This is a genomic window from Lutimaribacter pacificus, from assembly GCF_900142185.1.
GTDB classification, from domain to species: Bacteria; Pseudomonadota; Alphaproteobacteria; order Rhodobacterales; family Rhodobacteraceae; genus Lutimaribacter; species Lutimaribacter pacificus.
The window spans coordinates 222591-446446 of the sequence record NZ_FQZZ01000003.1; the positions used below are offsets into that span (position 1 = coordinate 222591).

The 223856-nt window shown below is 66.7% G+C and carries 228 protein-coding genes, 5 tRNA genes and 2 riboswitches (2 of these 235 cut by a window edge); of the genes, 94 read left to right on the forward strand and 139 right to left on the reverse strand.

Features of this window, described 5'->3' with window-relative positions; translation table 11 throughout:
- From ftsZ to thpD, 13 genes are all read right to left on the reverse strand, one after another.
- Positions 1–81: the beginning of a cell division protein FtsZ gene (gene ftsZ / locus F3H87_RS09875; protein ID WP_149788903.1), read on the reverse strand. Its footprint begins 1554 nt before the window's first position; only the first 81 of its 1635 coding nucleotides appear in the window; it begins with the start codon at positions 79–81; the stop codon falls past the left edge of the window.
- Between the two features lie 267 nt (positions 82–348).
- Positions 349–1680 carry a cell division protein FtsA gene (gene ftsA, locus F3H87_RS09880; protein ID WP_149788902.1) on the reverse strand — a complete coding sequence of 444 codons (1332 nt, stop codon included), beginning with the start codon at positions 1678–1680 and terminating at the stop codon, positions 349–351.
- Positions 1681–1686: 6 nt separating this feature from the next.
- Complete coding sequence (locus F3H87_RS09885; RefSeq protein ID WP_149788901.1) at positions 1687–2571, reverse strand: cell division protein FtsQ/DivIB; 885 nt, start codon at positions 2569–2571, stop codon at positions 1687–1689.
- Positions 2559–3437 (reverse strand): D-alanine--D-alanine ligase, encoded by an 879-nt coding sequence (locus tag F3H87_RS09890; RefSeq protein WP_394852171.1) that lies wholly within the window; start codon positions 3435–3437, stop codon positions 2559–2561. The genes F3H87_RS09885 and F3H87_RS09890 overlap by 13 nt, the downstream gene beginning before the upstream one ends.
- A gap of 93 nt (positions 3438–3530) precedes the next feature.
- Positions 3531–4463, reverse strand: coding sequence for a UDP-N-acetylmuramate dehydrogenase (gene murB, locus F3H87_RS09895; protein WP_149788900.1), 933 nt, complete (start codon positions 4461–4463; stop codon positions 3531–3533).
- Positions 4464–4672: 209 nt separating this feature from the next.
- A complete protein-coding gene (locus F3H87_RS09900; protein ID WP_149788899.1) occupies positions 4673–4918 on the reverse strand; it encodes a DUF2484 family protein in 246 nt (81 codons plus the stop codon).
- Positions 4915–5169: a DUF2484 family protein gene (locus F3H87_RS09905; RefSeq protein ID WP_188129230.1), complete on the reverse strand. Its 255-nt coding sequence runs from the start codon at positions 5167–5169 to the stop codon at positions 4915–4917. The genes F3H87_RS09900 and F3H87_RS09905 overlap by 4 nt, the downstream gene beginning before the upstream one ends.
- Before the next feature lie 21 nt (positions 5170–5190).
- Positions 5191–6384, reverse strand: coding sequence for an APC family permease (locus F3H87_RS09910; RefSeq protein WP_149788898.1), 1194 nt, complete (start codon positions 6382–6384; stop codon positions 5191–5193).
- Between the two features lie 21 nt (positions 6385–6405).
- On the reverse strand, positions 6406–6633 hold the full coding sequence (locus F3H87_RS09915) for a hypothetical protein (protein WP_149788897.1): 228 nt from the start codon (positions 6631–6633) through the stop codon (positions 6406–6408).
- 6 nt (positions 6634–6639) lie between these two features.
- Positions 6640–8049 carry a UDP-N-acetylmuramate--L-alanine ligase gene (murC, locus tag F3H87_RS09920; RefSeq protein ID WP_149788896.1) on the reverse strand — a complete coding sequence of 470 codons (1410 nt, stop codon included), beginning with the start codon at positions 8047–8049 and terminating at the stop codon, positions 6640–6642.
- 88 nt (positions 8050–8137) lie between these two features.
- A complete protein-coding gene (locus F3H87_RS09925) occupies positions 8138–9238 on the reverse strand; it encodes a UDP-N-acetylglucosamine--N-acetylmuramyl-(pentapeptide) pyrophosphoryl-undecaprenol N-acetylglucosamine transferase (protein WP_149788895.1) in 1101 nt (366 codons plus the stop codon).
- 105 nt (positions 9239–9343) lie between these two features.
- Positions 9344–10513, reverse strand: coding sequence for a putative lipid II flippase FtsW (gene ftsW, locus F3H87_RS09930; protein WP_149788894.1), 1170 nt, complete (start codon positions 10511–10513; stop codon positions 9344–9346).
- A gap of 109 nt (positions 10514–10622) precedes the next feature.
- On the reverse strand, positions 10623–11567 hold the full coding sequence (gene thpD, locus F3H87_RS09935) for an ectoine hydroxylase (RefSeq protein WP_149788893.1): 945 nt from the start codon (positions 11565–11567) through the stop codon (positions 10623–10625).
- 139 nt (positions 11568–11706) lie between these two features.
- Between thpD and F3H87_RS09940 the strand changes: the two genes are divergently transcribed.
- Entirely contained in the window at positions 11707–12885 is a 1179-nt protein-coding gene (locus F3H87_RS09940; RefSeq protein ID WP_149788892.1) for a BaiN/RdsA family NAD(P)/FAD-dependent oxidoreductase, read from the forward strand.
- A 206-nt stretch (positions 12886–13091) separates the two neighbouring features.
- Here the strand turns inward: F3H87_RS09940 and murD are convergent, their stop codons facing one another.
- The 9 genes from murD to F3H87_RS09985 all read right to left on the reverse strand — a co-directional run bounded on the left by murD (position 13092) and on the right by F3H87_RS09985 (position 24114).
- Entirely contained in the window at positions 13092–14495 is a 1404-nt protein-coding gene (gene murD / locus F3H87_RS09945) for a UDP-N-acetylmuramoyl-L-alanine--D-glutamate ligase (RefSeq protein WP_149788891.1), read from the reverse strand.
- Between the two features lie 142 nt (positions 14496–14637).
- Complete coding sequence (mraY, locus tag F3H87_RS09950) at positions 14638–15720, reverse strand: phospho-N-acetylmuramoyl-pentapeptide-transferase (RefSeq protein WP_149788890.1); 1083 nt, start codon at positions 15718–15720, stop codon at positions 14638–14640.
- Positions 15721–17172 (reverse strand): UDP-N-acetylmuramoyl-tripeptide--D-alanyl-D-alanine ligase, encoded by a 1452-nt coding sequence (locus tag F3H87_RS09955; protein ID WP_149788889.1) that lies wholly within the window; start codon positions 17170–17172, stop codon positions 15721–15723.
- The gene (locus tag F3H87_RS09960; RefSeq protein WP_149788888.1) at positions 17169–18671 is read right to left on the reverse strand and encodes a UDP-N-acetylmuramoyl-L-alanyl-D-glutamate--2,6-diaminopimelate ligase; all 1503 of its coding nucleotides are present in this window, start codon (positions 18669–18671) and stop codon (positions 17169–17171) included. The genes F3H87_RS09955 and F3H87_RS09960 overlap by 4 nt, the downstream gene beginning before the upstream one ends.
- Positions 18672–18687: 16 nt before the next feature.
- Positions 18688–20478: a peptidoglycan D,D-transpeptidase FtsI family protein gene (locus F3H87_RS09965; RefSeq protein WP_149788887.1), complete on the reverse strand. Its 1791-nt coding sequence runs from the start codon at positions 20476–20478 to the stop codon at positions 18688–18690.
- Positions 20475–20834, reverse strand: coding sequence for a cell division protein FtsL (ftsL, locus tag F3H87_RS09970; protein WP_188129229.1), 360 nt, complete (start codon positions 20832–20834; stop codon positions 20475–20477). Before ftsL ends, F3H87_RS09965 begins: the two co-directional genes overlap by 4 nt.
- Positions 20835–20836: 2 nt before the next feature.
- Positions 20837–21829: a 16S rRNA (cytosine(1402)-N(4))-methyltransferase RsmH gene (rsmH, locus tag F3H87_RS09975; protein ID WP_149788885.1), complete on the reverse strand. Its 993-nt coding sequence runs from the start codon at positions 21827–21829 to the stop codon at positions 20837–20839.
- 4 nt (positions 21830–21833) lie between these two features.
- Positions 21834–22337, reverse strand: a complete 504-nt coding sequence (mraZ, locus tag F3H87_RS09980) for a division/cell wall cluster transcriptional repressor MraZ (protein WP_149788884.1) — start codon at positions 22335–22337, stop codon at positions 21834–21836.
- Between the two features lie 700 nt (positions 22338–23037).
- A complete protein-coding gene (locus F3H87_RS09985; protein WP_149788981.1) occupies positions 23038–24114 on the reverse strand; it encodes an Mrp/NBP35 family ATP-binding protein in 1077 nt (358 codons plus the stop codon).
- 250 nt (positions 24115–24364) lie between these two features.
- On the opposite strand from F3H87_RS09985, the gene F3H87_RS09995 reads away from it, so the two are divergent.
- Positions 24365–24580 carry a DUF1127 domain-containing protein gene (locus F3H87_RS09995; protein WP_149788882.1) on the forward strand — a complete coding sequence of 72 codons (216 nt, stop codon included), beginning with the start codon at positions 24365–24367 and terminating at the stop codon, positions 24578–24580.
- A 346-nt stretch (positions 24581–24926) separates the two neighbouring features.
- Here F3H87_RS09995 and F3H87_RS10000 read toward each other — a convergent pair whose 3' ends face one another.
- Positions 24927–27266, reverse strand: coding sequence for an ATP-dependent helicase (locus tag F3H87_RS10000; protein WP_149788881.1), 2340 nt, complete (start codon positions 27264–27266; stop codon positions 24927–24929).
- Between the two features lie 176 nt (positions 27267–27442).
- Between F3H87_RS10000 and F3H87_RS10005 the strand changes: the two genes are divergently transcribed.
- From F3H87_RS10005 to hisH, 7 genes are all read left to right on the forward strand, one after another.
- On the forward strand, positions 27443–28579 hold the full coding sequence (locus F3H87_RS10005) for an alpha-hydroxy acid oxidase (protein ID WP_149788880.1): 1137 nt from the start codon (positions 27443–27445) through the stop codon (positions 28577–28579).
- Positions 28580–28718: 139 nt separating this feature from the next.
- A complete protein-coding gene (locus tag F3H87_RS10010) occupies positions 28719–32159 on the forward strand; it encodes a pyruvate carboxylase (protein ID WP_149788879.1) in 3441 nt (1146 codons plus the stop codon).
- Between the two features lie 109 nt (positions 32160–32268).
- Positions 32269–32658 (forward strand): MAPEG family protein, encoded by a 390-nt coding sequence (locus F3H87_RS10015; RefSeq protein ID WP_149788878.1) that lies wholly within the window; start codon positions 32269–32271, stop codon positions 32656–32658.
- A 138-nt stretch (positions 32659–32796) separates the two neighbouring features.
- Positions 32797–32871: transfer RNA gene (locus tag F3H87_RS10020), tRNA-Gly, on the forward strand.
- Between the two features lie 61 nt (positions 32872–32932).
- Positions 32933–33007 (forward strand) — tRNA-Gly (locus F3H87_RS10025).
- Positions 33008–33155: 148 nt separating this feature from the next.
- Positions 33156–33743 carry an imidazoleglycerol-phosphate dehydratase HisB gene (gene hisB / locus F3H87_RS10030; RefSeq protein WP_188129228.1) on the forward strand — a complete coding sequence of 196 codons (588 nt, stop codon included), beginning with the start codon at positions 33156–33158 and terminating at the stop codon, positions 33741–33743.
- A gap of 2 nt (positions 33744–33745) precedes the next feature.
- A complete protein-coding gene (hisH, locus tag F3H87_RS10035; protein ID WP_149788876.1) occupies positions 33746–34384 on the forward strand; it encodes an imidazole glycerol phosphate synthase subunit HisH in 639 nt (212 codons plus the stop codon).
- A 6-nt stretch (positions 34385–34390) separates the two neighbouring features.
- Here hisH and F3H87_RS10040 read toward each other — a convergent pair whose 3' ends face one another.
- From F3H87_RS10040 to F3H87_RS10050, 3 genes are all read right to left on the reverse strand, one after another.
- On the reverse strand, positions 34391–34825 hold the full coding sequence (locus F3H87_RS10040) for a VOC family protein (RefSeq protein WP_149788875.1): 435 nt from the start codon (positions 34823–34825) through the stop codon (positions 34391–34393).
- A 39-nt stretch (positions 34826–34864) separates the two neighbouring features.
- A complete protein-coding gene (locus tag F3H87_RS10045) occupies positions 34865–35251 on the reverse strand; it encodes a DUF2147 domain-containing protein (protein WP_188129227.1) in 387 nt (128 codons plus the stop codon).
- A gap of 89 nt (positions 35252–35340) precedes the next feature.
- The gene (locus F3H87_RS10050) at positions 35341–35727 is read right to left on the reverse strand and encodes a DUF2147 domain-containing protein (protein WP_149788873.1); all 387 of its coding nucleotides are present in this window, start codon (positions 35725–35727) and stop codon (positions 35341–35343) included.
- Positions 35728–35863: 136 nt separating this feature from the next.
- Here F3H87_RS10050 and hisA point away from each other — a divergent pair, with 136 nt between their 5' ends.
- From hisA to F3H87_RS10065, 3 genes are read left to right on the forward strand one after another with little or no spacing between them, the layout of a single operon-like run.
- Positions 35864–36586, forward strand: a complete 723-nt coding sequence (hisA, locus tag F3H87_RS10055) for a 1-(5-phosphoribosyl)-5-[(5-phosphoribosylamino)methylideneamino]imidazole-4-carboxamide isomerase (protein ID WP_149788872.1) — start codon at positions 35864–35866, stop codon at positions 36584–36586.
- A gap of 48 nt (positions 36587–36634) precedes the next feature.
- Complete coding sequence (hisF, locus tag F3H87_RS10060; protein WP_149788871.1) at positions 36635–37399, forward strand: imidazole glycerol phosphate synthase subunit HisF; 765 nt, start codon at positions 36635–36637, stop codon at positions 37397–37399.
- Positions 37396–37707, forward strand: a complete 312-nt coding sequence (locus F3H87_RS10065; protein ID WP_149788870.1) for a phosphoribosyl-ATP diphosphatase — start codon at positions 37396–37398, stop codon at positions 37705–37707. Before hisF ends, F3H87_RS10065 begins: the two co-directional genes overlap by 4 nt.
- 82 nt (positions 37708–37789) lie before the next feature.
- Here F3H87_RS10065 and F3H87_RS10070 read toward each other — a convergent pair whose 3' ends face one another.
- From F3H87_RS10070 to rlmB, 3 genes are all read right to left on the reverse strand, one after another.
- Positions 37790–38263: a CoA-binding protein gene (locus F3H87_RS10070; RefSeq protein WP_149788869.1), complete on the reverse strand. Its 474-nt coding sequence runs from the start codon at positions 38261–38263 to the stop codon at positions 37790–37792.
- A 195-nt stretch (positions 38264–38458) separates the two neighbouring features.
- A complete protein-coding gene (locus F3H87_RS10075) occupies positions 38459–38791 on the reverse strand; it encodes a hypothetical protein (protein ID WP_149788868.1) in 333 nt (110 codons plus the stop codon).
- Positions 38792–38852: 61 nt separating this feature from the next.
- The gene (gene rlmB / locus F3H87_RS10080; RefSeq protein WP_149788867.1) at positions 38853–39632 is read right to left on the reverse strand and encodes a 23S rRNA (guanosine(2251)-2'-O)-methyltransferase RlmB; all 780 of its coding nucleotides are present in this window, start codon (positions 39630–39632) and stop codon (positions 38853–38855) included.
- A 133-nt stretch (positions 39633–39765) separates the two neighbouring features.
- Here rlmB and F3H87_RS10085 point away from each other — a divergent pair.
- The 4 genes from F3H87_RS10085 to F3H87_RS10100 all read left to right on the forward strand — a co-directional run bounded on the left by F3H87_RS10085 (position 39766) and on the right by F3H87_RS10100 (position 42904).
- Positions 39766–39849, forward strand: a tRNA-Tyr gene (locus F3H87_RS10085).
- 144 nt (positions 39850–39993) lie between these two features.
- On the forward strand, positions 39994–40998 hold the full coding sequence (locus tag F3H87_RS10090) for a hypothetical protein (protein ID WP_149788866.1): 1005 nt from the start codon (positions 39994–39996) through the stop codon (positions 40996–40998).
- 75 nt (positions 40999–41073) lie between these two features.
- A complete protein-coding gene (locus F3H87_RS10095; RefSeq protein ID WP_149788865.1) occupies positions 41074–41457 on the forward strand; it encodes a VOC family protein in 384 nt (127 codons plus the stop codon).
- Positions 41458–41611: 154 nt separating this feature from the next.
- The gene (locus tag F3H87_RS10100; RefSeq protein ID WP_149788864.1) at positions 41612–42904 is read left to right on the forward strand and encodes an O-acetylhomoserine aminocarboxypropyltransferase/cysteine synthase family protein; all 1293 of its coding nucleotides are present in this window, start codon (positions 41612–41614) and stop codon (positions 42902–42904) included.
- An 80-nt stretch (positions 42905–42984) separates the two neighbouring features.
- Here F3H87_RS10100 and F3H87_RS10105 read toward each other — a convergent pair whose 3' ends face one another.
- A complete protein-coding gene (locus tag F3H87_RS10105; protein ID WP_149788863.1) occupies positions 42985–43668 on the reverse strand; it encodes an SIMPL domain-containing protein in 684 nt (227 codons plus the stop codon).
- 164 nt (positions 43669–43832) lie between these two features.
- Here F3H87_RS10105 and F3H87_RS10110 point away from each other — a divergent pair, with 164 nt between their 5' ends.
- The 3 genes from F3H87_RS10110 (at position 43833) to F3H87_RS10120 (ending at position 48859) form a co-directional block, all read left to right on the forward strand.
- Positions 43833–46301, forward strand: coding sequence for a hypothetical protein (locus F3H87_RS10110; RefSeq protein WP_149788862.1), 2469 nt, complete (start codon positions 43833–43835; stop codon positions 46299–46301).
- A 178-nt stretch (positions 46302–46479) separates the two neighbouring features.
- Positions 46480–46935, forward strand: coding sequence for an Lrp/AsnC family transcriptional regulator (locus tag F3H87_RS10115; protein WP_149788861.1), 456 nt, complete (start codon positions 46480–46482; stop codon positions 46933–46935).
- 22 nt (positions 46936–46957) lie between these two features.
- Complete coding sequence (locus F3H87_RS10120; RefSeq protein ID WP_149788860.1) at positions 46958–48859, forward strand: monovalent cation:proton antiporter-2 (CPA2) family protein; 1902 nt, start codon at positions 46958–46960, stop codon at positions 48857–48859.
- A 6-nt stretch (positions 48860–48865) separates the two neighbouring features.
- Here the strand turns inward: F3H87_RS10120 and cobT are convergent, their stop codons facing one another.
- Positions 48866–49876, reverse strand: coding sequence for a nicotinate-nucleotide--dimethylbenzimidazole phosphoribosyltransferase (gene cobT / locus F3H87_RS10125; RefSeq protein ID WP_149788859.1), 1011 nt, complete (start codon positions 49874–49876; stop codon positions 48866–48868).
- A gap of 76 nt (positions 49877–49952) precedes the next feature.
- Here cobT and cobS point away from each other — a divergent pair, with 76 nt between their 5' ends.
- Positions 49953–50720: an adenosylcobinamide-GDP ribazoletransferase gene (cobS, locus tag F3H87_RS10130; protein ID WP_149788858.1), complete on the forward strand. Its 768-nt coding sequence runs from the start codon at positions 49953–49955 to the stop codon at positions 50718–50720.
- Between the two features lie 58 nt (positions 50721–50778).
- Here the strand turns inward: cobS and F3H87_RS10135 are convergent, their stop codons facing one another.
- From F3H87_RS10135 to F3H87_RS10155, 5 genes are all read right to left on the reverse strand, one after another.
- The gene (locus tag F3H87_RS10135; protein ID WP_149788857.1) at positions 50779–51288 is read right to left on the reverse strand and encodes a CarD family transcriptional regulator; all 510 of its coding nucleotides are present in this window, start codon (positions 51286–51288) and stop codon (positions 50779–50781) included.
- Between the two features lie 301 nt (positions 51289–51589).
- On the reverse strand, positions 51590–51928 hold the full coding sequence (gene fdxA / locus F3H87_RS10140; protein ID WP_149788856.1) for a ferredoxin FdxA: 339 nt from the start codon (positions 51926–51928) through the stop codon (positions 51590–51592).
- 52 nt (positions 51929–51980) lie between these two features.
- Positions 51981–52370, reverse strand: a complete 390-nt coding sequence (locus tag F3H87_RS10145) for an RNA-binding S4 domain-containing protein (protein ID WP_149788855.1) — start codon at positions 52368–52370, stop codon at positions 51981–51983.
- An 8-nt stretch (positions 52371–52378) separates the two neighbouring features.
- On the reverse strand, positions 52379–55234 hold the full coding sequence (locus tag F3H87_RS10150) for a helicase-related protein (RefSeq protein ID WP_149788854.1): 2856 nt from the start codon (positions 55232–55234) through the stop codon (positions 52379–52381).
- A gap of 16 nt (positions 55235–55250) precedes the next feature.
- Positions 55251–55739: a tetratricopeptide repeat protein gene (locus F3H87_RS10155; RefSeq protein WP_223228025.1), complete on the reverse strand. Its 489-nt coding sequence runs from the start codon at positions 55737–55739 to the stop codon at positions 55251–55253.
- Between the two features lie 141 nt (positions 55740–55880).
- Here F3H87_RS10155 and F3H87_RS10160 point away from each other — a divergent pair, with 141 nt between their 5' ends.
- From F3H87_RS10160 to F3H87_RS10175, 4 genes are all read left to right on the forward strand, one after another.
- Complete coding sequence (locus F3H87_RS10160; RefSeq protein WP_149788852.1) at positions 55881–56171, forward strand: SCP2 sterol-binding domain-containing protein; 291 nt, start codon at positions 55881–55883, stop codon at positions 56169–56171.
- A gap of 7 nt (positions 56172–56178) precedes the next feature.
- On the forward strand, positions 56179–57129 hold the full coding sequence (locus tag F3H87_RS10165) for an alpha/beta hydrolase (RefSeq protein ID WP_149788851.1): 951 nt from the start codon (positions 56179–56181) through the stop codon (positions 57127–57129).
- Positions 57130–57241: 112 nt separating this feature from the next.
- Positions 57242–59062 carry a M3 family oligoendopeptidase gene (locus tag F3H87_RS10170; protein WP_149788850.1) on the forward strand — a complete coding sequence of 607 codons (1821 nt, stop codon included), beginning with the start codon at positions 57242–57244 and terminating at the stop codon, positions 59060–59062.
- Positions 59059–59529 carry a GNAT family N-acetyltransferase gene (locus F3H87_RS10175; protein WP_149788849.1) on the forward strand — a complete coding sequence of 157 codons (471 nt, stop codon included), beginning with the start codon at positions 59059–59061 and terminating at the stop codon, positions 59527–59529. Before F3H87_RS10170 ends, F3H87_RS10175 begins: the two co-directional genes overlap by 4 nt.
- A 60-nt stretch (positions 59530–59589) precedes the next feature.
- Here F3H87_RS10175 and F3H87_RS10180 read toward each other — a convergent pair whose 3' ends face one another.
- Positions 59590–59859, reverse strand: coding sequence for a DksA/TraR family C4-type zinc finger protein (locus F3H87_RS10180; protein ID WP_149788848.1), 270 nt, complete (start codon positions 59857–59859; stop codon positions 59590–59592).
- Positions 59860–59972: 113 nt separating this feature from the next.
- Between F3H87_RS10180 and F3H87_RS10185 the strand changes: the two genes are divergently transcribed.
- A complete protein-coding gene (locus F3H87_RS10185) occupies positions 59973–61148 on the forward strand; it encodes a dipeptidase (protein ID WP_149788847.1) in 1176 nt (391 codons plus the stop codon).
- 2 nt (positions 61149–61150) lie between these two features.
- Here F3H87_RS10185 and F3H87_RS10190 read toward each other — a convergent pair whose 3' ends face one another.
- The 4 genes from F3H87_RS10190 to F3H87_RS10205 all read right to left on the reverse strand — a co-directional run bounded on the left by F3H87_RS10190 (position 61151) and on the right by F3H87_RS10205 (position 64768).
- Positions 61151–61597, reverse strand: a complete 447-nt coding sequence (locus tag F3H87_RS10190; RefSeq protein ID WP_149788846.1) for a baeRF12 domain-containing protein — start codon at positions 61595–61597, stop codon at positions 61151–61153.
- Positions 61598–61668: 71 nt separating this feature from the next.
- On the reverse strand, positions 61669–62607 hold the full coding sequence (locus tag F3H87_RS10195; protein ID WP_149788845.1) for a capsular polysaccharide export protein, LipB/KpsS family: 939 nt from the start codon (positions 62605–62607) through the stop codon (positions 61669–61671).
- Between the two features lie 80 nt (positions 62608–62687).
- Positions 62688–63584 (reverse strand): RNA polymerase sigma factor RpoH, encoded by an 897-nt coding sequence (gene rpoH, locus F3H87_RS10200; RefSeq protein WP_149788844.1) that lies wholly within the window; start codon positions 63582–63584, stop codon positions 62688–62690.
- 158 nt (positions 63585–63742) lie between these two features.
- Entirely contained in the window at positions 63743–64768 is a 1026-nt protein-coding gene (locus F3H87_RS10205; protein ID WP_149788843.1) for an RluA family pseudouridine synthase, read from the reverse strand.
- On the opposite strand from F3H87_RS10205, the gene F3H87_RS10210 reads away from it, so the two are divergent.
- Positions 64767–65069 carry a DUF6476 family protein gene (locus tag F3H87_RS10210; protein WP_188129226.1) on the forward strand — a complete coding sequence of 101 codons (303 nt, stop codon included), beginning with the start codon at positions 64767–64769 and terminating at the stop codon, positions 65067–65069. The two genes, F3H87_RS10205 and F3H87_RS10210, sit on opposite strands and share 2 nt — an antisense overlap.
- Here the strand turns inward: F3H87_RS10210 and F3H87_RS10215 are convergent.
- Together F3H87_RS10215 and F3H87_RS10220 are read right to left on the reverse strand one after the other, a co-directional pair.
- Positions 65070–65146, reverse strand: a tRNA-His gene (locus F3H87_RS10215).
- A gap of 68 nt (positions 65147–65214) precedes the next feature.
- Positions 65215–65697, reverse strand: coding sequence for a GNAT family N-acetyltransferase (locus F3H87_RS10220; protein WP_149788842.1), 483 nt, complete (start codon positions 65695–65697; stop codon positions 65215–65217).
- 80 nt (positions 65698–65777) lie between these two features.
- On the opposite strand from F3H87_RS10220, the gene F3H87_RS10225 reads away from it, so the two are divergent.
- Entirely contained in the window at positions 65778–65972 is a 195-nt protein-coding gene (locus F3H87_RS10225; protein ID WP_149788841.1) for a DUF6324 family protein, read from the forward strand.
- Here the strand turns inward: F3H87_RS10225 and F3H87_RS10230 are convergent.
- From F3H87_RS10230 to F3H87_RS10260, 7 genes are all read right to left on the reverse strand, one after another.
- Positions 65956–66399 (reverse strand): MmcB family DNA repair protein, encoded by a 444-nt coding sequence (locus F3H87_RS10230; RefSeq protein ID WP_149788840.1) that lies wholly within the window; start codon positions 66397–66399, stop codon positions 65956–65958. The genes F3H87_RS10225 and F3H87_RS10230 overlap by 17 nt on opposite strands.
- Positions 66400–66666: 267 nt before the next feature.
- On the reverse strand, positions 66667–66990 hold the full coding sequence (locus tag F3H87_RS10235) for a hypothetical protein (protein ID WP_149788839.1): 324 nt from the start codon (positions 66988–66990) through the stop codon (positions 66667–66669).
- Between the two features lie 160 nt (positions 66991–67150).
- Positions 67151–67630 (reverse strand): transcription antitermination factor NusB, encoded by a 480-nt coding sequence (gene nusB / locus F3H87_RS10240; protein WP_149788838.1) that lies wholly within the window; start codon positions 67628–67630, stop codon positions 67151–67153.
- Entirely contained in the window at positions 67627–68178 is a 552-nt protein-coding gene (locus F3H87_RS10245) for a 6,7-dimethyl-8-ribityllumazine synthase (RefSeq protein WP_149788837.1), read from the reverse strand. Before F3H87_RS10245 ends, nusB begins: the two co-directional genes overlap by 4 nt.
- Position 68179: 1 nt before the next feature.
- Positions 68180–69316: a 3,4-dihydroxy-2-butanone-4-phosphate synthase gene (ribB, locus tag F3H87_RS10250; RefSeq protein WP_149788836.1), complete on the reverse strand. Its 1137-nt coding sequence runs from the start codon at positions 69314–69316 to the stop codon at positions 68180–68182.
- 320 nt (positions 69317–69636) lie between these two features.
- Positions 69637–70608: an MBL fold metallo-hydrolase gene (locus F3H87_RS10255; RefSeq protein WP_149788835.1), complete on the reverse strand. Its 972-nt coding sequence runs from the start codon at positions 70606–70608 to the stop codon at positions 69637–69639.
- Between the two features lie 161 nt (positions 70609–70769).
- Complete coding sequence (locus F3H87_RS10260) at positions 70770–71453, reverse strand: thiamine diphosphokinase (protein ID WP_149788834.1); 684 nt, start codon at positions 71451–71453, stop codon at positions 70770–70772.
- Between the two features lie 138 nt (positions 71454–71591).
- Here F3H87_RS10260 and F3H87_RS10265 point away from each other — a divergent pair, with 138 nt between their 5' ends.
- The gene (locus F3H87_RS10265; RefSeq protein WP_188129225.1) at positions 71592–73763 is read left to right on the forward strand and encodes a midas domain-containing protein; all 2172 of its coding nucleotides are present in this window, start codon (positions 71592–71594) and stop codon (positions 73761–73763) included.
- 59 nt (positions 73764–73822) lie between these two features.
- Here the strand turns inward: F3H87_RS10265 and F3H87_RS10270 are convergent, their stop codons facing one another.
- Together F3H87_RS10270 and F3H87_RS10275 are read right to left on the reverse strand one after the other, a co-directional pair.
- A complete protein-coding gene (locus tag F3H87_RS10270; RefSeq protein ID WP_149788833.1) occupies positions 73823–74053 on the reverse strand; it encodes a DUF2842 domain-containing protein in 231 nt (76 codons plus the stop codon).
- Positions 74053–75348, reverse strand: a complete 1296-nt coding sequence (locus tag F3H87_RS10275; RefSeq protein ID WP_149788832.1) for an adenylosuccinate synthase — start codon at positions 75346–75348, stop codon at positions 74053–74055. The genes F3H87_RS10270 and F3H87_RS10275 overlap by 1 nt, the downstream gene beginning before the upstream one ends.
- 140 nt (positions 75349–75488) lie before the next feature.
- On the opposite strand from F3H87_RS10275, the gene F3H87_RS10280 reads away from it, so the two are divergent.
- The 3 genes from F3H87_RS10280 (at position 75489) to F3H87_RS10290 (ending at position 78211) form a co-directional block, all read left to right on the forward strand.
- Entirely contained in the window at positions 75489–75884 is a 396-nt protein-coding gene (locus F3H87_RS10280; protein ID WP_149788831.1) for a DUF6524 family protein, read from the forward strand.
- Positions 75885–76037: 153 nt separating this feature from the next.
- On the forward strand, positions 76038–76400 hold the full coding sequence (gene secG / locus F3H87_RS10285; protein WP_149788830.1) for a preprotein translocase subunit SecG: 363 nt from the start codon (positions 76038–76040) through the stop codon (positions 76398–76400).
- A gap of 167 nt (positions 76401–76567) precedes the next feature.
- Positions 76568–78211: a CTP synthase gene (locus tag F3H87_RS10290; RefSeq protein WP_149788829.1), complete on the forward strand. Its 1644-nt coding sequence runs from the start codon at positions 76568–76570 to the stop codon at positions 78209–78211.
- 391 nt (positions 78212–78602) lie between these two features.
- Here the strand turns inward: F3H87_RS10290 and F3H87_RS10295 are convergent, their stop codons facing one another.
- A complete protein-coding gene (locus tag F3H87_RS10295; RefSeq protein ID WP_149788828.1) occupies positions 78603–79199 on the reverse strand; it encodes a hypothetical protein in 597 nt (198 codons plus the stop codon).
- Positions 79200–79346: 147 nt separating this feature from the next.
- Between F3H87_RS10295 and F3H87_RS10300 the strand changes: the two genes are divergently transcribed.
- From F3H87_RS10300 to F3H87_RS10370, 15 genes are all read left to right on the forward strand, one after another.
- Entirely contained in the window at positions 79347–79640 is a 294-nt protein-coding gene (locus tag F3H87_RS10300; RefSeq protein ID WP_149788978.1) for a DUF1330 domain-containing protein, read from the forward strand.
- Complete coding sequence (locus F3H87_RS10305; protein ID WP_149788827.1) at positions 79640–80107, forward strand: tellurite resistance TerB family protein; 468 nt, start codon at positions 79640–79642, stop codon at positions 80105–80107. The genes F3H87_RS10300 and F3H87_RS10305 overlap by 1 nt, the downstream gene beginning before the upstream one ends.
- A gap of 18 nt (positions 80108–80125) precedes the next feature.
- The gene (locus F3H87_RS10310) at positions 80126–80890 is read left to right on the forward strand and encodes a hypothetical protein (protein WP_149788826.1); all 765 of its coding nucleotides are present in this window, start codon (positions 80126–80128) and stop codon (positions 80888–80890) included.
- Positions 80832–81272 (forward strand): tellurite resistance TerB family protein, encoded by a 441-nt coding sequence (locus tag F3H87_RS10315; protein WP_149788825.1) that lies wholly within the window; start codon positions 80832–80834, stop codon positions 81270–81272. The genes F3H87_RS10310 and F3H87_RS10315 overlap by 59 nt, the downstream gene beginning before the upstream one ends.
- Entirely contained in the window at positions 81269–82009 is a 741-nt protein-coding gene (locus F3H87_RS10320) for a phosphate/phosphite/phosphonate ABC transporter substrate-binding protein (RefSeq protein WP_149788824.1), read from the forward strand. The genes F3H87_RS10315 and F3H87_RS10320 overlap by 4 nt, the downstream gene beginning before the upstream one ends.
- Positions 82010–82150: 141 nt before the next feature.
- On the forward strand, positions 82151–82927 hold the full coding sequence (locus tag F3H87_RS10325; RefSeq protein WP_149788823.1) for an ABC transporter ATP-binding protein: 777 nt from the start codon (positions 82151–82153) through the stop codon (positions 82925–82927).
- A 36-nt stretch (positions 82928–82963) separates the two neighbouring features.
- Positions 82964–83680: a transporter substrate-binding domain-containing protein gene (locus tag F3H87_RS10330; RefSeq protein ID WP_149788822.1), complete on the forward strand. Its 717-nt coding sequence runs from the start codon at positions 82964–82966 to the stop codon at positions 83678–83680.
- Between the two features lie 95 nt (positions 83681–83775).
- Positions 83776–84660, forward strand: a complete 885-nt coding sequence (locus F3H87_RS10335) for an ABC transporter permease (RefSeq protein ID WP_149788821.1) — start codon at positions 83776–83778, stop codon at positions 84658–84660.
- Positions 84657–85463 carry an ABC transporter permease gene (locus F3H87_RS10340; protein WP_149788820.1) on the forward strand — a complete coding sequence of 269 codons (807 nt, stop codon included), beginning with the start codon at positions 84657–84659 and terminating at the stop codon, positions 85461–85463. The genes F3H87_RS10335 and F3H87_RS10340 overlap by 4 nt, the downstream gene beginning before the upstream one ends.
- A gap of 115 nt (positions 85464–85578) precedes the next feature.
- On the forward strand, positions 85579–86919 hold the full coding sequence (locus F3H87_RS10345) for a glutamine synthetase family protein (RefSeq protein ID WP_149788977.1): 1341 nt from the start codon (positions 85579–85581) through the stop codon (positions 86917–86919).
- A 65-nt stretch (positions 86920–86984) separates the two neighbouring features.
- Positions 86985–87680, forward strand: a complete 696-nt coding sequence (locus F3H87_RS10350; RefSeq protein WP_149788819.1) for a type 1 glutamine amidotransferase — start codon at positions 86985–86987, stop codon at positions 87678–87680.
- Positions 87677–89035, forward strand: coding sequence for a glutamine synthetase family protein (locus tag F3H87_RS10355; RefSeq protein WP_149788818.1), 1359 nt, complete (start codon positions 87677–87679; stop codon positions 89033–89035). Before F3H87_RS10350 ends, F3H87_RS10355 begins: the two co-directional genes overlap by 4 nt.
- An 84-nt stretch (positions 89036–89119) precedes the next feature.
- A complete protein-coding gene (locus F3H87_RS10360; protein WP_149788817.1) occupies positions 89120–90424 on the forward strand; it encodes an NAD(P)/FAD-dependent oxidoreductase in 1305 nt (434 codons plus the stop codon).
- Between the two features lie 120 nt (positions 90425–90544).
- A complete protein-coding gene (locus tag F3H87_RS10365) occupies positions 90545–91741 on the forward strand; it encodes a DegT/DnrJ/EryC1/StrS family aminotransferase (RefSeq protein WP_149788816.1) in 1197 nt (398 codons plus the stop codon).
- Positions 91742–91798: 57 nt separating this feature from the next.
- A complete protein-coding gene (locus F3H87_RS10370) occupies positions 91799–92701 on the forward strand; it encodes an aminotransferase class IV (protein ID WP_149788815.1) in 903 nt (300 codons plus the stop codon).
- Between the two features lie 15 nt (positions 92702–92716).
- On the opposite strand, the gene F3H87_RS10375 is transcribed toward F3H87_RS10370, so the two are convergent.
- The 4 genes from F3H87_RS10375 to F3H87_RS10390 all read right to left on the reverse strand — a co-directional run bounded on the left by F3H87_RS10375 (position 92717) and on the right by F3H87_RS10390 (position 96774).
- The gene (locus F3H87_RS10375) at positions 92717–93682 is read right to left on the reverse strand and encodes a LysR family transcriptional regulator (protein ID WP_149788814.1); all 966 of its coding nucleotides are present in this window, start codon (positions 93680–93682) and stop codon (positions 92717–92719) included.
- Positions 93683–93688: 6 nt separating this feature from the next.
- Positions 93689–94261, reverse strand: coding sequence for a polyhydroxyalkanoate synthesis repressor PhaR (gene phaR / locus F3H87_RS10380; protein ID WP_149788813.1), 573 nt, complete (start codon positions 94259–94261; stop codon positions 93689–93691).
- Between the two features lie 139 nt (positions 94262–94400).
- Positions 94401–94847 (reverse strand): phasin, PhaP, encoded by a 447-nt coding sequence (locus F3H87_RS10385; RefSeq protein ID WP_149788812.1) that lies wholly within the window; start codon positions 94845–94847, stop codon positions 94401–94403.
- Positions 94848–94980: 133 nt separating this feature from the next.
- On the reverse strand, positions 94981–96774 hold the full coding sequence (locus tag F3H87_RS10390) for a PHA/PHB synthase family protein (protein WP_149788811.1): 1794 nt from the start codon (positions 96772–96774) through the stop codon (positions 94981–94983).
- Between the two features lie 125 nt (positions 96775–96899).
- Between F3H87_RS10390 and phaZ the strand changes: the two genes are divergently transcribed.
- Positions 96900–98162 carry a polyhydroxyalkanoate depolymerase gene (phaZ, locus tag F3H87_RS10395; protein ID WP_149788810.1) on the forward strand — a complete coding sequence of 421 codons (1263 nt, stop codon included), beginning with the start codon at positions 96900–96902 and terminating at the stop codon, positions 98160–98162.
- Positions 98163–98255: 93 nt separating this feature from the next.
- On the opposite strand, the gene F3H87_RS10400 is transcribed toward phaZ, so the two are convergent.
- From F3H87_RS10400 to F3H87_RS10420, 5 genes are read right to left on the reverse strand one after another with little or no spacing between them, the layout of a single operon-like run.
- Positions 98256–98486 carry a hypothetical protein gene (locus F3H87_RS10400; RefSeq protein ID WP_149788809.1) on the reverse strand — a complete coding sequence of 77 codons (231 nt, stop codon included), beginning with the start codon at positions 98484–98486 and terminating at the stop codon, positions 98256–98258.
- Positions 98476–99963, reverse strand: a complete 1488-nt coding sequence (locus F3H87_RS10405; RefSeq protein WP_149788808.1) for a citrate lyase subunit alpha — start codon at positions 99961–99963, stop codon at positions 98476–98478. The genes F3H87_RS10400 and F3H87_RS10405 overlap by 11 nt, the downstream gene beginning before the upstream one ends.
- The gene (locus F3H87_RS10410; RefSeq protein WP_149788976.1) at positions 99960–100670 is read right to left on the reverse strand and encodes an alpha/beta fold hydrolase; all 711 of its coding nucleotides are present in this window, start codon (positions 100668–100670) and stop codon (positions 99960–99962) included. Before F3H87_RS10410 ends, F3H87_RS10405 begins: the two co-directional genes overlap by 4 nt.
- 2 nt (positions 100671–100672) lie before the next feature.
- Positions 100673–101434: an alpha/beta fold hydrolase gene (locus tag F3H87_RS10415; RefSeq protein ID WP_149788807.1), complete on the reverse strand. Its 762-nt coding sequence runs from the start codon at positions 101432–101434 to the stop codon at positions 100673–100675.
- Between the two features lie 4 nt (positions 101435–101438).
- Positions 101439–102260 (reverse strand): creatininase family protein, encoded by an 822-nt coding sequence (locus F3H87_RS10420; RefSeq protein WP_149788806.1) that lies wholly within the window; start codon positions 102258–102260, stop codon positions 101439–101441.
- Between the two features lie 274 nt (positions 102261–102534).
- On the opposite strand from F3H87_RS10420, the gene thrS reads away from it, so the two are divergent.
- The 5 genes from thrS (at position 102535) to F3H87_RS10445 (ending at position 107322) form a co-directional block, all read left to right on the forward strand.
- A complete protein-coding gene (gene thrS, locus F3H87_RS10425; protein ID WP_149788805.1) occupies positions 102535–104514 on the forward strand; it encodes a threonine--tRNA ligase in 1980 nt (659 codons plus the stop codon).
- Positions 104515–104743: 229 nt separating this feature from the next.
- Positions 104744–105034, forward strand: a complete 291-nt coding sequence (locus F3H87_RS10430) for a BufA1 family periplasmic bufferin-type metallophore (RefSeq protein WP_149788804.1) — start codon at positions 104744–104746, stop codon at positions 105032–105034.
- 64 nt (positions 105035–105098) lie between these two features.
- Positions 105099–105950, forward strand: a complete 852-nt coding sequence (bufB, locus tag F3H87_RS10435) for an MNIO family bufferin maturase (RefSeq protein WP_149788803.1) — start codon at positions 105099–105101, stop codon at positions 105948–105950.
- Positions 105947–106702 carry an HvfC/BufC N-terminal domain-containing protein gene (locus F3H87_RS10440; RefSeq protein WP_149788802.1) on the forward strand — a complete coding sequence of 252 codons (756 nt, stop codon included), beginning with the start codon at positions 105947–105949 and terminating at the stop codon, positions 106700–106702. The genes bufB and F3H87_RS10440 overlap by 4 nt, the downstream gene beginning before the upstream one ends.
- Complete coding sequence (locus F3H87_RS10445) at positions 106699–107322, forward strand: DoxX family protein (protein ID WP_149788801.1); 624 nt, start codon at positions 106699–106701, stop codon at positions 107320–107322. Before F3H87_RS10440 ends, F3H87_RS10445 begins: the two co-directional genes overlap by 4 nt.
- On the opposite strand, the gene F3H87_RS10450 is transcribed toward F3H87_RS10445, so the two are convergent.
- Entirely contained in the window at positions 107234–107602 is a 369-nt protein-coding gene (locus F3H87_RS10450) for a hypothetical protein (protein WP_149788800.1), read from the reverse strand. The genes F3H87_RS10445 and F3H87_RS10450 overlap by 89 nt on opposite strands.
- A 22-nt stretch (positions 107603–107624) precedes the next feature.
- Positions 107625–107939 (reverse strand): arsenate reductase family protein, encoded by a 315-nt coding sequence (locus F3H87_RS10455; RefSeq protein ID WP_149788799.1) that lies wholly within the window; start codon positions 107937–107939, stop codon positions 107625–107627.
- Between the two features lie 212 nt (positions 107940–108151).
- Between F3H87_RS10455 and F3H87_RS10460 the strand changes: the two genes are divergently transcribed.
- Positions 108152–108358 carry a cold-shock protein gene (locus tag F3H87_RS10460; protein WP_149788798.1) on the forward strand — a complete coding sequence of 69 codons (207 nt, stop codon included), beginning with the start codon at positions 108152–108154 and terminating at the stop codon, positions 108356–108358.
- Between the two features lie 58 nt (positions 108359–108416).
- Here F3H87_RS10460 and F3H87_RS10465 read toward each other — a convergent pair whose 3' ends face one another.
- The 3 genes from F3H87_RS10465 to F3H87_RS10475 all read right to left on the reverse strand — a co-directional run bounded on the left by F3H87_RS10465 (position 108417) and on the right by F3H87_RS10475 (position 111961).
- Positions 108417–108701, reverse strand: coding sequence for a hypothetical protein (locus tag F3H87_RS10465; protein WP_149788797.1), 285 nt, complete (start codon positions 108699–108701; stop codon positions 108417–108419).
- 157 nt (positions 108702–108858) lie between these two features.
- Positions 108859–110985 (reverse strand): methylmalonyl-CoA mutase, encoded by a 2127-nt coding sequence (scpA, locus tag F3H87_RS10470; RefSeq protein WP_149788796.1) that lies wholly within the window; start codon positions 110983–110985, stop codon positions 108859–108861.
- The gene (locus F3H87_RS10475; RefSeq protein ID WP_223228026.1) at positions 110951–111961 is read right to left on the reverse strand and encodes a hypothetical protein; all 1011 of its coding nucleotides are present in this window, start codon (positions 111959–111961) and stop codon (positions 110951–110953) included. The genes scpA and F3H87_RS10475 overlap by 35 nt, the downstream gene beginning before the upstream one ends.
- Before the next feature lie 111 nt (positions 111962–112072).
- On the opposite strand from F3H87_RS10475, the gene F3H87_RS10480 reads away from it, so the two are divergent.
- On the forward strand, positions 112073–112525 hold the full coding sequence (locus F3H87_RS10480; protein WP_149788795.1) for a DUF4174 domain-containing protein: 453 nt from the start codon (positions 112073–112075) through the stop codon (positions 112523–112525).
- A gap of 1 nt (position 112526) precedes the next feature.
- On the opposite strand, the gene F3H87_RS10485 is transcribed toward F3H87_RS10480, so the two are convergent.
- The 9 genes from F3H87_RS10485 to F3H87_RS10515 all read right to left on the reverse strand — a co-directional run bounded on the left by F3H87_RS10485 (position 112527) and on the right by F3H87_RS10515 (position 119206).
- Positions 112527–113069 carry a hypothetical protein gene (locus tag F3H87_RS10485; RefSeq protein WP_149788794.1) on the reverse strand — a complete coding sequence of 181 codons (543 nt, stop codon included), beginning with the start codon at positions 113067–113069 and terminating at the stop codon, positions 112527–112529.
- A gap of 48 nt (positions 113070–113117) precedes the next feature.
- Positions 113118–115163, reverse strand: a complete 2046-nt coding sequence (locus F3H87_RS10490; protein ID WP_149788793.1) for an acetyl-CoA carboxylase biotin carboxylase subunit — start codon at positions 115161–115163, stop codon at positions 113118–113120.
- 123 nt (positions 115164–115286) lie between these two features.
- The gene (locus F3H87_RS22085) at positions 115287–115415 is read right to left on the reverse strand and encodes a hypothetical protein (RefSeq protein WP_262974981.1); all 129 of its coding nucleotides are present in this window, start codon (positions 115413–115415) and stop codon (positions 115287–115289) included.
- 101 nt (positions 115416–115516) lie between these two features.
- Positions 115517–115720 (reverse strand): hypothetical protein, encoded by a 204-nt coding sequence (locus F3H87_RS10495; RefSeq protein ID WP_149788792.1) that lies wholly within the window; start codon positions 115718–115720, stop codon positions 115517–115519.
- A gap of 352 nt (positions 115721–116072) precedes the next feature.
- Positions 116073–116420: a hypothetical protein gene (locus F3H87_RS10500; protein WP_149788791.1), complete on the reverse strand. Its 348-nt coding sequence runs from the start codon at positions 116418–116420 to the stop codon at positions 116073–116075.
- A 66-nt stretch (positions 116421–116486) separates the two neighbouring features.
- Entirely contained in the window at positions 116487–116630 is a 144-nt protein-coding gene (locus tag F3H87_RS21810) for a hypothetical protein (protein ID WP_188129224.1), read from the reverse strand.
- 214 nt (positions 116631–116844) lie between these two features.
- A complete protein-coding gene (locus F3H87_RS10505) occupies positions 116845–117252 on the reverse strand; it encodes a DUF6497 family protein (protein WP_149788790.1) in 408 nt (135 codons plus the stop codon).
- On the reverse strand, positions 117245–117607 hold the full coding sequence (locus F3H87_RS10510) for a hypothetical protein (RefSeq protein ID WP_223228027.1): 363 nt from the start codon (positions 117605–117607) through the stop codon (positions 117245–117247). The genes F3H87_RS10505 and F3H87_RS10510 overlap by 8 nt, the downstream gene beginning before the upstream one ends.
- A gap of 66 nt (positions 117608–117673) precedes the next feature.
- Positions 117674–119206 carry an acyl-CoA carboxylase subunit beta gene (locus tag F3H87_RS10515; protein WP_149788788.1) on the reverse strand — a complete coding sequence of 511 codons (1533 nt, stop codon included), beginning with the start codon at positions 119204–119206 and terminating at the stop codon, positions 117674–117676.
- 169 nt (positions 119207–119375) lie between these two features.
- Here F3H87_RS10515 and F3H87_RS10520 point away from each other — a divergent pair, with 169 nt between their 5' ends.
- A complete protein-coding gene (locus F3H87_RS10520) occupies positions 119376–120590 on the forward strand; it encodes a multidrug effflux MFS transporter (protein WP_149788787.1) in 1215 nt (404 codons plus the stop codon).
- A gap of 72 nt (positions 120591–120662) precedes the next feature.
- Complete coding sequence (locus F3H87_RS10525; protein ID WP_149788786.1) at positions 120663–122060, forward strand: helix-turn-helix domain-containing protein; 1398 nt, start codon at positions 120663–120665, stop codon at positions 122058–122060.
- A gap of 272 nt (positions 122061–122332) precedes the next feature.
- Here the strand turns inward: F3H87_RS10525 and F3H87_RS10530 are convergent, their stop codons facing one another.
- The 7 genes from F3H87_RS10530 to betI form a co-directional block, all read right to left on the reverse strand.
- Positions 122333–122572 (reverse strand): YdcH family protein, encoded by a 240-nt coding sequence (locus tag F3H87_RS10530; RefSeq protein WP_149788785.1) that lies wholly within the window; start codon positions 122570–122572, stop codon positions 122333–122335.
- Between the two features lie 109 nt (positions 122573–122681).
- On the reverse strand, positions 122682–123248 hold the full coding sequence (locus F3H87_RS10535; RefSeq protein ID WP_149788784.1) for a hemerythrin domain-containing protein: 567 nt from the start codon (positions 123246–123248) through the stop codon (positions 122682–122684).
- Between the two features lie 65 nt (positions 123249–123313).
- Positions 123314–123982: a thermonuclease family protein gene (locus tag F3H87_RS10540; protein ID WP_149788783.1), complete on the reverse strand. Its 669-nt coding sequence runs from the start codon at positions 123980–123982 to the stop codon at positions 123314–123316.
- A gap of 64 nt (positions 123983–124046) precedes the next feature.
- The gene (betA, locus tag F3H87_RS10545; protein ID WP_149788782.1) at positions 124047–125705 is read right to left on the reverse strand and encodes a choline dehydrogenase; all 1659 of its coding nucleotides are present in this window, start codon (positions 125703–125705) and stop codon (positions 124047–124049) included.
- Between the two features lie 25 nt (positions 125706–125730).
- Positions 125731–127191: a betaine-aldehyde dehydrogenase gene (gene betB / locus F3H87_RS10550; protein WP_149788781.1), complete on the reverse strand. Its 1461-nt coding sequence runs from the start codon at positions 127189–127191 to the stop codon at positions 125731–125733.
- Positions 127192–127241: 50 nt separating this feature from the next.
- Entirely contained in the window at positions 127242–128750 is a 1509-nt protein-coding gene (gene betC / locus F3H87_RS10555) for a choline-sulfatase (RefSeq protein WP_149788780.1), read from the reverse strand.
- Positions 128747–129331 (reverse strand): transcriptional regulator BetI, encoded by a 585-nt coding sequence (gene betI, locus F3H87_RS10560; RefSeq protein WP_149788779.1) that lies wholly within the window; start codon positions 129329–129331, stop codon positions 128747–128749. The genes betC and betI overlap by 4 nt, the downstream gene beginning before the upstream one ends.
- A gap of 91 nt (positions 129332–129422) precedes the next feature.
- Here betI and choX point away from each other — a divergent pair, with 91 nt between their 5' ends.
- The 4 genes from choX to choV all read left to right on the forward strand — a co-directional run bounded on the left by choX (position 129423) and on the right by choV (position 132916).
- A complete protein-coding gene (gene choX, locus F3H87_RS10565) occupies positions 129423–130349 on the forward strand; it encodes a choline ABC transporter substrate-binding protein (protein ID WP_149788778.1) in 927 nt (308 codons plus the stop codon).
- 90 nt (positions 130350–130439) lie between these two features.
- Positions 130440–131057, forward strand: a complete 618-nt coding sequence (locus tag F3H87_RS10570) for a LysE family translocator (protein WP_149788777.1) — start codon at positions 130440–130442, stop codon at positions 131055–131057.
- A 3-nt stretch (positions 131058–131060) separates the two neighbouring features.
- A complete protein-coding gene (gene choW / locus F3H87_RS10575; RefSeq protein WP_149788776.1) occupies positions 131061–131894 on the forward strand; it encodes a choline ABC transporter permease subunit in 834 nt (277 codons plus the stop codon).
- Positions 131891–132916 carry a choline ABC transporter ATP-binding protein gene (gene choV / locus F3H87_RS10580; RefSeq protein WP_149788775.1) on the forward strand — a complete coding sequence of 342 codons (1026 nt, stop codon included), beginning with the start codon at positions 131891–131893 and terminating at the stop codon, positions 132914–132916. The genes choW and choV overlap by 4 nt, the downstream gene beginning before the upstream one ends.
- 18 nt (positions 132917–132934) lie before the next feature.
- Here choV and F3H87_RS10585 read toward each other — a convergent pair whose 3' ends face one another.
- Positions 132935–133843: a DMT family transporter gene (locus tag F3H87_RS10585; protein WP_149788774.1), complete on the reverse strand. Its 909-nt coding sequence runs from the start codon at positions 133841–133843 to the stop codon at positions 132935–132937.
- Positions 133844–133886: 43 nt separating this feature from the next.
- Entirely contained in the window at positions 133887–134483 is a 597-nt protein-coding gene (locus tag F3H87_RS10590; RefSeq protein ID WP_149788773.1) for a LysE/ArgO family amino acid transporter, read from the reverse strand.
- A 140-nt stretch (positions 134484–134623) separates the two neighbouring features.
- On the opposite strand from F3H87_RS10590, the gene F3H87_RS10595 reads away from it, so the two are divergent.
- Positions 134624–134875 carry a hypothetical protein gene (locus F3H87_RS10595; protein WP_149788772.1) on the forward strand — a complete coding sequence of 84 codons (252 nt, stop codon included), beginning with the start codon at positions 134624–134626 and terminating at the stop codon, positions 134873–134875.
- A 51-nt stretch (positions 134876–134926) separates the two neighbouring features.
- On the opposite strand, the gene F3H87_RS10600 is transcribed toward F3H87_RS10595, so the two are convergent.
- Positions 134927–135667, reverse strand: coding sequence for a YebC/PmpR family DNA-binding transcriptional regulator (locus F3H87_RS10600; protein WP_149788771.1), 741 nt, complete (start codon positions 135665–135667; stop codon positions 134927–134929).
- A 156-nt stretch (positions 135668–135823) separates the two neighbouring features.
- On the opposite strand from F3H87_RS10600, the gene F3H87_RS10605 reads away from it, so the two are divergent.
- Positions 135824–137596, forward strand: coding sequence for an SLC13 family permease (locus F3H87_RS10605; RefSeq protein WP_149788974.1), 1773 nt, complete (start codon positions 135824–135826; stop codon positions 137594–137596).
- Between the two features lie 113 nt (positions 137597–137709).
- Here the strand turns inward: F3H87_RS10605 and F3H87_RS10610 are convergent, their stop codons facing one another.
- The 6 genes from F3H87_RS10610 to fabA all read right to left on the reverse strand — a co-directional run bounded on the left by F3H87_RS10610 (position 137710) and on the right by fabA (position 143584).
- Positions 137710–139488: an SLC13 family permease gene (locus tag F3H87_RS10610; RefSeq protein ID WP_149788770.1), complete on the reverse strand. Its 1779-nt coding sequence runs from the start codon at positions 139486–139488 to the stop codon at positions 137710–137712.
- A gap of 115 nt (positions 139489–139603) precedes the next feature.
- Positions 139604–140416: a TIGR00282 family metallophosphoesterase gene (locus tag F3H87_RS10615; RefSeq protein ID WP_149788769.1), complete on the reverse strand. Its 813-nt coding sequence runs from the start codon at positions 140414–140416 to the stop codon at positions 139604–139606.
- Between the two features lie 137 nt (positions 140417–140553).
- A complete protein-coding gene (locus tag F3H87_RS10620) occupies positions 140554–141345 on the reverse strand; it encodes an enoyl-ACP reductase FabI (RefSeq protein ID WP_149788768.1) in 792 nt (263 codons plus the stop codon).
- A gap of 7 nt (positions 141346–141352) precedes the next feature.
- Positions 141353–142582 carry a beta-ketoacyl-ACP synthase I gene (gene fabB, locus F3H87_RS10625; protein WP_149788767.1) on the reverse strand — a complete coding sequence of 410 codons (1230 nt, stop codon included), beginning with the start codon at positions 142580–142582 and terminating at the stop codon, positions 141353–141355.
- Positions 142583–142728: 146 nt separating this feature from the next.
- Positions 142729–143067 (reverse strand): zinc ribbon domain-containing protein YjdM, encoded by a 339-nt coding sequence (locus F3H87_RS10630; protein ID WP_149788766.1) that lies wholly within the window; start codon positions 143065–143067, stop codon positions 142729–142731.
- Between the two features lie 7 nt (positions 143068–143074).
- Positions 143075–143584: a bifunctional 3-hydroxydecanoyl-ACP dehydratase/trans-2-decenoyl-ACP isomerase gene (gene fabA, locus F3H87_RS10635; RefSeq protein ID WP_149788765.1), complete on the reverse strand. Its 510-nt coding sequence runs from the start codon at positions 143582–143584 to the stop codon at positions 143075–143077.
- A 178-nt stretch (positions 143585–143762) separates the two neighbouring features.
- Here fabA and irrA point away from each other — a divergent pair, with 178 nt between their 5' ends.
- Positions 143763–144185 carry an iron response transcriptional regulator IrrA gene (gene irrA, locus F3H87_RS10640; protein WP_149788764.1) on the forward strand — a complete coding sequence of 141 codons (423 nt, stop codon included), beginning with the start codon at positions 143763–143765 and terminating at the stop codon, positions 144183–144185.
- 499 nt (positions 144186–144684) lie between these two features.
- Here irrA and F3H87_RS10645 read toward each other — a convergent pair whose 3' ends face one another.
- From F3H87_RS10645 to F3H87_RS10655, 3 genes are read right to left on the reverse strand one after another with little or no spacing between them, the layout of a single operon-like run.
- Complete coding sequence (locus tag F3H87_RS10645; protein ID WP_149788763.1) at positions 144685–145662, reverse strand: threonine ammonia-lyase; 978 nt, start codon at positions 145660–145662, stop codon at positions 144685–144687.
- A complete protein-coding gene (locus tag F3H87_RS10650; protein WP_149788762.1) occupies positions 145659–146483 on the reverse strand; it encodes an alpha/beta fold hydrolase in 825 nt (274 codons plus the stop codon). Before F3H87_RS10650 ends, F3H87_RS10645 begins: the two co-directional genes overlap by 4 nt.
- Positions 146483–147169 (reverse strand): haloacid dehalogenase type II, encoded by a 687-nt coding sequence (locus tag F3H87_RS10655; protein ID WP_149788761.1) that lies wholly within the window; start codon positions 147167–147169, stop codon positions 146483–146485. The genes F3H87_RS10650 and F3H87_RS10655 overlap by 1 nt, the downstream gene beginning before the upstream one ends.
- A gap of 185 nt (positions 147170–147354) precedes the next feature.
- Between F3H87_RS10655 and F3H87_RS10660 the strand changes: the two genes are divergently transcribed.
- The 4 genes from F3H87_RS10660 to truA all read left to right on the forward strand — a co-directional run bounded on the left by F3H87_RS10660 (position 147355) and on the right by truA (position 151676).
- Complete coding sequence (locus tag F3H87_RS10660) at positions 147355–147783, forward strand: FKBP-type peptidyl-prolyl cis-trans isomerase (RefSeq protein ID WP_149788760.1); 429 nt, start codon at positions 147355–147357, stop codon at positions 147781–147783.
- 204 nt (positions 147784–147987) lie between these two features.
- Entirely contained in the window at positions 147988–148584 is a 597-nt protein-coding gene (locus tag F3H87_RS10665; RefSeq protein ID WP_149788759.1) for a hypothetical protein, read from the forward strand.
- Between the two features lie 410 nt (positions 148585–148994).
- A complete protein-coding gene (locus tag F3H87_RS10670) occupies positions 148995–150620 on the forward strand; it encodes an AMP-binding protein (protein ID WP_149788758.1) in 1626 nt (541 codons plus the stop codon).
- 288 nt (positions 150621–150908) lie between these two features.
- Complete coding sequence (gene truA / locus F3H87_RS10675) at positions 150909–151676, forward strand: tRNA pseudouridine(38-40) synthase TruA (protein WP_149788757.1); 768 nt, start codon at positions 150909–150911, stop codon at positions 151674–151676.
- A 60-nt stretch (positions 151677–151736) separates the two neighbouring features.
- Here the strand turns inward: truA and hisD (F3H87_RS10680) are convergent, their stop codons facing one another.
- The 4 genes from hisD (F3H87_RS10680) to F3H87_RS21815 all read right to left on the reverse strand — a co-directional run bounded on the left by hisD (F3H87_RS10680) (position 151737) and on the right by F3H87_RS21815 (position 155079).
- Entirely contained in the window at positions 151737–153041 is a 1305-nt protein-coding gene (gene hisD, locus F3H87_RS10680; protein WP_149788756.1) for a histidinol dehydrogenase, read from the reverse strand.
- A gap of 129 nt (positions 153042–153170) precedes the next feature.
- Complete coding sequence (locus F3H87_RS10685) at positions 153171–153641, reverse strand: DUF2948 family protein (RefSeq protein WP_149788755.1); 471 nt, start codon at positions 153639–153641, stop codon at positions 153171–153173.
- The gene (gene murA / locus F3H87_RS10690) at positions 153638–154906 is read right to left on the reverse strand and encodes a UDP-N-acetylglucosamine 1-carboxyvinyltransferase (protein WP_149788754.1); all 1269 of its coding nucleotides are present in this window, start codon (positions 154904–154906) and stop codon (positions 153638–153640) included. The genes F3H87_RS10685 and murA overlap by 4 nt, the downstream gene beginning before the upstream one ends.
- A complete protein-coding gene (locus F3H87_RS21815; protein WP_188129223.1) occupies positions 154906–155079 on the reverse strand; it encodes a hypothetical protein in 174 nt (57 codons plus the stop codon). Before F3H87_RS21815 ends, murA begins: the two co-directional genes overlap by 1 nt.
- 88 nt (positions 155080–155167) lie before the next feature.
- Between F3H87_RS21815 and F3H87_RS10695 the strand changes: the two genes are divergently transcribed.
- A tRNA-Thr gene (locus F3H87_RS10695) sits at positions 155168–155242 on the forward strand.
- Positions 155243–155321: 79 nt separating this feature from the next.
- On the forward strand, positions 155322–156848 hold the full coding sequence (locus F3H87_RS10700; RefSeq protein ID WP_149788753.1) for a DUF6538 domain-containing protein: 1527 nt from the start codon (positions 155322–155324) through the stop codon (positions 156846–156848).
- Positions 156849–157197: 349 nt separating this feature from the next.
- On the opposite strand, the gene F3H87_RS10705 is transcribed toward F3H87_RS10700, so the two are convergent.
- On the reverse strand, positions 157198–157536 hold the full coding sequence (locus tag F3H87_RS10705) for a hypothetical protein (RefSeq protein ID WP_149788752.1): 339 nt from the start codon (positions 157534–157536) through the stop codon (positions 157198–157200).
- A gap of 96 nt (positions 157537–157632) precedes the next feature.
- On the reverse strand, positions 157633–158973 hold the full coding sequence (locus F3H87_RS10710; RefSeq protein WP_149788751.1) for an AAA family ATPase: 1341 nt from the start codon (positions 158971–158973) through the stop codon (positions 157633–157635).
- A gap of 587 nt (positions 158974–159560) precedes the next feature.
- On the opposite strand from F3H87_RS10710, the gene F3H87_RS10715 reads away from it, so the two are divergent.
- The 3 genes from F3H87_RS10715 (at position 159561) to F3H87_RS10730 (ending at position 163613) form a co-directional block, all read left to right on the forward strand.
- The gene (locus tag F3H87_RS10715) at positions 159561–160199 is read left to right on the forward strand and encodes a recombinase family protein (protein WP_149788750.1); all 639 of its coding nucleotides are present in this window, start codon (positions 159561–159563) and stop codon (positions 160197–160199) included.
- 154 nt (positions 160200–160353) lie between these two features.
- Positions 160354–162291 carry a DEAD/DEAH box helicase gene (locus F3H87_RS10720; protein WP_149788749.1) on the forward strand — a complete coding sequence of 646 codons (1938 nt, stop codon included), beginning with the start codon at positions 160354–160356 and terminating at the stop codon, positions 162289–162291.
- Between the two features lie 1010 nt (positions 162292–163301).
- Positions 163302–163613, forward strand: a complete 312-nt coding sequence (locus F3H87_RS10730) for a hypothetical protein (protein WP_149788748.1) — start codon at positions 163302–163304, stop codon at positions 163611–163613.
- Here F3H87_RS10730 and hisD (F3H87_RS10735) read toward each other — a convergent pair.
- Entirely contained in the window at positions 163610–164902 is a 1293-nt protein-coding gene (gene hisD, locus F3H87_RS10735; RefSeq protein WP_149788747.1) for a histidinol dehydrogenase, read from the reverse strand. The two genes, F3H87_RS10730 and hisD (F3H87_RS10735), sit on opposite strands and share 4 nt — an antisense overlap.
- A 116-nt stretch (positions 164903–165018) precedes the next feature.
- Positions 165019–165456 carry a low molecular weight protein-tyrosine-phosphatase gene (locus tag F3H87_RS10740; protein ID WP_149788746.1) on the reverse strand — a complete coding sequence of 146 codons (438 nt, stop codon included), beginning with the start codon at positions 165454–165456 and terminating at the stop codon, positions 165019–165021.
- Positions 165457–165495: 39 nt separating this feature from the next.
- Here F3H87_RS10740 and F3H87_RS10745 point away from each other — a divergent pair, with 39 nt between their 5' ends.
- Positions 165496–166194 carry a Sir2 family NAD-dependent protein deacetylase gene (locus tag F3H87_RS10745; protein ID WP_149788745.1) on the forward strand — a complete coding sequence of 233 codons (699 nt, stop codon included), beginning with the start codon at positions 165496–165498 and terminating at the stop codon, positions 166192–166194.
- A 61-nt stretch (positions 166195–166255) separates the two neighbouring features.
- On the opposite strand, the gene F3H87_RS10750 is transcribed toward F3H87_RS10745, so the two are convergent.
- From F3H87_RS10750 to meaB, 5 genes are all read right to left on the reverse strand, one after another.
- Positions 166256–166741 carry a copper chaperone PCu(A)C gene (locus F3H87_RS10750; RefSeq protein WP_149788744.1) on the reverse strand — a complete coding sequence of 162 codons (486 nt, stop codon included), beginning with the start codon at positions 166739–166741 and terminating at the stop codon, positions 166256–166258.
- 42 nt (positions 166742–166783) lie between these two features.
- Positions 166784–167152 carry a hypothetical protein gene (locus tag F3H87_RS10755; RefSeq protein ID WP_149788743.1) on the reverse strand — a complete coding sequence of 123 codons (369 nt, stop codon included), beginning with the start codon at positions 167150–167152 and terminating at the stop codon, positions 166784–166786.
- Positions 167153–167237: 85 nt separating this feature from the next.
- The gene (gene rpmB, locus F3H87_RS10760; RefSeq protein ID WP_149788972.1) at positions 167238–167528 is read right to left on the reverse strand and encodes a 50S ribosomal protein L28; all 291 of its coding nucleotides are present in this window, start codon (positions 167526–167528) and stop codon (positions 167238–167240) included.
- A 148-nt stretch (positions 167529–167676) separates the two neighbouring features.
- Complete coding sequence (locus tag F3H87_RS10765) at positions 167677–169506, reverse strand: ABC transporter ATP-binding protein (RefSeq protein WP_149788742.1); 1830 nt, start codon at positions 169504–169506, stop codon at positions 167677–167679.
- Between the two features lie 166 nt (positions 169507–169672).
- Positions 169673–170653 (reverse strand): methylmalonyl Co-A mutase-associated GTPase MeaB, encoded by a 981-nt coding sequence (meaB, locus tag F3H87_RS10770; protein WP_149788741.1) that lies wholly within the window; start codon positions 170651–170653, stop codon positions 169673–169675.
- Between the two features lie 170 nt (positions 170654–170823).
- On the opposite strand from meaB, the gene hrpB reads away from it, so the two are divergent.
- Together hrpB and F3H87_RS10780 are read left to right on the forward strand one after the other, a co-directional pair.
- Complete coding sequence (hrpB, locus tag F3H87_RS10775) at positions 170824–173268, forward strand: ATP-dependent helicase HrpB (RefSeq protein WP_149788740.1); 2445 nt, start codon at positions 170824–170826, stop codon at positions 173266–173268.
- A 69-nt stretch (positions 173269–173337) separates the two neighbouring features.
- Positions 173338–174408 carry a site-2 protease family protein gene (locus tag F3H87_RS10780; protein WP_149788739.1) on the forward strand — a complete coding sequence of 357 codons (1071 nt, stop codon included), beginning with the start codon at positions 173338–173340 and terminating at the stop codon, positions 174406–174408.
- A 40-nt stretch (positions 174409–174448) separates the two neighbouring features.
- Here F3H87_RS10780 and F3H87_RS10785 read toward each other — a convergent pair whose 3' ends face one another.
- The 3 genes from F3H87_RS10785 to F3H87_RS10795 all read right to left on the reverse strand — a co-directional run bounded on the left by F3H87_RS10785 (position 174449) and on the right by F3H87_RS10795 (position 175912).
- Positions 174449–174916: a DUF411 domain-containing protein gene (locus F3H87_RS10785; protein WP_149788738.1), complete on the reverse strand. Its 468-nt coding sequence runs from the start codon at positions 174914–174916 to the stop codon at positions 174449–174451.
- Between the two features lie 64 nt (positions 174917–174980).
- Entirely contained in the window at positions 174981–175322 is a 342-nt protein-coding gene (locus F3H87_RS10790) for a hypothetical protein (protein WP_149788737.1), read from the reverse strand.
- 8 nt (positions 175323–175330) lie between these two features.
- On the reverse strand, positions 175331–175912 hold the full coding sequence (locus tag F3H87_RS10795) for a GcrA family cell cycle regulator (protein ID WP_149788736.1): 582 nt from the start codon (positions 175910–175912) through the stop codon (positions 175331–175333).
- A gap of 134 nt (positions 175913–176046) precedes the next feature.
- Between F3H87_RS10795 and F3H87_RS10800 the strand changes: the two genes are divergently transcribed.
- Complete coding sequence (locus tag F3H87_RS10800; protein ID WP_223228028.1) at positions 176047–176847, forward strand: ABC transporter permease; 801 nt, start codon at positions 176047–176049, stop codon at positions 176845–176847.
- Between the two features lie 9 nt (positions 176848–176856).
- On the opposite strand, the gene F3H87_RS10805 is transcribed toward F3H87_RS10800, so the two are convergent.
- Positions 176857–177777 carry a DMT family transporter gene (locus tag F3H87_RS10805; protein WP_149788735.1) on the reverse strand — a complete coding sequence of 307 codons (921 nt, stop codon included), beginning with the start codon at positions 177775–177777 and terminating at the stop codon, positions 176857–176859.
- A 280-nt stretch (positions 177778–178057) separates the two neighbouring features.
- On the opposite strand from F3H87_RS10805, the gene F3H87_RS10810 reads away from it, so the two are divergent.
- Both F3H87_RS10810 and argF read left to right on the forward strand, forming a co-directional pair.
- Complete coding sequence (locus F3H87_RS10810) at positions 178058–179233, forward strand: aspartate aminotransferase family protein (protein WP_149788734.1); 1176 nt, start codon at positions 178058–178060, stop codon at positions 179231–179233.
- Positions 179234–179327: 94 nt separating this feature from the next.
- The gene (argF, locus tag F3H87_RS10815; protein ID WP_149788733.1) at positions 179328–180254 is read left to right on the forward strand and encodes an ornithine carbamoyltransferase; all 927 of its coding nucleotides are present in this window, start codon (positions 179328–179330) and stop codon (positions 180252–180254) included.
- Between the two features lie 48 nt (positions 180255–180302).
- On the opposite strand, the gene F3H87_RS10820 is transcribed toward argF, so the two are convergent.
- Positions 180303–182252, reverse strand: a complete 1950-nt coding sequence (locus F3H87_RS10820) for an AsmA family protein (protein WP_149788732.1) — start codon at positions 182250–182252, stop codon at positions 180303–180305.
- A 320-nt stretch (positions 182253–182572) separates the two neighbouring features.
- Between F3H87_RS10820 and F3H87_RS10825 the strand changes: the two genes are divergently transcribed.
- On the forward strand, positions 182573–182941 hold the full coding sequence (locus F3H87_RS10825; protein WP_149788731.1) for a hypothetical protein: 369 nt from the start codon (positions 182573–182575) through the stop codon (positions 182939–182941).
- Positions 182942–182962: 21 nt separating this feature from the next.
- On the opposite strand, the gene F3H87_RS10830 is transcribed toward F3H87_RS10825, so the two are convergent.
- Together F3H87_RS10830 and F3H87_RS10835 are read right to left on the reverse strand one after the other, a co-directional pair.
- The gene (locus F3H87_RS10830; RefSeq protein WP_149788730.1) at positions 182963–184447 is read right to left on the reverse strand and encodes an inorganic phosphate transporter; all 1485 of its coding nucleotides are present in this window, start codon (positions 184445–184447) and stop codon (positions 182963–182965) included.
- 92 nt (positions 184448–184539) lie between these two features.
- On the reverse strand, positions 184540–184998 hold the full coding sequence (locus F3H87_RS10835; RefSeq protein WP_149788729.1) for an NUDIX hydrolase: 459 nt from the start codon (positions 184996–184998) through the stop codon (positions 184540–184542).
- A 130-nt stretch (positions 184999–185128) separates the two neighbouring features.
- On the opposite strand from F3H87_RS10835, the gene rimO reads away from it, so the two are divergent.
- Positions 185129–186496: a 30S ribosomal protein S12 methylthiotransferase RimO gene (gene rimO, locus F3H87_RS10840; protein ID WP_149788728.1), complete on the forward strand. Its 1368-nt coding sequence runs from the start codon at positions 185129–185131 to the stop codon at positions 186494–186496.
- Positions 186497–186512: 16 nt separating this feature from the next.
- Here the strand turns inward: rimO and F3H87_RS10845 are convergent, their stop codons facing one another.
- Positions 186513–186956, reverse strand: coding sequence for a hypothetical protein (locus F3H87_RS10845; protein WP_149788727.1), 444 nt, complete (start codon positions 186954–186956; stop codon positions 186513–186515).
- Between the two features lie 86 nt (positions 186957–187042).
- Complete coding sequence (locus F3H87_RS10850) at positions 187043–187327, reverse strand: acylphosphatase (protein WP_149788726.1); 285 nt, start codon at positions 187325–187327, stop codon at positions 187043–187045.
- A gap of 123 nt (positions 187328–187450) precedes the next feature.
- Here F3H87_RS10850 and F3H87_RS10855 point away from each other — a divergent pair, with 123 nt between their 5' ends.
- Positions 187451–187693 carry a CDGSH iron-sulfur domain-containing protein gene (locus tag F3H87_RS10855; protein ID WP_149788725.1) on the forward strand — a complete coding sequence of 81 codons (243 nt, stop codon included), beginning with the start codon at positions 187451–187453 and terminating at the stop codon, positions 187691–187693.
- On the forward strand, positions 187690–187998 hold the full coding sequence (gene cutA, locus F3H87_RS10860; RefSeq protein WP_149788724.1) for a divalent-cation tolerance protein CutA: 309 nt from the start codon (positions 187690–187692) through the stop codon (positions 187996–187998). The genes F3H87_RS10855 and cutA overlap by 4 nt, the downstream gene beginning before the upstream one ends.
- On the opposite strand, the gene F3H87_RS10865 is transcribed toward cutA, so the two are convergent.
- Positions 187999–188445 carry a L,D-transpeptidase gene (locus F3H87_RS10865; protein WP_149788723.1) on the reverse strand — a complete coding sequence of 149 codons (447 nt, stop codon included), beginning with the start codon at positions 188443–188445 and terminating at the stop codon, positions 187999–188001.
- 10 nt (positions 188446–188455) lie between these two features.
- Between F3H87_RS10865 and lepA the strand changes: the two genes are divergently transcribed.
- Complete coding sequence (lepA, locus tag F3H87_RS10870; protein WP_149788722.1) at positions 188456–190255, forward strand: translation elongation factor 4; 1800 nt, start codon at positions 188456–188458, stop codon at positions 190253–190255.
- Between the two features lie 181 nt (positions 190256–190436).
- Positions 190437–190691, forward strand: a complete 255-nt coding sequence (locus tag F3H87_RS10875) for a hypothetical protein (protein ID WP_149788721.1) — start codon at positions 190437–190439, stop codon at positions 190689–190691.
- A gap of 147 nt (positions 190692–190838) precedes the next feature.
- Here the strand turns inward: F3H87_RS10875 and hspQ are convergent, their stop codons facing one another.
- On the reverse strand, positions 190839–191165 hold the full coding sequence (hspQ, locus tag F3H87_RS10880; RefSeq protein WP_149788720.1) for a heat shock protein HspQ: 327 nt from the start codon (positions 191163–191165) through the stop codon (positions 190839–190841).
- 79 nt (positions 191166–191244) lie between these two features.
- Between hspQ and F3H87_RS10885 the strand changes: the two genes are divergently transcribed.
- Together F3H87_RS10885 and F3H87_RS10890 are read left to right on the forward strand one after the other, a co-directional pair.
- Positions 191245–192126, forward strand: a complete 882-nt coding sequence (locus tag F3H87_RS10885) for an AEC family transporter (RefSeq protein WP_149788719.1) — start codon at positions 191245–191247, stop codon at positions 192124–192126.
- A gap of 89 nt (positions 192127–192215) precedes the next feature.
- Positions 192216–192806 carry a transglycosylase SLT domain-containing protein gene (locus F3H87_RS10890; RefSeq protein ID WP_149788718.1) on the forward strand — a complete coding sequence of 197 codons (591 nt, stop codon included), beginning with the start codon at positions 192216–192218 and terminating at the stop codon, positions 192804–192806.
- A gap of 13 nt (positions 192807–192819) precedes the next feature.
- Here F3H87_RS10890 and F3H87_RS10895 read toward each other — a convergent pair whose 3' ends face one another.
- Positions 192820–195714, reverse strand: coding sequence for an error-prone DNA polymerase (locus F3H87_RS10895; protein ID WP_149788970.1), 2895 nt, complete (start codon positions 195712–195714; stop codon positions 192820–192822).
- 126 nt (positions 195715–195840) lie between these two features.
- Between F3H87_RS10895 and F3H87_RS10900 the strand changes: the two genes are divergently transcribed.
- Positions 195841–196722 carry an inositol monophosphatase family protein gene (locus tag F3H87_RS10900; protein ID WP_149788717.1) on the forward strand — a complete coding sequence of 294 codons (882 nt, stop codon included), beginning with the start codon at positions 195841–195843 and terminating at the stop codon, positions 196720–196722.
- Positions 196723–196792: 70 nt separating this feature from the next.
- Here F3H87_RS10900 and gcvP read toward each other — a convergent pair whose 3' ends face one another.
- The 5 genes from gcvP to F3H87_RS10925 form a co-directional block, all read right to left on the reverse strand.
- Positions 196793–199645 carry an aminomethyl-transferring glycine dehydrogenase gene (gene gcvP / locus F3H87_RS10905; protein ID WP_149788716.1) on the reverse strand — a complete coding sequence of 951 codons (2853 nt, stop codon included), beginning with the start codon at positions 199643–199645 and terminating at the stop codon, positions 196793–196795.
- The gene (locus F3H87_RS10910) at positions 199645–200007 is read right to left on the reverse strand and encodes a VOC family protein (RefSeq protein ID WP_149788715.1); all 363 of its coding nucleotides are present in this window, start codon (positions 200005–200007) and stop codon (positions 199645–199647) included. Before F3H87_RS10910 ends, gcvP begins: the two co-directional genes overlap by 1 nt.
- Before the next feature lies 1 nt (position 200008).
- Positions 200009–200368 carry a glycine cleavage system protein GcvH gene (gene gcvH, locus F3H87_RS10915; protein WP_149788714.1) on the reverse strand — a complete coding sequence of 120 codons (360 nt, stop codon included), beginning with the start codon at positions 200366–200368 and terminating at the stop codon, positions 200009–200011.
- A 20-nt stretch (positions 200369–200388) separates the two neighbouring features.
- Positions 200389–201516 carry a glycine cleavage system aminomethyltransferase GcvT gene (gcvT, locus tag F3H87_RS10920; protein ID WP_149788713.1) on the reverse strand — a complete coding sequence of 376 codons (1128 nt, stop codon included), beginning with the start codon at positions 201514–201516 and terminating at the stop codon, positions 200389–200391.
- Between the two features lie 95 nt (positions 201517–201611).
- Positions 201612–201677, reverse strand: a riboswitch (glycine riboswitch).
- Positions 201678–201681: 4 nt separating this feature from the next.
- Positions 201682–201768: riboswitch (glycine riboswitch) on the reverse strand.
- Positions 201769–201817: 49 nt separating this feature from the next.
- Positions 201818–202276, reverse strand: coding sequence for an RrF2 family transcriptional regulator (locus F3H87_RS10925; RefSeq protein WP_149788712.1), 459 nt, complete (start codon positions 202274–202276; stop codon positions 201818–201820).
- Positions 202277–202370: 94 nt separating this feature from the next.
- Between F3H87_RS10925 and F3H87_RS10930 the strand changes: the two genes are divergently transcribed.
- Positions 202371–202979 (forward strand): gamma-glutamylcyclotransferase family protein, encoded by a 609-nt coding sequence (locus F3H87_RS10930; RefSeq protein WP_149788711.1) that lies wholly within the window; start codon positions 202371–202373, stop codon positions 202977–202979.
- The gene (locus F3H87_RS10935) at positions 202973–204214 is read left to right on the forward strand and encodes a DUF2254 domain-containing protein (protein WP_149788710.1); all 1242 of its coding nucleotides are present in this window, start codon (positions 202973–202975) and stop codon (positions 204212–204214) included. Before F3H87_RS10930 ends, F3H87_RS10935 begins: the two co-directional genes overlap by 7 nt.
- A 23-nt stretch (positions 204215–204237) precedes the next feature.
- Here the strand turns inward: F3H87_RS10935 and F3H87_RS10940 are convergent, their stop codons facing one another.
- From F3H87_RS10940 to F3H87_RS10965, 6 genes are all read right to left on the reverse strand, one after another.
- Positions 204238–205248: a glycosyltransferase family 32 protein gene (locus F3H87_RS10940; RefSeq protein ID WP_149788709.1), complete on the reverse strand. Its 1011-nt coding sequence runs from the start codon at positions 205246–205248 to the stop codon at positions 204238–204240.
- Positions 205249–205339: 91 nt separating this feature from the next.
- A complete protein-coding gene (locus F3H87_RS10945; protein WP_188129222.1) occupies positions 205340–206206 on the reverse strand; it encodes an FkbM family methyltransferase in 867 nt (288 codons plus the stop codon).
- Between the two features lie 19 nt (positions 206207–206225).
- Positions 206226–206978, reverse strand: a complete 753-nt coding sequence (locus tag F3H87_RS10950) for a sulfotransferase family 2 domain-containing protein (protein ID WP_149788707.1) — start codon at positions 206976–206978, stop codon at positions 206226–206228.
- Complete coding sequence (locus F3H87_RS10955; protein ID WP_149788706.1) at positions 206975–207982, reverse strand: glycosyltransferase family 2 protein; 1008 nt, start codon at positions 207980–207982, stop codon at positions 206975–206977. Before F3H87_RS10955 ends, F3H87_RS10950 begins: the two co-directional genes overlap by 4 nt.
- Positions 207983–208070: 88 nt before the next feature.
- A complete protein-coding gene (locus tag F3H87_RS10960) occupies positions 208071–210293 on the reverse strand; it encodes a glycosyltransferase family 2 protein (protein ID WP_149788705.1) in 2223 nt (740 codons plus the stop codon).
- A gap of 217 nt (positions 210294–210510) precedes the next feature.
- Complete coding sequence (locus tag F3H87_RS10965) at positions 210511–211176, reverse strand: DUF1028 domain-containing protein (RefSeq protein ID WP_149788704.1); 666 nt, start codon at positions 211174–211176, stop codon at positions 210511–210513.
- A 124-nt stretch (positions 211177–211300) separates the two neighbouring features.
- Here F3H87_RS10965 and F3H87_RS10970 point away from each other — a divergent pair, with 124 nt between their 5' ends.
- The 5 genes from F3H87_RS10970 to F3H87_RS10990 all read left to right on the forward strand — a co-directional run bounded on the left by F3H87_RS10970 (position 211301) and on the right by F3H87_RS10990 (position 217459).
- Positions 211301–212881 carry an ABC transporter substrate-binding protein gene (locus F3H87_RS10970; RefSeq protein ID WP_149788703.1) on the forward strand — a complete coding sequence of 527 codons (1581 nt, stop codon included), beginning with the start codon at positions 211301–211303 and terminating at the stop codon, positions 212879–212881.
- Between the two features lie 79 nt (positions 212882–212960).
- Positions 212961–213908, forward strand: coding sequence for an ABC transporter permease (locus tag F3H87_RS10975; RefSeq protein WP_149788702.1), 948 nt, complete (start codon positions 212961–212963; stop codon positions 213906–213908).
- Positions 213905–215770, forward strand: coding sequence for a dipeptide/oligopeptide/nickel ABC transporter permease/ATP-binding protein (locus tag F3H87_RS10980; RefSeq protein ID WP_149788701.1), 1866 nt, complete (start codon positions 213905–213907; stop codon positions 215768–215770). Before F3H87_RS10975 ends, F3H87_RS10980 begins: the two co-directional genes overlap by 4 nt.
- The gene (locus tag F3H87_RS10985; RefSeq protein WP_394852170.1) at positions 215770–216726 is read left to right on the forward strand and encodes an ABC transporter ATP-binding protein; all 957 of its coding nucleotides are present in this window, start codon (positions 215770–215772) and stop codon (positions 216724–216726) included. Before F3H87_RS10980 ends, F3H87_RS10985 begins: the two co-directional genes overlap by 1 nt.
- The gene (locus F3H87_RS10990) at positions 216695–217459 is read left to right on the forward strand and encodes a FadR/GntR family transcriptional regulator (RefSeq protein WP_223228029.1); all 765 of its coding nucleotides are present in this window, start codon (positions 216695–216697) and stop codon (positions 217457–217459) included. Before F3H87_RS10985 ends, F3H87_RS10990 begins: the two co-directional genes overlap by 32 nt.
- Before the next feature lie 99 nt (positions 217460–217558).
- Here the strand turns inward: F3H87_RS10990 and F3H87_RS10995 are convergent, their stop codons facing one another.
- From F3H87_RS10995 to F3H87_RS11030, 8 genes are all read right to left on the reverse strand, one after another.
- Positions 217559–218245, reverse strand: a complete 687-nt coding sequence (locus F3H87_RS10995; protein WP_149788699.1) for an NnrU family protein — start codon at positions 218243–218245, stop codon at positions 217559–217561.
- 15 nt (positions 218246–218260) lie between these two features.
- A complete protein-coding gene (locus tag F3H87_RS11000) occupies positions 218261–218506 on the reverse strand; it encodes a cytochrome C oxidase subunit IV family protein (RefSeq protein ID WP_149788698.1) in 246 nt (81 codons plus the stop codon).
- A complete protein-coding gene (locus F3H87_RS11005; RefSeq protein ID WP_223228030.1) occupies positions 218503–219078 on the reverse strand; it encodes a cytochrome c oxidase subunit 3 in 576 nt (191 codons plus the stop codon). The genes F3H87_RS11000 and F3H87_RS11005 overlap by 4 nt, the downstream gene beginning before the upstream one ends.
- Positions 219075–221060, reverse strand: a complete 1986-nt coding sequence (locus F3H87_RS11010) for a nitric oxide reductase activation protein NorD (protein WP_223228031.1) — start codon at positions 221058–221060, stop codon at positions 219075–219077. The genes F3H87_RS11005 and F3H87_RS11010 overlap by 4 nt, the downstream gene beginning before the upstream one ends.
- Before the next feature lie 5 nt (positions 221061–221065).
- On the reverse strand, positions 221066–221872 hold the full coding sequence (locus tag F3H87_RS11015) for a CbbQ/NirQ/NorQ/GpvN family protein (RefSeq protein WP_394852169.1): 807 nt from the start codon (positions 221870–221872) through the stop codon (positions 221066–221068).
- A 5-nt stretch (positions 221873–221877) separates the two neighbouring features.
- The gene (locus F3H87_RS11020; RefSeq protein WP_149788696.1) at positions 221878–223248 is read right to left on the reverse strand and encodes a cbb3-type cytochrome c oxidase subunit I; all 1371 of its coding nucleotides are present in this window, start codon (positions 223246–223248) and stop codon (positions 221878–221880) included.
- A gap of 12 nt (positions 223249–223260) precedes the next feature.
- Entirely contained in the window at positions 223261–223713 is a 453-nt protein-coding gene (locus tag F3H87_RS11025) for a c-type cytochrome (RefSeq protein ID WP_149788695.1), read from the reverse strand.
- A gap of 90 nt (positions 223714–223803) precedes the next feature.
- Positions 223804–223856 carry the end of an FAD:protein FMN transferase gene (locus F3H87_RS11030; protein WP_223228032.1) on the reverse strand. Its footprint extends 835 nt past the window's final position, so the window shows 53 of its 888 coding nt (coding positions 836–888); its start codon lies beyond the right edge, outside the window — the gene reads right to left on this strand; the stop codon is at positions 223804–223806.

The window sequence follows — 223856 nt, forward strand, 5'->3', positions numbered from 1 at the left end:
TCCGCCGGCCCCGCCCACACCGAAAACGGTAATGCGGGGCTTCAGCTCGTCATGTCCGGGCACCGAAAGGTTCAATGTCATGGTCTGTCCGCCTGTGCTTTTGACCCGCCTGACCGGGCCTTTTCTCAAATTTTCTGGGCCATTCTTACCCTTTGGTCATGCCATCGTCACCAAAAAAACGCAGAAAACCCACAAAATATGGTCGCTTTCCGCATCCGGCGCGCGGGATTTTGCCGATTTGGCCAGATATTGCGGTTCACATGGCGCACAACCCTATTGCACCCGGCAGGGCCGCCGTGGCGCAGCGGGGGGATTCGCCCCTTGCGGGCCCCGTGGACGACCGGCCCCCTACCAGTTGTCCTTGAACCACTTGACCGCGCGGCGCAGCGACCGCGCCGGGTAGCGATCGACCGGCAGGTCGAAATCCCACCACTCGTCCTGCGGATGCGCCGCGAACAGGCACAGCCCCACCGCGCTGGCGAAGGCCGGGCCGGTCGCGGCCTGCGGCAGCCCGTGCACCCGCAGCGGGCGGCCCAGCCGCACCTGCTGGCCGAGGATGCGGCTGGCCAGCCCGTCCAGTCCGGGGATCTGGCTGGCGCCGCCGGTCAGCACGATCTGCTGGCTGGGCAGGTGTTCGAACCCGGCGGCATCCAGCCGCGCGCGCACCTCTTCCAGTATCTCCTCGACGCGCGGGCGCATGATGCCGATCAGCTCTGCCCGGCTGACGGACCGTCGGTCATGCTCCCAGTCGCCGGTCTCGCCGCCGGTCTCGATCATCTCGCTGTCGTCGCGGCCGGTGGCCACCACGCCGCCGTAGAACGTCTTGATCCGCTCGGCCACGTTCGCCGGCACCGACAGCCCCATCGAGATGTCGCCGGTGACGTGATCGCCGCCCATCCGCACGGTGTCGGCATAGATCATGTGCTTCTTCATGAAGATCGACACGCCGGTGGTGCCGCCGCCCAGGTCGATACAGGCCGAGCCCAGCTCCTGCTCGTCCTCGACCAGCGCCGAGATACCCGAGACATAGGCCGAGCTGGCGATGCCCGCCAGTTCCAGGTCGCAGCGTTTCACGCAATGGGCCAGGTTCTGGATCGCGGTGTCCTCGACCGTCAGCATGTGCATGTCGCAGGCCAGCCTCTGCCCCATCTGGCCACGCGGATCGCCCAGGCCCGAGCGGTGGTCCAGCGCGAAATTCACCGGCTGGGCGTGCAGCACCTCGCGCCCGTGGCCGAAATCGGGCACGTCGCAGGCCGACAGCACGCGGCTGACGTCCTGTTCGGTCACCACGTGGCCCTGCAGGTCCATCTCGCCCGCCACGCCGTAGCTGCGCGGCTCGGCCCCGGAAAAACAGGCGATCACGTGATCGACCCGGATATTGGCCATCTTCTGCGCTGCCTGCAAAGCGGTGCGGATCGCGCGTTCGGTTTCCTGCATGGCGTGGATCTCGCCGAACTTCACGCCGCGCGACCGGGTGGTGGCCGCGCCGATCACCCGGAACCCCGCCTGCCCCGCCATCGGGCCGATGCCCTCGGCCTCCAGCCGCTCGGCCCCGTCGAAGCGCAGCACGAGGCAGGCGATCTTGGAACTGCCCACATCGAGGATCGCAACGACCCCGCGCTGCATGGCCGCCTTGCGCATGTTGCGCATCGCCCTCTGGGATTCGTAGAGCTCGATCATTTCTTGTTATTCTCCCAAACTCGTCTTCTGCACGTGCCACCACTGCTCGACCGCGGTGGCGTTCATCCGCAGCGTGGGCCGCCCGGCAAGACGCATGTCCACCGCCGCCAGGTCGCGTTCCAGCATCTCCTGCACATGGTCCAGCGCGATCACCTGCTCCAGCGCCTGCACCGGCTGCGCCTCGGGCAGCAGGATGCGCTGGCCGCGATCCAGCACCACGTCCCAGCGCCGTTCGCCCATCCGCACAAGGCCCCGCAGCCGCGGCGCCAGCGGCCCGGCGGCGCGGATGATGCGCAGCGCCTCGTCCACCTGCGCGGTGGCCCCCGCGCCCGCGATCACCGGCAAGCCGGGGTGATCGGCCCGCGACAGCGCCGGGCGCACGGACATGCCGGTTTCATCCACCAGCTCCAGCCCCTCGGCATTGCGCCACAGCACCACCGGCACCCGCTCGGTCACGTCGATATGCAGCACGCCGCCGGTGCGCACGCGCACGCTGGCATCGCGCACGGCGGGCAGTTCGCGCACCGTGTCGTGGATCGCCACAAGGTCCAGGTCGAAGGAACTGACCGGGAAATCCATCGGCAGGATCTCGCGGATATCCTCGTCGACGCTGGCGCTGGCGCCGTCGATGGCCATCACGTTGACCATGAATTCCGGCCGCGTCTCGATCTGGGTGCGGATATCGGCGATCGCCAGGTTCAGCGCGTCGCGCCGCCCCTCGTCGGCCATATAGATACTGCCCACGGCAAAGCTCAGCGCCAGCGGCACGCCCGCGCGCAAGAACAGCCGAAAGCCCGGCGTCAGCATCAGCCGCTGCATCCGGTAGGACCAGCGTGAGGGCGCGGGATCGGGCCGCGCATCCTGCGGCCTGCGGCGGATCAGCGATCGCATGAGGCATCCTCCACCATCCAGGCGCAGAACGCGCCGAAGCTCATGCCGAGCGCCTGCGCCTGTTCGGGGCTGAGCGAGGTCGCGGTCATCCCCGGCTGGGTGTTGGTTTCCAGCAGGATCAGCCCGTCCGGCCCGCGCGCCTCGTCCCAGCGGAAATCGGTGCGGCTGACGCCCCGGCAGCCCAGCGCCTCATGCGCGCGCAGGGCATAGTCCAGGCAGGCGTCGAACACATCGCGCGGGATGTCGGCGGGCACCACGTGGCGCGATCCGCCCTCGGCATATTTGGCATGATAGTCGTACCAGCCCTCGGTGATGATGTCGGTCACGGTCAGCGCCCGGTCGCCCATCACCGTCGTGGTCAGCTCGCGCCCCGGCGCGTAGGTTTCCACCATCACCGTTTCGGGCATGGTGTCGTCCAGCTGCGGCGGGGTATTGGCGCTTTCGGCCACGATATAGATGCCGACGGACGAGCCCTCGTTATTCGGCTTGACCACGTAGGGCGGCGCCATCACGTGCCGCGTGCGCACCTCGTCGCGGCTGGCCAGCAGACTGTCGACCACCGGCAGCCCGGCGGCACGGAACGCGGCCTTGGAGCGTTGCTTGTCCATCGCCAGCGCCGAGGCCAGCACCCCGGAATGGGTATAGGGGATGCGCATCCATTCCAGCATCCCCTGCACGCACCCGTCCTCGCCCCAGCGGCCATGCAGCGCGTTGAAGGCGACATCGGGGGAAATTTCGGACAGGCGTGCAGGCAGGTCGTGGCCGGCATCGACCTCGACCACCTCGTATCCTTCGCCCCTGAGCGCGGCGGCGCATGCGCGCCCGGATGACAGCGACACCTCGCGTTCGGCCGAGGGGCCACCCATCAACACCGCAATCCTGGGGCTTGTCCTGCTCGACTTCGCCACCGTCCTTGCCTCTGATATCGGGGCCGTTTCGCCGGCCCTTTTGACTTGTCGTTATATACTGCCTGCCGGGGTCGTTTCGCCGACCCTCATGATTTCCCACTCTAGCGTGATCCCACTGGAATCGTAAACCCTTTTCCGCACCTCCTCGCCCAGCCCTTCGAGGTCGGCGGCGCTGGCCTCGCCGGTGTTGATCAGGAAGTTCGAATGCTTCTCGCTCATCTGCGCCCCGCCCCGCCGCGCGCCGCGCATTCCGGCATCGTCGATCACCTTCCACGCCTTCAGCTCGTGGGTGTCGTCGGCGCGGCCCGTGCTGGAAAACCCGGCCGGGTTGCGGAAGGTGCTGCCGGCGCTGCGGTCCTTCGTCGGCTGGCTGGCGTCGCGGGTGGCCAGTTGCTCCTCCATCCGCCGCGCCAAGGCGTCCGGGTCGCCCGACGGCCCCTCGAAGGTGGCATCGACCAGCACCCAGCCCTCGGGCAGGTCGGTCTGGCGATAGCGGAAATTCAGGTCTTCGGCGGTCAGGGTGACAAGTTCGCCCGCCCGCGTGACCGCGCGGGCGCTGACGAACGCATCCGCCGTATAGCTGCCATAGCAGCCCGCGTTCATGCGCACCGCCCCGCCGATGCTGCCGGGGATCGTGCGCAGGAAGGTCAGGTCGACCCCCGCCGCCGCCGCGCGTTTGGCCACATGCGCATCCAGCGCCGCAACACCCGCCGTCACGCGGTTGCCGTCGATGTCGATCCCGTTGAAACCGCGCCCCAGCCGGGTCACCACCGCGCGGATACCGCCATCGCGCACGATCAGGTTGCTGCCCACGCCCATCGGGAACACCGGCACCGCAGGGTCGAGCGCGGCCAGAAAATCCTGCAAATCCTGCAGGTCCGCGGGCTGGAACAGCCAGTCCGCCGGCCCGCCCACGCGCAGCCATGTCAGATCGTTCAGCGGCCTGTCGGGCGTCAGCCGCCCGCGCACCTGCGGCATGGTCATGATCGGCTCCCTTTTCCGGTTCGACGCCTTACTAGAGCGTTTCGTGAAAATCCTGAATCGCTTTTCGCTGCCTCTCGCCTTCGGCTCGAACGCAAAAAGCGATACATGATGACTCAGTATTTCCCGAAACGCTTTAGATCACGGGCGCACCGAGGGAAAGTGCCCGCCCCGGGCTGGTGCGCCGACGGAAGCGCATCGCAAACCCGCCCTTATCCCAGCCGTCGCCGCGCCCAGCGCATGAGATAAATCACCGGCCAGCGCAGCACGCTCATCCCCGCCGCCAGGAACAGCAGCCCGATCCACACCCCCTGCGCCCAGGTCAGCCAGACCAGCAGCGGCACGCCCAGCGCGATCAGCACATAGGCCCGCGTCCAGTGGTGATCGCGCGACGGGATCATCGCCAGCACATTGGCCGCCACCAGCCACAGGCAGGCCAGGATCAGCGGCGCGCTCATTCCGGCAGTTCGGGCCGTTCGCCCCGCGCCCGCCGCCAGAGATAGCGCAGCGGCCTGCGCATCATCGACGCGAACGCCGCCAGCCCCAGCACCGCCAGCCACCAGCCATGCAGCGCACCCATCCAGACGATCAGCACCGGCGCCGCCAGCAGCAGGATCACCCCCGGCGCATATTGCCGCCGGATCGGCAGCATCGCGGTCACCGTCGCCGCGATAACCCACAGGATCGCCAGCAATACAGGTATGCTCATCACGTCACCCCCTTTCCTCTCTCACAGGAATACCCCCACCAGCGAGGCCGCGAACAGCGCCACGCACAGGATCAGCCCCAGCCACGGCACATAGACGGGCACGTCGAACGGCGCCCCCGGGGCCTTGCGCTTCAGCGCGATCAGCGCGGAATTGACGATGGCGAACACGATCAGCAACGCCTGCGTGGTGATCTCGGCCAGCGTGGCGACCGGCAGCGCCAGCGCCGCCGCCATCGTCGCCACCCCCACCCCGACCGTGCCCAGAACCGGCGTGCCGAACCGCGGATGCGCATGGCGGAACACCGCCATCGAGGGCGAGCGTTTGCCCAGCCCGAACAGCACGCGGCTGGCCATCACGACCTGCGCCAGGATGCCGTTCAGCGCCGCCGCCACGGCGATGGCGCTCAGGAACACGCCGCTGTGCCCGGTGCCGGCCTCCCAGACCAGCACCAGCGGGCGTTCCGAGGTGCCCAGAACCTCGCGCGGGACGGCGCGGACCGCGGCCAGCGACACAAGGGCATACAACAACGCGGTGATCGCCAGCGCCAGCAGGATGCCGCGCGGCATGGTGCGTTCGGGGCGGCGGGTTTCCTCGGCCATGTTCACCATGTCGTCGAACCCGATAAAGGCGAAAAACGCAAAGACCGAGGCCGCCGCGATCCCCGCCCATTCGGGCGGCGGCAACGGGACATGCCACTCGGCCACCGGCGGCGCGGAAAACCCCGCCCAGACCACCAGGAACAGGCCGATCACCTCGATCACCGTCAGGATGGCGGCGAAGGCCAGGCTTTCCAGCACGCCCACCACCGCGACCACCGTCAGCACGACGCCGATCCCCACCACCGCCACGGCAAAGGGGATGTCCATGAACGAGGTCAGATACCCCACGCCCCCGCGCAGCACCGCCGCACCCGCGACCGTGCCCGCGATCACGTTCACCCAGCCCACGAACACCGCCAAATGATGCCGGTTCAGCCCAATCTCGATATAGGAACTGTCGCCCGCCGCCTCGGGGATGCGCGCCGACAGCTCGGAAAAGCTCAGCGCGGTGGGCACCGCCACCAGCGCCGCCAGCAGGAAGGCCAGCGGCGCCCACATCCCCGCCACGCCGGCGGCGGCGCCGATCAGCACGTAGATGCCCGCCCCCACCATGACGCCGACGCCATAGGCGGTCAGCAGCCCCAGACCGATCCGCCGTTTCAGATGTTCGGCCATGGGGGATGCACCTCGTTGCGTCTACAGGAATGCCCGCAGGATCAGCCCGCGCAGCGGCCCGGCCAGCGCCACACCGCCGCCCAGCGCCGCCAGCGCGGTGCCGGCAGCCGCCGGGTCATGCTGGTAATGCAGCATCAAAAGCGCCGCCGCCGCAACCGCAAAACCCAGCACCAGCCGCCGGATCAGCCGGGTGACGGCGACAAGCGCCATCAGCACGACGATTGCGACCACGGCCCAGCCCAGCGTCATCGGCCCCTACCCCGCCTTGTCCATCAGCCGCGCCGGCAGCCCGTTGGCCCAGGCGCTGATCGTGCCCGCGCCAAGGCAGACCACGATATCGCCCGGCCGCGCCTGTTCGCGCACCAGCCGTTCCAGGTCGTCCTCGTCATGGATGGCGCGGGCGTGGCGATGGCCGTGCCGGATCAGCCCGGCCACAAGGTCGTCGCGGCTGGCGCCGGGGATCGGGTCTTCGCCCGCGGCAAAGACCTCGGCGATGGCGACCACGTCGGCATCGTTGAAACAGGCGCAGAAATCGTCGAACAGGTTGGACAGGCGCGAATAGCGATGCGGCTGGTGCACCGCGATCACCCGCCCCTCGCTGGCCTGCCGCGCGGCCTTCAGCACGGCGGCGATCTCTACCGGGTGATGGCCGTAATCGTCGATGATGGTCACGCCACCCACCTCGCCCACGCGGGTGAAGCGGCGGTTCACGCCGCCGAACTGCGCCAGCGCCGCGCGGATCTCGTCGCGCTTCATGCCCAGGTGCCGCGCCACGGCGACGGCGGCCAGCGCGTTGCTGACGTTGTGATCGCCCGGCATCGGCAGGGTGCAGCCCTCGATCGCCGTGCCCTCGGCCTGCAGCAGGATGTCGAAATGCGCCACACCCGCCTTGTAGGTCAGGTTGGCGGCACGGATATCGGCCTGCGCGTTGAACCCGTAGGTCACCACCCGCCGGTCGGTCACCCGGCCCACCAGCGCCTGCACCTCGGCGTGGTCGGTGCAGCAGACCGCCACCCCGTAGAACGGGATGTTCGATACGAACTGGTAGAACCCGTCGCGCAGCGTGTCGAAATCGCCCCAGTGCTCCATATGCTCGGGGTCGATATTGGTGACGATGGCAATGGTCGCGGGCAGCCGGTTGAAGGTGCCGTCGCTTTCATCCGCCTCGACCACCATCCATTCGCCCTGCCCCATCCGCGCGTTCGATCCATAGGCGTGGATGATGCCGCCGTTGATCACCGTCGGGTCGATCCCGCCCTTGACCAGCAATTCCGCCACCAGCGTCGTTGTGGTGGTCTTGCCGTGCGTCCCGGCCACGGCGATGTTGGATTTCAGCCGCATCAGCTCGGCCAGCATCTCGGCCCGGCGCACCACCGGCAGGCCACGGGCGCGGGCGCCGTCAAGCTCGGGGTTGCCCGGCTTGATCGCGGACGAGATCACGACGACCTCGGCCCCCTCCAGGTTCCCGGCCTGCTGCCCGATGAAGATGCGCGCGCCAAGGCCCTGCAACCGCTCGGTGATCTTCGAGGCCTTCAGGTCGCTGCCCTGCACGTCATAGCCGTGGTTCAGCAACACCTCGGCGATGCCCGACATGCCGATACCGCCGATGCCGACGAAATGGATCGGGCCCACATCGGTGGGAAGTTTCGTGGCTGCTGCGTTCATCCTGTGCCGTTCCTCGTATCCTGCCCCGTCATCGCGGGACTTTTCGTCCTTGTCATACCGCCGGATGCCCCGGCCTGGCCTGCCACCGTCACGCCCTGCCCCGCGCCAGTTCCTCGACCAGCGCCACCAGCGTCCCGGTCGCGTCGGGCTTGCCCGCCGACAATGCCGCCCGCGCCATCTGCGCGGCGCCGTCTGGGTTGGACAGGACCAGGTCGATCTGTTCGGCCATCGCCTCGACCGTCACCATGCTTTCGGGGATCACGATCGCGCCGCCCGCCTCTTTCAGCCCGCGCGCATTGGCGGTCTGGTGATCGGCGGTGGCCGCGGCATAGGGGATCAGGATCGCCGGCCGGCCGATCACGCTGATATCGGCCACGCTGGACGCGCCCGAGCGGCTGATGACAAGCTGCGCCTCGCTCATACGACGGGGGATGTCGTGGAAAAACGGCTGCACCTCGGCATGGATGCCGTTCCCGGCGTAAAAGGCGGCGACACGCTCGCCATCCTCGTCGCGGGCCTGGTGGCTGACGCGGATATGCTGCAACATCCCGACCGGCAGCGCCGCGATGGAAGGCGGCACCACGTCCGACAGGATACGCGCGCCCTGGCTGCCGCCGATCACCAGCACCGACATCGGGTAATCGCCCGGCGGGATATAGGGCGCGCCGGCACGCTCCAGCACCGCGCCGCGCACCGGGTTGCCGGTATGCACGCCCGCCACCCCCTCGGGCAGATCGGCGGGCCATGTCCCGCAGGCCACCGCGTCGACGCGGCTGGCAAAGGCGCGGTTCACCCGGCCCAGCACGCCGTTCTGTTCGTGGATCATCCGCGGGCGGCGCAGCACGAAGGCGGCCGCCAGCGCCGGGATCGACGGGTAGCCGCCAAAGCCGACCACCACATCCGGTTTATCGCGCAACATGCCCGTCACCGCCCCCAGCACACCGCCCGCGATGCGGAACGGAACCGCCAGTTTCGCCAGCACGCCGCCGCGCGCGAAAGTGGCGCTGCTGATCTGCTGGATCTCGACCGAATGCGGAAACCCGCCGGTGTAGCGCGCGCCGCGCGCATCGGTCGACAGCTTCACCCGCCAGCCCTTGCGCAGCATCACCTCGGCCAGCGCCTGCGCGGGGAACATGTGTCCGCCCGTGCCGCCCGCCGCGATCACCAGTAAAGGTTGGCGTTCCGTCATCGCCCTACTCCGTCAACAGCCCTGCCGCGCCGCATAGCCCGGCAGACCCGGTATCGCAATCCCGCGCGCACCGCCCGTCGGCGGGGTTCCGCAGGGGCGCATGGCTCAGCGTCCGCGCCCCCCGCGCAGGATGTCGCCGATCTCGCCCTGCGGCCGGGTGCGGGTAAAGGCCAGCAGCATCCCCACCGCGATCCCCCCCGCGATCAGCGACGAACCGCCGTAGCTGACGAAAGGCAGCGTCATGCCCTTGGCCGGCAACAGCCGCACCGCCACGCCCATGTTGATCATCGCCTGCACGCCGAACATCACCGCCAGCCCGGTGCCCGCCAGCCGGATGAACGGGTCGCGCTCGTTCATCAGCCGCAACAGCGAGCGCACGACGACGCTGGCGTATAGCGCGATGATCACCAGCACCAGGATCAGCCCGTATTCCTCGGCCGCAACCGCGATGATGAAATCGGTATGCGCATCGGGCAGCGACCATTTCACCTGCCCCTCGCCCACGCCGACGCCGAAAAACCCGCCCTCGCGGATCGCGTTGGTGGCATAACCCAGCTGCGTCGTGGGATCGACATCGGGCGTCAGGAACCCGTCGATCCGGCGCGCGAAATGCTCCGAATGGTTATAGGCGAGCGAGCCGACCATGACCACGCCCGCCGCCATCACAACCAGCAAAAGCATCGGCGCCCCCGCCACGAACCACATCACGCCCCAGCCGAACAGCACCAGGCTGGCCTGCCCGAAATCGGGCTGCATCGCCAGCATCGCCACGATCACCAGCGTCATGCCGAAGGACCACATCCGCCCCGGCGGGCCGTTGATCTCCTGCGAGGCGGCCATCATCCAGGCCACCACCACCACGAAACCGGGCTTCAGGAACTCCGACGGCTGCACCGAGGCGAAGCCCAGCGAATACCACCGCACCGCCCCCTTGCCGAAATCGGTGCCGAAGACCGGCAGGAACGCCAGCGCGACAAAGGCCGCGACAAAGCCCAGCACCGCCAGCCGCCGCACCAGCGTCGGCGTCATCATCGAGGTCACGAACATCGCCATCAGCGCCAGGCCGCCGAAAAACGCCTGCCGCTGCACGTAATGGAACGCGTCGAACCCGTTTTTCGCCGCCAGCGGCGGCGAGGCCGCAAGCCCCAGCAATATCCCGATCCCGAACAGGATCAGGATGCAGGACATCGTCCATTTGTCCACGGTCCGCCACCATTTGGGGAGAACCGGCTCGCCATCCCGCACGGGGACCGCGCCATAGACCATTTCTGTCATGGGTGCACCGCTCGCTGCCTCATGTTCGCCCCTTTGCGGGGTCTGATACGGCGCAGTCTAGCGGCAAATACGCCCCGTGGCCAGAGTGTTGGTGGCGGGGCGCCCCCGGTCAGGCGCCGGTCAGCCGCCCGCCTTGCGGCACGATGGTCCGCGCGCCGTCGCGGTTGGCCAGATGGCCGGGGCGCGGGTCATCGGCGGCAAAGGGCGCCACCAGCGCGTTCGACACCGCGTTGAACACGAAAAACGCGTTCGAGCGCGGATCGGGCGTGATATTGCCGTTCGATCCGTGCAGCGTGTTGCAGTCGAAGAATACCACCGTTCCCGCCGGGCCGGTGGCCGCGTCCAGCCCGTTTTCCGCCACCATCCGGGCGATCGTGTCACGGCCGGGCACGCCGACCTCCTGTTTTTGCAACGAGGTCTTGTGATTGTCCTTCGGTGTCTCGCCCCGGCAGGCGACAAAGGTCTTGTGCGACCCGGGCACCAGCATCAGCGCGCCGTTCAGCGGCGAATTGTCCGTCAGCAGAACCGAGGCCGACACCGCGCGCATCCGCGGCATCCCGTCCTCGGCGTGCCAGGTTTCGAAATCGGAATGCCAGTAGAATTCCTTGCCGGTAAAGCCGGGCTTGTAGTTCAGCCGCGACTGGTGCAGGCAGACCTCGTCGCCCAGCAGGAACCGCGCCACGCCGGCCAGCCGCTTGTCGGCCGCCAGGCGCGCAAAGACCGGCGAATGGGTGTCGAGGCGAAAGACCGTGCGCACCGCGTCGGTGCCCGGCTCGGTGACGAAATCCGCGGGCGCCCCCGGCCCGCCCGCCCCGCGCAGCCGGAGCGAGGTGTCGATCAGCAGGCGCAACTCTGCATCGGAAAACAGGTTCCTGCGGATCAGGTACCCCTTTTCCTCGTAATGCGCGGCCTCCTGCCGGGTGATCGGGGCATCCCCGGTCCAGTCCGACCACAGCACCGGGTCGCGGCGCGGCGTCAGCCGCTCCTCGCCGGGCAGGCGCGTGCGATAGGCGTCTGCGGCATGGAAATCTTCGGGTTTCGACGTGATGTTCATTTTTTCCTCCTTGGTTATCCAGGTCGAAACGAGGTTTCTCTCCTCACCCGCATCAACGGCCCGGACGCGCCGCAGTTCCCTTGCGGGCCGCGTCACACGGCCGCTTGACCGCGTGCGGCGCTTCGGGCAATGCGCCGGAATGCAGGTCGAAACACTGATCCTTGGCGCCGGGGCCGCAGGGCTGATGTGCGCAGCCCTTGCCGGGCCGGGCACGCTGGTGATCGACCATGCAAAGGCCCCGGGCGAGAAAATCCGCATCTCGGGTGGCGGGCGGTGCAACTTCACCAACCTGCATTGCGACGCGTCGGCCTTTCTGGGCGCGAACCCGCATTTCCCGAAATCGGCGCTGGCCCGCTATACCCAGTGGGATTTCATCGGGCTGGTCGACCGTCACCGCATCGCCTGGCACGAAAAGACGCTGGGCCAGCTTTTCTGCGACGACAGCGCACGCCAGATCGTGCAGATGCTGCTGGACGAAACCCGCGCCGCCGGGGCCGGGTTGTGGCTGGAAACCGCGCTGGCCGACCTGTCCCATGACGGCAACCGCTTTACCGCCACGCTCGACCGGCAGGGCAAGCGGCACCGCATAGCGGCGCGCAACCTCGTCCTTGCCACCGGCGGCAAGTCGATCCCGAAAATGGGCGCGACCGGGCTGGCCTATGACATCGCGCGGCAATTCGGCCACGCGGTCACCGAAACCCGCCCCGCGCTGGTGCCCTTCACCTTTTCCGACACGCGCTTCAAGCCGCTGGCAGGCACCGCCCTGCCGGTGCGCGCAACGGCCGGGGCCGGATCGTTCGACGAGGCCGCGCTCTTTACCCATCGCGGATTGTCCGGCCCGGCGATCCTGCAAATCAGTTCCTACTGGCGCGAGGGCGAGGAAATCGCCCTGAACCTCGACCCCGATGGCCGGCTATACGACAGCCTGCGCACCGAGCGGCAGGCACAGGGGCGGCGCAACCTGACCACGGTGCTGGCGCAACACCTGCCCGCCCGGCTGGTCGAGTTCCTTGCCCCGCAACTCGGCCTCGCGGGCAACCTTGCCGACCAGTCCGACGCCCGGCTGTCCGAAATCGTCGCCGCGCTCGGCGACTGGCGCCTCAAGCCCACCGCGACCGAGGGCTACCGCACCGCCGAGGTCACGCTGGGCGGCATCGCCACCGACCGGCTCGACAGCCGCAGCATGATGTCGCGCGACGTGCCGGGATTGTATGTGATCGGCGAGGCGGTGGATGTCACCGGCTGGCTGGGCGGCTACAATTTCCAGTGGGCATGGTCCTCGGGCGTGGCCGCCGGGCGGGCCATCGCCGCCGGTTAACGGCCGCGCGGTTTCGGGACAAAACCGCGCGGTTTTGTCCGATCGGACGCGAAACGGTGAAAATCGGCGGCTCAAACGGCGCAAACCCGTTAACCCATTGTCAGGAACCGCGCGGCACGCGCCACGAACCGCGCGGTTTATGTTAACCCCCGATAAGGAACCGCGCGATTTCCGGCCCCGACCGCGCGGTTAACGCGCCGCACGCCCTATTGGCCCAGCGCGGCCTTGACGCAGGCGATGAAATCCTCGCCGCGTTTTTCGAAATTGTCGTACTGGTCGAAACTCGCCGCCGCCGGCGCCAGCAGCACCACCTCGCCCGGCTGGGCCTCGGCCACCGCGGCCTCCACCGCGCGCGCCATCGTGGTGCAGGTCTCGGCCTCGACGCCGGAAAGCTGCATGGCGAACCCCGCCGCCTCGCGCCCGATGACGTAAGCCTTGGCGACATGCGGCAGGCCCGGTTTCAGCCCGGCCAGCCCGCCCTCTTTCTCAAGCCCGCCGCAGATCCAGCGGATGCGGTCAAAGGCCAGCAGCGCCTTGAGCGCGGAATCCACGTTCGTCGCCTTGGAATCGTTGACGAAATGCACGCCGTTCGCTTCGGCGATCAACTGGCTGCGATGCGGCAGACCGCCAAAGGAATGCAGGCCCTGCTCGATCAGCCTGGGCGCCACACCCATGCAGCGCAGCACCGCGTAGGCGGCACAGGCGTTCTGGTGGTTATGCGCGCCCGGCAGGCCCTTGATCGCGCGCAGGTCGATCGCCGCCACCTGCCGCCCCTTGCGCCATTCGGCCAGGAACCCCTTGCGGGCAAAGACCTGCCAGCCGGGGCCCGACAGCTTGCGCGCGGCGCTGACGCGGATCACCCGGTCGTCGCCCGGCCCCTCGGACATCTGGTTGGCCAGGTATTGCCCCTCGATCTCGTCCACACCGATCACCGCCCGATCCGGCCCGCCCTCGGCAAAGAGCCGCCGCTTGGCCGCGAAATAACCGCCCATGCCGCCGTGCCGATCCAGGTGATCGGGCGACAGGTTGGTGAAAACCGCGATATCGGGCGTCAGCGCGCGCGCCAGGTCGGTCTGGTAGCTCGATAATTCCAGCACCACCGCGCCACCGTCGCCCGGCATGTCGATATCCAGCACCCCGCGCCCGATGTTGCCGGCCAGCTCGCTGTCGCGCCCGGCCACCTGCAGCAGGTGGTGAATCAGCGCGGCGGTGGTGGATTTCCCGTTCGATCCGGTCACCGCGATCACCCGCGGCGGGCTGTCGAAACGGTCGAACCCGGCCCCCGCGAAGGACCGGAAGAACAGACCGATATCGTTGTCCACGGGCACCCCCGCCTCCCACGCGGCGGCGATCACCGGGTTGGGTTCGGGATAGAGATGCGGGATGCCGGGGCTGACGATCAGGCTGGCCACGTCGTCGAAGGCGCCCGCGCCGGTCAGGTCGCGCAGGGCAAAGCCCTCGGCCCCGGCGGCCTCGCGGGCGGCGGGGTTGTCGTCCCAGCAGACCGGCGTCGCGCCGCCCGCCCGCAGCGCCCGCGCCGCCGACAGGCCCGAGCGTCCCAGCCCCAGCACCGCCACCACCCGGCCATCGACACCCTGCACCGCTATCATCGCGCGCCCCCATCCTTTGCGTTGCCGGAATCGCTAGCCGATCCCGGCGCACAAGGCCAGAGCGGTGTGCCCCGCCCCTGCTTCATCTTGCCTGAAATACTCCGGGTCAGCGCCCCCGGATGACCGCCCCCAACCCTTCGGGTCAGCGCACCTTGAGCGTGGCCAGCCCGATCATCGCCAGGATCAGCGCGATGATCCAGAACCGGATCACGATCTGCGGTTCGGACCAGCCCTTTTTCTCGTAATGGTGATGGATCGGGGCCATCAGGAACACCCGCTTGCCGGTGCGCTTGAAATAGGCGACCTGGATGATCACGCTCAGCGCCTCGACCACGAACAGCCCGCCGACGATGGCCAGCACGATCTCGTGCTTGGTGGCCACGGCAATCGCACCCAGCGCGCCGCCAAGGGCAAGGCTGCCGGTATCGCCCATGAACACCGCCGCGGGCGGGGCGTTGTACCACAGGAACCCCAGTCCCCCGCCGATCAGCCCGGCGACGAAGACCAGGATTTCACCCGTGCCCGGCACGTAATGCACATCCAGGTATTCGGTAAAGTCGACGCGGCCCACCGCGTAGGCGATGATGCCGAAGGTGCCGGCGGCGATCATCACCGGCATGATCGCCAGCCCGTCCAGCCCGTCGGTCAGGTTCACCGCGTTGGCCGCGCCGACGATCACGATCATCGCGAAGGGGATGAACAGCACACCGAGATAGAGCAGCGTTTCCTTGAACACCGGGAAGGCCAGGTAATTCGACAGCGGATCGGGATGATACATCGCCGCCCACCAGCCCGCGATACCGGCAATCACGAAGCCCAGCCCCAGCCGCGTCTTTCCCGACACGCCCTTGGTGTTCTGCTTGCTGACCTTGGCGTAATCGTCGGCAAAGCCGATCAGCCCGTAGCTCATGGTGACGAACAGCACCATCCAGACGAAGGGGTTGTCCAGCCGCGCCCAGAGCAGCGTCGCCGTCAGCACCGCGCCGACGATCAGCAGCCCGCCCATCGTGGGCGTGCCGGCCTTGACGAAATGGCCCTCGGGGCCATCGTCGCGGATCGGCTGCCCCTTGCCCTGCCGTTTGCGCAGCACGTCGATCAGCGGGCGGCCGAACAGGAACCCGAACAACAGCGCGGTCAGGAAGGCGCCGCCCGAGCGGAAGGTGATATAGCGAAACAGGTTGAAGAAATCGCCCCCGTCCGAAAGCCCGGTCAACCAATACAGCATTCAGCCTGTCCCTTTTTCCGATGAGCGCGCGCTTTGGCCCAGTTTGCGCAGCGCGTCAACAACAAGCGACACGCGGCTGCCCTTGGAGCCCTTGACCAGAACCACGTCGCCCGCATCGACAAGGTGCCGCACGCGGGCGACCATCTGTTCGGCCTGCTCCTGCCATTCGCCGCGCAGCCGGTCGGGCAGCGCGTTGTGCAGGTGGCGCATCAGCGGGCCGACGCAATGCACGCGGTCCAGTTGCGCCATCCAGGGCAGACCGGCCAGATCGGCGTGCATGGCGATCTCGTCGGGGCCCAGTTCCAGCATGTCGCCCAGGATTGCGATGCGGCGACCGCGCGACACGCGGCCCTTGCCATCGTCGGTGCGCGCGGCGGCCAGCACCTCGAAGGCGGCGACCATCGAGGTGGGATTGGCATTGAAGGCGTCGTCGATCAGCTCGAAGGTCTGGTCCTCCTCGACCGCGTCCAGCGCGATGCGTTCGCGTGCGCCACGGCCCGCGGGCGGTGCCCAGCGCGCGATATCCGCCGCCGCCAGCCCGCAATCGAGCCCCAGCGCATCGACCACCGCGATCACGCCCATGCCGTTGACGGCGAAATGCCGGCCCGCGGCGCGGACCTTGAACAGCACCGGCATGTCGCCCGCCTGCCCCTGCACGACGGTTGTGGTGTCGAGCAGCGTGATCTTTTCGGCGCGGTGATCGTTCTGCGGCCCCTCGCCGAACAGCGAGACGCGCGCGCCATTGGCGCGGGCGCGGTCCTGCAGGATGGCGCTGGTCGAAATATCGCCGTTCAGCACCGCCACGCCGCCCGGTTCCAGCCCGTCGGCGATGCTGGCCTTTTCCCGCGCGATCCCTTCGAGGCTGTCGAACGCCTCCAGATGCGCGGCGGCGACGGTGGTGACCATGACAACGTGGGGCCGCGCGAGTTGCGACAGCGGCGCGATCTCGCCGGGGTGGTTCATGCCGATCTCGATCACCGCGAAATCGGTATCGGCCGGCATCCGCGCCAACGTCAGCGGCACGCCCCAGTGGTTGTTGTAGGATGCCTCGGCGGCATGGGTGCGGCCCTGCCCCGACAGCACGGTGCGCAGCATTTCCTTGGTCGAGGTCTTGCCGACCGAGCCGGTGATGCCGATCACCCGCGCGTCCGAGCGCGCGCGCGCCGCGCGGCCCAGATCCTCAAGCCCCTTCAGCACATCGGGCACGATCAGCAGCGGCGCGTCCGGCGCCACCCCCTCGGGCACGTGCGACACCAGCGCCGCCGCCGCGCCCTTGTCCAGCGCCTGCGCGACGAAATCGTGCCCGTCGCGCGCCGCCTTGAGCGCGACGAACAGATCGCCGGGGCGGATCGTGCGGGTGTCGATCGACACGCCGTTTGCCTGCCAGTCCGCCGTGGCGGTGCCGCCGGTGGCGCCTGCGGCCCCGGCCGCGGTCCAGAGCGGCGCGGTCATGGTATCCTCCCGTCCAGGGCGGCCACGGCCACGCTGGCCTGTTCGGCGTCGTTGAAGGGATAGACGGTATCGCCCACCACCTGCCCGGTTTCGTGTCCCTTGCCGCAGACCAGCAGCGCGTCGCCCGGCTGCAGCGCATCGACGCCGCGCAGGATCGCCTCGGCCCGGTCGCCCACCTCGGTCGCGCGATCGGCCCCGCCGGCGGCCACCACACCCGCCATCACGGCGGCGCGGATGGCGGCGGGGTCTTCGCTGCGGGGGTTGTCGTCGGTCACGATCACAAGGTCAGCGTGCTCTGCCGCCGCCCGCCCCATCAGCGGGCGCTTGGTGGTGTCGCGGTCGCCCCCCGCGCCGACGATGGCGATCAGCCGGCCCATAACATGCGGGCGCAGCGCGCGGATGGCGGTGGCCACCGCGTCGGGCGTGTGGGCGTAGTCGACAAAGACCGCCGCCCCGTTGCCGCGCGTAGCCGCCAGTTGCATCCGCCCCGGCACGGTTTCCAGTTGCGGCAGGACGTTGAACACCGCCTCGGGCTCGGCCCCGGCGGCGATGGCTAGGCCGGCGGCGATGGCCACGTTCTCGGCCTGGAACCCGCCGATCAGCGGCAGGCGCAGCAGGTGCACCTCGCCCTGCCAGGCAAAGCGCAGTTGCTGGCCGGTGGCGTCGAACCGCTGGGCCTGCAGTTCAAGGTCCATGCCCGGCTGGCGACCGACGCGGATGACCTGCTGGCCGCGATCCTCGGCGATGCGGGCGACCTGCGGGCCGCGCGGGTCGTCCATGTTGATGACGGCGGTGCCGTCCTCGGGCAGCACCCGGTCGAACAGCCCGGCCTTGGCGGCGAAATAGTCGTCCAGCGTGGCGTGGTAATCCAGGTGGTCCTGGCTGAAATTCGTGAATCCCGCCGCGCGCAGGTGCACGCCATCCAGCCGTTTCTGGTCGAGCCCGTGGCTGGACGCCTCCATCGCGGCATGGGTGATACCGGCCCGCGCGCAGTGCGCGAGCGTCCGGTGCAGCGTGATCGGGTCGGGCGTGGTATGGGCCAGCGGCGCGGTAAAGGCGCCCTCGACGCCGGTGGTGCCGAGGTTCACCGCCTCGAGCCCCAGCGCGATCCAGATCTGCCGGGCGAAGGTGGAAACGGATGTCTTGCCGTTGGTGCCGGTGACCGCCGCCATCGTCGCGGGCTGCGCGCCGAACCACAGCGCGGCGGTGCAGGCCAGCGCCTGGCGCGGGTCTTCGGCCACGACCAGCGCGGCATCGTGGGCGTCGATCTCATCGGCAGCGATGCGCGCGCCTGCCGCGTCGGTCAGCACGGCCACCGCCCCCATGCGCAGCGCATACCGGATGAACTCGGCCCCGTGCACGCGGCTGCCGGGCATGGCGGCGAACAGGAACCCCTCTTTCACCTCGCGGCTGTCGACGGCCAGCCCGGTGATCGCCACCTCGCGCCCGCCGGCGGCGGTCAGTCCCAGCTCTGCCAGTGTCTTTGTCTGCCCGCCCATTCGCGCTCCGCCCGATCTACTGCGATGAAGATGTGAGCGTTATATCAGCGAGCGTGCCGGGTTCAATCTCGGGGCGGAGACCCAGAAGGGGTGCGACGCGACGGATCATTTCGGCCGCCACCGGCACCGCCGTCCAGCCTGCGGTGCGGCGCGGTTCGTCGCCGCTGGTTTCCACCGGCTCGTCCAGCGTGACGACCAGCACGTATTTGGGATCGTGGGCGGGGAACAACGACGCGAAGGTGGCGATCACCTTGTCGTCGTAATAGCCGCGACCGTTTTCCCTTGGCTTGTCGGCGGTACCGGTCTTGCCCGCCACGGCATAGCCCGGCACCTCGCCGAAGCTGGCGGTGCCCTCGGTCACGACCTTGCGCAGCATCTCGCGGCTGGTGGCGGCGACCTGCTGCGACATCACGCGGGGGCCGTATTGCGGGCCGTCCTTCTTCAGCAGCGTGGGCGCGACATAGGTGCCGCCATTGGCGATCGCGGCATAGCCCGCCGCCAGGTGCAGCGGCGTGGCCGACAGCCCGTGACCGTAGGAAATCGTCATGGTGCTGAGTTCGGACCATTTCGGCGGCAACAGCGGCTGCCCGCCGGTGGCCTCGACCATTTCCAGCGGGGTCGGCTCGAAAAAGCCGAGGCCGCGCAGGAACGCCTGTTGCCGGTCGATGCCGATCATCTGCGCGATCCGCGCGGTGCCGATATTCGAGGATTTGACGATCACCTTGCTGACGCTCAGCTCCGGCCCGTAATTGTGGAAATCGCGGATGCGGTGCCGGCCCCAGCGCAGAGGCCCCTTGGTGTCGATCATGGTCGAGGCGTTGACCAGCCCCAGCTCCATCGCCTGCGCGACGGTGAATATCTTGAAGGTCGAGCCGAGTTCGTACACACCCTGCACCGCGCGGTTGAACAGCGGGCTGTCGCTCGGGCTTCCTTCCGTCGGCGGGCGGGGGCGGTCGTTGGGGTCGAAATCGGGCAGGCTGACAAGGCTGATCACCTCGCCGCTATGCACGTCCATCAGCACCGCCGCCGCGCCCTTGGCGTTCATCAGGCGCATCCCGCCGTAAAGCACCTGCTCGGCCGCGGCCTGCACCGACAGGTCGAGCGACAGCTCCAGCGGCTGACCGCCCCGGGCGGGATCGCGCAGCAGCTCGTCGTATTTCTTTTCGATGCCGGCGACGCCGATCACCTCGGCGGCGTGCACGCCCTCGCGGCCGAAACTGGCCCCGCCCAGCACATGCGCGGCCAGCTTGCCATTGGGGTAAAGCCGCATCTCGCGCGGGCCGAACAGCAGGCCGGGTTCGCCGATATCGTGCACCGCCTGCTTTTGCTCGGGGCTGAGTTTCTTCTTTATCCACAGGAACTTGCGCTTGCCGGTGAAATCCTCGACCAGGTCGGATTCGTCGAGATCGGGAAAGATCGCCGCCAGCGCCCGTGCCGCGCCCTCGGGGTCGATCATCTGCGGCGGCTGGGCATAAAGCGAATAGGTATCGAGATTGGTCGCCAGCACGCGGCCGCGACGGTCGACGATATCGGCGCGCTGCGCGATGATCGCGGCACCGGCGGCGCTGGCACGCGGCTCGGACGGTTCCGAGGCGGCCAGATGCCCCATCCGTGCGCCGATCACGCCGAAGGCACAGAAGAACGCCAGCCCCAGCACCAGCAGCCGCCCCTCGGCGCGGCGGCGGGCGCGGTCGCGCATTTCCTCGTGCCGCAGGCGGATGTTCTCGCGTTCGATGGCGTCGGGGTTCTCGCCCTTCTGACGTGCGTCCAGAATACGCGCCAGCGGGCGCAGCGGTGTGCGGATCATTCGCCTGCCTCCGTCGCGTTCATGGCCGAGGACACCTCGACCGGGTTGGTCACGGGCAACAGCCCCTCGTTCGGGGGATAGGGCACCTGGTCCACGCGCCCGAACTGTTCGGGCATGAAGGGCAGAAGGCCCAGCTTGTCGAAATTCAGCGTCGCCAGCTCGCGCAGACGGTCGGGCCGGTTCAGATAGGCCCATTCCGCGCGCAGCACCGCAAGGCGCGCGCGGGCCTGGGCGATGTCGTTCTGCAACGCCTCGCTGCGGGCCAGCGCCTCCTGCGTCTTGTAGTTCTCGTGATAGGCCCAGAAGGCCAGGCCGATCACGGCGCAGGCGGTCAGGATGGTCAGGATGGATCGCATGATCAGTGCTCTCCCTTCAGTTGCGGCAGGCCCAGCGCCTTGCGGTCGCTGGTCTTGGGCGCGGCATCGGTGCGGATGCCCACGCGCAGCTTGGCGCTGCGGGCGCGGGGGTTTTCGTCAAGCTCCTGCGCATCGGGGCCGATGGCCTTTTTCGTGGGCAGGGTGAATTGCGGCGCGGCCTGTTCGAGCTGCGGGGCATAGCGGTTGGCGCGCCCGCCGCCGCCCGACCGGTCGGTGAAAAACCGCTTCACGATCCGGTCCTCGATGGAATGGAAGGTGACCACCGCCAGCTTGCCGCCCGGTCTCAGGGCGCGTTCGGCGGCCTCGAGCCCGGCAAGCAGCTCGCCGTATTCGTCGTTCACCGCCACGCGCAGCGCCTGGAAGGTGCGGGTCGCCGGGTGGCTTTGCCCCGGTTTCTGGCGCGGCAGGCAGGATTCGACGATCCCGGCCAGTTGCAGCGTGCGGGTGATCGGCGTCTCGGCGCGGGCGCGCAGGATCGCGCGGGCGATGCGGCGGCTGGCGCGTTCCTCGCCGTAATGGAACAGGATATCGGCCAGTTCGGCCTCGCCCGCGCCGTTCACGATATCGGCGGCGCTGCGGCCCTGCTGGCTCATCCGCATGTCGAGGGGGCCGTCCTTCATGAAGGAAAAGCCACGTTCGGCGCGGTCGAGCTGCATCGAGGAGACGCCGATATCCAGCACCACGCCGTCCAGATCCTGCCCGTATTCGTCGAGACGGGAAAACACGCCCGCGACCATTTCGATCCGGTCGCCATAGGCCCCGGCCCAACCGGCGGCCATGTCGAAGGCCAGCGGGTCGCGGTCGACGGCGATCACGCGGTCGGCGCCCGCCTCCAGCAGCGCGCGGGTATAGCCGCCCGCGCCGAAGGTGCCGTCCAGCCAGACGCCCGTGACCGGCGCGATCGCCTGCAGCAACGGCCGCAGCAGAACGGGGATATGGGGGGCGGGATCGGTGGGAATGGCGGCGGCAGACATCGGCCTACTCCGCCCTGTTCCCGTCGAGAAAGATCAGCGGGTCGATATCGTCGGGCAGATCGTCGAGCCAGGCCTCGGTCTTGGCCAGCTCGTCCTCCTGGTAGGTTTCGGGCTTCCAGATCTGGAAGGTGTCGCCCGACGCGATAAAGAACGCCTCGCCCTCGATCCCGATCTTCTGGCGCAGCTTCGAGGACAGCACGATCCGGCCGGTTTCATCGACCTTGGCGGGTTCGGACAGGCCGCTGAACAGCCGTTCGAGCATCCGCCGCTCCATCGAGCCACGGGGAAGCGCGGCGATCTTTTCATCGACCTCTTCGATGGCTTCCATCGTGTAGCATTCAAGGTATTTGCGGCGGTGGTCGCCATAGACGATCACGAATTCGGGGCTCAGCCCCTCGGTCCAGTTCGGGTCGCCCGCCTCCAGCACACGGCGAAAAGAGGCCGGAATCGACACCCGCCCCTTGCTGTCCACCTTGTGGTGGCTTTCGCCTCTGAACCTGCGAACCACTGTCCCGTGATCCTCTCATTCCCCCCTGTTGCAGCAAATGACCCCTTGGAAACGAAACGGCGGATTGAGCTGCTGCCACTGCCCAATCCGCCGCCCTCGTCCCGCCTTGCGGGGTGTCCGACTGCGCGCGCCACCTGGGGGGATGTCTGCTCGCTCGCGCGCCGGATCTCTTCGTTTTCGATGAAGTGGGGTGCCTGTATGAAACCTGACTTGGGTTTTTGTTCGGGGTCTTGCTGCCCCTCTTTGTTCCCGTCCTCATCGTGTGAATAAGGGATGACATGGGAAATCATGGAAATCAACAGGAATTTGATCCCGGAACCCACATCATCTTGTCTGCGCACCCCTTGGAAAACAACATATTGGGGCCATTTTGCGCAAAATCACACCGAATATGGCGGAGGGATCAATTTGGAACACAATATCTAGATGTCAGTGCAGCTTGAAAAAAGTTCCCCTGAATTCCCATAAATCTGTCGGGCCACTCGGGCGCTCTGCCGGTTTGCCATGCGAAACACCACGATTCCAGCGTGATCGCGCGGGACTCACGGGCGCGTGATTCGTGCGCCGCGGTCAGGAAAGGTGTGCTTCCCATGATTTCCCACGGCGCATCCCATGACATCCCGTGCCGGGCCAGCGGGCGGAACGGAAAACGCCCGCCGGGGCATGGCGGGCGTGTCATTGGCACCGGGCGGGAAAGGGATCAGGCGATACCGCCCTCGATCAACCCGCGCGCAAGCCGGGCATAGGCATCGGCCACATCGCCGCCCCCGGCGGCGACCGGCGTGCCGCCATCGCCCGCCAGACGGGTCTCCAGGTCGATCGGCAGTTGCGCCAGCAGCGGCACACCCATCTTTTCCGCCTCGGCCGCGACGCCGCCATGACCGAAGATATGCGCCTCGTGCCCGCAATTGGGACAGACAAAGACCGACATGTTCTCGATCAGGCCCAGGATCGGGGTCTTGAGCGTGTTGAACATGTCGATGGCCTTGCGCGCGTCCAGCAATGCCACGTCCTGCGGCGTCGACACCACGATGGCGCCATCCAGCGCCGCACGCTGGCACAGCGTCAGCTGCACGTCGCCGGTGCCGGGCGGCAGATCGACGATCAGGATATCCAGATCGCCCCATTCCACCTGCCCCAGCATCTGCTGCAGCGCGCCCATCAGCATCGGCCCGCGCCACACCACCGCCTTGCCGGGGTCGAGCATCAGGCCGATCGACATCATGGTGACGCCATGCGCCTGCAACGGGATGATCGTCTTGCCGTCGGGGCTGGCGGGGCGTTTCGACACGCCCATCATGCGCGGCTGGCTGGGACCGTATATATCGGCGTCCAGCAGCCCCACGCGCCGCCCCTGTTTCGCCAGCGCCACGGCCAGGTTCGACGACACGGTGGATTTGCCCACCCCACCCTTGCCCGAGGCCACGGCGACGATGTGCTTTACCCCTGCCGGCTTCATCGGGCCGGCCTGCGGCTTTGGGTGGCCGCCGAGTTTGAGGCTGGGCGCGGGTTTCTGCGGCTGCTGCGCCGGACCATGCGCCGTCAGCGCGACCGAGACCGAGCCGACACCCGGCAGGCCCGCGACCAGTTCCTCGGCGGCGGCGCGCAGCGGCTCCATCGCGCGGGCGGCATCGGGGCTGGGCGCCTCGATCACGAATCGCACGGCGCCGCCGTCGACGCTGAGCGCGCGCAGCATGTCGCGTGAAACCAGGTCTCCGCCATCGGGAAGGCGCAATTTCGCCAGCGCCTGCTCTACCACCTCTTTCGTCACAGCCATCGCCTCTGCCTCCTTTTTCACGTCATAGGTGGCAGTTTTGGGCCGCATGACAACCCCTGCCATCGGGCGGGTTTTCGGCCTGCCCTGATTTCCGGCAGGAAAGCCCGGAAAAAGGGCAGGAAGGCTTATGCATTTTCTGCATGGCAGCATTGCGCAAGAAGTCATTGTGCAACTGCAGCATTTTCCTAGATATTGGTCACAAGCAAGGCGCTGAGCCGCCGGACAGAGACAGAACGCAAGGACCATGACAATGGCTTTCGCAACCCACATTCACAGCACCGCACATGCCGGCGCACATCACGGTCTGCTCGCCGAGCTGCAGGACCGGATCGCCCGCTACCGGCTCTACCGCAAGACGGTGAACGAACTGGCGGTGCTCAACGCCCGCGAACTGGCCGACCTGGGGCTCTGCCGCGCGCAGATCCGGGCCGTGGCCTACCAGGCCGCCTACGGCGACCGGGCATAACGAAACAACGGTTCAGGTGACCCTCTCCTCCTCCCTGGGTCATCTGTGAACTGGCGGCGGCGTCTTCCTCCTCCCTGACGTCGCCGCACCTTAACACCGGCCCAAACGGGCCAGGCGATACGAAGTTCCCTCTCCTCCTCCCTGGGGGCTTCGTTGAAAGGCCGGCGGCACCCTCTCCTCCTCCCTGGGTGCCGCCGCGCGACATACCGGCCCGATCGGGCCACAGGAATACGGCTGCGTTCTCTCCTCCTCCCTGAACGCACCGTTACCAAGCGGCGGCACCCCTCCTCCTCCCTGGGTGCCGCCGTTTCTTTTTTCCGGCATGTTCAGAATTCGGGCGGTCCGCTCAGAACGGGATGTCGTCGGCACCCATCACGAATTTCGCCACCACCTTTTTCACCCCGGCCTTTTCAAAGGCGATTTCCAGCTTGTCGCCCTCGATCGCCTCGATCCGGCCATATCCGAATTTCTGGTGGAACACGCGTTCGCCCACGGTATGCGCGCTGATCGCCTGCGAATCGATAACCGCGTGGCGGGTTTCGGCGGGCTGGCCGACGGGGCGGTGATCGCGCCGCGCCTGCAGGCGTTTCCAGCCGGGAGAGTTGTAGACATTCGCCTCGGCCACCCGGGTTTCGATTCCCGAGGCCCCGGCCGCGCCATAGCCGCCACCATAAAGGCCGGGCGGCGTCAGCACCTCGACATGGGCCTCGGGCAGTTCGTCGATGAAGCGGCTGGGCATCTGGCTTTGCCATTGCCCGAACACCCGGCGGTTGCCGGCAAAGGAAATCGTGCACAGCTCCTCGGCGCGGGTGATGCCGACATAGGCCAGCCGGCGTTCTTCCTCGACGCCCTTCAGCCCGCTTTCGTCCATGCTGCGCTGCGAGGGGAACAGCCCGTCCTCCCATCCCGGCAGGAACACGGCGGGAAATTCCAGCCCCTTGGCGGCGTGCAGCGTCATGATTGACACTTTCTGCCCGCCATCGTCGGATTCGTTGTCCATCACCAGGCTGACATGTTCCAGGAACCCTTGCAGGTTCTCGAATTCCTCAAGGTGGTTCACCAGTTCCTTGAGGTTCTCCAACCGCCCCGGCGCCTCGGGCGTCTTGTCGTTCTGCCACATCTCGGTATAGCCGGATTCGTCCAGGATCAGGCCCGCCAGTTCGGTATGGTCCACGTCCCTGTCACCGGCCATCCGGCCCCAGCGCGCGATGTTGTCGACAAGAAACGACAGTTGCGCCGCGCCCTTGCCGGTCAGGCGCTTTTCCCCGACCGCGATGCGCGCGCCCTCGACAAGGTTCACGCCGTTTTCGCGCGCGGTGCGCTGGATCGTCTGCTGCGCCTTGTCGCCCAGCCCCCGTTTTGGCGTGTTGACGATGCGTTCGAAGGCAAGGTCGTCCTCGGGGCTGATGACGACCCGGAAATAGGCCATCGCATCGCGGATCTCCATCCGCTCGTAGAATCGCGGCCCGCCGATCACGCGATAGGGCAGCCCGATGGTCAGGAACCGGTCCTCGAAGGCGCGCATCTGGTGGCTCGCGCGCACGAGGATGGCGATTTCATCGAGACCGAAGGGCCGCATCCCGCGCGTGCCCTGCTGCATCGATTCGATCTCTTCGCCGATCCAGCGCGCCTCTTCCTCGCCGTCCCAATGGCCGATCAGGCGAACCTTCTCGCCCTCTTGCGCCTCGGTCCACAATTCCTTGCCCAGCCGCCCCTCGTTGCCGCGAATGACGCCCGAGGCGGCGGCCAGGATATGCGGGGTCGAGCGGTAGTTCTGTTCCAGCCGCACCACCTGCGCGCCGGGAAAATCCTTTTCGAACCGCAGGATATTGCCCACCTCGGCGCCGCGCCAGCCATAGATCGACTGGTCGTCGTCGCCCACGCAGCAGATATTGCGGTGCCCGCCTGCCAGCAGGCGCAGCCACATGTATTGCGCCACGTTGGTGTCCTGGTATTCGTCCACAAGGATATAGCGGAACCAGCGGCGATATTGCTCCAGCACGTCGTCATGGGTCTGGAAGATGGTGACCACATGCACCAGCAGATCGCCGAAATCGACGGCGTTCAGCTCCTTCAGCCGTGCCTGGTACTGGGCATACAGCTCCACCCCGCGATTGTTATAGGCGCCCGCCTCGCCCGCCGGCACCTTGTCGGGGGTCCAGCAGCGGTTTTTCCACTGGTCGATGATCCCCAGCAGCATCCGCGCCGGCCATCGCTTGTCGTCGATACTGGCGGCCTGCACCAGTTGCTTGAGCAGGCGCAGCTGGTCGTCGGTATCGAGAATCGTGAAATTGGTCTTGAGCCCCACCAGTTCCGCGTGGCGGCGCAGCAGCTTGACGCAGATCGAATGGAAGGTGCCCAGCCACGGCATCCCCTCGATCTGCTGGCCCAGCAGGCGGCCCACCCTGTCCTTCATCTCGCGCGCGGCCTTGTTGGTGAAGGTCACGGCAAGGATCTCGTTCGGGCGCGCGCGGCCGGTGTTCAGAAGGTGCACGATCCGCGTGGTCAGCGCCTTGGTCTTGCCGGTGCCCGCGCCCGCCAGCATCAGCACGGGGCCGTCCAGCGCCTCGACCGCCTGCCGCTGCGCGGGGTTCAACTCGTCCAGGTAAGGCGCCCCGCGCGGGGCCATCGCCCGCGACGAGAGCGACGCCCCCTCGAACGCATCCATTTCGTCAAAACTGCTCATGCCCCGACAATAGCGCCCCCTGCCCGCGAATTAAAGATATGTTCAGCAATTGTTCTGCCTCCTCTCTCTGGAAATATTCCAGGGGGAGCGCGAGGGGGCTGGCCCCCTCGCTCCTGCCCTGCCCGGCTGCGCTGCGCGGTCTGGACAATCGCGCAAAGCCGCGCCCAAATGCGGGGATGGACCTGCATTCGCGTTACCCCGGTCTCGACGATCTCAGGCGCCGCGCCGAACGGCGTATCCCGCGATTCGTCTGGGAATATCTCGACAGCGCCACGGGGACCGAGGCGACGATGCACCGCAACCGCGCCGCGCTTGATGCGATCCTGATGCGCCCGTCGATCCTGCACGGGCCGCTGGACCATGACACGACGGCAACCCTGATGGGCGACACATACGCCCTGCCCTTCGGCGTGGCGCCGGTGGGCATGTCGGGGCTGGTCTGGCCGGATGCCGAACGTATCCTGGCCCGCACCGCCGCCCGGGCTGGCATCCCCTATTGCCTGTCGACGGTGGCCTGCAAGACGCCCGAACAGGTCGGGCCGCTGACCGGCGGCCGGGGCTGGTTCCAGCTTTACCCGCCGAAAGACCCCGAAATTCGCCGCGACATGGTGGCCCGCGCCCGCGATGCCGGGTTTCGCACGCTGGTGCTGACGGTCGACCTGCCCGCGCCCTCGCGCCGCGAACGGCAGACGCGATCCGGCCTGACGCAGCCGCCGCGCCTGACCCCGCGCCTGCTGGCGCAGATCGCCGCGCGGCCCGCATGGGCGCTGGCCACCGCGCGCCATGGCCGCCCGCGTATGCCCACCATCGCGAAATACGCCCCCGACACGCCCGGCATGGCCCCGACCGAGCATATCGGCTACATCCTGCGCACCTCGCCCGACTGGGATTACCTGCACTGGCTGCGCGATCACTGGGACGGGCCCTTTGTCGTCAAGGGTGTGCTGGAGCCGGAGGATGCCGCAAGGCTGGAGCAGGCGGGCGTCGACGGTATCTGGGTGTCGAACCACGCGGGCCGCCAGTTCGACGCCGCCCCCGCCAGTATCGAGGTGCTGCCGGCGATCCGCGCGGCCACATCCCTGCCCATCATCTTCGACAGCGGCACGGGCGGGGGGCTGGATATCCTGCGCGCCCTGGCGCTGGGGGCCGACATGGTGATGATGGGCCGCGCCTGGCATTATGCGCTGGCGGCCCTTGGCCGTGACGGGCCGGCGCATCTGGTCGAAATGCTGAAACGCGATATCGAGGCGAATATGGGCCAGATCGGCGCCGCGCGCCTTGACCAGCTGCCCGAACGGCTGATCCGCGCCTGACGCGCAGGGCATGTCAAACCTGTCGTGAAATGTTACGGGAATCTTTCGGGCCGCGCATCTGCGGGACTTGCGCTGCGGTGCGGCATGACGCTAGCAATGCAGAACCTTACGTCAAATGACGGTGAAGAAGGAGCTGCCGATGACCGAGTTCAGGAAAATTCTCATCGCGAACCGGGGTGAGATCGCCATCCGCGTGATGCGCGCGGCGAACGAGATGGGCAAGCGCACCGTCGCCGTCTTTGCCGAAGAGGACAAGCTGGGCCTGCACCGCTTCAAGGCGGACGAGGCCTATCGCATCGGCGAGGGGCTGGGCCCGGTGGCCGCCTACCTGTCGATCGACGAGATCATCCGCGTGGCGAAGGAAAGCGGCGCCGACGCGATCCACCCCGGCTATGGCCTGCTGTCGGAGAACCCCGATTTCGTCGATGCCTGCACCGCCGCCGGCATCACCTTTATCGGGCCGAAATCCGATACCATGCGCGCGCTCGGCGACAAGGCCAGCGCCCGCAAGGTCGCCATCGCGGCGGGCGTGCCGGTGATCCCGGCCACCGACGTTCTGGGCGACGATTTCGACGCCATCGCGCAGGAGGCGGACGAGATCGGTTATCCGCTGATGCTCAAGGCAAGCTGGGGCGGCGGCGGGCGCGGGATGCGCCCGATCAACGACCCGAAGGAGCTGAAGGAAAAGATCCTCGAAGGCCGGCGCGAGGCCGAAGCCGCCTTTGGCAATGGCGAGGGCTATCTGGAAAAGATGATCACCCGCGCGCGCCATGTCGAGGTGCAGATCCTCGGCGACAACCAGGGCAATATCTATCACCTTTACGAGCGCGACTGCTCGGTCCAGCGCCGTAACCAGAAGGTCGTGGAACGCGCCCCCGCGCCCTACCTCTCCGATGCGCAGCGCGAGGAGCTGTGCGAACTGGGCCGCAAGATCTGCGCCCATGTGAATTACGAATGCGCCGGCACGGTCGAATTCCTGATGGATATGGAGACCGGCAATTTCTACTTCATCGAGGTCAACCCCCGCGTACAGGTCGAACATACCGTCACCGAGGAAGTGACCGGCATCGACATCGTGCAGGCCCAGATCATGATCGCCGAGGGCAAGTCGCTGGCCGAGGCCACCGGCAAGGCGTCGCAATACGACATCCGCCTGAACGGCCACGCGCTGCAATGCCGCGTGACGACAGAAGACCCGCAAAACAACTTCATCCCCGATTACGGCCGCATCACCGCCTATCGCTCGGCCACCGGCATGGGCATTCGCCTCGATGGCGGCACGGCCTATGCGGGGGGCGTGATCACGCGCTATTACGACAGCCTGCTGACCAAGATCACCGCCTGGGCGCCGACGCCGGAAAAGGCCATTGCCCGGATGGACCGCGCCCTGCGCGAGTTCCGCATTCGCGGGGTCAGCACCAATATCGCCTTTGTCGAGAACCTGCTGAAACACCCCACCTTCCTGAACAACCAGTATACCACCCGGTTCATCGACGAGACGCCCGAGCTGTTCCGGTTCTCCAGGCGGCGCGACCGGGGCACCAAGGTGCTGACCTATATCGCCGACATCACCGTGAACGGGCATCCCGAAACCGCGGGTCGCGCGAAACCGCCCCTTGACCTGAAAGACCCGCGCCCGCCCGCGCCGCGTGGCGAACCGGCACCCGGCACCAAAACGCTGCTCGAGGAAAAGGGCGCCAAAGCGGTGGCCGACTGGATGCTGGCGCAGGACCGGCTGCTGCTGACCGACACGACGATGCGCGACGGGCACCAGTCGCTGCTGGCGACGCGTATGCGCTCGATCGACATGATCCGGGTGGCGCCGGCCTATGCGGCGAACCTGCCGGGCCTCTTCAGCGTGGAATGTTGGGGCGGCGCGACCTTCGACGTGGCCTATCGCTTTTTGCAGGAATGCCCCTGGCAACGCCTGCGCGACCTGCGCCGCGCGATGCCCAACGTGTTGACCCAGATGCTGCTGCGCGCGTCGAACGGGGTGGGGTACACCAACTATCCCGACAACGTGGTGCAGGAGTTCGTGCGGCAGGCGGCGGAAACCGGCGTCGATGTGTTCCGCGTCTTCGACAGCCTGAACTGGGTCGAGAACATGCGCGTGGCAATGGACGCGGTGATCGACAGCGGCAGGATCTGCGAAGGCGCGATCTGCTATACCGGCGATATCCTCGACCCCGACCGCGCCAAATACGACCTGAAATACTATGTCGGCATGGCCAAGGAACTGCAGGCCGCCGGCGCGCATGTGCTGGGGCTCAAGGACATGGCCGGGCTGCTGAAACCGCAGGCCGCGCGGGTGCTGGTCAGGGCGCTGAAGGACGAGCTGGATATCCCCGTGCATTTCCACACCCACGACACCAGCGGCATTGCGGGCGCCACCGTCCTGGCGGCGGCCGATGCCGGGGTCGATGCGGTGGACGCGGCAATGGACGCGTTCTCGGGCGGCACCTCGCAACCCTGCCTGGGCTCGATCACCGAGGCGCTGCGCCACACCGACCGCGACACCGGGCTGGATATCGAGCGTATCCGCGAGATCTCGGATTACTGGGAACAGGTGCGCGCGCAATACGCGGGGTTCGAATCCGGCCTGCAGGCCCCCGCCTCGGAGGTCTATCTGCACGAGATGCCCGGCGGGCAGTTCACCAACCTCAAGGCACAGGCGCGCAGCCTCGGGCTGGAGGACAAATGGGCGCAGGTCGCCAGGACCTATGCGGACGTGAACCAGATGTTCGGCGATATCGTCAAGGTCACGCCGTCGTCCAAGGTGGTGGGCGACATGGCGCTGATGATGGTCAGCCAGGGCCTGACCCGCGCCGATGTCGAAGACCCGATGAAGGACGTGGCCTTTCCCGACTCGGTCGTGGACATGATGCGCGGCAACCTCGGCCAGCCGCCGGGCGGCTTTCCCAAGGCGATCCTGCGCAAGGTGCTGAAGGACGAAGACCCCAACACCGAACGCCCCGGCAAGCACCTGCCCCCCGTCGACCTGGAGGCGACGCTGAAGGAGCTGACGGACCAGCTCGACGGCAAGGGCATCGATAACGAGGACCTGAACGGCTACCTGATGTATCCCAAGGTGTTCCTGGACTACATGGGGCGCCACCGGCTTTACGGCCCGGTGCGCACGCTGCCGACGCGCACCTTCTTCTACGGGATGGAACCGGGCGAGGAAATCTCGGCCGAGATCGACCCCGGCAAGATCCTGGAAATCCGGCTGCAGGCGGTGGGCGAAACCGACGAGAAGGGCGAGGTCAAGGTGTTCTTCGAACTCAACGGCCAGCCGCGCTCGATCCGGGTGCCCGACCGCAAGGTCAAGTCCGAGGCCACCGCCCGGCCCAAGGCCGAGCACGCCAACCCCGCCCATGTCGGCGCGCCGATGCCCGGCGTCGTCGCCTCGGTCGCGGTGAGCGCGGGCCAGAAGGTGACCGAGGGCGACCTGCTGCTGACCATCGAGGCGATGAAGATGGAAACCGGCATCCACGCCGAACGCGACGCGGTGGTCAAGGCCGTGCACGTGCAACCCGGCAGCCAGATCGACGCCAAGGATTTGCTGATCGAATTCGAGTGACGCCCGACGGAACCGCCCGCCCCTGCGGCAATTGGCCCTCCGGGGCCGGCCTTTCATTATCCTTGCCGATACGCAGCTTGGCGGGGACGGACATTTTTTGGAGAGTACCATGGCCCTTGCCATCACCCCGCTTTACGCCGGCCTTCTGGGCCTTGTCTTTGCCGTTCTCAGCGCCGAGGTGATCCGCGCACGGGCACGGGCCAACGTCTCGGTGGGCGATGGCGGCGATCCCGGTCTGATGCTGGCCATGCGCGTTCAGGGCAATTTCGTCGAATACGTGCCCTTCGCCCTGCTGCTGATCGCGATGGCGGAAATACAGGGGGCGCCCGGCTGGGCGTTGCACGGGCTGGGCGCCGTACTGCTGCTGTCGCGGGTGATGCACGCACTGGGCCTGCGCCGGAGCCCCTCGGTCCCGCCCCTGCGCGGCGGCGGCTTTGCGCTGAGCCTTCTGGTGCTGGTGATCGCCGCCGCGCTCAACATCCTCTACGCCCTGAACTGAGGCCGCCTGCCCCGCCGCAACGGGCATTGCGATCGTGACCGGCGGGCTGCTTGCGGGGCAGGAAATAATTTCCCGGGGGGCGGCATTTTCCTCTTGCAGCATCCGGTCAGATTTCATATCTCCCCGCTACCCAAGGACGCGGGCGTAGCTCAGGGGTAGAGCATTACCTTGCCAAGGTAAGGGTCGTGAGTTCGAATCTCATCGCCCGCTCCATAGGGTCTCATGAATGGGCGCCGGTTTCAGGCGCCTTTTTCATTGCAGGGCAGGCATCCGGGCGGGCGTAGCTCAGGGGTAGAGCATTACCTTGCCAAGGTAAGGGTCGTGAGTTCGAATCTCATCGCCCGCTCCAGATGCCGGTTGCCCCATCCCTCCGCATCCCCGGATTGTTTTTCGCCTGTGGCAGCGCGGCACGGGGTCGCGCCATTGCGCGCCGCGCCCCCTTTCCCCGCAGGCGCCACGGGCCTATAAGCGGCCCGAACCAGGAAACGAGGCCGCCCATGCGCACCGCCAGCATCACCCGCAAGACCGCGGAAACCGACATCTCGGTCGAGATCGACCTAGACGGCACCGGCACCTATGACAACGAAACCGGCGTGGGGTTCTTCGATCACATGCTGGACCAGCTTGCCCGCCACGCGCTGATCGACATGCGCGTGCGCTGCAAGGGCGACCTGCATATCGACGATCACCACAGCGTCGAGGATGTTGGCATCGCGCTGGGGCAGGCATTGACGCAGGCGCTTGGCGACAAGCGCGGCATCCGGCGCTATGGCGAATGCGCGCTGCCGATGGACGATGCGCAGGTGCGTTGCGCGCTCGACCTGTCGGGGCGGCCGTTCCTTGTCTGGGATATCGACATGCCGACGCCGAAAATCGGCACGTTCGACACCGAGCTGGTGCGCGAATTCTTCCAGGCGTTCAGCACCCATGGCGGCATCACGCTGCACCTGCACCGGGTCTGCGGGTTCAACAGCCACCACATCGCCGAGGCCGCGTTCAAGGCGGTGGCGCGCGCGCTGCGCGTGGCGGTGGAAACCGATCCGCGCAAATCCGACGCCGTGCCCTCGACCAAGGGGACGCTCTGACCGTGACGACCGTCATCATCGACTACGAAAGCGGCAACCTGCATTCCGCCGAAAAGGCGTTTCAGCGCATGGCGGGCGAGGTCGGCGCCGGGGCCGTCACCGTGACGTCAGACCCCGACACGGTGCGCCGGGCCGACCGGATCGTGCTGCCGGGCGACGGGGCCTTTCCCGCCTGCCGGGCACAGCTTTTCGACCATCGCGGGCTGTTCGAGGCGATGGAAGAGGTGGTGATCGCGGGCGGCAAGCCGTTCCTGGGCATCTGCATCGGGATGCAGATGCTGGCGACCCGCGGGCTGGAATACGAGGAAACGCCGGGCTTCGACTGGGTGTCCGGCACGGTCACGCGGATCGCGCCCGCCGATCCCGCGCTCAAGGTGCCGCATATGGGGTGGAACGACCTGGTGATCGACCAGCCGCACCCGGTATTCGACGGCATCGAAACCGGGCACCACGCCTATTTCGTGCATTCCTATCACATGCTGGTGGACGATCCCGCGCAACTGCTGGCGCATGTGGATTATGGCGGTCCGGTCACCGCGGTCGTGGGCCGCGACAACATCCTCGGGATGCAGTTCCACCCCGAGAAAAGCCAAGCCACGGGGTTGCGCATGATCGGCAATTTCCTGCGCTGGACGCCCTGACCGCCCCTACCCGGCCCAAAGCCGCGGCTCGGCCATTTCCACCGAATTGCCAGCCGGATCGCGGAAATAGATCGACCGCGCGCCGTTGGGCCAGGTGAAATCCGCCTCGATCCCGACCCCGGCCGCCTCAAGCCGTGCGCGCCATGCATCCAGCGCCCGCCCCGCGACCGCGAAACAGAAATGCCCCGGCCCCCGCGCCCCGTGCGGCGGCACCGGCATGTCGGGATTGCCGGGGGGCTTCGCGGTTTCGGCCGGGTTGAAGATCAGCAGAACCCCCGCGCCCATCCGGTAGAACACGTGCCGCTCGCCCACGCGCACGATCCGCTCCAGCCCGAGCAGACCGCCATAGAACGCCTCGGCCGCGTCCAGATCCCCGGCATAAAGCGCGGCTTCCAGTATGGTGTCGGGCGGCGGGGCGGCGGGCAGGTCACGATCGCTCATGGCCGCCAGCCTAACCCGGCCGCGCCCGCGGTGCAAAGCTCACTCGACCCGCGTCCAGCTTTGCGACCGGCAGACCGGCCCCAGGCAGCCCTTCAGCGTCAGGCGATTGCCGTTCACGTCGAACAGCCCGTCCACCACCGTCTTGTAAAGCGGCAGCAGCACCTTGCCGCGATAGCTGCCCTGCCCGTCCGGCGTGACGTCCCAGATCACCTGCTTGCCGACATTCGGCGTGGTGACCGGCTGGCCCGTCTTGTCGAAGGCGCGCAGGACCGTGCCGCAAATCCCCGCGTCGCAACGCGCGATCCGCATATGGGCCACCTGCTCCTTGTTGTCGGGGCCGGTCAGCCAGGTGCCCAGAATGGCCTCGGCCTGCGCGATATCCGGCATCCCCATCCAGAACAGCAAGATCAGGCCCCAGCGACTCATCCCGGCCTCCATTCAAAGATGCGGACAGGATACAGAAAAACCGCCCGCCTTGCAGCGGACGGCCCTGTTTGCAGGCGGAACCGTGCCGATTACCTGACGCGCGCCCAGGTCTGCTTGGCGCAGATCAGCCCGCCGGCGACGCAGCCGGCCAGCTTCATCGAATTGCCGTTCAGGTCGATCTTGCCGATATAGACCTTGTCGTTCGACGGCCGCCAGACCCTGCCCTCGTACCGGCCGTTGCCGGCGGGTTTCATGTTGCGCACCAGTTGCTTGCCGATATTGGGCGAGCTGTATTCGCCGCCCGAGTTGAAGGTGCGCGTGATGGTGCCGCAATAGGCCCCGCCGCAGGGCGCGATCTGCACATGGGCATAAGAGCCGTCATCCTCCTGCGTCTTCCACAGCCCCTCGATCGGGTCCGCCGATGCCGCGCCGGCCCCTGCCAGCGCCAGCGCCGCCGCGATGATCCAGTGTTTCATTGCTCCGGTCCTCCCTTGGTCCTTTGCCCGATCCTGTGCGCAATCGCCGCCTTCGATCAAGCCTGACATGAGGTCACGTTGCATTTCCGCGCGGCCCGTGCAAAACGGCGCGCAGCAGTTGCGAAAGGGCCCCGGCATGATCCTCTACCCCGCCATCGACCTCAAGGACGGCAAGGCCGTGCGCCTCTACAAGGGCGAGATGGAGCGCGCCACGGTGTTCAACGACGACCCGGCCGCGCAGGCGATGGAATTCGTCGCGGCGGGCTGCGAATGGCTGCACCTTGTGGACCTGAACGGCGCCTTCGCGGGTGAGCCGGTGAACGCCGCCCCGGTCGAGGCGATCCTGTCGCAAACGAAGGTGCCCGCGCAGCTTGGCGGCGGTATCCGCGACATGGCCACGATCGAACGCTGGCTGGATCGCGGGCTGGCGCGGGTGATCCTGGGCACCGTGGCGGTGGAAAATCCCGACCTCGTGCGCCAGGCCGCGCGCGCCTTCCCCGGCCAGGTGGCGGTGGGTATCGACGCCCGCAAGGGCATGGTCGCCACCAAGGGCTGGGCCGAGGAAACCGACGTCACCGCCACCGACCTTGCCAGATCCTTCGAGGACGCGGGCGTGGCGGCGATCATCTATACCGACATCAACCGCGACGGCGCGATGCAGGGCCCGAATGTCGCGGAAACCGCCGCGCTGGCCCGCGCGGTTTCGATCCCGGTCATCGCATCGGGCGGGGTCAGTTCGCTGGACGACCTGCGCGCGCTGAAAAACTGCGGCGCGCCCCTGAACGGCGCGATCTCGGGCCGTGCGCTCTATGACGGGGCGATCGACCTGAAAGAGGCCCTTGCCGTGCTGCGCGGCTGACCCGCCCCCCCCCTTTCCCCCGGTCCCTAAACAGGCGATAACCGATCCATGCTGAAAACCCGCATCATCCCCTGTCTCGACGTGGCCGACGGCCGCGTGGTCAAGGGCGTCAATTTCGTCGATCTGCGCGATGCCGGCGACCCGGTGGAATCGGCGCGCGCCTATGACGCGGCCGGCGCGGACGAGCTGTGTTTCCTCGACATCCATGCCACCCACGAAAACCGCGGCGTGATGATGGACGTGGTCACCCGCACCGCCGAGCAATGCTATATCCCGCTGACCGTGGGCGGCGGCGTGCGCAGCGCGGCGGATGTGCGCAACCTGCTGCTGGCGGGCGCCGACAAGGTCAGCTTCAACTCGGCCGCCGTCGCCAACCCCGACGTGGTGGCCGAAGCCGCCGACCAGTTCGGCAGCCAGTGCATCGTCGTGGCCATCGACGCCAAGACCGTCGCCCCCGGCCGCTGGGAAATCTTCACCCATGGCGGGCGCAAGCCCACCGGCATCGACGCCGTCGAATTCGCCCGCCTGGTCGAGCAAAAGGGCGCGGGCGAGATCCTGCTGACCTCGATGGACCGTGACGGCACGCGCGCAGGCTTCAACCTGCCGCTGACCCGCGCCATCGCCGACGCGGTGGACGTGCCGGTGATCGCCTCGGGCGGGGTCGGCACGCTCGACCACCTGGTCGAAGGCGTGACCGAAGGCCATGCCAGCGCGGTCCTGGCCGCCTCGATCTTTCATTTCGGCGATTATTCCATCGCCGAGGCCAAGGCTTACATGGCCGCCGCCGGCATCCCGATGAGGTTGAACGGATGACGCTCGAGGAACTCGAACAGGTCGTCGCCACCCGCGCCGCCGCCAGCCCCGACGAAAGCTGGACCGCGAAGCTGCTGGCCAAGGGCCCCGAAAAGGCGGCCGAGAAATTCGGCGAAGAGGCCATAGAGGCGGTGATCGAAGCGGTCCGCAACGACCCCGACAGGCTCACCTCCGAGGCGGCCGATGTGCTGTTTCACCTGCTGGTCATGCTCCACGCCCGCGGCGTGCGCGTGGCCGATGTCATGGCCGAGCTCGACCGCCGCCAGGGCCAGTCCGGCCTTGCCGAAAAGGCCGCACGCAAACCCTGATCGCGGGCCCCTCTGTTTCCTCTCTCTGGAAATATCCGGGGGGTCCGGGGGGCAGCGCCCCCCGCAACAACGCCGCCAGGGCTCAGAGCTTCGAGGATATCACCCCGGTGGCGAACCCGCCCATGCGCAGCTCGCCGAACAGGCGCTGGTACTCGATCTTGGGGCAGCGATCCATGATCACGTCGACCCCGCGCGCACGGGCCATCGCGGCGGCCTCTTCGTTGACCACGCCGATCTGCATCCAGACGGTGCGCAGGCCGGGAAACGCCGCAAGCGCCTCTTCGACGATGGGCGGCACGTGTTCGGGGCGGCGGAAGATGTCGACCATGTCCACCTCTCCCTCGATCTCGGACAGGCTGGCCACCACGGTTTCGCCCAGCAGTTCCTTGCCGGCATGGCCGGGGTTCACCGGCACCACCTGGTAGCCCTTGAGCCTGAGGTAACGCGCCACGTAATAGCTGGGGCGCACCGGGTTCGGCGACACGCCGACCACGGCGATGCGCCGGGTACGCGACAGCACCCCGCGCAGGAAATCGTCTGTGTATGTTTCGCTCATGCCGGTCATTTTACCCTGCCGCGCGGAAAGAAAAAAGCGCCCAAGGAATGCCTTGGGCGCCAGTCACGGAACGAGGGACAGTGAAGAGGCCACAGGCGTTCCGGGCCTGCGCCTCTGACTAAGATGTAGGAAGCCATGCGTGGAAAGGAAGGGCGCCGCCTCAACATGTGATCACAAATTCGTGCCCCGCCAGGATCAGTCGAAGATATCCTCGACCACGTCCCAAAGCTCGCTCAGCATCTTGCGGCGCAGGGATTTGCGGCGCCTGCGCGGCTTGTCCGGCCGGTGCGGCGCGGCATCGCCCAGCGCGTGACGCCGCTCGGCCTGCCAGTCGACGCGCACCCTTTCGCGCGGCACCGGCGGCTTGCGGCCCGGGCGCCCCGCCCCGCGCGAGACCGGCATCATCTTCATCTCGTGCAGGGGTGCGCCGCACCTGCCGCAGCTCAGCTCGTGCCGGCCCCGGTCCAGCACCAGCGCGGCACGGGTGCCGCAATAGGAACAGGTGACGATCCTGGGGCTTTGGGGCATGGTCTCTCCTCGCGGTCCGACACTCACCTAGGCACGGCCACCGCGCGCGGCAAGCCCCGCCCTAGCGCGGCAGACTGGCGTAAAGCGCCACGGCGGCTGCGTTCGACACATTCAGCGATCCGAACGCGCCCGCAAAGTCGATGCGCACCAGCGCGTCGCAGGTTTCGCGCGTCTTCTGGCGCAGCCCCGGCCCCTCGGCCCCCAGCACCAGCGCCACGGGCCGGTCGCGCCGCTCCTCCAGCGCCTGCTCGATGCTCTGTTCCGCCTCGCCGGCAAGGCCCAGCACGATATAGCCCATGCGCTGCAACTCGGTCATGGCATCGGCCAGGTTGCGCACCCGCAGGTAGGGCTGACGCTCCAGCGCGCCGCTGGCGGTCTTGGCCAGCGCGCCGGTTTCGGGGGCGGAATGGTGGCGCGGGGCGATCACGGCTGCGGCACCGAACACCTCGGCCGAGCGCAGGATCGCACCCACGTTATGCGGATCGGTCACCCGGTCCAGCAGGATCACGCGCGGCACCCGGTCGGGGCTGCCCGCGCAGACATCACTGATGCGCCCCCAATCCAGCGGCTTCACCTCCAGCGCAGCACCCTGATGCACCGATTGCGGGTCGATGGGGGCGGCGAAGTTGCGCGGGTCGCTGACCTCGGGCGTGACGCCCGAGGCGGCGATGGCGTCGGCCAGCTTGTCGGCGGCGTTCTTCGTGACCACCAGCCGCAGCTTTTCGCGCGCCGGGTTCATCAGCGCATCGCGCACCGCGTGCAGACCGAAAAGCCACACGGTTTCCGCCGCCGAGGCGCGTTTCTGGCGCTCTTTCTCGACCACCCATTTCGGCTTTTTCATCGCATCCGTTCCCTTCGCCGCGCATCCCGCCCTACCTGCGCCAGCCGCGCGCGCATCGCAAGGGATTTTCCTGTTGACGCCTCCGGGCACCGCTTGTAATCACCCCCTCACGTTGACCGCCGCGCGGTCATCTGGGCGACGAGCTGCAAGGTGCGGCAGCGGACTGTAACTCCGCCGGGGAGACCCATGCCTGGTTCGATTCCAGGGTCGCCCACCATTTTCCCCTCCCCGATCCAGCCTTCCCTTGCAAGCGCGCATCGCCCGCGGCTTTTCCGCCGGAATCCCCCTCCCGGCCCCTTCCGGTCGCCCGGCTTTCCGCCCTATAGTGCCGCAAAACATCCGGGCCGGGGCAGTTCCGAACATGGGCAAGCGCAGCAAGACAAGCCAGGCGTTCAACATCGTGATCGTGGCGCAGGCCGGGCGGCTGCAATACGAGGCGGTGCTGTTTGCCGCCTCGCTGCGCGCCAACAGCCCCGGTTTCACCGGCCGCCTGCTGGTCGCGGTGCCGCAGCCGGGGCCGTTGTGGAATGGCGATCCGTCGGTCCGCGACGCCGAGGTGCTGGGCCTGCTGGCCGCCTTCGGGGCCGAGATCGTGCCCTTTGAAAACCGCCATTTCGGCCAGTCCTACCCCTATGGCAACAAGATCGAGGCGCTGGCCGCGATGCCCGGGGGGGAGCCCTTCGTCTTTTTCGACACCGACACGCTGATCCTTGACGACATCGGCCAGGTGCCCTTCGATTTCGACCGCCCCGGCGCCTCGCAGAGGGTCGAGGGCACCTGGCCGAAGATCGAACTTTACGGGCCCGGCTATACGCAGATCTGGAAATCGCTTTACGACAGGTTCGGGCTGGATTTCGAAACCACGCTGGATTTGTCGCAGCCCGACGAATACTGGCGGCGGTATCTCTATTTCAACGCCGGCTGGTTCTTTGGCCGCTGCCCGGTGGAATTCGGCGAACGCTTCACCGATTACGCCGTGACGATCCGCGACGACGCGCCGCCCGAACTGGTGTGCCAGTCGCTCGACCCGTGGCTGGACCAGGTGGCCTTGCCGCTGGTGATCCATGCGCTTGGCGGCGGGCGCGACACGATCCCGGAGGGGCTGCTGGACGGGTCGGTATCGTGCCATTATCGCCTCTTGCCGCTGCTTTACGCGCGCGAGGCGGATCGGGTCGTGGCGACGCTGGAAACCGTGGCCGCGCCCAACAAGGTCAAGAAGGTGATCAAGAAATACGACCCCGTGCGGCGGATGATCTACCAGGGCCGGGGCGAGAAGGTGCGCGCGCTGTTCGACCGCGACGCCCTGCCCCGCCGCGAACAGGCGATCCGCAACACGATCAAGAAAAACGGCTTCTGGATGCGCTGAAGGCTGGAAAGGCGCGTGACAGGGGATGCACCCGCGCCTAGGCTCGGGCCTGCTGTCAGAACCGGGGGCTCCGCGATGAAATTCCGCTACACCATCCTTTACGTCGATGACGTTGCCGCGACGCTCGATTTCTATACCCGCGCCTTCGGGCTGGAACGGGCGTTCCTGCACGAATCGGGCGATTACGGCGAGTTGGCCACTGGCGATACCAAACTGGCGTTCTCCTCGACCGCGCTGATGCGGCAACTGGGCAAATCCCCCGCCCCGGCCAACCCGAAGGCGCCGGTATTCGAGATCGCGCTGGAAACCGACGACGTGCGCGGCGCGCTGGATCGTGCGCTGGCCGCGGGGGCCACGCTGGTGCAGGACGCGCGGGACGAACCCTGGGGCCAGACTACATCCTATGTCAGCGATCCCAACGGGTATCTGGTGGAACTCTGCTCGCCGGTCGCGGGCTGAGCGCGAAGGGATTTCCGCAAACCGCGCGGTTTCGGGAACAAACCGCGCGCATGATCATCATGCGAAATACCACGATCCTTTCCGCGCGTGCGCGATTGTCGCAGCGCGGGCAATCGCGTAACCCTGTGCGCAACATTTCCGATGGGAGGATTCCATGACAGACGCACCGACCTATGGCTTCGACACGCTGGCCATCCACGCAGGCGCCCGCCCCGACCCGGCCACGGGCGCGCGGCAGACGCCGATCTACCAGACCACGGCCTATGTGTTCCGCGATGCCGATCACGCCGCCGCCCTCTTCAACCTGCAGGAGGTGGGATACATCTATTCCCGCCTGACCAACCCCACCGTGGCGGTGCTGCAGGAACGCGTGGCCACGCTGGAAGGCGGCGCAGGCGCAGTCTGCTGCTCGTCGGGGCACGCGGCGCAGATCATGGCGCTGTTCCCGCTGATGGGGCCGGGCCGGAACGTGGTGGTCTCGACCCGGCTTTACGGCGGTTCGATCACCCAGTTCAGCCAGACCATCAAGCGGTTCGGCTGGAACGCGAAATTCGTCGATTTCGACGATCTGGGCGCGGTCGAGGCCGCGATCGACGATGACACCCGCGCGGTGTTCTGCGAATCCATCGCCAATCCCGGCGGCTATATCACCGACCTGGACGCCATCGCGGCCATCGCCGACAAGGCGGGCCTGCCGCTGATCGTCGACAACACCAGCGCCACCCCCTACCTGTGCCGCCCGATCGAGCATGGCGCGACGCTGGTGGTGCATTCGATGACCAAGTTCCTGACCGGCAACGGCACCGTCACCGGCGGCGTAGTGGTGGATTCGGGCAAGTTCGACTGGTCCGCCAGCGACAAGTTCCCGTCGCTCAGCGCGCCGGAACCGGCCTATCACGGGCTGAAATTCCACGAAACCTTCGGCCCGCTGGCATTCACCTTCCACGGCATCGCCATCGGGCTGCGCGACCTCGGCATGACGCTGAACCCGCAGGCGGCGCATTACACGCTGATGGGGATCGAAACGCTGAGCCTGCGGATGGAACGCCACATCGAAAACGCCACGAAGATCGCCGAATGGCTGGAAGGCCACGACGCGGTCGAGGGCGTGACCTATGCCGGGCTGAAATCCTCGCCCTATAACGACCGGGTGGCGCGGATCTGCCCCAAGGGCGCGGGCGGGCTGTTCACCGTGGCGCTGAAGGGCGGCTATGACGCCTGCGTGACATTCGTCGACAGCCTGGAGCTGTTCAGCCACGTGGCGAACCTGGGCGATACGCGCAGCCTTGTCATCCACTCGGCCTCGACCACGCACCGCCAGCTGACCGAGGACCAGCAGGTTGCCGCGGGCGCCGCGCCCAACGTGGTGCGCATCTCGATCGGGATCGAGGATGCCGACGACCTGATCCGCGACCTGGACCAGGCACTGGCCAAGGCCGCCGGCTGACCGGGACCGGCCTGCGGGCAAAGCAAAAGGCGCACCGGACGGGTGCGCCTTTTTCGTTCATGAACAATGCGTTGCAGCGCCTAGTTCAACTCATACACCATCGAGACCGTGGCGCTCAGGCTGACCTCGCCCTCGGCGATGGGCACGGCGGCGACATCGGCGGCCATCCGCTCCATCATCACCGGGCGCGGCATTCCGCCGCCCGCCTCGCGGATATCGCGGACCTCGCCCAGCCCGACGCCTGCGGCCTCGGCCAGCAGTTCGGCCTTGCGCCGCGCATCGGCCACGGCGCGGCGGCGGGCCTCGTCCATCGCCTCCTCCCCGTCCTGCAGGGTGAAGGAAATACCGTCGATCCGGTTCGCGCCATCGCCGACCAGCGCCCCCAGAACCGCGCCGGTGCTGGGCAGGTCGCGCACCCGCACCAGGACCGAGTTCATCGCCTCGAACCCGACGACCCGGCGCGTCCGCGTGCCGCTGCTGTTCTCGTAAACCGGGTTCAGCGAAAGCTGGGTCGTCTGGATGTCGCGCGGCTCGATCCCCTGCCCGGCAAGCTGGGCCTGCATCCGCGTCATCGCCTCGGAGGCGCGCGACAGCGCGACCTCGGCCGACTTGTCCTGTTCCACCACGCCCACGCGGATCACCGCCATGTCGGGCGCGCGCGCCACCTCGCCGGTGCCGGTCACGGTCAGCACGCGCGCGGCATCCTCGGCCCATGCGGTGGCGGGTGCCAGCGTCAGAAGCGCGCAGATCAAGATATTTCTCATGGGAATCCCTCCGAAAACCTAATGGTTTACAGCCTGACGCCTCTGCGGGCGCGCGCAAGGGGGAACTGCGCCGATGCCTTCCCCTAGGCAACAAGCTGCTGTATCCTCCTCGCGTCCGAACGGGGGACTCCCCTGTCATGCCATGAGATGTTAAACGCCCGGCGATGAAACCGAATTTCGCCCTTGTCCTTTCATTCGACGGTATCCGCCTGCTGCATCGCGCGCCGGCGGGCTGGTTGCGCGTGGGCGCGGCGGCGCTGGACGCCCCCGATCTGACCGCCGAGCTGGAGGGGGTGCGGGGCAAGGCGCTGCGGCTCGATCCCGGCGGGATACGGGCCAAGCTGGTGATCCCGAACGAGCAGATCCGCTATCTCACCATCGAAACCGGGGACCTGGACGAGGGCGACATCCCTGCCCGGGTGCGCGATGCGCTGGATGGCGCGACGCCTTACGCGGTCGGGGACCTGGCCTTTGACTGGGCCCGCGACGGAGCACAGACCCATATCGCGGCGGTCGCGCGCGAAACGCTGGACGAGGCCGAGGATTTCGCCACCGAACATGCGTTCAACCCGGTCAGTTTCGTGGCAATCCCGCCCGAAGGCGCGTTTTCCGGCGAGCCGTTCTTTGGCCCCGCGCCCTCGTCGGCGGGCTGGCTGCCCGCGACCGAAAGCCTGACGCGCGATTTGCAACCGATCCGCGTGGTCGGCCGGGCCGAGGTGCCCGCCGCGCCGCCGCCGACCGCCCCGGAGCAGGATGAACCGGCGGAAAGCGCCCCGGTGGCCGAGGCCGAAGCGGATGTTCAGGAGGGTGCGCCCGACACCCCCGAAGCCGCATCGCAGGCAGCGGACGACGCGCCCGAAGCCGCGCCGTCAGACGCGGACACGCCCGAAACCGTGCCGGAGCCGGACGATACGCCCGAAACCGACGAGACCGGGGAGGAAGAGGCACCGCCGCTTGCCGTGCCGGTGGAAACACCGCCCGTCCCGGCCTTTTCGTCGATTCGCGCCGCGCGCGACGAGGTGCCGCCACCGCCACGGGTCAGCGCCACCGCCCCGGTGATCGAGCTTGAGGACGACTTGCCCGGGGCGCCACCGGTCACCGGCAAACCGGCGGCCGCGAAACCGGCGCGCGACGTGCATTTCACCGGCCCCGCCCGCCCCGACGGTGACGCAGGGCAGGACAGTGGCGGGTTCTTTTCGCGCCGTGGCGGCAGCGAGGCCCGCAAGGCGCCCGCCCCGCCCCGACCCGCGCCGATCCCCCCCGCGCCGCCCGACCTGAGCGCCAGCCTGCTGGCCACCGCGCCCGCCGCAGCCGATCCCGAGACCGAGCGCCAGCGCATGACGATCTTCGGCGCGCGCCAACCCGCCAGGCCCCGCGCGCAGGTGGGCGGCAAGCCGCGTTACCTTGGGCTGATCCTGACCGTGGCGTTGCTGCTGTTCCTTGCCGGTGTCGCGGCCTGGGCCTCGATCTTTTCCGACGAGGGGCTGTCGCGGCTGTGGGGGCCGGTCGAAACCGAGGTGGTGACCCTGCCCGACGAGGGCACGGCGCCCATAGATACGCTTGAAATCGAGGGCGACGAGGCGCTGAGCGGAGAGGACGAGATCGACCTGGCAGCGGTCGATCCAACGGCGCTGCCCGATACCCTGCTGCCCGAGGATACCCCCGAAACGCTGGCCCAGCCCGCCCCGCTGCCCGACCTGACCCCGGAAGAGGCCGCCGTGCGCTATGCCGCGACGGGCATCTGGCAGATGGCGCCCGAGCCGCCCGAAACGCCCGGTTTCACCCAGCTTGACGAGCTTTACACCGCCTCGATCGACCCGAAGGTCGATACCGGGGACGCGGTGGCGCTGCCGCCGGTGTCGGCGCTTCTGGGCGACGCCATGATGGAACCGCAGGCCTCGCCCGCGGCACCGGGAACCGCCTTCGACCTTGACGAGCGCGGGCTGGTGCGCGCCACGCCCGAGGGCGCGCTGACCCCCGACGGGATACCGGTCTATGCCGGTCGCCCGCCGCTGTTGCCCGCGCGGCTGCCCACCCGGTTCGAACAGACCCCGCAAGAAATCACCGAGGATCTGGCACGGCTGGCCGCGTTCCGCCCGCGCACGCGCCCCGGCGACCTTGTGCAGCAGAACGAACGCAGCAACCTGGGCGGGCTGACCCGCGACGAACTGGCCGAGATCCGCCCGCGCCTGCGCCCCGAGGCCGCCAAGGCCGAGGAAGAGGTCGACGAAACCGCGACCGCGCAGGCGGTTGGCGCCTCGCTCAAGCCGCGTGTCCGGCCGTCGAACATCGCCCAGATCGTGCAGCGCGCCGAAAGCATCGAGCGCACACAGCCCGTGCAGACCGCCGCCGTGGTGGCCCCGCGCACCGTCAGCCCCAGCGTCCCCTCCAGCGCCAGCGTCGCGCGCGAGGCCACGGTGCAGAACGCCATCCGGCTGAACCGCGTGAACCTGATCGGCGTCTACGGCAAACCTTCCAGCCGCCGCGCGCTGGTGCGGATGTCGAACGGGCGCTACGTCAAGGTGCAGGTGGGCGACCGGCTGGATGGCGGCCGCGTGCAGGCCATCGGCGAAAGCGAGCTGAGCTATGTCAAGAACGGCCGCGCCGTCACCCTGACCATGCCGCGGGGGTAAGGCGGCCCCGCGGGGCGCTTCGGCAACCGGCCCTGCATCGTCCTGCCACCCGCCACTGCCGCCCATTCTCGCGGCAGGACAGCACCATTCCGCGCATTTTAATCATTCCCGCGCCCCGCTCCCCCTCGACACGCGCGAAATTCACATTATTGTCGCAGAAAACGCGGAAAATACGCACATGATGGACGAAACCGATAAACGGCTGCTGGCGGCGCTGCAGGCCAATGCGCACCTGACCGCACAGGAGCTGGGCGAGATGCTGAACCTGTCCTCCAGCCAGGCCGGGCGCCGGCGGCAGCGGCTGGAGGCCGAGGGCTATATCCGGTGCTATTGCGCGCGGCTCGATCCCGGGCGGATCGGGCTTGCGGTGCAGGCCTTCGTGCAGGTGCAGCTGGGCCCCAACGCGGCCGAACAGTCGCACAGTTTCGCGCGGCTGATCGACACCAGCCCCGAGGTCACCTCGGCCTGGACGCTGACGGGGGATGCGGATTACCTGCTGCGCGTCTGGTGCGAGGACCTGGGCGCGCTGAACCGGCTGATTCACGACCGCCTGCTGCCGCATCCGGCGGTCGCGCGGGTGCAGAGCCAGATCGTCATGGACCAGTTCAAGCAGGACGCCCCCCTGCCCACCTGAGCGCGCGACAAAGGAGCGATACGTGCAAGAATTTCTGTTTCAGGCCTCGATCTACCTGCTGGCGGCGGTGATCGCGGTGCCATTGGCGGCACGGCTGGGGCTGGGTTCGGTGCTGGGTTACCTGACGGCGGGCATCGTGATCGGGCCGGTGCTGGGACTGACCGGCAGCGAAACGCAGGATGTCCAGCATTTCGCCGAATTCGGCGTGGTAATGATGCTGTTCATCATCGGGCTGGAGCTTGAGCCGCGCACGCTGTGGGACATGCGCCACCGGCTGATCGGGCTGGGCGGGCTGCAGATCGGGCTGACCACGCTGGCGGTGATGGCCGGGGCGCAATGGCTGGGGTTCTACTGGTCGGTGGCGCTGGCGATCGGGATGGTGGTGGCGCTGTCCTCGACCGCGATCGTGCTGCAGACGCTGTCGGAAAAGGGGCTGATCCAGACCGGCGGCGGGCGCTCGGCCTTTTCGGTGCTGCTGACGCAGGATATCGCGGTAATCCCGATGCTGGCGGTGCTGCCCCTGCTGGCGCTGCCGGGGGCGCTGCAGATTTCGCCGCAGGGCAACGTGATGCGCGCCGGCGACATGGAGCAGGCCGCGGACGAGGCCCATCACGCCATGTCGCTGGTCGAGGGGCTGCCGGCCTGGGGCGTGACGCTGGTCACGCTGGCCGTTGTCGTCGGCATCATTCTGGCGGGCATCTACCTGACGCGACCGATATTCGCCTTCATCCACCATGCCCGCCTGCGCGAGATGTATACCGCGCTGGCGCTGCTGATCGTGCTGGGCATCGCGCTGCTGATGCAGATGGTGGGCCTGTCGCCCGCGCTCGGCGCGTTCCTGGCCGGCGTGGTTCTGGCCAACAGCGAATTCCGGCACGAGCTTGAGGGCGATATCGAGCCCTTCAAGGGCCTGCTGCTGGGGCTGTTCTTCATCACCGTGGGGGCAGGCATCAATTTCGGCACGCTCTGGTCGGCCCCGGTAACGCTGATCGGGCTGACGCTGGCGCTGATCCTGGTCAAGGGCGCGATCCTTTATATGCTGGCGCTGGCCTTCCGGCTGCGGGGCCGCGACAAGTGGCTGTTCACGCTCAGCCTGGCGCAGGCGGGGGAATTCGGCTTTGTGCTGCTGTCCTTTTCGGTGCAGCAATCGGTGATCCCGCGCGATGTCGCCGACCGGCTGTTGCTGATCGTGGCGCTGTCGATGCTGATCACGCCCTTGCTGTTCATCCTTTACGAATGGCTGTCGCGCCACATGGGCGACGACGGCACCGCCCAGCCCGAGGACGAGATCGACGAACAGGGCCCGGTGATCATCGCCGGGATCGGACGGTTCGGGCAGATCGTCAACCGGCTGGTGCAGTCCAGCGGCTTCAGGACCGTGGTGCTGGATCACGACATGGAAACCATCCAGCTGATGCGCAAGTTCGGCTTCAAGGGGTTCTTCGGCGATCCGACGCGGCCCGAGCTTCTCCATGCCGCGGGGCTGGCCGAGGCCAAGGTGCTGGTGGCGGCGCTGGACGACCCGGCCGCGACGACGCGGCTGGTCGGCTATGCCCGGCGCGAACGGCCCGACCTGCACATCATCGCCCGCGCCCATGACCGCACCCATGTGTTCGAGCTGTACCAGGCCGGCGCCGACGACATCGTGCGCGAGATGTTCGACAGCTCCCTGCGCGCGGGCCGCTACGTGCTGGAGCATATCGGGCTGAGCGAGTATGAGGCCGCCGAGGCCGAGCGCGTGTTCTATCACCATGACCGCGAAACCGTGCGCGAACTGGCGCAACTGTGGGACCCGGACATTCCCGCCTCGCAGAACGAGCCCTATATCGCCCGCGCACGCGAGCTGGAGCGCGAGCTGGAGGCGGCACTGGCCCAGCTCGAGGTGCTGCGCGACAAGGCCGAGGGCGATCCGCCCCCCGGCTGAGCGGGGTCAGCCGTCGCTGACCCCGGCCTCGGCGAAGGTGGCCATGCCCGACTGGCAGGCCACCGCGCCCTTGACCACCCCGATCGCCAGCGCCGCGCCCGACCCTTCGCCAAGGCGCAGGCCCAGATGCAGCAGCGGCTCCTTGCCCAGATGGCCGAGCAGGCGGGGATGGCCCGGTTCGGCGCTGACATGGCCGGCAAGACAGTGATCCAGCGCGCCGGGCAGTTCGCTGTGCAGGCAGGCGGCGGCGGCAGTGCAGATGAACCCGTCAAGGATGACCGGGATGCGCAGGGTCCGCGCCCGCGCGATGGCCCCGGCCATCGCTGCCAGTTCGCGCCCGCCAAGGCAGCGCAGCGCCTCAAGCCCGGTGGCCCCGGCGTGGCGCGCCACGCCTGCGGCCACCACGCGGGTCTTTACGCCCAGCCCGGCATCGTCCACCCCGGTGCCGCGCCCGACCCAGTCCGCCGGATCGCCGCCGAACAGCGCATGCGCGACCGCCGCCGCCGAGGTGGTGTTGCCGATCCCCATTTCGCCCGTCACCAGCAGGTCGGATGCGGGATCGACCGCGTCCCACCCCGTCAGGAAGGCATGCAGGAACCCGGCCTCGTCCATCGCGGGGCCTTGGGTGAAATCCGCCGTGGGCGTGTCGAGATCCAGCGCATGAACATCCATCCGCGCGCCAAACAGCCGCGACAACTGGTTGATCGCCGCGCCGCCGGCCCGGAAGTTCAGCACCATCTGCGCCGTCACCTCGGCGGGAAAGGCGCTGACGCCCTGCGCCGTGACCCCGTGATTGCCCGCGAACACCACCACCTGCGGCGCGTCGGCATGGGGTTTGTCGGTGCCCTGCCAGCCGCCCATCCAGATCGCCAGATCCTCGAGCCGGCCCAGAGCGCCCGGCGGTTTCGTCAGCTGCCCGTTGCGCGCGCCCGCGGCGGCGATCGCGGCGCTGTCGGGGCCCGGCGCGGCGGCAAGCAGCGCGCGGATGTCGTTCAGGGTCTGGGGGCGGTCGGCCATGCGGGTTCCCTCGTTGATTGTTGCGTTGCCCCGGTGTTTAACCGCTGCACACATGCGCACAAGCGGAGTTCGCCCCATGCCAGCGCCCGAAACCGACAGATCCCCGTTTTCCCCCGGCGATATCGCCGCCGCGCTGGGGTTGCTGACGCGCCTGCCGGTGCCCGTATCCGACGCGGCGGCGGCGCGCGGGGCGCGCGCGGCCTGGGCCTATCCGGTGGCCGGGCTGGCGGTGGCGCTGTCAGGCGGGGCCGTGGGCTGGATCGCGCTGGCACTGGGGCTGGCGCCGATGCTGGCGGCGGGGCTGGCGCTGGCCGCGATGACCGCCGCCACCGGCGCCCTGCACGAGGACGGACTGGCCGATTGCGCCGACGGGTTCTGGGGCGGGTGGGACCGCGCGCGGCGGCTGGAGATCATGAAGGACAGCCGGATCGGCACCTATGGCGTGCTGGCGCTGGTGCTGGGCACCGGCCTGCGCTGGGGCGCGCTGGGGGCGCTGTTCGCCGCGGGCCATGTCTGGGCCCCGCTGATCGCGGCGGCGATGCTCAGCCGGGCGGCGATGCCCGCGCTGATGGCCGCCCTGCCCCATGCCCGCGACAGCGGGCTGTCGCGCCACGTGGGCCGGCCGGACGGCACGACCGTCGCGGCGGGGGCGGGCCTTGCGCTGGTCGCGTCGGCGCTGGTGCTGGGGTTCGGCGCGGCGCTGGGGGCCACCGTCGTGGCGCTGCTTGCCGCGTCCTGCGTCGCGGCACTGGCCCGCGCGCGGATCGGCGGGCAGACCGGCGACGTGCTGGGGGCGGCGCAACAGGTCTGCGAAATCGCGGTGCTGCTGGCGCTCAGCGCATGAAAAAACCGCGCCCGGTGCGGGGCGCGGTTCGATTTCGATACCCTCCGGGCGTTCCGGCTTACGCGGCGCGCGATACCAGCGCCTCGTCCACCTTCCGGGCGGCGTCCACCTCGTCGCTGCCCGACACCGCGGCAACCTCGCGCGTGAGCCGTTCCAGCGCCGCCTCGTAAAGCTGGCGCTCGGAATAGCTCTGCTCGCGCTGGTCGTCGGTGCGGTGCAGGTCGCGCACCACCTCGGCGATGGCGATCAGGTCGCCCGAGTTGATCTTTTGCTCGTATTCCTGGGCCCGGCGCGACCACATCGCGCGCTTGACCTTGGCCTTGCCCTTGAGCGTTTTCATCGCCTGGCTGACCACGTCGGGGCTGGACAGGCTGCGCATCCCGATCTCGGTGGCCTTGTTGGTGGGCACCCGCAGCGTCATCTTGTCCTTTTCGAAGGAGATCACGAAAAGCTCCAGCTTGATGCCGGCGATTTCCTGCTCTTCGATCGAGATGATTTGTCCAACGCCATGGGCCGGATAGACCACGTAGTCATTGGGGCGAAACTCGGCTTTCTTGGCTTTGCTCATTCAGTCCTTCCTTGCAAGCGACCGCCCGGGGATCGGGCGACAGCGAACACGGCGTGGCCTGTCCAGGCCCCGTCGAGCAGCGTTTCTTGTCGCAAAATACACCGGCTGCCAGCATCCTCCGGCTCGGGTGCGTCAGGTGTTTCATGTCATATGAGCGACACAATAGCACAAAACAAGGGCACAATCAAAACCCATGCCGGGCCTGTGCCGAATCCGTGGGTTTCGGCACAAGTCAATCCGGCAAATCGCAGCCGCCCCGCATTCTGACCTTACGTCACGCCGGCCAGCGGGCGCGAATCGGTCAGCCGCCCTCGCCCGGCGCCTCGGAGAAATACTTGCCCAGTTTCTCGGGTTCGCCGTCGCGTTCCTCGGCCTCGGGCAGCGGGTCTTTCTTCGAGATGATGACCGGCCACATTTCCGAGTATTTCCGGTTGAACTCGACCCATTGCTCCATGTCGGGCTCGGTATCGGGGCGGATCGCGTCGGCGGGGCATTCCGGTTCGCACACGCCGCAGTCGATGCATTCGTCGGGATGGATCACCAGCATGTTCTCGCCCTCGTAGAAGCAATCCACTGGGCAGACCTCGACGCAGTCGGTGTATTTGCAGGCGATGCAGTTATCAATGACGACATAAGTCATGGGCGTTTCTCATCCTTGACGGTTGCCCCGTGACCTAGACCAGAGGGCGGGATCAATCAAGCACCCTGCGCCGGGCTGCGTCGATCTTTCGCCGGTCGCGTTTCGTGGGGCGGCCACCATCGCCATGGGCGTTGTCATAGGCCGGGGCGCGGGCGGGCGTTTCGGGGGCGGGATCGCTCAGATCGTCGTAAAGCGCCTGCGCCTCGGGGGCCGGTCCGCGCCTGGTGCCGACCGCCACGATCCGCACCACCCGCACGCGATCGCCCTTGGCGAATGTCAGAACGTCCCCCGGCCCGACCTTGTGCGCGGGCTTGCCGGCCTTGTCGCGGTTCACCCGCACATGGCCGCCGCTGACCATGTCGGCGGCGATCCCGCGCGATTTCGCAAACCGCGCGTGATACAGCCACTTGTCCAGCCGGATGCGGGCGACCTCGTCGGACAACGTGCCGCTCAGCCCTTGTCCTTCAACCCCATCAGCGCCGCTGCGAACGGGTTGTCGGGGTCGATCCGGTCGGATTTCTTCGGCGCGGCGGAATAGGTCTTGGGGCCGGCCTCGCGGCGCGGGCCCTTGCCCTTGGGCGGCCTGCCCTTGCCTTTTTGCGGCTTGCCGCCACGGCCCTTGTTGCCGTCACGCTCGGGGCGTTTTCCGCCGCCGCTGCGCGCGCGCCCGGCCCAGGTAAAGGTATAGAACACCTCGGTTTCGGGCGTATCCGCGGCGGTATCCGGCGCCTCGCCCACCGGCGTTTCGCCTTCCGAGGCTTCGGGGATCGCGGGCGCAACCTCGGCCTCCGCAGGCAGATCCTCGGCCACCGGGGCGATGCCTTCGTCAGCGATCTCCTCGACCTTGTCGGCGATTGTTTCGGGCGTTGCCTCCCCTGCCGCTTCGGCCTGCTGGTCGGGGGCCTCTGCCACCGCCTGATCCACCGGCTTGACCTTTTCGCGCTCGCCCTTTTCGGCCTTGTAGCCGAGGCCCTGCATCAGGTCGGCGAACTGTTCCAGTGTCATGCCGGTGATCGACAGCATGTCGGCCGTCGCCTCGAACCCGGCGCGGCTGTCCTGCCCGCGCAGCATGTCGGCCAGCCGTTCCAGCATGTCGATACGGATCGAGCGTTCGCCCGCCGCGCGATAGCCCGCCATCGCATCGTAGCCTTCGGGCGCCGCCTTGTCGGTCGGCACCGTCACCAGCCCCGGCGGCGGCGCCTCGGGGAAGGTATCGAGCCCTTTGGCCAGGCTCCACAACACCAGCCGCAGCCGGGTCGGTGCGGGTTTCAGCAAGAGCGGCATGAAGATGGTGAACTGCCCGAACCGCACGCCATGCTTGCGCAGCGCGCCGCGCGCGTCCTGATCCAGCGCCTTGACCTCGTCGGCCACCGCGCCGCGCGGCAGGATGCCGAGCCCTTCGACCAGCCGGAAGGCGAAACCGCGCGCCAGCCCGGTCAGCGCCTCGTCGCGCGACAGCGCCAGCAGCGGCTCGAACAGGGTGGCGACCTTGCGATCCACGAAATGCTGCAACCGGCGCTCGACCTTCTGGCGGACATCCGTGCCCGCCTCGTCGTCGACAAAGCCCTGCACCTGCGGCTTGAGGGGGTCGGCCCCGGCGACAAGCTTGCCCACCGCCTGTTCGCCCCACATCAGCCCGCCCTGTTCGGTAAAGTCGATCTCGGTATCGGGCGCGTTGTAGAAACGATCGGCACGCAGATGGAATTGCGGCACCAGCGCCTGCAGCGACGCGCTGCGCAGCGTCCTGGCCTCCTGCCCGGTCGCGTCCTTGTCCTGACGGAAGCGGAACCCTTCCAGACGACCGACGAATTCGCCTTCGACGGTCACTTCACCCTTGTCGTTCACCTCGGCCAAAAGGGCCTCCTTCTGCTTGAGCCGGCGCAACAGCACGCTGGTGCGCCGATCCACAAATCTTTGTGTCAGACGCATGTGAAGCGCATCTGACAGGCGATCTTCTACCGCGCGGGTTTCGCCACGCCAATGACTTTCGTCATTTACCCAGCCCTTGCGCTGCGCAACGTAGGTCCATGTGCGGATATATGCCAGCCGCTTGGACAGCGCGTCGATGTCGCCGTCGGTGCGGTCGATGCGGCGCACCTGCCGGGCCAGCCAGTCGTCGGGCATGCCGCCGCCCTCGTACAGAAAGCCGAAGATACGCTCCAGCAGGCCCGCATGTTCGGCATGGCTGATGCCGCGGAAATCGGGAACGCGGCAGACATCCCACAGCAGCCGGACCGAGGCCGCATCCGAGGCGCGCGCCGCGATTTCGCCCTGTTCGGCCAGCGCCTTGAGCGCCAGCAGGTCGTCGCTGTCGCGGGTGCGCGTCAGCAATTCGTCGCGCGGCTGCTCCTCGAGCGAGGCGATCAGCGCAGCGGGCGAGCCGAAACTGAGCGCGGCGTTGCGCCATTGCAGCTTGCGGATGGGGGCAAAGCGGTGATCGCAGATCGCCTGCGCCACCTCCTCGGGGATCGGCGGCGCCTCGCCGGTGACGCCGAAGGTGCCGTCCGACATGCCCCGCCCCGCGCGCCCGGCAATCTGGGCCAGCTCGTTGGGCGCCAGCGGCCGCATCCGCCGCCCGTCGAACTTGCTCAGCGACGAAAAGGCGACGTGGTCGATATCGAGGTTCAGCCCCATCCCGATGGCGTCGGTGGCCACCAGGTAATCGACCTCGCCATTCTGGTAAAGCTCCACCTGCGCGTTGCGCGTGCGCGGGCTGAGCGCGCCCATCACCACCGCCGCACCGCCCTTCTGGCGCCGCAAAAGCTCGGCGATGGCATATACATTTTCAACCGAAAACCCCACGATCGCGCTGCGCGGCTGCATCCGGCTTATCTTTTTCGAACCCAGATAAGAAAGCTGCGACATCCTCTCGCGGTGCATGAACTGCACCTCGGGGACCAGCGCCGCGATGGTGGGCCGCATGGTGTCCGAGCCAAGGAAAACCGTTTCGTTCAGCCCCCGCGCCCGCAGCAGCCGGTCGGTAAAGACATGGCCGCGTTCCGGGTCGGCGCAAAGCTGGATCTCGTCCACCGCCAGGAAATCGCAGCCCAGCCCCTCGGGCATCGCCTCGACCGTGCAGACCCAGTATTGCGCACGCTCGGGCACGATCCGTTCCTCGCCGGTGACCAGCGCCACCACCGACGGGCCGCGCACCGCGACGATCCTGTCATAGACCTCGCGCGCAAGCAGCCGCAGCGGCAGCCCGATGATGCCGGTGCGATAGCCCAGCATCCGCTCGATCGCGTAATGGGTCTTGCCGGTATTCGTCGGCCCGAGGACCGCCGTTATCCGCTCGTTCCGGGCCATGCCGCCCCCGCCTGTGTCAGAGTTCGCGGCCTTCGACCTCGGCCTTCAGCCGGGCGCGCGCCGCCCTGGCCTCGTCGTAATGCGGGTGCATCTGCAGGACAAGCGCATAGGTCTCGTAGGCCAGCGCGGGCTTGTCCAGCTGCTCCAGCACGGTGCCCAGCCCGTAAAGCGCGTCGAAATGATGCGGGTTCAGCATCAGCGCCTGTTCCAGGTCGGCCAGCGCCGGGCCGGCCAGCCCTTCGGCGAAATAGGCCTGCGCGCGGCCGTGATAGGCCTCGGCGAAATCCGGCGCATGGTCGATCACGGCCGAGAAATGGTCGATCGCCGCCGCGGTCTCGCCCCGCTCCAGCGCGTCCTGCCCGCGTTTCAGCACCAGGTCCATCGCGTCCGAACCGCTTTGCGCCCATTTCATGCGAATCTCGCGCGTGATACCCTTGGAATCCACCGCCTCGGCGTCTTTCAGCCGGTCGTATAGCGGGGTCAGCGCCGCCTCGTCCGCCGTCACGGGTAAGGAATACGTGACTGTCAGCAAGGCTGCCGCGACGATATGTTTGATGATCGGGGGCCACGTGCTCATAACGTGTAAAAGTGTAATGCACCTTCGGGGGAATACCAGCCCCCGCCAGATCAAAAAGGGATGATCGAGATGAGCAACGTGATCGAGGCCGCCGTCGCGGCCCTGAACGACAAGCTGGGCGGAACCGATTTCGACGGGTCGGCGAAATTCGTCATCGAAGGCGAAGGCGCCGTTGTCGTCGATTCGTCGGGCGCGCGCGCCAGCGACGAAGAGGCCGACGTGACCCTGACCGCCGATACCGACACCTTCCAGTCGATGATGTCGGGCGATCTGAACCCCACCGCGGCCTTCATGTCGGGCAAGCTCAGCGTCGATGGCGACATGGGCATGGCGATGAAGCTGGGCACGATCCTGGGCTGACCCGACCGTGAAGCCTGCGCCGTTCTTTGCCGATCTTGCCGACGGGCCCGGAACCGGCGCAGCCTGGTGGCTGACCGCGGATGACGGCCCGCGCATCCGCGTGGGCGCATGGCCGCTCGACGGCGCGAAAGGCACCGCGCTGATCTTTCCCGGCCGCACCGAGTATATCGAGAAATACGGCCGCGCCGCCCGCGACCTGGCGGCGCGCGGCTATGCCACGCTGGCGATCGACTGGCGCGGGCAGGGCCTGGCCGACAAGGCGCTCGACGATCCGGCCACCGGCCATGTGGAGCGGTTCACCGACTACCGGAACGACGTGGCCGCCGCGCTGCGCGCCGCCGAAACGCTGGACCTGCCCCGCCCCTGGCACCTGATCGCGCATTCCATGGGCGGCTGCATCGGGCTGCGCGCGCTGTACGAGGGCCTGCCGGTCAACACATGCGTATTTTCCGCGCCGATGTGGGGGATCACCATGCCGGCCCGGAAACGCCCCGTCGCCTGGGCGCTGGGGTGGAGCACGCTGCACCTGCGGCTGGGCACCGCGATGGCCCCCGGCACCAGCCCCCGGCATTACGTCGCCAGCGAACCGTTCGAGGGCAATCCGCTGACCACCGACCCCGAAATGTTCGACTATATGCGCCGGCATCTCGAAGCCGAGCCCGCGCTGGCCCTTGGCGGCCCGTCGATCCGCTGGGTCTATGCCGCGCTGTCCGAGATGCGCAACCTTGCCCGGCGCCCCGCGCCCGGCCTGCCCTGCCTGACCTTTCTCGGCACCGGGGAAACCATCGTCGATCCGGGCCGGATCAGGGCGCGCATGGCCAACTGGCCCGGTGGCGAGCTGCGCATGATCGCGGGCGCCGAACACGAGGTGATGATGGAAACCCCGCCGATCCGCGCCGATTTCTTCGACCGCGCGGCGGCGCTGTTCGACGCACATCGCGGCACCGCCCCGGCCTGAGCGGGTCAGCCGAAACCGCAGGCAAACGCCACCGGCGCGACACGGCCAGGGTTGAGGCCCCGGCCCCCACGCCATATGTCTGGGCACAAGCGACAGAACAAAGGACCGCACCATGTTCCACCTGCCCTTCCCCGTCCGCGATGCCAACGCCGCCTCCGGCTCCGGCAACCTGGGCGATTTGCCCGAATGGGATCTGACCGACCTCTACAAGGGCGAGGACGACCCGCAGCTGCAAACGGACCTGGACTGGCTGGAACGGGAATGCGCCGCCTTCGCCGCGGATTACGAGGGCAAGCTGGATACGCTCGACGCCGTGGGCCTGCTGGGCTGCGTGCAGCGCAACGAAAGGATCAGCGCCATCGCCGGGCGCATCATGTCTTTCGCGGGCCTGCGTTACTACCAGCTGACCACCGATGCGGGCCGGGCGAAATTCCTGTCGGACGCACAGGAAAAGATCACCAATTTCACCACGCCGCTGGTGTTCTTCACGCTGGAGCTGAACCGGATCGACGATGCGCGGCTGGATGCGATGCTGGCCGATAACGCCGATCTGGGCCGTTACCGCGCGGTTTTCGACCGAATCCGCGCGATGAAGCCCTATCAGCTGTCCGACGAGCTGGAAAAATTCCTGCACGACCTGGGCGTGGTGGGCGATGCATGGGAACGGCTGTTCGACGAAACCATCGCCGGGCTGGGCTTCGAGGTGGATGGCGAGCCGCTGAATATCGAGGGCACGCTGAACCTGCTGACCGACCATGACCGCGACAGGCGCGAATCCGCCGCGCGCGAACTGGCCCGCGTTTTCGGCATGAATATCAAGACCTTCGCCCGCGTTCACAACACGCAGGCCAAGGAAAAGGAAGTGATCGACCGCTGGCGCGGGATGCCCACGGCGCAGACCGCGCGGCACCTGTCCAACGATGTCGAACCCGAGGTGGTCGAGGCGCTGCGCAACGCCGTTGTCGCCGCCTATCCCCGCCTCAGCCACCGCTATTACGAACTCAAACGCAAGTGGCTGGGCCTCGACCGGATGCAGGTCTGGGACCGCAACGCGCCGCTGCCGATGGACACGCCCCGCATCGTCGGCTGGGACGAGGCCCGCACCATCGTGACCGAGGCCTATGCCGGGTTCGATCCGCGCATGGCCGATCTGGCCGAACCGTTCTTTACGAAGGGCTGGATCGACGCGGGCGTGAAACCGGGCAAGGCGCCCGGCGCCTTCGCGCATCCCACGGTGACGGATGTGCACCCCTACGTGATGCTGAACTATCTTGGCAAGCCGCGCGACGTGATGACCCTTGCGCATGAGCTGGGCCACGGCGTGCACCAGCGGCTGGCCGCCGACCAGGGCGAAATGCTGTCCTCGACCCCGCTGACGCTGGCCGAAACCGCCTCGGTGTTCGGCGAGATGCTCACCTTCCGCAAGATGCTGGACAAGGCGAAGGACGACACCGAACGCAAGGTGCTGCTGGCCGGCAAGGTCGAGGACATGATCAACACCGTGGTCCGCCAGATCGCGTTCTACGATTTCGAATGCAAGCTGCACGAGGCGCGGCGCGGCGGCGAACTGACCCCGGACGACATCAACGATATCTGGATGAGCGTTCAGGGCGAATCCCTCGGCCCGGCCTTCGATTTCATGGACGGGTATGAAACCTTCTGGGCCTATATCCCGCATTTCATCCACTCGCCCTTCTACGTCTATGCCTATGCCTTCGGCGACGGGCTGGTGAACGCGCTCTACGCCGTCTACGAAGAGGCGCCCGAGGGCTTTCAGGACAAGTATTTCGACATGCTCAGGGCGGGCGGGTCCAGGCACCACAAGGCGCTGCTGGCGCCCTTCGGGCTGGATGCCTCCGACCCGGAATTCTGGACCAAGGGCCTGTCGATGATCGAAGCCATGATCGACGAGCTTGAGGCGATGGAGGGGTGAGCGTCACGCTTGCCCCGCTGTCGCGGGACGATCCCGGCCGGGTGGCGCATATCCGCGTCCATCCCGACCAGGTCCGGTTTTCCGGCACCGTGGCGCAGGCTTTCGCCGCCGACGAGGCGGGCGTGGATTTCCACGCCATCCTCGAAGGTCCGCAGCCGGTGGGCTTTTTCAAGATCGACCGGCTTTACCCCGAAACCTACCCCTTCGCGCAGCCGGGCGAGCTGGGCCTGCGCGCCTTCATGGTCGATGCCGGGTGCCAGGGCCGGGGCCTTGCCAGCGCCGCGATCCGCGCCCTGCCCGCCTATCTGCGGCGGCACTACCGCGACGCGCCGGCGCTGGTTCTGACGGTCAACCTGGCCAACCCGGCGGCGATCCGCGCCTATCTCAAGGGCGGGTTCACCGACACGGGCGAAATCTGGCCGCACGGGGCAGCCGGGCCGCAGCAGGTCATGCGCCTGTCCCTCTGACCGCTTCATCGTTCTGGAAATACTCAAAAAACAGCCCCATCCCCGGACACGCCCGGGGGATCATTTCAACTGGCTGTCCTTCGACCCGCGCCGGTTGATCCCCCCGCGCGCCTTGTAGGCGCCATCCCGCTCGGCGGCGCAATCGACGCAGAGCTTGACGCCCGGGATGGCCTGCCGGCGTTTCCCGGGGATCTCCTCGCCGCATTCGGCGCATTCCGTCAGGCTGTCGCCCACCGGCTTGGGGCGCGCCTGCATCCGCTTCAACTCGTCCTCGATCGAGGCTTCGATCTGTTCGCTCACCGCGCCGTCGCGGGCCCATCCACCGGCCATGTCCATGCCCTCCGTTCCTGCCAGTTTACCCGAAACAGCCAGCAGCCGCCACGTCAGGCTTGGCCCGCCGCGATTTTTGCCGCACCTTTCCGACAAACGCAGGGAGGGACGTCATGCGCTTCATTCTAAAGGGCCTTCTGGGGCTGGTCGTTCTGGCGCTGGTGGCGCTGGCCGGGTTCTTCGCCTTCGCCCCCGCCTATGTCGAGTCGCAGCGCAACGCGATCGTCCCGCACGATCCCTACCCTGTCAGCGCCGAGGCGCGCGCGCTGCACGAAGGGCTGGTCGTCGGCGACTGGCACGCCGATCCGCTGCTGTGGAAGCGCGACCTGACCGAACGCGGCACGCGCGGCCAGGTCGATATCCCCCGTCTGATCGAGGGCGGCGTCGCGGTTCAGGTCTTTACCGCCGTCACCAAATCCCCCGCCGGCCAGAATTACGAGGAAAACAGCGCCGAGGCGTTCGACAACATCACGCTTCTCGCCTTTGGCCAGCTCTGGCCGATGCGCACCTGGACCAGCATTTACGAGCGCGCGATCTACCAGGCGCAAAAGCTGCACGGGTTCGCGGAGGATATGGACGGCACGCTGAGGATCATCAGGACCGAGGCCGATCTCGACGCGGTGCTGGCCGCCCGCGCGGCGGGGCAGGAGGTGGTCGGCGGCATCCTCGGGGTCGAGGGGCTGCACCCGCTCGAAGGCGATTTCGACAAGCTTGACGGGCTGTACGCCGCGGGTCACCGGCTGTTCGGGCTGCACCATTTCTTCGACAACGAGCTTGGCGGCTCGCTGCACGGGATCGGCGACAAGGGGCTGACCGAATTCGGCCGCCGGGTGGTGGCGGACCTGGCCCGCCGCCCGGTCATCATCGACGTGGCACATTCCAGCCCCCGCGTCGTCGCAGAGGTGCTGGAAATAACCGATGTGCCCATCGTGCTGTCGCATTCGGGCATCCACGGGCATTGCCCGGTCAAGCGCAACATACCCGACGAGCTGATGCGCCGCGTCGCGGCCACCGGCGGGGTGATCGGCATGGGCTACTGGGCCGATGTTGTCTGCGGGCCGATCACGCCCGACGGCATCGCCGCGATGATCCTTACCGCCATCGAAACGGTGGGCGAGGATCATGTCTCGCTCGGGTCGGATTTCGACGGCTCGGTCGAAACCGCCTTCGACACCTCGGAACTGCCCGCGCTGACCCATGCGCTGCTGCAACAGGGGCTGAGCGAGGCGCAGATCGCCAAGGTCATGGGCGGCAACATGATCCGCGTGCTGCGCGCGCGGCTGGACTAAGCCTAAACGGCCAGAACGTCGTCCAGATGCGCGGGCAGGTCGGCCAGCGGCAGCTTGATCAGATCCTTGTCCAGATCGGCGCGCAGCACGGATTTCAACGCCTCGGGCATGTCGTCGCGCAAAGCGCCCAGCATCTTGGGCGCGGCGGCCACCACCAGCCGGTCATACCCATCGGCGGCAAAGATCCGGGCGGTTTCGTCCATCACGTGATCGGCGAAATCCTCGCGCTGCTGGCGGCGTTCCGATGTGGGGCGTTCGAACCCGTGATGGGCCATGCCCGGCGCGGCACGCTGGCTGCCGGGCGCGTCGGCATAGCGCGCGCTGATCGCGCCCAGGTCGTCGACGGTATATTCCGCCACCTCGGCTATGCCCTTGCCGACGCCGGTGTTTTCGCAAAGCCGCATCTTCTTTTCACTGGCCAAAAGGATCAGGGTGCGGATGGGTTTCATGCCACTCTTCCTTTCATTCGCGTTGCATGTTCGAGTCTGGGCACGATCGGCCCCGCGTTCAATGATTTGTATCAGATTGCATGGCCCGTGGCACGAACACGCCGCAGAACCTGCCCGGTCAGCGCGTCCGCGCCGGCATTCACGCAGTTCAGGCCGAAATACCAGTAGACGTATTTCGCGTATTGCCGGGCCGGTGCCGGGGCGGCCAGCGCCGCGGCCAGTGCGGCGGGGTCTTGCGCGGTGGTGGCGATATGGTGGAAATCGGTTTTTCCGCACAGGATCACCGGCTTGCGGTGCAGATACGCCTCGACCCCCACGGCCGAGTTGATCGTGACCACCCGGTCCGAGGCGGCGATGATGTCGTGGATATTGCCGGTGCTGATCTGCAGCCGGGGATGGGCGTCGCGCAGCGCGATCAGCCGGTCATAGACCGCGCTGTCCAGCTCGCGCGGGTGGGGTTTGACGATCACCGTTCCGTTTGTGGCGTCGAGAACGGTTTGCAGCATCGTCCAGCGGTCCATGTAACAGGTCTCGCCCACGATGCGGTGGGTTTCGGACTGGAAGAACACCGCCGCCTGCGCATCGGGCAGCGCGCCGGGTTCCTGCGGCTGCTCATAGCGCGATACGCGCGCTTCGACCAGCCGCGCGCGCAGGCGGCGAAAGAACGCCTGCGCCTTGTCGGCATCCACACGGGCGGGACGAAAGGATTTGTCGGCGATAGAGGAAAACGCCCGTATCCCCTGCGGATCGAGGTTCCAGAACGGGTAGATATAGGCAATCCCGGCATTCAGCACGCGAGGGTGGCGCAATTGCCCGTGATTGACGATGTGAAAGGCGTCGTCGTCGTCAATCTTGCCGGGCAGCGCGTTGCGGTCGATCGGCACCGCGCGCCAGCCGATCCCGGCCTCGGACAGCCCGGCCGTCAGCTTGCGGTAAAAGGGCAGCATGGCCGACGGGTCGGCCACCCAGTCGCGCGGCAGGTGAAAGACGATCTCGCTCATCGCCGCCATAGGACAGCCCCCGCCCGGCAAAGACAAGGCCCCGCGCGTCGCCGCACGGGGCCTGCCTGTTTTCGGTGGGTCCGCACGCCTTACGCGGCGGGCAGCATCCCCTTTTCGGCGGCCAGTTCGCGCATCCGTTCCTGCAGCTTTTCGAAGGCGCGCACCTCGATCTGGCGGATGCGTTCGCGGCTGACGTCGTATTGCGTGCTGAGGTCTTCCAGCGTCACGGTATCCTCGCTCAGCCGGCGCTGGGTCAGGATATCGCGTTCACGCTCGTTCAGCACCGACATCGCCTCGGCCAGCATCTCGCGCCGCGCCTCCAGCTCGTCGCGTTCCTCGTAATCGGCGGCCTGGTCGGCGTCTTCGTCCTCCAGCCAGTCCTGCCATTGCATGGTGCCTTCGCCCTCCTGCCCCACGGTGGCATTGAGCGATGCATCCCCGCCCGACATGCGGCGGTTCATGCTGATGACCTCGTCCTCGGTCACGCCCAGGTCATGCGCGATCTGCTTGACGTTCTCGGGGCGCAAATCGCCCTCTTCCAGCGCGCCGATACGGGCCTTGGCCTTGCGCAGGTTGAAGAACAGCTTTTTCTGCGCCGAGGTCGTGCCGAGCTTCACAAGGCTCCAGGATCGCAGGATATATTCCTGGATCGAGGCGCGAATCCACCACATCGCATAGGTCGCAAGGCGGAACCCCTTTTCGGGATCGAACCGCTTGACCGCCTGCATCAGGCCGACATTCGCCTCGGAAATCACCTCGGCCTGCGGCAGGCCGTAGCCGCGATAGCCCATGGCGATCTTGGCCGCCAGCCGCAGGTGCGACGTGACCATCTTGTGCGCGGCTTCCGCATCCTCCTGCTCGACCCAGCGCTTGGCCAGCATGTATTCCTCTTCCGGCTCCAGCAGCGGAAATTTACGGATTTCCTGAAGATAGCGGTTCAGCCCGCCTTCGGGCGTCGGTGCCGGCAGATTTGCGTAATTGCTCATGTTCCCTGTCCCCTCCTTAATGTTTAAGGGCTTAACATAGCAGATAGGGCGCTATGCGACCCGTTTCAAGGGTTCGTGTCCTACATACGGGATATGGGCAAACCTCCGTCGGTTTACCCGTTCTGTGACAGCGCGATCACGCCCTTGTGCACGGGGTTTCAGCCCCGCAATGCCGCCAGCAGCGCCGCGAAATCGGCGGGCGGCGCGGCCTCGAACCGCAGGGTTTCGCCGGTCACGGGATGCACGAAGCCCAGGATCGCGGCGTGCAGCGCCTGCCGGGCAAAGCCGCGCGCCGCCCCGGCAGCGACCGGGCCAAGCGCCTTTTCCGACAGCTTGCGCCGCCCGCCATAGACCGGGTCGCCAATCAGCCCGTGCCCGGCATGGGCCATGTGCACGCGGATCTGGTGCGTGCGCCCGGTTTCCAGCCGGCATTCGACCAGCGCCGCCGCCGGGGGCTGGCCAAAGCTTTCCAGCACCCGCGCCCGCGTCACCGCGTGCCGCCCGCCCTGGAACAGCACCGCCTGCCGCTGGCGGTCGGTCTTGTGGCGGGCAAGCTGCGTGGTGATCTTCATCACGCCGCCGGGTTCGAAGCTGACGCCGCGCACGCCCTTGAGGCGCGGATCGGCCTGGTCGGGCACCCCGTAGCACAGCGCAAGATACGCGCGCTCGACGGTGTGTTTCTCGAACTGTTCGGCCAGCCCGTGATGGGCGCGGTCGGATTTCGCCACCACCAGCAGGCCGCTGGTGTCCTTGTCGATCCGGTGCACGATGCCGGGCCGCTTTTCGCCGCCCACCCCGGACAGCGTGTCGCCGCAATGATGCAGCAGCGCGTTGACCAGCGTGCCGCCGGGGCTGCCGGGCGCGGGATGCACGACCATGCCGGCGGGCTTGTCGATGACGATCAGGTCGTCATCCTCGTACACCACGTCCAGCGCGATATCCTCGGCGCCGATATGGCTTTCGGTGGCCTGTTCCACGGTGATCTCGACGATATCGCCCTCGGCCACCCGCGCCTTGGCGTCGGTGGCGACCGCGCCGTTCACGCGCACCGCGCCTTCGGCGATCAGGCGGGCCAGCCTTGTGCGCGACAGCGCCGCCGCCTCTGGCACATCGCGCGCCAGCGCCTTATCAAGGCGGGGCGGCGGTTCCGCGCCGATACGCACGGTGACAAGGGTGCTTTGCATGGATGACCTGCCCCAGCCGGAAGAACCGGCAAACCTGAAATTCCTCCGCCTGCTGGTGACGACCCTGACGGCGGTGATGATCGTGGGCGTCATAGTGGTGATCGCGCTGCTTGTCACCCGTCTGCGCGACCAGGGCCCCGCTCTGCCCGACCGGATCGCCCTGCCCGCGGGCACCGGCGCCACGGCGTTCACGCAAGGGGACGGCTGGTTCGCGGTGGTCACCGACGATGACCGCATCCTGATCTACAATGCGACAACGGGCGCGGTGCAGCAGGAAATCACGGTCACGGCCGGGGAATGATGGTACCGCCTCCCTGGCTTGAACAGGGGACCTCTGGATCCACAATCCAGCGCTCTAACCAACTGAGCTAAGGCGGCACTGACGGGCGATTTAGCGGGCTGCGTGCGCGATTGCAAGAGGATTGGGCGGATTTTCTGCGCCCCGCCTACAGGTCGATTTCCCACGCCTGTTCCACAAGGTCGACGCCGAAATTATGCACCGGCACCGACCGGGTGCAGCGCCATCCGTGGCTGGCATAAAGCGCGCAGGCCGCGCGGTGGCTTTCATGGGTCCAGAGCGCCATGCGCCGGTATCCGCGCGCCCGCGCCCAGTCCATGCAGGTGGTCAGCAACCGGTGGCCCAGCCCCAGCCCGCGCGCGCCGGGCACGATCAGGAACAGCCGCAGCTTGGCGGTCGCGGCGTCCTGGCGCACGCAGAATATGCTGCCCAGCCGCTCATCCCCGCGCCACGCGATCCAGGCGCGTTCGCATTCGGGGTCGTTTTCGCGGATATAGGCGGCCAGGATTTCGGCCACCAGCGCCTCGAACGTCTTGTCGAACCCCTCTTCCCGGGCATAAAGCATCCCGTGCTGCTGGATCAGCCAGCCCGCATCGCCAATCGCAAGGTCGCGCAGTTCGATATCGTCCATGATCCGCATCTGACCCTGCGGCGGCTTGCCAATCAAGGGTGAAACCGCTAATCGCCCGTTCCAGACCAAGGAGACGCCAGATGGGCATCAATACCGAACGCGATATCGAGGCGAACCTTCAGATCGGCCCGACCGATCACGGCATGGTGCGCCTGTTCATCGAAGCGGGCGAGATCGAGATCCCGATGGATTTCTCCCCCGAAGAGGCCGAGGAAATCGCCGAGGAAATCCGCGCCGCCGCCCGCATGGCGCGCGGCGTCAAACCCCGAAAGTGAAATCCGGGTCGCGGAACGCGTGCAGCCTGCGGGCGGCATGAACCGCGAATTTCTGCGTCAGCACCTTGCGGCGCGGCGCGGGCAGTTTCGCCTCGGGGCCCATGCGGATAATCTCGGCATCCCAGGCATCGGCCAGGATCAGCCCGGTTTCGTCCGGCAAAAGCTCGGTCGGGAAATCGGCATCGACCGCCCAGAAATACCTGTCGCACCAGTCCAGGTAGCCCTGCCATTTGCTGTCGGACTGGAAATCGGCGCGGCAGGATTTGCATTCCACCACCCACAGCTCGCCCCTGGGGCCCAGCCCCATCACGTCGACGCGCAACCCGCGCGCGGGCACGAATTCCTCGACAGAGACAAAGCCGTGGCTGGCCAGGTGCCGGGAAACGCCACGCGCCAGAAGCTGTCCGGGTTGGGTGCGGTCGGTCATGGCACGATCATGAACATATCGTGAACAAATGCAACCCCTTGTCGGAGGGCCCGCAAGGGATTACGTAGCGGATTGGCGGGTGCTGCTCTTCTCGTGAAACGGTTGCATTCCGGTGGCCTTAAGCAATTCCGAGGGAGTTGGCTCTGTCCGGGTCCTGGCCCGGTTACCTGACGCCCACCTGTATATACAGGTCCTCGGGAATGAGAAAACCACACGGTCGCTGCGGGCCCGCCACTTTTCCCTTTGTTTTCAGAAAATTAGCGCCGCTCAGCGGCGGCGCGGCGCGCGTGCGGCAGCCTTGACCGGCACCGGGCGCGTCATGTCCACACGGACGGGGCTGCGGTTGCCGCCGCGCGGCTCGTCATCGTCGTCGTCCTTCATCCGCATCACGGCAATGGCGAACTGCACCCCGGCGAACACGATCCCGTTGGCCAGCCACAGCACCAGAACGGCCAGCAGCCCCTTGTCGGAATGGGTAACGAGGTGCCAGAGGTTCGCCACGTTGAAATACAGCATCATCCCCACGAACGCCGCCGCGATGCCGAAGCCGATGGCGACATTGACGATATAAAGGCGGATGAGCCGGGGCATGGGTTTTCTCCGTGAAGCTGGTATTCAGGATAGGCCAGCGCCCCGCGCCTTCAAGCCCAAAGCCGGAAAAACAGGCGGATCGGGCCGGTTTCGGCCGCAACTGCGCTGATTTGCAGCAGGCAAACCGGGCCGGTGCGCCCGGCTTTGCCCTGCCGGGGGATCAAAACGCCTCGGGCCGCGCCTCGCGCGCCATGTGGTCGAGCACGGCGTTGACGAAACCGGGCTCGCGCCCGTCGGGAAAGAAGGCGCCGGCGATATCGACGAATTCCTTGATCACGACCTTTGGCGGGGTGTCCTGCGTCACCAGTTCGGCGCCCGCCGCGCGGAACAGCGCGCGCAGCACGGAATCGATGCGCCCCAGCGGCCATTTCGCCACCAGCGCGCGGTCGGTCATGTGGTCGATCTTCGACTGCCAGTTGACCGCCTCTTCCACCAGGGCGCGGAACAGGTCGGGATTGCCCTCGGCCATCTCGTCGCCCTCGTAGGTGGCGCCGAAGCGGTGATCGAGGAATTCCTGCACCACCGCATCGGCGGACTGGCCGGATTGTTCCATCTGGAACAGCGCCTGCACGGCATAAAGCCGGGCGGCGGATTTCTTCTGTCTGCGGGCATCGCCCTTGGGCGCGGAGCGGCTGGTCATGCGGTGGTGTCGTCCCTGGATTGCCCCGCGATCCGGTATTCGTCGCGCGCGGGCTGGAACCCCACGCCGGCGCGGGGCGCGCCCCACTTACGGGCAAGCGCCACCAGATGCAAGGCCGCCGCGGCCGCCCCGCCGCCCTTGTTCTGATCGCCGGGATCGGCGCGGACCTCGGCCTGCTTGCGGTTTTCCACCGTCAGGATGCCGTTGCCGATGCACAGCCCCTGAAGGCCCAGCAATGTCAGGCCCCGGCTGCTGTCGTTGCAGACGGTGTCGTAATGCGTCGTCTCGCCCCGGATCACGCAGCCAAGCGCCACGTAGCCGTCGAAATTGCTCAGCCGTTCGGCCATGCCGATGGCGGTGGGTATCTCCAGCGCGCCGGGCACCTCGACGATGTCCCAGGTGCCGCCCGCGGCCTCGATCTCGGCCGTGGCGCCGGCGATCATGTTGTCGGCAATGTCCCTGTAATAGGGCGCGACCACGATCAGCAGCTTCACCGGCTTGTCGAACTCGGCGCGCGGCAGGGTATAGTGGGTTTCCGATCCGGCCATCTCAGGCACCTCTCGTGATCTTGCGGGTTCCGGTGATCTCCAGCCCGTAGGCGTCCAGCCCGACCACCTTGGGGGTGCCGGAATTGGTCAGCAGTTCCAGCCGCGACAGCCCCAGAGAGCTGAGGATCTGCGCCCCCAGCCCGTATTGGCGCAGGGTTTGCGGGCTCACCTCGCCCTCGTGCACGATCTTCATTTCCAGGTCGCGCAGCAGCACCACGACACCGCGCCCCTCCTGCGCGATCTGGCGCATGGAATCGCTGAACTCGAACGCGCGCCCCTTCGGCCCCGCGCCGACCATGTCGTGCAGCGGGTCGAGCGCGTGCATCCGCACCAGCACCGGCGTGTCGCCCGAGATGTCGCCCTTGATCAGCGCGATATGCTCGGCCCCCTGGGTTTCGTCGGTATAGACCCGCATCTGCCACGCCCCGCCGAATTCCGAGGTGATGGTCTTTTCGGCGCTCATCCTGACCAGGTTGTCATAGCGGCGGCGATAGCCAATCAGGTCCGAGATCGTCCCGATCTTCAGCCCGTGCCGCTGCGCGAAGGCCACCAGATCGGGCAGCCGCGCCATGGTGCCGTCCTCGTTCATGATCTCGCAGATCACGCCCGACGGGTTGAGCCCGGCCAGCCGCGCCACGTCGACCGCCGCCTCGGTATGGCCGGCGCGCACCAGCACGCCGCCGTCGCGGGCGCGCAGCGGAAAGACATGGCCGGGCGTGGCGATATCCTGTGCCCCCTTGCCCGCGTCGATCGCCACCGCGACCGTGCGGGCACGGTCATGGGCAGAGATCCCGGTGCTGACGCCCTCGCGCGCCTCGATCGAGATGGTGAAGGCGGTTTCGTGGCGCGACGAGTTGTGGGTGCTCATCAGGTGCAGGCCAAGCTGGTCCACCCGGTCCGAGGTGAGCGACAGGCAGATCAGGCCGCGCCCGTGGGTGGCCATGAAATTGATCGCCTCGGGCGTGGCCATCTGCGCGGGGATCACCAGATCGCCCTCGTTCTCGCGGTCCTCGTGATCGACGAGGATGAACATGCGCCCGTTGCGCGCGTCCTCGATGATGTCCTCGATCGACGAGATCGCATCGTGCCAGTTTTCCTCGACCGGGCCGGGTGTTTCGTATTTCGCGCTTTCGGCCATCTGCATCCCCTGCGGCATCCTACCCCGGCGAGATAGCGCAGGGCGCCCGGGATGGCCAGAGGGACGGCGCGTCCTCCCCCAAGATCAAAGCGGAAGTTTGAAAGATGCACCCGCCCGGAACAGCCGCGCAAGCGGCCCGGGCATCGCACGGCCGCCCCCCGGCCGGGCGATTGGCTGCCGCAGGTGCCACGGCCTGAGGGAGGAGGTGGCTGCAGGATAAACTGCCACTGACAGCCGTTGGATCGCCCGACCGCGGCCGTGCGATGCCCTTCTGTTGCGAACTGCAGGGGAGCAGGTCGCGCCCCCCCCCCCTGCCCCCGTCACTCGGTGAATTGCCACAGCGCGGGCAGGAAGCGATAGCTGTCGCCCTCGCGCAGCACATGGCCCACGCCGGGGAACGGGAAGTGATAACCCAGGATCGCGATCCGGTCGGCGGCGGCCATGTCCAGCAGGCGCATCCGCGTCGCCACGGTCTGATCGCCATCGGCGTCGAAATTGTTGTACCATTCGGGATGGGCGAAATTGGTATAGGCGTGCGACATGGCATCGCCCAGCGCCATCACCTGCCTGCCGCCCGCCTCCAGAACCACGCTCATATGGCCCGGCGTGTGGCCGGGCGTGTCGATCACGCGGATGCCCGGCACGATTTCCTGGTCGTTCTGCAGCAGCGTCCAGTCCAGCCCATCGGCGGTGAGCGAGTTCACCGCCCCCAGCACGAATTGCTGGTCCTCGGGCGCCACCCGGTTCACCAGGTCGTCCTGAATCCAGTAATCGTGCTCGGCCTGACCGATGAAATACTGCGCGTCGGGAAACAGCGGCTCGTCGAAATCGTCGCGGATGCCCCAGATGTGATCGGGATGGGCATGGGTGATGACCACATGGGTGATCCCGGACGGGTCGATGCCGGCATTCTCCATGTTGGCCATCAGCCGCCCGACCGTGGGCAGGAACCGGCTGCCCGAGCCGACATCGACCAGCACCTTGGCGTCGCCGCTTTCCACCAGCAGGTGGTTGGTATGGGAATAGCCGTCTTCGGGCGACAGGTAATGCGCCTCAAGGAAGGCCCGCACCTCGTCGCGCGGGGCGTTCACGCCCAGCCCGTCGGCGGGCAGGCTGAAGAACCCGTCCGACAGGATGGTGATGCGCGCATCGCCCAGGGTAAAGCGGAAATGCGCGGGGTTGGGCGTGTCGGGCGCGCCGAGCTGCGCGCGCACCGCACCCGGCAGCGCAAAGGCCGGCGCCATCGCGGCCAGTTTCAGGATCTCGCGGCGCGTGGGTTTCAGAACTGTCATCTAAGGCATCCTCCCGTTCCTGCGTTTCGTGCAAGGATAGGGCACGGCGCGGCGGACGCAATGCATTTCGTGAATATGATACGGGTCGCGGGCGGGGGGCTTCGTTCAAACCCCGGCGGATCGCCGGCACGCCATCCTTTGGGAAACGGACCCCCGGTTCGTCACGGCGCCGGCCACGCCCCGGGCGTTGCCAGCAGCGTTCGCACCAGCGGGTCCAGCGCGTCGCGCGGCAGGATAAGCAGCATCCCCGGCGCGGCAAAGCGCAGCCGCACCGGCCCGGTCGCCACGTTCGAGGTGCCCACCCGCGCGTCGGGCGCGAAATCCAGCCCGTCGATCGGCCAGTGCAACCCCTCGGACCAGCCATGCAGCGCGCGCATCGGAAACAGCGACACCCGCGTGCCGGGATGCAGGTCGATCGTCAGGTCGGGCGGTGCCAGCGTCACAAGTTCGTCCATCCCCACCAGCACGCAACGGCGGTGCGGATGGCGCACCAGCGCGTTGAAATTCGCCAGCTCGTGATCGCGCCGCGCCCCCATGAACCCCGCGCCCAGGATCAGCGGCGCCGCGACCGAGCGCAGCGCCTTGTCGAAATCGGTGCTCTCCTGTTCCGCGATACGGTGCAGCCGCGCCGGGTCGATCCGGGCGCGCGCGGCATCGTCCAGGCTGTCCATGTCGCCGATCACCGCCAGCGGCATCTCGCCCGACGCCAGCACCAGCCCCGCGCCGCCATCGGCCGCGACGATCCCGGGCGCGTGGCGGCGCAGGTCGGCAAGCAGCGCGCGATCCGCCCAGCCCCCGCCGACCAGCGTCAGGGGCGCCTCGCTTTCAACAATTTTATCGGTCATTGATTGATTATCCACGTTTTTGGAAACAAATCACATTCCGGCCACGAAATGATACGGTAATAACCGAAGATTCGTTCACGTTTCGGCGTCACCGGGGTGCTAGATGTCGGCTCGCAGGCAACGAAAGGCGATGTGAACATGGTGAACACGAGTAAAATCCTGACGGTTTCCTATGGCACGTTCTCGTGCACGCTGGAAGGCTTCGATGACTCGTTCGAAACGATGAAGGCAATCGCGGAGTATTTCCGCGACCTGGCCGCCGACGATCGCTATTTCGGGGCCGAACCGCCGACCCCGGACGCCGAGATGCTGGCCCGTATCGCCGAGCGTGAAGTTGCCCGCCGGGTCGAGGCACGCGAGGAACGGGGCGGGATCGTCCTGCGCGCCGCCGACGCCGCAACGGCCGCCCCGGCCATCGGCACCGCTGCCGCCGCGCAGGAGGCCGAGGCCGAACCCGAGGCCCCGGCGCAAGAGCCGGAAGCCGCCGCCGCGCCTGCCCCCGTGACGGACAAGACACCCGAGGCCGTGGAGCCCGAGCTGGCCGAGGCAGAGGAACCCGAGGCTGCCGAGGTCGCGGAACCCGAGGCGGAGGAACCCGCCGCCGAACTCACGATGCCCGTGAGCGAAGAACCCGAAATCGAGCACGTCGTCCCCGCCGCCGCGGCCACCGATGAAAACTCGATCGCGGCCAAGCTGCAGCGCATCCGCGCGGTCGTGTCGCGTAACGCCGCCGAGGCCAGCGATTATTCCGAAGACCAGCACGCCGACAGCTTCGTCGAGCCTGAAATCGCCTCGCTCGACGCGGTGCTGACCGAAGGTGCCGATGCCGACGCCCCCGCCGACATGGCCGGGGACGACGACAGCATCCTGTCCGATATCCTGGCCGAAACAGCCGTGGAAGACGCGCCCGAAGACCTGGCCGAACCCGCCGTGGCGGCGGAGGATACAGCCGATACGCTTGAGGACGAGCTGCAGGCGCTGGCCGGGGACGCCGTCGAAGAAACGCAAGAGCACGCACCCGAAGAGACCCTGACGCTGGACGACGAAACCCGCATCGACGACACCGCCGGGGACTCGGACGAGGACGACGTTGCCGGCATCCTCGACAAGCTGGCCGGCCTGTCGGATGACGAGGCCGAAGACGCGCCCGAAACCGTCGCAACGGACGAGGACGAAACCGCCGCCTCCACCGAACTGGACGAGCTGGACGATTTCCTGTCGACCCTCGCCCGCGAGGAAGACGAGGACGCGGAAACCGCGCAGGACGACGCGGTCGAGGAAACCGCCATCGCCGAAGAACCCGCGCCGCTGCGCGCCCGCGTCGTCAAGATGAAGCGCGCCGATTTCGAGGCCGCCATCGCCGGGGGCCAGCTCGAAGCCGCCGATGACGAGGACGACTGGGACGACGACTGGGACGCACTGGACGACAGCGCCCTGTCGCCCGAGGAAGAGGCCGAGTTGCAGGCCGAACTGGCCGAGGTCGAGGCCGAGCTGGAAGACGAGGATTCCGGCATACACGCCTTCGACGACGAGGCCGGGGACGAGATCGACTCGATCTTCGCCGAGGCCGAGGACGACAGCCCCGACCTGCAGGAACGCCGCCGCGCCCGCGAACAACTGGACGAGGCCGCCTCGGAACGCGACATGAGCCGCCTGATGGCCAAGACCAACAGCGAGATGGACGAACCCGAATCCGCCAACCGCCGCAGCGCGATCCAGCACCTGCGCGCCGCCGTCGCCGCCACCCGCGCCGACAAGGCGGCCGGTATCAGCGCCCGCGAGGATACCATCAGCGAAGCCTTCCGCGAGGATCTGGCCAGCGTCGTGCGCCCCCGCCGCCCCCGCACCGAGGGCAACGGCACCGCCCGACCGACCGAACAGGCGCGGCCTGCCCCGCTCAAGCTGGTGGCGGAACAGCGCATCGACGCCCCCGCCACCCCGCAGGCGCCGGTGCGCCCGCGCCGCGTGTCGATGGCCGATATCCACGAGGAACGGCGCGACGCCGTCCATGCCACGACCGACGGCGAAAGCTTTGCCGATTACGCCGAGTCGATGGGCGCGCATGACCTGCCCGAGATCCTCGAGGCCGCGGCCTCGTACCTGTCCTTCGTCGAAGGCCGCGACCAGTTCTCGCGCCCGCAGCTGATGACCCGCGCACGCTCGGCCATCGGCGACGATTTCAGCCGCGAGGACGGGCTGCGCAGCTTTGGCCAGCTTCTGCGCCAGGGCAAGATCCAGAAGCTCAAGGGCGGCCGGTTCACCGTGTCCGACGATATCGGCTTTCAGCCCGGCGAACGCCGCGCGGGCTGAGCCCGGTCACAACGCATGAAAAAAGGCGGGCATCGCGGCCCGCCTTTTCGATGTTCCGGCTATGGCCCCTGGTCGGGATCGTCGGGATCGGGCTGCCCCACCCCGCGAAAGATGAACCGGAACGGCAGCGCCCACAGAAACCCCAGCCCGACATAGACCAGCAACTCGGCCCAGATCGGCGGGCGGCCCAGCATGTTCACCACCGTCACCGCCACCACCACATAGGCCGGTAACCCGATCAGCAGGATTACCAGCGCCCATCGCTTGCGGGCTTTGTAACCCAGCGCCATCAGTCCGAGAACGGGTCGGTTACAAGGATCGTGTCGTCCCGTTCCGGCGAGGTGGACAACAGCGCGACCGGGCATTCGATCAGCTCCTCGACCCGGCGCACGTATTTGATCGCGTTGGCGGGCAGCTCGGCCCAGCTGCGCGCGCCTTCGGTGGACTCCGACCAGCCTTCCATTTCCTCGTAGACCGGCACGCAGCGGGCCTGCTGGTCGGCGGCGGTCGGCAGGTAATCCAGCCGCTCGCCGTCCAGTTCGTAGCCGACGCAGATCTTCAGCGTGTCGAACCCGTCCAGTACATCCAGCTTGGTCAGCGAGATGCCGTTCACGCCGCTGGTGGCGCAGGTCTGGCGCACCAGCGCCGCGTCGAACCAGCCGCAACGGCGCTTGCGCCCGGTCACGGTGCCGAATTCGCGCCCGCGCTCGCCCAGCCGCTGGCCGTCACCGTCGTGCAGCTCGGTCGGGAACGGCCCCTCGCCGACGCGGGTGGTATAGGCCTTGACGATACCCAGCACGTAATCGACCGCCCCCGGCCCCAGGCCGACGCCGGTGGCCGCCTGCCCCGCGATCACGTTCGAGGAGGTGACGAAGGGATAGGTGCCGAAATCGATGTCCAGAAGCGCGCCCTGCGCCCCTTCGAACAGGATACGCTTGCCGGATTTGCGTTTCTCGTTCAGCACCCTCCAGACCGGCGCGGCGTATTTCAGGATCTCGGGCGCGATCTCTGTCAGCGCGGCGATCAGGCCGTCGCGGTCGATCGGCTCGACCCCCAGCCCCCGGCGCAACGGATCGTGATGCTGCAGCGCGCGGTCCACCCGCGCCTCGAGCGTGGCGGCGTCGGCCAGGTCCGCCACCCGGATCGCGCGGCGGCCCACCTTGTCCTCGTAGCACGGGCCGATCCCGCGGCCGGTGGTGCCGATCTTGGTGCCCTTGCTGGCGGCCTCTTCACGGGCGCGGTCAAGCTCGCCGTGATAGGGCAGAATCAGCGGGGTGTTCTCGGCGATCATCAGCGTCTCGGGCGTGATATCGACGCCCTTGCCGCGGATCGTCTCAATCTCCTGCAGCAGATGCCAGGGGTCCAGCACCACGCCGTTGCCGATAATGCTCAGCTTGCCGCCGCGCACCACCCCCGAGGGCAGCGCGTTCAGCTTGTAGACCGTGCCGTCGATCACCAGCGTATGCCCGGCGTTATGCCCGCCCTGGAAGCGGCAGATCACATCGGCCCGCTCCGACAGCCAGTCGACGATCTTGCCCTTGCCCTCATCGCCCCATTGCGCGCCCACAACGACCACGTTTGCCATGTCACGACCCTTTCCTGACGGCAGAAACCGACGCCCCGTATAGCGAGGCCCGAGGCCCGGCGAAACCGGAAATTCGCCGCGGGCTGGACAGCACCGCCGCCGCGCGCCAAAACTCGTGCGCGCCAACCCGGAGGTTTTTCATGGGCTTTCTCCTGCGCTGGATCGCGGCCTTCGCGCTGCTCTCGGCCACCTACAACCCGACACGGTGGAACTATGCCCGCTGGGCCGGGCGCGACTGGGAGGCACAGATGCCGCTTGTCGTGCTGTGCGGGCTGTTGCTGCTGGTGGGCTACATCGTCTACCTGCGCGCCACGCTGCGTTCGATCGGGGCGTTCGGCATGGGGCTGGTGCTGGCGATCATCGCGGCCCTGCTGTGGGTGGCGCATGATTTCGGCTGGCTCGACCTGCGCGATCCCACGCGCAACACCTGGATCGCGCTGGTGGCGCTGGCGACGGTGCTGGGCATCGGCCTGAACTGGTCCCATGTGCGCCGCCGCCTCAGCGGGCAGGCCGACATGGACGATGTGGACGAATAGCCCCTTCATCGTTCCGCAAATACTCGCTCCCCCCGCGCCCGGCACGCGCAGGTGCCGGCATGGGGGCGCCCGGGGCCGGGAATGACCGCTTGCCCCTTGGGCCAAACATCATTACATGGCCCCTGATACGAATATCCGGCAAGCCGAGGCCCCATGGAAAACGTCATCCTCATCGTCCACCTTCTTCTTGCGCTGGCGCTGATCGGCATCGTTCTGCTGCAGCGGTCCGAGGGGGGCGGCCTTGGCATCGGCGGCGGCGGCGCGGCGGCGGGCCGCGCACCGGCGACGCCGCTGGGCAAGGTGACATGGGTTCTGGCGATCGCATTCATCTGCACCTCGCTGGCGCTGACCATCGTCGCGGCGCAGAAATCGGCCGGCAGTTCGGTTCTCGACCGTATCGGCAACCAGCCGACGGCGGAGGAACCCGCCGATGCGGCGCCGGCCCTGCCTTCGGGCGACGGGTTGCTGCCGCCCGCGGGGGGCGACGACGCACCGCTGGTGCCCCGCGCCGACTGAGACCCGCAAACCACAAGCGTTTGAGGACGCGCGGCAGGCCATAACAGCATCTTGCGGTCTGCTTGCGCTTCCTGCGCGAATCCTTTATGACTTGAGTCCCGTGATGCTGCGGCCATTCGGACCGCGCGGGCGCTCGTTTCTTGCGACTTCACGGGGGATGCCACGACATGGCACGTTTCATTTTCATCACTGGCGGCGTTGTGTCCTCACTCGGCAAGGGGCTGGCCTCGGCGGCGCTGGGATCGCTGTTGCAGGCGCGCGGTTTCTCGGTGCGGCTGCGCAAGCTCGATCCCTATCTCAACGTCGATCCCGGCACGATGAGCCCGTTCGAACACGGCGAGGTGTTCGTGACCGACGACGGTGCGGAAACCGACCTGGACCTGGGCCATTACGAACGCTTCACCGGCGTGCCCGCGCGCATGACCGACTCGGTCAGTTCCGGGCGGATCTATTCCAACGTTCTGGAAAAGGAACGTCGCGGCGATTACCTGGGCAAGACGATCCAGGTCGTTCCCCACGTCACCAACGAGATCAAGGACTTCATCTCGATCGGCGAGGACGAGGTCGATTTCATGCTGTGCGAGATCGGCGGCACCGTGGGCGATATCGAGGGCCTGCCGTTCTTCGAGGCGATCCGCCAGTTTTCCCACGACAAGCCGCGCGGGCAATGCATCTTCATGCACCTGACGCTGCTGCCCTACCTTGCCGCCTCGGGCGAGCTGAAGACCAAACCGACCCAGCACAGCGTCAAGGAACTGCAATCCATCGGCATCGCGCCCGATATCCTTGTCTGCCGCTCCGAACAGCCGATCCCCGACAAGGAACGCGAGAAGATCGCGCTGTTCTGCAACGTCCGCAAAGAGGCTGTGGTCGCCGCCTATGACCTGAACTCGATCTACGAGGCGCCGCTGGCCTATCACCGCGAGGGGCTGGACCAGGCGGTGCTGGACGCCTTCCAGATCAGCCCGGCCCCGCGCCCCGACCTGTCGAAATGGGAAGACGTGGTCGACCGCATCCACAACACCGACGGCGAGGTGAATGTCGCCATCGTCGGCAAATACACGCAGCTGGAAGACGCCTACAAGTCGATCAAAGAGGCGCTGACCCACGGCGGCATGGCCAACCGGGTCAAGGTCAACGTGAACTGGGTGGATGCCGAGGTGTTCGACCGCGAGGATGCCGCCCCGCACCTGGAGGGTTACGACGCGATCCTGGTGCCCGGCGGTTTCGGCGAACGCGGCACCGAGGGCAAGATCAAGGCCGCCGAATTCGCTCGCACCCGCAAGATCCCTTATCTGGGCATCTGTCTGGGGATGCAGATGGCGGTGATCGAGGCCGCGCGCAACGTCGCCGGCGTGACCGCCGCCGGGTCCGAGGAATTCGACCACGAGGCCGGGAAAAAGCGGTTCGAGCCCGTGGTCTATCACCTGAAGGAATGGGTGCAGGGCAACCGGAAGGTCAGCCGCAAGGCCAGCGACGACAAGGGCGGCACGATGCGCCTGGGCGCCTATGACGCGGTGCTCAAGGACGGGTCCAAGGTGGCGCAGGTTTATGGCTGCACCGCCATCGACGAACGCCACCGCCATCGCTACGAGGTGGATATCAAGTACCGCGAAAAGCTGGAAGCGGCCGGGCTGACCTTTTCGGGCATGTCACCGGACGGGCGGTTGCCGGAAATCGTGGAATGGTCGGATCACCCGTGGTTCATCGGCGTACAATTCCACCCCGAGCTGAAATCCAAACCCTTCGATCCGCACCCGCTGTTCGCCGATTTCGTGCGCGCCGCGGTCGAGGCATCGCGGCTGGTCTGATCCCCGGTGAACCGCGGCACACCACCGGCGGAGCTTCGCGTGACGCGCGATGAATGACGGGATCACATCTTGGGCCGATATCTGAACAATGCACCCCGCCCGGAACAGCCGCGCAGCGGCCCGGGCATCGCACGGCCGCCCCCCGGCCGGGCGATTGGCTGCCGCAAGTGCCACGCTTTGAGGGAGAATGTGGCTGGACGATAAATTGCCAGTCACAGATGTTGGATCGCCCGACCGCGGCCATGCGATGCCCTTCTGTCGCGAACCACTCGAGCGGTGGAGTCGTCCCAAACAACATTTTGATTTTGCATAATTTATTTTCCCGGCAACGGAACATCCGCGTGGCAGTTTTCACTTGGGCCAAAATACCCTGCCACGCCGCCCCCCCGGATCACCCCAGGATCGGCCCCAGCAACTCGCGCCAGAGCGTCGGGCGGCCTCTGCGGGCGTTGTCGGACAGGATCGTCCGGTCGAACGGCGTGTCCTGCCCCGGCGCGGCCCCTTCCATATCCTCCTTTTCCCGCTCGGCCTGCACCGCCTTCAGCGTGATCGGGGTGAACAGCGCCGGATCGAACACCCAGCGGCCCTGGCGGCCGCGCGCGCGGTCTTCTTCCTGGCGCTCGACCCAATCGAGGATGCGGGCAAAGACGTCGCCCAGCCCCTCGTCGGGGTCGGGCAGGTAAAAGCCGCTGACCGCCCGGCGGTGGATCGCGTCCAGCACCTGGCAGCGCAGCCGCGCCTCGGCCGGCAGCCTGTCCTTGCGGAGATAGTTGTAACGCTCGGGGCGGGCGTTGAAAAACACGATCATCGCGGTCCCGAGGTCCAGCCCCTTCTGCGCCATCGACCATCCCAGCTTGCGGGTATCGCCGCTGGCCCAGTCGAATTCGCGCAGCGCGGTCCGGCGCTCCTGCGAACTGCCGCCGCGAATCTCCTGCAGCAAATCCTGCAGATCCGTATCGTAAATCCTTCTGATGGGCTTGTGTGTCACCGGCACATCCCTTCACCATACCAATCAACCCAGGCTAGGCAGGAATTATGGTGAGATTAGGGAGGCCGCGTGGCACGTATCGCCCCGGCCTTGACCGGGCCGCACCGGGCGCGCAGGATGCCCGCGCATGAACAACGAGAGGCTGCGATGACCAAGGGCTACTGGGTGGCACATGTCCAGGTGGACGACCCCGAGATTTACGAGGACTACAAGCGCGCCAATGCCGCGCCCTTCGCCGAGTTCGGCGGGCGCTTCATCGTGCGCGGCGGCGAACAGCAGGTCCGCGAGGGCGCGGCGCGCGGCCGCACCGTGGTGATCGAGTTTCCCACCTACGAGGCGGCGCTGGCCTGCTTCGACTCGCCCGCCTACCAGGCGGCCAAGGCGATCCGCGATCCGGTTTCGTCCGCCGACATGGTCATCGTGAAAGGGTTTGACGGCTGATGTTCGCGCGCCTTCTGTCCCGCTTCCGCGCGGGCGAGCCCGCAGCATTGCCGCAACCCGATGCCGACCTCGCGCTCGGCGCGCTGCTGGTGCGGGTGGCGAAATCCGACCACAGCTACCGGGTCGAGGAGATCCAGCGCATCGACCGGCTGATCGCGCGGCTGTTCGAACTGAACCCGGTGCAGGCCGCCAAGATGCGGGCGACCTGCGAAAAGCTGGAAAAGCAGGCCCCGGGCACCGGCAGTTTCGCCGGGCTGATCCGCGACAACGTGGATCACGCGCACCGGCTGGACGCCCTGCAGGCCTTGCACGAGGTGATGATCGCCGACGGTATCGCCGTCGAAGAGGAGCTGTCGCTGATCCACGCGCTGACCGAGGCGCTTGGCCTGACGCCGGAGGACGAGGCCATCGCCCGCCAGCGCGCCGAAGAGGGCCACGTGCTGCCGCCCGCACATCCAAAGGGCTGAAATCCGGCGGATCGTGCTATGCTGCGCCCCATGCGGCGCGTCGTCTGGTGGTTTTTTCTGATCTGGCCCGCAGGCGCGCTGGCCTGCGACCGGCCGGTTTGCGGCGTCGACCCGCAAGAGCTGTCGCTGGCGCGGCTGGTGGATTTCGAGGACATGGCCGGCGGCTATGGCCCCGGGCGGCTGTACCGCCAGGCGATCGAAGCCGACGGCGTGAGTTTCGGCGAACACCTGGCCGGCCAGTCGCGCAGCGCCGATGGCCCTTATGACCGCATCGACGGACCGGCGACCCCGCCCCTGCGGCTGGGCGACGTGCCGGGCGGCGCGCTTCTCAGCATCACGCGGGTGGGCAAAAGCAGCGTGCTGAACGGCCAGGGGCCGGCCGGCTATCCCAAACGCGAGGCCGAGGGCGAGGGCGCGATCGCGATCCTGTTCGACCATGACCAGGCGGCGCTGTCGGTCGATATCGTCGGCGGCGAGGGCGGCACCGGCTGGTTTCTGTTCCTCGCCCGCGACGGATCGGTGCTCGACCGGCACGACCTGACGGGGCTCGGCGAAGAGACGCGCGCCTTTCGAACGCCCGGCATGGAGCCACGCATCGCGGCGCTGGTGATCACGAATGACGACCCCGAAGGCATCGCCATCGACAACCTGCGCTTCGAGCTGATCCGCCAGATGGGTGCGATTGGGCTTGGCGGCGATGCGCGGGCGACTTATGTCTTGGCGCATGTTGTCTCAATTGCTCTCCCGCCTGCTGGCCCCGACACCGCGCACCCTTCCCGATGAGGATGCGCGCATCGCGCTGACTGCGCTTCTGGTGCGGATCGCGCGGACCGACGGCCATTACGACCCGGCCGAGATCGCCCGCATCGACCGTATCGTGCAGGCCCGGTTCGGCCTGACCGAACACCAGGCGCAGGAGTTGCGCACCGTGGCCGAGGGGATCGAGGCCGAGGCGCCCGATACCCACCGCTTCACCCTCGCCATAAAGGACGCCGTGCCCTACGAAGACCGCCTTGGCATCGTCGTCGCCCTGTGGGAGGTCGTCCTGGCCGACGGCGTGCGCGAGGCCGAGGAAGACGCGCTGCTGCGCATGGTCACCTCGTTCCTCGGCATCTCGGACCAGGACAGCGCGCGCGCCCGGCAAAGGGCGGAGCGCGGCGGGTGATCGCCGCCCTGCCGATGTACGACCTGCCGTGGCTGACCGCCACGACAGACCGTCTTTGGCAGGCGATCCGCGCCGGGCTGCCCGATGCCCCGCCCGGACTGACCCGCGACCGCGACCTTTGGGAAATCTGGCAATCGCCCGACCTGCTGCTGGCGCAGACCTGCGGGCTGCCCTTTCGCGCGCGGCTGCACGGGCACGTCACGCTGGTCGCCAGCCCCGATCACGGCCTGCCCGGTTGCCCGCCGGGGCATTACGTCAGCCAGTTGATCCGCCGGCGCGGCGACACGCGCGACCTGGCCGGGCTGGCACAGGGCGTGATGGCCTATAACGAGCCGCTGTCGCAATCGGGCTGGGCCGCGCCGGTGGCGCACCTGGCGGCGCACGGGCTTGCGCCGGGCGGGCTGCTGAAAACCGGCGCGCACCTGGCCTCGGTCGCGGCCGTGCTGGACGGGCGGGCGGATTTCGCCGCCATCGACGCGGTGACGCTGACCCTGTTCGCGCGGCATGACGAACACGCGGCCGCCCGGCTCGACCCGTTCGACCGGACCGCGCCCACACCCGCCCTGCCCTATGTCACAGCGCAGGGCCGCGATCCCGCGCCGCTGGCCCGTGCCCTGGCCCGCGCGATCGACGGGCTTTCCGCGCAGGATCGCCACGCGCTTTGCCTGCGCGGCATCGTGCATCTGCCCGCCACGGCCTATACCGCCCTGCCCCTGCCGCCCGCGCCCAAAGACTGAGCGGAACCGCCGAAACACCCGTTGACCACGGGTCAGATTGCCCGATTCCCGGGTATTTGTTGCGCATTGCAAGTTGCAATGACCCGGAATTTCAGCCCTATTATCCCGTGAACAACAAAAAACACCGCAACAGGGGGATACGTGGGGGAAACCGATCCGGTCATCGAAATCCGTGACCTGCACAAGGCCTATGGCGCGCTTGAGGTGATCAAGGGCGTCGACATCCTGGCCCGGCGGGGCGACGTGGTGTCGCTTATCGGCTCGTCCGGTTCGGGCAAATCCACGATCCTGCGCTGTGCCAACCTGCTGGAAGACAGCCAGCAGGGCGATATCCTGTTCAAGGGCGAGCCGGTGAAGTGGCGCGGCACCGATCATGGCCGCCACCCGGCCGATCCAGCGCAGGTGCTGCGCATCCGCACCAACCTGTCGATGGTGTTCCAGCAATTCAACCTCTGGGCCCATATGACCATCCTGCAAAACGTGATGGAGGCGCCGGTGACCGTGCTGGGCCGCCCCCGCGCCGAGGTCGAGACATCCGCCCGCGCCTACCTGGAAAAGGTCGGCATCGCAGACAAGGCCGACGCCTATCCCGCGCAACTGTCGGGCGGCCAGCAGCAGCGCGCCGCCATCGCCCGCGCGCTGGCGATGGAGCCCGAGGCGCTGCTGTTCGACGAACCGACCAGCGCGCTCGACCCGGAACTGGAACAAGAGGTCGTCAAGGTGATCAAGGCGCTGGCCGAGGAAGGCCGCACCATGCTGGTCGTCACCCATGACATGCGCATGGCGGCCGATATCTCGAATCACGTCGTTTTCCTGCACGAAGGCAGGATCGAAGAGCAAGGCCCCCCCGATTCGATATTCGGGGCGCCGCAGACCGAGCGGCTCAGGGGCTTTTTGTCGGCCACCCTGCACGAGTGACCGGAACCGCCAACTACCAACCAAGGGAGAAACCCCATGAAGAAACTGATCCTGACCGCCGCCGCGCTGAGTGTTTCGGCCGGCATGGCCATGGCCCAGGACGTCACCCGCCTGGGCACCGAGGGCGCCTACCCTCCGTGGAACTTCATCAACGACTCGGGCGAGGTCGACGGATTCGAGCGCGAACTGGGCGACGAGCTGTGCACGCGCGCCGGGCTGACCTGCGAATGGGTCACGAACGACTGGGATTCGATCATCCCGAACCTCGTGTCGGGCAATTACGACGTCATCATCGCCGGCATGTCGATCACCGACGAGCGCAAGGAAGTGATTGATTTCACCCAGAACTACACCCAGCCCGACCCGTCGGCCTACCTGGCCGCCTCGGAGGACGCGGACCTTGAGGGCGGTGTCGTCGCGGCGCAGGCCGGCACGATCCAGGCGGCCTTTGTCGCCGAACAGGGCTGGTCCCTGCTGGAATTCGCAACGCCCGAGGAAACCATCGCCGCCGTGCGCAGCGGCGAGGCCGACGCCGTTCTGGCCGACAAGTCCTACCTCGTGCCCGTGGCCGAGGAAGATGCCGGCCTGATGCTGCTGGAGCGCGAGGAACTGATCGGCGGCGGCGTGGGCCTTGGCCTGCGCAAGTCCGACACCGCGCTGAAGGAAACCCTCGACGCGGCGATCCAGTCGATGAAGGACGACGGCAGCCTGAACGCGCTGATCGAGAAATGGGAGATCGGCGAAACCTTCTGACCGGCACCGGGGCGGGCGACCTGCCCGCCCCGTACCGGCCTGATCCCTGGGGCGGGCAGCCTGCCCGCCCTCACTGACAACCGCGGGGCCCTGCCATTTTCAGCTTTTGCACCGATCCCGATGCCCTGTCCGGCCTGACCTGGCTGTCGTGCTACCTCACGACGGGCAAGCACATGTCGTTCTACTGGTCGTTCGGAACCGTGCTGCTGCTGCTGGCGATCACCGCACCGGCGGCGCTGGCCTTCGGCTTTGCCGGGGCGTCGGCGGCGCGCTCGCGCATCCCGCCGGTATCGTGGCTGGGCAAGGGCTATATCGCGGTGGTGCGCGGCGTGCCCGACATCGCGTTCTTCATGTTCTTCGTCATCGCGCTGGACCAGGGGTTCGAATATCTCCGCCACCAGTGGATGTGCCCCGACTGGGACCAGCCGATCCGGCAGGGCAACGATTTCATCGTCTGCCAGCAGGCCAAGCTGCCATTGGGCAATTCCCCCCAGATCTGGCACGAGATCTATGGCTTCTTCCTGGCGGTGCTGACCTTTGCCATCGTGTTCGGCGCCTTTGCCGCCAACGTGCTGTTCGGCGCGATGCGCGCGGTGCCCCATGCGCAGCTGGAAACCGCCGCCGCCTACGGCATGACCCCGCGCCAGACCTTCTGGCGCATCCTGGTGCCGCAGATGTGGGTCTATGCGCTGCCCGGCCTGGGCAACCTGTGGATGGTGCTGATCAAGGCCACGCCGCTGCTGTTCCTGCTGGGGGTCGAGGATATCGTCTATTGGGCGCGCGACCTGGGCGGCACCAAGACCGCGCGCTTCACCGACTACCCGCATGGCGACTGGCGGATGTGGTATTTCGGCGCGCTGCTGATCTTTTACCTTCTGTTCACCCGGGTTTCGGAAATCTTCCTGGACCGCATGATGAAAAGGCTGACCCATGGGCAGGCCACGATGGGCGGCGAAGCGCAGCGAAAGGCCGCGGCATGAGTTGCTGGGAAACCATCGCCGATTACGGGCTGCGCAGCCTCGGCATCGGTGAGCGCCTGTTGCCGCGCACCGATTTCACGCTGTGCCAGCAGGTCGTGCTGATCGGCTCGGGGATGATCTGGAACGTCTATTTCGGCGTGCTGGCGCTGGCCTCGGGGTTCTTTTTGGCCACGGCGCTGGCGATGGGCAAGGCCGCGCGCAGCCGGCCCGTCCGCAAGATCAGCGAATGGATGATCTTCGTCTTTCGCGGCAGCCCGCTGTTCATCCAGTTCTTCTTTGCCTATTTCCTGTTTCTCTCGCTCAAGACCGCGGTGCCGTTCTTTACCCCGCTGACCAGCGCCTGGGCCGGCGCGCTGGTGGTGCTGTTCCTGAACACCGCCGCCTATTCCGGCGAGATCTTCTATGGCGCGCTGCTGTCGGTGCCCAAGGGCGAGATGGAGGCGGCGGATGCCTACGGGTTCTCGGGCTGGAAGAAGTTTCGCAAGATCACCTGGCCCACCATGCTGCGGCTGGCCTGGCCCGCCTATACGAACGAGGCGATATTCCTGTTCCACGCCACCACGCTGGTATTCTTCAGCGGCTTTCCCGCGCAGGGGCAGCGGGGCGACGCGCTCTATTACGCCAATTACTTTGCCGACAAGACCTTCAACCCGTTCGTTCCCTACCCGATCCTGGCGATCTATTTCATCGCGCTGACGCTGCTGATCGTCGGCCTGTTCGGGCTGGTCAACCGGCGGCTCAACCGTCACCTTCCGGCCGAGCGGCGGCGGCGCATGAAACTGCGCCCAAACCTTTTGCGCTGACGCCGCGAAACCGGGCCGTTGCCCGGAAACCGCGCGATTTGCCTTGATTTCCGCGCGGTTTGAAGGCTATCCCATATTTGATCAAATTTTCCGACGGCCGTTTCCGATGACCACAATGACGCCCACAGACTGGCTTCGCGCGCATCCGCAGGTGCGCACGATCCGCGTTGCCGCCTCTGACCTCAACGGCCAGCCGCGCGGCAAGCGCATCCCCACCCGCTTTGCCGGAAAGGTGGTCGAGGAAGGCACGCGCTTTCCGCTTTCCGCGCTCAACCTCGATATCTGGGGCGAGGATATCGACGACAGTCCGCTGGTGTTCGAAACCGGCGATGCCGATGGCGTGCTGCGCCCGACCGAACGCGGCTTCATGCCGATGCCGTGGCTGTCGGCGCCCACCGGACTGTTGCCGATCTGGATGTTCCACGAGGATGGCCGCCCCTTCGACGGCGATCCGCGCCACGCGCTGGCCCGCGTGGTCGAACGATACAAGGCGCGTGGGCTGACCCCTGTTGCGGCGGTCGAGCTGGAGTTCTTCCTGATCGACGACAGCGGCAAGTCGCTTCAGGTGCCGATCAGCCCGCGCTCGGGCAAGCGGCGCAAGGCGGCCGAGGTCCTGTCGATCCGCGCGCTGGATGCGTTCGACGAGTTCTTTACCGATCTCTACGACGCCTGCGAGGAAATGGACATTCCCGCCGACACCGCGATTTCCGAGGCCGGGCTGGGCCAGTTCGAGATCAACCTGATGCACCAGGACGACGCGCTGCGCGCCGCCGACGATGCGTGGCTGTTCAAGATGCTGGTCAAGGGCATGGCCCGGCGGCACGGCTTTGCCGCGTCCTTCATGGCCAAGCCCTACGAGGATTACGCCGGGTCGGGCCTGCATGTGCATTTCTCGGTCCTGGACCGCGACGGCAACAACATCTTCGACGATGGCGGGCCGAAGGGATCGGATGCGCTGCGCCACGCGATTGCCGGCTGCCTGAAGGCGATGCCCGACAGCATGCTGATCTTCGCCCCGCACGCCAACAGCTATGACCGGCTGGTGCCGGAAAACCACGCGCCGACGGGTATCGCCTGGGCCTATGAGAACCGCACCGCCGCGATCCGCGTGCCCGCGGGCAACCCCGCGGCGCGGCGCATCGAACACCGGGTCGCGGGCGGCGACGTGAACCCCTATCTGCACCTGGCGGCCGTCCTGGGTGCGGCGCTGACCGGCATCGAGGATGGCGAGGAACCGCCCGCGCCGATCACCGGCAACGCCTATGCGCTGGACCTGCCGCAGGTGCCCAACACCTGGGCCGAGGCCATCGACGCCTTCGACCGGAGCGAACGGATGAAGCGCATCTTCGCCCCGATGCTGATCCAGAACCTGCTGCTGACCAAGCGGCAGGAAATGCACTACATGGCCGAACTGACGCCGCAGGAGCAGGTGGAGATATACCTCGACACGGTCTGAGGCGGGCCTTGCCCGCCTGCCCCGCCCTGCGATACGCTTCGACCATCCAAACCCATTGGTGATCCATGAAAATCGGCATCCTGCAAACCGGCCACGCCCCCGACCAGATCCGGGAGAGCGTCGGCGATTACGAAGACATGTTCCATAGCCTGCTTGCGGCGCATGGCTTCGACTTCCAGACCTGGAACGTGGTGGACGGCGCGTTTCCACCCGGCCCCGACGCCGCCGACGGCTGGCTTGTCACCGGCTCGAAACACGGCGCGTATGAGGACCACCCGTGGATTCCACCGCTCGAGTCGCTGATCCGCGCGATCCGCGACAGCGGGCGGCCGCTGGTGGGTGTCTGTTTCGGGCACCAGATCATCGCGCAGGCGCTGGGGGGCCGGGTCGAGAAATTCGCCGGCGGCTGGGCCACCGGGCCGCAGGTTTACGACCTGTCCGAAGGCGGGCAGATCACGCTGAACGCCTGGCACCAGGACCAGGTGGTGGCGCTGCCGCCGGGCGCCAGGGTGCTGGCGACCAACCCGTTTTGCGAAAACGCCGCGCTGGCCATCGGCGACAGCATCCTGACGGTGCAGGCCCATCCCGAATTCGGCCGCGACGTGATCGCGGGGCTGCTGGAGCATCGCGCCGGCGGGCTGGTGCCGGACGAGCAGATCGCCGACACCCGCGCGCGGCTGGACACACCCACCGAGGGCAGCGATTTCGGGGCGCGCATCGCCGCCTTTTTCCACCAGCACGCATCGGAGGGCGCGATATGACCGACTGGACGGATCAGCTGCCCGAGGCCGCCCGCGCCTATCTGGAAGGCCGCCGGCTGGACGAGGTGGAATGCATCGTTTCGGACCTGCCCGGCATCGCGCGGGGCAAGGCCGTCCCGGCGTCGAAATTCGGGCGGATGAATTATTTTCACCTGCCCGACAGCATCTTCTACCAGACCATCACCGGCGACTGGGGCGAAGCGGCGGGCAAGGAGGGGTTCATCGAACGCGACATGCTGCTTTACCCAGACATGTCCACCGCCACCGCCGCACCCTGGACCGCCGACTGGACCCTGCAGGTGATCCACGACGCCTTTGACCGCAAGGGCGATCCGATCCCGTTTTCCCCGCGCAACGTGCTGAAACGGGTGGTCAAGCTCTATCACGATCAGGGCTGGAAGCCGGTCGTCGCACCGGAGATGGAGTTCTACCTCGTCGCGCGCAACCTGGACCCGGCCAAGAAGATCGAGCCGATGATGGGCCGCTCTGGCCGGCCGGCGGCGGCGCGGCAGGCCTATTCGATGTCGGCGGTGGACGAGTTCGGCCCGGTGATCGACGATATCTACGATTTCGCCGAGGCGCAGGGGTTCGAGATCGACGGCATCACGCAGGAGGGCGGCGCGGGGCAGCTGGAGATCAACCTGCGCCACGGATCGCCGGTGAAGCTGGCCGACGAGGTGTTCTATTTCAAGCGCCTGATCCGCGAGGCGGCGCTGCGGCACGATTGCTTTGCCACCTTCATGGCCAAGCCCATCGCCGAGGAGCCGGGCAGCGCCATGCATATCCACCATTCGGTGCTGGATATCGAAACCGGGCAGAACATCTTTTCCGGCCCGCAGGGGGGTGAGACCGACGCGTTCTTCAACTTCCTCGGCGGGATGCAGAAATACCTGCCCTCGGTCATCGCGGTGATGGCGCCCTATGTGAACTCCTACCGCCGCTACGTGCGCGACCACGCGGCGCCGATCAACCTGGCCTGGGGGCGCGACAACCGCACCACCGGCATCCGCGTGCCGCTGTCGCAACCCGAAAGCCGCCGGGTCGAGAACCGGCTGGCGGGGATGGATTGCAACCCTTACCTCGGCATCGCGGCCTCGCTGGCCTGCGGATACCTGGGCCTGATGAACGAGGAATGGCCCGACAAGCAGTTCAAGGGCGACGCCTATGAAAGCGAAGAGGACATTCCCCGCGTGCTGGGCGAGGCGCTGGACCTGTTCGAAGGCGCGGACAAGCTGCACGAGGTGCTGGGCGAGGAATTCGCCCGCGTCTATGCCATCGTGAAACGCACCGAGTACGAGGAATTCCTGCAGGTGATCTCGCCCTGGGAACGCGAGCACCTGCTGCTGAACGTGTGATCCCGGACGGGTCGGCGACGGGGGGCGCTGCCCCCCGCACCCCCCGGAGTATTTCCGGCAAGATGAAGGACAAGGGGCGCCCTCATGGACCTGCTTTACGCCAATGACCGCAAGGGCACCTATCCGCAAAGCTGGTATGCCGCCACCGCCCACGAGGCGCCCGACCGGCCCGAACTGACGGGCGAGGTGCGGGCCGATGTCTGCGTGGTCGGCGGCGGGTTCACCGGGCTGTCCACCGCGCTGCACCTGGCGGAGCGGGGTGTGGACGTGGTCCTGGTCGAGGCACATCGCGTGGGGTTCGGCGCCTCGGGGCGCAATGGCGGGCAACTGGGCAGCGGCCAGCGGCAGGACCAGGAGGCGCTGATCCGCATGGTGGGGCGCGACGACGCGCGGCACCTGTGGCTGCTGGGCGAAGAGGCCAAGCAGGTCGTGCGCGGCCTGATCGAGACCCACGGGATCGACTGCGATTACCGCCCCGGCGTGGCCTGGACCGGATTTTCCGATGGCGAGGCACGGGACCTGCACGGCTATGCCGACCTGCTGGAGCGTGAATACGGCTATGACCGGATCGAGCGGCTGGATGCGCAGGCGTGCCATGCGCTCTGCCCCTCGCCCGCCTACAAGGGCGGGATACTGGACATGGGCGCGGGCCACCTGCACCCGCTGAATTTCGTGCTGGGGCTGGCGCGCGCGGCCGAGGCAGCGGGTGTGCGGATATTCGAGCGCAGCCATGTCCATCACGTCGCCGACGGCAGCCCCGCGACGGTGCGTTGCGACAAGGGCCGGGTGGTGGCCGAAACCGTGGTGCTGGCCGGCAACGGCTATCTCGGCGGGATGAACCGCAAGGTGGCGGCGCGGGTGATGCCGATCAACAATTACGTGGTGGCGACCGAACCGCTGGGCGAGTGCGCGGCGCAGGTGCTGACCCGCGACGTGGCGGTGGCCGATACGAAATTCGTGGTCAACTACTTTCGGCTGAGCCGCGACGGGCGGCTGCTGTTCGGGGGCGGCGAAAGCTATGGTTACCGCTTTCCCGACGACATCGCCGCCAAGGTGCGCAAGCCGATGCTGGAGATCTTTCCGCATCTGCGCGACGTGAAGATCGACCATGCCTGGGGCGGCACGCTGGCAATCACGATGAAGCGGCTGCCCTACCTGGGCCGGGTGGGCAAAAGCATCCTGTCCTCCTCGGGCTATTCGGGGCACGGGGTGGGCACGGCCACCCATGCCGGGCTGCTGATGGCGCAGGCGATCCTCGGGCGCAGCGCGGGGTTCGATGCGATGGCGCGGCTGCCGGTGCCGCGGTTTCCGGGCGGGCCGGCCTTTCGCACGCCGCTGCTGACGCTGGCGATGACCTGGTACGCGCTGCGCGACCGGCTGGGCGTCTGACACCCTGCAGGCAGGACAGGAGGAAACCCGCGCGGCACCCCGCCGACGCGGGCAACGGGCTTGAATTTTTCCGGCTTTCCTTTAAGAAAACCGAAAAGGGATTTCAGGAAAGCCGAAAACATGACCCTCGCCCCCAATGTCTATGACGCCGAGCCCATCCCCGACGCCGCCCGCGCCGAGATCGAGCGGTTGCTGCAATCGGGCGATCTGTTCCGCTATACCGCGCCGCAGGATGCGCCGGTGGCGCTGCTGGAGCGTGAGTTTGCCGAGATGATGGGCGCGCGCTATGCGCTGGCGGTGTCGTCCTGCTCGGCGGCGCTGTTTTTGTCGCTCAAGGCGCTGGACCTGCCGCGCGGCGCGAAGGTCCTGATCCCGGCCTTCACCTTCGCCGCCGTGCCCTCGTCCATCGTGCACGCGGATTGCGAGCCGCTGCTGTGCGAGGTGGGCGAGGATTACCGCATCGACCTGGACGACCTGAACAGGAAGATCGGACAGGCGGACGCGGTGATGATCAGCCACATGCGCGGCCATACCAGCGACATGGACGCGATCATGCAGGCCGCCGCCGCCCGTGGCCTGCCGGTGATCGAGGATGCGGCGCATTCGCTGGGCACCACGTGGGACGGGCGCAACATCGGCACCATCGGCAGGATCGGCTGCTTCAGCTTCCAGTCCTACAAGCTGCTGAACAGCGGCGAGGGCGGCATCCTGATCACCGACGACGCGGATATCCTGGCCCGCGCGGTCATCATGTCGGGCGCCTATGAACATAACTGGCGCAAGCACGGCACCGATCCCGCGCTTGAAACCGCCTTTGCGCGGCACCAGAACCGGCTGCCGCTTTACAATCTGCGGCTGGGCAACCTGTCGGCGGCGGTGGTGCGCGCGCAACTGGCCGAGGTGGCGCGGCGGGTGCGCGACGGGCGGCGCAACCACGACCGGGTGGCCGCGCAGCTGAACCTGTCGCCCTGGATCGAGGTGCCGGAAAAGCTGGCCAAGGAAGAGCGCGCACCGGATTCCATCCAGTTCAACCTGTGCGGCATGACAGAGGACGAGACCCGCGCCTTTGCCGATGCCGCCGCCGCGCGCGGCGTCAAGGTGCAGGTCTTCGGCCTGAGCACCGACAACGCGCGCGCCTATTGGAACTGGCAGTTCCTGCACGACCTGCCCGAGCTGCCGCAGACGCGCGCCATGCTGATGCGGGCCTGCGACGTGCGCCTGCCCGCCCGGCTGACGCCCGAGGAATGCGATTTCGTGGCCGACGCGCTGGTGCGCGCGGCGCAGGACGTCAAGGGCAACCTGCGCGCCACCGCCTGACCGCCACTGGACAACCGCCCCGCCCCCGCCCATCCTGCCCGAAACAGGAGAGACGGCATGGCGGATTTCAGCAAGGGCGCGGCATGGATGGCGGGGGAGATCCTGCCGATATCCGAGGCGAAGATCGGCGTCACGGATTGGGGGCTGACCCATTCCGATATCACCTATGACGTGGTGCCGGTGTGGAAGGGCGGGTTCTTCCGGCTGGACGATTACCTCGACCGGTTCCTGGACAGCCTTGCCGCGATGCGCCTCGATCCCGGGCTGACGCGCGACCGGATGGTGCAGGCGCTGGCGGACATGATGACCGCCAGCGGGTTGCAGGACGCCTATTGCGCGATGGTCTGCGCGCGCGGCGTGCCCGTCATCCCCGGCAGCCGCGATCCGCGCGACTGCGCCAATCATTTCTACGCCTGGTGCGTGCCCTATGTGCATGTGATCCCGTTCGATCTGGCCGAGGCCGGGGCCAGCGCGCTGATCCCCGACACCCCCCGCCGCATCCCCGAGAACAGCGTGAACCCGCGCGCCAAGAACTATCACTGGGGCGATTTCACCGACGGGCTGTTCCAGGCGAAAGAGGCCGGGTTCGACACCGTGATCCTGCTGGATCACGCGGGCAACGTGACCGAGGGGCCGGGCTTCAACGCCTTCGCGCTGAAAGGCGGCCGGGTGATCACCTCGGGGCACGGGGTGCTGGGCGGGATCACCCGGCGCACGGTGCTGGAGATGGCGCAGGAGGCCGGGCTGACCTGCGAGGAGCGCGCGCTGCCGCTGGAGGAATTCCTGGACGCGGACGAGGTGTTCCTGTCTTCGTCCGGCGGGGGTGTGACGCCGATCGTCCGGGTGAACGACCGGGTATTCGGCAACGGCGTACCGGGGCCGGTGGCGCGCAGGCTGCGGCAAACCTATTTCGACTGGCTGGAAGCGCCGCGTTTTCGCACCGCGATCGCGTATCGGTAAGCCGCGCGCGCCCCGTCAGTGCATGGTCAGCACGTCGGCGACAAAGGGATAGGCCGCAACCGCCGGGTCGATCACCACCTCCTGCAGCAGCGGCTTGAGTTCCGACGCGACGCGGGCGGGCATGTCCTGCAGGATGCCCTTGCGCGCAGTCAGGGTGATGGTGCGCGACAGCGGCGCGAAGGGCAGCGGCATCACGTCGATCTGGTCGGCAAAGCGGCGCGCGCGCATCAGCGCCAGCGGCGTCAGGATCGTCCAGCCCGCGCCCTGCCCCACCATCGCAAGGATCGCGTGATAGCTGTCCAGCTCGAACCGCTGCGACAGGGTCAGGTTCTGCCGCGCAAGGTGCGATGCGATCAGCCGGCCCATGTGGTGACGGGTGGTGTATTGCACCAGCGGCATGGTCTTGAGCTGTTTCAGCAAGTCGCGGTCGGGACGGATGCGCCCCCGTGGCGCGGCCACGACGAAGCCCTCGGTCAGCAGCGGGTGCAGTTCCATCCAGTCGGCCTCGGCCCCCATCTGGGCAGCCACGATCACGTCGAGGGCGCGGGCATCCAGCAGGTCGTGCAGGTAATGGCTGGCCCCGGTTTCCAGCAGGAACTGGCTGGTCCTGAGATCGCCGGCCAGCCGCGTCAGCAGCCGCGGGGTCACGTCGGCCTCGAAATCCTCGATCATGCCCAGGCGGAACCGCGTGAGGTTGGTCATGTCGGCCATCGCCAGCTCGGCGCGGGCCAGCGCGGCCTCGTTCAGGATGGCACCGGCGCGGCGGCGGAAAATCTCGCCCGCCGGGGTCAGCACCACGGGACGCGTGTTGCGTTGCAGCAGCGTGGCGCCGATCGCGCCTTCGAGGTTGGTCAGTTGCTGGCTGACGGCCGAGGGACTGGCCCCCAGCCGCCGCGCCGCGGCCGAGATGCTGCCCTCTTCGGCGGTGGCAACGAAGACCTCGACCCCCCAGAGCGTGATCCGGCCGGGGCTGTCCACCATGTCCGGTTACTTGTCCATCTTCGACAGCTTGGCCTGCAGGTCGGCAAGCTGGCGCTTGATCTCGTCCAGGTCGTCGGTATCGCCGGCATCGTCCTTGCCCGGCTCGGCCTCGGGTTCGGTGCCCGGCCCGCTCCACTGGCCGGACATGCCGCTGGTCATCGCCTTGAGAAACGCCTGTTGCTGCGCCTGCAGCGCCTCGAAGCCGGGCATCTGCGCCATCGGGTTCACCTTGACCATGTTCTCCATCATCTTGGACTGGCCGTCGCGCAGCATCTCGAACGACGCCTGCAGGAATTGCGGCACCATCGAACCGGCCTGATCGGTGTAGGACCGCACCAGGTCCGTCAGCACGCTGACCGGCAGCATGGTTTCGCCCCGGCTTTCGTGTTCGGCAATGATCTGAAGAAGATACTGGCGTGTCAGGTCGTCTCCCGATTTCAGATCGACGATCTGAACCTCGCGCCCGTCGCGGATGAACCCGGCGATATCCTCGAGCGTGACGTAATCGCTGGTTTCGGTGTTGTAGAGCCGCCGACTGGCATAGCGTTTGATCAGCAGCGTTTTCTTGTCTTCGGCCACTTGGCGGTCCTCCCCGATGCAGCGGTGCAGAAAAACACTAGGACAGGCCGGATCAAAAAGAAAGGGCGGGCAAAATGCCCGCCCATCGTCTGCATCCGTCAGGGAGGAGGGAGGATGCAGCCTTGTTCCTGCCCGCGCCTTACTTGGCGGCGGTGGCCTTCTTGGCGGCCGCGGTGGCGTCCTTGGTCATCTTCTGGACGGTGGCCGATGCTTCCTCGGTCATGTCCTTGCCGGCGGCCATCATCAGCTCGACGGTGTCCATCTGGACCTTCTTGGCGACCTCGGCGAAGGCGGCCATGTTCTCGGCGGCGACCTCGGCCTGGGCCGATGCGAAGTCGGTCATCGCCTTGGCGTAGTCTGCCGGCTCGGTCTTGGCCTTGGTCATGTCGGCCAGCTTGGCCAGGGTTTCCTTGGTCCACTTGGCGGAAATCTCCGAGGATTTCCCGGCGGCGTCCAGCGCCACGCCGGCCAGCTTTTCGTTCAGCGTGGCCTGGGTCTTGAAAGCGTCTTCCATCACCTTGGTGTCGACGGGGAAGGCACCCATCATGTCCTTCATCATCGCGGTGAAATCTTGCGTCTTAGCCATAGTTCCTGATCCTTTGCATTCCGCGCCGGGCCATCCCCGGCTTTCTGCGTCTGCAAGGAACATACATGCTGCACCGCAGCATTTCAAGTACCCATGCTGCGGTGCAGCGAAAAATCGCCTTACCCCAGGGAAACTAATATTTTTCCCCGCGCCGGACATAGGTGCCCGGGGCCGGGCACAGGGCGGGGTGCCCCGAATCACCGGGTTGCCGCGCCGGGACCATCTTGCCCGACCTTTTGGCAAGCCACTGACCCCAGCGCGGCCACCACGATCCCTCGTTGAACTTTGCCCCGGCCAGCCAGTCATCCGCCGGCAGGCTGAGATCGGTGTTGGTATAATGGCCGTACTTCTTCTTGCTGGGCGGGTTCACGATACCGGCGATATGGCCCGATTGGGAAACGACGACGGTCTTGTCCTTCGCGCCCATCTGCTGCGCGCCGCGATAGCTGTCCCTCCAGGGCGCGATGTGATCGGTCTCGCAGGCGACGACATAGAGGGGCACGTCCACGTCCTCCAGCGACAGCCGTTCGTTGCACAGCTCGATCCCGCCGGCGGCGAACTCGTTGCGCTGGCACAGGCCCCGCAGGTATTCGCGCGCCATCCGGCCCGGCAGGTTGGTGCCGTCGCCGTTCCAGTAGAGCAGGTCGAAGGCCGGCGGCGTCTCGCCCAGCATGTAGGAGCGGATCGCCGGGCCGTAGATCAGGTCGTTGGAGCGCAGGAAGGAAAAGGTGCGCGCCATGATGAAGCTGCGCAGATAGCCCTGCGCGGCGACCTCGTCCTCGATCCCGTCGATGAAATCGTCCTGCAGGAAGGGCGTGAATTCCCCCTGGTCCGAGAAATCGGTGAGCGTGGTAAAGAAGGTCGCCGATTTCACCGGCTTTTCGCCGCGATGCCTTAGCAGCGACAGCGTCAGCGCCAGCGTGGTGCCCGCGATGCAGTAGCCCACGGCGTTCACCTGCTTCTGGCCGGTGATCTTCCCGATCTCGCGGAAGGCGGCAAGATAGCCGTCCTCGATATAGTCGTCCAGGCCGACATCGCGATAGGTGGCGTCGGGATTGACCCAGCTGACCACGAACAGCGTATAGCCCTGTTCGGTGATCCACCGGATCAGGCTGTTTTCCGGCTTCAGGTCGAGGATGTAGAACTTGTTGATCCAGGGCGGAAAGATCACGATCGGCGTGGCATGGACCTGCGCGGTTCTGGGCGCGTACTGGATCAGTTCCATCATCCGGTTGCGATAGACCACCTGCCCCTCGGTCGTGGCGATGTTCTCGCCCAGCCGGAACGCGCCCTCGTCGACAAGCCGCACCAGCATCTCGCCGTTATTGGCCTCGAGGTCGGACACCAGGTTCTCAAGCCCCCGGACCAGGCTTTCGCCGTCGGTCTCGATCGCGCGTTCCAGCGCGTCGGGGTTGGTCGACAGGAAATTCGTCGGCGCCAGCATGTCGATGATCTGGTCCGAGAAATATTCCAGCCGCCTGCGCGCCACCGGGTCCAGGTCCTCGATTTCGGTGACGGCGTTGCGGATCGCCTCGGCGTTCAGCAGGTATTGCTGCTTGATGTAGTTGAAATAGGGATGCGTCTTCCATAGCGGGTTGGAGAACCGGCGATCCCCGGGCGTGTCGTCCTCGGGCGCCTCGAGCTTGCCATGCGCCAGCGCCTGCTGCGCCTCGAGGAAATGCTTGACCGACTTGCCCCAGTATTCGACCTGCTGCTCGAAGATGCGCGCGGGGTTGTGCATCAGCTCATGCCAGTATCCCTGCGTCGCCTTGACCATCAGGTCGGGGCCCGGGCCGTTCAGCGTGGGATTGGCGGGGTCGCGCCGCGACATCACCGCGATCAGGCGCTGGGACAGGTCTTCCACCTTTGCGAGATTCGCGTTGAGCCGTTCCAGATTTTCACCCGCGGCATCGTCTTTGGTTGTCATATCAACAAATTCCCCGTATCTTTGCTGCTATGCAGCATTTGGTCGCGGCACAGGGTCGCCATCTGCCTGCGGCGGAAGCGACCACTGATAACGGGCGAAATGCCCGCAACACGGAGAAACCGCATATGCGTTACCTGGCCACATATGATATCATGGAAACGATGCGCAATACGAACCAATGGTTGGGTGCCTCCGCCCTGTCTTTCGCATCCTACCCGGTTTTCAGCATGGTGCCAAACCCCGCGCTGCAATGGATGGCCGCCTGGGGCGAAGTGACCGAACGCACATTCCAGCGCATGGTGGTCAAGCCCGACTGGGGTATCCGCACCGTCACCTGCGAGGACGGCAAGGACCACCTGGTCAATATCGAAACGGTGGTCGAGAAACCCTTTGGCGACCTGATCCATTTCGATGTCGTGGGCCGCAGCGAACAGCCGCGCAAGATCCTGCTGGTTGCCCCGATGTCGGGGCATTACGCGACCCTGCTGCGGTCCACCGTGCAGTCGCTGATCGTGAATAACGAGGTCTATATCACCGACTGGCATAACGCGCGCGACATCCCGGCATCCGAGGGCAAGTTCGATGTCGAGGATTACACGCTCTACCTTGTCGATTTCATGAAACACCTCGGCCCCGACACCCATGTCATCGCCGTGTGCCAGCCCGCGCCGCTGACGCTGGCAGCCACCGCCTACCTGGCCGAGGAAGAGCCCGACGCCCAGCCGAACACCCTGACCCTGATCGGCGGGCCGATCGACCCTGATGCCACCCCCACCGACGTGACCGATTTCGGCAACCGCGTGACCATGGGCCAGCTCGAGGAGATGATGATCCAGCGCGTCGGCTTCAACTACAAGGGCGTCGGGCGCATGGTCTATCCCGGCCTGCTGCAGCTTGCCTCGTTCATGTCGATGAATGCCGACCGCCACTCCAAGGCGTTCCAGGACCAGATTTCCCGCGTGATGCGGGGGGATGCCTCGGACCACGACGCGCATAACCGGTTTTACGACGAATACCTTGCCGTGATGGACATGACCGCCGAATTCTACCTGTCCACGGTCGAGCGCATCTTCAAGAACCGCGAGATCGCGCGCAACGTCTTTACCGTCGCCGGCAAGCCGGTGGATATCGGCAAGATCACCCGGGTCGCGGTCAAGACGGTCGAGGGCGCGAATGACGACATCTCGGCCCCCGGCCAATGCGTCGCGGCGCTTGGCCTGTGCACCGGCCTGCCCGACAGCATGAAGGCCAGCCATGTGGAGCCCGGCGCGGGCCATTACGGCATCTTCGCGGGCAAAAGCTGGCGCAACAACATCCGCCCGCTGGTGCTGAACTTCATGAACGCCAACAGCGGCAAGCCCGCGAACCGCAACGCCGCCGCCCGGTAACCCCGGCCGGTCAGGCGCGCGCACCCTGCCCCTTCCTCTCTCTGGCAATATCCCGGGGGCGTGGGGGCAGCGCCCGCACCGGCGTCACGGCCGCTACTTCCAGCGGCCGCGCAGCCAGCGCCACAGCGGCACAACGTCCAGCGCCGCTATGGCCAGCCCCAGCGGGATCATCCAGAAGCCCACCACCGGCAGGAAGCCGAACACGCCGCCCGTCATCACCAGCAGCCCGACAACCAGCCGCAGGCCCGGCGGAATATGCCGGCGCGCCCAGATCTGGGTGCGCTGGCGCGTGCGCCGCAGGGTCTTGCGCCAGTCACCCGCCATCGTGGCCCCGCACAAGGTCGATCACGCTGCCGTCGCGGTATTCGCAAACCGCCACCACCGGCCCGTCCGTGACCGGCGGGGGCGGCAGGGGCAGGCCCGCGCGCATCTTTTCCAGCGTCAGCACGGGCAGGCCGGCGGCGCGGGCGCGGTCGGCCAGCCCGGCCCGGGCGGGGTTGATGGCGATGCCCGCCTCGGTCACCACCGCGTCGATGTCGCGGCCCGGCGTGGTGCGGCAGGCGACGCGGTCGACGATCCGGCTGAACCCGCGTGCCGCCCGGCGCGTCACGATGATGGTCAGGCCCGCCCCCGCCGCGCAATCGGCATGTCCGCCCGAGCCGCCAAGGATGGCGCCATCGCTGCCGGTCGTGACGTTCACGTTGAAATCCAGATCCACCTCGGCCGCGCCAAGGATCACCACGTCCAGCGCGTTCACCACGGCATCAGGCCGGTCGGGATGGGCGTAGTCGCTGGCCGACATGTCGCTGTGGCCGGGATCGTCGCGCAGGCTGTCGACCCCGGCAAGGTCGAAGCATTGCACGTCGCGCAGCACCGGGAACAGCCCGGCGCGGTGCAGCTCGACCAGCGGCGCGGTGATGCCGCCGCAGGCAAAGCCCCCGGTCACGCCCGCCTCGCGCATCGACGCGCCCAGCCGCGCCGCAACCGCCAGCGACACCGCGCCCGCCCCGGTCTGGAAATTGATCCCGTCGCGCACCGCGCCTGCGGCGGCGATCAGCCGCGTGGCCATGTCGGCGATGCGCAGCCCCCCGGGGTCTCGCGTGATCTGCGTGGTGCCCGACACGATCCCCGCCGCCGCGCCGATGCGCGGCAACACGACGATCTGATCGACCCGGTGGCCCGGTATCGCAGGCGCGACCGGCAACGCATCGACCAGGCAATCGGTCACCGCGATCACGTGGCGCGCATGGGCGGCGTCGGGCTCGGCATAGCCCATCGGCCCGAATGCCTCGTCCCCCAGCAACCCGGTCAGGTTGCCCGCGCGGTCGGCCATCGCCGCCGCGATCACCGCGATATCGGGCGCGGCCCGGCCGCTTTCCACGTCGCGCGCACGCCCGCCATGCGTTGTCAGGACCGCCGGTTTCGCCAGCGCCCCCTGCCCCAGCGCCCGCGCCACCGGCCCCGAGACATAGCCGGTGCGCAACCCCGTCACCGTGCCCCGCGCCATATGAGCGGCCATCGGCGCATGGACCGGAAAGACCGAACTAGGGCACAGCGTCAGATCGCCGGCGCCCAGCGCCTCTGCCGCGTCGAGCGTGGCGTTCAGCACCGCGTCGCCGTTGCGCAGGTGGTGATGAAAGGACAGCGCCTGCCCGTCCCGCAGACCGGCGGCGCGCAACGCAGCCGCCAGGTCGGGCGCAACGCTCAGCCCGGCAGCCTTTCGCGGCGCACGGGCGGGCCAGCGCGGCATCGCCATGCCGAAGGGCACAACCGGCCCATAGCCCGCCAGGTCGCCGCTCATTGCAGCACGAAGGGCTGCGCCAGCCAGCCGCGCAGCGCCCCGGTCACCGCCTCGGGGTTTTCCAGCGTCGGCAGGTGACCGGCCTCGTCGATGATCGCAAGCCCGGCATAGGGGATCAGCTCGGCCATGAAGCTGTGGCGCTTGGGCGGCGTCAGCCCGTCATGCGCGCCGCACAGCACCAGCGCGGGCACCTTGCAGCGGCGCAGCGTCGGCTGCTGGTCGCGGCGGCGTTGCAGCGCGCGAACCTGGCGGGTGAACACCTCGGGGCCGTGATCCGCGGCCATGCCCAGAAAGCGGTTCATCACCTCCATCCGCCCCGGCCCGGGCGCAAGGTAGTCGGGGCGCATCATGTCGCGCAGCGCCTCGTCCAGCCGCCCGGCGCGCGCCTTGATCAGCAGCGGCTCGTAGGCGCTGGCGCTTTGCGGGGTTTCCGCCAGCGGGTTGGTGTCCATCAGCGCGATGCGCGCCACCCGGTCGGGCGCGCGGCGCAGGATCTCCATCGCCACGATCCCGCCCATGCTCAGCCCCGCCAGCGCGAATTTGCGCGGCAGCGCATCCAGCAGGCCGCTGGCGATTTCCTCGATCCGCTCGCCGCCGCTGACCGGGGCAACCATCACCGGCCGCTCGCGCGACAGCGCGGTAAGCTGCGGCTCGAACAGGCGCGCGTCGCACATCATCCCCGGCAGGAAAACCAGCGGCTCGGCCATCGTCATGCGCCGCCCACCCGCGCCGTCACCTCGCCGATGGACTGCACGATCAGCCCCAGGCAATCGCTGTCGGAAAAGCGGTGATCCGCCCCGTCGACCAGCGTCAGCCGCATGTCCGGTCCCTGCGCGTGATCCAGCAGCCGCAGCGCCACCGACATCTCCACATCCTCGTCCGCCGTGCCCTGCAGGAACCGCACCGGGAACGGCAGGGGCAGCGCGTCGCGCAGGACCAGCCGGTCGCGCCCGTCCTCGATCAGCCTTTGGGTGATGACATAGGGCTCGTCCGAATACTCGCTGGGCAGCTCCACCCGCCCGTCGCGCGACAGCGCGGCGCGCTGCGCGTCGTCGAACCCCGCCCACATCGAATCCTCGGTGAAATCGGGGGCGGCGGCGATGGTGACAAGGCCGGCCACCCGTTCCGGCATGTCGCGGCAGACCAGCAGCGAAATCCATCCGCCCATGGACGAGCCGACAAGGATCTGCGGTGCCTCGGTCAGCTCGGCGATGACCGCCATCGCATCCGCGGCCCAGTCGCCGATGCACCCGTCCTCGAATGCGCCGCTGCTCTGGCCGTGGCCGGAATAGTCGAAGCGCAGGAAGGCCCGGCCCGCCGCGCGCGCCCAGTCTTCCAGGTGCAGGGCCTTGGTGCCCTCCATGTCGGATTTGAACCCGCCCAGGAACACCACGCCCGGCCCGTGGCCCTCGGTCTTGTGATAGGCGATGCGCCGTCCCTGCGGCGTCGTCAGATAGCTCGGTCCGGTCATCGTCTCACTCTTTGCGAAAATCCACGCCCTGCGTACCGGCACCGCGCAGATCCCGCGGCGCTTCCCACGTCGCGGGGTCGGTAATCAGCGCCGCCACCGCCTCGGCCCCGGCCTGCAACAGCCGCTCGCCCTTGTCCGCGCTGGACCGCGCCGGGTTCCCCGCCAGCCCGTTGGCCGTCATCTGGGTGAAGGGCCGCCAGCGATAGCCCGTCTTGCCGGCCTTGAGGAAACTGGCACCGCTGTCGCGGCCCATCTGCGCGATATCCGCCAGCCCGGATGTGTCGACCAGATCGCCCTCGCAGGCCATCATCATGGATGTCTCGCCCTCGCCCGCATGCATGATCTGGTCCTGGTCCTCGAGGATTTCGCCATAGGCCCCGGCTGCCTCCATCGGGTAGGTGACGAAGACCAGCGTGGCGTCCACCTGCGGGGCGAGTTCGTCGATGATCTGCTGGCAGGCGACGATATTGCCGCCGTGGCTGTTGGAGATCACGATATCGTGGAACCCCAGCCGCACCAGCGAGTCGATCAGGTCGGTCAGGATTGCGCGGAACGTGGCGTGGCTGACGGTCAGCGTGCCGCCGAAGGGCATGTGATGCTCGCTCAGCCCCGACCAGACCACCGGCGCCACCACGACGGGCCGGGTGCCCCAGGCGATGCGCGCCGCGCGGTGGGCGATCTCGTATCCCAGCCTTGTGTCGGTCATCGTCGGCAGGTGCGGCCCGTGCTGCTCGATCGAGGCGACGGGCAGGATCACCACCGCGTTATCCTCGGCCAGCCTGCGCAGCTCATGCGCCTTCAGGCGCGCCCAGTCGGTTTCCGGCATGTGTTACCCTCCATTTTCGCCCCATACTGCACGGGCAGGCAGCGGGTGCAATCACCGACTGCCCGGCCCCCGCCGCAGCGGCACACCCCCGCTTCATCGTTCCGGCAAATACTCCGGGGGGACGCCCGGAACGGGCGGCGGGGGCAGAGCCCCCTTCGCACGCCCGCGGGGCCCGGCCCGCTTGACTTTGCCCCGGCAGCGCGGCAGAAGCAGCCCACACCATAACCCGCAACCGGGCGTTCCGTGGGCGCCAAACCGACGAGGAGCCAACCGTATGGCACAGATCACCCTCACCTTCCCCGATGGCAATTCGCGCGCAGTCGACGCCGGGATCACCCCCGCCGAAGTGGCCGCCGATATTTCCAAGTCGCTTTCGAAAAAGGCCATCAGCGCCACCGTGAACGGCCGGCACTGGGATCTGCAATGGCCGATCGACGCCGATGCCACCATCGCCATCAACACCATGCAGGATACCGCCCCCGCGCTGGAGCTGATCCGCCACGACCTTGCGCATATCATGGCGCGCGCCGTGCAGGAGATCTGGCCCGACGTGAAGGTCACGATCGGCCCGGTGATCGAGAACGGCTGGTATTACGATTTCGACCGGGACGAGCCCTTTACCCCCGAGGATCTGGGCGCCATCGAAAAGAAGATGCGCGAGATCATCAACAAGCGCGATCCCGTCACCACCGAGGTCTGGGAACGCGACCGCGCCATCAAGTATTACGAGGCCAATAACGAGCCCTACAAGGTCGAGCTGATCGAGGCGATCCCCGGCAGCGATCCGATCCGCATGTACTGGCACGGCCACTGGCAGGACCTGTGCCGCGGCCCGCATTTGCAGCATACCGGCCAGGTGCCGGCGGACGCCTTCAAGCTGATGAGCGTCGCGGGCGCCTATTGGCGCGGCGACAGCAGCCGCCAGATGCTGCAGCGGATCTATGGCGTGGCGTTCCAGAACAAGGAACAGCTCAAGGCGCATCTGCACATGCTGGAAGAGGCCGCCAAGCGCGACCACCGAAAGCTGGGCCGCGAGATGGACCTGTTCCACATGCAGGAAGAGGCCCCCGGACAGGTGTTCTGGCACCCCAACGGCTGGACGATCTACACCACGCTGCAGGATTACATGCGCCGCAAGCAACGCGCCGGCGGCTATAACGAGATCAACACCCCGCAGGTCGTCGACCGCAAGCTGTGGGAGGCCTCGGGCCACTGGGAGAAATACCAGCACCACATGTTCATCGTCGAGGTCGACGAAAGCCGCGACGGTGAAAACGACGACGCCAGCGCGAAGAACAAGGACCAGACCCGGATCAACGCGCTGAAGCCGATGAACTGCCCGTGCCACGTGCAGGTCTATAACCAGGGCCTGAAATCCTATCGCGACCTGCCGCTGCGGCTGGCCGAATTCGGATCCTGTGCGCGGTTCGAACCCTCGGGCGCGCTGCACGGCATCATGCGGGTGCGCGGCTTTACCCAGGACGACGCGCATATCTTCTGCACCGAGGACCAGATCCAGCAGGAATGCGCGCGCTTCATCGACTTCCTCGCCGATGTCTATCGCGAGCTTGGGTTCCCCGAGTTCGAGATCCGTTTCGCCACCCGCCCCGAAAAGCGGGTGGGCACCGACGAAAGCTGGGATTACGTCGAGGGCGCGCTGGAAAACGCGATCAAGGCGGTCGGGCGCGACTATACGCTGGAGCCGGGCGACGGTGCGTTCTACGGGCCCAAGCTGGATTTCTACCTGACCGACGCGATCGGCCGGGTCTGGCAATGCGGCACCTTCCAGGTCGATCCGAACCTGCCCGAACGGCTGGGCGCCAGCTATATCGGGGCCGATGGCGAACGCCACCGCCCGTTCATGCTGCACCGTGCCTGCCTTGGTTCGTTCGAACGCTTCATCGGCATCCTGATCGAGAACTGGGAGGGCAAGTTGCCCTTCTGGCTGGCCCCGCGCCAGGTGGTCGTGGCATCCATCGTGTCGGACGCGGATGATTATTGCCGCGAAGTGGTGGCCGCGCTGAACGCCGCGGGCATCCGGGCCGAGGCCGATTTGCGCAACGAAAAGATCAACTACAAGATCCGCGAACATTCGGTCGGCAAGGTGCCGGTGATCCTGGCCTGCGGCATGAAAGAGATCGAGGAACGCACCGTATCCGTCCGGCGGCTGGGTGAGCAGAAGACTTCTGTAACATCGCTGGATGAGATCGTGAGCACGCTTGCCAAAGAGGCAACCGCGCCCGATCTTTTGTAACAAACCGTGCCATTCCGTCGCGGCCCGTCGGTAACATTGCCGGCGGGCCTCGTCATGCCTGGCGGTAAGCCTTTGATTTCGGACAATTCTGTTTCCCGAACCGCATCACGCAGCGTGACGCGGCCGTGATGCACGGCCCTGTGAGTGGCCTGTGACGCCCCCCTGCTGGCAGCCTTTCAGCACCACCGCTCCGGTGGCTTGTCAAGACATCCAGATAGGGAGAGAACCCATGTCGACCACCCTGAAAACCGCCGCCCTCGTGGGCGCCGTCGCCAGCGCCATCGCCGCCCACGGCACCGCCGCCAGCGCGATGGAAAAGGAAAAATGCTTCGGCGTCAGCCTGGCAGGCCAGAACGATTGCGCCGCCGGCCCCGGCACCACCTGCGCCGGCACCTCGACCGTCGATTACCAGGGCAATGCCTGGTCGCTGGTCGATGCGGGCACCTGCACCGGGATCGACCTGCCCGGCGACCGCATGGGCAGCCTTGAACCGCTGGACCGCGACCTGCCGCAAACCTGATGCGCGCCCCGGGGATGGAGGGCCCGCGCCCTCCGTCCCGCCTTGCCTGCCGGAGGATTTCCAGATGTTCGATACCCCGCACGTCCCCCTGCCCGCCAAGCCCGGCATCGGCTACAAGCCGCAGCATTTCGCCGCGATCCTGGACGACCCCGGCGCGGTCGGCTGGCTGGAAATCCATGCCGAGAATTACATGGGCGCCGGCGGGCGCCCCATCGCGCAGCTGCGGCAATTGTCCGAGCGGTTTCCCGTATCCGTCCACGGTGTCGGTCTGTCCATCGGGGGCGAGGGACGGCTCGACCCCGATCACCTTGCGCGGCTGCGCCAGTTATGCGGCTGGCTGAACCCCGCCAGCTTTTCCGAACACCTGGCATGGTCGACCCATGACAGCGCGTTTTTCAACGACCTGCTGCCCTTGCCCTATACCAATGCCACGCTGGCCCGCGTCTGCGCCCATATCGACGAGCTGCAAGAGGTGCTGGGCCGGCGAATGTTGCTGGAAAACCCCTCGTCCTACCTTGCCTTCGCCGAGTCGAGTTGGGACGAACCCGCCTTCCTGGCCGAGATCGCCCGGCGCACCGGCTGCGGGCTGCTGCTGGACGTGAACAACGTCTTCGTGTCGGCCACCAACCTGGGCTACGATCCGCGCCGCTATGTCGGGGATTTCGCGCTGGACGCGGTCGGTGAGATCCACCTGGGCGGCCATGACGAGGATCACGACGATCACGGCGCGCCCCTGCTGATCGACAGCCACGGGGCCGAAGTGGCCGATCCGGTCTGGGCGCTGCTGGATCACACCCTTGCCCTGTCGGGTCCGCGCCCGGTGCTGATCGAATGGGACACCGACGTGCCCGACTGGCCGGTGCTGGAGGCCGAAGCCGCCCGCGCCGCCGCGGCGCTGGCGCGGGTGGCGGCATGACCGGGCTGGTCGCCGATTTCCTGCCCGCGCTGCGCGATGCGGCCCGGCCCGCGCCCGATGGCGTGACCGATGGCGCGGGTCGTCCCGCCGGGCGGCGGTTCGATGTCTATCGCAACAACGTGGCGGTATCGCTGATCGCGGCGCTGGAAACCGGCTTTCCCGCCCTCCGCAGCCTGATCGGGCCGGAAAATTTCCGCCATGTCGCGCGCCGCTTTGCCGCCGGTCATCCCCCTGCCTCGCCCCTGATGATGTATTACGGACAGGGCTTTCCCGCGTTCCTGGCCAAGCTCGGGGCGCTGGCGCATATCCCCTACCTGCCCGATGTGGCGCGGCTGGAGCTTGCGCTGCGCGACAGCTATCACGCCGCCGATCACGTGGCCCTGACGCCCGACGCGCTGGCCGCGATCCCGCCTGAACGGCTGGAACACACCCGGCTGGCGCCTGCCCCCTCGGTGCGCCTGCTGCGCAGCGACTGGCCGGTCAGCGCGATCCGGGCCTTTGCGATACGCGACGATGCGCCAAAGCCTGCGGGCGGTGGGCAGGATGTGGCGGTGCTGCGCCGCGGGTTCGACCCCGAACCCGTCACCCTGCCGGCGGGCGGTCATGCCTTTCTGCGCGCGTTGCAGGCGGGCGAGCCGCTGGGCAAGGCCACCGAACTGGGCGCACGGGCCGCACCGGATTTCGATCCCGGTGCGCTGCTGGGCCTGCTTCTGGCGCATGACGCGCTTTGCCAACCGGAGGAACGGCAATGACGGCCATCCTGACGCTCTACACCCGCCTGACCATGCCGCTGGCGCGGCTGGACGCCGGGTTGCCACTGCTGGCGCGGGTCCTGTTCGCGGCGATCCTGCTGCCCTATTTCTGGGCCTCGGGGCTGACCAAGCTGGGCGATGGCCTGACGGGGTTGTTCCAGCCTCCGGTCGGGGCCTATGCGCAGATCTTTCCCCGCGCGATGGAGGCTGCAGGCTATGACATAAGCCAGCTTTCGGCATGGCACAGCCTTGTCGTGCTGGCGGGCACCTGGGCGGAATTCCTGCTGCCGGCGCTGGTGCTGCTGGGGCTGTTCACCCGCGCGGCGGCGCTGGGAATGATCGGCTTCATCCTCGTGCAGAGTCTGACCGATCTTTACGGGCATGGCGGTATCGCCCACGCGCAAACGCTGGGCGCGTGGTTCGACAGGATGCCGGACGGCGTGATCCTGGACCAGCGCGCGCTGTGGATTTTCCTGCTGCTCGTGCCGGCGATCAAGGGCGCCGGCGGTCTGTCGCTGGATACGGTCTTGTTCAGAAATGCGCCTTCGGCTCGTCCGGTTTCCCGGCCGCAATCGCCAGAATCCCGCCCAGCAGGCAAAAGCCCAGCGGGAACATCGTGAAGACGTTGAAACCGAAGGCGACGTAAAGCCCCGCCGCCGCGACCAGCATCAGCGCCCCGCCCCACAGCGCCCGCACCTTGGCCATCGCGCCCCCGGCGATGGCGAGCAGCGGCGCGGCAAAGCTGACCGCGCGGATCAGCTCGCGGTTGGCGATGGGGCCGAAGATGTCCTCGACCTCGGCATAGCGGGCGGCGGCCTCGGTATAGCCGAAGCTGAAAAACCCCACCAGCATGGCGAACAGCCCGCCGATGATACCCAGAACCAGTGCCGCGTTACGCATATCCCGCCTTTCCGGCTGCGCGTTACATCAGCGCCGCCTGAACATCCTTGCCCCAGCCGAGATAGAGGCTGCCGTCGCCGGTTTCAATCAGCGGCCGCTTCATCAGGCTGGGGTGGTCGGCCAGCAGCTCAAGCTCGGGCCGGTCGCGTTCGGACTGCCCAAGATTTCGCCAGGTGGTCGAGCGGCGGTTTACCAGTTCGGCACCAAACCGCGCATGCGCGCGCGCCAGCAGCGCGGCGGGCATCGGCGTTGCGCGGATATCCACCAGTTCCGCATCCGGCAACGATTTCAACGCCTTGCGACATGTATCGCAATTTTTCAGACCGTATATGCGCATCTCTGCATCCTTTCGTGAGGGAAAATTTCCGATGACCTGCCGGGCAAAACCGACTCAGGTTTTGCTTGTATTTTACAAAACTGGTGCAATCCTGATCGGTGCAAAACGTGTTTCAGCGACTGCTCCGGCATGATGCCGGGCGGCTGAATATCGCTATGCATGGCCCGGACGATCCGGGTTGAACAGGGAAGAAGCAAAAGGAGACACGGGACATGCCTACCGGCACCGTGAAATGGTTCAATACCACCAAGGGATACGGTTTCATTGCGCCTGACGAGGGTGGAAAAGACGTTTTCGTACATATTTCGGCCGTGGAACGGTCGGGCCTGACCGGGCTTGCCGACAACCAGAAGGTCGGCTTTGAACTGAAAGAGGGCCGGGACGGTCGCATGATGGCAAGCGACCTTACCCTGATTTGATCACGCGACCAGATGGCGGGGCGCGCAGCCCTTGCGCCGGCGCGCGCCCTGTCATGGCTTATTCGTAAAAGCAGCCCTTTTCGCCGGCCGGGCAGACCAGCCGGCGATCGCTGCGCCTGACCGCCTTGCGATATCCCGCCGGGTGCGCCTGCATCTGCGCATGGCTGATCGTCTGGTTCGGGACACCGCAAGAGATCACCCCCTCCCACACGACCGGCTGCAACCCGCTTGGGCAATGGTTTTCCCGGCTGTCGTAGGGAAAGAGCCTGGCATCCATGGCCGAGGCCGGGGCGGCAATGGCCATCGTGACGGCGGTGGCGGCAAGAACCGAGGTGATTTTCATGGCGGGACCCTTTGCACTGTCCGGTCGCGGGACCGGGTTATAACCGTCTTTTCAGGCTATTGGCGGACGGTGTTCCGGTCAATCCTCTGGGTGTGGCGGGCGCGCGGCAACAACTGCGCGCGCCCGGAACCTTGCAGCGGCGAAACCGCCGCCGCGGTCAGCCGCGCGCCTCGCGGATCAGGCGCAGGATGCCCTGCGCGGCCTCGGGGATGTTGGTGCCCGGGCCAAAGATCGCCTTGACCCCGGCCTTTTTCAGGAACTCGTAATCCTGCTGCGGGATCACCCCGCCGCAGATCACGATGATGTCGCCGGCATCCTTTTCGCGCAGCGCGTCGATCAGTTGCGGCGCCAGCGTCTTGTGGCCCGCCGCCTGGGACGAGATGCCCACCACATGCACATCGTTGTCGATGGCGTCCTGCGCGGCCTCTTCCGGGGTCTGGAACAGCGGGCCCACATCCACGTCGAAACCGATATCGGCAAAGGCGGTGGCGATCACCTTGGCGCCCCGGTCATGGCCGTCCTGCCCCATCTTGACCACCAGCATACGCGGGCGGCGGCCTTCTTCCTCGGCGAAATCGTCGACCGCCTTCTGGATCGCGGCAAAGCCCTCGTCGCCCTCGTAGGCGGCGCCATAGACACCGGCCAGCGTTTTCACCTCGGCGCGGTGGCGGCCGAATTCCTTTTCCATCGCCATGCTGATTTCCCCCACGGATGCACGTGCGCGCGCGGCCTCGACCGCCGCGTCCAACAGGTTGCCGCCCTCTTTCGCGCGGCGGGTCAGTTCATCGAGCGCAGCCCGGCAGGCGGCCTCGTCCCGGCTGTCGCGGACCTTCTCCAACCGCGCGATCTGGCTTTCGCGCACCTTGACGTTGTCGATATCCAGGATGTCGATCGGGTCTTCCTTGTCCTTGCGGTACTTGTTGACGCCGACGATCACCTCTTCGCCGCGGTCGATCCTGGCCTGCCGTGTGGCGGCCGATTCCTCGATCCGCAGCTTGGGCATACCACTGGCCACGGCCTTGGTCATGCCACCCATTTCCTCGACCTCTTCCATCAGCGCCCAGGCCTTTTCGACCAGTTCGGCGGTCAGCGCCTCGACATAGTAAGAGCCCGCCAGCGGATCGACCACGTTGGTCACGCCGGTTTCCTCCTGCAGGATCAGCTGGGTGTTGCGCGCGATCCGGGCCGAGAATTCGGTCGGCAGGGCGATCGCCTCGTCCAGCGCGTTGGTGTGCAGCGACTGGGTGCCGCCCAGCACCGCGCTCATCGCCTCGTAGGCGGTGCGGATCACGTTGTTGTAAGGGTCCTGCTCCTGCAGCGACACGCCCGAGGTCTGGCAGTGGGTGCGCAGCATCTTGGACCGCTCGTTCCGGGCGTCGAAATCCGTCATCACCCGGTGCCACAGCGTGCGCGCGGCGCGCAGCTTGGCCGCCTCCATGAAGAAATTCATGCCGATGGCGAAAAAGAACGACAGCCGCCCGGCGAACTTGTCCACGTCCATCCCCGCCTCGATCGCGGCGCGCACGTATTCGCGCCCGTCCGCCAGGGTATAGGCCAGCTCCTGCACAAGGTTCGCGCCGGCCTCCTGCATGTGGTAGCCGGAGATCGAAATACTGTTGAATTTCGGCATGTTGTCCGAGGTATAGCCGATGATGTCGGAAATGATCCGCATCGACGGCTCGGGCGGGTAGATATAGGTGTTGCGGACCATGAACTCCTTGAGGATGTCGTTCTGGATCGTGCCCGACAGCAGCGATCTGTCATGGCCCTGCTCTTCGCCCGTGACGATGAAACTGGCCAGGATCGGGATCACCGCGCCGTTCATCGTCATCGAGACCGAGACCTGGTCCAGCGGGATGCCGTCGAACAGGATCTTCATGTCCTCGACGCTGTCGATGGCCACGCCCGCCTTGCCCACGTCGCCCAGCACGCGGGGGTGGTCGCTGTCATAGCCGCGATGGGTGGCCAGGTCGAAGGCGACGGAAACGCCCTGCTGCCCGGCGGCAAGCGCCTTGCGATAAAAGGCGTTCGATTCCTCGGCGGTGGAAAAGCCGGCATATTGCCGGATCGTCCAGGGCCGGCCGGCATACATCGTGGCCTTGACACCACGGGTGAACGGGCCGAACCCCGGCAGGCTGCCCATATGCGGCAGGCCCTCGACATCCTCGGCGGTATAGAGCGGCTGAACCCCGATACCTTCCAGCGTGTTCCAGGTCAGATCCTCCAGCGGGCGGCCGCGGAGTTCCTTTTCAGCCAGCTTGCGCCACTCGTCCTTGGTGGTCATGTGCGTGTCCTCTTTCTGTTTGGCCCGGATCGGGGGTTATCCCCTCTGGTCCGGGCGTTTTCTCGGTCATCAATGTGGCCAGGCCATCGGCCCCGGCGGCCAGCCAGGCCAGATCGCCGGCATATCGCTGTCGCAGTTGCGCGGATTGCGCGCCGCTGAACGGGGCGAAAGGGCCGTCGCCCGCGGCCAGGTGCCGCGCATCGCGCCCCGCATCGGCCAGCGCGGCGCGCAGCTGCGGCAGGCGGGGGGCTGCATTCAGGCGCTGGCGGGCATGGGCGGCGGGCGCGTCCGCCAGCGGCATCATCCGCGCGAAACGGCGCTCCGGCACGGCGCCATAAACCTCGTGCGGCATCACGTACAGCGGCAGGCCGGGCAGCGCGCAGGCGATATCTGCGATCACCTCGCGCCAGCCGCGCGCGCTGTCCGTCAGCGCCTGCAGGCGATGCGGCCCCGGCAGCGGGTGGCCGCGCGCCGCCGTCATCGCAATGAGCGAGGCCCAGTAGGCATCCGGGCAGCGGACCGACAGAACCGCGCGCGACAGGTTGCCCCCGAACGCCGCGGCCAGGCGTGCCACGCGCTCCCCCGCGGCGGGGTAGAGGCGGCCGGCACGGATACCGGCGCGCGGCGTGCCGATGATATTCTCATCCGACACGATCAACTGGCGGGTGCCCCTGGCGACCTCGGCCTCCAGCGCCAGCGCGATCCGCCCCCCGGCCCGAAGCGGCCCGCCGGTCAGGGGCTGCGGCAGCTGTCCGGGCCAGATACCGGCAAACAGCCCGTTGCGGGTGCGGCGCGGGTCCCAGACCGCGATGCCCTGCCCCGCCAGCGCTGCGGCATTGTCGCGCAGGTAGGTCTGAAAACTGGTCGAGGCAGTGCGATGCGCCCCGAGATGCAGAATGACGTCCATGGCCTTGCGCACCCGGTTGAGGGCCACCTGCCAAAGCGGGCGGCGGGATATGACAGCGGTCGCCATCATCCCTGCCGCTCCGTGACCAGGGGCTTAAAGGGCGCATTTGGCCGAAGTTTCACGAAAAACCTATTCGCATCCCCCCGGCGCCTTCCTATATCTTGGCAGACAGGAGTTCGCATGAAACACGTCTTAGCCCTTGGGATCGCACTATTTTTCGCCCTGCCCGCCACGGCGCAGGAGGCCGCCGATACAGCGCCCGAACTGCCGCTTCTGTCCTCGGAAGGGGTGGAATTGAGCCAATTCCTGTGGGTTTCACGGCCGGTCATCGTCTTTGCCGACAGCCCCAACGACCCGCGATATGTCGAACAGATGCGGCTGCTGCGCCAGGACCCCGGGCCGCTGCTGTATCGCGATGTGGTGGTGCTGACCGATACCAGCCCCGAGGCGCGTTCGCCGCTGCGGCGCGAATTGAATCCGCGCGGGTTTTCGCTGGTCATCATCAGCAAGGACGGCGTGTCGCGCATCCGCAAGCCGCTGCCCTGGGACGTGCGCGAGATCACCCGCTCGATCGACAAGATGCCGATCCGGCAGCAGGAAATCCGCGAGATGAACAGCCGCGAGGCAGGCTGAACTAGCTGCCCGCGCGCAGGAACACCGCAAGGCGCGATCCGAAATCCAGAAAAACGACGGCGTTTTCCCCCGGATCGTAGACCGTGACCGCCCCCTGCGCCGTCAACAGGCGCTGCACGCCGCGCGCCACCGCGTCGCTCATGCAGGCGCGGGCGCCCGTCACGCTGGCCAGCATCCCCAACCCGGTATGCAGATCCGCCGACATCACCCCCTGCGCCACCGCGTCGGGGCTGGTCCGCGTGTCGGCAAAGGCCACGGCACGGCCCTGCCGCAACAGCGCGATCCCCTGCCGCAGGTCGTAGACCCGTCGCGCGGCGGGGCGCAGCGCGGCCATATCCAGCTGGAACACCGCGACCGTGCAGGCCCGCGTCGACGAGAAATAGGTGCCCTCCGCCGGCCAGGTCCAGCCCGCCACATAGCTGCGCGCGCTGCCCGGTTCGTCCAGCGCGCAGGCCGCAAGCGCGGCCAGCGCCAGTGTCATCGTCCAGATACGCGCCATGAACGCCATGCGGATCGCCCCCGAACCAGGTTCGGGGCGCAGCATGGGGCAAAACCCCTTTCCGTATGGTTACGGCGCGCAGGGTCATGGGGGTTATTCGAACTCCATGATCACATCGTCCACCGCCAGGCTGTCGCCCGGGCCCGCGTTGATCCTGGCGACGACGCCCTTGCGCTCGGCGCGCAGGATGTTTTCCATCTTCATCGCCTCGACGGTGCACAGCGCCTGCCCCTCCTGCACCTCCTGACCCTCTTCCACATCGACCTTCACGATCAGGCCGGGCATCGGACAAAGCAGCAGCTTCGAGGTGTCGGGCGGCAGTTTCTCGGGCATCAGGCGGGCCAGCTCGGCCTGGCGCGGCGTGCGCACATGCACCTTGAGATCGGCGCCCCGGCTGCGGATGCGGAACCCGCCCGAGATCTTGCCGACCTTCATCACCAGCGCGACCCCGTCCACCTGCATGTCGGCGATCTGGTCGCCCGGCGTCCAGTCGCCGGTCACGCGGTGGCTGTTGCCGTCGGCAAAGGTGATCGTCGCGCCGTCGCGGTCGGCGGCGATCTTCAGGTCGTAGGACTGGCCCTGAAGGCTGACATTCCAGTCCTCGCCCACATGGCGTTCGTGGTTGTCCATCCGGCCCGACACGCGGGCGCGGCGGATTTCGGCCACGCGATGCATCGCCGCACAACAGGTCGCGATGCGGCGCAGCGCGTCCTCGGACAGCCCGACCCCTTCGAACCCGTCGGGATATTCCTCGGCGATGAAGGCCGTGGTCATGTCGCCCGACACGAATTTCGGGTGGTCCATCACCGCGCTCAGGAACGGCAGGTTATGCCCGATCCCTTCGACCTCGAACCGGTCGAGCGCGACGCGCATCGCCTCCAGCGCCTCGGCGCGGGTGGGCGCCCAGGTGCAGAGCTTGGCGATCATCGGGTCGTAATACATGCTGATCTCGCCGCCCTCGTAGACGCCGGTATCGTTGCGCACGGCCGTTTCGCCGGCAGGCGCATCGCCCTGCCACTTGGCCGTATCCAGCAGCGGGCCGGCGGCCACCTCCATCGGCGGGCGATAGCGCGTCAGACGGCCGATCGAGGGCAGGAAGTTGCGATAGGGGTCTTCGGCGTAAAGACGGCTTTCCAGCGCCCAGCCGTTCAGTTGCACATCGTCCTGCGTGATCGACAGCTTTTCGCCCGCCGCGACGCGGATCATCTGTTCCACAAGATCGACGCCGGTGATCAGCTCGGTCACCGGGTGTTCCACCTGAAGGCGGGTGTTCATTTCGAGGAAATAGAAATTCTTGTCGCCATCGACGATGAATTCCACCGTGCCCGCGCTGGCATAGCCCACCGCCTTGGCCAGCGCCACGGCCTGCTCGCCCATCGCGCGGCGGGTCGCCTCGTCCAGGAAGGGGCTGGGCGCCTCTTCGATCACCTTCTGGTTGCGGCGCTGGATCGAGCATTCGCGCTCCCCAAGGTAGACGCCGTTGCCGTGGCCGTCGCACAGCACCTGGATCTCGATATGGCGGGGTTGCGTCACGAATTTTTCGATGAAGATACGGTCATCCCCGAAAGAGTTCGCCGCCTCGTTTTTCGAGCTTTGGAACCCCTCGCGGCATTCCTCGTCGTTCCAGGCGATGCGCATCCCCTTGCCGCCGCCGCCGGCGCTGGCCTTGATCATCACCGGATAGCCGATTTCGCCCGAAATCCGCACCGCGTCATCGGCGCTGTCGATCAGGCCCATGTAACCCGGAACGGTGCTGACGCCGGCCTCTTGCGCGATCTTCTTGCTGGTGATCTTGTCGCCCATCGCCTCGATCGCCTTCACCGGCGGGCCGACAAAGGCGACGCCCGCCGCTTCCAGCGCCTCGGCGAATTTCGCGTTCTCGGACAGGAAACCATAGCCGGGGTGCACCGCCTCGGCGCCCGAGCCCTTGATCGCCGCCATCACCTTGTCGATCACGATATAGGACTGGTTCGCCGGGGGCGGGCCGATATGCACCGCCTCGTCCGCCATTTCGACATGCAGGGCGTTCTTGTCGGCATCCGAATAGATGGCCACGGTCTTGATGCCCATCTTGCGGGCGGTCTTGATCACGCGGCAGGCGATTTCGCCCCGGTTGGCAATCAGGATCTTGTTGAACATGCGCTGTCCCTTTTCCTTATGATTCAAAACACGAAAAAGCGCCGGCCGCCCCGGGGCGGTCGACGCTGTTTCGCGTGTGGTTCGGTTGATGGCAGACCGGCGCCCCCGCAGGGGCGCGCGGCGTCAGTCCAGCCCCAGCAGCGGCGCGTGGGACGGGCTGAAATAGAATCGGCTGGATGTTTCGGGCTGTGCCGAACACCCTGCAATCACCGCGATGATGCCCATCGCGGCCAGGAATTTCACGGTTTTCATGCTCGATGCCTCGGTTTTTTACTTCAGGCTTTGATTGTGAGCATACCGAAAACAGCGCGTTCCCGCCAGAGGCGAGTTTCCTTACCTCGCAAAGTGTTGCGTCAACACCGCGACGGGTATTGCTGGCAATAGGCCACGTTGGCCACGGCGCCGACAAGGGCGCCCCCCGCAACGCTGGTATCCAGCACCGCCGCGCCCGCCGCGCCCGCACCTGCGCCCATGAGCCCCTGTTCCAGGGGGGTATCGCCACAGCCCGCGAGGGCCCCGGCAGCCGCGAATGCGAAAAGGATCGGTTTGATCTGCATACTCTGTCCTGTCCTTGGATTGCGTTGATCAGCGACAGACAACATGGCACGCCGCCCGGCAAAGGAAAGCCCAAAACCGGCGCGGGCGGATTTCCGGCAAAGCCTTGCCGATCCGCATGGCCGCTTGTTTTCGCAAGGAAAAAGATGGGCGGCCGGCCTTGGGGGTAGCCGGGCCGCCCGACAGGGGAAGGGTAACGGTTCAGACTGATCATCCCGTCCGGGGATGTCCGGTTTACCACTACCTGCGCAGGATGCACGGACGCCCCGCACCCGGCAATCGCCAATGCGGGCAGCCCCGCGGAATAGGCTGCTTCCCGCCAAAGTTGCGAAGGTTTGCGCAGAAAAATGCCGATCATTCCCCGAACACCTCCGGGAACGTGGCGCGCGCGGCGGCCTCGTCGATGACCAGCAGCGCGTCATAGCTTTCGGGATCGAACGGGTCTTCGGCAGCGATCACCTCGCGCCCGAAAAGCCAGCCCAGCCGCCCGGCATCCAGGTTGCCGCGCTCGAAGGGCCGGTCGCCGAAATGCTCCCACAATGCCGCAAGGAAGAACGCGTCGGCACGCCGGTCGGCCGGCTTGCGGTCACGATAGCGTTCGCGGCGCGTCAGCGGCGTCGCCCCCTTGGGATTCGCGCGCCGGATGGTGAACTGGAAATCCGTCCCCGGAAGGCGGCCGGGAAAACCGCGATGCTTCAACATGCCCTGCCCCCCGCATCCCTGGCGGCAGGGGTAAGGACGGGCCGCGGGGCCCGCCCCTGGCAAGCCTTACTTGTACTTGCCGGTGTAGGTCGGCTCGACCGAGATCGGCTCGGGGTCGACCACGACGTATTCTTCTTCCGGCGCCTTGGCGCAGGCTGCCAGACCGGCAACCAGCCCGAGCGCGAGCATGCTCTTGATGTACTTCGACATCCGTTTCTCCTGTCTCTTGTTTTGGACAATCCGGCACCACCGGGTGCCCCCTGCCCCTCATGCGAGGTGTCGGTCGCTTGGGTGCAACCGCTGCGCAGGATACAATAAAAACGGGAAAATGAATATGCGGCCGGCGAAATGGCGGCGCCATGTGACGGGAATGCCGCATTCCGCCCCGTGCCTGAACTATGCCCCGCAACATGTTGTGGCATGGTCAGAAACCCTCCCAGATGCAGGTGCCGTTCTCGACCCGGAACGCCTCGAAGAACTGCACGGTGTCGGGGTCGCTGCTGCCGAACTCGATCTCGCGCGAGGCATAGGAGATCACCACGCGCGGCGCGGCGTCGCCGCGTTCGGTCAGCCATGGCAGGGCGACGGTCTCGCACAGATGGGCGAAATCGCCTTCGACCTCGGCAAAGCCCGCGGCGCCCCCGATCGCGGGCGCGACAAAGCGAAAGCGCGCCACGCGCGGCTGGTCGAACAGGCCGTCCTCCAGCCGGATTTCCTGCAGATGCAGAGCGATACCGGAGGGCACGGCGGGGGCCTCCTCCTGACCGGCCGCCGTGGTCGCGCACGCGAACGTCCCTCCCAGCGCGACAAAGACCCTGATCCATTTAACCATGTCTTTGCGCCTCTGCATAGCGTTGCCAGCGTGCGCGGTTCGCCGGATCGTCGAGAATCGCGCGAATGGCGTCCTCGGCACGGGCCTTCGGGCAGGCGCCATCGACCGCCCCGCCGGCGACCACCTGCAGCCCGCCGCCCTGCCGCGTCACCCGCACCGCGGGCCGGAACCCGCGCAACCGCTGCAACGCGCGCCACATGTCCTGGCGGATCTGCCGGGCCAGCCGCTCGCGCCCCATGGCGGGAAACCGTGTCTCGACCGCCAGGTCGAAACGCAGCGGCGCCCCGCGCCAGACGGTGACCGCCTCGCCGTTACGCTCCACATGCCAGCGGTTTCTGCGCGTTGCTGCCGCCAAGGCGGGCTCCTTTCCTTCGTGCCGCATTGCCGGACGGGGCCGATCGGGCCCCTGCCCGGCACGCGGTCAAAGCGGGATGTTGTCGTGTTTCTTCCAGGGGTTCTGCAGCTTCTTGCCCCGCAGCGAGGCAAAGGCGCGCGACACGCGGCGCCGGGTGGAATGCGGCATGATCACCTCGTCGATAAAGCCGCGCTCGGCCGCGACGAAGGGGTTGGCGAACCGGTCCTCGTAATCCTGCGTGTGCTTCGCAATCTTGTCGGGATCGCCCAGATCGGCGCGGTGGATGATCTCGGTCGCACCCTTGGCGCCCATCACCGCGATTTCGGCGGTCGGCCAGGCATAGTTGAAATCGCCGCGCAGGTGCTTGGACGCCATCACGTCATACGCCCCGCCATAGGCCTTGCGCGTGATCACCGTGACCTTGGGCACCGTCGCCTCGCCATAGGCGAACAGCAGCTTCGCGCCATGCTTGATCACGCCGCCATATTCCTGCCCGGTGCCGGGCAGGAAGCCGGGCACGTCCACCAGCGTCAGGATCGGAATCTCGAACGCATCGCAGAACCGCACGAAGCGCGCGGCCTTGCGCGAGCTGTCGATATCGAGGCATCCGGCCAGCACCATCGGCTGATTGGCCACCACGCCCACGGTCTGCCCTTCGAGGCGGATGAAGCCGGTGATGATGTTCTTGGCGAAATCCTCCTGGATCTCGTAGAAATCGGCCTCGTCCGCGACTTTCAGGATCAGCTCCTTCATGTCGTAGGGGGTGTTGGCGTTTTCGGGGATCAGTGTATCAAGGCTGGCCTCGACCCGGTCCACATTGTCGAAGAACGGCCGGACGGGCGGTTTCTCGCGGTTGTTGGCGGGCAGGAAATCGACCAGCCGACGCACCTCGGCCAGCGCCTCGACATCGTTTTCGAACGCGCCGTCGGCGACCGAGGATTTCTTCGTATGGGTGCTGGCGCCGCCCAGTTCCTCGGCGGTCACCACCTCGTTCGTCACCGTCTTCACCACGTCGGGGCCGGTCACGAACATGTACGAGCTGTCCTTGACCATGAAGATGAAGTCGGTCATCGCCGGGGAATAGACCGCGCCGCCGGCGCAGGGGCCCATGATGACCGAGATCTGCGGGATCACGCCCGAGGCCATGATGTTGCGCTGGAAAATCTCGGCATAGCCCGCCAGGCTGTCCACGCCTTCCTGGATACGCGCCCCGCCCGAGTCGTTCAGGCCGATCACCGGCGCGCCGTTCTGCATCGCCATGTCCATGATCTTGCAGATCTTCATCGCATGGGTGGCCGAGACAGACCCGCCCAGCACGGTGAAATCCTGACTGAACACATAGACCATGCGCCCGTTGATCGTGCCCCAGCCGGTCACCACGCCATCGCCGTAGGGACGATTCTTTTCCATCCCGAAATCGGTGCAGCGATGGGCGACGAACATGTCGTATTCCTCGAAACTGCCCTCGTCGAGCAGCAGGTCGATGCGTTCGCGCGCGGTCAGCTTGCCCTTGGCGTGCTGCGCCTCGATGCGCTTTTCGCCCCCGCCCAGCCGGGCGGCGTGACGGCGGTCTTCCAGTTCCTGCAGGATGTCTTTCATGGCGGTCCCCTTCCGTTTATGCGGGTTATAGTGCTGCGTGCCGCCGCGACAAAGCGGAATCCGGCAAATTTGCAAACCCTGTGAAACATTCACGCAGCGAATTGCAAAATGGCAAATCCCGTATTTCCCCGTATGGACACTCCCCGGCGATCTGCATACCCAAGTATACATGAGCGACACACATGACGTGCGCTATCTCGATCGCACAACGCCCCCGCATATTTCGACGCTGATCCTGCTGGCCGGCATCTCCGCGCTCAGCATGAACGTGTTCTTGCCGTCGCTGCCGGGCATGACCGCCTATTTCGACACCGAGTACCGGCTGATGCAGCTTTCGGTGGCGATCTACCTGGCTATGAACGCGGCGCTGCAGGTTCTGGTCGGCCCGATCTCGGACAAGTTCGGCCGCCGGCCGGTGATCCTCGGCGGGCTCGCGCTCTATGTGCTGGCGACGGTGGGCTGCCTTGTCGCGCCCAACGTCACGGTGTTCCTGATCTGCCGCATGTTGCAGGCGGTGATCGCCGTGGCGATGGTGCTCAGCCGCGCGGTGGTGCGCGACATGTTCGCGCAGGACCGGGCCGCCTCGATGATCGGCTATGTCACGATGGGCATGGCGGTGGTGCCGATGATCAGCCCCGCCATCGGCGGCTTTCTCGAAGAGCTGTTCGGCTGGCACGCGAATTTCTGGCTGCTGCTGCTGGCCGGCCTCCTGGTGTTCTGGCTGGCATGGCGCGACCTCGGCGAAACCGCGACCGAGACCGACAACACGCTGTGGGACCAGTTCCGCGAATATCCCGAACTGCTGAAAAGCCCGCGCTTCTGGGGGTATTGCCTGGCGGCCGCCTTCGGGTCGGGCGCGTTCTTTGCCTATCTCGGCGGTGCGCCCTTCGTGGCCTCGAACGTGTTTCACCTCAACCCCGGCAAGATGGGCGTCTATTTCGCCGCCCCCTCGCTGGGCTATTTCGTCGGCAACTGGATCACCGGCGCCTATGCCGCGCGCGCAGGCGTGAACCGGATGGTGCTGTGGGGGACAATCGTCGCCACCGTCGGCATGGCGATGTCGTTGCTGTCCTCTTATACCGGCCATTCCAGCCCGCTCAGCTTTTTCGGCTTCATGACGCTGGTGGGCGTGGGCAACGGCATGGTGATCTCGAACGCCACCGCCGGGATGCTGTCGGTGCGCCCGCACCTGGCGGGCACCGCCTCGGGGCTGGGCGGGGCGATCATGATCGGCGGCGGCGCGGCACTGTCGGCGCTGGCCGGTGCGCTGCTGGTGCCCGGCGCGGGTGAGTTTCCGCTGATCTGGATCATGTTCTTCACCTCGCTCTTCGCCGTCTTCGCCATCGTCGGCGTGATCTGGCGCGAACGGCAACTGGGGCTCTGACACCCGCGCGGGCTGGACAGCGGCGCTTTGCAAAGGCACTCTGCCGCGAACGCAAATCTGCAAAGCGACCCGATGTCCACCAAGAAACTCTATGCCGGCGCCAAGCTGCGCGAGACCCGCCAAAGGCTTGGCCTGACGCAAAAGGATTTCGCCGCCAAGCTGGGCGTGTCCCTGCCCTATCTGAACCAGATGGAAAACAACAACCGCCCCGTCAGCACCACCGTCGTGCTGGCGCTGGCGCAGGAGTTCGGTTTCGACGTGACCGAGCTTTCGACCGGGGACAGCGAACGGCTGGTCACCGACATGCGCGAGGCGATGGCCGACCCGATCTTCGGTGCCAGCCCGCCGCCGCTGGCCGACCTGCGGCTGACCGCCTCGAACGCGCCGGCGCTGGCGCGCGCCTTCATCGACCTGCACCGCGCCTACCGGCAGACCCACGAACGGCTGGCCAGCCTGGACGAGGCGCTGGGGCGCGAGGAATCGCGCCTGCAACCCAGCCCCTGGGACGAGGTGCGCGATTTCTTTCACTATTGCGACAACTATATCGACGCGGTGGACCGCGCGGCGGAACACGCCGCCTCGCAGGCGCAGGGGCGGCCGATGCGCCTTTACGCGCCGGAAATGCTGGAAAGGGCGGGCATCAGCCTGCGCCTGGCCGACAGCGACATGCTGCGCCATTTCGATCCTGCCAGCCAGACGCTGACGCTTTCGAACCGGGCGGCGCCCGAAACACAGACATTCCAGATCCTGCTGCAATTCGCCCTTCTGCACCAGAACAAGCTGCTCGAGGCGACGCTGGATTTCGCGCGCTTCCGCAGCGACGAGGCGCGCGCCATCGCCAAGATCGGGCTGGCCAATTATTTCGCCGGCGCGGCCCTGATGCCCTATACCCGGTTTCTCGGGGCCGCGCAGGCCGACCGGCACGACCTGGAGCGGCTGGCGACGCGATTTTCCGCCTCGATCGAGCAGGTGGCGCACCGGCTGTCCACGCTGCAGCGGCCCGGTGCCAAGGGCATCCCGTTTTTCTTTGTCCGGGTCGATCAGGCCGGCACGATCACCAAGCGCCATTCCGCCACCCGGCTGCAATTCGCGCGGTTCGGCGGGGCCTGCCCCTTGTGGAACGTGCACCGCGCCTTCGAAACCCCGGGGCGGTTCCTGCGCCAGCTTGCCGAAACGCCGGACGGCGTGCGCTATATCAACCTCGCCCGCGATGTCAGCAAGCCGGGCGGCGCGTTCGGTGCGCCAACGCGGCGCTATGCCATCGCGCTGGGATGCGAGGTGCGCCATGGCGATGCGCTGGTTTATGCCGACGACCTCGACCTGACGAACCCGCGCGCCTTCGAACCGATCGGGATTTCCTGCCGTATCTGCGAACGCACGAACTGCCACCAGCGGTCGGTTCCCCCGCTGGAGCGGCGGCTGTCCATCGACAGCAACGAACGCGGCGTGCTGCCCTATCGGGTCGAATAGCGTCGGCGCATGGAAAAGGGCGGCCCCTTGCGGCGCCGCCCCGATGTTTCGTTGCGCGGACGATGCTACCGTTGCCAAGCTACACCCAGCCCGGAACAGCCGCGAAGCGGCCCGGGCATCGCACGGCCGCCCCCCGGCCGGGCGATTGGTTGCCGCATGTGCCACGTTCAGAGGTAGGAAGTGGCGGCGCGATAAATTGCCATTCCACAAGCGTTGGATCGCCCGACCGCGGCCCTGCGATGCCCTCTGTCGCGGTTACTTTGAAGGTCCGATCAGGCCGCGGACAGAATCCGGTAGATTTCGTCCTTCAGCGCGGCGCGCTTCTTGCGCATTTCGCCCATGTGCAGATCGTCGGTGGGTTCCACATCGGTTTCGGCGCGGTGCACGGCGCGGTTGATCTCGTGATAATCGTCGGCCAGCTTTGCGAAATGGGCGTCCGACGATTTCAGCGTGGTCAGCTTTTCGGCGTATTGGGGGAATTCTTCCTGCAGCTCGTGCGGGGTGTGGGACATTGCGCGATCTCCTTCCTGAGTCTTGGTCGCCTGACAGCCTATGCGGCCCGGCATCGGGCGCTCCTTGACACGGATCAAAACCGGGGAACAGCCGGAAAATTTTTGCCCGTCAGGCCATGTCGGCGCCGTATTCCAGCACCAGCGGCACGATGACCTCTTCCTCGTCGGTCAGGTGCCGGTCGAGAAACCGCCGGAACCCCTCGTGCTGGTTCAGCAACACGCCCGCCTCGTCACGCGCATTGCCGCCCTGCTGCAGCGCGCGCAGCACCGTGTTGGTGTGCCCGGCCAGCGCGTGGATATGCCCGTCCAGCGCGTGGTGGTCGTGATCCAGCAGGTCGAACGCCCCCGCGACCCGCGAATCGAGCGGTTTGAACTGCGGGAAATAATGCGCGTCCTCGATCCCGTGATGGCCGTGCAACTGCTGCAGGAAAAACCCGGTATACCGGCTGAGCTCGGCGCCATAGCGCGGCCCCGCCTTGTCATCGAGATGCGCCTGCGTGTCGGCGATCAGCTTGTCCATGACCTGCCGGAACATCAGGTGACGATCCAGCCAGAAGGCCGTCAGCTCGTTGAAATTGGGATGCCCGCGCCAGATCTCGCGCGGATACCTGTCGGCCAGAACCCGCAGGTGATCGGGCAGGCCGGTGCGGGAATCGAGGGTCAGCTTGTCGTCCATATGCCTGCCTTAACCGATATTCGCGCCGCGAACAGCCCGCCGCACCCGCACAGCCCTTGTGCGATTCAGCGCGCCGCGCGCCGCCAGCCGGCTGCGCGGGCCTCGGCCTCGGAACAGAACCAGCGTTCGCCCCTGGCGGTATTGACCCGCGTGCGGTCATACCAGCCCTGCCCCGGCACGTGATAGATACGCCGCCCTGCGGACGAGATATTGCCCTTGATCCGGCAGCCCGCAGGTGCGGCGGCATCGGCGGCGGCCGCCTGTCCCGCGCTTCTGGCCTGCCGGAACGCGGCGGGCGACTGGATGCCGGTCGCGTGCAGGCCGCGATCGTTCACCGCGGCGGATTTTTCGTCCAGGTCGTAATCCCAACTGTATTGGCGATAGGCAAAGGCCAGCCCGTCGCGCACCATCTGCCGGCCGATATCCTGCCCGTCGACGAAACACTTGGCGACGACGCGGCCATAACGGTCGGTTTCGATCGCCTCGCATCTTGCCTGCCGCCCCTCGATACGGGCGCGCAGCTCGTTGCCGACCCAGGCGCCGCAGGGCCAGGGCGGTGCGCCGTTGCCGCCGCAGAACTGGCCGGTTTCCGGCGCATCGATACCGTGCAGCCGCACGGTGATACCGCCGACATCCAGCGTATCGCCATCGACCACGCGCAACTTGCCCGCCGGTCCGGCCAGCAGGGGCGTTGCAAAGAGCGCAAGAACAAAGGCGGCACAAAGTCTTAACATTTCGTTAATCTCTGCGCCGCCCGGCGCGAAATCAACGGGTGACGTTAACGAATGTCAAGAAAGGTTACCGCTGCGCCCCCTGCCAGTCGGGATGCATCCAGGGCTGCACGTTCTCGGGCGGCAGCGGATCGCGGCCAAGGATATGATCGCTGACCTTTTCCCCCACCATGATCGAGGGCGCGTTCAGGTTGCCATTGGTGATGCGCGGAAAGACCGAACTGTCGGCCACGCGCAGGCCGGTGACCCCGATCACCCGTGCCTGCGGATCCACCACCGTGTCCCGGTCGTCGGCCCGGCCCATCCGGCAGGTGCCGCAGGGGTGATAGGCGCTTTCCACATGCTCGCGGATGAACTCATCCAGCGCGGCATCGGATTGCACCGCCGCGCCGGGCTGGATCTCGTGCCTGACGTAGGGTTTGAACGCGTCCTGCGCGAAAATCTCGCGCGTGAGGCGGATCGCCTTGCGGAAATCGCGCCAGTCGCTTTCGTCGCTCATGTAGTTGAACAGGATCTTCGGCGCCTCGGCCGGATCGGCGTTGCGCAGGCTGACCCGCCCGCGCGAGACCGAGCGCATCGGCCCCACATGCGCCTGGAACCCATGCCCCTCGGCCGCGGTTTGCCCGTCATAGCGCACCGCCAGCGGCAGGAAATGATACTGGATGTCGGGGTAATCCACGCCCGCGCGGCTGCGGATGAAGCCCGCGCTTTCAAACTGGTTCGACGCGCCGGGGCCGCGCCGCGCCAGCAGCCATTGCAGCCCGACCCATGCCTTGCCGACCATGTTCCAGTATTTGTAAAGGCTGACCGGCAATTTCGCCGCCATCTGGATGTAAAGCTCCAGGTGGTCCTGCAGATTGCCCCCCACGCCGGGGCGGTCGGCCACCACCGCGATGCCGTGTTCGGCCAGATGCGCCGCCGGGCCGATCCCCGACAGCATCAGCAGCTTGGGCGAGTTGATCGCCGAAGCCGCCAGGATCACCTCGGCCTCGGCGCCGATCACCTCGGTCCGGCCCTTGCGGGTGACCTCGACCCCGGTTGCGCGGCCATCCTCGATCACCACGCGGCGGGCGAAGGCGCGGACCAGCGTGCAGGTCTCATGCCGCAATGCGGGTTTGAGATAGGCGCTGGCCGCCGACCAGCGCCGCCCCTTCCACACCGTCATGTCGAAGGGGCCGAACCCTTCCTGCCGATACCCGTTGTAATCGGCGGTCGCGGGATAGCCCGCCTGCACCCCGGCCTCGACAAAGGCCTGCACCAGCGGGTTGGCGCGCGCGCCCCGCGTGACATGCAGCGGCCCATCGGTGCCGCGCCAGGACGGGTCGCCGCCGTGGCCGCCATCGTGCCAGTTCTCCATCCGCTTGAAATAGGGCAGCACGTCGGCATAACCCCAGCCATCCGCGCCCTGGTCGCGCCAGTGGTCGAAATCGCGCGCGTGCCCGCGCACGTAGATCATCCCGTTGATCGAGGACGAGCCGCCGATCACCTTGCCGCGCGGACAGGCCAGTTGCCGCCCGCCCAGATGCGGCTCGGGCTCGGTCCGATAGCCCCAGTCATAGCGCGCCATGTTCATCGGATAGCTCAGCGCGCCGGGCATCTGGATGAAGGGCCCCGCATCGCTGCCGCCATGTTCGATCACGATCACGCGGCGGCCCGCCCCGGCCAGCCGGTAAGCCAGCGCGCAGCCCGCACTGCCAGCGCCCACGATGACATATTCCGCTTTCATCCCGGCCTCCTGCAAACCGCCCGTGTCAGAACGGCGCCTCGACCCGGCCCATGCGCACATAGACCGATTTCACCTGGCTGTAATGTTCGATCGCCGCCTTCGAATTCTCGCGCCCGACGCCCGACATCTTGACCCCGCCGAACGGCACCTCGACCGGCGCGTCGTTGTAGGAGTTCAGGAAACAACTGCCCGCCTGCAACGCCCCGATCACCCGGTGGCCGCGTTGCAGGTCGCGGGTGAAGACGCCCGCCGACAGCCCGTATTCGGTGGCGTTGGCGCGGGCGATCACCTCATCCTCGTCCTCGAAATCCAGAACGCACATGACGGGGCCGAAGATTTCCTCGCGGGCGATGGTCATGTCGTCGGTGACATCGGCAAAGACCGCCGGCGTGATCCAGCAGCCGGGCCGGTCCAGCCGCTGCCCGCCGGTGACCAGCCGCGCGCCCTCTTCCACGCCTTTGGCGATGTAATTCAACACGATCTGCAGCTGCCCCTCGCTGACCATCGGGCCGAAATTCGTGGCCGGGTCCAACGGATCGCCGATCACCGCATCCGCCAGCCGCGCGGTCAGCCGGTCAAGGAACGCGTCGCGGATCGCGCGGTGCACGAAGACCCGCGTGCCGTTGGAACAGACCTGCCCCGAGGAATAGAAGTTGCCCAGGATCGCGCCGCCCACCGCATCGTCGAGATCGGCATCGTCGAAGATCACCAGCGGCGACTTGCCGCCCAGCTCCATCGTCACATGCTTCATCTCGGCGGCGGCGGCGGCATAGACCTTTTTGCCCGTCGGCACCGAGCCGGTCAGCGACACCTTGGCCACGCGCGGATCGGTCGTCAGCGCCGCGCCCACCGCGCCCGCGCCCTGCACCACGTTGAACAGGCCCGGCGGCGCGCCCGCCTCGGTCAGGATCTCGGCCACTTTCAGCGCGCAAAGCGGCGTCGTCTCGGACGGTTTGAACACCATCGCGTTGCCGCAGGCCAGCGCCGGCGCGGCCTTCCAGCAGGCGATCTGGGTGGGATAGTTCCACGCCCCCAGCCCGACGCAGACGCCCAGAGGTTCGCGCACCGTATAGGCCCAGTCGCCCCCCGGCAGCGGGATATGCTCGCCCGTCAGGCTGCCCGCCAGACCGCCGAAATATTCCAGCGCGTCGGCCCCGCTGCTGGCATCGGCCACGCTGGTTTCCTGATAGGGCTTGCCGGTGTCGCGGGTTTCCAGAACGCTGAGGTCGTGGTTGCGCTCGCGCATGATATCGGCGGCCCGGCGCAGCACGCGGCCCCGCTCGGTCCCGCCGAGCGCGGCCCATTCGGCCTGTGCGGCCTGCGCGGCGGCCAGCGCCCGGTCGACGATGGCGGGCGTCGCCGCGTGCAGGGTGGCGATCACCTCGCCGGTGGCGGGGTAGATCACCGGCATCGGCGTGCCTTCCGTATCCTCGACATAGGCGCCGTTCACGTAATGGCTGGCGGTGGGCTGGGTCGGATAGGTCATGGCAGTTTCTTCGCCTCCGGCGAGAGTATTTGGGGAACAGTGAAAACGGGTCATTCCCCGCGCGGGAACCGCTGGTTTTCTTCCAGGTCGTTCAGGTCCATGTGGTTGCGCATGTAGCGTTCGCTGGCCTTTTGCAGCGGCTGGTAATCCCACGGGAAATAGCCGCCCTGGCGCAGCGCCTCGTAGACGACCCATCGGCGGGCCTGGCTTTGGCGCACCTCGGCGTCGAAGCGTTCCAGATCCCAGCGCGCGGCGGCCATGATGCGGAAATGCTCCAGCGTGGCGGCATGGGCGGGATCACCGGCCAGGTTCGTCAGCTCCTGCGGATCGGCCTGCAGGTCGAACAGCTGTTCGGGATCGAGCGCGCAGTTGGTGTATTTCCACTGTCCCTCGCGCAGGGCGACCATCGGGGAATAGGACGCCTCGGCCGCGTATTCCATCGCCACCGGCGATTTGCGCGCGGCACCCTGCCCCAGCGGCAGCAGGCTTTCGCCGGTGGTCCAGGGCATGACCTCGTCCATCGGCACGCCGGCCAGGTCGCAAAGCGTCGGACAGATGTCGATGTTGGAGACCGGATCGGTGACGAGGCCCGGCTGCATCTGCGGCGCGGCAATCATCAGCGGCACGCGGGCCGAGCCTTCGTAGAAGGACATCTTGAACCACAGCCCGCGCTCGCCCAGCATGTCGCCGTGATCCGAGACGAAGAGGATGATCGCCTCCTGCCGGGTCGCCTCGAGCGCGGCGAGCACCTCGCCGATCTTGTCGTCGAGATAAGAGATATTGGCGAAATAGGCACGGCGCGAGCGGGCGATGTGATCGTCGGTGATATCGTAGCTGCGCCAGTCGTTCGCATCGAAAATGCGCCGGCTGTGCGGGTCGTGATCGTCATAGGCCATCGCCGGAACCTGCGGGGCAAGATGGGCGCAATCCTCGTAGAGATCCCAGTATTTGCGCCGCGCCACGTAAGGGTCGTGCGGGTGGGTGAAGCTGACCGTCAGGCACCAGGGCCGCGCATCCTTGCCGCGGGCGAGGTCATAGACCTTTTGCGTGGCGTGGAACGCGACCTCGTCGTCATATTCCATCTGGTTGGTGATCTCGGCCACACCCGCGCCGGTGACCGAGCCCATGTTGTGATACCACCAGTCGATCCGCTCGCCCGGTTTGCGGTAATCGGGCGTCCAGCCGAAATCGGGCGGGTAGATATCGGTGGTCAGGCGCGATTCGAACCCGTGCAGCTGGTCGGGGCCGACGAAATGCATCTTGCCGCTGAGGCAGGTGTAATAGCCCGCCCGCCGCAGGTGATGCGCGAAGGTCGGGATGGACGAGGCGAATTCGGCCGCGTTGTCGTAAACGCCGGTCTGGCTGGGCAATTGCCCCGACATGAAGGCCGCCCGCCCCGGCGCGCAAAGCGGGCTGGCGGTATAGGCGTTGGCAAAACGGGTGGACCGCGCCGCCAGCCGGCGCAGGTTCGGCGCATGCAGCCAGTCGGCCGGCCCGTCGGGAAAGAAGGTGCCGTTCAGCTGGTCGACCATGAAGATCAGGATGTTGGGGCGTGTCATTGCGCGGCCCTTTCCAGTTCGAGTTCGAGATAACCCAACACCTGCGCCACGGCCTGATCGCCGCGCGGCGTGTCGCGCCCCAGGCTTTGCTGCAGGTAGACACCGTCGATCAGCGCCGCGATCCGGTCGGCCGCACCCGCGGCGCGCGCACCGATCAGCGGGCGCAGCGCGTGGGTCAGGTTGCCGCGCAGCCGCCGCTGGTAGATCACCAGAAGGCGCTGCGCCTCGGGCGCGCGGCGGGCCAGCACGTAGAAATTCATCCAGGCGGCCACCGTATCTGCGCGGAAATTGCGCGGGCTGAACGAGGCGCGCAAAATCGCCTCGACCCGGGCGCGCGGGGTGTCGGCCATCGCCAGCGCGCCGCGCACCTCGGCCGCGTAGACCCCCATCGTATAGCGCATCGCCGCGACGAGGATCTGCTCCTTGCCGCCGAAATAGTGATGCGCCAGCGCCGGGGACATCCCCGCCCGGCGCGCGATCTGCGCGACACTGACATCCAGCGTGCCCGACCTGCCGATCTCGGCAATCGTGGCTTTCACCAGCGCGTCGCGGCGTATAGGCTCCATTCCGAGCTTGGGCATGGTTTGCGACCCCCAGGTTGACCTCGAATGACCTAATTGGTTTTTTATTGATGCGTCAATCAATAAAAGCCGCACAACAGGGAGATCCCTCATGAGCCTGAAACACACGCTGTCCGCCCTTGCCCTGATGGCCGCCGCGCCCGCGGCGCTGGCCGATTGCGGCACGGTGCGATTCTCGGATGTGGGCTGGACCGACATCACCGCCACCACCGCCGCCGCCACCACCGTGCTCGGGGCGCTGGGATACGAGACGGATGTCAAGGTGCTGTCGGTGCCGGTCACCTATACCTCGATGGCCGCCGGCGATATCGACGTTTTCCTGGGCAACTGGATGCCCACGATGGAGGCCGACATCGCCCCCTACCGCGAGGCCGGCACCGTCGACACCGTGCGCGCCAACCTTGAGGGCGCGAAATACACGCTGGCCACCAATGCCAGCGGCGCCGAACTGGGCATCCGCGATTTCGCCGACATCGCCGCGCAGGCCGGGGCGCTGGACGAAACCATCTACGGGATCGAGCCGGGCAATGACGGCAACCGCCTGATCATGGACATGATCGCCGCCGATGCCTTTGGCCTGTCGGGGTTCGAGGTCAAGGAAAGCAGCGAACAGGGGATGCTGGCGCAGGTCGGCCGCGCCGACAGCCGGGGCGAGCCTGTGGTGTTCCTTGCCTGGGAACCGCACCCGATGAACGCGAAATACGACCTGACCTACCTGACCGGCGGCGATGACTGGTTCGGCCCCGACCTGGGCGGCGCGACGGTCTATACCAACACCCGCGCGGGCTATGTCGCGGAATGCCCGAACGTGGGCAAGCTGTTGCAGAACATGGAGTTTTCGCTGGCAATGGAGAACGAGATCATGGGCGCGATCCTGAACGACGGCGAAGACCCCGAGGATGCCGCCGCCGCATGGCTCAAGGCCAATCCCGGCGTGCTCGACGGCTGGCTGGACGGCGTGACCACGCAGGATGGCGGCGACGCGATGGCGGCGGTGACATCCGCCCTCGGCCTGTAAGATGCGCCCGGCGGGGCGTGCCCCCGGTGCCGCCCCGCCGCCTTCCCCCTTCACCCGCCGCACCCTGCGCCAACCAGCACGGACCCCCTCATGACGCCCGGTTTCCTCGCCCTGTTCCTGCCCGCCTGTTTCGCCCTGAACGCGGCGCCCGGGCCAAACAACCTGCTGGCCTTCGCCAACGCCTCGCGCCTGGGGTTCTGGCCGGCGCTTCTGGGCGGCATGGGGCGGCTGCCCGCCTTCACCGCGATGATCGCGCTGGTCGCGCTTGGGCTGGGCGCGCTGCTGGCGGCGTCGGAAACCGCCTTCACGGCGGTGAAATACGCCGGGGCGGCCTATCTGGTCTATGTCGGCTGGAAGCTCTGGCGCGCACCCGCCCCCGCGGGCGCCGGCGACACCGGGCACGAGGCCCGGCCGTTCGCACTGGCGCGGCGTGATTTCCTGATCGCCATCGGCAATCCCAAGGCCATCGCCATCTTCACCGCCTTCTTCCCGCAATTCGTCGATTTCACCCAGCCCGTCGGCGCGCAGTTCCTTGTGCTGGGCGCGCTGTTCCTGGCGCTGGAGCTGGGGGCGGTGGCGCTTTACGCGGGGATGGGGCGGCTGACCGGCGGGTTCCTCACGCCGCTGCGGCTGCACCGGCTGAACCGGGGCGTGGGCGGCTTCCTGATCTTTTCGGGGCTGGCCATGGCGCTGGACCGGGGACGCTGAGCGATGGACTGGCTGACCGACAACAAGATCCCCGTCGGCGACTGGGCCGAGGACGGGTTCGACTGGCTGCAACGCAATTTCGCGCTGGTGTTCGACGGGCTGTCGGACGCGCTGGAAACCCTGATCGACGCGATCCTGTGGGTGCTGCAGACGCCGCACCCGCTGATCGTGATCGGGGCCTTCGCCGTGCTGGCCTTTGGCCTGCAACGCCGCTGGCAGGCGCCCGCGCTGATCGTGGCGGGGTTTCTCTTCATCCTCAACCAGGGGTATTGGGAGGAAACCACCGAAAGCCTGACGCTGGTGCTGTCGGCCTGCGTGGTCTGCATGGGGCTGGGCGTGCCCGTCGGCATCGCCGCGGCCCACCGCCCGCGCCTTTACGCCGCGATGCGGCCCGTGCTGGACCTGATGCAGACATTGCCCGCCTTCGTCTATCTCATTCCCGCGATCGTGTTTTTCGGCATCGGCATGGTGCCGGGGCTGATCGCCACGGTGATCTTCGTGCTGCCCGCGCCGATTCGCCTGACCCATCTGGGCATCACCGCCACGCCCCAGCCGCTGCTCGAAGCGGCGCAAGCCTTCGGCGCCACCCCGCGCCAGACGCTGTGGAAGGTCGAACTGCCCTACGCGCTGCCGCAGATCATGGCGGGGCTGAACCAGACGATCATGCTGTCGCTGTCGATGGTGGTGATCGCGGCGCTGGTGGGGGCCGACGGGCTGGGCGTGCCGGTGGTGCGCGCGCTGAACCAGGTGAATACCGGGCTGGGCTTTGAATCCGGCTTTGTCATCGTGGTGCTGGCGATCCTGCTGGACCGGCTGCTGAGGGTGAACCGGAAATGAGCGCGGTCAGCTTCCACAATGTCTCGATCGTGTTCGGCGACCGGCCGGACAGCGCCCTGCCGCTGATGGACCAGGGCAAATCCCGCGAAGAGGTGCAGCGCGACACCGGGCAGGTGCTGGGCGTGCACGATTGCAGCCTCGAGGTGGCCGAGGGCGAAATCCTCGTGCTCATGGGCCTGTCGGGCTCGGGCAAATCCACGCTGTTGCGCGCGGTCAACGCGCTGAACCCGGTGGTGCGCGGCCATGTCGAACTTGCCACCCCCGAGGGGCGTGTGAACGTCACCCGCGCCGATGCCGCCACCCTGCGCCGGCTGCGGCAGAAAACCGTGGCGATGGTGTTCCAGCAATTCGGCCTGCTGCCCTGGCGCAGCGTGCGCGAGAACGTCTGGCTGGGGCTGGAACTGGCCGGGATGGCGAAACCCGACCGCAGCGCGCGCACCGACGAGGAGCTGGCGCTGGTCGGCCTGTCCGACTGGGCCGACCGCAAGGTGGCCGAGCTGTCGGGCGGGATGCAGCAGCGCGTCGGCCTTGCCCGCGCATTCGCCACCCGCGCCCCTGTCCTGCTGATGGACGAGCCGTTTTCGGCGCTCGACCCGCTGATCCGCACCCGGCTGCAGGACGAGCTGCTGGAGCTGCAGGAAAAACGCAAGCGCACGATCATCTTCGTCAGTCACGACCTGGACGAGGCGTTCAAGATCGGCAACCGCATCGCCATCATGGAGGGCGGGCGGATCGTGCAATGCGGCACCCCGCAACAGATCTTCACCGATCCCGCCACCGATTACGTGGCCGATTTCGTGGCCCATATGAACCCGCTGGGCGTGCTTTGCGCGCGCGACCTGATGGAGCCCGCGACCGGCACCCCCACAGGCACCCTGCCCGAGGACGCCACGATCCAGCAGGTGATGGCGGCGGCGCGCGATGCCGATGCGCCGCTGGGCGTCACCCGCGACGGCGCGGTGGTGGGCCAGATCACCCGCGCGCGGATATTCCAGAAACTGCTGGACCCGCGCAGCCCCTGACCCGGCTGCCCGCCCCGCTCAGACCTTGGTGGCGGGCGCGGCGGGCGTCACCGCGCGGCGTTTCAGCACCGCCTCGCGCCAGGTGATGAAACTGACCGAGGCAAGGATCACCAGCCCGCCGAAGATCACCCACGGGTCCACCGCCTCGTCGAAGAACAGCACGCCCACCAGCACCGCCCAGACCAGTTGCAGGAAGGTGACGGGCTGCGTCACCGTCAGCGGCGCGCAGCGAAAGGCCAGCGTCATTGTGTAATGCCCCGCCGTCGCCAGGCAGGCCACGCCGAACAGCACCACGATGGCGTGCATATCGGGCGTCACCCAGACGCTGGCCGCCATCGGCGCCAGCCCCACCGTCACCCACAGCGACATCATCCCCACCACGACGATGGCATTCACCTCGTCCGTCAGCACCTTGGCCAGAAGGTAGGAGGCCCCGAACACCACCGCCGCCACCAGCATCGCCATATGGCCCGGTCCCACCTCGCGGAAGCCGGGGCGCAGGATGATCACCGCGCCCACCAGCGCCACGATCACCGCCATCACGCGCCGCGCCGCCAGCCGCTCGCCCAGAAACAGCGCCGCACCGATCGTGACATAGATCGGCGCCAGGTAATTCATCGCCGTGACATCGGCGATGGGAATGCGCGCCATGGCAAAGAACCACAGCACCACCCCCACCGAATGCGCCAGCCCGCGCACCGCGAACAGCCCCCATTGCCGCCGCGTCAGCCGCGTGTTGAGGATCGGCCGGATCATCGGAATGAAGAATACCAGCCCCAGCGCATAGCGGATAAAGGCCGCCTGCGGCGAGGGGATATCGGTGCCGAGATACTTGACCAGTGCCGTCACGCCGACGAACAGCACGCCGGTCACCAGCATCCAGAACACGCCCAGGACCGGGCGCTGCGTCGGGGGAGATATACTCATGCCGGCATTGAACACATGTTAACGGGTTAACCGCAAGGGGGGCTCAGCCCCCGAGCGCCAGTTTTGCCGCGATCCCCCACATCACCGCCCCCACCAGCAGGTCGAGAAGGCGCCACGCCACCGGCCGCGCGAAAAGCGGCGCCAGCAGCCGCGCGCCATAGCCCAGCGAAAAGAAGAACACGAAGCTGGCCGTCATCGCCCCCAGCGCGAAACCCAGCCTGTCGTCATACTGGGCCGAGACCGCGCCCAGCAGGACCACCGTGTCCAGATAGACATGCGGGTTCAGCCAAGTCAGCGCCAGGCAGGTCAGAAGCGCCGCGCGCAGGCTGCCCGCCGCCTGCCCGGCCTCCATCGTCTCGCCGCCGCGCCACGCGGCCAGAAAGGCCCGCCCGCCATAGACGAACAGGAACGCCGCCCCGCCATAGCGCATCACCGGCTCCAGCCAGGGCACCGCCCTTGCCAGCGCGCCGAACCCGGCAACCCCCGCCGCGATCAGCAACGCATCCGACAGCGCGCAGGTCAGCACGATGGGAAACACATGTTCCCGCCGCAGCCCCTGCCGCAGCACAAATGCGTTCTGCGCGCCGATCGCAAGGATCAGGGAAAATCCAAGGGAAAACCCCGCCAGTACCGCAACCATCGTCCTGCCCCTCCTGCACAATGCGTGCGATAGCCCGCGGCGCAGCGGCGTGCAATGCTCGCATTTCGCCCCGCCAGCCACGCCGCAGCGCCCTTGCGTTCAGCCCGGAGGATAACGTGCAGATCGGGCAGAAAAGGTCAATGAACAGCACATATTCTGTGGATAAGCGCAAGGGTACGGTCCGGTTTTCGCAAGCCTATCGCACCGTCGATAAGCCGGACGCCGGAGACGGATCGCCCCAACGGGTTGCGCAGGCATTAAGATATGGTGGCAGCTTTATGCTTCAGACGGCTGATTTTCATCGGTTTTCATCCCACCCTGCCTTTGCCGGGGATTCCGCGCCGAATTTACACAAAACGGCCGCATCGCCGATCATCGCAGACCAGACATGAAAAAGGCGCCGCATGTTGCGGCGCCCCAACGGTTTTTCCTTATTCCGGCAGTCAAAGCTGCGCCATCACCTCGTCCGAGGCTTCGAAATTGGTGGTGACGCGCTGCACGTCGTCGTCATCTTCCAGCGCCTCGATCAGCTTCATCAGCTTCTGCATCCCGTCGAGGTCCAGTTCCGTCGTGGTGGTGGGCCGCCACACCAGCTTGGTGCTTTCGCTTTCGCCCAGTTCCGCCTCAAGCGCGGTGGCCACGTCGTTCAGGTCGGTATCGGCGCACCAGATCACGTGGCCATCCTCACTGCTTTCCACGTCCTCGGCCCCGGCCTCGATCGCGGCCATCATGACGGTGTCGCCATCGCCCGCATCGGCGGGATAGACGACCTCGCCCTTGCGTTCGAACATGAAACCGACGCTGCCCGTCTCGCCCAGGTTGCCGCCGTTCTTGGAAAAGGTCGAGCGCACGTTCGACGCGGTGCGGTTGCGGTTGTCGGTCATCGCCTCGACGATCACCGCGACACCGCTGGGGCCATAGCCCTCATAGCGGATTTCCTCGTATTCATCGCCCTCGCCGCCGACGGCCTTCTTGATGGCGCGCTCGATATTGTCCTTGGGCATGGATTGCGACTTGGCCTCTTTCACCGCAAGGCGCAGGCGCGGGTTCTTGTCGGGGTCCGGGTCGCCCATCTTGGCCGCGATGGTGATTTCCTTCGACAGCTTGGAAAACAGCTTGGCCCGCACGGCGTCCTGACGCCCCTTGCGATGCTGGATGTTTGCCCATTTTGAATGGCCGGCCATTATGCACTCCCCGCGGAAAAACTTGCGCACGTGTCTATAGGCGAAACGCCGGGGCAGGTTCAATCCCCCTGCATGGCCCTTCCTGTCACCCGGCCGGGGGGCGGGCCGGCCTGCCCCCCCCGTGACCTGCCCGCGCAAAGCGTCTAAACCTTGGCCATGACCCAGGACCAGATCATATTATTCACGCTTTTCGCCGGCGTTTTCGCCATGCTGCTGTGGGGGCGCTACCGCTATGACATCGTTGCCTTTTCCGCGCTGATGCTCGGCGTCGTCCTGGGGGTGGTGCCGACCGACCAGGCCTTTGCCGGCTTCGGCCATCCCGCCACGCTGGTGGTGGCGCTGGTGCTGGTGGTGTCGACGGGGCTGATGCGCTCGGGCGCGGTGGGGCTGATCACCCGCACGCTGATCGACAGCGGCCGCAGCCTGGGCGGCCATATCGCGCTGATGGGCGGCGTGGCGGGGGTGCTGTCGGCCTTCATGAACAACGTGGCCGCGCTGGCGCTGCTGATGCCGGTCGACATCCAGACCGCGCGCAAGGCCGGGCGCAGCCCCGCGCTGTCGCTGATGCCGCTGTCCTTTGCCACCATCCTGGGCGGCATGGCCACGCTGATCGGCACGCCGCCCAACATCATCATCGCGGCGATCCGGGGCGACAGCCTGGGCGAACCCTTCGCGATGTTCGATTTCGCCCCGGTGGGGGCGCTGACCGCCCTTGTCGGGCTGGTCTTCGTCGCCACGATCGGCTGGCGGCTGATCCCGCAGCGCGACGACGCGATGGCCGAGGTGCGCGATTTCACCGCCTATATCGCCGAACTGACGGTGCCCGAGGGGTCCGACCTGATCGGTCGCCGCGTGGCCGAGGCGATCCCCGACGCCGACGAGGCCGATGTCGCCATCATCGGGCTGGTGCGCAGCGGCAAGCGGCTTTACGGCAGCGCCCACAACACCGAGATCCGCGAAGGCGACGCGCTGGTTCTCGAAGCCTCGCCCGAGGCGCTGGACGAGTTCCGCAGCACGCTGGGCCTGGCCTTTTCCGACGAAACCCGCGCCGGCCACCTGAAGGCCGAGGGCGAAGGGCTGGCTCTGCTGGAACTCGTGGTGCCCGCCGATTCCCGCATCGTCGGCAAGACGGCGCAATCCGTCGGGCTGGCCTGGCGGCAGCGCGCGGTCCTGCTGGGTATTTCACGGCAGGGCCGACGCATCTCCAGGCAGGTGCGCAAGACCCAGGTCAAGCAGGGCGATATCCTGCTGGTGCTGGCCCCGCGCGACCGCGCGCCGGACATCGCCGACTGGCTGGGCTGCCTGCCGCTGGCCGATCGCGGCTTTGCCCTGACCGACAACAGCAAGACCTGGACCGCCATCGGGCTGTTCGCGGCGGCGGTGGCGCTGGCGAGTTTCGGCTTGCTCTACCTGCCGATCGCGCTGGGGATCGTGGTAGTGTTCTATGCGTTGCTCAGGATCGTGCCCCTGCACGAGCTTTACGACAGCATCGAGTGGCCGGTGATCGTGCTGCTGGGCTCGATGATCCCGCTGGGCGCCGCGCTGGAACAGGCCGGCGGCACCGCACTGATCGCGGGCGGGCTGGTCGGGCTGACCGCGGGCTGGCCGGCCTGGGCGATCCTGACCGTGCTGATGGTCGTCACCATGACCCTGTCGGACGTGCTGAACAACACCGCCACGGCCATCGTCGCCGCCCCCGTGGGCATCCAGATGGCGCAATCGCTGGGCGTGTCGCCCGACCCGTTCCTGATGGCGGTGGCCATCGCCGCCTCATCTGCCTTCCTGACGCCCATCGGGCACAAGAACAACACGCTGGTGCTGGGCCCCGGCGGCTACCGCTTCGGCGATTACTGGCGGATGGGCCTGCCGCTCGAGGTGCTGGTGATCGCGGTATCGGTGCCGCTGATCCTGCTGTTCTGGCCGTTGTGAAACGACGCGCCCGTCTGGTAGAGCTTTGACCGAATGACAGCCCCACCCCGCACTTCCCCGAACCGCGTACCCGCCCCGGGGCATGACCGCTCTCCCAAGGCCCGCGCCCCTTTTCAGAACGGAAAGAAGAACGGGATCAGCGCCGAGGCCAGCAGACCCACGCTCAGGTTCAGGGGCAGGCCCACGCGCATGAAATCGGTGAACTTGTAGCCCCCCGGCCCGTAGACCAGCATGTTGGTCTGATACCCGATGGGCGTGGCAAAGGCGCAGCTTGCCGCGATCATCACCGCCACCACCAGCGGGCGCGGGTCCAGCCCCATCGCCTGCGCCAGCCCGATGGCGATGGGCGTGACCACGACCGCCACGGCGTTGTTGCTGACCATCTCGGTCAGGATGCCGGTCAGCAGGTAGATCGCCCAGACGATAAGGAACGGCGGCAGGGCGGAAAGCCCGGGCGCGATCCCGTCGACGATCAGCGCCACCGCGCCGGTATGCTCCAGCGCCGCCCCGATCGCCAGCATGGCGAAGATCAGCGCCAGCAGCCGGCCGTCGACAAAGGAAAACGCCTCGTCCGCGTCGATGCAGCCGGTCAGCAGCACGAAGGCCACCGCGATCACCGCCAGCGGCAGGATCGGCGCCACGCCCAGCCCGGCCAGCGCCACCACCCCCACCAGCGCCGCCACGGCCAGCGGCGCATGGCCGCGCCGGAACGCGCGGGCCGAGGGGTGGCTGACATCCACCAGCTCCATCTCGGCCGCCAGCCGCCTGATATCCTCGGGCGCACCCTCCAGCAGCAGCGTGTCGCCGACGCGCACCACCAGCTCGTCCAGTTGCCGGCCGATATTCTGGTTCCGCCGGTGCACCGCCAGCGGATAGACCCCGAACCGCCGCCGCAGCCGCAGCGACCCCAGCCGCCGGCCCACCATCCTGCAGCCCGGCGTGATCAGCACCTCGACCGTGCTGGTTTCCACCGCGCTCACCTGGTCCACGCGCTTGAGGCTCTTGTTGCGCTGCAGGCTCAGCAATTCGGTCATCTGGGTGCGCAGAACGACGCGGTCGCCCACCTGCAGCGTCACCCCCTGCAGATCGCGCCGCAGCGACTGGTCGCCGCGCACCACGTCGATCAGCCGCACGCCCTCGCGCTTGAACAGCTGCACGCCCGTCACCTCGCGCCCGATCAGGTTCGACTCGGGCGGGATCACCGCCTCGGTAAAGAACTTCATCCGCGACCGGTCCGACAGCATCGTCGCCATGCTGTGACGTTCCGGCAGCAGCAGCGGGCCGAATATCGCCAGGTAGATCATGCCCCAGATCACCAGGATAATGGCCAGCGGCGTCACCTCGAAGATCGAGAACGCCTCCATCCCGCTGGCCCGCGCCACCCCGTCGACCAGCAGGTTGGTGGACGTGCCGATCAGCGTCAGCGTGCCGCCGAGGATCGCCGCATAGCTGAGCGGGATCAGGATCTTCGACGCCGATTGCCCCAGCGTGCGCGCAAGCTGCACGAAGACCGGGATCATCACCACCACCACCGGCGTGTTGTTCATGATGGCCGAGGCCACGACGACAAAGCCCATCAGCATGGCGATGGCCAGCCTGGGGCGGTTCTGCGCCCGCCGGTCGGCCATGGCGGTGAACGCATCCAGCGCCCCGGTGCGCACCAGCGCCCCCATGACGATGAACATGCTTGCGATGGTCCAGGGCGCGGGGTTCGACAGCACGCCCAGCGCCTTGTCGTAGGGCACCAGCCCCAGGATCAGCATCAGCGCCGCGCCGCCGATGGCCACCACCTCGGTCGGGTACCATTCCTTGACGAACAGAACGAACATCCCCACCACGACCGCAAGCGTCAGAACCGCCTGTCCCGGCTGGGAAAACTGTATGATGTCCATTCGCGTGTCCCGCTCCGCCCGCGCTCAGTCCGCGCCAGTTTCGCCGATGCCCGGCAGCGGAACAAGGGTCGGCAGACCATGCGACAATGCGCAGCGGCGGGTCAGGCCCGCCATGTCACGGCCCCGCCTGCGGCAGGTGTCCGCCCTGGCGCACCATCTCGATCCGCGTGGCGCGGCCGGTGCGGTCGTCGGTTTCGATATAGACGCCCGACAGCGTCGCCTCGCCCGGCGCCGGGGTGAACCGCCCCTTTGCCATGCCGGTGACGAAACGGCGCATCGGCTCGTCCTTTTCCATCCCGATGACCGAGTTGTAGTCGCCGCACATCCCCGCATCCGACAACAGCGCCGTGCCGCCCGGCAGGACCTGCGCGTCCGCCGTGGGCACATGGGTATGGGTGCCCACCACAAGGCTGGCCCGTCCGTCGCAGAAATGGCCCATGCCCATCTTCTCGCTGGTGGCCTCGCAATGCATGTCGACCACCGCCGCCTGCACCGCACCGCCCAGCGGGTGCGCGCGCAGCACCGCGTCGATGGCCGAGAACGGATCGTCGAAGGCGCGCTTCATGAACACCTGCCCCAGCACCTGCGCCACCAGCACCTTGCGCCCGCGCGCGTCCGAGAACACCCGCGCACCGCGCCCCGGCGCCTGCTTGGCAAAGTTCAGCGGCCGGACGATGCGCGGCTCGGCCTCGATCGCCTGCAGCATCTCCTTCTGGTCGAAGGCGTGATCGCCCAGCGTCACGCAATCCGCGCCCGCCTCGAACAGCAGCCTGGCATGGGCCGCGGTCAGCCCCGCGCCGTTGCTGGCGTTCTCGCCGTTCACGATCACGAAATCCAGCTTCCAGTCGGTGCGCAGCCCCGGCAGCCGTTCGGCCACCGCGTTGCGGCCCGACCGGCCCACGACATCGCCCAGAAACAGTATCTTCATCGTCCCGCCTTACTGCGCCCCGCCATTCGGGCCAGGGGCCCGCCTCTTCATCTTGCCAAAATACTCCCGCCGGAGGCACCCCGAGGCGCGGCACGCGCCGAGACATCATGCGCGCGCCGCAGGCGCGCACCGCTGTCTCACAGGTTTTCCGGCTGCGGCATCCCCAGCACGTGATAGCCGCCATCGACCAGGATGATCTCGCCCGTGGTAAAGGCGCCCGCGTCCGAGGCCAGCCAGACCGCCGTGCCGCCCACCGCCTCGAGCGTCGCGTTCGAGCGCAGCGGCGCGTTCGCCTCGGTATGCTTGTAGGTCTTGCGCGCGCCGCCAATGGCCGCGCCGGCCAGCGTCTTCATCGGGCCGGGGCTGATCGCGTTCACGCGGATGCCGTCGGGGCCCAGATCGTTGGCCAGATAGCGCGTCGTCGCCTCAAGCGCGGCCTTGGCCACCCCCATCACGTTGTAATTCGGCACCACCCGCTGGCTTCCCTGATAGGTCAGCGTCAGCAGCGTGCCGCCATTTTCCTTCATCAGCGGATAGGCCCGGCGCGCCACCTCGATGAAGGAATAGGCCGAGATATCCATCGAGTTCTTGAAATTCGCCCGGCTGGTGTTGATGAACCGGCCCGTCAGTTCCGTCTTGTCGGAATAGGCGATGGCGTGCACCAGGAAATCGATGCTGGGCCAGCGCGCGGCCAGCTCGTCGAAGGCGCGGTCCAGCGTGGCGTCGTCGGTGACGTCGCAATCCACCATGAAATCGCTGCCGACGCTTTCAGCCAATGGCTCCAGCCGCTTGCCGAACGCCTCGCCCTGATAGGTGAATGCCAGTTCCGCCCCCGCCCCGGCCATCGCCTTGGCGATGCCCCACGCGATGGAGCGGTCATTCGCCACCCCCATGATCAGGCCGCGCCGGCCCTCCATCGGTTTCGTCATGCTTACCTCATCCGCGGAATTTCGACAGGATCATCGACCCGTTCGTTCCGCCGAAGCCGAACGAGTTGGTCATAACCGAGTCGAGCCCGGCATTCTCGACCAGCGCCGTTGCGATCTCTTCCGGCTTCAGCGCGGGATCGAGCGTTTCGACATTGATCGAGGGGATGATGAAATCATGCTCCAGCGCCAGCAGGCAATAGATCGCCTCCTGCGCGCCGGTGGCGCCCTGGCTGTGCCCGGTCATCGACTTGGTGGAACTGACCGGCGGCGTGCTGCCATCGCCGAAGACGCGGCGCACCGCCTCGATCTCGCCCACGTCGCCCACCGGGGTCGAGGTGCCATGCGCGTTGATATAGCTGACCTTGCGATCCTCGGGCAGCGATTGCAGCGCCAGCCGCATCGCCCGTTCGCCACCCTCGCCCGAGGGGGCCACCATGTCATGCCCGTCCGAGGTGGCGGCATAGCCCGTGACCTCGGCATAGATCTTCGCGCCGCGCGCGCGGGCGTGCTCCAGCTCCTCCAGCACGACGATGCCGCCGCCGCCGCCGATCACGAACCCGTCGCGGCCCGCGTCGAAGGCGCGGCTGGCCCGGTCGGGCGTGTCGTTGTATTTCGACGACATCGCGCCCATCGCGTCGAACAGGCACGAGAGCGTCCAGTCCAGCTCCTCGCCGCCGCCGGCGAACATCACGTCCTGCTTGCCCATCATGATCTGTTCCGCCGCGTTGCCGATGCAATGCAGGCTGGTCGAGCAGGCCGAGGTGATGGAATAGTTGATGCCCTTGATCTTGTAGGCGGTCGACAGGTTCGCGCTGATCGTCGAGGACATGCATTTCGGCACCGCGAAGGGGCCGATCCGTTTCGGGCTGCCCGAGTTCAGCACCACCTGGTGCGCCGCCAGCATGGCCGAGGTCGACGGCCCGCCCGACCCGGCGACAAGCCCGGTGCGCGGGTTCGAGATATCGCTGTCCTCCAGCCCGGAATCGGCGATCGCCTGGCCCATCGCGATATAGGCATAGGCGGCGCCCGGCCCCATGAAACGCAGCGTGCGCTTGTCCACGTGCTCGGTCACGTCCAGCTTCACGTCCCCCGCGACCTGGCTGCGGAACCCGTGTTCCTTCATCGCCTCGTTGGCGGTGATCCCGGATTTACCGGCCCTGAGCGAGGCCAGAACCTCCTGGGCATTGTTGCCGATGCTGGAAACGATCCCCAGCCCTGTAACGACGACGCGGCGCATATGGCCTCCTTCGGTTTGTCGGGAACTGTGTAAGACAGTGGCCCCCGCAGGTGCAAGCAGGAAGGGGCCCGGCGGCATCCGGCGTCCTGCTTTCGCGCCGGATCGGAAAGCAACGGATCACGAAGGAAAGGCGCTTGCCCGCTGCCCTACTTCGTGACCTTTTTCACGAATTGCGATTTCAGCCCGATCTGCCCCACGCCGGGGATCTTGCAGTCGATATCGTGATCGCCCGCCACCAGCCGGATGTTGCGGACCTTGGTGCCCACCTTGACCGTGGACGAGGTGCCGCCCAGCTTGAGATCCTTGATCACGGTCACGGTGTCGCCATCGGCCAGCGGGTTGCCGACGGCGTCGCGGATCACGTCATCCTCGCCCGCCGCCGCGACGGACCATTCATGGCCGCATTCGGGGCAGACCATCAGCGCGTCCAGTTCATAGGTGAAGGCCGAGCCGCACTCGGGACAGGGGGGCAATTGCATCGTCATCTCCCGATCAGCTTTCGCTGAGCGCCACCTTCATGTCTTTGACCTCATAGATCACCTCGCCATCGGCCTCGACGATGCCGTCGGCCACGCCCATGGTCAGGCGGCGGGTCTGCACGGCCTTGGTGAAATCCACCTTGTAGGTCAGCATCTTGCGGTCGGGACGCACCATGCCTTTCAGCTTGACCTCGCCCACGCCCAGCGCATAGCCGCGCCCCGGCCAGCCGCGCCAGCCCAGGTTGAAGCCGGTCAGCTGCCACAGCCCGTCAAGGCCAAGGCAGCCCGGCATGATCGGGTTGCCGGGAAAATGGCATTCGAAGAACCACAGGTCGGGATGGATGTCGAACTCGGCCACAACATGGCCCTTGCCGTGGGCGCCGCGATCCCCGGAAATGTCGGTGATCCGGTCCATCATCAGCATCGGCGGCTCGGGCAGCTGCGCGTTACCGGGGCCGAAAAGCTCGCCCCGCGCGCATTTCAAAAGGTCGTCCTTGTCGAAACTGCTCGGATAGTTGGCCATGCAGGCACATCCTTCTGTCGTGTCCCAAAACTGCGCCCCCTCTAGCACCCTGCCGCGCCGTGCTGCAAGTGGGCCGGGATGTGGCGTGATGACCATGTCTGCGTGGTTTTGCAGCGTTTTCGTTTGAAATCCCCCCGGTCGAGCCCCTATATTACCGTTCGAGCAAGGGAAATTCCAAATGACGGTGACCAATCAGCATTTCAAACGCGGGACCGACTGGCTGTCGCAGGGGGGCCTGCGCCCGACCCGGCAGCGCGTGGCGCTGGCGGCGCTTCTGGTGGGCGACGGCAACCACCGGCACGTGACCGCGGAAAGCCTTTTCGCCGATGTCCACAAGAGCGGGGAAAAGGTATCCCTGGCAACGGTTTACAATACGTTGCGCGCCTTCTGCGATGCCGGGCTGCTGCACGAGATCACGGTGGACGGGACGAAAAGCTATTTCGATACCAACACCCATGACCACCCGCATTTCTTCTGGGAAGACAGCGGCGCGCTGCAGGATGCGCCGAGCGAGGAGCTGGAGATCAGGCGCCTGCCGCGCGCGCCTGCGGGCGCCGAGGTGGCGGCCGTGGACGTGGTGATCCGGCTGCGCCGGACCTGAGCCCGACCCCGGATTTCAAGGGTTAACCGCGCGGTTTCGGTTCCAAAGCGCGCGGTTCCTGACAAAACCTTACCGAAAATCGCGCGCTTTGCGCCCCTGTCCGCGCGGTTTTGCTGCGCGCGCTGCCGCAGGGATTTGGCAACCCGGTATCATGCTACCCCAATGGACCCGATTGCGGACGACATCGCGCGGTTTTCCCGAGAAACCGCGCGGTCGTTAACCTTTTTGCGAAAAGGGGTGTCGACCGTCCGGGGATTGCCTTACGGGACTCTAAAAACCGGCTGGTGCCTGAGCCGACATTTCCGCGTGAGCGCAACAGAGGGCATCGCACGGCCGCGGTCGGGCGATCCGACGCTCGTGGCATGGCAGTTTATCGTGCAGACACTTCCTACCTCAGACCGTGGCACTTGCGGCAGCCAATCGCCCGGCCGTGCGATGCCCGGGCCGCTGCGCGGCTGTTCCGGGCAGGGTGCATTGCTCGAATGCCGTGGAGCGCCCCCTACGCCCCACCCCGCTCCAGCGCGCGGATGAACATGGCGCGGTCGACATTGCCGCCGGTGGCCACGGCGATCACCGCCTCGCCCGCGACCCGGTCGCCGTGGAAGATCGCCGCCGCCAGCGCCGCGGCGCCGCCCGGTTCGACCACGATCTTGAGGTGCTGCCAGGCAAGCGCCATCGCGCGCAGCACCTCGTCGTCGGTAACGACAAGGCCGGGACCGCACAGCGCCCGCATGATCGGAAAGGTCAGCTGTCCCGGCGCGGGCGTCACGATGGCGTCGCAGATGCTGCCCGAGGGGCGGTCATTGCCCTGGATCGACCCCGCCGCCAGCGAGCGGGCGGTGTCGTCGAACCCTTCCGGCTCACACGGGCGGGCGCGCAGGCCCGGCGCCTCGGCCGCGAGCGCCAGCGCGATGCCCGAGGTCAGCCCGCCACCGCCGCAACAGACCAGCACGTCGGCATCCTCGATCCCCGCCTCGGCGGCCTGTTCGGCGATTTCCAGCCCCACGGTCCCCTGCCCCGCGATCACCTGCGGTTCGTCATAGGGCCGGATCAGCGTCATGCCGCGCTCGACCGTCAGCTTTTCGCCGACCGCTTCGCGGCTTTCGCCGCCCGCGCGGTCATAGAGCACCACCTCGGCGCCGTAGGCGCGGGTGTTGGCGATCTTCATCTCGGGCGCGTCGGCGGGCATGATGATGACGGCGGGCACGCCGTGCATAGCCGCCGCCAGCGCCACGCCCTGCGCGTGGTTGCCGCTGGAATAGGCCAGAACGCCGCGTTCGCGGGTTTTCCCGTCAAGCGCCGAAACGGCGGAGAACCCGCCGCGGAACTTGAAACTGCCGGTGTATTGCAGGCACTCGGCCTTGACATAAAGCTTGCGCCCGACAAGCCGGTCGAGCAGCGGCGCGTTCAGCAGCGGCGTCACCCGTTTCTGCCCGGCCAGCCGCCCGTTGGCGGCGCGGATCATGTCGATATTCATTGCATTCGCGCGATCCACGCCTGCAGGACCTCGAGCGCCGGTTTCTCGTCGAGAAACGGGATATGCGCGCGGTCGGGCACGCGGGCGACGATCAGGTCGGGGTTGCGGCGGGCCATCTCGTCAACGGTGGCGGCGCTGAGGATGTCGGAATTGACCCCGTGGATCACCGCCGCCGGCAGCGGCGCGATGGCGTCGTAGAACGGCCAGAGGTCGGGGGTGCCGGTCGCCCCGGCCTCGATCACCGCGTCGCGCAGTTTCGGATCGTAGTTGATGGTGACGCCCTGCGCGGTCTCGGCATGGGTGTGCGTCACCTCCCTGCGCCAGCGGTCGAGCGGGACGCCGGGAAAGGTGGGCTCCATCGCCTGCTTGCGCGCGGCGGCCATGCTGTCGAAATCGGCAAAGCCCGGATCGCGCCCGAGATAGCCCATGATGACCTCGAGCCCGGCGGGCTCCAGCACCGGGCCGATATCGTTCAGCGCCACGCCCAGCAGCCGGTCATGCGCGGTGGCGGCCAGCGCCATCGCGATGATCCCGCCGCGCGAGGTGCCCAGCACGCCGGCCTTGTCCAGCCCGAGATGGTCGAGCAGCTCCAGCGCGTCGCGCGCCTCGCGCTGGACGGTATAGGTGGTGTAATCGCCCCAGTCCGACTGCCCGCGCCCGCGGTAGTCCAGCCGGATCAGCCGTGCATGGCCCAGGTGCGGGGCGACGAAATCGAAATCGCGCGCGTTGCGGGTCAGCCCAGACAGGCAGAGCACCGGCAGGCCCGAGCCTTCGTCCTCGTAATGGAGCCGCAGCCCGTCGGATGTGGTGAAATCGGACATCAGCCCCTCGCAAGTTCGGGAATGGTGACAAGATCGGGCAGGATGTGATCGGGCCGGCCCGGCAGCCGGTCGACCGGCTCGCCGGCGCGGTCGACCCAGGCGGTGGCAAAGCCATAGGCCGCCGCCGCGCCCGCATCCCAGCCGTTCGACGATACGAACAGCACGTGGGCCTTGGCGACGCCGAAGCGTTGCAGCACAAGGTCATAAACCTGTGGCGCGGGCTTGAATATGCCGACGCTTTCGACCGACAGCACGTCGTCCAGCAGTTCGGACAGCCCCGCCGACTGCACCGCGCCGGCCAGCATGTCGGGGCTGCCGTTGGACAGGATCGCGGTGTTCAGCCCGGCCTGTTTCAGCCGGGCCAGCATCTGCGGCACCTCGGGATAGGCCTGCAGCCGCCAGTAAAGTGCCAGCAGCCTTTCGCGCAGGGCCGCGTCGCCCGCCAGCCCGTGCGCCTCGAGCGCCCAGTCCAGCCCGTCCTGCGTGACCGACCAGAAATCGGTGTGATCGCCGGTGATCGCGCGCAGCCAGCTGTATTGCAGCTGCTTGGCCCGCCAGTCGGCGGCCAGTTGCGGCCAGTGCTCGGCCAGTTTTTCTCCGCCCGGCTCCGCCGCGGCCTGCCGCGCGGCGGCGGACACGTCGAACAACGTGCCGTAAGCGTCGAATATGCATGTGGTAATGGCCATGCTGCCCCTCCTGTCCGCCGGGGCAGACTGGCACGGGGCGCGGGATTGGAAAAGCGGAAATCTCGCAACGCGCGGCCGACCGGTTTGCGCCTGTGTCGTCTTTGGGATAGGATCGCGCCCGAGATCATGAGCACCCGCGCAGACACGCGGCCTCGCAATTCACTCCCGATACACAGGATATCCTTATGACGCAGGTCAAACCGGGCGATACCGTCCGTATTCACTATACCGGCACGCTGGCTGACGGATCTACCTTCGACAGCTCCGAAGGGCGCGACCCGCTGGAGTTCACCGTCGGGTCCGGCCAGATCATCCCCGGCCTCGACAAGGCGATGCCCGGCATGGCGGTGGGCGAGAAGAAGGTTGTCGAGGTGCCCTGCGACGACGCCTATGGCCAGCCCGACCCGAACGCCCGCCAGGCGGTGCCGCGCGCCGAGATCCCGGCCGACATCCCGCTGGATATCGGCACGCAGCTGCAGGTGCAGACCCCGCAGGGCCAGGTGATGCCGGTGACGGTGGCCGAGGTGACCGAGACCGAGGTGACGCTGGACGCCAACCACCCGCTGGCCGGGCGCGACCTGACCTTCGCGATCGAGCTGGTGTCGATCGACTGATCCCGGGGGCCGATAACGGTGTCCCGACGGGCGCGCGGCGTGCTGCCGCGCGCCCGTTTTCTTTGCCACCGTTTCGGGAAATACCTGGGCCGTCATGTATCGCTTTTTGCATTCGGGCCGAAGGCGGGAGGCCGCGAAAAGCGATTCAGGATTTTCCCGAAACGCTCTAGGCTGGGCGGGACCGAACCGCGAGGGAATCGCCCCATGCCATCCACCGCCGAAACGCTGATCGCCCGCATCCGCGAGTTGCAGGACGAGCTGGAACAGGAGATCGCCCGCCGGCGCGAGGATTTCCGCTACAACCTGCGCCACGGGCGGGTCGAGTTCGAGGAAGAGGCCCGCCGCCGCCAGCGGGAATTCCGGGTGCGGCTGAGCACCTTCCTGCGGCAGACCCGGCCGATGGTGGTGCTGACCGCGCCGGTGATCTACGCGATGATCGTGCCCTTCGCGCTGCTGGACCTGTTCGTGACGATCTATCAGGCGGTATGTTTCCCGGTCTACGGCATCCCGAAGGTGCGGCGCGGCGATCATATCCGCATCGACCGGCACCACCTGGCCTATCTCAACGGGCTGCAAAAGCTGAACTGCGTCTATTGCGGCTATGCCAACGGGCTGATCGCCTATGTCCGCGAGATCGCGGGCCGGACCGAGGCCTACTGGTGCCCGATCAAGCACGCCGCGCGGGTCGAGGGGCGGCACGGGCATTATGCCGGTTTCGTGGATTACGGCGATGCCGAGGGGTTCGAACCGGGCCTGCAGGCCGCGCGCGAGCGGGTGACCGAAAGGCGGGAGCGGGGGTGAGTTGCCGCTTTTCCGGGCCGCCGCAACAGGTTGCGTCGCCAGACCCTGTGAAGGATTCGCGCCCCGCCCGGAACAGCCGCGCAGCGGCCCGGGCATCGCACGGCCGCCCCCAGGCCGGGCGATTGGCTGCCGCAGGTGCCACGGTTTGAGGGAGGACGTGGCGGCACGATAAAATGCCATGCCACAGGCGTCGGATCGCCCGACCGCGGCCGTGCGCTGCCCTCTGTCGCAAGCCTCTTGAAAGGCAGGTCCGCCCGGCAACCCGATCTCAACCCCCGCGAAAAGACTTACCGCCCCCACGCGTCATTCCCTTTCCCGCCCCAATCAGGGCCTTTCCATTCCCCGCCGTCACGCAATAGTCTGGCCGCCGGGCGGCACGCCCGCGATCAATCTTGCAAGGGAGGACCGTCATGGGCTGGATGAAGGACGAAACCGGGCTGGGCAAGACGCCGGCGAATTACGTGCCGCTGACGCCGCTGTCGTTCCTGCGCCGCGCGGTGCAGGTGTTTCCCGACCACGAGGCGGTCGTCTACGGCCCGGTGCGCCGCGACTACGCCCAGTATCACGAGCGTGTCACGCGGCTGGCCTCGGCGCTGCAAAAGCTGGGGGTGAAACCGGGCGATGTGGTCGCCACGCTGCTGCCCAACATCCCCGCGCAGGCCGAGGCGCATTTCGGCGTGCCCGCCTGCGGCGCGGTGCTGAACACGATCAACACCCGGCTCGAGGCCGATACCGTGGCCTATATCCTCGATCACGGCGAGGCCAGGGTGCTGCTGGCCGATCCGCAATTCCTGCCGATGGCCGCCGAGGCGATCGAGCGGATGGAGGGCGCCGCCCCCATCGTGATCGAGGTGGCCGACGACCATGCCGGCGTCCATGCCCACGGGCATTACATGGAATACGAGGCGCTGCTGGAAACGGGCGACCCGGATTTCGACTGGATCATGCCCGAGGACGAGTGGGAATCGCTGGCGCTGAACTATACCTCGGGCACCACCGGGCGGCCCAAGGGCGTGGTCTATCACCATCGCGGCGCCTATCTGAACGCGATGGGGCAGGTCATCAGCTGGCGCATCACGCTGCATCCGCGCTACCTGACCATCGTGCCGCTGTTTCACTGCAACGGCTGGTGCCACACCTGGATGATGCCCGCGGTGGGCGGCACCGTGGTGTGCTGCCGCGACATCCGGGCCGATGCGATATTCGACGCGATCGCGGATGAGAAGGTGACGCATTTCGGCGGCGCCCCCATCGTCCTGAACACGCTGATCAACGCGCCCGAAAAGGACCGCCGCGATTTCGATCACGTGGTCGAGGTGTTCACCGCCGGCGCACCCCCCGCCCCCGCCACGCTGGCCAGGATCGAGCCGATGGGCTTCAACGTCACCCATGTCTACGGGCTGACCGAAACCTACGGGCCCGCCACCGAATGCACCTGGCAGGGCGAATGGGACGGGTTGCAGGGCGACGACCGCGCCGCCGTCAAGGCACGCCAGGGCGTCGCCATGCCCTTCATGGAGCCGGTGCAGGTCTGGGACGAGAAACACGCCCCCATTCCGATGGACGGCACCACGCAGGGCGAGATCGTGTTTCGCGGCAATGGCGTGATGAAGGGATACCTGAAGAACCCGCAGGCCACGCAAGAGGCGTTTGCCGGCGGCTATTACCATTCCGGCGACATCGCGGTGCAGCACCCCAACACCTATCTGCAGATCGCCGACCGCGCCAAGGACATCATCATCTCGGGCGGCGAAAACATCAGCTCGGTCGAGATCGAGGGCGTGCTGATGGGGCATCCCGACGTGCTGCTCTGTGCCGTCGTGGCGAAACCGGACGAGAAATGGGGCGAGGTGCCCTGCGCCTTCGTCGAGCTGAAGGACGGCCACAGCGCCGACGAGGCCACGCTGATCGCCTATGCCCGCGACAGGCTGGCCGGGTTCAAGACGCCGAAACACGTGGTGTTCCAGGAACTGCCCAAGACCTCGACCGGGAAGATCCAGAAATTCCAGCTGCGCGCCATCGCCAGGGACATGTAGGTGCCCCGCCGTTCGGGCGGATTGCAACAGAAGGGCATCGCGTGGCCGCGGTCGGGCGATTCGAGGTCTGTGACTGGCATGTTATCGTGCCGCCATCTCCTCCCTCGGACCGTGGCACTTGCGGCAGCCAATCGCCCGGCCGGGGGACGGCCGTGCGATGCCCGGGCCGCTGCGCGGCTGGTCCGGGCAGGTGCATGTTTCGAGTGTCACAAACATCGCCAACTCTGCCCCGATTGCACCCTGCCACATCCCGCGCCATAAGGTGGCGATCACCCGAGGACCGACCCGATGCCCCGCTATGCCCTGAAGATCGAATATCACGGCGCCCCCTTCGCCGGGTGGCAGTGGCAGGACGACCAGCCCTCGGTGCAGGGCGCGCTCGAGGCGGCGTTGCGGCGGCTGGAGCCCGGGGTGCCGCGCATCGCGGCGGCGGGCCGCACCGATGCCGGGGTGCACGCGCTGGGGCAGGTCGCGCATTGCGACATGGGCCGGGAGTGGGCGCCGTTCCGCCTGTCCGAGGCGCTGAATTACCACCTGAAACCGCAGCCCGTTGCCGTGACCGCCGCCGCGCGGGTCGACGATGACTGGCACGCGCGGTTCTCGGCGACGGGGCGGCACTATCTGTTTCGCCTGCTCACCCGCCGCGCCCCCGCCACGCACGAGGCCGGGCGCGTCTGGCAGGTGAAGAACCCGCTCGACATCGGTGCGATGCGCGCAGGCGCGGCGCATCTGATCGGACATCACGATTTCACCACCTTCCGCTCGACCATCTGCCAGGCGAAAAGCCCGGTCAAGACACTGGACGAGATCGCCATCACCGAAGGCCCGGGCTTCAACGGCCCCGAGATCCATTTCCGCCTGCGGGCGCGGTCGTTCCTGCACAACCAGGTGCGTTCCATCGTCGGCACGCTGGAACGGGTCGGCGCGGGATCATGGGCGCCGGAGGACGTGAAAACCGCGCTTCTGGCACGCGACCGCGCCGCCTGCGGCCCGGTCTGCCCGCCGCAGGGCTTGTATCTTTCAGGCGTGGATTACCCCGCCGATCCGTTCGCCTGAGGCCGGGCCTGTTTCAGGACGGGCAACGGCCGGGGCCGGTCCCGCATTGCCCCCGGCCCCCTACCCTTCGTTCAGGCGGTTGAGCCTTGCGCGCACGCTCAGCCCGTGGGCTTCGAGGCTTTCGGAAATCGCCAGCGTTTCCGCCGCCGGGCCGATGGCCGCCAGCGCGCCGGGGCTCATCTTCGCCAGCGTGGTGCGCTTGAGGAAATCCATCACCGACAGGCCCGACGAGAACCGGGCCGAGCGTGCGGTAGGCAGCACGTGGTTGGGCCCGCCTACGTAATCGCCGATCGCCTCGGGCGTCCAGGCGCCAAGGAAGATCGCGCCGGCATGGGTGATCTTTTCGGCCAGCGCATCGGGGTCTTCGACGCACAGCTCCAGGTGTTCGGGCGCCACGCGGTTCGACAGCGCGGCGGCGGTCTCAAGATCGGGCACGGTGATGATGGCGCCGAAATCGCGCCAGCTTGCCCCCGCGATCTCGCGCCGGTCCAGCGTCGTCAGGAAGCGTTCGACCGCCACGCCGACGGCCCTGGCCATGACGGGGCTGTCGGTGACCAGGATCGACTGCGCGCTTTCGTCATGTTCGGCCTGGCTCAGCAGGTCCAGCGCCAGCCAGTCGGGATCGTTATCGGCATCGGCGATGATCAGGATCTCGGAGGGGCCGGCGATCATGTCGATCCCCACCTTTCCGAATACCCGTCGCTTGGCCGCCGCCACATAGGCGTTGCCGGGGCCGGTGATCTTGTCCACCGGCGCGATGGTTGCGGTGCCATAGGCCAGCGCCGCGATCGCCTGCGCCCCCCCGATGCGATAGATCTCGTCCACACCGGCCAGCCGCGCCGCCAGCAGCACCAGCGGGTTGGCCTGCCCGTCCGGCGTGGGCACCGCGATGGCCAGCCGTTCGACGCCGGCCACCTTGGCCGGGATCGCGTTCATCAGCACCGAGGACGGGTACGAGGCCAGCCCGCCCGGCACATAGAGCCCCGCCGCCGAAACCGGCGTCCAGCGCCAGCCCAGCATCGCGCCCTCGGGGTCGGTCCAGGACTGGTCCTGCGGCATCTGCCGCACGTGGTAGGCGCGGATGCGCTCGGCCGCCAGTTCCAGCGCGTCGCGCTCATGCGCGGGCACCTGCGCGATCAGCGCGTCCACCTCGGCGGCGGAAAAGCGCAGCGTATCCGGCGTCAGGTCAAGCCGGTCGAATTTCGCCGTCAGTTCGATCAGCGCCGCATCGCCCCGCGCGCGCACATCGGCGATGATCCCGGCGACTACCTCGTCGACATCGACGCTGTCCTCGCGCTTGGCCGACAGAAGGACGGCAAAGGCGGCTTCGAAACCGGGATCGGTGGCATCGAGAAGAACGGGCATGGCGGCTCCTTTTCGTTGCGCGACCCATACTTGGAACGCCCGGCGCCCTCAAGGGCCAAGCATCGCGCGGGCCCGCATGGCAGGCCCTGCCGGGTATAGCATGAAACCGGAGGCGCGGCCGGGCCGCCGTCACCCGTCGTGATGCGGCGCCTTGCGCGAGGGCGCGCGATAGGGGCGCGTCACGTCGCGCAGCGTGGCCTCCAGCGCCTCGACCTCCAGCCGGATCGCACCGTCGCCGGCCAGCTGCAACTCCAGCACGCCGCCCGGCGCGTCGCCGGGCTGCCAGTCGACCGCCAGCAGCGACAGGATCGTGTCGGCATCGCCGCGCGGCACGCCCTGGCTGGCCACCTTCTGCACGTTGTCCACCGCCAGGACCGATTGCACCCGCTCCGGCCCGTGCCGGTCGCGGCCGCGATCCTCCCAGCGGAACCGGTTGAGCAACAGCGCAAAGCGCCGGTCGCGCGGGCGCCACGTCATTTCCGAGGCCGGGAACACCGCGTCCTGCACCAGCGCCGAGATCACCTTCAGGTCGTCCTCGTCAAGGGCGCCCAGGTTCAGCGGCGTCTCGCGCCCGTCCTCGAACCGCGCATCATCCGTCACTGGCCAGAGATCCTTTCGATATGGGCGCCGACATTGCCCAGTTTTTCCTCGACCCGCTCATACCCGCGATCCAGGTGGTAGACGCGGTTGACGATGGTCTCGCCCTCGGCGGCCAGCCCGGCAAGGATCAGCGACACGCTGGCGCGCAGGTCGGTCGCCATCACCGGCGCGCCCTTCAGCCGCTCGACCCCGGTCACCGTGGCGGTGCCGCCATGCACGTCGATGCTCGCCCCCATGCGCATCAGTTCCGGCGCGTGCATGAAGCGGTTTTCGAAGATCTTTTCCTCCAGCACGCTGGTGCCCTCGGCGGTGCACAAAAGCGCCATCATCTGCGCCTGCAGGTCGGTCGGAAAGCCGGGGAAGGGTTCGGTCGTCACATCGACCGCGCGTACCCGCCCGTTCTTGCGGCTGACCTTGAGCCCGCTGTTGGTCTGCTCGACCGAGATTCCGGCGGCGTCCAGCTTTTCACAGAACGCGCCCACAAGGTCGATCCGCCCGCCCAGGCATTCGACCTCGCCGCCGCAGATTGCGGGGGCCAGCATGTAGGTGCCCAGCTCGATCCGGTCGGTCACCACCGGGTGCGTCGCCCCGCCCAGGCGGTCGACGCCCTGGATGGTGATCTCGGACGTGCCCTCGCCCTCGATCTGTGCGCCCATGCGGCGCAGGCATTGCGCAAGGTCCACGATCTCGGGCTCGCGCGCGGCGTTCTTCAGCACCGTGGTGCCGCGCGCCAGCGTCGCCGCCATCAGCGCGTTTTCCGTGGCACCCACCGACACGAAGGGGAATTCGACGATCCCGCCCTTCAGCCCGCCGGGGGCCTTGGCGTGCACGTAACCGTCCTTCAGCTCCATCTCGGCGCCCATCGCCTCGAGCGCGCGCAGATGCAGGTCGACGGGGCGCGCGCCGATGGCGCAGCCGCCGGGCAGCGACACCTCGGCATGGCCCTCGCGCGCCAGCAGCGGCCCCAGCACCAGGATCGAGGCGCGCATCTTGCGCACGATATCGTATTCCGCCCGCGTGCCCGACAGCCTGTGGCTGGACAGCGCCAGGACCTGCCCGTCCTGCATAGAAGCGACCTCGGCCCCGAGCGAGCGCAGCAGCTCCGACATGGTGCGGATATCCGACAGCCGCGGCGCGTTGGTCAGCGTCAGCGGCTCGTCGCTCAGCAACGTGGCGGGCATCAGCGTCAGGCAGGCGTTCTTGGCGCCCGCGATCGGTATCTGCCCGCTCAGCGCGCCGTTCCCGCGCACGATAATCGAATCCATCAGCCCTGCCCCTCTTTGCCTGTATCCCTGCCCGTCCCGTGGGCGTCCTGACCCGCGCGCGCACGCGCCTGCTCCTTGCGCCGCGCCATATTGGCCTTGAGCGCGGCCTTCAACCGCGCATCGCGCCCGGCGTCCTTTTTCGGCTGGGTCTTGCCCGTTGTCTTGCGGTCCATGCCCCCTCTCTACAGCAGGGCGAAAAATCCGTCCAGATTGCGCTTGCACCCGCGCGGATTTGCGTCTAATCAGCCGCCCACGAACGGCGCTGCTGTAGCTCAGAGGTAGAGCACTCCCTTGGTAAGGGAGAGGTCGAGAGTTCAATTCTCTCCAGCAGCACCATGATTTCCCAAACAAACACAAATACTTGCGCGAAATCAGCGCATTCCGCTTGTCGACTCCTACACAGGAGTCCTACACAGTGACCTTAATCATGCCCCGTCCCGTGAAAGACCCTGAGAGCGGAATCTACTACATCCGCGTGCGCGTTCCTGCCGACCTAGTGGCTTCGGTCGGTCGTAAAGAGGTGTCCAAGTCGCTCCGAACAAGAGAGCCTGTGGAGGCTAAGGAGCGGTTCGCAGCCGAGTATGCGGCGCTACAACGCCGATGGACAGCCCTGCGGGCCAAGCCTGAACCCCTCCCTCTTAAGCAGATCGTCAGCTTGGCAGGTCAAGTCTATCAGCGCCTCATGGCGACGTTGGACATTGAACCCGGTGAACCTTCGGTCTGGGAACAGGTTAGCCGGTTAAACGCACAGGCAGCCGACAACGACAAGGCGCTTGAGCAATGGTATGGTCCGACGGTTGACGAACTGCTGATCGAAAAAGGTATTGCGACGGACCCGTCGAGCAGGACACGTCTGCTTAAGGAAGCCCAGCGCGCATGGGAGCAAGCGACGGAACAACAGCACAAGCGGTCACAGGGCGACTTCTCACCCGACCCCGACGCCAATCGGTTCCCGGAATGGTCGCCCGAAAAGAAGCTCTCAGAACCATCATCGGGGCCGACACTCTCAGACCTGTTCCACAGGTGGAAGAAAGATCATCTTGCCAATGGCAAATCGGAAAACACGGTCAAGGACTTCCAGCAGAAGCTGGACGCCCTGAAAGAATATCTGGGGCATGAAGAAGTTGATCGCATCTCCCCGCGAGAAATCTCCGAATGGACAGACCATCTGCGGCACGAAAAGGGTCTCAACCCCAAAACGGTCAGCGGGAAATACCTTGCTGCTGTCAAGACCGTCTTCCGGTTGGCCCGTTCCAAGTTCCTGATAGACAGCGACCCGGCGCAAAGCGTCAGCGTGAAAATTCCCCCGAAGGTCAAATCACGGTCCTCTGGCTTTACCGAAGCAGAGGCAAAGCGCGTCTTGTCCGCCGCGAACAAAGTGTTCGAACAGTCATCGAACATGGCGCACCATAACAAGCTGGCATGCCGCTGGGTCCCTTGGATATGCGCTTACACAGGAGCGAGGGCGGGTGAAATCACTCAGCTTCGCAAGGAAGACCTGACCGTCGTAAACGGCATTCCGCAACTCACCATCACACCGGAAGCCGGAAGCGTTAAGGCGGGTATGTATAGGGTCGTTCCGGTCCATCCTCACTTACAGGAGATCGGCCTTTTGGACTTCATCAGAAACGCAAAGAGCGGCTATCTATTCCACTCTGGGCCATCAACCCCTGCAGAGGCTGTGAAACGCTCAGGCAACGCCAGAGACAAGATCGCTGTCTGGGTGAGGGAAAGCGCCGGAATTACTGATGAACGCATCCAGCCAAACCATGCGTGGCGACACAGGTTCAAGACGGTGGGTAGAAATGCGGATATCGCCCCAGAATATCTCGGGGCCATCCAAGGCCATGCTGGACGCACCGCAGGGGAAGACTACGGTGAATATCCGGTCGAAACGCTATACCGGGAAATCTGCAAGCTGCCGCGCATCGAGGTTGATTGAGTGGCGCAAGTGACTTGTTTGGCTCTAGCGGCAGGCGTGTCAGGTGAATGCTTCCGCTTCATAGCCTAAAAAACAAAACAGCCAGTCTCCCTCCTTACATCTCCACTGGTTAGGTGAAACTATTCATAACAGTCGGGCATCTGTCCACCGGTCCAGATACGAGAAGCTGTCACTAACATTGAGCTTCGGGCTACCCTCGGGGACTTCATTTATTTCATTGGAAAAATCTGTCTATCCCAAATTGATATAACGCCTGCGCGGCGCCCCCCATTGGGGTGCCTTTTCGTCGCCGGGCAGTTCATAAGCCTCATTTCAAAGCTTCAGCTGGACGGCAGCCCTGCCAAAATCGTTAACCGCGATGTTTCTCAAAAAGTGAGGCGGCGACAGGTCCTCTGGTAGTTGATTTGACTACTTTTCCTTTGGGCTTAAGAAAATTCGTATTTTTGAAATCGCTAATAAGATTCTGGTCGTCAGTATAGACTAATCGGCAATGCGACAATTCTGCCAAAGCCAGAATATGAGGATCATCTGAAGAAATCGCTCGGGCTGCCATGTTTGCTTCTTCGGCATCAACTGCGGTATTATCCAACCGCATGGCCCGACCAGAGCGTATCCATTCAAGTAATAGGCCTCTTAACTTGGTTTCAGAAAGTTCTCTAAGCAGTCTACCGCCAACAATCACCTTCATTCGCTTGTCCGCTACTCGCCTCAGAATTTCAGGCGCATGAGCAGCATGCGGCGGTGAGAAGTCACTAGCGCGATTTGCATCAATAATTATTGGCACCTATAGCCCCAGAATCTTCATCTGCTCACCAATAAAGAACGAGCGGTATGTTTCTGGAGGATTGACCGGCTCCCCTAATTCGTCCAATTCAATTTCCGTTATCTTGTTTTCTAGTCTATCCCGCTCAAAGAAAAGAATTGAAACGTCTTCTTGCCTTAACTGCTTATTGGCTATGGCCCTGCGAACTCTATCAACGATAAAGTCACTATGCGTCTCAAGAACGAATTGAAGCCCAGTTCTTTGTTGAGAATCCACGATGAACTGTCCAAGAGCAGCCTGTGCCTGTGGATGCAAGTGCACTTCAGGTTGCTGAACCAAAAAGTAGCCTCCTCTTTGACCCGTAGCGATACTATACAAGATCGGTAAAACTTGGCTTGCGCCGTATCCAAGATCAACCAAGTTCATCTTCGGACCACCTGAGGAAAACTGTAGCTGAAATGGATCACTCGCGGTTTGTCCAAATGATTTGACCGAAATCTCCTTAAACATACCGGACTGTTTTCCGAAATCTTCAATTGTGCCCCTTATTGAGCTCCATTCATCCTTGTTTTGCCCCCTAGCACGATAGCGTTTGGCGATTTCGTAAGGAACGTGAGAACCTTCCCCATCCTCACGCTCCGTTCCAGGAGTATAAGTCCTCTGAGGTCTTGTCCGAATTGCTGAAGTGGCTTCAATAACACCCCTTGTTCTACGAACTAGACTTTCAGCAAGATCGGAGAGCATCGAGATTTCATTCTCGATTGATGAGAGAAAATCGCTCTGCCCCTCTGTTCTGTGTCTAAGCCGGAATTTGAGGTCCCGGATTAGAAATGGCCAATATCGTGCAAATTCAACCTTTGCGACCACAGGGGCAAAAGATGGCTCATCCAAGACATGCCGCTCATTATTTTCCCCGACGTGGGCTATCTGTATGCCGTCGGAGACAATGGATGCCTCAAGCCCTGCGCGACCTGTTGAAATACTCGCTTTAACCACAGCTGCGTGTGAGTCAACGCTATTGAAAAACAACTTTAGTTCTACTGAATAATTTCCAGATAAGTCGGTAGAGCGGGATTTCCTCATTTGCATATTTTGGCGCAACGATATGGAAAACTGCGATGCGCGGCCACCGCGTCCGCCGCGAAAATGTGAAATTTGATCGAATGTTCCTAGCTGAAATGGATCGCTATTGAAACTAGGCTCGGCTCGGTTGGACAAGAAGTCTTGCACATACTTCATACCGGCCAAAAATGATGTTTTCCCCGCACTATTTTCGCCCACCAGAATGGTGATCGGACGAACCGGAACATACCCTTGATTATGGAATCCTCGGAAGTCTTTCAGTGAAAGATCAAAAGTCATTTGAAGTTCTTACCCGCATCATCACTTATAGTTAGCACGATTGTGACCGCTCGGTTGCTCCCAAGAAGCCTGTCCTCCCAGTTGAGTCTGACACTTTGGAGATAGAAGGTCTAGACGTCAGATAATCAACTGAGGTTGGCCTCTTTGGGCTGCCTACTTAGCCAACCGATCAAGTTCGATTAGGACTATACACAGTCATAATTCATCAAGACAGTCTGGTTGCCAGAACAGCGCCACTACAGGGACTTGAGAAGATTCACGTATCCGCCAGAAGAAGACCGCGATGAGTGCCTTCCATCACTGCAAGAAGTTCTTGGTGAGGTGTTTTCGATCGTTTTTCTTGGGGCTACCTAACTCTCGATGATCCCTGCTCTTTGGGATCGGCGATTTCGAACACTTGGGTCAAAGCCACGACGGGCAAGAATGCGTCATCAGTCGCTTTTTATGTCGCGGAAGTCGCCAGTCGTTCACAAGGGCATACCTCAAAGAACATCTCAGGCGGACACAAAAAGCCTGTTCACTGTGGTTGACTTGTCCTTGTGAACATATCATGTATGTGAACAGAAGCTCTGAGAACAGGTGACCCCATGTCCAAGACCATCCTTTATGTCCGCGTCTCCACAACCGAGCAGACCAGCGACCACCAGCTTGAACAAGCCCGCAAGGCTGGCTTTGAGGTTGACCAGGTGGTGACCGATCACGGCACCTCCGGGGTGACCACCAGGCTGGCAGACCGGGAAGGCGGCAAGCGTCTCTTCGATCTTCTGCGCGGGGGCGACACACTGGTGGTCCGCTGGGTGGACCGACTTGGCCGCAACTATCAGGACGTAACCGACACTATCAGGGAGTTCATCAACAGGGGGGTGACGATCAAGACCGTGATCAACAGTATGGTCTTCGACGGCACGACCAAGGACCCGACGCAGAAGGCCATCAGAGACGCGCTGATTGGCTTTATGGCTGCAATGGCAGAGGCACAGGCAGAAGCCACTAAGGAAGCCCAGAGGGCCGGTATAGAGCACCACAAGGCTGCCTCCCCGGAGAAATTCAAGGGACGCAAGCCAACCTTCGACCGGGCCAGCTTCGAGACGGTGAAGGCGATGCTGAATGCTGGTCAGGGTCATTCGGCCATAGCAAAGGCAACGGGCGTCAACCGGAACGCAGTGATCAGGATTGCTCAAGACCCGGCGAAGGCAGAGGCGGCGCTGGTTAAGTGGGGGCTGTGAAGCTGCCTCAAGCCACGATTGACCGAGTTTTTGAAAGCCTATGGCAGTCGTCTGGCGGGGTGTCGATATTGAACGTCAGGTAATGGGTGGATGAACTTTTCGTCTTCCTCTAATAGAGCGTTCACCCCCCTATTTTCAGACCAAGGAAAGAACCGTGGGCTCACCGGTATCACCGCTCGTCTTTGTGCAGCAGATGGAAAAGCACTGGGTCGAAACCCTAGGGAACTCTTCAAGCGAACAGCTCAGGGCCGTATGGAGACAACTGGGGTCTGGGTTCGGTGAGGCGATAACATCGCATGGAAAACCCGAAGGTAGAACTTGGCGGGTCTTGCAGCCTCCTACCGGGACAGGAAAGACACAAGGCCTGTGCGTCTACGCCGCGATGCTGGCTTCGCAAAATGCCACGATGGAAGACGCGGGCAAGACGGGAATGCTGGTTGTCACCCAGTTGATCGCTCAGTGCAACGAAGTGGTCGAGAGAGTGAACAGCCTAGCTGGTGCTGAAGTAGCTATGGCCAGCCACTCTGAGAGCAGACCGCAGCCGCTGAGCATGGCGTCATCAGCAATATTGGTCATCACCCATCAGGCGTTTATCAATGCCGTAAAGGCGCATGCGGAAGGCAAAGCCGACAGGTGGTCAGAGTATGCAATCTGGAGGTATGGCCAGCGGGAATTGATCGTTATCGATGAAGCTCTGTCAAACATGGTCGAGGAAAGCCAGGTCAAGTCATCATCGATATCGCAAGCTCTGGGGCTAATACCTGAGCAGACGAAACTCGCCTACAGAAGCCAGGTTTCGGCGCTTGAAACAGTGCACGACATCTTCAACCGCGCATCAAAGATCATATCGGAAAACCCAAACTCGGGACTGACTTCCACGAAAATGGCATGGCGGGGGACGATGGCGATGCCTCCGTATTACAAGATGGATGGTTTGAGGGAGGCGCTCTGGAACCACAGCTACGACAAGTCCGTCCTTGGAAAGGAGAGCAGCGCTGACCGGCATCGCCTTCGGGATAAGGTCGATGAAACGCTGAGAAGCGTCGAAGCCGTGATGGCAAACTGGGGTTATTATGCCAGGGTCGGAGACGAAAACACTCTTAACTTCGCAAGTCTTGTGGTCCCAGACGACCTACCCGGCGCAGTCGTTATGGATGCGACGGCAACGCAAAACTTCCTTTGGAGGCTTTTTGAGAAGAAGGCTCTGGTCTACCCGGTGCCAGCCGATGCGAGGTCTTACCAAAACGTCACCCTGCATGTTGCCCGAAGCAAGGGTGTCGGAAAGGGGGCAATGCTTGAGCACCACAAGGACCGCATTCCAAGGCTCATTGAGGACCTCGAAGGCAGGCTATCGGATGACCGTAAGGTCTTCCTCTGCTGTCACAAGGCGGTTGAACCTTTCGCCAAGACATTCGTCCCGAAGTTCGCAAGCTTCGACATAGGGCACTGGGGGGCCATTGATGGGCGCAATGACTGGAAGGATTGTGATGTAGCTGTTCTCTTCGGTCTATCATTCCGCGACCCGATCTGGGCCAACAACACCTTCATGGCGTTTCGAGGAAGACAAGAAGACGAATGGTTCGACGAACCCGCGTTCGAGGAGCACTCAGACGTGCGCCGCGAAATGCAAAATCGCCAAATCTCAGTGTCAGTCATTCAAGCCATAAATCGGGTTCAGTGTCGAAAGGTGGTCGACAGTGCTGGGAACTGTTTGCCGACAGATGTGTTTATTGTGCTGCCCGAGGGGGTCGTGGGAGAAGCCGTATTAACAGCGATCAAAGCGGAAATGCCGCACATCCGGACGACAGAGTGGGACTTTGTTCTCGATGGGACGCGCAAGAAGAAGCCGAAGATACGTAGAGGTTCAGCCCACGAGGCACTGTTGGCATACATGCTGAACCAGTCTCCAGGTGAATACAGGGTGGCAAAAATCAAAGCGGACTTGGAACTGAGCGACAGCCTGTGGAAAGAGAGCATCGCCAAAGCACTGCGAGACGCTGACCATCCGCTGACCAAAAACTTGGCTGGTATCAAGGTTAGTTATGTCGCTGGTAGCGGGCGCGGTGCGAAGTCACGATTGGTCAAGCTATGAGCTTGGCGAGGCGCAAGAAACGCAAGGCAGACGTTAAGCAGCGGGCGTCCAAGCCTAATAGTATGTATTCATATTGCCGCGCCGCTGGTTGTCCGAACCCGGCACGTGCGGGAACCTCCGACGGCCTCGGTAGGCTTTACTGTCGCAAACACCATGATCACTACCAACGTCATGGTTCGCCTTTCAAACCCAGTTACAAAGCGAGCGAGTTAAACCCGTTTCGAAAAGTCGCTCTCAAGTGGCTTGAAGAAAACGGTGAAGACGCATGGGTCAGAAGCGCAGTCGCTGCAGTTGAGCAATTGTATCAGAGCGCTGGGCCACACGTGGAAGCATTCAGGTTGCGCGGTTTGAAACCTAGGCAGCGCGCTCAGGCGCATTGGGCGAGGCTGCGGACAGCGAAAGTCGATCCTGTGAAGGTGGTCTCGGCTTGGTTGGCGGTCGAGATGGCCCTTGCGTCCGACGCTCAGAGCGATTGGAGACCCGAATATAAGCGAGTTCAGGCGGCGAAGGTCGTTCACAGAATGGCGTCGGGTAGCCACCGAAAATGGACCCAAAGCCGTCTCGATGGGACTGGGACGTGGACCCAGGAATTGCACGTCTATCCACACTCACGCGGAAGGGTCTTGAGGCATATTGGCGAAGACCTCGAGAAAGCGTGCGCGCTTCTGACGGAACGCTGTCTCGATAGCTGCTTATCAGCTCCGCCACGAGGGCGTTGAGTGAGGTAACAAGGTTTAAAATTGTGGAGCGGCAGCTTCATTATTCACCGACGACTCCACACAAGACTCCTACACAACGCTTGCCGCCTCCATCATTTTATGTATATTTATCAGCATCCTACGCACCATCAAAACGAGTTCAATTCTCTCCAGCAGCACCATGATTTCCCAAACGTGATCGGACAAACGGCGTGACGCGTTGAAATCGGGCCTGTCCTGCGGCAGAGTTCATTCCGATCTCAGGCGCGGCGGCGCCGTTTTCCGGCACGGGCAACGACAGGGCGGGACAGGATGAAACAGGCGGTTCTGATGGCGGTTCTTGCGGCGCTTCTGAGCGCCTCGATTCCCACCCCGGCCGGGGCCGGGCCGATCGGCCGCGCCTGCATCGCCAGCCCGCGCCAGCAGAAGACGCCGCAACTGTGCACCTGCATCCAGCGTGTCGCCGACCAGGTGCTGACGCGCGGCGAACAGCGGCAGGCGGCGCGATTCTTCAGCGATCCGCACCGCGCGCAGGAAACCCGCCAGTCGGGCAGCGCCGCCAAGGCGCGGTTCTGGGAACGCTACAAGGTCTTCGCCACCAACGCCGAGCGGATCTGCGGCTAACCCACCGCCTTCAGCGGCGCGGGGCCGGACAGGCGCATCTCGGCGCTGCGGGCGTGGCCCTCCATCCCCTCGTGGCGGCTGATGCTGGCGCTGACGCGGGCAAGATCGGGCAGCGCCGCCTCCCCGACCCGCTGCCATGTCACGGTCTTGAGGTATTTCAGAACCGACAGCCCGCCAGTATGGCGCGCCGCGCCGCCGGTGGGCAGCACGTGGTTCGGCCCGGCCGCCTTGTCGCCGAAGGGCACCGTGGTGTTCGCGCCCAGGAACAGCGAGCCGTAATTGCGCAGCCGCCCCTTCCACCAGTCCAGGTCGCGCGCCTGCACATGCAGGTGCTCGGGCGCCAGGTCGTCGGCCTGTTGCGCCATGTCCCCGGGCGTGTCGCACAGCCAGATCTCGCCCAGCGCGTCCCAGGCATCGCGCGCGGCGGTGCGGTTCGGCTCGGGCAGCGCGTCGATGCAGGCGGGGATATGCGCCTGCACCGCCTGCGCCAGCCCCGCGTCCGAGGTGGCCAGCCAGACCGGCGAGTTCGCCCCGTGCTCGGCCTGCCCCACCAGGTCCCACGCCACGGTCAGCGCATCGGCGCTGTCGTCGGCCAGGATCAGGCTGTCGGTCGGGCCCGCCACCATGTCGATGCCCACCGGGCCGAACAGCTGCCGCTTGGCCTCGGCCACGAAGGCGTTGCCGGGCCCGACAAGGATATCGGCGGGCCGGGCGCCGAACAGGCCGAACGCCATCGCCGCCACCCCCTGCACCCCGCCCATGCACAGGATGCGGTCGGCCCCCGCCAGGTGCATGGCATAAAGGATCGGCGCGGGGATGCCATCGGCCCCGCGCGGGGGCGAACAGGCGGTGATATGCGCGACACCCGCCGCCCGCGCCGTGGCGATGGTCATCAGCGCGCTGGCGATATGGGCATAGCGCCCGCCCGGCACGTAGGCGCCGACCGATCCCACCGGGATCACCCGCTGCCCGGCATAGAGGCCCGGGCGCAGTTCCACCTCCATCTCGGTCAGGGTGGCGCGCTGCGCCTCGGCAAAGCGGCGGATATTGTCGTGGGCATAGCCGATATCGGCCTTCAGCGCGTCGGGCACCGCGCGAATCGCGCGCGCGATCGCCTCGGGCGGCACGACGACCGCGCCCTCCCACCCGTCGAGCCGGCGGGCATAATCCCGCGCCGCGTCCTCGCCGCCGGCACGGATGCGTGCCAGCATGATCTGCACCGTGTCGGACGTATCCCGCGCCGCCTGTGGCGGCAGGCCGGGCGCTGTCCTGATCTGTCGGATAGCCATCGCACATACCTCCTGCGCGCGCAGAAAAGCGGGGCGCGCGGCGCGGCGCAAGCGGTCGGCCGGTGATTTTCATTCACGCGAAACCGGGTTTCGGGAAAGCTGCAAAGGCAGGGGGATCAGGCCGTTTCGATCAGCCCCTTCGCACAAATTTCGATCAGGTCCAGGCAGCCGTCGAAATCGCGCGTGTAATAGGGGTCGGGCACGTGATCGCCCGCGTCAGGCCCCGCGAAGCCGGTAAACAGCCGCACCGGCGTCGTGCTGCCCGCGGGCCGCAACGCCTCGATCCGGGCCAAATTGTCGGCATCCATCGCCACGATCAGGTCGAACCGGCCGAAATCACCGGCATGGAACTGGCGCGCGCGCAGATCGCCCATCTCGATCCCGCGGGCGCGGGCGGCCTGCTGCATCGGGCCATAGGGCGGCTCGCCCACATGCCAGTCGGAGGTTCCGGCGCTGTCGATCTCCCATCCGGGGGCAAGGCGGCGCGTCACCGCGTGGGCCGAGGGCGAGCGGCAGATATTGCCAAGGCAGACAAAGAGGATACGCTTGCTCATGCCCCCTGTTCTGGGGGCAAAGCGGCGAAAGGGCAAGCCATGGACAAGATCGTGATCCTGACCGGCGCGGGCATCTCGGCCGAAAGCGGGCTGGGCACGTTCCGCGACAAGGGCGGGATCTGGACGCGCTACCCGCTTGAGGACGTGGCCACGCCCGAAGGATTCGCCCGCAATCCCGCGCTGGTGCACGACTTCTACAACCAGCGCCGCGCGCAGGCCGCGCAGGCACAGCCCAACGCCGCGCATGAGGCGCTAGGCCGATTGCAGGCGGAATATGCGGGCGATGTGGTGATCGTCACCCAGAATGTCGACGCCCTGCACGAGGCCGGTGGCGCGCGTGGCGTTCTGCACATGCACGGGCAACTTGCGCACGCGCTGTGCAACGCCTGCGGCCACCGCTGGGACGCGCCCGCCGCGATGGCCCCGGCCGATCCCTGCCCCGCCTGCGGCCACCCCGAAACGCGGCCAGACGTGGTGTGGTTCGGCGAAATGCCCTATCACATGGATGAGATATGGGCGCATCTCAGCGATGCCGACCTGTTCGCCGCCATCGGCACGTCGGGCAATGTCTACCCCGCTGCCGCCTTCGTGCAGGAAGCCGCGGCTGCGGGCGCGCATACGGTCGAGCTGAACCTCGCCCCCTCGCTCACGGTATCGGATTTCGCCGAAACCCGGCTCGGCCCGGCCACGGAGATCGTGCCCCGCTGGGTCGATGCCGTGCTGTCGGGCCGGGCCTGAGCGCATGGAAAAGCCGGCCCCGAAAGGCCGGCCCTGCGGATGATGCGCGGCGGCGCCGCGATCAGTCCGATTGCTTCATCTGGCCGTGGTTCATGTTGCCATGCATCGGCTTGCGCTCCAGGTCGACGGGCACCTCGACGGTCACATCCCCGGCCTTTTCGAACTGCAGCGTCACGCTGATCACGTCGCCCTGCGCCATCTCTTCCTTGAGGCCCAGGAACATCACATGATGGCCGCCGCGCACCATCTCGATGGTGCCGCCCGCCGGGATGGCAAAGCCTTCCTCGACATGGATCATGCGCATGACGCCGTTTTCGTCTTCCTTATGGGTGTGCAGCTCGACCTTGTCGGCCGCGTCCGAGGCCACGCCCACCAGGCGGTCGTCGGTATCGGTGTTGTTGTGGATGATCATGAACGCCGCGCCCGAGCTCGACATCATCGAGGATGCGCGGGCATAGGGGCCATCCACCGAGATATCGGCGGCAAGGGCGGGCATGGCAAGGGCCACCGCGGCAGCGGCGGCGAAAAGCGTGGATTTGATCGACATCGTTGGTCCTTTCCTGTTCTGTCGTGATCCGTTGGAGATGGGTCAGGACAGAACCGGCGGGCCACGGGCCTGCGGCGCGGGGGCCTGCGCCGCCCGCAGCACCGCCTGCGTGCCGGGACGCAATGGCACATGGCGGGCCGCCGGGCGCGGCGGCAGGTCCGGGGCATCCCAATGGGCCGCGAAGAAGGCAAAGGCGCAATCGGGACAGATATGCGCCGGGCCGACCGGCTGGCCGTTTTCGTCCACAAGGACGGTGATGGGCCCCGTACCCGTGCACAGGACCATCTCGCCGGACGGTCCGGGCGTGCCGCGGGCAATGGCCATCGACTGGCCCGTCAGGACCAGCATCAGCGCCACCAGGACGCCTGTCAGGGGATGCCGAAACAGTTTCATCACCGCAGGTATACGCATCCCGCAGGGCCTGCGAAAGCGACAAAAGGAAACAGCCCCGCCGGATCGCCGGCGGGGCTGTTTTTTCAAAACGTCACCGAAAGGATCAGGCGTTGGCGTCCTGCGCCTTGATGATCTCTTTCTTCAGCTTCAGCGCGTTGGCCGACAGGTCGGCATCCTTGGCTTTTAGCAGGTAGGCGTCCAGCCCGCCACGGTGATCGACCGAGCGCAGCGCCGATGCCGAGATACGCAGCTTGACGCCACGGCCCAGCGCTTCGGACTGAAGCGTCGTGTCGTTCAGGTTCGGCAGGAAGCGACGCCTGGTCTTGTTGTTGGCATGGCTGACATTGTTGCCAGTCATCGGGCCTTTCCCGGTCAGTTCGCAGCGGCGCGACATGTCATGTTCCTCGTCTGGATCGGGGGGCACATGCGTCCCCTGCAACATATAAGGGCACTGCCGGGGCAGCACCCTGAAATTCGTTGTGGGTGATTAGGCGGAATCGGCCGGGGCGTCAAGGGGCATTTGCCCCGGCCGCCACCGCCGTTCAGCCCTCGCCCAGGAACCCGCCCGACTGGTGCGCCCAGAGCGTCGCGTAAAGCCCGCCCTGTCCCAGCAGGTCGGCGTGCCGGCCCTGTTCGACGATACGGCCCTCGTCCAGCACCACGATCCGGTCCATCCGCGCGATCGTCGACAGCCGGTGCGCGATGGCGATCACCGTCTTGCCCTCCATCATGCCGTAAAGCGTGTCCTGCACCGCCGCCTCGACCTCGGAATCGAGCGCCGATGTCGCCTCGTCCAGCAGCAGGATCGGCGCGTCCTTCAGGATCACCCGCGCCAGCGCGACGCGCTGCCGCTGCCCGCCCGACAGCTTGACGCCACGTTCGCCCACATGCGCGTCGAACCCGCGCCGGCCCTGCGGATCTTCGAGGTCTTGAATGAACTCCAGCGCCTGCGCCTGTTCGGCGGCGTGGACCAGATCCGCCTCCTCCGCGCCGGGGCGGCCGTAAAGCAGGTTGTCGCGCACCGAGCGGTGCAGCAGCGCGGTATCCTGGCTGACCATGCCGACCTGCCGGCGCAGGCTGTCCTGCGTGACTTGGGCAATATCCTGCCCGTCGATCACGATGCGCCCGCCCTCGGCCGCGTAGAAACGCAGCAGCAGCTTCATCATCGTCGACTTGCCCGCACCCGACCGGCCCACCAGCCCCACCTTCTCGCCCGCGGCCACGGTCAGGTCGACCCCTTCCAGCCCGCCGCTTTCGCGCCCGTAGGCATGGCACAGCCGGTCAAAGACGATCTCGCCCCGCGTCACCTGCAGCGGCCGCGCGCCGGGCGCATCGGTCAGGGTGATCGGCTGGGCGATGGTCTCCATCCCCTCGGCCACGACGCCAAGCTGCCGGAACAGCGTGGTCAGCGCCCACATGATCCAGCCGGTCATCGCGTTCAGCCGCAGCGTCAGCGCAGTCGCCGCCGCCACCGCGCCCACGCTGGCCTGGCCCTGCATCCACAGCCACAGCGCCCAGCCCACGACACCGACGATCAGCACGCCGTTCAGCATAACCAGCCCGAAATCCATCGTCGTGTACAAACGCATCTCGGCCTGGATGGTGCGCCGCGCATCCTCGATCGCCTCCTGCGCGAAGGCAAGTTCGCGGTCGTGACGGGCGAACATCTTGACCGAATGGATGTTGGTATAGCTGTCCACCACCCGCCCGGTCACCGCGCTGCGCGCGTCCGCGGCGGCCTGCGACGCCGGCGCCACCCGCACGATCGCCCAGCGCATCAGCCAGCCATAGGCCACCAGCCAGGCCAGCAGCGGCACCATCAGCCGGGGATCGGCCTGCCCCAGCACGATCACCGCCCCCGCCGCATAGGCCAGCGCGAAGGTCACGGCATCGAACACCTGGAACACCGCCTCGCCCGCCGCCGGCGGGGTCTGCATGATGCGGTTGGCGATCCGGCCCGCGAAATCGTTTTCGAACCAGCCAACCGACTGCCGCAGCACATGCGCGTGGGCCCGCCAGCGGATCAGCGTGCCGAAATTCGGCAGGATCGTGTTGTTCAGCAGCAGCACGTCCAGCCCCTGGATGGCGGGCCGCAGGAACAGGATGAACAGCGCCAGCGCGATCAGCACGGTGCCGTGCTCGGCCCAGACCTGCGCCGGATCGCCCTGCAGGATGTCGACGATCCACCCCATGTAATAGATCAGCGCGATCTCGACCCCGGCCACCAGCACCGAAAGCAGCGCCGCCAGCGAAAAGACACGCTTGAAGGGGCGGGAATACTCCCACATGAAACGCCACAGGGTCTGCGGCGGGTGGTCCTTTTGCCGGTAGGGGCCGTAAGGGTCGACAAGGGTTTCGAAGAAACGGAACATGGGCAGGGCTTTCTCTGGACGTATCGCATGGGGAAAGGGCGGGCATACGCCCGCCGGCGGCCCGCGTTGCCGGGCCTTGAAGGATCAGATGTTCCAGATCCCGCGATACATTCCGCACCCTCCTGTCAGGTTACGCCCAATCGCATAGCACGGTTCGAACCGCCCGTCACGCCCCGCGCAACCCGTCCAGCATCTCCTGCGCGGCCACCGTCGGCGTCATCCGCCCCCCGGCCACGTCCTCGGCCAGTTCGTCCATCCGCGCCCGCGCCGCGCCGGTCTCGAGCTGCGCCAGCAACGCCTGCCGCACCTCCTGCCCGAACCAGTAACGCGCCTGCGCCGCGCGGCGGGCGTCGAAATGGCCGGTCTCGCGCCGCCAGTCGACCAGCGTGCGCATCTCGTCCCAGGCGCGTTCCAGCCCGTCCTCCTGCAAGGCCGAGACGCAGATCGCCTTGGGAAACCCCTCGGGGTCCTGCGGCCGCTTGCGCAACAGGCGCAACGCGCCGGCATAATCGGCCTGGGTGCGGGTGGCGGTGGCCTTCAGCTCGCCATCGGCCTTGTTCACAAGGATCAGGTCGGCCATTTCCATGATGCCGCGCTTGACCCCCTGCAACTCGTCCCCGCCGGCGGGCGCCAGCAGCAGCACGAAGATATCCGACATCTCGGCCACCACGGTTTCCGACTGCCCCACCCCCACGGTTTCGATCAGCACCACGTCGAACCCGGCCGCCTCGCACAGCGCCACCGCCTCGCGGGTGCGCCGCGCCACGCCGCCCAGATGCGACCGGCTGGGCGAGGGCCGGATAAAGGCGTCCCTTTCCCGGCTCAGCCGCTCCATCCGCGTCTTGTCGCCGAGGATCGACCCGCCCGAGCGCGCGCTCGACGGGTCCACCGCCAGCACCGCGACCCGCAGGCCGCGACCCAGCAACATCATGCCGAAGCTTTCGATGAAGGTGGATTTGCCCACGCCCGGCGTGCCCGACAGCCCGATCCGCACCGCCTGCTTGCCGGTCTTTGCGCGCAGCGCCTCGATCAGCGCCACCGCCCGGTCGCGGTGATCCGCCCGGCTGCTTTCCACCAGCGTGATCGCCCGCGCCAGCGCCCGCCTGTCCCCGGCCACGATCCTGTCTGCCAGTTGCTCGGTATCCATCGCCGCCTCCGTCGTTCCGGTAGCCGTGATGCCCCAGCACCCAAGACAAAGTCCAGCCCATGCATCCTCTCTCTGCAAATATCCTCCGGGGGTGAATTGTCGCGCAGCGACAAGAGGGGGGCGGACAGCCCCCCTTTCCCGGGCGCGCAAAGCGCGCAATAACGGCCCCCATGACGACCCTGCCGATCCATGACGCGATCCCCGACCTGCTGGCCGCCCTGCGCGATGCGGGGCGCGCGGTGCTGCAGGCGCCGCCGGGCGCGGGCAAGACCACCGTGGTGCCGCTGGAAATCCTGCGCGCCGGGCTGACCCCCGGCCGCATCGTCATGCTCGAACCCCGCCGGCTCGCCGCCCGCGCCGCGGCCGAGCGGATGGCCGAAACCCTTGGCGAAGCGGTCGGCCAGACCGTCGGCTACCGCATCCGGGGCGAGGCACGGACCGGCCGCGACACCCGTATCGAGGTCGTGACCGAGGGCATCCTGACCCGGATGCTGCAATCCGACCCGGAACTGGCCGGCGTGGGCGCGGTGATCTTCGACGAATTCCACGAACGCTCGCTCAACGCCGATCTCGGCCTCGCGCTGTGCCTTGAGGTCGCGGGCGCGCTGCGCGACGACCTGATCCTGCTGGCGATGTCGGCCACGCTCGACGCGCAGCCGGTGGCCAGCCTGATGGCCGCGCCCGTCGTCACCTCGCAGGGGCGCAGCTATCCCGTTGACATTCGCTGGCGCGATGCGCCGCTGCCGAAAACGGCGCGGCTGGAACAGGCCACCGCCGAGCTGGTGGCGCAGGCCGTGGCCGAGACCGCCGGCGGCGTGCTGGTCTTCCTGCCCGGCGAGGGCGAGATTCGCCGGACCGAGGCGCTGCTCAAACCCCGCCTGCCGCCCGATTGCACCCTGCGCCCGCTTTACGGCGCCATGCCCTTTGCCGCGCAACGCGCCGCCATCGCGCCGGTGGCCCGGGGGCGCAAGGTGGTGCTGGCGACCGCGATCGCCGAAACCTCGCTTACCATCGAGGATATCCGCGTGGTCGTCGATGCCGGCCGCGCAAGGCGCGCGCGGTTCGATCCCGGTTCGGGCATGGCGCGGCTGGTCACCGAACGGGTGACGCGGGCCGAGGCGACGCAACGCGCAGGGCGGGCGGGACGCGTGGCCCCCGGCACCTGTTACCGCCTCTGGACAAGGGGCGAGGAGGGCGCGCTGGCCCCCTACCCCCCGGCCGAAATCGAGGCCGCCGATCTGGCCGGGCTGGCGCTGGAACTGGCGCTCTGGGGCGCGGCGCCCGATGACCTGCCCTTCGTGACGCAGCCCAATCCCGGCGCCTATGCCGAGGCGCAGGCACTGCTGCGGATGCTGGGCGCGCTCGATGCGGGCAACCGCATCACCGCGCATGGCCGCGCGCTGGCCGCCCTGCCGCTGCACCCGCGGCTGGCGCATATGCTGGCCGTCGCGGGCGCGCAGGCCGCGCCGCTGGCGGCGTTGCTGGCGGAACGCGATCCGCTGCCGCGCGGCGCGCCGGTCGACCTTGCGCTGCGGCTCGAGGCGGTCAGCCACCCCCGCCGCTACGCCGAGCGACACCCGCACCCGGCAAACCGCGCGGTTATCGAGCGAATCCGCGCGGAAGCAAAGCGGCTGGAGAACTCCGCGAACGCCCCCCGCAGCACCGCGATGAACGCGGCGGAAATGGCCGCGCTCGCCTATCCCGACCGCATCGGGCAGCGCCGCAAGGGCGACGCCCCGCGCTTCGTTCTGTCGGGCGGCAAGGGCGCGGTTCTGGATGAGGGCGACCCGCTGGGCGCCGCCCGCCTGATCGTGGTGACCGACACCGACGGCAACCCGCGCGAGGCCCGTATCCGGCAGGCCATCGCCATCACCGAAAGCGAGCTGCGCGGCCTTTTCGCCGACCAGATCGCCTGGGTCGATACCTGTGCATGGTCGAAGCGCGACCGCCGGGTCGAAGCGCGGCGGCAGGAACGGCTGGGCGCGGTGGTGCTGGACGACCGGATCTGGAAGGACGCCCCCGAAGACGCCGTCGCGCGCGCCATGCTGGACGGGGTGCGCGACCTGGGCCTTGCCCCCTCGGACGCCGCGCGCCGCTTTGTCGCGCGGGTGGAGCTGGCGCGCGCCGGCGGGGCCGACCTGCCGGATATGGGCGAGCCCGCCCTGATGGACAGCCTCGACGTGTGGCTTTTGCCGCATCTGTCCGGCATCCGCAGCGCCGCTGAGTGGAAACGCTTTGACATGCTCGACGCCCTGCGCGCCCGGCTGACATGGGACCAGATGCAGGCGCTGGACCGCGCGGCGCCGGCGCATTTCACCACGCCGCTGGGCCGCCGCATCGCCATCGACTATTCCGGCGAGGCGCCGGAAATCCGGTTGCGCCTGCAGGAAATGTTCGGCCAGACCACCCACCCCACCGTGGCGGGCCAGCCGCTGCGCGTGACGCTGCTGTCGCCCGCCGGGCGGCCGGTGCAGACCACGATGGACCTGCCCGGATTCTGGGCCGGGTCCTATGCCGACGTGCGCAAGGACATGCGCGCGCGATATCCGAAACACCCCTGGCCCGACGATCCCACGCAGGCCGATCCCACCCTGCGCGCCAAGCCGCGAAGCTAGGGCGATTTGCCCTTTGCCTTTCGCCCTCCGGCCTTGCACACTCGGCCGGCAAACAACAGGTAACATCACATGCACTGGTCATTTTCCATCGGCACGATCCGCGGCACCCAGATCCGCATCCACGCCACGTTCTTCCTGCTGCTGGCCTGGGTGCTGGTGGCCGCATGGATGGCCGAAGGCCCCGCCGCAGCGATGGAGAACGTGGCCTTCATCCTCGTGCTGTTCGCCTGCGTGGTGCTGCACGAATTCGGCCATATCACCATGGCCCGCCGCTTTGGCGTGAAGACCCCCGACATCACCCTGCTGCCCATCGGCGGCATGGCGCGGCTGGAGCGTATCCCCGAAGACCCCCGGCAGGAAATCCTGGTGGCGCTGGCCGGTCCCGCGGTCAACGTGGCGATCTGGCTGGTGCTGACGCTTGTGCTTGGCGCAAGCGTGCAGATGAACGTGCTGCAATCGCTCGAGGACCCGACACAGGGGTTTTTGCAACGGCTGGCGGCGGTGAACCTTATGCTGGTGCTGTTCAACATGATCCCGTCCTTCCCGATGGATGGCGGGCGGGTGTTCCGCGCGGTGCTGGCGCTGTTCATGGACCGGGTGCGCGCCACGCAGATCGCCGCGCAGGTGGGGCAGATCATGGCGTTCCTGTTCGGTTTCCTCGGCCTGACCGGGGGCAGCCCGCTGCTGGTGCTGATCGCCGTCTTCATCTTTTTCGCCGCCGGCGCCGAAAGCTCGGACGCGGCGCTGCGCGACCGGGCCCATGACGCCCGCGCGCGCGACGCCATGATCACCCAGTTCGAGGCGCTGTCGCCCGACGACACGCTCGACACCGCAGCAACGGCGGTGCTGCGCACCACGCAGGCCGAGTTTCCGGTGACCGGGACCGATGGCCAGTTGCACGGTATCCTGACCCGCGATGCCATCATCGCCGCGATCCGCGACGACCGCCGCACCGACCGCGTCAGCAGCGCGATGACGCAGGACATTCCCAGACTCCTGCTGAACGCGCCGATGGAAAGCGTGCTCGACGCGATGCAGGCCAATGTGCCCGGCGTGGCCGTGACCGATGCCAAGGGCGCTTTCCTGGGCTATATCACGCGCGAAAATGTGGGCGAGTGGTTCATCCTCTCGCGCCGCTGAACGGATGGCGGCGCGCCCCTTCGGGCACGCCGCGCATCGCTTAATCCGCGAACGGGTAAGGCGCCCCCGCGCCCGCACTGCCACCCCAGGCGGTGACGGGCACGATCGCGTCCCGGTCGCCGCCCATGCCGGGCGACTCGGGCGGCATGTCGGGCACCGAAATGCCGGTGATGTCGGGCCGCGTGGCCAGCATGTGATCTATGGCGGCAAAGGGCACATGGCCCTCGACCGCGTAACCGCCGATCGTCGCAGTGTGGCAGGACAACAGGTCGTCGGGCACACCGGCGGCCGCCTTCATGCCCGCGTAATCGTAGCTGTCGGTGACCTCGACGGCAAAGCCATGCGCGCGGGCCATGTCGATCCATGCGCCGCAACAGCCGCAGCTTGGCGTCTTGGTCACGCGCAGCACGCGGTCGGCCTGCGCGAACAGGGATACAGGGGACAGGGCCGCGACCGAGGCAGCAAGGCCGGTCAGCAACGACCGGCGCGAAAGGTTGGTGGAATGCATGTCAGCTCTCTTCTGATGCGAACAGGTCTCTGGCGGGCAGCGCCCGCCGGTGGAACAGATCGGATCAGGAAACGCGTGGCGGCGGGCTGGGCACCTCGGGGCGCGGGCCGGTCTTGCCATGCCCCGCCACCGGCGAAAGCTGCATTTTCCGAAGATCGGGCTGCGCCCTGCCCGCAACGGCAGGCGCAATGACGTGACAGAGCGCGCAGGATTGCAGGCACCTGTCCCCGGCGGCGTCGCAATCGGGGCAGGCATCCATGCCCGTGGCCTGCATCGCCCCGGTCATCGCGGCCCCGGTATGCATGTCCTGCACCCCCGCCGCCACCGGCATCAGCGACACCGCCAGCAGAAAAAGCGGCAGAACCAGCCACCGCACCAGGGGGGAATGGGTGCCGCGCCGGCCCATGACGGGTGTTACCGGCGCCTGTCGCGGCGGCTCGACATCGGCTGGAACGCCACGCCGACATGCGCCTCGCAATAGGGTTTGCCCTGCTGCACCGGCAGGCCGCAGAACCAGAAATCCTCGGTCGCGGGGTCGCCCACGGGCCATTTGCAGGTCCGTTCGGTCAGCTCCATCAGCGTCAGCTTCTTGGCCTTCTTCTCGATCTCGCTGACCTTGGCCAGCGCCTCGGGGTCGATCTCGTTGGCCGAGGGCTGCGGCGGCAGCGGCTGACCGGCGGGAATGATCTGCTTGCGCGCGGGCGTCGCGGCCTGCCGCGCCTCGGCCTTGGGTTCCGGCGCGGGCTTGGCCGCTTCGGGGGCCGAGGGCTTTTTCGCGGGCTTGGCCGCCGGTTTCGCCTTGGCCTCGGGCTTTGCCTTGGCTTCGGGCTTGGACGCGCCGCCCCCGCCCGAGCGGTTCGACAGGCCCAGGCGATGCACCTTGCCGATCACCGCGTTGCGGGTGACACCGCCCAGTTCCTTGGCGATCTGGCTGGCCGACTGGCCCTCGCCCCACATTTTCTTCAACAGCTCGACGCGTTCATCGGTCCAGGACATATTCGCTCACCCGGGGTTTTCAGATCAAAAGGCGGCCCGCACGCGCCGACCGCCCTCTTTCAAATTCGGTTGCCCCTATTCTAAGCATCCCTGACCGAGTTACAAGGCACCGAATCGCAGGCAGGAGGGACAGAATGGGCAGATCCGAGATGGGCACGCGCCGCTTCGGGCGCATGAACTGGCTGGGGCTCTACACGCTGGCCCTGCGCGAGGTGCAGCGTTTCACCGCGATCTGGATGCAGACGCTGGTGGCGCCGCTGGTCACCGCCGGGCTGTTCCTGGTGATCTTCACCATCGCCATCGGGCCGACGCGCGGCGACGTGATGGGGACGCCCTTTACCAGCTTCATCGCGCCGGGGCTGATGATGATGACGGTGATCCAGAACTCGTTTGCCAATACCTCGTCCTCGATCATCGGCTCAAAGGTGCAGGGCAATATCGTCGACACGCTGATGCCGCCGCTGTCGCCGCTGGAGCTGGTGCTGGGCTATATCGCGGGCGGCGTGGGGCGCGGGCTGTTCGTGGCGGTGCCGATCGCACTGGGGATCTGGCTGTTCCTGGGCATAGTGCCGCAGCATCCCGGCCTGATGCTGGCCTTCATCGTCATGGGATCGGCCATGATGGGCGCAATGGGCGTGGTCGGCGGGATCGTGGCGCAGAAATTCGACCAGATGGCGGCGATCACCAATTTCGTGGTCACGCCGCTGGCCTTCCTGTCGGGCACCTTCTACTCGGTTGAGGCGCTGCCCGCCGGCCTGCGCGAGATCACCCATGCCAACCCCGTCTTCTACATCATCGACGGCGGGCGTTACGGGATGCTGGGCGTGTCCGACAGCGCGCCGTGGCTGGGGCTTGCGGTGATCACCGCCTTCACGCTGGCGGTCGGCCTGCTGGCCTGGGACCTGTTCCGCCGCGGCTACCGCCTCAAGGCATAGGCGGCGGCGCTACCCCACGCCCCCGCCCGAGGGTGGCACCGCCGGGCGCGCCCGGCCCAGCCGCCCCTGCCGCCACGCCAGCAACGCCGCACCGGCGACGATCACACCCGCCCCGGTGAGCGATACGCGGTCGGGGACGACATCGAACACCGCCAGGTCGTAGACCGATGCGAAAACCAGCGTCAGATAGCTGAACGGTGTCACGAAGGACGCATCCGCCCGCGCCATCGCGTTGACGAAACAGGCCTGCGCGCAGGCCATCGCCAGCCCCACCCCCGCCAGCCCCAGCCATTCCGCGCCGTCCGGCGGCTGCCACACCGGCCAGACCGCGGCCGAGGCGATGCACAACCCGATGAGGTTGTTGATGAACAGGATCTGCAACGGCGCCTCGCGGCCCGACAGCTTCTTGATGAAGATCAGTTCCATCCCCATCATCGCCGCCGCCCCCAGCGCCAGCAGCGCCGCCGGCTGGAAACTGTCGCCGCCCGGCCGCAGCAGGATCACCGCCCCCACCAGCGCGATCGCCGCCGCGCTCCAGCGCACCCGGCCCACCGACTCGCCCAGCAGCGGGATCGACAGCACCATCGCGAAAACCGGGTTAAGGAAACTGATCGCTGTGGCATCGCCCAGCGGGATGAAGGCCACCGCCGCGAACATCAGCGTCACTCCGCCCCAGCCCAGCGCCGTACGCCCGACATGCAGCCGCCAGTGCACCGGCGTCAGCCTTGGCCGCACCGCCGCCATCACCGCCGACAGCGCCAGGAAGGCAAACAGGAACCGCCCGTGGCTGACCTGCAGCGGATGCAGCCCCGCGCCCAGGTGCCCCGCGCCCACCGCCTTGGCCAGAAGCGTGCTCAGCGCGATGAACGCGCTGGCGGCCAGCATGAACAGGACGGCAAGGGCCGGGTTTTGCGCGCGGGGCTGAAACATGGCGCCAGCTTTCCGCGGCTTTCGCGCCACTGGCAAGGGCCCGTTTCGCATCCTTGCACCCAACCGCGCGATTTTCCCTTGGCAAAACGCGCAAAACCCCCTAATCGCATGTCCCATGACAACGCTGGCCCATATCCCCGCCATCCGACGCCGACGCCCCCGCGCCTGACGTCCGTTTTTCGTTGTCACCAGCGCAGGATTGCGCAAACTCCCGAAAACCTTGACGAAGCCCGTGCCGTAAGGCACTCAGATGGCTTCTTTTTCACGAAGGATGATCGCCATGATCCCCAGTATTCTGCCGACCTATTCCCGGGCCCCGCTTGAGTTCGTCAAGGGCGAGGGCAGCTGGCTGCTGACGGCGGACGGGCGACGTTTCCTCGATCTCGGCGCCGGCATCGCGGTCAACGCCCTGGGCCATGCCCATCCCGCGTTGGTCAGGGCGCTGACCGACCAGGCCGAAAACCTGTGGCATGTCTCGAACCTCTACCGGATTCCGCAACAGCAGGCGCTGGCCGACCGGCTGGTGGAACACACCTTCGCCGACACCGTGTTCTTTACCAATTCCGGCACCGAGGCCTGCGAACTGGCGGTCAAGATGGTGCGCAAGTACTGGTATGAAAAGGGCGATCCCGACCGGATCGAGATCATCACCTTCGACGGGTCCTTCCATGGCCGCTCGACCGCGGCCATCGCCGCGTCGGGCGCGGAAAAGATGGTCAAGGGGTTCGGCCCGCTGATGCCCGGATTCACCCACCTGCCCTGGGGCGATCCCGATGCGCTGCGCGCCGCCGTGACCGACCGCACCGCCGCGATCCTGATCGAGCCGGTGCAGGGCGAAGGCGGCATTCGCGTGCTGCCCGACCAGGATCTGAAGGCGCTGCGCGATCTCTGCGACGAAACCGGCGCGCTGCTGGTGCTGGACGAGGTGCAATGCGGCATGGGCCGCACCGGCAGGCTTTTTGCCCATGAATGGGCGGGCATCACACCCGACATCATGATGGTGGCCAAGGGCATCGGCGGTGGCTTTCCGCTGGGCGCGGTGCTGGCGACCGAGAACGCCGCCGGCGGCATGACCGTGGGCACCCATGGATCGACCTATGGCGGCAACCCGCTGGGCTGCGCGGTGGGCTGCGCGGTGATGGATCACGTGGCCGACCCCGACTTCCTGGCCCATGTGAACCGCGTCGCCGGTCAGCTTCGCCAGGGGCTCGAAGGGCTGGTCGCCGCCCACCCCGAGGTCTTCGAAGAGGTGCGCGGCAGCGGCCTGATGCTGGGCATCAGATGCAAGGCGCCCAATGCCGATGTGGTCAGGGCCGGCTATGACAACGCGGTGATCACCGTGCCCGCCGCCGATAACGTGATCCGCCTGCTGCCGCCCCTTACCCTGTCCGCCGACGAGGTGGGCGAGGCGCTGGCCCGTCTCGAAAAGGCCGCCATACAGGTCACCGCGGCCTGATCTTCATCTTGCCGGAAATACTCGGGGGTGAATTGGCCCCATGGGCCAAGAGGGGGCAACGCCCCCTGCGCCCCCCAAAAGGAAACGAAACGACATGAGCCACTTTCTCGACATCAACAAGACCGATCCCACCGCGCTGCGCGCCATGATCGACACGGCCCGCGCCATGAAGGACTCGCGCAACGGCCGTCCCAAGGGCAGCCCCGATGACGAGCAGCCGCTGGCCGGGCACATGGTGGCGCTGATCTTCGAAAAGCCCTCGACCCGGACGCGCGTCAGCTTCGACGTGGGCGTGCGCCAGATGGGCGGCGAAACCATGGTGCTGTCGGGCGCCGACATGCAGCTCGGCCACGGCGAAACCATCGCCGACACCGCCCGCGTGCTGTCGCGCTATGTCGACATGATCATGATCCGCACCTTCGAGGAACAGACCCTGCTGGAGATGGCCGAACATGCCGACGTGCCGGTGATCAACGGGCTGACCAACCGCAGCCATCCCTGCCAGATCATGGCCGATATCCTGACATTCGAGGAACATCGCGGCCCGATCGCCGGCAAGAAGGTGGTGTGGTCCGGCGACGGCAACAACGTCTTCGCCAGCTTCGCCCATGCCGCGGGGCAGTTCGGGTTCGACCTGACCTTTACCGGCCCGCCGCCGCTCGACCCCGAGATGGTGTTCGTCGAAGAGGCGCGCGCCAGGGGCGTGAATGTCGATATCGTGCGCGATCCGGTCGAGGCCGTGACCGGTGCCGACCTGGTGGTGACCGATACATGGGTGTCGATGCACGATCCGCAATCGGCCCGCGAACGCCGCCACAACCAGCTGCGCCCCTATCAGGTCAACGCCGGGCTGATGGCGCACGCAAAGCCCGACGCGCTGTTCATGCACTGCCTGCCCGCCCACCGCGACGACGAGGCGACCTCCGAGGTGATGGACGGCCCGCATTCGGTGATCTTCGACGAGGCGGAAAACCGGCTGCACGCGCAAAAGGCCATCATGCGCTGGTGCCTGGGCGTCTGACCCGCGCGCCTGCCGGGCCCTCCGGGGTCCGGCGGGCGGCCTGCGCGCTTACTCGAACAGCTTGCCGAAGCCTTTTTTCAGCTCGTCCTTCAGCTTGTCCTCGACCCGGTCCTTGACCGCATCCTCGACGCTCTGTCCCTCGTTCTTCTGAACGCCCAGCTTGTCGGTCACCTTGTCCTCGACCTTCTGGCGCACTTCCTGTTCCTTGGCGTCGATCTCTTCCTGGAAATTCTGCTTGATCGCCCGCTCCAGGTCTATGCTGATCTTCGGGTCGGCCCAGGGCCCACGCACCCGCACCGGCACCGACAGGCCGCGCCCGTCGCGCGCGGTCAGGGAAATCGGCGTCACGGTATAGTCGATGCTCTGCCCGCCCAAATCGACCTGCCCCGCGCCGGTCGCCCTGGCAAAGGGCAGCGCCATCGACAGGTCGTTGTTGCGCAGCACGCCGCCCGCGATCGTGAAGGTGGCGCTCGTCGCGTCGAAAACGGTGGTGCCGCCGGTGGTCATGTCGCCGCGCATCAGCCGGTCTAGGTCGATCCCGTCGATCACCCCGCGCCCGGTGGAAAACCCGCCATCGCCGCTGAGCGAGCGCATGATCGCGTCCAGCGAATTGCCCACGCCCAGGAACTCGACCCGCGCCTGCCCCGTGGCCTGGAACCGCGAGATGCCCGCCGCCGCCGTCAGCAGCGCCTTCATGTCGACGCCGCTGGCCTGCAGGCGCCCGCCCACCGACAGGCCCGCGCGGTTGTTCATCACGAAATCGCCCGCGATCTGCCCGCCATAGGCGGCCATCCGGCGGATATCGAACACCGCGCGCGAGCGGTCATTGGTGGCCACCACCTGCGTTTCGCCAAGCTGGAACTGGCCGAGGTTCACCGATTGCGCCGCCAGCGACAGCTCGGCATCGAAGGCGGCCAGCCCGCTGGCGTCGATCCGCGCCTTGGACCAGCCGCCGCCGGGTTTCGGCGCCCCGCCGCCCCCGCCGGAACCGCCGTCCGAGGCCGACAGTGCGCTCAGATCCAGCGCGCCCGCCGACAATTGCCCGGTCACGCGCGGCACATCGGTCATCGCCACCGCCACCGCCCCCGCCAGCCGGTTGCTGTCGAGCGTCAGTGCAAGATCGTCCAGCGCCGCGCGCGTGCCGTTGAAATCGAGCGCGCCCTCCAGCGAAACCGCACGGCCCAGCCCGCGCGGGATATCCACGCCCCCCACGCCCAGCGCCGCCAGCGCCGCGCCGGTGTCGGGCAGATCGGCGCTCAGCCGGCCCTGCGCGAACAGGCCCGGCCCGCCGCGCCCGTCGAACCGCACGGTGCCGCCCGCCAGCCGCGCCTGCGCCACCATCGGCTGCGCCGCGCCTTCGAACAGCCCGGCAAAATTCTGCACCGTCGCCGTCACCTCGACCGGGCTGCCGCCGGGTTGCAGGGTCAGGATGAAATCCGCCGCCCCCGCCGCATCGGGCCAGCGCATGTCGAACCCCACGCCGTCGTAGATGCTGGTTGCGCCGGTGGCGCGGTCGGTATAGCTGACCGTGGCGTTGGTGATCAGCGCCCGGTCCAGCGTCAGCGACAGCGGGTTCGGCGCGCCCTCGGACACGCCCGAGGGGCTGACGCCCTCAACCCCCACCTGCCAGTTGACCCGGCCATCGGCGGCGGTTTCCAGCCGGATCACCGGGTTCTCGGCCTCAAGCCCGGTGATGCGGATGCTGCCGCCGATCAGCGCGGCCATATCCACGCCAACCTTCAGGCTGTCGGCCTCCATCATCGGGCCGCCCTGCGCCCATTCGGCATTGGCGATCGCCATCTTCCCGGTCGAAACCCCCAGCACCGGCCAGAAACTGACCTGCGTGTCGCCCGAAAGGGTGACCGCGCGGCCGGTCTGCGCCTCGATCTGGTCCGCCGCGATCCGCGCGATGCGGTCGCCCGGCAGCAACAGCAGCGACACGACGGCCACCACCGCCATGACGAGGAAGAACCCGACGATACGAAACAGCCAGCGCATGACACACCCCCAACCTGGATTTGCCCGCAGGATAGCAGCCTGTCGCGCCGCCGCAATGCGGCGCGGGCGTCGCTTGCCGGGGGATTTGCGTTTTCTGCCCTTTCGCGGCCGCTTCGTCCCCTGCCGTCTGGGCCGGGATTTGCAACAGAAGCCATCGCCCGGGCGGGGTGCATTCTTCTGACGGCGGCAAGCCCGGTGGCATCATAAGGCAGGCGAAAGTGACAGGAGGCCGCCCATCCTGTAGGATGCGCGCCACGTCCCCGGTATTTTGTCGCCGGGGAATGCCTGTTCGAAACCACGATGATTTCAGGGGATTCAACATGAAACAGATGATTTTTAGCATTGTCGTTTTTTCCGCCGGTATCGGCCTTGCCGGTGCCGCCAATGCGCAGAACTGGGAAAGGGTGACCTCACGCGATGCCTTTGTCGCCATGCTGAAAGGCAAGACGCTGGTCTGGGGCGGCAACTCGGCCAGGATCAACGCCGACGGCTCGACCACGGGCAAGCTGGAAAAGGGTGGCCGCTACCAGGGCAACTGGGTCTGGGACAAGGGCAGATACTGCCGCAATCTCGTGTTCGGGAAGGAACCCACCGGCACCTTCTGCGCCGAGGTCGACGCGGCCGGAAACCAGATGCGGATGCGCAACCAGACCCAGCGCGCAAACGTCACGGTCATGACCATCAGGTGACACGCGTTTGCGCGCGTGGCCTCAGACCACCAGCGCGTTGAGCACCAGGAAGATCACCGCCGACATCGCCGCCGCCGCCGGCACGGTGATGACCCAGGCCGCCACGATGGTCATGAAATGGCTGCGCCGCACCAGCTTGCGGCGGCGGCGTTCCTCGGGGGCCAGCCGCTTGGCGGCGGGGCGCTGGCCGTTGCCGTTGCGCAACCGGCGCTCGGCGTGCCATTCGCGGAAGAACCCGACACCGAACACGCCGCCCACCGCGATATGGGTGGAGCTGACCGGCAGGCCCAGCCAGCTGGCCACGATCACGGTGACCGCCGCGCTCAGCGCGACGCAATAGGCGCGCATCGGGTTCAGCTTGGTGATCTGGCTGCCCACCATGCGGATCAGTTTCGGCCCGAACAGGAACAGCCCGAACGAGATGCCGAAGGCGCCGATGATCATCACCCATTGCGGGATCTCGACCTGCGCCTGCACATCGCCGAACTCGGCCGCGTGCACGATGGCGGCCAGCGGCCCCACCGCGTTGGCCACGTCGTTGGCGCCGTGCGCGAAGCTCAGCAACCCGGCGGAAAACACCAGCGGCAGGCCGAACAGCGCCTTCAGCGACTTGTTGCGGTTCTCCATCCCCTCGGACTGGCGGCGCACCAGCGGCGCGGTGACGACATAGGTCACCGCCCCGATCCCCAGCCCGACCAGCAGCGCGGTGCCCAGGTCGATGCTGACGATCCGTTTCAGCCCCTTCATCGCCAGGTAGGTGGCAAAGACACCCGCCATGATGCCCACCAGCACCGGCACCCAGACCCGCGCGGCGGCGATCTTGTCCTCGACATAGATGATCCGGGCCTTGATGAAGGCCAGAACCCCCGCCGCGATGGCCCCGCCCAGCACCGGCGAGATCACCCAGCTGGCCGCGATCGCGCCCATCGTGGGCCAGTTCACCGCCGACATGCCCGCCGCCGCGATGCCCGCGCCCATGACGCCGCCCACCACCGAATGCGTGGTCGACACCGGCGCGCCGACCCATGTGGCAAGGTTGACCCACAGCGCCGAGGAAATCAGCGCCGCCATCATCGCCCAGATGAAGACGCGGGTTTCCGCCACCCCGGCGGGGTCTATGATCCCCTTCGAGATGGTCGAAACCACGTCGCCGCCGGCCAGAAGCGCGCCGGCGCTTTCGCACAGCGCCGCGATGACGATGGCGCCGCCCATGGTCAGCGCGTTGGCGCCCACCGCCGGGCCCATGTTGTTGGCCACGTCGTTGGCGCCGATATTGATCGCCATGTAGGCGCCGAACACCGCCGCGGCCACCACCACCAGGTTCACCGGCGTCGTGCCGAAGAACACCGCCGCCACCAGCCCCGCCACCACGATGAAGGCCAGCGCGATACCCGGCGCGACCAGCGGCCGGGCGACATAGGCCGTGGCATATTCCACGTGAGCGATGCGGTTGAGATCCTTGTCGAGCGTCTTCCAGCTCTGGCCGTTCTGCGACGGTTCGGTCATTCGGCGCCCCCGGGCGAGTCAGTCTCGCGCTCTGCCCTACGCGCGCGAACGGCGCGGATCAACCGCGCCGTTACAAAAACTTCGCAAACCTGTTACATTTGCCGCAGCAGAGTCTTCAGGCTGTCCTCGTCGACCAGCTCGGCCGCCTCCTGCGGGGAGACCCAGCGCCGCCGGCGCTCGTCCGCCTCGGGGTAGGTATCGGCCAGCTTGTCGACATCGACGCGATAGACCTTCACATCGACCGGCACCGGCACCCCGCCCTCAAGCCGCTTGTCGTATTCGTAACTGCCCACGGGCTTGCGGCGGATACGCGCCTTTTTCACCCCCGCCTCTTCCCACGCTTCCTGAAGCGCGGCATCGGGCGCGGTCAGCCCGTCGATGGGCCAGCCCTTGGGCAGAATCCAGCGCCCGGTATCGCGCGAGGTGATCAGCAGCACCTTCGCGCCCTTGTCGCCTTCCCTGCAACACAGCGCCGCCACCTGCAAACGGCGGGGACGGGAAATCATCGGCTGGACCACCTCGGCCCAGGCTTTCTTGAACGCACTGGTCATAATGTAAACCTGCTCGGGTTTTTATAGTATCTCATATGTATATACGTCATTGTAACGAAATTGCAAAAATTTCCTTGAACCGCGCGCGGTTTCCCTTTTCCGGGCGCGGCTGCGCGCGTATATCGCGCCCATGCAGAATCCGCCCGACCTCCGCCCCGATCTTGCCCGCGCCCGCGTATCGGAAACCCGCCACGAGGGCCAGCCGACGATCGGCATGGTCAGCCTGGGCTGTCCCAAGGCGCTGGTCGACAGCGAACGCATCCTGACCCGCCTGCGCGCCGAGGGCTACGGGATCAGCCCCGATTATGCCGGCGCCGACGCGGTGATCGTGAACACCTGCGGTTTCCTCGACAGCGCCAAGGCGGAATCGCTCGACGCCATCGGCGAGGCGCTGGCCGAGAACGGCCGCGTCATCGTCACCGGCTGCCTTGGGGCCGAGCCCGACTATATCACCGGCGCGCATCCCAAGGTTCTGGCCGTCACCGGCCCGCACCAATACGAACAGGTGCTCGATGCCGTGCACACCGCCGTGCCGCCCGCGCCCGACCCGTTCATCGACCTGCTGCCCGCCTCGGGCGTCAGCCTGACCCCGCGCCATTACAGCTATCTCAAGATTTCCGAGGGCTGCAATCACAAGTGCCGCTTCTGCATCATCCCCGACATGCGCGGCCGCCTTGCCAGCCGCCCCGCCCACGCCATCCTGCGCGAGGCGGAAAAGCTGGTCGATAACGGCGTAAAGGAACTGCTGGTCATCAGCCAGGATACATCGGCCTACGGCGTCGATATCCGACACGCCGAGGATCGTGGCCACCGCGCCCATATCACCGACCTTGCCCGCGACCTCGGATCGCTCGGGGCCTGGGTGCGGCTGCATTACATCTACCCCTACCCCCATGTGCGCGAGCTGATCCCGCTGATGGCTGACGGTCTGGTGCTGCCCTATCTCGACGTGCCGTTCCAGCACGCCCACCCCGATACGCTGAAACGCATGGCGCGGCCCGCCCATGCCGAGAAGACGCTTGACCGGATCGCGGAATGGCGCGGCATCTGCCCCGACATCACCCTGCGCTCGACCTTCATCGTGGGCTATCCCGGCGAGACCGAGGCCGAGTTCCAGACCCTGCTCGACTGGCTGGACGAGGCGCAGCTGGATCGCGTCGGCTGCTTTCAGTACGAAAATGTCGAGGGCGCGCGCTCGAACGCGCTGCCCGATCACGTCGCGCCCGAGCTGAAACAGGAGCGGTGGGACCGTTTCATGGAAAAGGCGCAGGCGATTTCCGAGGCCAAGCTGGCCGCGAAAGTGGGCCGGGTGATGGAGGCGATCGTCGACGATATCGACGCCGACGGCATCGCCACCTGCCGCACAAAATCCGACGCGCCGGAAATCGACGGCAACCTCTTCATCGACGACGGCACCGAGGGGCTGGCCGTGGGCGATATCGTCACGGTCGAGGTGGACGAGGCCGGGGAGTACGATTTGTGGGGAAGGCGGGTCTGAACATCACGCCCCCCCGTCACCACGGGCGATAGACCGACACCGCGACCAGCGGGCAGATCAGGCCGATGGCGATGCTCCAGAACAGGTGCGTCGGCACATAGGTCGCACCGAAGGTCAGCATCGCGAACTTGCCCTTCTCGTTGTTGTATTTCGCACGGTTCGCCTCGAATATCGCTTTCACGGGCCTGGGCTGCGTGACCGCCCCGGACAGGTAATCCTCGTAATTTCGGAAATGGTAGTTATAGGCGATGCTGGAGCGCAGCGAGGCCATGAAGGAAAAGAAACCCAGCGCCAGCAGGAAGACGAAGAACTCCAGCTTCAGGTCGCTGATCTTGTCGTAGACGGTGAACGAAAACCCCACCACCGCCACGTTCAGCGCCGCGATCTTGTCGCGCAGCCCGGTGTAATAGAGCGCCAGCCGCAGCTCGCCGTCCACGAATGCCTGGTCCGTCTCGCCCATACCGCCCGATCCCGCGCAACCTGCCCCCGTCGTGGCAATGATTGGCCGGACCGGCCGCGATGATCAAGCCCCGCAAGGCCCCGAAATCACCGGACGATCCTGAACCCGTCGCCCGCCTCCGCCGGCACGGCCACCTCATGCGTGGCCACATCCGCCACCGCCGCCGCACCGGGGCCGCCCCAAAGCCGGGCGATCATCTCGTCCACGCGGGCTTTCGGCCCGACGAACAGCGCCGAAACCGACCCGTCGCCGTTGTTGGTCACCCAGCCGCGCAGGTCCAGCTTGTCCGCCTGCGCCTGTGTCCACGCGCGAAAGGCCACGCCCTGCACCCGCCCGCGCACCCGCGCCTCGATCGCAATGGGCCGTGTCATGTGCTTTCCTCCCCCGGCTGCCGGGCCATTGTGCCACGAACGGCCCGCCATTGACACACCCTGCCCCTTGACGCCCGCGCCACATCCGCCAACATCGCAAGGCCAGCCAGGGAAGGAGCCCGCATGACGAACACGCCCGACACCCCGCAAAAAGCCCCCTACCCGGTCGAGGTCGAGGAGGGGAAAAGCTATTTCTGGTGCGCCTGCGGCAGATCCGGCAACCAGCCCTTTTGCGACGGCAGCCACAAGGGCACCGGGTTCACCCCGGTGAAATACACCGCCGACGCGTCGAAAAGGCTGTTCTTCTGCGGCTGCAAGCACTCGGGCAAGGCCCCGCTCTGCGACGGCACGCATTCCCGGCTATGATCCATCTCTGCACCACCTGCCCCGATCTCGACAGCGCCCGCGACATCGCCAGCGCCGCGCTGCAGGCCCGGCTGGCCGCCTGCGCCAACATCACCGAGGGCGTGCTGAGCCTGTTTTACTGGCAGGACGCCATCGAAGAGGAACCCGAGGTGCACCTGCTGCTGAAAACCCGCGCCGCCCATATCGCCGCGCTGGCGCAGCTCGTGGCCGAGGAACACCCCTACGACCTGCCGGTGATCACCTGGGAAGAGGTCGGAACCACCCCCGAGGCCACCGCCTGGCTGGAGCGTGAAACCGGCGGCTGATCATTCGCGCACCACGATCCGCGTCTCGCTCATCCCCACCGCCTGCACCGCGCCGAACAGGATTTCGGCGTTTTCCGGCGCCAGCCGGATGCACCCGGCCGAGGCCGGCGCGCCCAGCCGGTCCACCTGCGTCGTGCCGTGGATCGCGTAATTGCCCAGGAAAAAGATCGACCAGGGCATCGGCGCGTTGTCGTAGAGCGAGGAATAATGCATCCGTTTCAACAGGTAAGGCGTGTAGGTGCCGACCGGCGTGCACTTGCCCGCCCGCGCGGTCGAGACCGGCCAGACATGGGTGACGACGCCGCCTTCGGCGACTTCCATCCGCTGGTCGGACAAATCCACCGACACCACCAGCGCCTGCGCCTGCGCGCCCGCGCCCCACAGCGCCAGAACCGCCGCGATCGCCCAATCACGCACCACCTTGACCGCCCTCCGATTCCACCGCATATCCCCTTTCATGACAGACCTCGCGCATATCCGAAACTTCTCCATCGTCGCCCATATCGACCACGGGAAATCCACCCTGGCCGACCGGCTGATCCAGGAAACCAACACCGTGTCGGCCCGCGACATGAAAGAGCAGTTGCTCGACGCGATGGATATCGAACGCGAACGCGGCATCACGATCAAGGCCAATACCGTCCGTATCGAGTATACCGCCGACAATGGCGAGCATTACGTGCTGAACCTGATCGACACCCCCGGCCATGTCGATTTCGCCTATGAGGTCAGCCGCTCGATGCGCGCAGTCGAAGGTTCGCTGCTGGTCGTCGACAGCACCCAAGGGGTCGAGGCGCAGACGCTGGCCAATGTCTATCAGGCCATCGACGCCGACCACGAGATCGTGCCGGTGCTGAACAAGATCGACCTGCCCGCCAGCGATTGCGACCGCGTGGCCGAACAGATCGAGGACGTGATCGGCATCGACGCCTCGGACGCGATCCGCGTCAGCGCCAAGTCCGGCATCGGCATCCACGAGGTGCTTGAGGCGATCGTGCACCGCCTGCCCGCCCCCACCGGCGATGCGAACGCGCCGCTCAAGGCGATGCTGGTCGACAGCTGGTACGATCCCTATCTGGGCGTGGTCGTGCTGGTGCGGATCATGGACGGCAAGCTGCGCAAGGGCGACCAGATCAAGATGATGCAGACCGGCGCGCGCTATGGCGTCGACCGCATCGGCGTCTTCCGCCCCGTCATGCAGAACGTGGACGAGCTTGGCCCCGGCGAAATCGGGTTCATCACCGCGTCGATCAAGCAGGTGCGCGACACCCGCGTGGGCGACACCATCACGCATGAGAAAAAGGGCGCCGACAAACCGCTGCCGGGCTTCAAACCCTCGGTCCCGGTGGTGTTCTGCGGCCTCTTCCCCGTCGATTCCGCCGAGTTCGAGGATCTGCGCGACGCGATCGAGAAACTGGCGCTCAACGACGCCTCGTTCAGCTACGAGATGGAAACCTCGGCCGCGCTCGGCTTTGGCTTTCGCTGCGGTTTCCTGGGGCTGCTGCATCTCGAGGTGATCCGCGACCGGATCGAACGCGAATACGATATCGATCTGATCACCACCGCGCCCTCGGTGATCTATCACATCTACATGAAGGACGGCAGCTTCGTCGAGCTGCACAACCCCGCCGACATGCCCGACCCGTCCAAGATCGACCATATCGAGGAACCGCGCATCAAGGCCACGATCCTGGTGCCCGACGAATTCCTCGGCGATGTGCTGAAGCTCTGCCAGGACCGCCGCGGCATCCAGCAGGACCTGACCTATGCCGGCAGCCGCGCGATGGTGGTCTATGACCTGCCGCTCAATGAAGTTGTGTTCGACTTCTACGACCGGCTGAAATCGGTGACGAAAGGTTACGCCAGCTTCGATTACCAGCTCACAGGCTATCGCGCCGACAACCTGGTCAAGATGCAGATCCTGGTGAACGACGAGCCGGTGGACGCGCTGTCTACCATGGTGCACCGCGACCGCGCCGAGATGCGCGGCCGGGCGATGTGCGAAAAGCTGAAAGACCTGATCCCGCGCCACATGTTCAAGATCCCGATCCAGGCCGCCATCGGCGGCAAGGTCATCGCGCGCGAAACGCTTGCCGCGCTGCGCAAGGACGTGACCGCCAAGTGTTACGGCGGCGACGTGACCCGCAAGAAGAAGCTGCTGGAAAAGCAGAAGGCCGGGAAAAAGAAGATGCGCCAGTTCGGCAAGGTGGACATCCCGCAAGAGGCGTTCATCTCGGCGCTGAAGATGGATAACTAAACGCCAGCCATTTTCCGGGGGCATCGGGGCAATGACAAACCGGCATTCCCCATCCTTTCCCCACAAAGGTTTAAAACGGGTAAACCCCGCCTCACCCATGCGTGAGCATCCTTCACCCCTGCTTGAGATCGCTTTGACCGCGCCGGATCGTGCTTATCTTATGGGCGGAAGGAGGCCCGATATGGATCGCCTGAAATACGTTCTCATCCTGTCCGGCGTGTTCCCGACACTGTCCGGCGGGTTCCTTATCATCGTATTCAGCCTGGGATATTACACGTGGCCCGCGATCATCGCGGCCGTGGCGCTGGGGACGGTGCTGACGCTGCCGGCGGCGCATCTCATCTCGCGCAAGATCAAGCGTGAGGACCCGAATTTCAATCACCGGCGCGAGCCCGAGGGCGGGTTCTTTCCCGACCCGAACGCCCGCGAGGTCTGAGGCAACGCGCGCGCGCGCCCCGCAGACGGATCAGGACCGCGCGGTTCTTCCCCCGAACCGCGCGGTTTTCGTCCTGCGCGGCCGGTCGGACCTTTTGCATTAACCTTTCATGAAGAACCGCGCGCTATCGTGCCCTGACCGCGCGGATCAGTTCAGCTGGAAATGCAGCGGGTACTGCCCGTCGTGATACGGCCCGAACAGATCGGCGATATCGGGGTGGTCCACCGGCTCGCCCGAGGTGTCGGGCAGCAGGTTCTGCTCGGACACGTAGGCGATGTAATAGCTCGTCTCGTTCTCGGCGAGCAGGTGGTAATAGGGCTGGTCCTTGGACGGGCGCAGTTCCTCGGGGATGGCCTGATACCATTCCTCGGTATTGTTGAACCGCGGATCGACGTCGAAGACGACACCGCGGAACGGATGGCGCTTGTGCCGCACCACCTGCCCGAGATTGTATTTGGCCCAACTCTTCAACATCGGGATTGCAGCCCTTCTTTCGCTCCGCTACAGCACCACAACTTGCGCCTTTTCCCCAAGGATTTCAAGGAAACACTCCGTGAACCTCGCCTTCACAGTGCTGGAGATCACCGCGCCGGTTTTCATCCTGGCGATGATCGGTTTCGCATGGGTGCGGCTGGGCTTTGATTACGACGTCACCTTTGTCACCCGGCTGGCGACGACGCTGGCGGTGCCCTGCCTGATCTTCACCGCCCTGATGAAGACCGAGATCGACCCGCAGGCGCTGACCGCGCTGTCGCTGGCCACGGTCGCGGCCTATGGCGCGGTGACCGTCCTTTCCTGGGCGCTGGTGGCCGGGCTGGGCCTGTCGCGGCGCACCTACCTGGCGCCGCTGATCTTTGGCAACACCGGGAATGTCGGCCTGCCGCTTGCACTTTTCGCCTTTGGAAGCACGGGGTTAAGCTATGCCGTGGTGGTGTTCGCCATCATGGCGGTCTGGTCCTTCACCCTTGGGATATGGCTGGTCGCGGGACGCGGTTCGCTGAACAGGGTGCTGCGCGAGCCGCTGGTGGCCGCCAGTTTGCTGGGCGGCCTGTTCCTCTGGCAGGGATGGCAGACACCGCCGGCGCTGACCAGCGCGCTGGAGCTGATCGGGCAGATGGCGATCCCGCTGATGCTGATCACGCTGGGCGTGGCGGTGGCGCGGCTGACGACGCGGCGGATCGGGCTGGCGCTGGGGCTGAGCGTGGCCAAGCTGGTGCTGTGCGCCGGCATCGCCTGGGCGGTGGGGCGGTGGTTCGCGCTCGATCCGGTGGCCTTTGGCGTGCTGGTCTTGCAACTGGGCACGCCGGTGGCCGTCACCTCGTACCTTCTGGCCGAGAAATACGGCGCCGACGCGCAGGCGGTGGCGGGGCTCGTGATGGTCTCGACCCTGTTGTCGGTGATCGCGGTGCCGGCGATGCTGGCGCTGCTGCTCTGAGCGGCGGCATGTCGCTGCAATTGTGATTTCCTACGGCCGCTTTTTCCGTTAAACTGCCTAAAAAACCAATAAACCGAGGCGAGAGGCAGATGAGCAGAACTCTTCGCGCGCTGGTATTGCTGATGGTGCTGGCCTCCTGCGGGGGCGGCGATTTTTCGGCACCGCGCAATATGGACAACGCGTGTTCGATCCTGGCACAGCGGCCGAAATACGGGCGTGCCTTTGTCGAAACCCAACGCAAATGGGGCGTGCCGGTCGCGGTGCAGATGGCCACGATCTACCAGGAAAGCAAATTCATCGGCAACGCGCGCACCCCCTTCCGCTATACGCTGGGCGTGATCCCGATGGGCCGGCAAAGTTCGGCCTATGGCTATGCGCAGGCGCTGGACGGCACATGGGACGATTACCGCAGCGCCACCGGGCGCCGGGGCGCGAAACGCGACCGCATCCACGATGCGACGGATTTCATGGGCTGGTACATGAACAAGTCGCGCGAACGCAACGGCATCTCGCTGGGCGATGCGCGCAACCAGTACCTTGCCTATCACGAGGGGCATACCGGGTTCAGCCGCGGCAGTTACCAGGCGAAAAGCTGGCTGATGCGGATCGCGGGCGAGGTCGGCGACCGCGCGCTTATCTACGACGCGCAGCTGGCGACCTGCCCGCGGCGGTTGCGGTAAACGGCGCGCAGGATCAGCCGGGGTCCGGCGGGGTCAGCAGCGGGCGCAGCAGCGCCAGCGGATGCGTCCGCAGCGACAGCCGGGTGGCCACGTAATCCTCGACCACCTCTTCGCCCAGCGTCATCGCGGGCAGGCGGGCGGGCGGCTCGTCGATCGCTTCGCCGTCCATATCGCGCTCGAACAGCGGCAGCGGTTCGGCCGTGCGGATCGCGCTGGCCTGCCACAAGGCCTCGCGCCGCGACAGGCCCAGCACGGCGAACACATCCGCCTCGGCCAGCCGGGTCAGCGTGGCCGGGCTGAGACCCGCGCGCCGCCACACGTCCTGGACCGAGCGATAGCCATTGCCGCGCGCGCCCGTCAGCCATGCGGCCTCGTCCCCGGTCAGGCCCCTGATCTGGCGAAACCCCAGCCGCAGCGCCAGCCCGCCCTGCCCGTCGGGCTCCATCACGTTGTCCCAGAAACTGCGGTCGATGCAGACCGGGCGCACCACGACCCCGTGTTCGCGCGCGTCGCGCACGATCTGGGCCGGGGCATAGAACCCCATCGGCTGCGAGTTGAGCAGCGCGCAGGCAAAGATGCCGGGATGGTGGCACTTGATCCAGGCCGAGGCATAGACCAGCAGCGCGAAGGAGGCGGCGTGGCTTTCGGGAAAGCCGTAGCTGCCGAAGCCCTCGATCTGGGAAAAGCAGCGGTCGGCGAAATCCTCGTCATAGCCGTTGGCGCGCATCCCCCGCATGAACCGCGCGCGGAACTCGGACACGTTGCCGTGTTTCTTGAAGGTGGCCAGCGACCGGCGCAGGCGGTCGGCTTCTTCGGGGGTGAAACCGGCGCCGACGATGGCGATCTGCATCGCCTGTTCCTGGAACAGCGGCACGCCCAGCGTCTTGCCCAGCACCGCGCCCAGCTCGTCCGAGGGGAAGGTGACCTTTTCCTCGCCGTTGCGGCGGCGGATATAGGGATGCACCATGTCGCCCTGGATCGGGCCGGGGCGGATGATCGCCACCTCGATCACCAGGTCGTAAAAGTTCTTCGGGCGCATCCGCGGCAGGAAATTCATCTGCGCGCGGCTTTCCACCTGGAACACGCCGATGCAATCGGCCCGGCCCAGCATTGTGTAGACGCGGCGATCTTCGGGCGGCAGGGTGGCAAGGCTGTATCGGGTGCCGTGATGCGCCGCGATCAGGTCGAACGCCTTGCGGATGCAGGTCAGCATCCCCAGGCTGAGCACATCGACCTTGAGGATGCCCAGCGTGTCGATATCGTCCTTGTCCCAGCAGATGACGGTGCGATCCTCCATGGTGGCGTTCTCGATCGGCACCAGCTCGTCCAGCCGCCCCTCGGTCATGATGAAACCGCCGACATGCTGCGACAGGTGGCGGGGAAAACCGATGATCTGCCGGATCAGGCGCATGGTGCGCGCCAGGTGCGGATCGGCGGGATCGAGGCCTATTTCGTGCATCCGCGCCGGCTCGGTCCCGTGGATCGAGAAAGACCCCCAAAGCTGCGAGGACAGCGCCGCGATCGTGTCCTGCGCCAGCCCCATTGCCTTTCCCACCTCGCGGATGGCGCGCTTGCCGCGGTAATGGATCACGGTGGCGCACAGCCCCGCCCGGTGGCGGCCATAGCGGTCATAGATCCACTGGATCACCTCTTCGCGGCGTTCGTGTTCGAAATCCACGTCGATATCGGGCGGCTCGTCGCGCACCTCGGACACGAAGCGTTCGAACACCATCGTGCCGATCTCGGGGCTGACCGAGGTGACGCCAAGGCAGTAGCAGACCACCGAGTTCGCCGCCGACCCCCGCCCCTGGCACAGGATGCCGCGCGACCGGGCAAAGGCCACGACATCGTGCACGGTCAGGAAATAGGGCTCGTATTTCAGCCGGGCGATCAGCGTCAGTTCGTGTTCCAACAGCGCGCGCACCTTGTCGGACGCGCCATGGGGATAGCGCCAGCGCAGCCCCGCCTCGGCCAGACGCCGCAGCCGCGCGGCAGGGGTTTCGCCGCTGGCCACCTCGGACGGGTATTCATAGCGCAGCTCGTCCAGCGAGAAGGCCAGCCGCGCCGCCAGCGCCCCCGCCGCATCGACCGCGTGGCCGTGCCCGGCAAAGATGCGGCGCATCTCGGCCCCCGATCGCAGGCGCTGTTCGCCATTGGCCAGCGCGGCGCGGCCCAGCTGATCGACCCGGCGGCCGGTGCGGATCGCCGTCAGAACGTCGGCCATCTGCCGGCGCGCGCCGTGATGCATCAGCGGCAGGGCCGAGGCGACCGTGCCCAGCCCCAGCCGCCGCGCCAGCGCCGCCTGCGCGTCCAGCCGCGCGCCGTCCTGCCCGTCGTAGCGGGGATGCATCAGCAGGTGCATCTGCCCGCCCAGCCGGCGCACCAGCGGTTCGGCCAGGCGCAGCCACGCCCCGGTGTCGCGCGGGGATGGCAGCGCCGGCGGCGGGTGCAGCAGCAGTTCCAGCCCCTCGGCGCGGTCCCACAGATCGCCGGACCGCAGCAGGCAATCGCCCTTGGGCGCGCGCAGGCGACCGGTGGTCAGCAGACGGCACAGGCTGGCCCAGCCCCGCCGGTCGCGCGGCAGTGCGGTCAGGCGCAGCCCGTCGTCGAAGACCAGCGTGGCCGCCGGGATCAGGCGCGGGGCGTGCAGGTCGGGCGTCTGCGCGGGGTGGCCGGGCCGGCCGGGGCCGATCACGCCATTGGCGGCCTCTTCGGCGCGGCGTTCGGCCAGTTGCCGGGCCAGGTCGCGCGCGCGGGCATGGGCGCGCACGATCCCCGCGACGCTGTTTTCATCGGCCACCGCCAGCGCGGGCTGGCCCAGCATCATGGCGCGCATCATCAGCTCCTCGGGGTGCGAGGCCCCGGTGAGGAAGGTGAAATTCGACGTGGCGCACAGCTCGGCATACATGGCAGGAAACAAGAATATTCACCTTTTGTTCCCAATGCGAGTCCCGATTTGCCGCGCCCCGCCCGCGTTGCATCCGCGCGCCCCGGCTGGCAATCAGGCCATGTCCAGCAGCAGAGCGATTCCCCGATGTCCCAAGACCTGCCCGCCATCGTCACCGGCCCGCTGAGCCCCGCCCAGCAGACCAGCCTGATCAACATCGTCCGCCGCGCCGCGCGCACCGAGATCCTGCCGCGCTTTCGCGGGCTGAGCACGGGCCAGATCGCCACCAAGAGCGGCCCCCACGACCTTGTGACCGAGGCCGACACCGCCGCCGAGGCGATGATCGCACGCGGGCTGGCGCGGATGTTCCCCGGTGCCACGATCATCGGAGAAGAGGCCGCCGCCACCGACCCCTCGCTGCGGGGCAAGGCGGCCGAGGCCGAGCTGGCCTTTATCATCGACCCCGTCGACGGCACCTGGAATTTCGCGCACGGGCTGGGCGCGTTCGGGGTGATCCTGGCGGCCACGCGCTATGGCAGGCCGGTTTTCGGGCTGATCTACGACCCGCTGGCCGACGATTACGTGATCGCGGACGAATCCGGCCCCGCCCGCCATGTCACCGCAACGGGGCGGGACACACGCCTGACCATGTCGGGCGGCGGGCCGGTGGCGCAGCTCGATGGCTATGTCCACATCAACCACATGGCGAAACCGGCGCAAAGGCTGCTGGCCCCGCTGCTTCCCGAATTCGCCCGCACCGGCGCGCTGCGCTGCTCGGCCCATGAATACCGCATGGCGGCGCTGGGACATACGGATTTCATCCTGTCGGGCACGCTGAACCCGTGGGACCACGCGGCGGGCGTCCTGATCTGCCAGCGCGCGGGCGGCGTGGCGAAAATGCTGGACGGGGCGGATTACACCATCGCGCGCGAAGAGGGATACCTGCTGAGCGCCGCGAACGAGGCGACGTGGGATGCCGTGGCCAGGGTGCTGGCCCCGCTGCAGGAAGCAGCACCCGCGGCAGGCTGAGCGACGCGTATTTGCGGAACGACGAAGCGGCGGGCATGGGCGCGGGTGGCGCCCATGCCGCGTGCCGCGATCATTCGGCCGCGTCGGCGTAATCGCTCATCGGCGGGCAGGTGCAGACCAGGTGGCGGTCACCCCAGGCGTTATCCACCCGGTTGACCGGCGGCCAGTATTTGTCGACCCGGAAGGCGCCCGGCGGGAAACAGCCCTGTTCGCGGCTATAGGGCCGGTCCCAGTCGCGCACGAGATCCTCCATCGTGTGCGGGGCATGTTTCAGCGGGTTGTTCTCGGCGTCCATCCGGCCCTCTTCGATGGTGCGGATTTCCTCGCGGATGGCCAGCATCGCGTCGCAGAAGCGGTCAAGCTCGGCCTTGGTTTCGGATTCCGTGGGCTCCACCATCAGCGTGCCCGCCACGGGCCAGCTCATCGTGGGCGCGTGAAAGCCGCAGTCGATCAGCCGCTTGGCGATATCGTCCACCGTCACGCCCGCGCTTTCGGCGAAGGGGCGGGTATCGAGGATGCATTCATGCGCCACGCGCCCGGTCGGGCCCTTGTAAAGCACGTCGAACGCACCCTCCAGCCGCTTGGCGATGTAGTTGGCGTTCAGGATCGCCACGCGCGTCGCCTGCGTCATCCCCTCGCCGCCCATCATCAGCACATAGGCCCATGAAATCGCCAGGATCGAGGCCGAGCCATAGGGCGCGGCCGATACCGGCCCCTCGGCCCCGCCGGTTTCGGGGTGGCCCGGCAGGTAGGGTTCCAGATGCGCCTTGACGCCGATCGGACCCATGCCGGGGCCGCCGCCGCCATGCGGGATGGCAAAGGTCTTGTGCAGGTTCAGGTGGCTGACATCGCCGCCCAGGTCGCCGGGGCGGGACAGGCCCACCATCGCGTTCAGGTTCGCCCCGTCGATATAGACCTGCCCGCCATGGTCGTGGGTGATCCGGCAGACCTTTTTCACGGTTTCTTCGAACACGCCGTGGGTCGAGGGGTAGGTGATCATGCAGCCGGCCAGGTTGTCGGCGTGCTGTTCGGCCTTGGCGCGGAAATCTTCGAGGTCGATATCGCCGTTTTCCGCCGATTTCACCGGCACCACCTTCCAGCCGACCATCTGGGCGCTGGCGGGGTTGGTGCCATGCGCGCTGACCGGGATCAGGCAGATGTTGCGGTGCCCCTCGCCGCGCGCGCGGTGCCAGGCGGCGATGGTCAGCAGGCCCGCGTATTCGCCCTGCGCACCGGAATTCGGCTGCATCGACATGCCGTCATAGCCGGTGATCTCGCACAGCTTGGCCGACAGGTCCTGCACCATCTCGGCATAGCCCTGCGCCTGGTCGGCGGGGGCGAAGGGGTGCATGTTGGAAAACTCGGGCCAGCTGATCGGCATCATCTCGGCCGCGGCATTCAGCTTCATCGTGCACGAGCCCAGCGGGATCATCGCGCGATCCAGCGCAAGGTCGCGGTCGGCCAGCCGGCGCATGTAGCGCATCATTTCCGTTTCGGCCCGGTTCATGTGGAACACGCCGTGGGTCAGGTAGTCGCTGCTGCGGATCAGGGATTCGGGCAGGCGGTATTCGGGGGTGTGATCGTCGTCCTTGCGGTGGATGCCGAAGGCACGCCAGACCGCCTCGACCACGGCGGGGCGGGTCGCCTCGTCGAAGGTGATGCCGACCTTTGTCTTGCCGACGCGGCGCAGGTTCACGCCCTCCTTGACGGCGGCCTGCAACACGCCGCGCTGGAACAGCCCGACCTCGACCGTGATCGTGTCGAAGAACCCGTCCTTCGGCTCGACCTCGAAACCGGCCTCTTCCAGACCGCGGGCGAAGCGCACGGTCTTGCGGTGAATGCGCTGCGCGATGGCCTTCAGCCCCTGCGGCCCGTGGAACACCGCATACATCGACGCCATCACCGCCAGCAGCGCCTGCGCGGTGCAGACGTTGCTGGTGGCCTTTTCGCGGCGGATATGCTGTTCGCGGGTTTGCAGCGCCAGCCGGTAGGCGCGGTTGCCCAGGCTGTCCACCGACACGCCCACCAGCCGCCCCGGCATCGCGCGCTTATAGGCATCGCGGCAGGCCATGTAAGCCGCGTGCGGCCCGCCATAGCCCATCGGCACGCCGAACCGCTGGGTGCTGCCCACGGCGATATCGGCACCCATCGCGCCCGGTTCCTTCAGCACGCAAAGCGCCATCGGATCGGCGATCACGATGCCGATGGCATTTGCGGCGTGCAGCGCCTCCATCTGCGGGGTGAAATCGCGCACATGGCCGTAGGTGCCGGGATACTGGAACACCGCGCCGAACACCTGCCCCGCGTCCAGATCGTCGGGCGCACCGACGATCACCCCGATCCCCAGCGGCTCGGCCCGGGTCTTCATCACGGCGATGTTCTGCGGGTGGCAGTTCTCGTCGATGAAAAACACCTTTGCCTTCGATTTCGCCACGCGCTGCGCCATCGTCATCGCCTCGGCCGCCGCCGTCGCCTCGTCCAGAAGCGAGGCGTTGGCGATTTCCAGACCCGTAAGGTCGGCCACCATCGTCTGGTAGTTCAGCAACGCCTCGAGCCGGCCCTGGCTGATCTCGGGCTGGTAGGGGGTGTAGGCGGTATACCAGGCGGGGTTTTCCAGGATGTTGCGCTGGATCGCGGGCGGCGTGACCGTCCCGTGATAGCCCTGCCCGATCAGCGTGGTCAGCACCTTGTTCTTCCCCGCGACCTGCCGCATGTGCCACAGCAATTCGCGCTCGGATTTCGGCTTGCCGAAATCCAGCGGCTTTTCCTGCCGGATGCTTTTCGGCACTGTTTCGTCGATCAGCGCGTGCAGGCTGTCGGTGCCCACCACGCGGAACATCTCGGCCATCTCGTCGGGCGAGGGGCCGATATGGCGGCGGTTGGCGAAATCATAGGGCAGATAGTCGGTCGGTTCGAACGGCATCACTTGGTCTCGCTATGTGTCAGAACATTGATGAGGTGGCCCGCCGGGTCACGCATGTAAAAGCGGCGCACGCCCCACGGCTCGGTCACGGGGCCGTATGGTATTTCGGCATTGGCGGCACGGGCGGCGGCCAGCGTCGTGTCGAGGTCGTCCACCTCGATCGACAGGGCGGGCAGAGGCGTGCCCGCGCCACCTTCGCTGGCCAGGCTCAGCTGCGCCGGCTGTGTCCGGCCCGGCACGGCCGTCGTCACGATGAACCCCGCATCCATCACCGGGTCGAGCCCGAAGACACGCGCATAGAACGCGGCCAACGCCTGCGGATCATCCGCCGGCAGGTTGGGCACGATGCGCCGGATGGTCATGTCAGCCCACGAAGTCGTTATAGGCGTCCTCGTCCATGAACTTGTCGATCTCGTCCATGTCCTCGACCTTGAGCTTGAAGAACCACGCCTCGCCCAGCGGGTCTTCGTTGACCTTGCCGGGCTCGTCGACGATGGCCTCGTTCACCTCGACGATCTCGCCATCGACGGGGGCCACGATGTCCGAGGCGGCCTTGACGCTTTCGATCACCACGATCTCGTCGCCGGCGGCGACCCTGGTGCCCACCTCGGGCAGTTCGACGAACACGACATCGCCCAGCTGCGTGCTGGCATGTTCGGTGATGCCGACGACAACCAGGTCGTCCTCGACGCGCAGCCATTCATGGTCTTCGGTGAATTTCATGGGGTCCATCCCTTGTTGGTTCAGCGTTTGAAATTGGCGGGGGTAAAGGGCAGCTCGGCCACCGTGACGGGCTGGCGCCTGCCGCGCAGTTCGCCCCAGAGCCGGGTGCCGGGCGCGGCGAATTGCGCGGGCACGTAACCCATGGCGACGGGGGCACCGACGGTCGGGCCGAACCCGCCCGAGGTGATCGTGCCGATCTGCTCGCCGCCCGCTTCGGTGGCGAACAGCGTCACGCCCTCGCGCATGGGCGCGCGACCCTCGGGGCGCAGGCCGACGCGGCGGCGCGGCGGGCCATCGGCCAGGTGACGGGCGATGCGGCCGGCGCCGGGATACCCGCCCTCGCGCGCGCCGCCGGGGCGGCGGGCCTTCTGGATCGCCCAGGTCAGCCCGGCCTCGACCGGGGTGGTGCCGGTGTCGATGTCGTGGCCGTAAAGGCACAAGCCCGCCTCCAGCCGCAGGCTGTCGCGCGCGCCAAGGCCGATGGGCAGCACGCGGTCGTCGGCCAGCAATGCGCGGGCGAAATCCCCGGCGGCGGCATTGGGCACCGAGATTTCGAAACCGTCCTCGCCGGTATAGCCCGAGCGCGACAGCCAGCATTCCGCCCCGCCGATATCCAGCACCGCCACGTCCATGAAGCGCATGTCGGCCACGGCGGGCGCATGTGCGGCCAGCACCGCCCCGGCCATCGGGCCCTGCAGCGCCAGCAGCGCGCGGTCGGTGATCTCCTCCACCCCGATCCCCTGCGGCTCCAGCGCGGCGCGCATATAGGCGATATCCGCCGCCTTGCAGGCCGCGTTGACCACCATGAAGACGTGATCGCCGCGATTGGCCAGCATCAGGTCGTCGAGAATGCCGCCCTGCGCGTCGGTGAAGAACCCGTATCGCTGCCGCCCCTCGGCCAGCCCGGCGATATCGACGGGGATCAGCGCCTCGAGCGCCAGCGCGACGGTCTGATAGCTGTCGGCCCGCAGGATCACCTGCCCCATGTGGCTGACATCGAACAGCCCCGCCCGTTCGCGTGTATGGGTATGCTCGGCCATCACGCCGGCCAGGTATTGCACCGGCATCTCGTACCCGGCAAAGGGCACCATCCGCGCGCCAAGTTCTTCGTGCAGTTCGTGCAGTACCAGGCGTTTCAGTTCCGTCATCTACCCATACCCCCCACGGGTTCCTGCGCGGTGATACGGGCAAAGACGTCACCGGGCATCATTATACACCGCCAATGCCGGTGCGCCGATGCCCCCTCTGTCCTTGGTGCCTGAGATCGCTATCCCTTCGGCGGACGCGCCGGGCGCGCCACTCTCCAGAGTCTTCGGTCCGGCACGGTCCCTTTGGCCTGAGAGTTTCCGGGGCGGTTGCTCCTTCGGCACCGGTCTTACCGGTTCTCCCGTGCTGGTATCCTAGGGTTAGCCGAGTCGGTGCCGTCCGACAAGAGGTCGTTTTCGCACCCTACGGCGTGGCCGTGCCCGCGCAGCGCCCGGGAACGAGGATATCGAGCAGCCCCTCGTTGCCGCAAACCAGCGCATCCAGCCGGACCTGGTCGAGATGGGCATAGAACGCCTCGGCCGCATCGGCGATCGCCAGCCGCAACCGGCAGGCATCGACCAGCGGGCAGGTGTTGTCCACATCGGCAAAGCATTCGGCCAGCGGCACGCCGGCCTCGATCTGGCGGAACACGTCGCCGATCACGATCTCGTCCATCGGGCGGCCCAACGTGATCCCGCCGTTGCGGCCACGCTGCGTGTGCAGGTAGCCGAGCTGCCCGAGCTGGTTGATGACCTGCGCCAGGTGGTTTTCCGAGGTGTTGCAGCGATCCGAAACCTCGCTCTTGGTGACGAGGCGCCCGGCATTCGCCCCGCAGAACATGAGGACACGGATGGCCAGGTTGGTGCGTTTGGTGATGCGCAAGGGGCTGTCTTTCGCTTGAAGATATGCGATGCATTCTGCACCGGAACGCCCCCATACCGGATTGACCTGAATCAAAAGCGGCTGGGTTTGTTGCATGAGCGATGCATTTTTCTTTGGCTACGGATCGCTGGTGAACCGCGCGACCCACACGTTCGCGGATGCGCATCGCGCCCGCGTGCGCGGCTGGCGGCGGGCCTGGCGCGGCACGCCGCAACGCGCGGTGGCCTTCCTGACCGCGGTGCCCGACCCGGCGGCACAGATCGACGGGCTGATCGCCGCGGTGCCGGGCGAAAGCTGGGCAGCGCTGGACGAACGCGAACGCGCCTATGACCGGGTGCATGTCGGCGACGACGTGCACCACCCCCTGCCCCACCGCCCGCAGATCGCGATCTACGCGATTCCCGATGGCGGCCATCATGCGCCCAGCGACGACCATCCGATCCTGCTGAGCTATGTGGACGTGGTGATGCAGGGCTATTTCAACGAGTTCGGCGCCGAAGGCGTGGCCGCCTTCCTGGCCAGCACCGATGGCTGGGCCTCGCCGGTGATGGACGACCGGGCCGACCCGATCTATCCCCGCCACCGGGCGCTGGCCGCTTCGGAGCGGCGCATGGTCGACGGCGCGCTGGAACAGGCGGGCGCGCGGCGCATCCCGCTGGACCGCGCGGTGCTGGCCCGCCGCCCCGGGGGCGACGGATGCTGAAGGCGCTCGACCTGCCGGCCATGCTGCTGCGCCGGGCCTGGCGCAGGCTGGGCGTGCGGGTGGCAAGCTTTGCCCTTCTGGCCTGCGTGATCGCCGTGGCGGCCCCCGCGGTCGAGCCGTGGATGCCGCGGGAACTGGCCAGCCGCATCGGCGCCGACGCGGTGATGCCGGTGCTGACTATCCTCGCCTCGTCGATGCTGGCGGTCTCGACCTTTTCGCTGAACGTGATGGTCTCGGCGCATCGCACGGCCGCCGCCAACGCCACCCCGCGCGTCCACCGCCTGCTGCTGGAGGACAGCACGACCCAAAGCGTGCTGGCGGCCTTCATCGGGGCCTTCGTCTATGCGCTGACGACGATCATCCTGTTCCGCGCAAGGCTCTATGACGGCGATACGGCGGTGGTGGTGATGGGAGTCACGATCTTTGTCGTGATCATGGTCGTGGTGGCGATGCTGCGCTGGATCGGACATCTCAGCCGGCTCGGCAGCATGGACGACAGCATGGCGGTGGCCTGCGACCGAGCCCGCGCCAGCCTGATCGCGCGCACCCGCCGGCCCGCGCTGGGGGCCAACCCGCTGACCGACGACACCGTGCTGCCCGGCAGCACCACGCCGGTGCCCGCGCTGCAATCGGGCTATGTGCAACTGGTCGACCTGGCGCGATTGCAGGACTGCGCGGGCGAGACCGCGTCGGTCTACGTCACCTGTGCGCCGGGCCGGCACGTGCTGCGCGGCCAGCCCATCGCGCAGGTGGGCGGCACGGTCGGCGATGACGCGCTGGACCGGATCGCACGCAGTTTCGTCATCGGCAATATCCGCACCCACGAACAGGACCCCGCCTTCGGCCTGACCATCCTGTCGGAAATCGCCTCGCGCGCGTTGTCGCCGGGGGTGAACGACCCCGGCACCGCGATCGAGGCGATCACCCGGCTGGAAACGCTGCTATGGGATTATGCCGCCAATGACGGTGCGCCCGATGCGCCGGAATACCCCCGGGTCTTTCTGCCGGTGCCCCGCGATGCCGACCTGATCGAGGCGGCCTTTGCCGCCACCGCGCGCGACGGCGCAGGGCAGATCGAGGTTGCCGGCACCCTGCGCCGCGCCCTGCTGGCCCTGACCGGAGCGCCCGCCCCCGACCTGGCAGAGGCCGCCGCCGCGATGGCGGACAGGGCCCGGCAACACGCGCAAAAGGCCCTGCGGCTCGACATGGAAAAGGATGCGCTCGACCGGGTGTAGGTGACGCCGCACAAGGCGCTTTCCTAATCCTTGTCGAAAAGCTGCGCCGCGCCGTCGGTTATCGTGTTGCCGCAGGCTTTTACGAACTCTTTTTCAACCTTGTGATCGCGGCTGATCTTGTCCAGGCTCATCTCGCCGCGCAGGTATAGCAGCCCGATCTTCGACTGGAACGCGGGATCGTCCAGCCGGGCGTCGTCCGTTTTCTTCTTTGCCGGGATCGGTGCCGCGTCGGGGTCGATGCCATGCTTGTCGATCAGCCGGTGCAGGAACGATCCGCGCCGGGGCTTGTTGGCCTCTTTCTCTTCCAGCCGCGGCTTCATGCGGCGGGCCCAGAAATGGATACCGCGCGTTTCCGGCGTCAGCTGTTCCTCGACGAAATCCAAATGCCGCGACAGGATCATCTTGTTCCGGTCCCTGAACGAGATCGGGTAGAAGGCGCTTTCCGGCTCGGCATATTCGATTTCGCCGGTCTCCTGCAGGAAATGCGTCACCGAGGCGGGGCCGGTGAACCCCCAGCTCTGCTCGGTCATGTGCACGGGTTTTCCAGCGTCCTTCTCGGCCTGCAATTCGTCCTGCTGCCAGGGCTTGAGCCATGGCGCGATGGCGTATTCGTCCTGGAAGAAGTCCAGCAGGCCCGCCAGCGCTTTCGACGAGGACGGCAGGCCAAGCACCGCGTTGCAGACAAGGTCGGGCTTTTCCCAGCCGAACACGAAGGGCCGGTCGAAATCGAACGGACGATAGCAATACATGTCCGCGTCGATCCAGATCTTGTCGGTTTTCTTCAGCAGGTGAAGGCGCCACATATCCGCATGGATCGCCGGGCTGCCGGTGCGGGCATGGCGCAGCATCGGCTCGGAGGGAAAGATGTCTTCCGCGTCGGCAAGGTGCACCCCTTCGGGCGGGTTGTCGATCGGGGCATAGCTGTAGAGCGTGGTGTGATGACCGGCATCGACAAAGGATTTCAGGCACAGCTGCTCAAGCCAGCTAAGCCTTCCGCCGATCCAGAGCGTTGCGATTTCGGGAAGGTTTTTCAAGTCGCTCGCTCCGGCAAGCCTGTTGTATTCACTGGGCACGCTACAACCTGCAACATTTCTTTCCAAGGGCAAGATCGCCGCGGATACGGCACTATCTGACGACCTCTGCGGGCAGCCGCGCGATATAGCCGTCGATGCCGGATTGGCCGATCTCGCCACGTTCGGCCAGGATATCGAGCGCGAGCACCGCGATATCGAAACTTTCGAAGGCGGAATCCGCCAGCATCGCCAGATGCTTGAGCTTTTCGGTCTCGTATTCTTCGATCGACATGATATCGCGGAGGAACACGACATCCCCGTCCACCCCCTGGTTCTTGTTCCTGCGTGGCCTCAGGCGGTCGGGGCTTTTCCCCCTGACCATGTAGGATTTCAGGAACAGGAACTTGTGCAGGTAGAACCCGATGGCCTGAAGCTCTTTCATCTGCGCGTCCAGAAGCGGCTGGTCCTGGTAGAGCGGGATCACCGCGGCCTCGGTGATCACGGCAACGGCGCTTTGCAAAGCCGCCTTCGCGCCGCGGAACACCGCGGCTTCGCTACCCTGAACGTCGATCTTCAGCAGGTCGAATTCCGGGATCTCCGTCAGGCTGTCCAGCCGGCGCGTCGGCACCTCGACGACCTCTTTGACGGTCATGCCGGCCTCCCACCGGCCCATGAGACCGAGGAATTTCGGGTTGGGCTTGTAAAGCGAGGTGAACCCGCCGCCCTTGCAGACATGAAGGCTGCCGCGCCGCCCGTTCCCGATCGCGTGCGGCAGGTAGTGGTCCAGTTCGCCCTTTTCGGCGATCAGCTTGTCATAGGCGTCTTTCTGGGGTTCGAACCCCCAGACCTCGCACAGGCCGTTGCGCAGAAGCGTCGCATATGGCGTTTCGCCAAGCGGATTGGCCCCCACATCCACGACCCGCGTGCGCCGCGCGGGCGACAGGGTGTCGTGCAGAAACCGGGCGCGTTCGTCTTTCATCACCGTCTGTCCCAATTCGCTAGGTCGTCTGCCCGGCGACCGCTGCGTACATTTCGAAATCGTCGGCATAGGCCTGTTCCAGCCTTGCCAGGTCCTTCTTGCGCAACCCGTCCCTGAGCGATGCGCTTCTGGTCTTGTGACCGATCGTCTTGCGCGTGTCCTCGACCTGCAGGTCGCCCTGGCCGAACAGTTCGGCCATGACCTCGCGCAGCGCGGGGTCGATCCCGTCCACGGTTCCGAGGAAATCATAGTCGATCAGGCCATAGGAGATTTCCTTGCACTGGCTGCGCCAGTGCCGGTCCAGATCCCGCGCCGCGCTGTCCTGCGCCACGATGTCGATGAAATCCGCAAGCGACAGCGCATCCCCGGGGGCCTTCCCGATATGCCGGAACAAGGCCGCCCGCTGCTTGGTGTCGCCCGACACCTTGTCGGAAAAGGCGGACAGAAGCCGCGAAACCGGCTCCCGGACGAAGGTGAACCTGAAATGCTCCGCGCTTTCGAGCGCCGCAAGCGCGCCGTCGACACTCAGGCTCCGCTTGCCGTTGCGCATCAGGGCCTTGGGCGGCTTGTGGATGATATCGTTGCCGATCGGCGTCGCGGGAAGGTCCAGAAACGCCATCTGGTGACGCAATACCGTGGCCAGAACGGTCGTACAGGCAGCCTTGTGGTTCTTCATGTAGACGAAGGGCCGCTTGCTGGTGCCCTTGCCCGACACGTGCACGATCTGAAGGAAATGGCGCTCGTGATGGTAGTTTTTCAGTATATCGTTCATGGGCGCCCATCCGCCCCGTCCCGGCTGCCGACCGAATCCGCGATATCTGCCCACAGGTCCCGGAAGGCGGGATTGGATTTCAGGCTCTCGATCTTGGCCTTGTGGGCCTGAACCGATTTCTCGTGCAGGGTCTTGAGCTGCTTGTCGGACCTCAGCTTGTCCAGCTCGGCCTGCGTCGTCTTTCGATAGGCGTCGATATCGGAATATTCGGCTTCGTGCCCGTCCCGTTTCCTGAAATACTGATCGCTCATGCGTTTCTGGCGCACCGCGTCGCCGCGTTCGAACTTGGCCAGCATGCTTTCGCCGGATCGCAGCGTGTAATGGTTGACCCACGCGGTCCCGTAGCGTCCGGTGCTGTCGATCCCGCGCTGGTAATCGCGGATGAACTGCGGTGCCATCCGTTCGCCGGAGCCGTCATACCATGTCACGTCATCGGCGGCCTCGGGCTGCACGATCGGGCGATGGTTGGCGAATTCCCTGATCCTGCCGGTATTCCTGGTGATCGACTTGACCCCGCGCCGGGCCTTCTTGGGCGGCGGCACCTTGTCGCGCGAGCGGCGGAACTGTTGCGTCACCAGCCCGTCCTGGAACGCGAGGTTTCCGCCGAAGCCGTAATTCAGCTCGGACAGCGATATGACGTCAGGCTCATCAAGGCTTTCGACCAGCGCCTGCAGCGTTCCGTCCCCGGTTTTCGAGACAATGAACTCGTCGCAGTCGATGATCACGATGTAGTCGGCGCGCCGGAATTCCTTGTGAAACGGCGCATAGGCCAGCGCGGTGCGGTGGTGCTGCCCGTTTTGCAGGAACATGGTCGGGTTGGGCAGGTGCCGCACGATGCCCATTTCGTCCAGCCGGTCGAGGATCTCGGACGAGTGGTCATCGCAATCGTTTGAAAAGATGACGAAATCACTTACGCCGATGCCCCTGCAATGGGCGATCCACTCAAGCAGGAAGGGGCCCTCGTTCTTGACGCATGTCACCACGCAAAAGCTGCTCTTATTCATGCCGGTCAACTCGTTTTCCTGTCACTTCGCACCTGTCGCGATGCCTGTCAGAGCGGCCCTGTTCCCCAGGGCCAGGGGGTTTGCAGGCCTAGTGCTGCCCCTCTTCCACCTGCCCGACGGTGAAAAAGAAATCCTCGGGGTGATCCGCCGTCACGACATCGTCGGGCACGCTGTCGGGGCCGCTGAGAAACACGTTGGAGCCGAAATGGTGATGCATCCGCGACAGCTTTTCCATCCGCGGGCTGGTCAGCGCGTTGTAGAATGTCTGCTGGGCGGGCTGTTGCAGAAGCGCGTCGATTTTGGCGCGGTGCGCGGCGACGCAGGCATGGTGCTGCGCGGCGATCTCGGGGTCCGACATGAGCTGCGCAAGCCGTTCCTCCATCATCGGGATGCGTTTCATGATCGACCTGTCGGTGGTCGCGTTGTTGTTCATGCGGAACCAGTAGGCCAGCCCCTGATCGCGGTCGACATGGTTCACCCGCCCCCGGTCGCGCTTGACAAGGAAGCTTTCGGCGTTGCGCACCGCGTAGTGGTTCAGCGACACGAGGTCGTAGCCATAGGTCGTCGCGGTCGACCGCCAGGCGTTCCGAAACTCCCGCCGCGGCAGCGGCTTGCCCGAACCGTTGACCCATCTCACCTGTTCCCAAAGCTGCGGGCGCAGCCCCTTGGGCCGGTGCACGCCCAGTTTCTTGAAGATGCCGGTATTGCGATAAAGCGTCTTGAACCCCCATGCCTGGTGGGGCTTCGGGGTGAATTCCCGGGCGCAGCGGTCGAACATGCCGATGGTATGCGCGTCGGTAAAGTGGTGAATGTCGGCATTGCCGAACAGCCGCCAGGTGCAGGCGATCAGGTTGGCGTCGCCGACCGCCTCGTACAGCTCGGCCAGCGTGCCGCCGCCCACCTTGACGTTCAGGAACTCGTCCACATCCATGCAGATCACCCAATCGGCGTTGCGGATGAGCGGCTCGTCCTCGGCGGCACGCAGGGCACCGTGCTGCGGCTTCAGCCCCAGCTCCCGGAACGGGTTGCGGCGATGTTGCAGGATACCCCTGGATTGCAGCAGGTCGAACATGGTGTCCGTGCCGTCGTTGCAATCATTGGTGTAGACAAGGAAATCCTGCACCCCGATGGCCTGGTGATAGGCCAGCCATTCAAGGATGAAGGGGCCTTCGTTCTTCATCGTGGTGACGATGGCGGTGTGCACACCGGTATTGTCGGTAGTGCTGGTATCCACCTGGGGGGGGCGCACCGGCTTATGGTCGAACAGTTGCCGCGACAGGGCCAGAAGCGGCTTGTGCTCGATCAGGCTGGTCTTGGGAACGATCCGGCTGACCTTGCGCACCGGGTGGCGGACCGCCATGAAGCGGTAGAATTCGGCCCGACCGCAAACCGTGGCGTTGCGCACGCGGCGGATGCGCAGCGCGCTGTCCGGGTCCAGCCGGGCCGGGGCCAGGCACCATCGCTGGCGATAGCGGGGCTTGTCGAACTGGACGCAGACATGATCCGCGTAAAGCGGCTCGGCCCCCTTGCGGACGCGCCACGGATAGCAATGCCGCCCCTCGAGCTGCACCAGCTCGCCCGGGTGCGCCGCCGCCATGTCGAAGGGGGTTTCGAACGGGCGGCCATTGGCCAGCTTGCCGGGCGTTTCGAACAGCAGGTCGCACAGGTCGATATTGGCCACCGCCCGGACCTGCCCCAGAAAGCGATGCCGCGCGATTTCGTAGATTGCCATTTCCCCCAGCGGCGCGGTCCACGGGTCGGGCTCGGGCACCTTCATCCGGTCGTGGCCCGGCGCCTCGCTGACGCAGAAGGGATGCGCCTCGGGCGGCAGGCCGGGTTTTCCCAGCGGCAGCCCCGAGGTGACAAGGATGACGCGCACCGGCAGGTCGAGCTGCGCGATGGCCTTGCCCAGAGCCTCGGCCTCGCTGCCCGCCCCCCGGCAAAAGATCACCGCCCCGTCCAGCCGGAAATACCGCTGGTGATAGGTCAGCCAGTCGATCACGTTCTGCACGGTTTCGCCGTTGCGGGTTGCGACGATCACGTTGCCGCCGGCCAGTATCTCCGGCTCGGGCAGCGACGGGGTCACGCCGTCGGGCGCATCCGGCAGGGTGGCGACCACGCCGCCAAGCAATGTCTCCGTCGCACCACCGGCAACCGGCAGCGCGGCGGTCACCGCCTCGTCGCTGACCGATTTCGGGAAATAGACGACCGTCCGGCCATCCGGCAGCCGGATGGCATCGAGAATGGAAAGATTGCCCGCACCCTGACCGCCGATCGTTCGGAAATAGACCTGCGCGCCCTCACCCGTCATACCACGTCCTTCTGCGCGTCCCGTACCCGTGTCTGAGCATTTACCGCCTGCTGGCCCTGTTTCTACCGGAACCACGGCCCTTGCCGGGGGCGTACCGGACACCTGCTCTTGTTATTTGGGCGGCATGATAACGCCGGCGGCGGCGCTTTTCCAGACCCTCGCGGGGGTGTCCGTTCGTAATGGCCTGTTTCTGTTGAGAAACTGCAACCCGCCCCGGTCACTTCAGGATACGTGCCCGATCCGTCGCAACGGGAACCTGCCGGGTCCAGTCGGCATAGGGGCCGGTTGTCGCCTTGTGGTGCAGCGCCTCGAGCGCCGCGAGAGGGTCGTCCGGGTGGTAATCGACCCGCAGCGTCAGCGGCGGCCGGTCCGGCGACAGCACCAGCAGCGCCGCCGAAAGAAGCCCGCGGAAATCGCCGCCCGCCTGCGCGGCGGCATCCAGCGCGGCCAGCAGGCGGCGGTCGAGGCTGCCGCGTTCCCGCGTGAACCGCGCCGCCATCGCGTCGAGAACACCGGTATCGGTCAGCATGTTGCCCGCGGCGATACCGCCGGCAAAGTCAAGGCTGCCCTTGGCGTCGTCGTTGCTGTGCCCGGTAAAGGCGCCGGTGCCGCCCTTCAGGTCCAGCGCCGAAAGCTGCCGGTGGGCCCGGCCCCCGTCGGCATCGGTCACGCGGGCGACGGCGGTTTCGGCATCGCAGCCCCCGGCCATCCGGGTCAGGACATCCTCGCCCCAGAAGGTCGAGGGCGCGGCGCCCTGGCTGGCGGACATCCCCGCTGCCAGCGTCCCGCGCAACACCCAGCCCCCGACGCACAGAGAGCCGGTGGCAGCCGCACCGCCAATGGCGCCGGTTTCGGGATCGTGGGCAAGAATCGAAAAGGTCATGGCTTTCTTTTGCACAAATATGCGGCAACGTCCCCCACATTTATCATGAAAAATTGACCGTGCAAATTGATCATGATAAATCCGGGGCAATAACTGCTGCCAACCACCATCAGGGAGACTTCAGATGAAACGCAGCCAATGGACCCGCAGGGGATTGATGGGCGTGGCCGCCGCCGCGCTGGCCACGATCGCCGCCCTGCCGTCGCAGACCGTGGCGCAGACGCCCCCCGGCGTGCTGATCGTCGGCCAGATCGCCGAGCCGAAATCGCTGGACCCGGCGGCGGTCACCGCCATGAACGATTTTCGTATTCTGGTAAATCTCTACGAGGGGCTGACCCGGTACAAATCCGGCACGCTCGAGGTCGAGCCGGCGCTGGCGACCGGCTGGGAGATCAGCGAGGACGGCACCGAATATACATTCACCCTGCGTCCGGGGGTCACCTTTCACGACGGCACGCCGTTCAACGCCGAGGCGGTGAAGTTCAACTTCGACCGGATGCTGGACGAGTCCCACCCCTATCACGACACCGGCCCCTTTCCGCTGAGCTTTTTCTTCGGCGCGGTCGAAACGACCGAGGTCGTGGACGACATGACCGTCCGCTTCACGCTGAACGCACCCTACGCGCCTTTCCTGTCGAACCTCGCCTACCCCACCGGGCTGCTGGTCTCGCCCGAGGCGGTCAAGGCGCATGGCGCGGATTTCGGGCGCAACCCGGCGGGCACCGGCGCGTTCAAATTCGCCGAATGGCGCTCGAACGAGGCGGTGGTGATCGAACGGAACGACACCTACTGGGGCGACCCGGCGGGCACCGATGCGGTGGTGTTCCGCCCCATCACCGACGCCAATACCCGCGTCGCCGAGATGCTGGCCGGCGGCATCGACATCATGGTCGAGGTGCCGCCCACCTCGCTGGGCCAGTTCGGGGGCGACGGGTTCGCCATCACCGAACAGGCCGGGCCGCATGTCTGGTTCCTGATCCTGAACGCCAAGGAAGGCCCCTTTGCCGACAAGCGCGTGCGCCAGGCCGCCAATTACGCGATCAACAAGGAGGCGATCGTGAACGACGTGCTGGAAGGCACCGCGACCGTCGCCGCCGGGCCGACCCCGCCGGCCTTTGCCTGGGCCTATAACGACGCGCTCGATCCCTACCCTTACGACCCCGACAAAGCCCGGGCGCTGATCGCCGAGGCCGGGGCCGAGGGCGCCGAACTGACCTTTTTCGTGACCGAGGGCGGTTCGGGCATGCTCGACCCGATCCCGATGGGCACCGCCATCCAGGCCGATCTGGAAGCGGCGGGTTTCGACGTCAGGATCGAAACCTATGAATGGAACACCTTTCTGGGCGAGGTGAATCCCGGCCTGGAAGGCAAGGCCGACATGGCCGAGATGGCGTGGATGACCAACGATCCCGACACCCTGCCCTACCTGGCGCTGCGGTCGGGCGCGTGGCCGGACCAGGGCGGTTTCAACTCGGGCTATTACGCGAACGAGAAGGTTGACGAACTGCTCGAAGCGGCGCGCAGCGCGACGGACCAGGACGAGCGCGCACGGCTTTACCGCGAGATGCAGGAGATCGTGCAGGACGATGCGCCCTGGGTCTTTGTCGCCAACTGGAAACAGAACGCGGTGACCAGCGACCGGGTCGAAAATTTCGGGCTGGAACCTTCGTTCCTGTTGCACCTGCAGGGCGTCGTCAAGAACTGACCGCGCACGGGGTCCGGGCGCGGCCTGCGCCCGGACCTGCCGGAAACCGGCGTGTTCCGTTCCGTTACGGAGGTGCCCGATGGGCGGCTATATCCTCAAGCGGCTGATCTCGGCCATCCCCGTGCTTCTGGGGATCACGATCATCGTTTTCCTGATCATGTCGCTCATCCCCGGCGATCCGGCCACGGCGATCCTCGGCTCTTACGCGACGCCCGAGAACGTCGAAAAGCTGAACCGCGACCTCGGGCTCGATAAACCCATGGTGCAGCGGTATTTCATCTGGCTGGGCAACATGCTGACCGGGGATTTCGGCCGCTCCTTCTCGCTCAACCGTCCGGTCATCGACGAGGTGCTGGAACGGTTCAACGCGACGCTGATACTGGCGGGCACGGCGTTTGTGCTGTGTTCGGTGCTCGGTATTCTCGCGGGTGTGGTTTCCGCTGCCCGCCAGTACGGCTTCGCTGACAAGGCGATCACCTTCGTGGTGCTGATCGGCATCTCGGTCCCGTCCTTCTTCCTGGGCATGATGATGATCCTGCTGTTCGCGGTGAACCTGCGCTGGCTGCCGGTTTCGGGCATGTACGCCATCTATGGCGGGGGCGACCTGCCGGACCTGCTCAACCACCTGGTCATGCCCGCGCTGGCGCTGGCGGCGGTGGCGACGGGGGTGATCGCGCGGCTCAGCCGGTCGGCCATGCTCGAGGTGCTGCGGCAGGATTTCATCCGCACCGCCCGCGCCAAGGGCGTGCCCGAGCGGCGCGTGATCATGGGTCATGCCCTGCGCGCCGCCATGGTGTCGATCATCCCCGTGCTGGGCATCCAGGCCGGGTTCGTGCTGTCCGGCGCGGTCTATATCGAGATCGTTTTTCAATGGCCCGGCGTCGGGCGGATGCTGGTCGATGCGATCCTCAAGCGCGACCTGTTGCTGGTGCAGGGCGGCGTGGTGTTCGTCGCCGCCTGCTACGTGCTGTTCAACATAGCGGTGGACGTGGCGCAAAGCCTGCTGGACCCGAGGATCAAGACATGAGCGCGTTTCTCAGGCTCCTGTTCCGCAACCGGCTGGCCGCACTGGGCGCGGTGGTGCTGGCGGTCATCGTGATCCTCGTCCTGATCATCCCGGTCCTGCCGTTGCAGAACCCCGACGCCACCGCCACCGCCAACCGGTTCCAGAAACCGTTTTCCGCGGGGCACCCGCTGGGCACCGATCACCTGGGCCGCGACCTGCTCAGCCGCCTGCTGCACGGCACCCGGCTGTCGCTGGCCGTGGGCATCGCCGCTGCGATCATCGCCGCCACGATCGGCTCGGCCATCGGGATCGTCGCGGGCTATTTCGGCGGGCGCACCGACAATGTCATCATGCGCCTCGTCGATATGCTGATGGCGTTTCCCTATATCCTGCTGGCGCTGGCCATCGTCGCGGCGCTCGGGCCCGGGCTGATGAACGCGCTGATCGCGGTGGCCGCCGTCAACGTCCCGTTCTTCGCGCGCAATATCCGCGGCATTACCGTGGGCCTTGCGGGCCGCGAATTCATCGACGCCGCGCGGCTGGCGGGCATGGGGCACACACGGATCATCCTGACCGAGCTTTTGCCCAATGTCCTGCCGGTCATCGTCATCGCCATGTCCACCACTGTCGGCTGGATGATCCTCGAAACCGCGGGGCTGAGCTTTCTCGGCCTCGGCTCGCAGCCGCCGCAGGCCGATCTCGGCTCGATGCTGGGCGAGGCGCGCTCGGCGATGATCTCGCATCCGCATACCTCGATCGTGCCGGGCATCATGATCTTCCTGATCGTGATGTCGATCAACCTGCTGGGCGACGGGGTGCGCGACGCGCTCGATCCGCGCCTGCGCTCGGGCGCGCTGAGCCGCCCGCGCGCGACCACCCTGGTCCGGCGTTCGGGCGACATCCCCGCCCCCACCGACGACCTGCTGGCCATCCGCGATTTGCAAACACAGTTCCACGTGGGCAGGCACATCTACCGCGCGGTGGGCGGCGTCAGCCTGGCGGTCAGACCGGGCGAATGCCTGGGCGTGATCGGCGAAAGCGGATCGGGCAAATCGGTCACCGCGCTCAGCGTCATGGGGCTGGTCGCCTCGCCCCCCGGCGTGATCACCGGCGGCGCGGTCTATTTCCGGGGCCAGGACCTGATCGGCGCGCCCTACGAAACCCTGCGGCAAAAGCGCGGCGACAGCGTGGCCTATATCTTCCAGGACCCGCTGTCGACGCTGCACCCGCTCTACCGCATCGGGCAGCAACTGGCCGAGGCGATCCGGTCGCATCACGGCATTTCCCGGGCCGAGGCGCACCGGCGCGCCGTCCAGCTGCTGAAGGATGTGCGCATTCCCAACGCGGAAAGCCGGGTGAACGACTATCCGCACGAGATGTCCGGCGGCATGCGCCAGCGCGTCGGCATCGCCATGGCGCTGGCGAACGAACCCGACGTGATCATCGCCGACGAACCCACCACCGCGCTGGACGTGACCGTGCAGGCGCAGATCCTGTCGCTGCTGGACGACCTGCGCCGCGAACGCGGGCTGGCCATCGTCTTCATCACCCATGATTTCGGCGTGGTGGCACAGCTTTGCGACCGGGTGGCGGTCATGTATGCCGGGCGCATCGTCGAGGAGGGCCCGACCGCGGCGGTGCTGGACGCCCCGGCGCATCCCTATACAAGGCGCCTGATCGCCTGCGTGCCGGAACTGGGCGGCGGGCGGCGCGAACTGGCCGCCATCCCCGGCCTGCCGCCGATGGTCGACGCGCTGCCGCCCGGCTGCGCCTTTGCCCCGCGGTGCGACAAGGCACAGGACAGCTGCCGCAGCGGCGAGATCGCCCTGACCGGCACCGCGCCCCGCGCCGTCCGCTGCCTTTACCCCGAGGAGGCCGTGTGATGCCCGCGCTCAAGGTCGACGGTCTGGCCAAGACCTTTCCGCTGAAAAAGCCGCTGTTCGGTCCCGCCCGCCCCGGCGTGCGCGCGGTGCGCCCGGTCTCGTTCCAGGTGGAAACCGGCGAAACCCTTGGCGTGGTGGGCGAGTCCGGCTGCGGCAAGTCCACGCTGGCGCGGATGCTGGTGGGGCTGCTGGAACCCTCGGAGGGCACGATCGAGATCGCCGGCAAGGCGCAGGACACCGCCGACCCCGCAGCCTTCGGCAAACTGATCCAGTACGTGTTCCAGGACCCCAACAGTTCCCTCAACCCGCGCAAGACCATCCGGCAGGTGATGGAGGCGCCGCTGAAACGCCTTCACGCGATGTCCGGGCCGGACCGCGACCGGCGGATCAGCGAGATTTTCGCCTCGGTCAACCTGCGCGACGAGTTCCTCGGTCGTTACCCGCATGAATTCTCGGGCGGGCAGGCCCAGCGGATCGGCATCGCCCGCGCTCTTGCGGCAGACCCGCGGATCATCGTCCTGGACGAACCCGTCTCGGCGCTGGACGTGTCGGTCCAGGCGCAGGTTCTGAACCTGCTGGCCGACCTCAAATCGCGGTTCGGCCTGACCTACCTGTTCATCACCCACGACCTTGCCGTGGTCGAGGCGGTCAGCGACCGGATCGTCGTGCTGTATTTCGGCGCGGTGGTCGAGATCGGCAAGGCCGAGAGCATCTTTGCAAACCCCCGCCATCCCTATACAAAACTGCTTGCCGACAGCGCGCCCGTGGTCGGCCGCCCGCTGACCGCGCCCGAGCAGAAAGGAACCGAGCTTCCCGATCCGCTGAATCCGCCGCCGGGCTGCGCCTTTGCCGGCCGCTGCCCGCGCGCAACCGATCTGTGCCGGGTGCAGGACCCGGACCTGAAACCGATGGGAGAAGACCAGCTTGCCGCCTGCCATCACCCGCTCGAAGGATGAACCGAAACACAGCCGCCCCGTCCAGGTCGCCGAGGCGATCAAGGTCTGGGTGGTCGAACAGGGCCTGCAGGCCGGCGACCGCCTGCCCGGAGAGGCCGAACTGATCCGCCGCTTCGGCATGTCCAAGGGCACGATCCGCGAAGCCATGCGCATCCTCGAGGCGCAGGGCCTGATCAAGACCCGCACCGGGCCGGGCGGCGGCAGCTTCGTACACGAGGTCAGCCGGCAGCGCGCGAAGGCGCTGCTGGGCAACTATTTCTATTTCAAGGACCTGAGCATCGGCGACATCTACCAGCTTCGCCTCACGCTCGAGCCGGAACTGGCCGCGTCGCTGGCGGGCAGGCTGTCCGCGGATGTCCTGCGGATGCTCGAGGACAACATCGCCGAATATTCCAGCCCCGCCAGCGATATCCACGAGGAACGCGCCCAACACGTCGCCTCGCTCAGGTTTCACGCCATTCTGGCCGAACAGGCCGGCAACCCGCTGCTGGGCTTCGTGGTCGATTTCATGGTGAACCTGCTGTCCGACCTGACGGTCTATCGCCGGCTCTATTCACCGCCCAATATCGAGCTGTGGCAACAGGGGCGCGATCACCAGCAGGCCCTTGTCCGGGCGCTGCGCGACGGCGATGCGCAAGGCGCGCGCCGCATCATGACCGATCACATGCAAACCGCCTGGAAGCTCATGCGCCGGCAGGAGGCCGAGATGCAAAACCGCTTCATATCGGAATAGCGCCCGCCGCGGGGGGCGCCCGGTTTCCTCTCTATGCCAATATCCTGGGGGGAGGCGCCGCAGGCGACGGGGGGCAAAGCCCCCCTGCAGCCTTGCCGCTCAGGGCCCGGGCCAGACCCCGATCACCGGCGCGTGCAGGTGCCACAGCGCGGCCCAGCCCAGCAGCGCAGCCGCAAGCCGCCACACGGGCGGCGGGCGGCGCGGGCGCCAGCGCCCCGACAGCAGCGCGGCAAGGGGCAAAAGGCCGGTATGCGCGGTCAGCCGTGCCCATTCCTCCGCGCCGGCCTGGCGGCGGCGGCGCGTCTCGACGATGCGCATCCCCAGCGCGGAAAACCCGGCGAAGGTGCCGAACAGGATGACATGGGCCAGATCGCCATTGGCCCACAGATGCGCCAGCGCCCAAAGCAGCAGCGCCCAGAGCAGCGGCTGCCGCGTCAGCCCGGCGATGCCGGGGCGGGCCGGGTCGAACCCGGTGCGCCGCCCTTCGAACGCAAAGGGGTTCGGCGCGGCGGTGCCGAAGGCCACCAGCGCCACGACCAGCGGCATGACGATGTTGACCGCCCAGCGCGCCGCCGGGCTCTGGTCCCAGATCGGCACGAAGGGCGCGCGCCCCGCGGCCCAGATCACCCAGAGCAGCAGCCCGGTGGATACCAGCGAAAACAGCGCGGTATAGCCCCGCGCGCCCAGCGCGGCGACCAGCCGGTCCCTGACGCCCAGCGCCGCCGGAATCCGGTGCGATGCCATGAACACCCCCATGGCCAGGGCGAATTCTATCCATCCCCACATGGCGCGATCCTGACCCTAACCGCCCGCCACGGCAAGCCCCATCACCCCGGCCATGAACAGCCCCAGGACCAGCGCGACGCCCCTTGATATGTCCGGCGCCTGCGACAGCCGCAGGTAGCGGTTCAGGATCACCTGCGCCTTGCCCCAGGCCAGCGTCAGGATCGCCAGCGCGGCCCAGACCCCGCCCGCCCCGCTCCAGGCGATCGCGGTGCTGGCCAGCGACAGCGCCATCAGAACGGCCCATGCGCGCGTGATGCTCATGCCCCCGCCCCCAGCAGGTAGATGATGGGAAACAGCAGAACCCAGACCAGATCGACCATATGCCAGAACATCGCCCCCACCTCGACCGTGGGGGCGCGCGGGCGGATGGCGACCAGCCCGAGGATCACGATGCCCGCCACCACATGCACCGCGTGGAACCCGGTCAGCAGGTAGTAGAAGGTAAAGAACGGATGGGTTTCAAAGGTGATCCCCGCCGCACCCTTGGCGGCGTAATCCAGCCATTTGATCCACAGGAACGCCACGCCCAGCGCCGCCGCCCCCGCCAGCAGCGCGCGGGTCCGGGCGGTATCGGCGCTTTCGGCCGCTGCCACGGCCCGCGCCGCCAGCCAGCCCGAGGTGACGAGGATCATCGTGTTCAGCCCCGCGCCGGTGCGGTCGAGATGCGATTGCGCCTCGGCGAAGCCGGCCGGATCGGTCAGGCGCACGCCCATGAAGGCCAGCAGCCCCGCGCCGAACACCAGCAGTTCCGACACGATCAGCACCCACATCATCAGATCGCCCGGCAGCGCCTCGATACCGCGGGCGGGGGGTTCGGTCGGCGTCCTGCTCATCCCGCGCCCACCAGGTCGCGGTAGATACGCGGCAGCGCCTGCGTCAGCCGGTCGGGTTCGGGCACCAGCGTATAGGCGCCGGGGCCGAAGATACGCGAGAACCACGATTTGCCGTCGCGGTCGACGGTGATGCCATGCACCGCGTGACCCGCCCGGCGTGCCTCGATCACCGCCATGCGGCTGTCCTCGATGCCGTGGCGGCCTTCGTAATGGTCCAGGTCGTTGGGCTTGCCGTCGGTGATCACCAGCAGCAGGCGCCTTTGCCGCCCCTGCTCGGACAAACCGGCCGAGGCATGGCGGATCGCCGCGCCCAGCCGGGTGTAGAAACCGGGGTTGAGCGCGGCGATGCGCGCCTCGACCAGCGCCGACATCGGTTCGCCGAACCGCTTGGCCGACTGCACATAGACCCGGTCGCGCTTCAGCGAGGAAAAGGCGTTGATCGCGAAATCGTCGCCGCAGGCATCCAGCCCCCAGGCGAAACCGGCCAGCGCCTCGCGCTCGACCTCGATCACCGCGCGCCCGCCGTGGCCGTGACCGGGGATCGCCGCCTCGGTCGAGCGGGACACATCCAGCAGGATCGACACGGCCAGGTCGCGTTTCTCCGCGCGGGTCTGGCGCCAGATACGGTCGGACCCCGCGCCGGTGGCAGAAAGATCGACCCGCGCGCGCACGCACCGCTCCATATCCAGCTCATCCCCGTCCGGGTGACCCGGCGACGAGATACGGCCGGGACGCATGGCCTCGAACTGGCGCCGGACGGCGCGGATACGGGCGCTTGCGCGCGGGTCGTCCCGAAAGGCGGGCGTGTCCGTGGCTGGCGTCACCTGCGAGGCAAGAACCCTTGTATGTGCAGGCAGGTAGCTGGCTGTGCGGACATCCCATTCGGGATAGGTAACTGTGGCGGACAGCGTTTCGCGGTCCACGTCCTCGGGCGCGAGGTCGAGATGCAGCTTGAGCCGCGTCGCCGGCGCTTTGCTGATCTGGCCCAGCCCGATCTCGTCCTGATCGTCGGCGGCCTTTTTCGCGCTGTCGTCGTCGTCATCCTCGACCCGGCGGTTCAGGTTGACGAACTCGGCCCAGCTCAACAGCGCCTCGAACTTGTGCAGGATGAAGCTGTCATTGCGCTCGGCCTGTTCCGACTTGCGGCGGCGGGCGCGGCGGGCGGGGCCGTCCTCGGCCTGTTCGGGGCTGCCGTCGGTGCCGCGCGTTTCCACCGCCGAAGCGTCCGAGCGCACGGGCGCGCGCAGGTCGGGCCAGAGCGCGACCGGCAGGAAGGGGCGATAGCCGCGCGGCGCCGTGACGGCCGACCAGTCGCCCGTCTGCACCGCCACCCGGAACCGCAGCGCGGCGGGCGACAGGCCCGCGGCGGCGGTCTCGTCGCCATCGGGATGGGCCAGCATGTGACGCACCACCTGTTCCACCGCCGCTTCGGTCGCGGGCAGGCCGGCGGTCCGGCGCAGGGTCAGCGTGGCGCCGCACAGATCGGCGTAAAGGCCGCGAAATCCCGGTGCTTCGGTCAGCGCGGCGCGCACGGTGCGGCGCGCAGCGGCAAGGCTGGCAAGATCGGCCTGCAACGGATCGTCGGGAAGGGTATCGGGGGGCGTGGCGGCCGCCGTGGCGGCAGCCAGCCAGACATAAAGCGCGGCATTGGCTTCCGCCGCGGGAAACACCGCCAGGCTGGCGGGCAGGCGCAGGGCGGTGCCGTCGAAACTGGCGCGCGGCAGCTCGTCGGCCCAGGTCCCCAGCCGCCGCCGCAGGGACAGGCGGTGACGGCTGGTTTCCACGGGCACCGGCTTGATCTCGACGGCCGGGTCGCCGCCGAGGGCGCGGAACAGAACTGCCAGCCGCCCGCCGACCTGGGTCAGGTCGACGCGGGCTCCTTCATGGACGACGGGGTCGTCCAGGCGACTGGCAAAGGCGTGCCACAGTTTCCCGATGGTTTCTTCGGGCTCCCATGGCTCGATTTCGATCTCGTGTTTCACCGGCCTCACCCGAAAACGGCTGTCACAAGATCGCGGAGCCCGGATTTCACATCGGGATCGTCGGTCAGCGGCTCGATCATCGCGGTCTGCACCGCGCGCTCGACCGGCATCCCCTGGCGGATCAGCGTCGCGGCATAGACGACAAGGCGGGTCGAGACCCCCTCTTCCAGGTCCTGCCCCTTCAGCCCGCGCAGCTTGCCCGCCAGCCGCACCAGCGGCGCGACACGATCCTCGGACAGGCCGGATTCGCGGGCCACGACGGGGATTTCATGCGCGGCGCGCGGGAAATCGAACTCCAGCGCGATGAACCGCTGGCGCGTCGAGGGTTTCAGGGTCTTCAGGATGTTCTGGTAGCCCGGGTTGTAGGACGCCACGAGCAGGAAATCGGGATGCGCCTCGATCTCTTCGCCGGTGCGGTCGATCGGCAGGATGCGGCGGTCGTCGGTCAGCGGGTGCAGCACCACCGTCACGTCCTTGCGCGCCTCGACCACCTCGTCGAGATAGCAGATCGCGCCCTCGCGCACCGCGCGGGTCAGCGGCCCGTCGACCCAGACGGTTTCGCCGCCCTTCAGCAGGTAGCGCCCGATCAGGTCGGCCGCCGACAGGTCGTCATGGCAGGCCACGGTATAAAGCGGCCGGCCAAGCTGCGCGGCCATATGGGCCACGAAACGGGTCTTGCCGCATCCGGTGGGGCCTTTCAGCAGCACCGGCAGGCCGTTGCGGGCGGCGGCGGCGAACACGTCGCATTCGTCGCCCTGGGCAAGGTAGAAGGGGGCATCTGCCGCCCCCTTCATGGTCAGGGAACCGTCCATCGTCATCACTCCGCTGCCGTGGTGATGACGGGGCCGGGCTCGATCACCTCGCGCCGCGGGGCCAGGACGGCGTAGATGAACAGCAACGCGCCCAGCACCACGGCCACACCAGACCCGAACCGCATCACGTAGAAGACCCAGAGCTGGTCCTGCACGTCCATGTAGAACTCGCCGTTCACCCGTTGCAGGTGGGTCTGCACCGTGCCGGCGAAGGTCAGCGTGAAGGTCATGAACACCATGCCACCCGCCATCAGCCAGAACGAGGCCATGTTGAGCACCTGGTTATAGGGATCGCGCCCTTTCAGGATCGGGAAGGCATAGGTGATGATCGCCAGGTTCAGCGCCACATAGGCCCCGAAGAACGCCAGGTGACCGTGCGCCGCGGTGATCTGCGTGCCGTGGGTATAATAGTTCACCCCGTGCAGCGTGTGCAGGAAGCCCCAGACGCCCGCGCCGAAGAACGCCAGCGTGGCACAGCCCAGCGCCCACAGCAGCGCGGCCTTGTTGGGGTGGTCGCGCCGCCCCTTCCAGACCATCACGAAGGCAAAGGCCATCATGCCGAAGAACGGAACCACCTCGAGCGTCGAGAAGATCGAGCCGATCCACTGCCAGTAGCCCGGCATCCCGATCCAGTAATAATGGTGCCCGGTCCCCAGGATGCCCGAGAACAGCGCCGTGGCGACGATGACATACAGCCATTTCTCGATCACCTCGCGGTCGACGCCGGTCAGCTTCAGCATCAGGAAGGCCAGGATCGACGCCATCACCAGTTCCCACGTGGCCTCGACCCACAGGTGGACGATGAACCACCAGTACTGCTTGTCCAGCGCCAGGTTGGCGGGGTTGTAGAAGGCGAAGAGGAACAGCAGCGACAGCAGCCACAGGCCGAGCAGCAGGATATTGGTGATCGCCGTCTTCTTGCCGGCCAGAACCGTCATGGTGACGTTGTAGAGAAAGATCAGCGCGGCGACGACGATGCCCACCTTGACCCATCGCGGCTGCTCGATGAACTCGCGCCCCTCGTTGCCCAGCAGGAAATTCCCGTCGAACAGGTTGAAGAGATAGGTCACCACGACCCCCGCCGTGCCCACGATCAGGATCAGCAGTTGCAGATAGGCGAGCTTGGGCGAATGTATCTCGCGCTCGGCCTCCTCGGGCACGAGGTAATAGGCCGCCCCGAAAAAGCCGAGCAGCAACCAGACGATAAGGCTGTTGGTATGCAGCATCCGCCCGACATTGAAGGGCAGGATCTCGGACAGGAAGTTCGGGCTGACATAGATCCAGCCCAGGATCAGGCCCATGCTGACCTGCACGGCGAACAGGATCATCGCCACCAGGAAATACGCATAGGCGATTTTCTGCGTTTGATACTTCATTGTCTCGTCTCCTCAGCCCGCGTCGTTCGGCGGCCAGTCCTGCGCGCGGATCGTGTTGGTCCACAGCAGGAAATCCGCCAGTTCGCGGTATTCCTCGTCGGTCAGGTTGAAATTCGGCATCTGGCGGCGGCCGGGAATGCCGGTGGGCATGGACTCCATCCAGCCCTTGAGCACGTCGAAGGCGGCCTCGGGGTCGTCCTGTACGCCCCAGCGGGTCATGACATTGGCCAGTTCCGGGGCGAAATAGGCGCCTTCGCCCAGTAGCGTGTGGCAGTTGATGCAGGCGTGTTTTTCCCAGATATGCTTGCCCGCGGCGACACTGTCGGTCAGCGTGGCCTTGTCCGTCGACACCTCGACGATGTAGCGGTGCGAATGGACCGACAGGCCCACGAATATTAGGATGAAAAAGAGCGACCCGCCGTAAAAGATGTTTCGGGCCATGCTCTTGGTCATGACTTCGCGCATGGCGCTGATCCTTCCCTTGGCAGTTTTCGATGCGCCCACATTTCCGCAGCGGCGCGAGTCGATCCTTAACGAAAGTCAATCGGGCGGCCGCTAAATCGCGGCGGCCTCGATCCGGGCCTGCGGAAAGGCGGCAAGGGCGGTGT

Coding starts and splice junctions, on each gene's coding strand:
- F3H87_RS21815 (WP_188129223.1), bottom strand. CDS start 155,079: ATGGACCGCAAGACAACGGGCAAGACCCAGCCGAAAAAGGACGCCGGG.
- F3H87_RS10280 (WP_149788831.1), top strand. CDS start 75,489: ATGGGCTTTCTCCTGCGCTGGATCGCGGCCTTCGCGCTGCTCTCGGCC.
- F3H87_RS10480 (WP_149788795.1), top strand. CDS start 112,073: ATGAAACACGTCTTAGCCCTTGGGATCGCACTATTTTTCGCCCTGCCC.
- F3H87_RS10935 (WP_149788710.1), top strand. CDS start 202,973: ATGCTGAAGGCGCTCGACCTGCCGGCCATGCTGCTGCGCCGGGCCTGG.
- F3H87_RS10350 (WP_149788819.1), top strand. CDS start 86,985: ATGAAAATCGGCATCCTGCAAACCGGCCACGCCCCCGACCAGATCCGG.
- F3H87_RS10445 (WP_149788801.1), top strand. CDS start 106,699: ATGACGGCCATCCTGACGCTCTACACCCGCCTGACCATGCCGCTGGCG.
- F3H87_RS10115 (WP_149788861.1), top strand. CDS start 46,480: ATGATGGACGAAACCGATAAACGGCTGCTGGCGGCGCTGCAGGCCAAT.
- F3H87_RS11000 (WP_149788698.1), bottom strand. CDS start 218,506: ATGAGCATCACGCGCGCATGGGCCGTTCTGATGGCGCTGTCGCTGGCC.
- F3H87_RS10430 (WP_149788804.1), top strand. CDS start 104,744: ATGTCGACCACCCTGAAAACCGCCGCCCTCGTGGGCGCCGTCGCCAGC.
- betA (WP_149788782.1), bottom strand. CDS start 125,705: ATGAAAGCGGAATATGTCATCGTGGGCGCTGGCAGTGCGGGCTGCGCG.
- thrS (WP_149788805.1), top strand. CDS start 102,535: ATGGCACAGATCACCCTCACCTTCCCCGATGGCAATTCGCGCGCAGTC.
- phaZ (WP_149788810.1), top strand. CDS start 96,900: ATGCGTTACCTGGCCACATATGATATCATGGAAACGATGCGCAATACG.
- F3H87_RS10045 (WP_188129227.1), bottom strand. CDS start 35,251: ATGAGTCGCTGGGGCCTGATCTTGCTGTTCTGGATGGGGATGCCGGAT.
- F3H87_RS10530 (WP_149788785.1), bottom strand. CDS start 122,572: ATGTCCCACACCCCGCACGAGCTGCAGGAAGAATTCCCCCAATACGCC.
- F3H87_RS10260 (WP_149788834.1), bottom strand. CDS start 71,453: ATGACCGATAAAATTGTTGAAAGCGAGGCGCCCCTGACGCTGGTCGGC.
- F3H87_RS10095 (WP_149788865.1), top strand. CDS start 41,074: ATGAAATTCCGCTACACCATCCTTTACGTCGATGACGTTGCCGCGACG.
- F3H87_RS09940 (WP_149788892.1), top strand. CDS start 11,707: ATGCAGGTCGAAACACTGATCCTTGGCGCCGGGGCCGCAGGGCTGATG.
- F3H87_RS10570 (WP_149788777.1), top strand. CDS start 130,440: ATGACGCCCGGTTTCCTCGCCCTGTTCCTGCCCGCCTGTTTCGCCCTG.
- F3H87_RS10375 (WP_149788814.1), bottom strand. CDS start 93,682: ATGGTGGACAGCCCCGGCCGGATCACGCTCTGGGGGGTCGAGGTCTTC.
- F3H87_RS21810 (WP_188129224.1), bottom strand. CDS start 116,630: ATGTCGAAGTACATCAAGAGCATGCTCGCGCTCGGGCTGGTTGCCGGT.
- F3H87_RS10595 (WP_149788772.1), top strand. CDS start 134,624: ATGAACAGCACATATTCTGTGGATAAGCGCAAGGGTACGGTCCGGTTT.
- F3H87_RS10710 (WP_149788751.1), bottom strand. CDS start 158,973: ATGACTTTTGATCTTTCACTGAAAGACTTCCGAGGATTCCATAATCAA.
- F3H87_RS10850 (WP_149788726.1), bottom strand. CDS start 187,327: ATGACACGGCCCATTGCGATCGAGGCGCGGGTGCGCGGGCGGGTGCAG.
- F3H87_RS10495 (WP_149788792.1), bottom strand. CDS start 115,720: ATGCAGATCAAACCGATCCTTTTCGCATTCGCGGCTGCCGGGGCCCTC.
- fabB (WP_149788767.1), bottom strand. CDS start 142,582: ATGCGCCGCGTCGTCGTTACAGGGCTGGGGATCGTTTCCAGCATCGGC.
- F3H87_RS10170 (WP_149788850.1), top strand. CDS start 57,242: ATGTTCCACCTGCCCTTCCCCGTCCGCGATGCCAACGCCGCCTCCGGC.
- F3H87_RS10455 (WP_149788799.1), bottom strand. CDS start 107,939: ATGCGCATATACGGTCTGAAAAATTGCGATACATGTCGCAAGGCGTTG.
- F3H87_RS10310 (WP_149788826.1), top strand. CDS start 80,126: ATGCTGCGCCCCATGCGGCGCGTCGTCTGGTGGTTTTTTCTGATCTGG.
- betI (WP_149788779.1), bottom strand. CDS start 129,331: ATGCCCAAGCTCGGAATGGAGCCTATACGCCGCGACGCGCTGGTGAAA.
- ftsA (WP_149788902.1), bottom strand. CDS start 1,680: ATGATCGAGCTCTACGAATCCCAGAGGGCGATGCGCAACATGCGCAAG.
- F3H87_RS09890 (WP_394852171.1), bottom strand. CDS start 3,437: ATGGGTGGCCCCTCGGCCGAACGCGAGGTGTCGCTGTCATCCGGGCGC.
- murC (WP_149788896.1), bottom strand. CDS start 8,049: ATGAACGCAGCAGCCACGAAACTTCCCACCGATGTGGGCCCGATCCAT.
- F3H87_RS10330 (WP_149788822.1), top strand. CDS start 82,964: ATGAAGAAACTGATCCTGACCGCCGCCGCGCTGAGTGTTTCGGCCGGC.
- F3H87_RS10265 (WP_188129225.1), top strand. CDS start 71,592: ATGGTGAACACGAGTAAAATCCTGACGGTTTCCTATGGCACGTTCTCG.
- murB (WP_149788900.1), bottom strand. CDS start 4,463: ATGACCATGCCGCAGGTGCGCGGGCGGCTGACGCCCGACAGGCCGCTG.
- F3H87_RS09885 (WP_149788901.1), bottom strand. CDS start 2,571: ATGCGATCGCTGATCCGCCGCAGGCCGCAGGATGCGCGGCCCGATCCC.
- F3H87_RS10865 (WP_149788723.1), bottom strand. CDS start 188,445: ATGCGGTGGAATCGGAGGGCGGTCAAGGTGGTGCGTGATTGGGCGATC.
- F3H87_RS10645 (WP_149788763.1), bottom strand. CDS start 145,662: ATGAATATCGACATGATCCGCGCCGCCAACGGGCGGCTGGCCGGGCAG.
- F3H87_RS09955 (WP_149788889.1), bottom strand. CDS start 17,172: ATGACCGCGCCGCTCTGGACCGCGGCCGGGGCCGCAGGCGCCACCGGC.
- hisD (WP_149788747.1), bottom strand. CDS start 164,902: ATGGCTATCCGACAGATCAGGACAGCGCCCGGCCTGCCGCCACAGGCG.
- hisA (WP_149788872.1), top strand. CDS start 35,864: ATGATCCTCTACCCCGCCATCGACCTCAAGGACGGCAAGGCCGTGCGC.
- F3H87_RS10500 (WP_149788791.1), bottom strand. CDS start 116,420: ATGTTGAAGCATCGCGGTTTTCCCGGCCGCCTTCCGGGGACGGATTTC.
- hspQ (WP_149788720.1), bottom strand. CDS start 191,165: ATGTTGAAGAGTTGGGCCAAATACAATCTCGGGCAGGTGGTGCGGCAC.
- F3H87_RS10985 (WP_394852170.1), top strand. CDS start 215,770: ATGCCCGCGCTCAAGGTCGACGGTCTGGCCAAGACCTTTCCGCTGAAA.
- F3H87_RS10765 (WP_149788742.1), bottom strand. CDS start 169,506: ATGTTCCGTTTCTTCGAAACCCTTGTCGACCCTTACGGCCCCTACCGG.
- F3H87_RS10730 (WP_149788748.1), top strand. CDS start 163,302: ATGAAACAGGCGGTTCTGATGGCGGTTCTTGCGGCGCTTCTGAGCGCC.
- F3H87_RS10135 (WP_149788857.1), bottom strand. CDS start 51,288: ATGAGCAAAGCCAAGAAAGCCGAGTTTCGCCCCAATGACTACGTGGTC.
- betC (WP_149788780.1), bottom strand. CDS start 128,750: ATGACACGCCCCAACATCCTGATCTTCATGGTCGACCAGCTGAACGGC.
- secG (WP_149788830.1), top strand. CDS start 76,038: ATGGAAAACGTCATCCTCATCGTCCACCTTCTTCTTGCGCTGGCGCTG.
- F3H87_RS10465 (WP_149788797.1), bottom strand. CDS start 108,701: ATGAAAATCACCTCGGTTCTTGCCGCCACCGCCGTCACGATGGCCATT.
- choX (WP_149788778.1), top strand. CDS start 129,423: ATGAGCCTGAAACACACGCTGTCCGCCCTTGCCCTGATGGCCGCCGCG.
- F3H87_RS10600 (WP_149788771.1), bottom strand. CDS start 135,667: ATGGCCGGCCATTCAAAATGGGCAAACATCCAGCATCGCAAGGGGCGT.
- F3H87_RS10705 (WP_149788752.1), bottom strand. CDS start 157,536: ATGAAGGTGATTGTTGGCGGTAGACTGCTTAGAGAACTTTCTGAAACC.
- F3H87_RS10825 (WP_149788731.1), top strand. CDS start 182,573: ATGAAACAGATGATTTTTAGCATTGTCGTTTTTTCCGCCGGTATCGGC.
- F3H87_RS10795 (WP_149788736.1), bottom strand. CDS start 175,912: ATGTCCTGGACCGATGAACGCGTCGAGCTGTTGAAGAAAATGTGGGGC.
- F3H87_RS10890 (WP_149788718.1), top strand. CDS start 192,216: ATGAGCAGAACTCTTCGCGCGCTGGTATTGCTGATGGTGCTGGCCTCC.
- F3H87_RS10305 (WP_149788827.1), top strand. CDS start 79,640: ATGTTCGCGCGCCTTCTGTCCCGCTTCCGCGCGGGCGAGCCCGCAGCA.
- F3H87_RS10785 (WP_149788738.1), bottom strand. CDS start 174,916: ATGCATTCCACCAACCTTTCGCGCCGGTCGTTGCTGACCGGCCTTGCT.
- F3H87_RS10525 (WP_149788786.1), top strand. CDS start 120,663: ATGTCCACCAAGAAACTCTATGCCGGCGCCAAGCTGCGCGAGACCCGC.
- hrpB (WP_149788740.1), top strand. CDS start 170,824: ATGACGACCCTGCCGATCCATGACGCGATCCCCGACCTGCTGGCCGCC.
- cutA (WP_149788724.1), top strand. CDS start 187,690: ATGATCCATCTCTGCACCACCTGCCCCGATCTCGACAGCGCCCGCGAC.
- truA (WP_149788757.1), top strand. CDS start 150,909: ATGCCCCGCTATGCCCTGAAGATCGAATATCACGGCGCCCCCTTCGCC.
- F3H87_RS10485 (WP_149788794.1), bottom strand. CDS start 113,069: ATGCTGCGCCCCGAACCTGGTTCGGGGGCGATCCGCATGGCGTTCATG.
- gcvP (WP_149788716.1), bottom strand. CDS start 199,645: ATGCCGTTCGAACCGACCGACTATCTGCCCTATGATTTCGCCAACCGC.
- rpoH (WP_149788844.1), bottom strand. CDS start 63,584: ATGAGCAATTACGCAAATCTGCCGGCACCGACGCCCGAAGGCGGGCTG.
- murD (WP_149788891.1), bottom strand. CDS start 14,495: ATGATAGCGGTGCAGGGTGTCGATGGCCGGGTGGTGGCGGTGCTGGGG.
- rpmB (WP_149788972.1), bottom strand. CDS start 167,528: ATGTCGCGCCGCTGCGAACTGACCGGGAAAGGCCCGATGACTGGCAAC.
- F3H87_RS10830 (WP_149788730.1), bottom strand. CDS start 184,447: ATGACCGAACCGTCGCAGAACGGCCAGAGCTGGAAGACGCTCGACAAG.
- F3H87_RS10075 (WP_149788868.1), bottom strand. CDS start 38,791: ATGCCCCAAAGCCCCAGGATCGTCACCTGTTCCTATTGCGGCACCCGT.
- F3H87_RS11015 (WP_394852169.1), bottom strand. CDS start 221,872: ATGGACGGTTCCCTGACCATGAAGGGGGCGGCAGATGCCCCCTTCTAC.
- F3H87_RS10585 (WP_149788774.1), bottom strand. CDS start 133,843: ATGAGTATATCTCCCCCGACGCAGCGCCCGGTCCTGGGCGTGTTCTGG.
- meaB (WP_149788741.1), bottom strand. CDS start 170,653: ATGGATACCGAGCAACTGGCAGACAGGATCGTGGCCGGGGACAGGCGG.
- F3H87_RS10505 (WP_149788790.1), bottom strand. CDS start 117,252: ATGGTTAAATGGATCAGGGTCTTTGTCGCGCTGGGAGGGACGTTCGCG.
- gcvT (WP_149788713.1), bottom strand. CDS start 201,516: ATGACGGAACTGAAACGCCTGGTACTGCACGAACTGCACGAAGAACTT.
- bufB (WP_149788803.1), top strand. CDS start 105,099: ATGTTCGATACCCCGCACGTCCCCCTGCCCGCCAAGCCCGGCATCGGC.
- F3H87_RS10790 (WP_149788737.1), bottom strand. CDS start 175,322: ATGGGCCGGCGCGGCACCCATTCCCCCCTGGTGCGGTGGCTGGTTCTG.
- F3H87_RS22085 (WP_262974981.1), bottom strand. CDS start 115,415: ATGAAAACCGTGAAATTCCTGGCCGCGATGGGCATCATCGCGGTGATT.
- F3H87_RS10005 (WP_149788880.1), top strand. CDS start 27,443: ATGGACCTGCATTCGCGTTACCCCGGTCTCGACGATCTCAGGCGCCGC.
- fabA (WP_149788765.1), bottom strand. CDS start 143,584: ATGGCCAACTATCCGAGCAGTTTCGACAAGGACGACCTTTTGAAATGC.
- F3H87_RS10210 (WP_188129226.1), top strand. CDS start 64,767: ATGGATGACCTGCCCCAGCCGGAAGAACCGGCAAACCTGAAATTCCTC.
- F3H87_RS11020 (WP_149788696.1), bottom strand. CDS start 223,248: ATGAAGTATCAAACGCAGAAAATCGCCTATGCGTATTTCCTGGTGGCG.
- choV (WP_149788775.1), top strand. CDS start 131,891: ATGAGCGCGGTCAGCTTCCACAATGTCTCGATCGTGTTCGGCGACCGG.
- F3H87_RS10460 (WP_149788798.1), top strand. CDS start 108,152: ATGCCTACCGGCACCGTGAAATGGTTCAATACCACCAAGGGATACGGT.
- F3H87_RS10205 (WP_149788843.1), bottom strand. CDS start 64,768: ATGCAAAGCACCCTTGTCACCGTGCGTATCGGCGCGGAACCGCCGCCC.
- F3H87_RS10750 (WP_149788744.1), bottom strand. CDS start 166,741: ATGTCGATCAAATCCACGCTTTTCGCCGCCGCTGCCGCGGTGGCCCTT.
- F3H87_RS09960 (WP_149788888.1), bottom strand. CDS start 18,671: ATGGGCGGGCAGACAAAGACACTGGCAGAGCTGGGACTGACCGCCGCC.
- F3H87_RS10800 (WP_223228028.1), top strand. CDS start 176,047: ATGGGCAGATCCGAGATGGGCACGCGCCGCTTCGGGCGCATGAACTGG.
- F3H87_RS09915 (WP_149788897.1), bottom strand. CDS start 6,633: ATGACGCTGGGCTGGGCCGTGGTCGCAATCGTCGTGCTGATGGCGCTT.
- cobT (WP_149788859.1), bottom strand. CDS start 49,876: ATGGCCGACCGCCCCCAGACCCTGAACGACATCCGCGCGCTGCTTGCC.
- F3H87_RS10270 (WP_149788833.1), bottom strand. CDS start 74,053: ATGGCGCTGGGTTACAAAGCCCGCAAGCGATGGGCGCTGGTAATCCTG.
- F3H87_RS10245 (WP_149788837.1), bottom strand. CDS start 68,178: ATGGCCGGATCGGAAACCCACTATACCCTGCCGCGCGCCGAGTTCGAC.
- F3H87_RS10315 (WP_149788825.1), top strand. CDS start 80,832: ATGTTGTCTCAATTGCTCTCCCGCCTGCTGGCCCCGACACCGCGCACC.
- lepA (WP_149788722.1), top strand. CDS start 188,456: ATGACAGACCTCGCGCATATCCGAAACTTCTCCATCGTCGCCCATATC.
- F3H87_RS10190 (WP_149788846.1), bottom strand. CDS start 61,597: ATGAAACCCATCCGCACCCTGATCCTTTTGGCCAGTGAAAAGAAGATG.
- F3H87_RS10300 (WP_149788978.1), top strand. CDS start 79,347: ATGACCAAGGGCTACTGGGTGGCACATGTCCAGGTGGACGACCCCGAG.
- F3H87_RS10610 (WP_149788770.1), bottom strand. CDS start 139,488: ATGGACATCATACAGTTTTCCCAGCCGGGACAGGCGGTTCTGACGCTT.
- F3H87_RS10475 (WP_223228026.1), bottom strand. CDS start 111,961: ATGATGGCGACCGCTGTCATATCCCGCCGCCCGCTTTGGCAGGTGGCC.
- F3H87_RS10405 (WP_149788808.1), bottom strand. CDS start 99,963: ATGAGCGGCGACCTGGCGGGCTATGGGCCGGTTGTGCCCTTCGGCATG.
- F3H87_RS10715 (WP_149788750.1), top strand. CDS start 159,561: ATGTCCAAGACCATCCTTTATGTCCGCGTCTCCACAACCGAGCAGACC.
- rimO (WP_149788728.1), top strand. CDS start 185,129: ATGCAGAATCCGCCCGACCTCCGCCCCGATCTTGCCCGCGCCCGCGTA.
- F3H87_RS10275 (WP_149788832.1), bottom strand. CDS start 75,348: ATGGCAAACGTGGTCGTTGTGGGCGCGCAATGGGGCGATGAGGGCAAG.
- F3H87_RS10855 (WP_149788725.1), top strand. CDS start 187,451: ATGACGAACACGCCCGACACCCCGCAAAAAGCCCCCTACCCGGTCGAG.
- F3H87_RS09900 (WP_149788899.1), bottom strand. CDS start 4,918: ATGAGCGCGCCGCTGATCCTGGCCTGCCTGTGGCTGGTGGCGGCCAAT.
- F3H87_RS10780 (WP_149788739.1), top strand. CDS start 173,338: ATGCACTGGTCATTTTCCATCGGCACGATCCGCGGCACCCAGATCCGC.
- F3H87_RS10370 (WP_149788815.1), top strand. CDS start 91,799: ATGGCGGATTTCAGCAAGGGCGCGGCATGGATGGCGGGGGAGATCCTG.
- F3H87_RS10845 (WP_149788727.1), bottom strand. CDS start 186,956: ATGGGCGAGACGGACCAGGCATTCGTGGACGGCGAGCTGCGGCTGGCG.
- ribB (WP_149788836.1), bottom strand. CDS start 69,316: ATGGCCGAAAGCGCGAAATACGAAACACCCGGCCCGGTCGAGGAAAAC.
- F3H87_RS10450 (WP_149788800.1), bottom strand. CDS start 107,602: ATGCGTAACGCGGCACTGGTTCTGGGTATCATCGGCGGGCTGTTCGCC.
- F3H87_RS10065 (WP_149788870.1), top strand. CDS start 37,396: ATGACGCTCGAGGAACTCGAACAGGTCGTCGCCACCCGCGCCGCCGCC.
- F3H87_RS10415 (WP_149788807.1), bottom strand. CDS start 101,434: ATGACCGGACCGAGCTATCTGACGACGCCGCAGGGACGGCGCATCGCC.
- F3H87_RS10185 (WP_149788847.1), top strand. CDS start 59,973: ATGCGCTTCATTCTAAAGGGCCTTCTGGGGCTGGTCGTTCTGGCGCTG.
- F3H87_RS10015 (WP_149788878.1), top strand. CDS start 32,269: ATGGCCCTTGCCATCACCCCGCTTTACGCCGGCCTTCTGGGCCTTGTC.
- F3H87_RS09925 (WP_149788895.1), bottom strand. CDS start 9,238: ATGACGGAACGCCAACCTTTACTGGTGATCGCGGCGGGCGGCACGGGC.
- F3H87_RS10980 (WP_149788701.1), top strand. CDS start 213,905: ATGAGCGCGTTTCTCAGGCTCCTGTTCCGCAACCGGCTGGCCGCACTG.
- F3H87_RS10290 (WP_149788829.1), top strand. CDS start 76,568: ATGGCACGTTTCATTTTCATCACTGGCGGCGTTGTGTCCTCACTCGGC.
- F3H87_RS10410 (WP_149788976.1), bottom strand. CDS start 100,670: ATGGCCGAGCCGCTGGTTTTCCTGCCGGGGATGATGTGCGACGCGCGC.
- F3H87_RS10490 (WP_149788793.1), bottom strand. CDS start 115,163: ATGTTCAACAAGATCCTGATTGCCAACCGGGGCGAAATCGCCTGCCGC.
- F3H87_RS10355 (WP_149788818.1), top strand. CDS start 87,677: ATGACCGACTGGACGGATCAGCTGCCCGAGGCCGCCCGCGCCTATCTG.
- F3H87_RS09910 (WP_149788898.1), bottom strand. CDS start 6,384: ATGGCCGAACATCTGAAACGGCGGATCGGTCTGGGGCTGCTGACCGCC.
- F3H87_RS10945 (WP_188129222.1), bottom strand. CDS start 206,206: ATGAAAGACGAACGCGCCCGGTTTCTGCACGACACCCTGTCGCCCGCG.
- F3H87_RS10230 (WP_149788840.1), bottom strand. CDS start 66,399: ATGACCGACCGCACCCAACCCGGACAGCTTCTGGCGCGTGGCGTTTCC.
- F3H87_RS10105 (WP_149788863.1), bottom strand. CDS start 43,668: ATGAGAAATATCTTGATCTGCGCGCTTCTGACGCTGGCACCCGCCACC.
- F3H87_RS10655 (WP_149788761.1), bottom strand. CDS start 147,169: ATGGCCATTACCACATGCATATTCGACGCTTACGGCACGTTGTTCGAC.
- rlmB (WP_149788867.1), bottom strand. CDS start 39,632: ATGAAAAAGCCGAAATGGGTGGTCGAGAAAGAGCGCCAGAAACGCGCC.
- ftsW (WP_149788894.1), bottom strand. CDS start 10,513: ATGACAGAAATGGTCTATGGCGCGGTCCCCGTGCGGGATGGCGAGCCG.
- F3H87_RS10955 (WP_149788706.1), bottom strand. CDS start 207,982: ATGAATAAGAGCAGCTTTTGCGTGGTGACATGCGTCAAGAACGAGGGC.
- hisB (WP_188129228.1), top strand. CDS start 33,156: ATGCGCACCGCCAGCATCACCCGCAAGACCGCGGAAACCGACATCTCG.
- murA (WP_149788754.1), bottom strand. CDS start 154,906: ATGGATTCGATTATCGTGCGCGGGAACGGCGCGCTGAGCGGGCAGATA.
- F3H87_RS10835 (WP_149788729.1), bottom strand. CDS start 184,998: ATGACCAGTGCGTTCAAGAAAGCCTGGGCCGAGGTGGTCCAGCCGATG.
- irrA (WP_149788764.1), top strand. CDS start 143,763: ATGACGGTGACCAATCAGCATTTCAAACGCGGGACCGACTGGCTGTCG.
- F3H87_RS09985 (WP_149788981.1), bottom strand. CDS start 24,114: ATGGCTGTGACGAAAGAGGTGGTAGAGCAGGCGCTGGCGAAATTGCGC.
- F3H87_RS10360 (WP_149788817.1), top strand. CDS start 89,120: ATGGACCTGCTTTACGCCAATGACCGCAAGGGCACCTATCCGCAAAGC.
- F3H87_RS10590 (WP_149788773.1), bottom strand. CDS start 134,483: ATGGTTGCGGTACTGGCGGGGTTTTCCCTTGGATTTTCCCTGATCCTT.
- F3H87_RS10235 (WP_149788839.1), bottom strand. CDS start 66,990: ATGCCCCGGCTCATCCGCCTTTATATCGTCAATGTCGCCATCGGCTTC.
- F3H87_RS10745 (WP_149788745.1), top strand. CDS start 165,496: ATGGACAAGATCGTGATCCTGACCGGCGCGGGCATCTCGGCCGAAAGC.
- rsmH (WP_149788885.1), bottom strand. CDS start 21,829: ATGTCTGCCGCCGCCATTCCCACCGATCCCGCCCCCCATATCCCCGTT.
- F3H87_RS09965 (WP_149788887.1), bottom strand. CDS start 20,478: ATGATCCGCACACCGCTGCGCCCGCTGGCGCGTATTCTGGACGCACGT.
- F3H87_RS10615 (WP_149788769.1), bottom strand. CDS start 140,416: ATGAAGATACTGTTTCTGGGCGATGTCGTGGGCCGGTCGGGCCGCAAC.
- F3H87_RS10000 (WP_149788881.1), bottom strand. CDS start 27,266: ATGAGCAGTTTTGACGAAATGGATGCGTTCGAGGGGGCGTCGCTCTCG.
- F3H87_RS10010 (WP_149788879.1), top strand. CDS start 28,719: ATGACCGAGTTCAGGAAAATTCTCATCGCGAACCGGGGTGAGATCGCC.
- F3H87_RS10040 (WP_149788875.1), bottom strand. CDS start 34,825: ATGAGCGATCGTGACCTGCCCGCCGCCCCGCCGCCCGACACCATACTG.
- F3H87_RS10665 (WP_149788759.1), top strand. CDS start 147,988: ATGCCATCCACCGCCGAAACGCTGATCGCCCGCATCCGCGAGTTGCAG.
- F3H87_RS10515 (WP_149788788.1), bottom strand. CDS start 119,206: ATGAAAGACATCCTGCAGGAACTGGAAGACCGCCGTCACGCCGCCCGG.
- mraY (WP_149788890.1), bottom strand. CDS start 15,720: ATGCTGTATTGGTTGACCGGGCTTTCGGACGGGGGCGATTTCTTCAAC.
- argF (WP_149788733.1), top strand. CDS start 179,328: ATGAGCCACTTTCTCGACATCAACAAGACCGATCCCACCGCGCTGCGC.
- F3H87_RS10420 (WP_149788806.1), bottom strand. CDS start 102,260: ATGCCGGAAACCGACTGGGCGCGCCTGAAGGCGCATGAGCTGCGCAGG.
- F3H87_RS10385 (WP_149788812.1), bottom strand. CDS start 94,847: ATGGCTAAGACGCAAGATTTCACCGCGATGATGAAGGACATGATGGGT.
- F3H87_RS09905 (WP_188129230.1), bottom strand. CDS start 5,169: ATGAGCATACCTGTATTGCTGGCGATCCTGTGGGTTATCGCGGCGACG.
- F3H87_RS10630 (WP_149788766.1), bottom strand. CDS start 143,067: ATGACGATGCAATTGCCCCCCTGTCCCGAGTGCGGCTCGGCCTTCACC.
- F3H87_RS10895 (WP_149788970.1), bottom strand. CDS start 195,714: ATGTATGCCGAGCTGTGCGCCACGTCGAATTTCACCTTCCTCACCGGG.
- F3H87_RS10225 (WP_149788841.1), top strand. CDS start 65,778: ATGGGCATCAATACCGAACGCGATATCGAGGCGAACCTTCAGATCGGC.
- ftsL (WP_188129229.1), bottom strand. CDS start 20,834: ATGCGATCCATCCTGACCATCCTGACCGCCTGCGCCGTGATCGGCCTG.
- F3H87_RS10805 (WP_149788735.1), bottom strand. CDS start 177,777: ATGTTTCAGCCCCGCGCGCAAAACCCGGCCCTTGCCGTCCTGTTCATG.
- F3H87_RS10070 (WP_149788869.1), bottom strand. CDS start 38,263: ATGAGCGAAACATACACAGACGATTTCCTGCGCGGGGTGCTGTCGCGT.
- thpD (WP_149788893.1), bottom strand. CDS start 11,567: ATGAACATCACGTCGAAACCCGAAGATTTCCATGCCGCAGACGCCTAT.
- F3H87_RS10995 (WP_149788699.1), bottom strand. CDS start 218,245: ATGTGGGGATGGATAGAATTCGCCCTGGCCATGGGGGTGTTCATGGCA.
- F3H87_RS10195 (WP_149788845.1), bottom strand. CDS start 62,607: ATGGCGGCGATGAGCGAGATCGTCTTTCACCTGCCGCGCGACTGGGTG.
- nusB (WP_149788838.1), bottom strand. CDS start 67,630: ATGACCAGCCGCTCCGCGCCCAAGGGCGATGCCCGCAGACAGAAGAAA.
- F3H87_RS10820 (WP_149788732.1), bottom strand. CDS start 182,252: ATGCGCTGGCTGTTTCGTATCGTCGGGTTCTTCCTCGTCATGGCGGTG.
- F3H87_RS10970 (WP_149788703.1), top strand. CDS start 211,301: ATGAAACGCAGCCAATGGACCCGCAGGGGATTGATGGGCGTGGCCGCC.
- F3H87_RS10365 (WP_149788816.1), top strand. CDS start 90,545: ATGACCCTCGCCCCCAATGTCTATGACGCCGAGCCCATCCCCGACGCC.
- hisF (WP_149788871.1), top strand. CDS start 36,635: ATGCTGAAAACCCGCATCATCCCCTGTCTCGACGTGGCCGACGGCCGC.
- F3H87_RS10340 (WP_149788820.1), top strand. CDS start 84,657: ATGAGTTGCTGGGAAACCATCGCCGATTACGGGCTGCGCAGCCTCGGC.
- F3H87_RS10670 (WP_149788758.1), top strand. CDS start 148,995: ATGGGCTGGATGAAGGACGAAACCGGGCTGGGCAAGACGCCGGCGAAT.
- F3H87_RS10520 (WP_149788787.1), top strand. CDS start 119,376: ATGAGCGACACACATGACGTGCGCTATCTCGATCGCACAACGCCCCCG.
- betB (WP_149788781.1), bottom strand. CDS start 127,191: ATGACCTATCCGACCCAGCCCACCGCCAGCCATTACGTGAACGGCGCC.
- F3H87_RS10090 (WP_149788866.1), top strand. CDS start 39,994: ATGGGCAAGCGCAGCAAGACAAGCCAGGCGTTCAACATCGTGATCGTG.
- F3H87_RS10740 (WP_149788746.1), bottom strand. CDS start 165,456: ATGAGCAAGCGTATCCTCTTTGTCTGCCTTGGCAATATCTGCCGCTCG.
- F3H87_RS10540 (WP_149788783.1), bottom strand. CDS start 123,982: ATGTTAAGACTTTGTGCCGCCTTTGTTCTTGCGCTCTTTGCAACGCCC.
- F3H87_RS10900 (WP_149788717.1), top strand. CDS start 195,841: ATGTCCCAAGACCTGCCCGCCATCGTCACCGGCCCGCTGAGCCCCGCC.
- F3H87_RS10605 (WP_149788974.1), top strand. CDS start 135,824: ATGACCCAGGACCAGATCATATTATTCACGCTTTTCGCCGGCGTTTTC.
- F3H87_RS10620 (WP_149788768.1), bottom strand. CDS start 141,345: ATGACGAAACCGATGGAGGGCCGGCGCGGCCTGATCATGGGGGTGGCG.
- F3H87_RS10975 (WP_149788702.1), top strand. CDS start 212,961: ATGGGCGGCTATATCCTCAAGCGGCTGATCTCGGCCATCCCCGTGCTT.
- F3H87_RS10345 (WP_149788977.1), top strand. CDS start 85,579: ATGACGCCCACAGACTGGCTTCGCGCGCATCCGCAGGTGCGCACGATC.
- F3H87_RS10110 (WP_149788862.1), top strand. CDS start 43,833: ATGAAACCGAATTTCGCCCTTGTCCTTTCATTCGACGGTATCCGCCTG.
- F3H87_RS11025 (WP_149788695.1), bottom strand. CDS start 223,713: ATGCGCGAAGTCATGACCAAGAGCATGGCCCGAAACATCTTTTACGGC.
- F3H87_RS10960 (WP_149788705.1), bottom strand. CDS start 210,293: ATGACGGGTGAGGGCGCGCAGGTCTATTTCCGAACGATCGGCGGTCAG.
- F3H87_RS10440 (WP_149788802.1), top strand. CDS start 105,947: ATGACCGGGCTGGTCGCCGATTTCCTGCCCGCGCTGCGCGATGCGGCC.
- F3H87_RS10220 (WP_149788842.1), bottom strand. CDS start 65,697: ATGGACGATATCGAACTGCGCGACCTTGCGATTGGCGATGCGGGCTGG.
- F3H87_RS10535 (WP_149788784.1), bottom strand. CDS start 123,248: ATGGACGACAAGCTGACCCTCGATTCCCGCACCGGCCTGCCCGATCAC.
- F3H87_RS10100 (WP_149788864.1), top strand. CDS start 41,612: ATGACAGACGCACCGACCTATGGCTTCGACACGCTGGCCATCCACGCA.
- F3H87_RS11005 (WP_223228030.1), bottom strand. CDS start 219,078: ATGAGCAGGACGCCGACCGAACCCCCCGCCCGCGGTATCGAGGCGCTG.
- F3H87_RS10050 (WP_149788873.1), bottom strand. CDS start 35,727: ATGAAACACTGGATCATCGCGGCGGCGCTGGCGCTGGCAGGGGCCGGC.
- F3H87_RS10150 (WP_149788854.1), bottom strand. CDS start 55,234: ATGGCCCGGAACGAGCGGATAACGGCGGTCCTCGGGCCGACGAATACC.
- F3H87_RS10650 (WP_149788762.1), bottom strand. CDS start 146,483: ATGTCCGATTTCACCACATCCGACGGGCTGCGGCTCCATTACGAGGAC.
- F3H87_RS10965 (WP_149788704.1), bottom strand. CDS start 211,176: ATGACCTTTTCGATTCTTGCCCACGATCCCGAAACCGGCGCCATTGGC.
- F3H87_RS10810 (WP_149788734.1), top strand. CDS start 178,058: ATGATCCCCAGTATTCTGCCGACCTATTCCCGGGCCCCGCTTGAGTTC.
- F3H87_RS10660 (WP_149788760.1), top strand. CDS start 147,355: ATGACGCAGGTCAAACCGGGCGATACCGTCCGTATTCACTATACCGGC.
- F3H87_RS10400 (WP_149788809.1), bottom strand. CDS start 98,486: ATGGCGGGTGACTGGCGCAAGACCCTGCGGCGCACGCGCCAGCGCACC.
- F3H87_RS10910 (WP_149788715.1), bottom strand. CDS start 200,007: ATGACCATCCGGCGCATCGTGCCCAACCTGCCGGCGGATGATCCGCAG.
- F3H87_RS09995 (WP_149788882.1), top strand. CDS start 24,365: ATGGCTTTCGCAACCCACATTCACAGCACCGCACATGCCGGCGCACAT.
- F3H87_RS10180 (WP_149788848.1), bottom strand. CDS start 59,859: ATGGCCGGTGGATGGGCCCGCGACGGCGCGGTGAGCGAACAGATCGAA.
- F3H87_RS10755 (WP_149788743.1), bottom strand. CDS start 167,152: ATGCGTATACCTGCGGTGATGAAACTGTTTCGGCATCCCCTGACAGGC.
- fdxA (WP_149788856.1), bottom strand. CDS start 51,928: ATGACTTATGTCGTCATTGATAACTGCATCGCCTGCAAATACACCGAC.
- F3H87_RS10390 (WP_149788811.1), bottom strand. CDS start 96,774: ATGACAACCAAAGACGATGCCGCGGGTGAAAATCTGGAACGGCTCAAC.
- F3H87_RS10255 (WP_149788835.1), bottom strand. CDS start 70,608: ATGACAGTTCTGAAACCCACGCGCCGCGAGATCCTGAAACTGGCCGCG.
- hisD (WP_149788756.1), bottom strand. CDS start 153,041: ATGCCCGTTCTTCTCGATGCCACCGATCCCGGTTTCGAAGCCGCCTTT.
- choW (WP_149788776.1), top strand. CDS start 131,061: ATGGACTGGCTGACCGACAACAAGATCCCCGTCGGCGACTGGGCCGAG.
- gcvH (WP_149788714.1), bottom strand. CDS start 200,368: ATGAAATTCACCGAAGACCATGAATGGCTGCGCGTCGAGGACGACCTG.
- F3H87_RS10930 (WP_149788711.1), top strand. CDS start 202,371: ATGAGCGATGCATTTTTCTTTGGCTACGGATCGCTGGTGAACCGCGCG.
- F3H87_RS10875 (WP_149788721.1), top strand. CDS start 190,437: ATGGATCGCCTGAAATACGTTCTCATCCTGTCCGGCGTGTTCCCGACA.
- F3H87_RS10950 (WP_149788707.1), bottom strand. CDS start 206,978: ATGAACGATATACTGAAAAACTACCATCACGAGCGCCATTTCCTTCAG.
- scpA (WP_149788796.1), bottom strand. CDS start 110,985: ATGACCACCAAGGACGAGTGGCGCAAGCTGGCTGAAAAGGAACTCCGC.
- F3H87_RS10160 (WP_149788852.1), top strand. CDS start 55,881: ATGAGCAACGTGATCGAGGCCGCCGTCGCGGCCCTGAACGACAAGCTG.
- cobS (WP_149788858.1), top strand. CDS start 49,953: ATGCCAGCGCCCGAAACCGACAGATCCCCGTTTTCCCCCGGCGATATC.